The 230,686-nt window shown below is 71.5% G+C and carries 191 protein-coding genes and 1 pseudogene (2 of these 192 cut by a window edge); 76 read left to right on the forward strand and 116 right to left on the reverse strand.

Features of this window, described 5'->3' with window-relative positions; all coding sequences use genetic code 11:
• The 5 genes from IE307_RS15590 to IE307_RS15610 form a co-directional block, all read right to left on the reverse strand.
• Positions 1–920 carry the start of a CRTAC1 family protein gene (locus IE307_RS15590; protein ID WP_191298977.1) on the reverse strand. The gene continues 940 nt to the left of window position 1, outside the view, so 920 of the gene's 1,860 nt are visible here — the first part of the coding sequence; its start codon is at positions 918–920; the stop codon falls past the left edge of the window.
• Positions 921–967: 47 nt separating this feature from the next.
• Positions 968–1,951, reverse strand: a complete 984-nt coding sequence (locus IE307_RS15595) for a DUF1702 family protein (RefSeq protein WP_229904734.1) — start codon at positions 1,949–1,951, stop codon at positions 968–970.
• A 92-nt stretch (positions 1,952–2,043) separates the two neighbouring features.
• Positions 2,044–3,012 carry a DUF1702 family protein gene (locus IE307_RS15600; protein WP_191298663.1) on the reverse strand — a complete coding sequence of 323 codons (969 nt, stop codon included), beginning with the start codon at positions 3,010–3,012 and terminating at the stop codon, positions 2,044–2,046.
• Between the two features lie 76 nt (positions 3,013–3,088).
• Positions 3,089–3,730: a MerR family transcriptional regulator gene (locus tag IE307_RS15605; RefSeq protein WP_191298664.1), complete on the reverse strand. Its 642-nt coding sequence runs from the start codon at positions 3,728–3,730 to the stop codon at positions 3,089–3,091.
• Positions 3,700–4,671, reverse strand: coding sequence for a hypothetical protein (locus IE307_RS15610; RefSeq protein ID WP_191298665.1), 972 nt, complete (start codon positions 4,669–4,671; stop codon positions 3,700–3,702). Before IE307_RS15610 ends, IE307_RS15605 begins: the two co-directional genes overlap by 31 nt.
• 78 nt (positions 4,672–4,749) lie before the next feature.
• Here IE307_RS15610 and IE307_RS15615 point away from each other — a divergent pair, with 78 nt between their 5' ends.
• The 3 genes from IE307_RS15615 (at position 4,750) to IE307_RS15625 (ending at position 8,080) form a co-directional block, all read left to right on the forward strand.
• The gene (locus tag IE307_RS15615; RefSeq protein WP_229904735.1) at positions 4,750–5,814 is read left to right on the forward strand and encodes an NAD-dependent epimerase/dehydratase family protein; all 1,065 of its coding nucleotides are present in this window, start codon (positions 4,750–4,752) and stop codon (positions 5,812–5,814) included.
• Positions 5,815–5,900: 86 nt separating this feature from the next.
• The gene (locus IE307_RS15620) at positions 5,901–7,442 is read left to right on the forward strand and encodes an acyl-CoA carboxylase subunit beta (protein WP_191298979.1); all 1,542 of its coding nucleotides are present in this window, start codon (positions 5,901–5,903) and stop codon (positions 7,440–7,442) included.
• Positions 7,439–8,080, forward strand: a complete 642-nt coding sequence (locus IE307_RS15625) for a maleylpyruvate isomerase N-terminal domain-containing protein (protein ID WP_191298666.1) — start codon at positions 7,439–7,441, stop codon at positions 8,078–8,080. Before IE307_RS15620 ends, IE307_RS15625 begins: the two co-directional genes overlap by 4 nt.
• Here IE307_RS15625 and IE307_RS15630 read toward each other — a convergent pair.
• The gene (locus tag IE307_RS15630; protein WP_191298667.1) at positions 8,061–8,726 is read right to left on the reverse strand and encodes a TetR/AcrR family transcriptional regulator; all 666 of its coding nucleotides are present in this window, start codon (positions 8,724–8,726) and stop codon (positions 8,061–8,063) included. The two genes, IE307_RS15625 and IE307_RS15630, sit on opposite strands and share 20 nt — an antisense overlap.
• An 82-nt stretch (positions 8,727–8,808) precedes the next feature.
• On the opposite strand from IE307_RS15630, the gene IE307_RS15635 reads away from it, so the two are divergent.
• From IE307_RS15635 to IE307_RS15655, 5 genes are all read left to right on the forward strand, one after another.
• Positions 8,809–9,822, forward strand: coding sequence for a carotenoid oxygenase family protein (locus IE307_RS15635; protein ID WP_191298668.1), 1,014 nt, complete (start codon positions 8,809–8,811; stop codon positions 9,820–9,822).
• A gap of 76 nt (positions 9,823–9,898) precedes the next feature.
• On the forward strand, positions 9,899–10,255 hold the full coding sequence (locus IE307_RS15640; RefSeq protein ID WP_191298669.1) for a P-loop NTPase family protein: 357 nt from the start codon (positions 9,899–9,901) through the stop codon (positions 10,253–10,255).
• A complete protein-coding gene (locus IE307_RS15645; protein WP_191298670.1) occupies positions 10,252–11,133 on the forward strand; it encodes a WXG100 family type VII secretion target in 882 nt (293 codons plus the stop codon). Before IE307_RS15640 ends, IE307_RS15645 begins: the two co-directional genes overlap by 4 nt.
• On the forward strand, positions 11,130–11,573 hold the full coding sequence (locus tag IE307_RS15650; RefSeq protein WP_191298671.1) for a hypothetical protein: 444 nt from the start codon (positions 11,130–11,132) through the stop codon (positions 11,571–11,573). Before IE307_RS15645 ends, IE307_RS15650 begins: the two co-directional genes overlap by 4 nt.
• Positions 11,574–11,715: 142 nt before the next feature.
• A complete protein-coding gene (locus tag IE307_RS15655) occupies positions 11,716–12,405 on the forward strand; it encodes an SAM-dependent methyltransferase (protein WP_229904736.1) in 690 nt (229 codons plus the stop codon).
• Here IE307_RS15655 and IE307_RS15660 read toward each other — a convergent pair.
• The gene (locus IE307_RS15660; RefSeq protein WP_191298673.1) at positions 12,395–13,429 is read right to left on the reverse strand and encodes a zinc-dependent alcohol dehydrogenase family protein; all 1,035 of its coding nucleotides are present in this window, start codon (positions 13,427–13,429) and stop codon (positions 12,395–12,397) included. The genes IE307_RS15655 and IE307_RS15660 overlap by 11 nt on opposite strands.
• Positions 13,430–13,567: 138 nt before the next feature.
• Here IE307_RS15660 and IE307_RS15665 point away from each other — a divergent pair, with 138 nt between their 5' ends.
• Both IE307_RS15665 and IE307_RS15670 read left to right on the forward strand, forming a co-directional pair.
• A complete protein-coding gene (locus tag IE307_RS15665; protein WP_191298674.1) occupies positions 13,568–14,203 on the forward strand; it encodes a TetR/AcrR family transcriptional regulator in 636 nt (211 codons plus the stop codon).
• A 14-nt stretch (positions 14,204–14,217) separates the two neighbouring features.
• Complete coding sequence (locus IE307_RS15670) at positions 14,218–15,663, forward strand: MFS transporter (protein WP_191298675.1); 1,446 nt, start codon at positions 14,218–14,220, stop codon at positions 15,661–15,663.
• Here the strand turns inward: IE307_RS15670 and IE307_RS46745 are convergent.
• A complete protein-coding gene (locus IE307_RS46745) occupies positions 15,660–19,034 on the reverse strand; it encodes an NAD(P)-binding domain-containing protein (RefSeq protein ID WP_229904737.1) in 3,375 nt (1,124 codons plus the stop codon). The two genes, IE307_RS15670 and IE307_RS46745, sit on opposite strands and share 4 nt — an antisense overlap.
• A 106-nt stretch (positions 19,035–19,140) precedes the next feature.
• The gene (locus IE307_RS15685) at positions 19,141–20,031 is read right to left on the reverse strand and encodes a helix-turn-helix domain-containing protein (RefSeq protein WP_191298677.1); all 891 of its coding nucleotides are present in this window, start codon (positions 20,029–20,031) and stop codon (positions 19,141–19,143) included.
• A gap of 130 nt (positions 20,032–20,161) precedes the next feature.
• Between IE307_RS15685 and IE307_RS15690 the strand changes: the two genes are divergently transcribed.
• Positions 20,162–20,653, forward strand: a complete 492-nt coding sequence (locus tag IE307_RS15690; protein WP_229904738.1) for an SRPBCC family protein — start codon at positions 20,162–20,164, stop codon at positions 20,651–20,653.
• Between the two features lie 7 nt (positions 20,654–20,660).
• On the opposite strand, the gene IE307_RS15695 is transcribed toward IE307_RS15690, so the two are convergent.
• From IE307_RS15695 to IE307_RS15745, 11 genes are all read right to left on the reverse strand, one after another.
• Positions 20,661–21,998, reverse strand: a complete 1,338-nt coding sequence (locus tag IE307_RS15695) for an FAD-binding oxidoreductase (protein ID WP_191298678.1) — start codon at positions 21,996–21,998, stop codon at positions 20,661–20,663.
• On the reverse strand, positions 21,995–23,680 hold the full coding sequence (gene tsrT / locus IE307_RS15700; RefSeq protein ID WP_191298679.1) for a tryptophan 2-C-methyltransferase: 1,686 nt from the start codon (positions 23,678–23,680) through the stop codon (positions 21,995–21,997). The genes IE307_RS15695 and tsrT overlap by 4 nt, the downstream gene beginning before the upstream one ends.
• Before the next feature lie 22 nt (positions 23,681–23,702).
• Positions 23,703–24,896 (reverse strand): acyl-CoA dehydrogenase family protein, encoded by a 1,194-nt coding sequence (locus IE307_RS15705; protein WP_229904739.1) that lies wholly within the window; start codon positions 24,894–24,896, stop codon positions 23,703–23,705.
• Positions 24,897–24,911: 15 nt separating this feature from the next.
• Positions 24,912–26,135 (reverse strand): acyl-CoA dehydrogenase family protein, encoded by a 1,224-nt coding sequence (locus tag IE307_RS15710; RefSeq protein WP_229904740.1) that lies wholly within the window; start codon positions 26,133–26,135, stop codon positions 24,912–24,914.
• Positions 26,132–27,424: an ATP-grasp domain-containing protein gene (locus IE307_RS15715; RefSeq protein ID WP_191298681.1), complete on the reverse strand. Its 1,293-nt coding sequence runs from the start codon at positions 27,422–27,424 to the stop codon at positions 26,132–26,134. The genes IE307_RS15710 and IE307_RS15715 overlap by 4 nt, the downstream gene beginning before the upstream one ends.
• A complete protein-coding gene (locus IE307_RS15720) occupies positions 27,421–28,704 on the reverse strand; it encodes a lysine N(6)-hydroxylase/L-ornithine N(5)-oxygenase family protein (protein WP_191298682.1) in 1,284 nt (427 codons plus the stop codon). Before IE307_RS15720 ends, IE307_RS15715 begins: the two co-directional genes overlap by 4 nt.
• Positions 28,705–28,807: 103 nt before the next feature.
• Positions 28,808–30,043: an ATP-grasp domain-containing protein gene (locus IE307_RS15725; protein WP_191298683.1), complete on the reverse strand. Its 1,236-nt coding sequence runs from the start codon at positions 30,041–30,043 to the stop codon at positions 28,808–28,810.
• Positions 30,040–31,257 carry an MFS transporter gene (locus IE307_RS15730; RefSeq protein WP_191298684.1) on the reverse strand — a complete coding sequence of 406 codons (1,218 nt, stop codon included), beginning with the start codon at positions 31,255–31,257 and terminating at the stop codon, positions 30,040–30,042. Before IE307_RS15730 ends, IE307_RS15725 begins: the two co-directional genes overlap by 4 nt.
• On the reverse strand, positions 31,257–32,285 hold the full coding sequence (locus tag IE307_RS15735; RefSeq protein WP_191298685.1) for an NAD(P)/FAD-dependent oxidoreductase: 1,029 nt from the start codon (positions 32,283–32,285) through the stop codon (positions 31,257–31,259). The genes IE307_RS15730 and IE307_RS15735 overlap by 1 nt, the downstream gene beginning before the upstream one ends.
• Entirely contained in the window at positions 32,285–33,802 is a 1,518-nt protein-coding gene (locus IE307_RS15740; protein WP_191298686.1) for a class I tRNA ligase family protein, read from the reverse strand. Before IE307_RS15740 ends, IE307_RS15735 begins: the two co-directional genes overlap by 1 nt.
• Complete coding sequence (locus IE307_RS15745) at positions 33,802–35,079, reverse strand: lysine N(6)-hydroxylase/L-ornithine N(5)-oxygenase family protein (protein ID WP_191298687.1); 1,278 nt, start codon at positions 35,077–35,079, stop codon at positions 33,802–33,804. Before IE307_RS15745 ends, IE307_RS15740 begins: the two co-directional genes overlap by 1 nt.
• Before the next feature lie 429 nt (positions 35,080–35,508).
• Here IE307_RS15745 and IE307_RS15750 point away from each other — a divergent pair, with 429 nt between their 5' ends.
• The 3 genes from IE307_RS15750 (at position 35,509) to IE307_RS15760 (ending at position 37,016) form a co-directional block, all read left to right on the forward strand.
• A complete protein-coding gene (locus IE307_RS15750; RefSeq protein ID WP_229904741.1) occupies positions 35,509–36,198 on the forward strand; it encodes a response regulator in 690 nt (229 codons plus the stop codon).
• Positions 36,199–36,333: 135 nt separating this feature from the next.
• Positions 36,334–36,696, forward strand: coding sequence for a cupin domain-containing protein (locus tag IE307_RS15755; protein WP_191298689.1), 363 nt, complete (start codon positions 36,334–36,336; stop codon positions 36,694–36,696).
• Positions 36,693–37,016, forward strand: a complete 324-nt coding sequence (locus tag IE307_RS15760) for an avidin-fold protein (RefSeq protein WP_191298690.1) — start codon at positions 36,693–36,695, stop codon at positions 37,014–37,016. Before IE307_RS15755 ends, IE307_RS15760 begins: the two co-directional genes overlap by 4 nt.
• 72 nt (positions 37,017–37,088) lie before the next feature.
• Here the strand turns inward: IE307_RS15760 and IE307_RS15765 are convergent, their stop codons facing one another.
• From IE307_RS15765 to IE307_RS15785, 5 genes are all read right to left on the reverse strand, one after another.
• Positions 37,089–38,402, reverse strand: coding sequence for a jacalin-like lectin (locus tag IE307_RS15765; RefSeq protein WP_229904742.1), 1,314 nt, complete (start codon positions 38,400–38,402; stop codon positions 37,089–37,091).
• 180 nt (positions 38,403–38,582) lie between these two features.
• Positions 38,583–38,819: a hypothetical protein gene (locus tag IE307_RS15770; RefSeq protein ID WP_191298692.1), complete on the reverse strand. Its 237-nt coding sequence runs from the start codon at positions 38,817–38,819 to the stop codon at positions 38,583–38,585.
• Positions 38,820–39,172: 353 nt separating this feature from the next.
• A complete protein-coding gene (locus IE307_RS15775) occupies positions 39,173–39,919 on the reverse strand; it encodes a GAF and ANTAR domain-containing protein (RefSeq protein ID WP_229904743.1) in 747 nt (248 codons plus the stop codon).
• Positions 39,920–40,034: 115 nt separating this feature from the next.
• Positions 40,035–41,354, reverse strand: a complete 1,320-nt coding sequence (locus IE307_RS15780) for a helix-turn-helix domain-containing protein (RefSeq protein WP_229904744.1) — start codon at positions 41,352–41,354, stop codon at positions 40,035–40,037.
• 292 nt (positions 41,355–41,646) lie between these two features.
• Positions 41,647–42,453: an alpha/beta fold hydrolase gene (locus tag IE307_RS15785; RefSeq protein WP_191298693.1), complete on the reverse strand. Its 807-nt coding sequence runs from the start codon at positions 42,451–42,453 to the stop codon at positions 41,647–41,649.
• A gap of 127 nt (positions 42,454–42,580) precedes the next feature.
• On the opposite strand from IE307_RS15785, the gene IE307_RS15790 reads away from it, so the two are divergent.
• Complete coding sequence (locus tag IE307_RS15790; protein ID WP_191298694.1) at positions 42,581–44,359, forward strand: thiamine pyrophosphate-requiring protein; 1,779 nt, start codon at positions 42,581–42,583, stop codon at positions 44,357–44,359.
• 185 nt (positions 44,360–44,544) lie between these two features.
• Here the strand turns inward: IE307_RS15790 and IE307_RS15795 are convergent, their stop codons facing one another.
• The 5 genes from IE307_RS15795 to IE307_RS15815 all read right to left on the reverse strand — a co-directional run bounded on the left by IE307_RS15795 (position 44,545) and on the right by IE307_RS15815 (position 52,667).
• Positions 44,545–45,042, reverse strand: a complete 498-nt coding sequence (locus tag IE307_RS15795; RefSeq protein WP_191298695.1) for a hypothetical protein — start codon at positions 45,040–45,042, stop codon at positions 44,545–44,547.
• Positions 45,032–45,889 carry a thermonuclease family protein gene (locus IE307_RS15800; protein WP_191298696.1) on the reverse strand — a complete coding sequence of 286 codons (858 nt, stop codon included), beginning with the start codon at positions 45,887–45,889 and terminating at the stop codon, positions 45,032–45,034. Before IE307_RS15800 ends, IE307_RS15795 begins: the two co-directional genes overlap by 11 nt.
• A gap of 63 nt (positions 45,890–45,952) precedes the next feature.
• On the reverse strand, positions 45,953–47,428 hold the full coding sequence (locus tag IE307_RS15805) for an amidase (protein WP_191298697.1): 1,476 nt from the start codon (positions 47,426–47,428) through the stop codon (positions 45,953–45,955).
• A gap of 102 nt (positions 47,429–47,530) precedes the next feature.
• Complete coding sequence (locus IE307_RS15810; protein WP_191298698.1) at positions 47,531–50,674, reverse strand: S8 family peptidase; 3,144 nt, start codon at positions 50,672–50,674, stop codon at positions 47,531–47,533.
• A 169-nt stretch (positions 50,675–50,843) separates the two neighbouring features.
• Positions 50,844–52,667: a glycoside hydrolase family 76 protein gene (locus tag IE307_RS15815; RefSeq protein WP_229904745.1), complete on the reverse strand. Its 1,824-nt coding sequence runs from the start codon at positions 52,665–52,667 to the stop codon at positions 50,844–50,846.
• A gap of 121 nt (positions 52,668–52,788) precedes the next feature.
• Here IE307_RS15815 and IE307_RS15820 point away from each other — a divergent pair, with 121 nt between their 5' ends.
• Entirely contained in the window at positions 52,789–53,361 is a 573-nt protein-coding gene (locus IE307_RS15820; RefSeq protein WP_191298699.1) for a hypothetical protein, read from the forward strand.
• Here IE307_RS15820 and IE307_RS15825 read toward each other — a convergent pair.
• Entirely contained in the window at positions 53,352–54,332 is a 981-nt protein-coding gene (locus IE307_RS15825) for an ArsR/SmtB family transcription factor (RefSeq protein WP_191298700.1), read from the reverse strand. The genes IE307_RS15820 and IE307_RS15825 overlap by 10 nt on opposite strands.
• Before the next feature lie 65 nt (positions 54,333–54,397).
• Here IE307_RS15825 and IE307_RS15830 point away from each other — a divergent pair, with 65 nt between their 5' ends.
• A complete protein-coding gene (locus IE307_RS15830) occupies positions 54,398–55,585 on the forward strand; it encodes an MFS transporter (protein WP_191298701.1) in 1,188 nt (395 codons plus the stop codon).
• 3 nt (positions 55,586–55,588) lie between these two features.
• Here the strand turns inward: IE307_RS15830 and IE307_RS15835 are convergent, their stop codons facing one another.
• A complete protein-coding gene (locus IE307_RS15835; RefSeq protein ID WP_191298702.1) occupies positions 55,589–56,209 on the reverse strand; it encodes a TetR/AcrR family transcriptional regulator in 621 nt (206 codons plus the stop codon).
• Between the two features lie 163 nt (positions 56,210–56,372).
• Between IE307_RS15835 and IE307_RS15840 the strand changes: the two genes are divergently transcribed.
• From IE307_RS15840 to IE307_RS15850, 3 genes are read left to right on the forward strand one after another with little or no spacing between them, the layout of a single operon-like run.
• Positions 56,373–57,602 carry a cytochrome P450 gene (locus tag IE307_RS15840; RefSeq protein WP_191298703.1) on the forward strand — a complete coding sequence of 410 codons (1,230 nt, stop codon included), beginning with the start codon at positions 56,373–56,375 and terminating at the stop codon, positions 57,600–57,602.
• Complete coding sequence (locus IE307_RS15845) at positions 57,599–57,793, forward strand: ferredoxin (protein ID WP_191298704.1); 195 nt, start codon at positions 57,599–57,601, stop codon at positions 57,791–57,793. The genes IE307_RS15840 and IE307_RS15845 overlap by 4 nt, the downstream gene beginning before the upstream one ends.
• Positions 57,793–58,956, forward strand: coding sequence for an NAD(P)/FAD-dependent oxidoreductase (locus IE307_RS15850; protein ID WP_191298705.1), 1,164 nt, complete (start codon positions 57,793–57,795; stop codon positions 58,954–58,956). The genes IE307_RS15845 and IE307_RS15850 overlap by 1 nt, the downstream gene beginning before the upstream one ends.
• On the opposite strand, the gene IE307_RS15855 is transcribed toward IE307_RS15850, so the two are convergent.
• Genes IE307_RS15855 through IE307_RS15870 form a run of 4 tightly spaced genes read right to left on the reverse strand, consistent with a single transcriptional unit; the run spans position 58,940 to position 63,356 of the window.
• On the reverse strand, positions 58,940–60,304 hold the full coding sequence (locus IE307_RS15855; protein ID WP_191298706.1) for a class-II fumarase/aspartase family protein: 1,365 nt from the start codon (positions 60,302–60,304) through the stop codon (positions 58,940–58,942). The two genes, IE307_RS15850 and IE307_RS15855, sit on opposite strands and share 17 nt — an antisense overlap.
• Positions 60,304–61,764, reverse strand: coding sequence for an NAD-dependent succinate-semialdehyde dehydrogenase (locus IE307_RS15860; RefSeq protein WP_191298707.1), 1,461 nt, complete (start codon positions 61,762–61,764; stop codon positions 60,304–60,306). Before IE307_RS15860 ends, IE307_RS15855 begins: the two co-directional genes overlap by 1 nt.
• Before the next feature lies 1 nt (position 61,765).
• Entirely contained in the window at positions 61,766–62,467 is a 702-nt protein-coding gene (locus IE307_RS15865) for a type 1 glutamine amidotransferase domain-containing protein (protein WP_191298708.1), read from the reverse strand.
• 31 nt (positions 62,468–62,498) lie between these two features.
• Entirely contained in the window at positions 62,499–63,356 is an 858-nt protein-coding gene (locus IE307_RS15870) for an SDR family oxidoreductase (RefSeq protein ID WP_191298709.1), read from the reverse strand.
• Between the two features lie 127 nt (positions 63,357–63,483).
• Here IE307_RS15870 and IE307_RS15875 point away from each other — a divergent pair, with 127 nt between their 5' ends.
• Positions 63,484–64,377 carry a helix-turn-helix domain-containing protein gene (locus tag IE307_RS15875; protein WP_191298710.1) on the forward strand — a complete coding sequence of 298 codons (894 nt, stop codon included), beginning with the start codon at positions 63,484–63,486 and terminating at the stop codon, positions 64,375–64,377.
• Positions 64,378–64,384: 7 nt separating this feature from the next.
• On the opposite strand, the gene IE307_RS15880 is transcribed toward IE307_RS15875, so the two are convergent.
• The 4 genes from IE307_RS15880 to IE307_RS15895 are packed head-to-tail and all read right to left on the reverse strand — an operon-like array spanning position 64,385 to position 67,656.
• Positions 64,385–64,843 carry a YybH family protein gene (locus IE307_RS15880; RefSeq protein WP_191298711.1) on the reverse strand — a complete coding sequence of 153 codons (459 nt, stop codon included), beginning with the start codon at positions 64,841–64,843 and terminating at the stop codon, positions 64,385–64,387.
• A 43-nt stretch (positions 64,844–64,886) separates the two neighbouring features.
• Complete coding sequence (locus IE307_RS15885) at positions 64,887–65,609, reverse strand: MerR family transcriptional regulator (RefSeq protein WP_191298712.1); 723 nt, start codon at positions 65,607–65,609, stop codon at positions 64,887–64,889.
• Complete coding sequence (locus tag IE307_RS15890) at positions 65,596–66,816, reverse strand: MFS transporter (protein WP_191298713.1); 1,221 nt, start codon at positions 66,814–66,816, stop codon at positions 65,596–65,598. The genes IE307_RS15885 and IE307_RS15890 overlap by 14 nt, the downstream gene beginning before the upstream one ends.
• A 33-nt stretch (positions 66,817–66,849) precedes the next feature.
• The gene (locus tag IE307_RS15895; protein WP_191298714.1) at positions 66,850–67,656 is read right to left on the reverse strand and encodes a YhjD/YihY/BrkB family envelope integrity protein; all 807 of its coding nucleotides are present in this window, start codon (positions 67,654–67,656) and stop codon (positions 66,850–66,852) included.
• 54 nt (positions 67,657–67,710) lie between these two features.
• On the opposite strand from IE307_RS15895, the gene IE307_RS15900 reads away from it, so the two are divergent.
• Positions 67,711–68,433, forward strand: coding sequence for a CDP-alcohol phosphatidyltransferase family protein (locus IE307_RS15900; RefSeq protein ID WP_229904746.1), 723 nt, complete (start codon positions 67,711–67,713; stop codon positions 68,431–68,433).
• A gap of 294 nt (positions 68,434–68,727) precedes the next feature.
• Here the strand turns inward: IE307_RS15900 and IE307_RS15905 are convergent, their stop codons facing one another.
• From IE307_RS15905 to IE307_RS15925, 5 genes are all read right to left on the reverse strand, one after another.
• Positions 68,728–70,200, reverse strand: coding sequence for a phytoene desaturase family protein (locus IE307_RS15905; RefSeq protein WP_191298715.1), 1,473 nt, complete (start codon positions 70,198–70,200; stop codon positions 68,728–68,730).
• A gap of 1 nt (position 70,201) precedes the next feature.
• Positions 70,202–71,320: a glycosyltransferase family 2 protein gene (locus tag IE307_RS15910; protein ID WP_229904747.1), complete on the reverse strand. Its 1,119-nt coding sequence runs from the start codon at positions 71,318–71,320 to the stop codon at positions 70,202–70,204.
• Entirely contained in the window at positions 71,317–72,138 is an 822-nt protein-coding gene (locus tag IE307_RS15915; RefSeq protein WP_229904748.1) for a carotenoid biosynthesis protein, read from the reverse strand. The genes IE307_RS15910 and IE307_RS15915 overlap by 4 nt, the downstream gene beginning before the upstream one ends.
• On the reverse strand, positions 72,135–73,652 hold the full coding sequence (locus IE307_RS15920; RefSeq protein WP_191298716.1) for an FAD-dependent oxidoreductase: 1,518 nt from the start codon (positions 73,650–73,652) through the stop codon (positions 72,135–72,137). The genes IE307_RS15915 and IE307_RS15920 overlap by 4 nt, the downstream gene beginning before the upstream one ends.
• 226 nt (positions 73,653–73,878) lie before the next feature.
• Positions 73,879–74,088, reverse strand: coding sequence for a DUF2795 domain-containing protein (locus tag IE307_RS15925; RefSeq protein ID WP_191298717.1), 210 nt, complete (start codon positions 74,086–74,088; stop codon positions 73,879–73,881).
• A 221-nt stretch (positions 74,089–74,309) separates the two neighbouring features.
• On the opposite strand from IE307_RS15925, the gene IE307_RS15930 reads away from it, so the two are divergent.
• Positions 74,310–75,899, forward strand: a complete 1,590-nt coding sequence (locus tag IE307_RS15930; RefSeq protein WP_191298718.1) for a glycoside hydrolase family 64 protein — start codon at positions 74,310–74,312, stop codon at positions 75,897–75,899.
• Between the two features lie 43 nt (positions 75,900–75,942).
• On the opposite strand, the gene IE307_RS15935 is transcribed toward IE307_RS15930, so the two are convergent.
• Both IE307_RS15935 and IE307_RS15940 read right to left on the reverse strand, forming a co-directional pair.
• Positions 75,943–76,698 carry a DinB family protein gene (locus tag IE307_RS15935; RefSeq protein ID WP_191298719.1) on the reverse strand — a complete coding sequence of 252 codons (756 nt, stop codon included), beginning with the start codon at positions 76,696–76,698 and terminating at the stop codon, positions 75,943–75,945.
• A gap of 27 nt (positions 76,699–76,725) precedes the next feature.
• Positions 76,726–77,199, reverse strand: a complete 474-nt coding sequence (locus IE307_RS15940; protein WP_191298720.1) for a YybH family protein — start codon at positions 77,197–77,199, stop codon at positions 76,726–76,728.
• Positions 77,200–77,292: 93 nt separating this feature from the next.
• Between IE307_RS15940 and IE307_RS15945 the strand changes: the two genes are divergently transcribed.
• A complete protein-coding gene (locus tag IE307_RS15945) occupies positions 77,293–77,961 on the forward strand; it encodes a TetR/AcrR family transcriptional regulator (RefSeq protein ID WP_191298721.1) in 669 nt (222 codons plus the stop codon).
• Positions 77,962–78,463: 502 nt separating this feature from the next.
• Here IE307_RS15945 and IE307_RS15950 read toward each other — a convergent pair.
• The 4 genes from IE307_RS15950 to IE307_RS15965 form a co-directional block, all read right to left on the reverse strand.
• Positions 78,464–79,819, reverse strand: a complete 1,356-nt coding sequence (locus IE307_RS15950) for a maltokinase N-terminal cap-like domain-containing protein (RefSeq protein ID WP_191298722.1) — start codon at positions 79,817–79,819, stop codon at positions 78,464–78,466.
• Positions 79,816–81,483, reverse strand: a complete 1,668-nt coding sequence (gene treS / locus IE307_RS15955; RefSeq protein WP_191298723.1) for a maltose alpha-D-glucosyltransferase — start codon at positions 81,481–81,483, stop codon at positions 79,816–79,818. The genes IE307_RS15950 and treS overlap by 4 nt, the downstream gene beginning before the upstream one ends.
• A gap of 98 nt (positions 81,484–81,581) precedes the next feature.
• Entirely contained in the window at positions 81,582–81,803 is a 222-nt protein-coding gene (locus IE307_RS15960; protein WP_229904749.1) for a hypothetical protein, read from the reverse strand.
• Positions 81,804–81,896: 93 nt separating this feature from the next.
• A complete protein-coding gene (locus IE307_RS15965; protein ID WP_191298725.1) occupies positions 81,897–82,514 on the reverse strand; it encodes a TetR/AcrR family transcriptional regulator in 618 nt (205 codons plus the stop codon).
• Positions 82,515–82,604: 90 nt separating this feature from the next.
• On the opposite strand from IE307_RS15965, the gene IE307_RS15970 reads away from it, so the two are divergent.
• From IE307_RS15970 to IE307_RS15985, 4 genes are all read left to right on the forward strand, one after another.
• Positions 82,605–83,369, forward strand: coding sequence for an SDR family NAD(P)-dependent oxidoreductase (locus IE307_RS15970; RefSeq protein ID WP_191298726.1), 765 nt, complete (start codon positions 82,605–82,607; stop codon positions 83,367–83,369).
• 193 nt (positions 83,370–83,562) lie between these two features.
• Positions 83,563–84,600 (forward strand): fatty acid desaturase family protein, encoded by a 1,038-nt coding sequence (locus tag IE307_RS15975; protein ID WP_191298727.1) that lies wholly within the window; start codon positions 83,563–83,565, stop codon positions 84,598–84,600.
• A gap of 126 nt (positions 84,601–84,726) precedes the next feature.
• Positions 84,727–84,876, forward strand: coding sequence for a hypothetical protein (locus IE307_RS15980; RefSeq protein WP_191298728.1), 150 nt, complete (start codon positions 84,727–84,729; stop codon positions 84,874–84,876).
• 241 nt (positions 84,877–85,117) lie between these two features.
• Positions 85,118–85,384 (forward strand): hypothetical protein, encoded by a 267-nt coding sequence (locus tag IE307_RS15985; protein WP_191298729.1) that lies wholly within the window; start codon positions 85,118–85,120, stop codon positions 85,382–85,384.
• 73 nt (positions 85,385–85,457) lie between these two features.
• On the opposite strand, the gene IE307_RS15990 is transcribed toward IE307_RS15985, so the two are convergent.
• Both IE307_RS15990 and IE307_RS15995 read right to left on the reverse strand, forming a co-directional pair.
• A complete protein-coding gene (locus IE307_RS15990; RefSeq protein ID WP_191298730.1) occupies positions 85,458–85,916 on the reverse strand; it encodes a DUF6292 family protein in 459 nt (152 codons plus the stop codon).
• A gap of 115 nt (positions 85,917–86,031) precedes the next feature.
• A complete protein-coding gene (locus tag IE307_RS15995; RefSeq protein WP_191298731.1) occupies positions 86,032–86,898 on the reverse strand; it encodes a transglutaminase-like domain-containing protein in 867 nt (288 codons plus the stop codon).
• Positions 86,899–87,089: 191 nt separating this feature from the next.
• Here IE307_RS15995 and IE307_RS16000 point away from each other — a divergent pair, with 191 nt between their 5' ends.
• Complete coding sequence (locus tag IE307_RS16000) at positions 87,090–87,521, forward strand: ATP-binding protein (protein WP_191298732.1); 432 nt, start codon at positions 87,090–87,092, stop codon at positions 87,519–87,521.
• Positions 87,522–87,527: 6 nt separating this feature from the next.
• Here IE307_RS16000 and IE307_RS16005 read toward each other — a convergent pair whose 3' ends face one another.
• The 5 genes from IE307_RS16005 to IE307_RS16025 all read right to left on the reverse strand — a co-directional run bounded on the left by IE307_RS16005 (position 87,528) and on the right by IE307_RS16025 (position 92,416).
• Positions 87,528–87,890: an STAS domain-containing protein gene (locus tag IE307_RS16005; RefSeq protein WP_191298733.1), complete on the reverse strand. Its 363-nt coding sequence runs from the start codon at positions 87,888–87,890 to the stop codon at positions 87,528–87,530.
• Positions 87,887–89,116 carry a PP2C family protein-serine/threonine phosphatase gene (locus IE307_RS16010; RefSeq protein ID WP_191298734.1) on the reverse strand — a complete coding sequence of 410 codons (1,230 nt, stop codon included), beginning with the start codon at positions 89,114–89,116 and terminating at the stop codon, positions 87,887–87,889. The genes IE307_RS16005 and IE307_RS16010 overlap by 4 nt, the downstream gene beginning before the upstream one ends.
• On the reverse strand, positions 89,113–89,913 hold the full coding sequence (locus tag IE307_RS16015; protein WP_191298735.1) for an alpha/beta fold hydrolase: 801 nt from the start codon (positions 89,911–89,913) through the stop codon (positions 89,113–89,115). The genes IE307_RS16010 and IE307_RS16015 overlap by 4 nt, the downstream gene beginning before the upstream one ends.
• Positions 89,914–90,013: 100 nt before the next feature.
• Positions 90,014–90,706, reverse strand: a complete 693-nt coding sequence (locus tag IE307_RS16020) for a class I SAM-dependent methyltransferase (protein WP_191298736.1) — start codon at positions 90,704–90,706, stop codon at positions 90,014–90,016.
• 108 nt (positions 90,707–90,814) lie between these two features.
• The gene (locus IE307_RS16025; RefSeq protein WP_191298737.1) at positions 90,815–92,416 is read right to left on the reverse strand and encodes an FAD-dependent monooxygenase; all 1,602 of its coding nucleotides are present in this window, start codon (positions 92,414–92,416) and stop codon (positions 90,815–90,817) included.
• A 202-nt stretch (positions 92,417–92,618) separates the two neighbouring features.
• Between IE307_RS16025 and IE307_RS16030 the strand changes: the two genes are divergently transcribed.
• From IE307_RS16030 to IE307_RS16060, 7 genes are read left to right on the forward strand one after another with little or no spacing between them, the layout of a single operon-like run.
• Positions 92,619–93,314 carry a class I SAM-dependent methyltransferase gene (locus IE307_RS16030; protein WP_191298738.1) on the forward strand — a complete coding sequence of 232 codons (696 nt, stop codon included), beginning with the start codon at positions 92,619–92,621 and terminating at the stop codon, positions 93,312–93,314.
• On the forward strand, positions 93,311–96,352 hold the full coding sequence (locus IE307_RS16035) for a ferritin-like domain-containing protein (protein ID WP_191298739.1): 3,042 nt from the start codon (positions 93,311–93,313) through the stop codon (positions 96,350–96,352). Before IE307_RS16030 ends, IE307_RS16035 begins: the two co-directional genes overlap by 4 nt.
• The gene (locus tag IE307_RS16040; protein WP_191298740.1) at positions 96,352–97,590 is read left to right on the forward strand and encodes an FAD-dependent oxidoreductase; all 1,239 of its coding nucleotides are present in this window, start codon (positions 96,352–96,354) and stop codon (positions 97,588–97,590) included. The genes IE307_RS16035 and IE307_RS16040 overlap by 1 nt, the downstream gene beginning before the upstream one ends.
• Positions 97,587–98,597 (forward strand): methyltransferase, encoded by a 1,011-nt coding sequence (locus IE307_RS16045; protein WP_191298741.1) that lies wholly within the window; start codon positions 97,587–97,589, stop codon positions 98,595–98,597. Before IE307_RS16040 ends, IE307_RS16045 begins: the two co-directional genes overlap by 4 nt.
• A 24-nt stretch (positions 98,598–98,621) precedes the next feature.
• The gene (locus IE307_RS16050) at positions 98,622–100,169 is read left to right on the forward strand and encodes a tryptophan halogenase family protein (protein ID WP_191298742.1); all 1,548 of its coding nucleotides are present in this window, start codon (positions 98,622–98,624) and stop codon (positions 100,167–100,169) included.
• Between the two features lie 5 nt (positions 100,170–100,174).
• Positions 100,175–101,404 (forward strand): cation:proton antiporter, encoded by a 1,230-nt coding sequence (locus tag IE307_RS16055; RefSeq protein WP_229904750.1) that lies wholly within the window; start codon positions 100,175–100,177, stop codon positions 101,402–101,404.
• A 20-nt stretch (positions 101,405–101,424) separates the two neighbouring features.
• Entirely contained in the window at positions 101,425–101,883 is a 459-nt protein-coding gene (locus IE307_RS16060) for a flavin reductase family protein (protein ID WP_191298988.1), read from the forward strand.
• 717 nt (positions 101,884–102,600) lie between these two features.
• Here the strand turns inward: IE307_RS16060 and IE307_RS16065 are convergent.
• A complete protein-coding gene (locus tag IE307_RS16065; RefSeq protein ID WP_191298744.1) occupies positions 102,601–103,395 on the reverse strand; it encodes an alpha/beta hydrolase in 795 nt (264 codons plus the stop codon).
• A 191-nt stretch (positions 103,396–103,586) separates the two neighbouring features.
• Between IE307_RS16065 and IE307_RS16070 the strand changes: the two genes are divergently transcribed.
• Genes IE307_RS16070 through IE307_RS16080 form a run of 3 tightly spaced genes read left to right on the forward strand, consistent with a single transcriptional unit; the run spans position 103,587 to position 107,877 of the window.
• Positions 103,587–105,092, forward strand: a complete 1,506-nt coding sequence (locus IE307_RS16070; RefSeq protein WP_191298745.1) for a flavin monoamine oxidase family protein — start codon at positions 103,587–103,589, stop codon at positions 105,090–105,092.
• Entirely contained in the window at positions 105,089–106,702 is a 1,614-nt protein-coding gene (locus tag IE307_RS16075; protein ID WP_191298746.1) for an FAD-dependent monooxygenase, read from the forward strand. The genes IE307_RS16070 and IE307_RS16075 overlap by 4 nt, the downstream gene beginning before the upstream one ends.
• Positions 106,699–107,877 carry a cytochrome P450 gene (locus tag IE307_RS16080; protein ID WP_191298747.1) on the forward strand — a complete coding sequence of 393 codons (1,179 nt, stop codon included), beginning with the start codon at positions 106,699–106,701 and terminating at the stop codon, positions 107,875–107,877. Before IE307_RS16075 ends, IE307_RS16080 begins: the two co-directional genes overlap by 4 nt.
• A 4-nt stretch (positions 107,878–107,881) precedes the next feature.
• Here IE307_RS16080 and IE307_RS16085 read toward each other — a convergent pair whose 3' ends face one another.
• The 3 genes from IE307_RS16085 to IE307_RS16095 form a co-directional block, all read right to left on the reverse strand.
• Positions 107,882–110,665 (reverse strand): LuxR C-terminal-related transcriptional regulator, encoded by a 2,784-nt coding sequence (locus IE307_RS16085; RefSeq protein WP_191298748.1) that lies wholly within the window; start codon positions 110,663–110,665, stop codon positions 107,882–107,884.
• A gap of 521 nt (positions 110,666–111,186) precedes the next feature.
• On the reverse strand, positions 111,187–112,410 hold the full coding sequence (locus tag IE307_RS16090) for a serine-rich family protein (RefSeq protein WP_191298749.1): 1,224 nt from the start codon (positions 112,408–112,410) through the stop codon (positions 111,187–111,189).
• A 349-nt stretch (positions 112,411–112,759) separates the two neighbouring features.
• Positions 112,760–113,581, reverse strand: a complete 822-nt coding sequence (locus IE307_RS16095) for a hypothetical protein (RefSeq protein WP_191298750.1) — start codon at positions 113,579–113,581, stop codon at positions 112,760–112,762.
• A 130-nt stretch (positions 113,582–113,711) separates the two neighbouring features.
• On the opposite strand from IE307_RS16095, the gene IE307_RS16100 reads away from it, so the two are divergent.
• Positions 113,712–115,349 carry a hypothetical protein gene (locus tag IE307_RS16100; protein ID WP_191298751.1) on the forward strand — a complete coding sequence of 546 codons (1,638 nt, stop codon included), beginning with the start codon at positions 113,712–113,714 and terminating at the stop codon, positions 115,347–115,349.
• A gap of 145 nt (positions 115,350–115,494) precedes the next feature.
• Complete coding sequence (locus IE307_RS16105; protein ID WP_191298752.1) at positions 115,495–116,463, forward strand: DMT family transporter; 969 nt, start codon at positions 115,495–115,497, stop codon at positions 116,461–116,463.
• Positions 116,464–116,518: 55 nt separating this feature from the next.
• Here the strand turns inward: IE307_RS16105 and IE307_RS16110 are convergent, their stop codons facing one another.
• Genes IE307_RS16110 through IE307_RS16165 form a run of 12 tightly spaced genes read right to left on the reverse strand, consistent with a single transcriptional unit; the run spans position 116,519 to position 128,470 of the window.
• On the reverse strand, positions 116,519–117,778 hold the full coding sequence (locus IE307_RS16110; RefSeq protein ID WP_191298753.1) for an aminotransferase family protein: 1,260 nt from the start codon (positions 117,776–117,778) through the stop codon (positions 116,519–116,521).
• A gap of 37 nt (positions 117,779–117,815) precedes the next feature.
• Complete coding sequence (locus IE307_RS16115) at positions 117,816–118,607, reverse strand: enoyl-CoA hydratase-related protein (protein WP_191298754.1); 792 nt, start codon at positions 118,605–118,607, stop codon at positions 117,816–117,818.
• Positions 118,608–118,617: 10 nt separating this feature from the next.
• Positions 118,618–119,109: a flavin reductase family protein gene (locus IE307_RS16120; protein WP_191298755.1), complete on the reverse strand. Its 492-nt coding sequence runs from the start codon at positions 119,107–119,109 to the stop codon at positions 118,618–118,620.
• 18 nt (positions 119,110–119,127) lie between these two features.
• A complete protein-coding gene (locus IE307_RS16125) occupies positions 119,128–120,456 on the reverse strand; it encodes a TrpB-like pyridoxal phosphate-dependent enzyme (protein ID WP_191298756.1) in 1,329 nt (442 codons plus the stop codon).
• Complete coding sequence (locus IE307_RS16130; protein WP_191298757.1) at positions 120,453–121,325, reverse strand: 4'-phosphopantetheinyl transferase family protein; 873 nt, start codon at positions 121,323–121,325, stop codon at positions 120,453–120,455. Before IE307_RS16130 ends, IE307_RS16125 begins: the two co-directional genes overlap by 4 nt.
• Complete coding sequence (locus IE307_RS16135; protein WP_229904751.1) at positions 121,322–122,509, reverse strand: acyl-CoA dehydrogenase family protein; 1,188 nt, start codon at positions 122,507–122,509, stop codon at positions 121,322–121,324. Before IE307_RS16135 ends, IE307_RS16130 begins: the two co-directional genes overlap by 4 nt.
• Complete coding sequence (locus IE307_RS16140; protein ID WP_191298758.1) at positions 122,506–122,766, reverse strand: phosphopantetheine-binding protein; 261 nt, start codon at positions 122,764–122,766, stop codon at positions 122,506–122,508. Before IE307_RS16140 ends, IE307_RS16135 begins: the two co-directional genes overlap by 4 nt.
• 14 nt (positions 122,767–122,780) lie before the next feature.
• Positions 122,781–124,052: a type III PLP-dependent enzyme domain-containing protein gene (locus IE307_RS16145; protein WP_229904752.1), complete on the reverse strand. Its 1,272-nt coding sequence runs from the start codon at positions 124,050–124,052 to the stop codon at positions 122,781–122,783.
• The gene (locus IE307_RS16150) at positions 124,049–125,533 is read right to left on the reverse strand and encodes a class I adenylate-forming enzyme family protein (protein WP_191298759.1); all 1,485 of its coding nucleotides are present in this window, start codon (positions 125,531–125,533) and stop codon (positions 124,049–124,051) included. Before IE307_RS16150 ends, IE307_RS16145 begins: the two co-directional genes overlap by 4 nt.
• Positions 125,530–125,823, reverse strand: coding sequence for an acyl carrier protein (locus tag IE307_RS16155; protein WP_191298760.1), 294 nt, complete (start codon positions 125,821–125,823; stop codon positions 125,530–125,532). Before IE307_RS16155 ends, IE307_RS16150 begins: the two co-directional genes overlap by 4 nt.
• Positions 125,823–127,475 (reverse strand): amino acid adenylation domain-containing protein, encoded by a 1,653-nt coding sequence (locus IE307_RS16160; RefSeq protein ID WP_191298761.1) that lies wholly within the window; start codon positions 127,473–127,475, stop codon positions 125,823–125,825. The genes IE307_RS16155 and IE307_RS16160 overlap by 1 nt, the downstream gene beginning before the upstream one ends.
• On the reverse strand, positions 127,472–128,470 hold the full coding sequence (locus IE307_RS16165) for a BtrH N-terminal domain-containing protein (RefSeq protein WP_191298762.1): 999 nt from the start codon (positions 128,468–128,470) through the stop codon (positions 127,472–127,474). Before IE307_RS16165 ends, IE307_RS16160 begins: the two co-directional genes overlap by 4 nt.
• A gap of 511 nt (positions 128,471–128,981) precedes the next feature.
• Between IE307_RS16165 and IE307_RS16170 the strand changes: the two genes are divergently transcribed.
• From IE307_RS16170 to IE307_RS16190, 5 genes are read left to right on the forward strand one after another with little or no spacing between them, the layout of a single operon-like run.
• On the forward strand, positions 128,982–130,283 hold the full coding sequence (locus IE307_RS16170) for a glutamate-5-semialdehyde dehydrogenase (RefSeq protein ID WP_191298763.1): 1,302 nt from the start codon (positions 128,982–128,984) through the stop codon (positions 130,281–130,283).
• A complete protein-coding gene (locus IE307_RS16175; protein WP_191298764.1) occupies positions 130,280–130,570 on the forward strand; it encodes an acyl carrier protein in 291 nt (96 codons plus the stop codon). The genes IE307_RS16170 and IE307_RS16175 overlap by 4 nt, the downstream gene beginning before the upstream one ends.
• Positions 130,567–131,547 (forward strand): hypothetical protein, encoded by a 981-nt coding sequence (locus IE307_RS16180; protein WP_191298765.1) that lies wholly within the window; start codon positions 130,567–130,569, stop codon positions 131,545–131,547. The genes IE307_RS16175 and IE307_RS16180 overlap by 4 nt, the downstream gene beginning before the upstream one ends.
• Complete coding sequence (locus IE307_RS16185) at positions 131,544–132,578, forward strand: saccharopine dehydrogenase (protein ID WP_191298766.1); 1,035 nt, start codon at positions 131,544–131,546, stop codon at positions 132,576–132,578. The genes IE307_RS16180 and IE307_RS16185 overlap by 4 nt, the downstream gene beginning before the upstream one ends.
• Entirely contained in the window at positions 132,575–133,732 is a 1,158-nt protein-coding gene (locus tag IE307_RS16190) for a saccharopine dehydrogenase family protein (protein ID WP_191298767.1), read from the forward strand. The genes IE307_RS16185 and IE307_RS16190 overlap by 4 nt, the downstream gene beginning before the upstream one ends.
• Before the next feature lie 82 nt (positions 133,733–133,814).
• Here IE307_RS16190 and IE307_RS16195 read toward each other — a convergent pair whose 3' ends face one another.
• Together IE307_RS16195 and IE307_RS16200 are read right to left on the reverse strand one after the other, a co-directional pair.
• The gene (locus IE307_RS16195; RefSeq protein WP_191298768.1) at positions 133,815–134,987 is read right to left on the reverse strand and encodes a CynX/NimT family MFS transporter; all 1,173 of its coding nucleotides are present in this window, start codon (positions 134,985–134,987) and stop codon (positions 133,815–133,817) included.
• A 58-nt stretch (positions 134,988–135,045) separates the two neighbouring features.
• A complete protein-coding gene (locus IE307_RS16200) occupies positions 135,046–135,849 on the reverse strand; it encodes a class I SAM-dependent methyltransferase (RefSeq protein WP_191298769.1) in 804 nt (267 codons plus the stop codon).
• A 69-nt stretch (positions 135,850–135,918) separates the two neighbouring features.
• Between IE307_RS16200 and IE307_RS16205 the strand changes: the two genes are divergently transcribed.
• Positions 135,919–136,506 (forward strand): TetR/AcrR family transcriptional regulator, encoded by a 588-nt coding sequence (locus tag IE307_RS16205; protein WP_191298770.1) that lies wholly within the window; start codon positions 135,919–135,921, stop codon positions 136,504–136,506.
• Between the two features lie 4 nt (positions 136,507–136,510).
• Here the strand turns inward: IE307_RS16205 and IE307_RS16210 are convergent, their stop codons facing one another.
• Together IE307_RS16210 and IE307_RS16215 are read right to left on the reverse strand one after the other, a co-directional pair.
• Entirely contained in the window at positions 136,511–136,954 is a 444-nt protein-coding gene (locus IE307_RS16210; RefSeq protein WP_191298771.1) for a YdeI/OmpD-associated family protein, read from the reverse strand.
• A gap of 111 nt (positions 136,955–137,065) precedes the next feature.
• A complete protein-coding gene (locus IE307_RS16215) occupies positions 137,066–138,199 on the reverse strand; it encodes a beta propeller repeat protein (protein WP_191298772.1) in 1,134 nt (377 codons plus the stop codon).
• Between the two features lie 261 nt (positions 138,200–138,460).
• Between IE307_RS16215 and pgfA (IE307_RS16220) the strand changes: the two genes are divergently transcribed.
• On the forward strand, positions 138,461–139,573 hold the full coding sequence (gene pgfA, locus IE307_RS16220) for a cell envelope lipid trafficking protein PgfA (protein WP_191298773.1): 1,113 nt from the start codon (positions 138,461–138,463) through the stop codon (positions 139,571–139,573).
• On the opposite strand, the gene IE307_RS16225 is transcribed toward pgfA (IE307_RS16220), so the two are convergent.
• Entirely contained in the window at positions 139,558–140,685 is a 1,128-nt protein-coding gene (locus tag IE307_RS16225; protein WP_191298774.1) for an amidase family protein, read from the reverse strand. The genes pgfA (IE307_RS16220) and IE307_RS16225 overlap by 16 nt on opposite strands.
• A 249-nt stretch (positions 140,686–140,934) precedes the next feature.
• Between IE307_RS16225 and pgfA (IE307_RS16230) the strand changes: the two genes are divergently transcribed.
• Positions 140,935–141,891 carry a cell envelope lipid trafficking protein PgfA gene (gene pgfA, locus IE307_RS16230; RefSeq protein ID WP_191298775.1) on the forward strand — a complete coding sequence of 319 codons (957 nt, stop codon included), beginning with the start codon at positions 140,935–140,937 and terminating at the stop codon, positions 141,889–141,891.
• On the opposite strand, the gene IE307_RS16235 is transcribed toward pgfA (IE307_RS16230), so the two are convergent.
• A complete protein-coding gene (locus IE307_RS16235; RefSeq protein WP_229904753.1) occupies positions 141,875–142,600 on the reverse strand; it encodes a class I SAM-dependent methyltransferase in 726 nt (241 codons plus the stop codon). The two genes, pgfA (IE307_RS16230) and IE307_RS16235, sit on opposite strands and share 17 nt — an antisense overlap.
• Positions 142,601–142,738: 138 nt before the next feature.
• Between IE307_RS16235 and IE307_RS16240 the strand changes: the two genes are divergently transcribed.
• Positions 142,739–143,869: a glycosyltransferase family 4 protein gene (locus IE307_RS16240; protein WP_229904754.1), complete on the forward strand. Its 1,131-nt coding sequence runs from the start codon at positions 142,739–142,741 to the stop codon at positions 143,867–143,869.
• Positions 143,870–143,910: 41 nt separating this feature from the next.
• Here the strand turns inward: IE307_RS16240 and IE307_RS16245 are convergent, their stop codons facing one another.
• Genes IE307_RS16245 through IE307_RS16255 form a run of 3 tightly spaced genes read right to left on the reverse strand, consistent with a single transcriptional unit; the run spans position 143,911 to position 146,712 of the window.
• On the reverse strand, positions 143,911–144,933 hold the full coding sequence (locus tag IE307_RS16245; RefSeq protein ID WP_191298776.1) for a hypothetical protein: 1,023 nt from the start codon (positions 144,931–144,933) through the stop codon (positions 143,911–143,913).
• A 4-nt stretch (positions 144,934–144,937) separates the two neighbouring features.
• A complete protein-coding gene (locus tag IE307_RS16250; RefSeq protein ID WP_191298777.1) occupies positions 144,938–145,105 on the reverse strand; it encodes a hypothetical protein in 168 nt (55 codons plus the stop codon).
• A gap of 2 nt (positions 145,106–145,107) precedes the next feature.
• Complete coding sequence (locus IE307_RS16255) at positions 145,108–146,712, reverse strand: MmpA family trehalose lipid delivery protein (RefSeq protein ID WP_191298778.1); 1,605 nt, start codon at positions 146,710–146,712, stop codon at positions 145,108–145,110.
• A 183-nt stretch (positions 146,713–146,895) separates the two neighbouring features.
• Here IE307_RS16255 and IE307_RS16260 point away from each other — a divergent pair, with 183 nt between their 5' ends.
• Positions 146,896–148,071 carry a polysaccharide biosynthesis protein gene (locus IE307_RS16260; RefSeq protein ID WP_191298779.1) on the forward strand — a complete coding sequence of 392 codons (1,176 nt, stop codon included), beginning with the start codon at positions 146,896–146,898 and terminating at the stop codon, positions 148,069–148,071.
• On the opposite strand, the gene IE307_RS16265 is transcribed toward IE307_RS16260, so the two are convergent.
• Complete coding sequence (locus tag IE307_RS16265; RefSeq protein WP_229904755.1) at positions 148,072–152,148, reverse strand: alpha-(1->3)-arabinofuranosyltransferase; 4,077 nt, start codon at positions 152,146–152,148, stop codon at positions 148,072–148,074. It abuts the gene before it with no gap.
• A 75-nt stretch (positions 152,149–152,223) separates the two neighbouring features.
• Here IE307_RS16265 and IE307_RS16270 point away from each other — a divergent pair, with 75 nt between their 5' ends.
• Positions 152,224–152,934, forward strand: coding sequence for a class I SAM-dependent methyltransferase (locus IE307_RS16270; protein WP_229904756.1), 711 nt, complete (start codon positions 152,224–152,226; stop codon positions 152,932–152,934).
• A 5-nt stretch (positions 152,935–152,939) separates the two neighbouring features.
• Here IE307_RS16270 and IE307_RS16275 read toward each other — a convergent pair whose 3' ends face one another.
• On the reverse strand, positions 152,940–154,487 hold the full coding sequence (locus IE307_RS16275) for a substrate-binding and VWA domain-containing protein (RefSeq protein WP_191298780.1): 1,548 nt from the start codon (positions 154,485–154,487) through the stop codon (positions 152,940–152,942).
• A gap of 68 nt (positions 154,488–154,555) precedes the next feature.
• Positions 154,556–155,506 (reverse strand): NAD(P)-dependent oxidoreductase, encoded by a 951-nt coding sequence (locus IE307_RS16280; protein ID WP_191298781.1) that lies wholly within the window; start codon positions 155,504–155,506, stop codon positions 154,556–154,558.
• Between the two features lie 151 nt (positions 155,507–155,657).
• Here IE307_RS16280 and IE307_RS16285 point away from each other — a divergent pair, with 151 nt between their 5' ends.
• Complete coding sequence (locus IE307_RS16285) at positions 155,658–156,095, forward strand: SRPBCC family protein (protein WP_191298782.1); 438 nt, start codon at positions 155,658–155,660, stop codon at positions 156,093–156,095.
• 51 nt (positions 156,096–156,146) lie between these two features.
• Positions 156,147–157,805, forward strand: a complete 1,659-nt coding sequence (locus IE307_RS16290) for a CocE/NonD family hydrolase (protein WP_229904757.1) — start codon at positions 156,147–156,149, stop codon at positions 157,803–157,805.
• Here the strand turns inward: IE307_RS16290 and IE307_RS16295 are convergent.
• From IE307_RS16295 to IE307_RS16305, 3 genes are all read right to left on the reverse strand, one after another.
• Complete coding sequence (locus IE307_RS16295; RefSeq protein WP_191298783.1) at positions 157,786–160,062, reverse strand: oxygenase MpaB family protein; 2,277 nt, start codon at positions 160,060–160,062, stop codon at positions 157,786–157,788. The two genes, IE307_RS16290 and IE307_RS16295, sit on opposite strands and share 20 nt — an antisense overlap.
• Before the next feature lie 31 nt (positions 160,063–160,093).
• Positions 160,094–161,851, reverse strand: coding sequence for an oxygenase MpaB family protein (locus IE307_RS16300; RefSeq protein ID WP_191298784.1), 1,758 nt, complete (start codon positions 161,849–161,851; stop codon positions 160,094–160,096).
• A 216-nt stretch (positions 161,852–162,067) separates the two neighbouring features.
• Positions 162,068–162,574: a MarR family winged helix-turn-helix transcriptional regulator gene (locus IE307_RS16305; RefSeq protein WP_191298785.1), complete on the reverse strand. Its 507-nt coding sequence runs from the start codon at positions 162,572–162,574 to the stop codon at positions 162,068–162,070.
• A 103-nt stretch (positions 162,575–162,677) separates the two neighbouring features.
• On the opposite strand from IE307_RS16305, the gene IE307_RS16310 reads away from it, so the two are divergent.
• The 5 genes from IE307_RS16310 to IE307_RS16330 all read left to right on the forward strand — a co-directional run bounded on the left by IE307_RS16310 (position 162,678) and on the right by IE307_RS16330 (position 168,984).
• The gene (locus tag IE307_RS16310; RefSeq protein WP_191298786.1) at positions 162,678–163,085 is read left to right on the forward strand and encodes a RidA family protein; all 408 of its coding nucleotides are present in this window, start codon (positions 162,678–162,680) and stop codon (positions 163,083–163,085) included.
• Positions 163,086–163,213: 128 nt separating this feature from the next.
• Complete coding sequence (locus IE307_RS16315) at positions 163,214–165,106, forward strand: cytochrome c oxidase assembly protein (protein ID WP_191298787.1); 1,893 nt, start codon at positions 163,214–163,216, stop codon at positions 165,104–165,106.
• A 6-nt stretch (positions 165,107–165,112) separates the two neighbouring features.
• Entirely contained in the window at positions 165,113–167,329 is a 2,217-nt protein-coding gene (locus IE307_RS16320) for a heavy metal translocating P-type ATPase (RefSeq protein WP_191298788.1), read from the forward strand.
• A gap of 93 nt (positions 167,330–167,422) precedes the next feature.
• A complete protein-coding gene (locus tag IE307_RS16325; protein WP_229904758.1) occupies positions 167,423–168,460 on the forward strand; it encodes a DUF1996 domain-containing protein in 1,038 nt (345 codons plus the stop codon).
• A complete protein-coding gene (locus tag IE307_RS16330; RefSeq protein WP_191298789.1) occupies positions 168,460–168,984 on the forward strand; it encodes a DUF305 domain-containing protein in 525 nt (174 codons plus the stop codon). The genes IE307_RS16325 and IE307_RS16330 overlap by 1 nt, the downstream gene beginning before the upstream one ends.
• Positions 168,985–169,085: 101 nt before the next feature.
• Here IE307_RS16330 and IE307_RS16335 read toward each other — a convergent pair whose 3' ends face one another.
• From IE307_RS16335 to IE307_RS16355, 5 genes are read right to left on the reverse strand one after another with little or no spacing between them, the layout of a single operon-like run.
• Entirely contained in the window at positions 169,086–172,007 is a 2,922-nt protein-coding gene (locus tag IE307_RS16335) for a carbohydrate-binding protein (protein WP_191298790.1), read from the reverse strand.
• Between the two features lie 34 nt (positions 172,008–172,041).
• Positions 172,042–172,902: a carbohydrate ABC transporter permease gene (locus tag IE307_RS16340; protein ID WP_191298791.1), complete on the reverse strand. Its 861-nt coding sequence runs from the start codon at positions 172,900–172,902 to the stop codon at positions 172,042–172,044.
• Entirely contained in the window at positions 172,899–173,861 is a 963-nt protein-coding gene (locus tag IE307_RS16345; protein WP_229904759.1) for a carbohydrate ABC transporter permease, read from the reverse strand. Before IE307_RS16345 ends, IE307_RS16340 begins: the two co-directional genes overlap by 4 nt.
• Positions 173,862–173,864: 3 nt before the next feature.
• Positions 173,865–175,229: an ABC transporter substrate-binding protein gene (locus IE307_RS16350; RefSeq protein ID WP_191298792.1), complete on the reverse strand. Its 1,365-nt coding sequence runs from the start codon at positions 175,227–175,229 to the stop codon at positions 173,865–173,867.
• A gap of 17 nt (positions 175,230–175,246) precedes the next feature.
• The gene (locus IE307_RS16355) at positions 175,247–177,058 is read right to left on the reverse strand and encodes a glycoside hydrolase family 13 protein (RefSeq protein WP_191298793.1); all 1,812 of its coding nucleotides are present in this window, start codon (positions 177,056–177,058) and stop codon (positions 175,247–175,249) included.
• Positions 177,059–177,203: 145 nt separating this feature from the next.
• Between IE307_RS16355 and IE307_RS16360 the strand changes: the two genes are divergently transcribed.
• Positions 177,204–178,223, forward strand: a complete 1,020-nt coding sequence (locus tag IE307_RS16360; RefSeq protein ID WP_191298794.1) for a LacI family DNA-binding transcriptional regulator — start codon at positions 177,204–177,206, stop codon at positions 178,221–178,223.
• Here the strand turns inward: IE307_RS16360 and IE307_RS16365 are convergent.
• On the reverse strand, positions 178,220–180,055 hold the full coding sequence (locus tag IE307_RS16365; RefSeq protein ID WP_191298795.1) for an AfsR/SARP family transcriptional regulator: 1,836 nt from the start codon (positions 180,053–180,055) through the stop codon (positions 178,220–178,222). The genes IE307_RS16360 and IE307_RS16365 overlap by 4 nt on opposite strands.
• Before the next feature lie 200 nt (positions 180,056–180,255).
• On the opposite strand from IE307_RS16365, the gene IE307_RS46750 reads away from it, so the two are divergent.
• On the forward strand, positions 180,256–183,447 hold the full coding sequence (locus IE307_RS46750; RefSeq protein WP_229904760.1) for an AfsR/SARP family transcriptional regulator: 3,192 nt from the start codon (positions 180,256–180,258) through the stop codon (positions 183,445–183,447).
• 33 nt (positions 183,448–183,480) lie between these two features.
• On the opposite strand, the gene IE307_RS16390 is transcribed toward IE307_RS46750, so the two are convergent.
• The 4 genes from IE307_RS16390 to IE307_RS16405 all read right to left on the reverse strand — a co-directional run bounded on the left by IE307_RS16390 (position 183,481) and on the right by IE307_RS16405 (position 185,415).
• Positions 183,481–183,636, reverse strand: coding sequence for a hypothetical protein (locus IE307_RS16390; protein WP_191298796.1), 156 nt, complete (start codon positions 183,634–183,636; stop codon positions 183,481–183,483).
• Between the two features lie 8 nt (positions 183,637–183,644).
• Positions 183,645–184,067 (reverse strand): MarR family winged helix-turn-helix transcriptional regulator, encoded by a 423-nt coding sequence (locus tag IE307_RS16395; RefSeq protein WP_229904761.1) that lies wholly within the window; start codon positions 184,065–184,067, stop codon positions 183,645–183,647.
• A 95-nt stretch (positions 184,068–184,162) separates the two neighbouring features.
• Entirely contained in the window at positions 184,163–184,744 is a 582-nt protein-coding gene (locus IE307_RS16400; protein WP_191298798.1) for a nitroreductase family protein, read from the reverse strand.
• A gap of 23 nt (positions 184,745–184,767) precedes the next feature.
• Positions 184,768–185,415, reverse strand: a complete 648-nt coding sequence (locus IE307_RS16405; RefSeq protein WP_191298799.1) for a GTP cyclohydrolase II — start codon at positions 185,413–185,415, stop codon at positions 184,768–184,770.
• A 178-nt stretch (positions 185,416–185,593) separates the two neighbouring features.
• Between IE307_RS16405 and IE307_RS16410 the strand changes: the two genes are divergently transcribed.
• Together IE307_RS16410 and IE307_RS16415 are read left to right on the forward strand one after the other, a co-directional pair.
• Complete coding sequence (locus IE307_RS16410; protein WP_229904762.1) at positions 185,594–189,805, forward strand: SpoIIE family protein phosphatase; 4,212 nt, start codon at positions 185,594–185,596, stop codon at positions 189,803–189,805.
• On the forward strand, positions 189,738–190,028 hold the full coding sequence (locus tag IE307_RS16415; protein WP_191298800.1) for an STAS domain-containing protein: 291 nt from the start codon (positions 189,738–189,740) through the stop codon (positions 190,026–190,028). Before IE307_RS16410 ends, IE307_RS16415 begins: the two co-directional genes overlap by 68 nt.
• Here the strand turns inward: IE307_RS16415 and IE307_RS16420 are convergent.
• Positions 190,025–190,846, reverse strand: coding sequence for an alpha/beta hydrolase (locus IE307_RS16420; RefSeq protein ID WP_191298801.1), 822 nt, complete (start codon positions 190,844–190,846; stop codon positions 190,025–190,027). The genes IE307_RS16415 and IE307_RS16420 overlap by 4 nt on opposite strands.
• Positions 190,847–190,907: 61 nt before the next feature.
• Positions 190,908–191,942 carry an AraC family transcriptional regulator gene (locus IE307_RS16425; RefSeq protein WP_191298802.1) on the reverse strand — a complete coding sequence of 345 codons (1,035 nt, stop codon included), beginning with the start codon at positions 191,940–191,942 and terminating at the stop codon, positions 190,908–190,910.
• Positions 191,943–192,013: 71 nt separating this feature from the next.
• On the opposite strand from IE307_RS16425, the gene IE307_RS16430 reads away from it, so the two are divergent.
• The 4 genes from IE307_RS16430 to IE307_RS16445 are packed head-to-tail and all read left to right on the forward strand — an operon-like array spanning position 192,014 to position 196,671.
• The gene (locus IE307_RS16430; RefSeq protein WP_191298803.1) at positions 192,014–193,471 is read left to right on the forward strand and encodes a flavin-containing monooxygenase; all 1,458 of its coding nucleotides are present in this window, start codon (positions 192,014–192,016) and stop codon (positions 193,469–193,471) included.
• A 3-nt stretch (positions 193,472–193,474) separates the two neighbouring features.
• Positions 193,475–195,127 carry an FAD-dependent oxidoreductase gene (locus IE307_RS16435; RefSeq protein ID WP_191298804.1) on the forward strand — a complete coding sequence of 551 codons (1,653 nt, stop codon included), beginning with the start codon at positions 193,475–193,477 and terminating at the stop codon, positions 195,125–195,127.
• Positions 195,117–195,722, forward strand: a complete 606-nt coding sequence (locus IE307_RS16440; protein ID WP_191298805.1) for an acetoacetate decarboxylase family protein — start codon at positions 195,117–195,119, stop codon at positions 195,720–195,722. Before IE307_RS16435 ends, IE307_RS16440 begins: the two co-directional genes overlap by 11 nt.
• A 52-nt stretch (positions 195,723–195,774) precedes the next feature.
• On the forward strand, positions 195,775–196,671 hold the full coding sequence (locus tag IE307_RS16445; protein ID WP_191298806.1) for an alpha/beta hydrolase family protein: 897 nt from the start codon (positions 195,775–195,777) through the stop codon (positions 196,669–196,671).
• A 152-nt stretch (positions 196,672–196,823) separates the two neighbouring features.
• Here the strand turns inward: IE307_RS16445 and IE307_RS16450 are convergent, their stop codons facing one another.
• A complete protein-coding gene (locus IE307_RS16450) occupies positions 196,824–197,930 on the reverse strand; it encodes a DNA alkylation repair protein (RefSeq protein WP_191298807.1) in 1,107 nt (368 codons plus the stop codon).
• 49 nt (positions 197,931–197,979) lie between these two features.
• Positions 197,980–199,008, reverse strand: a complete 1,029-nt coding sequence (locus IE307_RS16455; RefSeq protein ID WP_191298808.1) for an aldo/keto reductase — start codon at positions 199,006–199,008, stop codon at positions 197,980–197,982.
• An 86-nt stretch (positions 199,009–199,094) separates the two neighbouring features.
• Here IE307_RS16455 and IE307_RS16460 point away from each other — a divergent pair, with 86 nt between their 5' ends.
• Positions 199,095–200,024 carry an AraC family transcriptional regulator gene (locus IE307_RS16460; protein WP_268250376.1) on the forward strand — a complete coding sequence of 310 codons (930 nt, stop codon included), beginning with the start codon at positions 199,095–199,097 and terminating at the stop codon, positions 200,022–200,024.
• A gap of 7 nt (positions 200,025–200,031) precedes the next feature.
• Here the strand turns inward: IE307_RS16460 and IE307_RS16465 are convergent, their stop codons facing one another.
• On the reverse strand, positions 200,032–200,778 hold the full coding sequence (locus IE307_RS16465; RefSeq protein ID WP_191298810.1) for a GNAT family N-acetyltransferase: 747 nt from the start codon (positions 200,776–200,778) through the stop codon (positions 200,032–200,034).
• Between the two features lie 53 nt (positions 200,779–200,831).
• Between IE307_RS16465 and IE307_RS16470 the strand changes: the two genes are divergently transcribed.
• Both IE307_RS16470 and IE307_RS16475 read left to right on the forward strand, forming a co-directional pair.
• On the forward strand, positions 200,832–202,373 hold the full coding sequence (locus IE307_RS16470; protein ID WP_229904763.1) for an HD domain-containing phosphohydrolase: 1,542 nt from the start codon (positions 200,832–200,834) through the stop codon (positions 202,371–202,373).
• Between the two features lie 71 nt (positions 202,374–202,444).
• The gene (locus IE307_RS16475; RefSeq protein ID WP_191298811.1) at positions 202,445–202,810 is read left to right on the forward strand and encodes a DsrE family protein; all 366 of its coding nucleotides are present in this window, start codon (positions 202,445–202,447) and stop codon (positions 202,808–202,810) included.
• Between the two features lie 43 nt (positions 202,811–202,853).
• On the opposite strand, the gene IE307_RS16480 is transcribed toward IE307_RS16475, so the two are convergent.
• From IE307_RS16480 to IE307_RS16515, 8 genes are read right to left on the reverse strand one after another with little or no spacing between them, the layout of a single operon-like run.
• A complete protein-coding gene (locus tag IE307_RS16480; protein ID WP_191298812.1) occupies positions 202,854–205,661 on the reverse strand; it encodes a discoidin domain-containing protein in 2,808 nt (935 codons plus the stop codon).
• Positions 205,640–207,040: a glycoside hydrolase family 43 protein gene (locus IE307_RS16485; protein WP_191298813.1), complete on the reverse strand. Its 1,401-nt coding sequence runs from the start codon at positions 207,038–207,040 to the stop codon at positions 205,640–205,642. Before IE307_RS16485 ends, IE307_RS16480 begins: the two co-directional genes overlap by 22 nt.
• A gap of 9 nt (positions 207,041–207,049) precedes the next feature.
• Positions 207,050–209,482 (reverse strand): glycoside hydrolase family 127 protein, encoded by a 2,433-nt coding sequence (locus tag IE307_RS16490; RefSeq protein ID WP_191298814.1) that lies wholly within the window; start codon positions 209,480–209,482, stop codon positions 207,050–207,052.
• Entirely contained in the window at positions 209,482–210,303 is an 822-nt protein-coding gene (locus IE307_RS16495) for a hypothetical protein (RefSeq protein ID WP_191298815.1), read from the reverse strand. Before IE307_RS16495 ends, IE307_RS16490 begins: the two co-directional genes overlap by 1 nt.
• A 10-nt stretch (positions 210,304–210,313) precedes the next feature.
• Entirely contained in the window at positions 210,314–211,102 is a 789-nt protein-coding gene (locus IE307_RS16500) for a carbohydrate ABC transporter permease (protein ID WP_191298816.1), read from the reverse strand.
• Positions 211,099–211,920, reverse strand: coding sequence for a carbohydrate ABC transporter permease (locus tag IE307_RS16505; RefSeq protein WP_191298817.1), 822 nt, complete (start codon positions 211,918–211,920; stop codon positions 211,099–211,101). The genes IE307_RS16500 and IE307_RS16505 overlap by 4 nt, the downstream gene beginning before the upstream one ends.
• A 3-nt stretch (positions 211,921–211,923) precedes the next feature.
• Entirely contained in the window at positions 211,924–213,168 is a 1,245-nt protein-coding gene (locus IE307_RS16510) for an ABC transporter substrate-binding protein (protein WP_191298818.1), read from the reverse strand.
• Between the two features lie 21 nt (positions 213,169–213,189).
• Positions 213,190–215,067 carry a glycoside hydrolase family 127 protein gene (locus IE307_RS16515; RefSeq protein WP_191299001.1) on the reverse strand — a complete coding sequence of 626 codons (1,878 nt, stop codon included), beginning with the start codon at positions 215,065–215,067 and terminating at the stop codon, positions 213,190–213,192.
• Between the two features lie 105 nt (positions 215,068–215,172).
• Here IE307_RS16515 and IE307_RS16520 point away from each other — a divergent pair, with 105 nt between their 5' ends.
• Positions 215,173–216,183, forward strand: a complete 1,011-nt coding sequence (locus tag IE307_RS16520) for a LacI family DNA-binding transcriptional regulator (protein ID WP_191298819.1) — start codon at positions 215,173–215,175, stop codon at positions 216,181–216,183.
• 3 nt (positions 216,184–216,186) lie between these two features.
• On the opposite strand, the gene IE307_RS16525 is transcribed toward IE307_RS16520, so the two are convergent.
• The gene (locus IE307_RS16525; RefSeq protein ID WP_191298820.1) at positions 216,187–217,530 is read right to left on the reverse strand and encodes a cryptochrome/photolyase family protein; all 1,344 of its coding nucleotides are present in this window, start codon (positions 217,528–217,530) and stop codon (positions 216,187–216,189) included.
• A gap of 90 nt (positions 217,531–217,620) precedes the next feature.
• Here IE307_RS16525 and IE307_RS16530 point away from each other — a divergent pair, with 90 nt between their 5' ends.
• The 4 genes from IE307_RS16530 to IE307_RS16545 all read left to right on the forward strand — a co-directional run bounded on the left by IE307_RS16530 (position 217,621) and on the right by IE307_RS16545 (position 223,119).
• Positions 217,621–218,199: a hypothetical protein gene (locus IE307_RS16530; protein ID WP_191298821.1), complete on the forward strand. Its 579-nt coding sequence runs from the start codon at positions 217,621–217,623 to the stop codon at positions 218,197–218,199.
• A gap of 8 nt (positions 218,200–218,207) precedes the next feature.
• The gene (locus IE307_RS16535; protein WP_191298822.1) at positions 218,208–219,557 is read left to right on the forward strand and encodes a DUF2867 domain-containing protein; all 1,350 of its coding nucleotides are present in this window, start codon (positions 218,208–218,210) and stop codon (positions 219,555–219,557) included.
• 7 nt (positions 219,558–219,564) lie between these two features.
• Positions 219,565–220,236, forward strand: coding sequence for an AIM24 family protein (locus IE307_RS16540; protein WP_191298823.1), 672 nt, complete (start codon positions 219,565–219,567; stop codon positions 220,234–220,236).
• A gap of 105 nt (positions 220,237–220,341) precedes the next feature.
• Positions 220,342–223,119, forward strand: coding sequence for an ATP-binding protein (locus IE307_RS16545; protein WP_191298824.1), 2,778 nt, complete (start codon positions 220,342–220,344; stop codon positions 223,117–223,119).
• Positions 223,120–223,131: 12 nt separating this feature from the next.
• Here the strand turns inward: IE307_RS16545 and IE307_RS16550 are convergent, their stop codons facing one another.
• The 3 genes from IE307_RS16550 to IE307_RS16560 all read right to left on the reverse strand — a co-directional run bounded on the left by IE307_RS16550 (position 223,132) and on the right by IE307_RS16560 (position 230,309).
• Complete coding sequence (locus IE307_RS16550) at positions 223,132–226,557, reverse strand: Ig-like domain-containing protein (protein ID WP_191298825.1); 3,426 nt, start codon at positions 226,555–226,557, stop codon at positions 223,132–223,134.
• A gap of 22 nt (positions 226,558–226,579) precedes the next feature.
• Entirely contained in the window at positions 226,580–228,220 is a 1,641-nt protein-coding gene (locus tag IE307_RS16555) for a hypothetical protein (protein ID WP_191298826.1), read from the reverse strand.
• 115 nt (positions 228,221–228,335) lie between these two features.
• A complete protein-coding gene (locus IE307_RS16560) occupies positions 228,336–230,309 on the reverse strand; it encodes an MGH1-like glycoside hydrolase domain-containing protein (RefSeq protein ID WP_229904796.1) in 1,974 nt (657 codons plus the stop codon).
• Positions 230,310–230,572: 263 nt separating this feature from the next.
• On the opposite strand from IE307_RS16560, the pseudogene IE307_RS16565 reads away from it, so the two are divergent.
• Positions 230,573–230,686: pseudogene (locus IE307_RS16565) on the forward strand (dihydrofolate reductase family protein); it runs 533 nt beyond the window's last position.

The raw sequence follows: 230,686 nt of genomic DNA on the forward strand, positions 1-230,686 counted from the left end.
ACCGGCGCCAGCACGATCCGGCCCGGCGTGGACCTGTTGTGGAACATGCGGTCGGGGCCGAAGTCGTTGGCCAGGTACAGCTCGGGCAGCAGGTCGCCGTCCACGTCGGCCGCCGAGGCGCCGAGCTCCCAGCCCTTGGACGAGTCGAGGCCCTGCACGCCCTCCTGGACCTCGTAGCGGGCTCCGGTCGCCGACGCACCGGTCCAGCGCAGGAAGTAGTTCTCACCGCCGTTGTAGGCGGCCGACATCGAGTCGTTCATCTCGACGCCGCCGCTGACCGACGAGTCGAGCACCGGGCCGTGCGGGAAGTAGTTGCCGATGAAGATGTCCTCGTGGCCGTCACCGTCGAAGTCGGCGACCGCGGCGGCGTTGGTGTTCCACTGCGGACCGCTGTAGCGGCCGGACGTGGAGTTGCCGCCGGGCACCAGTTCGGTGGCCGTGTAGGAGTCGGCGGTCAGCTTGTCCTGGCCGTCCTTCGCGATGTGCACGATCGGCGTGCGGCCCCACAGGTAGACCAGCAGGTCCACGCGGCCGTCCTCGTTGAAGTCGCCGGGCACGCAGCCCATCGGCGCCATCACGTCGTTCATCGGCAGGGTGCCGGGCGAGAGCGCGAACGCCTCGTAGCGCTCCTCCTTCGCTCCGGGCGCCGGGGTGACGACGACCTGGTCGATCCGGGGGTCGACGATGCACAGGTCGTTGGACAGGCTGTCGCCGTCGAGGTCGTTCATCGCGATCGCCGCGCCGACCGAGGAGATCCAGCCGTCGATGTGGGAGTAGTCCTTGTTGACCTTGCGGATCGTCTGCTGGTCGAACCCGCCGGGCAGCGAGATCGACATCGAGGTGAAGCCGTAGCCGCTCGCCACGTCGCGCTTCTCCGCCTGCGACGCGGCGGGCAGCCGGGCCATCAGGAAGGTCACCATCACGAGAACGAGCGCCAGGATCCCCGGCAGCTGTTTGCGGGTCCAGTTCACTGCTCCACACCTCCTGAGTGGACGTACTGGTCGGCGAAGCCGCGTCGCCACGACTCGTAGGCGGGCACGTCGTCCTGCACCGGCCCGGCCGGCTTGAGGGCGCGCACCCGGTGCGCGGCCTCGTCCGCGTCGGTGCCGCAGAGGACCTGGGCGGCGATGTGCGTGTGGTCGGTGGCGAGACCCGCGAGGACGCGGGCCTCCGCGGCGAACGCGCTGCCCTGGGCGACCACCGCGCGGTGGCGTCCCGAGTGCTCGGCGAACCAGCGCAGTTCCTCTTCCCCCGCACCGCCCGCGTAGGTCGCGGCGAGGCCCGCACCCGCGTACAGGTCGGCCCGGCGGGTGTCGGGGAAGCCCTCGACCAGTTCGGCGACCTGGGCCGCGTCCGCACCGCCGACGAACCACAGCGCCCGCCCGATGCCCTGGTCGATCGCACGATTCGCGTACCAGGCCGGGCCGCTGAACGGCCACGGGAAGTCGGGCTCGCGGTAGTGCCGGTGCACGTACTTCTCGGTGTGGAAGTACGCCTGGTGGAAGCCGTAGCCGTCGAGCAGGAGCCACTGCAGCAGCTCGTCGCTCACGGCGAGCTTCGGCCAGCGGAACCTCGGCACGCGGGCCATCGCCCAGCCGACCCCGACGTAGACCATGTAGACGTGCTTCCCGCCGGCTCCCGCGAGGAACTCCGCCACCCGGCCACCGCCGCCGAACGGCAGGGCGTCGAGCGTGGCGAACCCCATGCCCGCGCCCTCGTACGCGAAGCCCCGGAACTGCGTGGGCACCGTGTCGAGGTGCCGCTCCGCGTCAGCGGGCGCGCGCGCCTCCACAGCGGTCGCGAACCCGAAGAGGAAGTTCCGGCCGATGCTTTCCAGCAGTTCTTTCGCGGCCTCGTTCTTGTGGTGGAATCCACGTACTGCGAGCGTGGCCTCCGAACTCTTCGGCGTCAGCAAACGACGCCGCAAAGCGCGCAATCCCGCCTTGGTCACGATGCACTCTCCCCAAACCTCACAAATTCCCGTCATCATTCTTTGTCGCACCGAGGCGGTCTGACATCTTCCAGCATGCTCGACCGCTTTTCTCACGTCGTGAAATGTGCGCGAATTCGACCGCGCCATCGTTCGTATTCGGGCTCGGGACCCGACTCGCCGGTGGGCACGGAGGCGGTCTCGACGAGCGTGACCGCGTCGGTGGCGCTCAGGTCGCCCAGCGCGAGGACGGCGTCCTCCGCGTGGTCGTCGACGTGGCCGGCCGCCGCCTTGGCCATGACCGCGAGCGCCGCGCCGAGCGCGAGCTGCGGCCCCTGCTCCCCCGCCTCGGCCCGCAGCCAGGCGAGGTCCTCCGGGGTGGCGCCGCCCGCGAACGTGGCGGCGAGGCCGACGCCGCTCCACAGGTCGGGCCGGCGGTGGCCGGTGAACGCCCGCACGGCGCCGGCGACGGCCTTCACGTCCGCGCCGTGGATGAACCACAGGGCGCGGCCCAAGCCCTGGTCGAAGGCCCGCGAGAAGTAGGACGGCGTGCCCTGCCACGGGTAGGGCTTCGGTGGTTCCTGCCCGGCGACCCAGCGCTTCGGGTGGAAGTAGGCGCGGTCGAAGCCGTAGCCGTCGACGGCGAGCCAGGTGATCGCCGGGTGGTAGCGCACGCCCTCGAGGTCGGGCACCACCTTGCGCCACAGCGGCCGCGGCAGCCGGGCCATGGCGAACCCGATGCCGATGTAGGCGAGGAACAGGTGCGGGAGGCCGTGCCCGCGCAGCAGGTCACGGGTGCGCTTGCGGCCGTCCATCGCGTCGAGGACGGTGCAGGCCATCGTCGCGCCCTCGTAGGCGAACCCGCGCAGTTCGGGCGCGACGAGCGACAGCCTGCGTTCCAGCTCCCACGAACTCCGGCAGTCGATTCCCCATTCGAATCCCGCGATCACGGTCTGCGGAATCTGCTCCAGCGCTCTGGTCGTTTCCGATTCCACAACGGTGAACCCGCGGGAGGCGAACGTGACGTCCGCCAGCGCCGGTGCGAACACGAGCCTTCTGATGGAACCGAGCACCGACGACATTAGCGCTCCTCTTCTAGGCTCCTCTCATCTTCGGGCCAGTCTGTGGCAATGTGCATCTTTCCAATTGCGGTGACGGTCAGCCGTCACCGTTCATGAGGTCGTGACCGAGCCTGCGGGCGGCGGTGAGCGCCACCGTGCCCAGCACGACGGACACCAGCAGCCTTTCCGCGCACTCGCGGGTCCCGCCCGCGTCGCGCGCCTGGTCCGCCTCGGCGGCCGCGACCGCCGCCCCGGCCCGCAGGTAGGCCTCCAGCAGGGCGTCGTCGGGTGCGTGCCCCGCCAGTTCCAGGCCCGCCAGAAGACCGGCCAGCTCGGCCGCGGCGGCGTTGTCGTCCGCGACCCTGCGACCGTCCCTGGCCAGCACCTCGCCGACGCGGTCACGCCACTTCGCCCGCGCCCGCTCGTCGGCCTCGGCCGGGGTGTCGCGGGAGATCGCGGTCAGCACGTCCGGCACGCTCCGGCCCCCGCCGCCGACGAGCTCGGCGACCGCGGCGACGGACAGGCCGCCGCGGTCGATGAGCGCGCGCACGACGCGGAGCCTGCGCACGTGGCTCTCGTCGTACCGGGTCTGGTTCGGCCCGGTCCGCCTGCCCGCGTGCAGCAGGCCGGACCGCAGGTAGAACTTGATCGTCGGGATGCTGACCCGCGTGAGGCTGCTCAGCCCCGCGATCCGCAGGCCGCCGGTGCTCACGCCGCCCATGGCGCCGTCGGGTACCACGGGATCAGCTCGCGCCGGGCGAGCAGCCGCACGTCCCAGTACAGGAAGGTGAAGACGCCCACCGTGATCAACGCGACGCCGGTGATCACCGCGAGCCGCACCGGCTTCTCCGTCAGCCACCGCCGGGCGCGGTCGCCGAGGAACGCCGCCGTCGCCACGAGCGCCAGCGCGAGCACCACGATGTTTCCCAGGGACTGCAGGCAGAACGCGGCGGCGCCGTAGAGCGGGTTGCCGCTCTCGGCCGCGTCCCGGAAGAGCTGCCGGAACAGGCCGAACGGGCGGCCGATCAGGAACCCGCCGATGAGCACGCCCATGAACACCATGGGGGCGTTGGGAAAACGCCTCGCGATGCCCGCGAACGGGTCGCGGACCACACCGAGCGCGGCGAGGCCGAGGTAGGTCATCGCCAGGCCGATCACGCCGAACACGACCAGGGACTGCACGCTGCGGCCCGACAGCGTGCCCATGACGTTCTGCGCGGTCGAGAACTGCGGCATCGACGTGCCCACGAGGCCGACGATCACGCCGTAGACCGCGGACACCGACAGCATGCCGGCCGAGAGCCACAACAACGGCCTCAGCGCGCCGCGGACCCGTTCGGCCCGGCTGCTCGAGCCGCCCAGCATCGGCGCCATCGCACCGAACGCGGCGATGTTGCACGCGGTGAACGTGCCCGCGAGGCCCGTGACGAACGCGAACGCGATGCCGGCGGCCGTGCCGGCGATCGGCGTGGCCTTGGCGTCGTGGCCCAGCAACGTGTTCGCCACGTTGTCCCCGATGGTCGAGTCCACGAAGTGCGCCGACCACACGACCGTCAGCACGAAGCCCGCGAGCGCGCTCAGCGCGACGATCAGTCCGCGCCTGCGCGGGAAGTGGCCGTTGACGAACGCGGATGTGGCGATCGGCCGCACCGTTGCCGGTGTGGGGTGCTTCGTCGACATGGATGTGCTCCTCCGCCGCCTGGATGAGTCCACAAAGGACTCGCGCTGCTGCGCCTATCACAGAATGGAGGTGGCGTGGTGCCGATCGCTTATCCCAGAGTGCGCGGTTGCGTCGAAGTGGACATCGCACTCTCGAAGAAGCACCGCCGCCGCCGCGCGGGCAGGCTGGCGATCGTCGTCGCGGCGGATGGGGTGCGGATGCTGGTGAGCGTGACCGGAGGGACGGGTTTCGTCGGATCGCACTCGGTCGCGGCGGTCATCGCGGCAGGGCACCGGGTCCGGCTGCTCGCCAGGGACCCGCGGGCGGTGCCGGAGGTGCTGCGCCCGCTGGGCGTCGACCCCGCCGTCGTCGAGGTAATCGCCGGTGCCGCGACGGACGCGGGCCGGGTGGCCGAACTGGTGCGCGGCGCGGACGCCGTGCTGCACGCCGCCGCCGTCTACTCGTTCGACCGGCGCAGGCGCGAGGAGATGCGGAGCACCAACGTGATCGCCACCGAGACCGTGCTGGGCGCGGCCCGGCGCGCGGGGGTCGGGCGGATCGTGCACGTGTCGAGCTTCGCGGCTCTCGATGGCGCGGTGCTCGACGAGAACTCCGCCGTCTCACGGTCTTCCGAGGCGTACGCGGCGTCTAAGGCCGCGGCCGAGGTCATCGCCCGGGAGCACGGCGCCGTGATCAGCTACCCGCCCGCGTTGCTCGGGCCGCACGACCCACGGCTGGGCGACCAGACCGCGCGGCTGCTGGCCACGCTGCGCGGGCTGATGCCGATCTGGCCGACCGGGGGCTTCCCGCTGGGCGATGTCCGCGACACGGCGGCGATGCACGCCCACCTGCTCACCGGTGGTCCGGCCCGGTGCTTCGGGCCCGGCCGGTTCGTCTCGACGCGCGACTACCTGCGGACGTTGCGGGAGGTCACCGGCCGGCGGTTGCCCGCGGTGTTCCTGCCCGCCGCCGCACTGGTGCCGGTGGGGCTCGCGGCCGACGCGCTGCAGCGGGTGTGGCCGTGGCCGATCCCGGTGCAGGGCGGGGCGATCCGCACGTGCCGGGAGGCGCAGCGCGTCCCCTCGTCCGGACCGGCGCGCCCGCTGGCGGAGACGATGGCCGACGCGGTGCGCTGGCTGCGCGACGCGGGGAGGGCGGCATGACCGATCTGTCGGAACGCTCGCTCCGGCCGGTCGACTTCGTGCCGGTCGCCGTGCCCCGTCCGTCACCCGCGCCGGAACCGCGCTCGATGCGGTCGGTGCTGGACGAGTCCGACCGGCTGCGGTCTCGGATCGTGGCGGGGGACGAGAACGCCGTCGCCCGCCAGCACGCGCTCGGCAAGCACACCGCCCGCGAACGGCTCGACCTGCTGCTCGACCCCGGCTCGTTCACCGAGGTCGACCTGTACCGGCGGCACCAGGCGCGGGGCATGAAGATCTCGGAGAACCGGCCGCACACCGACGGCGTGGTCGCGGGTTCGGGCACCATCGACGGGCGCCGGGTCTTCGTCTACGCCCAGGACTTCTCGGTGTTCGGCGGGTCCCTCGGCGTGGCGCACGCCTCGAAGATCCACAAGGTGATGGACCTGGCGATCTCCACCGGGTGCCCGCTGATCGGGCTGAACGACAGCGGCGGCGCCCGCATCCAGGAGGGCGTCATGGCCCTCGACGCCTACGGCGGCATCTTCCGCCGGCACGTGGCGGCGTCCGGGATCATCCCGCAGATCAGCGTGGTGATCGGCCCCTGCGCGGGCGGCGCCGCCTACTCCCCCGCGCTGACCGACTTCACGTTCATGGTGCGCGGCACGGCGAAGATGTACCTGACCGGACCGGACGTCGTCGCGGCCGTCAACGGCGAGGTGGTGACGCACGAGGAACTCGGCGGCGCGGACGTGCACGGCAGCCAGTCCGGCGTCGCGACCTTCGTGCACGACGACGAGGAGACCTGCCTCGCCGACGTGCGGTACCTCGTGTCGTTGTTGCCCGCCAACAACCTCGACAGTCCGCCCTCCGACGGCCCGGTCGGCGCCACGACCGACGAACGGCCGCACCTCGCCCAGCTCGTGCCGGTGGAACCCACCAAGCCGTACGACATGCGCTCGGTCGTCGCCGAGGTGGTGGACGACGGCGAGTTCATCGAGGTGCACGAGCACTGGGCGGGCAACGTGATCTGCGCGCTGGGCCGCGTCGACGGCCGGCCGGTGGGCCTCGTGGGCAACCAGCCGCTGGTGCTCGCCGGCGTGCTCGACTCGGCCGCGGCGCAGAAGGCGGCGCGGTTCGTGAGGTTCTGCGACGCCTTCAACATCCCGCTGGTCACGCTCGTCGACGTGCCCGGATTCCTGCCCGGCACCGCGCAGGAGCAGGGCGGCGCGATCCGGCACGGCGCGAAGCTGCTCTACGCCTACTGCGAGGCCACCGTGCCGCGCATCCAGGTCATCATCCGCAAGGCGTACGGCGGCGCGTACATCGTGATGGACTCCCGCTCGATCGGCTCGGACCTGTCCCTGGCCTGGCCCACCAACGAGATCGCGGTCATGGGGGCCGAAGGCGCGGTGAACGTGCTGTTCCGCAAGGAGCTGACCGCGGCGGCCGACCCGGTGACGTTGCGGGCGGAACTGATCGCCGAGTACTCGGAGCAGCTCATGCACCCGCACTACGCCGCCGAACGCGGTCTGGTCGACGACGTCATCGACCCGGCGCAGACGCGGGCGGCGATCGCCCGCGGCCTGGAGATGATGGGTACCAAACGCGCCGCCGCACCGGCCCGCAAGCACGGGAACGTGCCGCTGTGAACGCGCCGGACCACCTGCTGTACCGGCAGGTCCGCCTCGGCATCGGCGCGCTGGCGACGAGACAGGTCGCCGCCGCGCCGGTGCCGGCGTGTCCGGAGTGGACGGTGACGGACCTGGTGGCGCACCTCGCGGAGGTGGCGGGCAACGTGGCGGCACGGCTGGGATCGCCCACCGGTCGAGCTTCGCGATGTCAGGCCGACATCGACCTCGCGCTGACGGAGTGGGGGCACGTTTCCCAGGTCCTCGAACCGTTGGTGGAGCGAGAAGGTCCGCGCTCGGCCGGGCGGATGGTGATGGACGCGTTCACCCACCTGCTCGACCTGCACGCCGCCCTGGACCTCCCGGTGGACCCCGGCCACCCCGCCTACCCCAGCACGCTGACCTTGCTCGCGGGCGGCTTCTCCGCGGCCGTGCGGGCGCACGACCTGCCGGCGTTGCGGATCGAGAGCCCGGTCGCCACGTGGACGGCGGGCGACGGCCCGGTCGTCCGCACTCTGCGGGCCGGAACCCACGACCTGCACCGCACCCTGTCCGGACGGCGGTCGCACACCGAGATCGCCGCCCTGGACTGGGACGGCCCGCACGAACCGTGGCTGCCCGCCTTCACCTGGGGCCCGTTCATCCCGCCTGCGCGGTGAGCTCGCGCTCGATGCGGCGCCGTGACGCCCGCACGGACCGTGCCGCCGCGTCCGGTCGATCGCCCGCGCCCACCATCAGTGCGACGAGTTGAGGGTCGAACAGCGCCTCGCCGTCGAGCGGCGCCGCCAGGTACCCGCCCAGTTCCAGGGTGACGAGGCCGTGCGTGGCCATCCACATCTGGTGAGCGACGTGTGCGACGTCGGCGTCCGCGAACCGGCCTGCCGCAACGCAGTTCGCCACGCACTCGACGACGCTCGTCAGGGTGTACCGGCCGTGCTGGCGGTCGTCGTCGGTCAGGGAGAACCCGCTGAGCGACGCGCCTCCGAACATCACGCTGTACAGGTGCGGGTTCGCCAGCGCGTTCATCCGGTACGCCCGCCCGAGCAACGCCATGTCGGCGACCGGGTCGAACGTCGAGCGCACGGCGGTGAGGTGGCCCTGCAGCCGCTGGAAGCCCTCGTGCACCATCTGCCGCACCAGGCCGCTCATCCCGCCGAAGTAGGTGTAGACGGCCATCGTCGACGTGCCGGCCTCCGCGGTGATCCGCCGTGTCGAGAGCGCCTGGGGGCCTTCGGTGGCGAGCAGCGCGGCGGCGATCTCGATGAGGGCGGTGTGCGTGCGCGGGTCCGTTCGGCGTGGGCTCACCTTTGACATTGTTGCATAACAGCGATATGTTTAGTACAACGCTGTTATGCAATGGCCGAACGCACTGGTCGGAGGTGCGCCCGTGGAAGCACTCCTCGTCGAGGGTGAGCTGCCCGCGAACCTGCACGGCAGGTTCCTGCAGTCCGTCCCGCATCCCGCGCACGGCACCGACCCGGTCTCCATCACCGGCGTCCGGCTCTCCGGCGGCACCGCGGCCTGGCACCGCGCCCAGGCGGACCTCTCGTTGCTGGGCACGGTCCCCACGCTCGCCCCGGCGGTGCGCGACGGTCTCCGCATCGCCCGTCCGGTGCAGGACCCCCGCACCGGCGAGTGGCACACGATCGCGACCAGGCCGGGATCCCCGCTCGCCGAGCACGTGACGATGAGCGCCGCGGGCGCTGTCCGCCGCGGCCGTTGTTTCGTGCTCAGCGGTCCCGCGCGCATCGACACGGTCGCGCTGACCCCGGACCACGTCGTCGTCTTCGACCTCTCCGTGGAGCACGACCGCGCCACCGAGCTCATCGGCCTGCGCGCGCCCTTCGCCTGGCGGCCCGCCAAGCAGGCGAGGATCGGCCTGCTGCCGCGCCGTTCCCGCGGCAACCCCGTGTGGTTCCCCGTGTCGCCGTGCTTCGTGCCGGACGCGGTCAACGCCTTCGAGGACGGTCCCGAGGTCGTCGTCGACGCGCTGCGGCAGACCTCCCCCGCCGGACCGCGGGACCTGACGCGCTGGACCCTCGACCCGGGCACGGGCAGCGCGAGCGAAGAACTCCTGCTGAGCGCGGACTCCGCCGTCGTGTCCGCGCCCGAGCACGGCCGCCGGCACCGCAGCGTGTTCGGAACCCTGGGCACCGCGGTGTTCCGGCACGACCCGCGCACCTCCGCCACCCACGACTTCGGCCCCGGTCACCGGCTCGGCCAGCCCGCGATCGCCGGTGACTGGCTCGTCGTCCCGGTGCACCGCGGCGCTTCGAGCGACCTGGCCGTCTTCGACACCGCCGACCTGGCCGCCGGCCCGCGTTCCGTCGTCCGGCTCCCCGTCACCGTGCCTGTCTCCACCCGCACCACCTGGCAGCCGCTCGTCGAACCGGCTCGCTGAGACGAGGCCGTGATTCGGGTTGCCTATGCAGCCGAATGCGCCGCAACCCGGAATCACGGCCAGGCGTCTGACCGCCATGGGAGAGAAGTTCCACGTCGTGCCGGACGAACTGCGCGGCTACAGCGGACTGCTCGAACGCCAGGCAGAGCACTTCCTGGCGATCCGGGAGCACGCGATCTTCAAGGGTGGGGACACGTCCGGGTTCACCGGGCTGCTGTCGCTGCTCGACCCCGTGGTCATCGGGGTCGCGCAGCTCTACGGCGAGACGCTCGAAGCGGCGAACCAGAAGATGAGCCAGGACGCCGAGGCGTTGGTCAAGTCGGCCCTCGCCTACGAGAAGGCCGACGAGGTGGGGGTCTGCCTGATCGACACCGCGGGCGGCAGGGCGGAACCGCCGTCGTGGCTGGAGCGGTTCCTGGGGGTGGGGCAGTGACCGCCGGGGTCTCCAACGGCTACCAGGACATCGAGGATCCGAATGTCGCGCTGCGGGCCACGCCCGACGACCGGCCCGGCCGGCAGACCGTCAAGGAGCTGATCGAGGCCGCCGGGTGGAAGATCCAGGGCGTCAACTGGATCTACCAGCAGGTCACCGGCGACGACCTGGTGCGCGACCTGGTCATGCCGCTGGCGGGCGACTTCGAGAAGATCGACGCGAACGCCGCCGCGTGGGACCGGGTCGCCAAAGCGCTCGACAACGTGCGGCACAACGTGAACAACGGCATCGGGGAGCTCTCCCCGAGCTGGGACGGCGGCGCCGCGCAGAGCTTCGAGAACCGCATGAGCCGCACGTGGACCACGGCGATCGAGTGGGACTCGCAGGTCGCGAAGTTCATCGGCGACCGGTTCAAGAACATGGCGAGCTCCTGCCGGTCGGCCGCGAAGCTCGCGCTGACCCTGCTCGACAAGATCTGCGACAAGCTGATGAAGGCCGCGATGACCGCGTGGATCCCGGTCGTCGGCTGGGGCCGTGCCGTGTGGATGGTCTACGACGTGGTCAACATCGTCGACCAGGTGCGCAAGCTCATCCAGTCCATGCAGACGCTCATCGAGGGCGTCAAGGGCATGATCAACGGCATCAAGCTCATGGGCACCGCGCTCTCCAGGATCCCCGACGTGCGCGACGTCAACGACTTCTTCGACGTCGTCGACACGTGGCAGGACGGCAAGGAGAAGCTGGGCGACGGCGTGTCCGCGGTGGGCAGCGGCGCGTGGGGCGTGGCCAAGAGCGGCTACAAGGCGCGCGGCAAGTACCAGGACGCGGCGAAGGAAGAGCGCTGGGCGGACGACAAGAGCTCGGGCGGTGGGGAATGACGTTCCCGTACGACAGCGCGCGCCAGCAGTTGCAGGCGTGGCAACAAGATCTCGACGCCAAGGGCGTGCAACTGCAGAAGGTCGCTCAGGAGGCGTCGAGGGTGCAGACCCGCGGCGCCGACCTGTCCCCCGCGGACATCGCCGAGATCGAGAAGTTCGCCCGGTCGAAGGACGCGCCGAACGCGCTGAAGGACCTGCAGCGCAAGGTCGACTCGGGCGCGCTGTCCTGGCGGGACATCGCCTCCGGCAACGCCGTCGGCGACCCCGACGTGCAGCGAGCGATGCAGACCAGCATGCCGTCGCTGAAACGGGCCTACACGGCGATCAAGGAGGGCCAGGACCTCGACGAGGTCGTCGCGGCGGGTCAGCAACGGCCCCGGCGGTCGCGCGACGACTTCGACGACGACGCGCCCAGCGACTTCACGGAGGACGCCTTCTAGACGGTTGGTCCCCGAGTGATCGCAGGCGAACACCTGCGACACAAGATCCAGACTCTGCTAGACAGCGTTGGTGGACCGACGTGAACTCAGCGCTCTCGCGCACGCAGACCATCCGATTTCGGCTCCACTGAGCGACAGCACAGTGGAGCACCTCCTGCGCCGGGCCATCCGAGGAGAGGACGATCACCTGCTCGACCTGGGCTGCGGCGACGGCACCTGGTTGCTGCGCGCGCTGCAAGCGCACGACGGCGTGACGGCTGTCGGCGTCGACATCTCGGGTGCGGGCTTCGACCACGTCCTCGGCGAGGCGGCCCGGCTCGGTCTGGGAGATCGGCTCGAACTGCGCCGTCAGGACGTCGCCGAGTACCGGTCGGTCAGGAAGGCGGACCTGGTGCTCAGCGTGGGATCCGCCTACGCGTACGGCGGGCTGCTCCCCACGCTGAACGCCGCTCGAGAGCACCTCGCCGAGGACGGGATGCTCCTGCTCGGCGACTGCTTCTGGGAGCACGAGCCCGACGCCGCCGTCCGAGCACAACAGGAGAGCGGCCCGCAGAAGTACGCGGACCTCCCGACCACTGTGGCCCAGGTCGTCGCCGACGGGTGGACACCGGTCTACGGGTACACCAGCACCATCGCGGAGTGGGACGAGTACGAGTGGTGCTGGACCGGCACCCTCGCCCAGTGGGCCCTCGACAACCCCGGGCACCCCGGCAGCGACCTCGCCCTCCGGATGTCAGCGGAGCACCGCGACAGCTGGCTGGGCGGCTACCGCGGATTCCTCGGGTTCGTCGTTCTCCTGCTGCGGCGCACACCCGCCCCGGTCAAGGCGTGATGAGGACCTTCAGCGCGGTCCGGTCGGCCATCGCCTGGTAGCCCGAGGCGATGTCGTCCAGCGTCATGGTGCTGTCGAACACGCGGCCGGGCTCGACGCGGCCTTCGAGGACGTCGGGCAGCAGTTCCTCGATGTAGGCGCGGGCGGGGGCGACGCCACCGGTGAGGGTGATGTTGCGGAAGAACTCGCCGAAGCCCGCGGGCACGTCCGGGTACTGCGGCACGCCGACGCGGCTGACGGAGCCGCCGTTGCGCACGATGCCGAACGCGGTCTCGATCGCGGGCTTGAGGCCGACGCACTCCAGCACGGCGTGGGTGCCGTCGCCGCCGGTGAGCTCGCGCACCCGCTCGACGCCCTCCTCACCGCGTTCGGCTACGACGTCGGTGGCGCCGAACGCGCGGCCGAGGTCGGTGCGGTCGGTGTGGCGGCCCATCAGGATGATCTGCTCGGCTCCCAGCCGCTTGGCCGCGAGCACCGCGCAGAGCCCGACGGCGCCGTCGCCGATCACGGTGACGGTGGTGCGGGGGCCGACGCCGGCGGTGACGGCGCAGTGGTGACCGGTCGGGAACACGTCGGACAGGGTCAGCAGCGACGGCAGCAGCGCGGCGTCCTCGCCGACGGGCAGCTTGACCAGCGTGCCCGCGGCCTGCGGCACCCGCACGGCCTCGCCCTGGCCGCCGTCGACGTTCGCCGCGCCCCACGACCCGCCGTGCCGGCACGAGGTCTGCAGGCCCTCCTGGCAGAAGTCGCAGGTGTTGTCCGCCCACACGAACGGCGCCACCACCACGTCGCCCGCCTTCAGGCCGGTGACGTCGGCGCCGGTCTCCTCGACCACGCCGAGGAACTCGTGGCCGATCCGGTCGCCGTGCTCCTTCGCGGGCTTGGACTGGTAGGGCCACAGGTCGCTCCCGCAGACGCACGAGCGGAGCACGCGCACGATCGCATCGGTCGGTTCGATCAGCTTGGGGTCCGGCACGGTCTCCACCCGGACGTCACCGGCACCGTAGATCAGCGTCGCTTTCATGAGCCTCTTCCCGTCGTGGTCTGCTGGCGGCTTCCCTGGCCGGCCGGCGCCAAACGCCGCCTCGCGCGTGCGGTCTGACCTATCCTGCTGGCCAGAAGCCCGGCGCGGCGCCGGGCACGGCCGGCCGGAGCTCCACGAATGACGCGCAGCAGGACGCCAGAAGGCACCAGGGGACGCATCCTCGAGACCGCCGAGCGCATGTTCGCCGAGCACGGCGTCTTCTCCGTCTCCAACCGGCAGATCAGCGACGAGGCGGGCCTCGGCAACAACACGGCGGTCAGCTACCACTTCGGCAGCAAGGCCGAACTCGTCCGGGCCATCTACCTGCGGCACAGCGCGCCGATGGAGGTCCTGCGCGAGAAGGCGCTGGACGAGCACGCCGGCAGCACCGACCTGCGCGACTGGCTGGGCTGCGTGGTCCGGCCGTTCACCGGCCACCTGGCGTCCCTCGGGCGCAACAGCTGGTACGCCCGCTTCGCCGCCCAGCTCACGACGGAGCCGAAGCTGCGCGAGCTCGGCCTGGTCGACGTGGGTCAGACCTCGCTGCAACGCACGATCACGGCCGCGCTGCACCGCTGCCTTCCCGATCTGGCACCCGCTGTGCGCGCCGAACGCGACGAGATGGCCAGGACGTTGATCGTCCACATGTGCGCCCGGCGGGAGGCGGACCTGCCCGAGGACAGCGCGGAGATGTGGGACGCCACCGCGACCGGGCTGGTCGACGCGCTCGCGGGCCTGTACCTGGCCCCGGCCACGTTTAAATCAATCAATTGACTTAGTCTGGCCGCATGAGCACGAGCACCGCACCGTCGCGGCGGAGCGTCCTGAAGTCACTCACCGGCCTGCTGCTCGCCCTGTTCGTCTCCACGCTGAGCAGCACCGTCGTGGCCACGGCGCTCCCCGGGATGATGGGCGACCTGCACGGCTCCCCCACCCAGTACACCTGGGTGGTCACGGCCACGCTGCTCACCACGACCGTCACGACCCCGATCTGGGGCAAGCTCGCCGACCTCTTCGACAAGAAGACGCTCGTCCAGGCCGCCACGGTGGTGTTCCTCGCCGGGTCGGTCGCGTCCGGTCTGGCACAGGACGGGGGCCAGCTCATCGCCGCGCGCGCCCTGCAGGGCGTCGGGGTCGGCGGCGTGCAGGCCCTGGTCCAGATCGCGATCGGCGCGATGATCCCGCCCCGCGAGCGCGGCAAGTACGCGGGTTACCTGAGCAGCGTGACGGCGCTGTCCACGATCGGCGGGCCGTTGCTGGGCGGGTTCCTCGTCGACACGTCGTGGCTCGGCTGGTGCTGGTGCTTCTTCGCCGGAGTGCCGTTCGGGCTCGCGGCCCTGGTGATGCTGCAGCTCACGTTGCGGCTCCCGTTGTCGCGCAAGGAGAACGTCCGCATCGACTACTGGGGAGCCTCGCTGCTCACCGCCGGCGTCAGCGTCCTGCTGATCTGGATCTCGTTCGTCGGCGACGCGTTCGCGTGGGCCTCCTGGCAGACCGCGGCCATGGTCGGGGGCAGCGCGGCGCTGCTCGGTCTCGCGGCGTGGGTGGAGACCAGGGTCGCGGAGCCGATCGTGCCGCCCGGCATCGTCACGCGGCGCACGACCGCCCTCGCGATCCTCGGCAGTCTCGCCGCGGGCACGGCCATGTTCGGCGCCGCGGTGTTCCTCAGCCAGTACTTCCAGCTCAGCCGCGGCCACACGCCGACGGAGGCGGGCGTGCTCACCATCCCCATGATGGCGGGCATCCTGATCTCGTCCGTCGTGGCGGGGCGCCTGCTCAGCCGCACCGGCCGGATCAAGCCCTACCTCGTCACCGGTTCCGCGCTCCTGGCCGCCGGGTTCGCCTGCCTCGGGTTCCTCGACCAGCACACACCGCTGGTGCTCGTCGCGCTGCCGATGCTGCTCGTCGGCGCGGGCGTCGGCATGACCCTGCAGAACTTCGTCCTCGTGGTGCAGAACGCCGTCCCGCTCGCCGACATCGGCGCCGCCAGCGCGACCGTGTCGTTCTTCCGGTCGCTCGGCGGCACCATCGGCGTCACCGTCCTGGGCGCCGTGCTCGCCCGTCAGGTGGCAGGCCACACCGCGGCGGGACTCCCGGTCCCCGCCGCCTACGGTGAGGCGGCCGGGACCGTCTTCGCGATCTCGGCCGGTGTCGCGCTGCTCGGCGTCGTCGCCGCGGTGCTGCTCGAGCCGGTGTCGCTGCGCACGAGCCTCGACGTGTCCAAAGAGGACTAACGGCGCAGGTGCAGCACGCTGCCCTCGCCGTTCGCCGAGACGTAGAGCGAACCGTCCGGCCCCACCGCGACCCCGGCGAACGGCGCCGGCACCGAGGCGCCGTGCCCCCGCGGCTCCGGCTGGACTCGGGTGAGGCCGGGAGGCAGTCCGACCGCGAGTCCTTCGGCCTCGACCCGTTGTCCGCCGGTGACGAGGTCGATCGCGAGCAGGCGCCGGGTCCCGGTCTCCACGACGAACAGCTCGTCGCCGCTCACCGCGATGCCCTGCGGCCCTTCCAGCCCCTCCGCCACGGGTACGAGGCCGCCGTCGTCGACGCGCACGACCACACCACGTTCCTCGTCGCTGACGTAGCAACGGTCTTCCGCGTCGAGGGCGACGTCGACCGGGGAGTGCAGACCTTCGGCGAGAACGGTGACACCGTTCTCCTCGTTGATGCCCACCACCCGGCCGGAGCCGGTCTCCGCCACCACGAGCACGCCGTCGGACCGCGACGCGACACCGCCCGGCCGGGCCAGGTTCTCCGCCCGCGTCCGGAACACGCGGTGCTCCGGGTCGTAGGTGCGCACCGCCCCTGACTGCGAGGTGATGTGCACGCGGCCGCCGGGGTCGGTCGCGACGCCGTGGCTCGACGCCAGCAGCTCGCGGGTGTGCGCTTCGCCGCCGTCCACGGTCGCGAGTCGGAAGTTGTCCGCCGCGTACACGGTGCCGGCGCGGTCGACCGCCACGCCGTACGGGCCGACGAGCCCCTTCGGCACGATCACGCGTGCGCGTCCGTCGGGAGCGAGCTCCGCGATGCCGCCCGCCGCGAAGCTGGAGACGAACATCCGGTTCTCCGCGTCGAACGCGGCGTTGTCCATTCCGGACAGTTCGCCGGGCACGACGGTGCGCCTGCCGGAGCCGAGGTCGATCCGGGTGACGATGCCTTCCTCGCCGCGCGACACCACCGTCAGCTGCCCGGCGAGGTCGAAACGCACCGCCACGGGCTGGTGGACGTCCCGCGCGACGAGTTCCGGCGGGCCGCCGTCCGGGGAGACGCGGTGCACCTCGTTGGTCACCATGTGCGGGTAGTAGAGGTGGCCGTCGGGGCCGAGCTGCATCGCGTTGCCCAGCGCGAGCCCTTCGGCCAGCACGACGGGCTCGCCGCCGCCGGGGAACAGTTCGAGCACCCGGCCGCCCATGCGCATCTCGTTGACGAACAACCGGTCGCCGGCGCACGCGATCCCGTTGGGCTGCACCACGTCGTCGGAGACGAGGGTGAACTCACCCTGCGGGCTGCGCCGCCAGACCCGTCCGGGCACGAGGTCGGTGATGTGCATCGACCCGTCGGCGCCGAAGGCCAGGTCGTCCGGCGACTGCACCGGGCCGTCCAGGTCCACCACGGTCTCGACCTCGCCGGAGCCGAGGTCCACCGCGCTGATCCGGCCGGCCACGAACTGCGCGACGTGGAGCCGCCCGTCCGGACCGAACGCCACCCCGTTCGAGCCGAACAGCGGACTCGGCGGGGTGAGCCGCGCGATCGTCCTGCCGGAGCGCGGGAATCCGGTCTCGCCGTAGCGGCTGTCAGTGCGCATCGCCGAGCACCTCGTTGATCTCGTCGCCCGCGCGCCACTCGCGCAGCAGCCGGTGGAAGGCGGCGGGCCGGGACCGTAGGTCAGCCGGGGACCGCGTGCCTTCCCCTCGCCGTTGTAGTAGCCGGGGGTGCAGTCGACGTCGTAGCGGCCGCGGTCCGGCGAGCTCGCGCTGACCGTCTCCACCCAGGCCCGTTCGGCCTCCGCGGTCGGTTCCACGCACTTCACCCCACGCCTGCGGGCCTGGGCGACGACCTCCCCGATGTGGACGGCCTGCTCGTCCAGCACGTGCGTGAAGTTCACGGAGGGCGCGTTCTGCAGCGCCCCGAGGTGGAAGAGGTTCGGGAAACCGTTGGTGCACAGGCCGTGCAGCGTCCGCACACCACCGGTTGCCCACGACTGCAGCAGTCCGGTGCCGTCCCTGCCGTGAACCGGCAGGCGGCCGGTCATCACGTCGGACATCCCGACCGCGAAACCGGTGGCGAAGATGATGCAGTCGACCTCGTGCTCGACACCACCGACGACGATCGCGTTCCCGGTGATCCGCTCCACACCGCCGTGGTCGGCCGTGTCGACCACGGTCACGTTGGGACGGTTGAACGTCTGGAGGTACTCGTCGCTGAACGTCGGGCGCTTGCAGCCGTAGCGGTACCAGGGCTTGAGCAGCTCCGCCGTCGCCGGGTCCTCGACGACCTCGTCCACGCGGGCGCGCAGCGCGTTCATCTTCTCGAAGTCGAGGAGCTCCTCGATCCGTTCCCACTCCCCCGGCTCCAGGTGCGCGTTCACGTCCGTCGGGACGATCTTCCCGAGCAGCCGGCCGCTCGCCGTCCACGCGTCGTCGACCAGGTCCACGTCCTCGCGGTGCCCCGTCACGAACTGCTGGAAGTTCTCCCGCCGCCGTGCCTGCCAGCCGGGTTCGAGCGACGCGGCCCACTCCGGGTCAGTGGGGCGGTTCCCCCGCACGTCCACCGACGAGGGCGTGCGCTGGAAGACGTAGAGGTGCTCGGCGTCGCGCCCCACGTGCGGCACCACCTGGATCGCGGTGGCCCCGGTGCCGATCACCGCGACGCGCTTGTCCGCCAGCCCGGTCAGGCCGCCGTTCGCGTCACCGCCGGTGTAGCCGTAGTCCCAGCGGCTGGTGTGGAACGTGTGCCCGGCGAAGTCCTCGATGCCGGGAACGCGCGGCAGCTTGGGGTGGTCGAGCGTGCCGTTGGACACCACCACGTACGTCGCGCGCACCTCGTCGTCGCGGTCCGTGCGCACGACCCACTCGCCGTCGTCCCACCGCAGGTCTCGCACACCGGTCTGGAAGAACGCGTCGGCGTACAGGTCGAACCGGCGACCGATCGCCATCGCGTGCTGCCGGATCTCCTCGCCCGGTGAGTACTTCCACCGCGGGACGTACCCGACCTCCTCCAGCAGCGGCAGGTAGACGTAGGACTCGACGTCGCAGTGGATGCCCGGATACCGGTTCCAGTACCAGGTGCCGCCGAAGTCGCCCGCCTTCTCGATGACCCGGATGCGCGCGAGCCCCGCCTGCCGCAGCCGGGCGCCCGCCAGCAGCCCGCCGAACCCGCCGCCGATGACGACCGCGTCCACCCTGTCGCGGACCGGTTCCCTGGTGAAGCCGGGCTCCACGTACGGGTCCGCGGCGTAGTAGCCGAACTCCGCCTCCGCGCGCTGGTACTGCGCGGCGCCGTCCGGCCGCACCCGCCGGTCCAGTTCCCGCCGGTAGCGCTCACGCAGTGCCTCGGGGTCGAAACCCAGCTCGTCAGGGATCCCCGTGGGGTCGAGTGCCGACATGCCCGCCCTCTTCTCCGGGGCGTCTCATGATGACGCCCACTTTAAATCAATCGACTGATTTAAAGTACACGGAGTGATGGGTCGCCTGCCGTGCGCGTCCGGACGCTCAGCGGCGCTCGCTCGGCGGACGGGTGACCAGCGGGGAGTCCTCCGACGCCTCACCGACGCTGATGCCGAGCAGGGCCAGTGCGACGTGCGACGGCGAGCCGGCCGGTGCGGTGGCGAGCACCACGTTCGGTCCCGTCCCGTTGTTCAGGGTCTGCTGGGTGACGGTCAGCGGGCCGACCAGCGGATGCCTCATCTCGTAGACGGCCGTGGCGCACGCCTTGACGCGGTGATCGGCCCACATCGAGGCGAACTCCGCGCTCTTCGCGCTCAGCTCCCCGACGAGTTCGTGCAACGCGATGTCGTCCGGGTACCGCCCCGCCATCAGGCGCAGGTTGCCCACCGCCGCCCTGGCCTTGGAGGGCCAGTCCGCGTACAGCTCGCGGACGTGCGGGTCGAGGAACAGCAGCCGGGCCATGTTCGGGCGCCGGGGCTCCCCCACGGAGTCGAAGGCGAGGTGCCCGGCGAACAGGGCGTGCCCCAGCACGTTCCACGCCAGGACGTCGCTGCGGCGGCCGAGCACGATCGCGGGAACGCCGGTCAGCGCGTCGAGCAGCTGACCGGTCGCCTCCGGGACGCGTTCGGCGGCCGGCCTGCGCGCGCGGGACTGCCTGACCGGGGTGGCCAGGGTGTGCAGGTGCTGCCGCTCGGCGTCGTCCAGGCGCAGGGCGGTGGCGAGCGCGTCCAGCACCTCGGGCGAGGCGGTGGCCGAATGCCCCTGCTCGAGCCGGGTGTAGTACGAGCTGCTCACACCGGCCAGGCGGGCGAGCTCCTCCCGCCGCAGGCCCGGCACGCGCCGTCGTTCGCCATAGGTCGGCACGCCGACGTCCTCGGGACGCAGCTGCGAGCGTCGCGTCTTGAGGAAGTCCCCGAGGCGTGCCGTTTCGACCATGGAACCGAGTATGGGCCGGACCTCATCTCGTTGCGTGTCCCTGTCGGGGATACGCAGAGCCGGGAGTGGTGCGGGCCGGTGCCGGCCGGTGGACTGGGTTCCGACCGGAACAGCCCGACAAGGAGCCCTCGTGAGCACCGACACCCAGACGCTCGACCCGACCGACTTCGCCTTCACCCGTCACGCGTGGGTCGACGCCACTCCCGCCACCGTCTACCGCCTCGTCAGCGACGTCTCCTCGATCAGCCGGTGGAGTCCCAACGCGAGTGACGTCGCCTTCGACGAGGGTTTCGGGCCTGAGGCCGGTGCGTGGTTCAGCGGCCGCAACCGCAAGGACGGCAACGAGTGGACCACCCGCTCGCAGGTGGTGAGAGCCGAACCGGACGCCGCCTTCGCCTACGTGGTCGGCGGAGCGCGGGACGGCATCGTCGAGTGGAGCTGGACCATCCGCCCCCAGGGCCGCGGGTCCGTGGCACAGCAGTCGTGGCGGCTGCTGCGCATGGACCCGGTCCTCGGGAGCACCCTGGCGGAGGTGAGCGCCCTGCGCGACTACATGGCCGCCAGCGCCGAAGCCACGCTCGCCGCGCTCGCCGAATGGGTCGCCGACAACCCGCGGCGGTGACGGCGGTTCAGATCGCCTGGGAGAACTGGAAGAAGCGGTCCGGGTCGTACTTGCCCTTCACCTCCACCAGCCGGGCGTGGTTAGGTCCGTGGTAGGCCTGCCGCCAGTCCGGCAGGTCCGGGTCGGTGAAGTTCAGGTACGACGCGTTCGCGGTGTGCGGGCCGATGTCCTCGTGCACCGCCCTGAGCCATTCGAGGTTGTCGCGCACCACCCGCGGGCTGTCCGACGAGGTCCACGACGTGTCGAGCGACACCAGGAACAGCGCGTCGCGGTGCGGGAACGCCGTCTCGGTCACGCCCACCGCGCCGATCGCACCGCCCCAGCCGAACAGGGCCGCGCCGCCGCCGTCCGGGTTGGAGCTGCCCGGCCACTTCGAGACGGCCGTGACGAGCGTCCGCACCGCTTCTTCGGGCAGGGGAACGGAAGTCGTGCGGGTGCGGCCGGCGAACGCACCACCGGCCGTCTCGTGGTGCACGTACTCCACCGCTTCCCAGTACGTGCGGTCCTCGATGTCGCACCGGAACGGACGCGTGCCGGTCAGCGGGCCGAGCAACGCGCGCAGCTCGTCGGCCGTGCCGAGGTGCCAGCCGATCAGGGACACGACACCGTTGCTGGTCACGCCGACGCGCAACGACAACGCGTCCGGCGCGGTGCGCTGGACCTCCTGTGCCAGCAGGACCACGTCGACCGCGCGGTCCTGCTCCCACAGCAGCAGGCAGGTCGCGCTGTCCACCACCGGACGCGCCTGGAACGTGAACGAGGTGTTGACGCCGAAGTTGCCGCCGCCACCGCCCCGGCACGCCCAGAACAGGTCGGGGTGCGAGTCGGCCGAGCACGTCACGGTGGTGCCGTCGGCGAGAACGACGTCCGTGCTGACGAGCGAGTCGCACGTCAGCCCGAACGCCCGCGACACCGCCGACACTCCCCCGCCCAGGGTGAGGCCGCCGATGGCGACCTCGTCGGCGTTGCCCAGAGGGAACGCGATGTCGTGCGGCCGCAACGCCTCGTACAGCGCGCGCATCCGCGTGCCGCCGCCGACCGTGACCAGCGACGTCGAGGGGTCGACGTGCACGGAGTCGAGGCCGCGCAGGTCCAGCACCAGGCCCGCGTTGACGGACGTTCCCGCGTAGCTGTGGCCGCCGCCGCGGGCGACGAGCGGCACGTCGTGCTCCCGCGCCCACGTGATCGCGGCGCCCACGTCGTCAGCGCTGGCGACGGACAGCACGGCTTCCGGGACGACGTCGGAATGGCGTTCGTTGAACGGTTTGCTGCCCGGCGTGAACCCGTCGTCGCCCGGCAGCAGCACCCGGCCGCGGACCTGGTCCGCGAGACTGGCGAACGTCACCCCACGACCCCCGCCAGCTGGGCCTCGCGCAGGATCTCCTCGCGTTCCCGCCAGTGCGACCAGAACGCGCCCTTGTAGCCCAGGCTCGTCAGGCCGATGAGGAACGGGTTGTCGGCGTAGTTGTTCTCCGACTCGCTCATGCCCGCGAGGGTCGGCAGCATCACGCGGTGGTGGTCGGACGGGTCGACCAGCGACCACAGGTACTCCACCGTGCGCGACCAACGACCGTTCGGGTCGGTGTTCGTGCCCGCGTCCTCCAGCAGGTCCGGGGAGAAGTAGCAGAGGAGCCGGAACTCGCCCCGTTCGTCGAACATGAACTGCCGCTCGTACTCCACGAGACCGGAGCACATCGACAACGGCTTCAGCACGATCGGCCCGGTCGCGGTGTTCGACTGCAGACCCGGCATCGTGCGGACGCCGGCGCACTGCTCCGCCATCGCGATGCCGAGCGGGTGGTGCGGGAAGAGCCGCAGCCCCAGCGAGAACGCGGTCACCGTCGCGTCCAGCGCCATGAACGCGTCCACGCAGTCGCGCATGGTCTCCCAGGTCTCGCCCGGCATGGCGAACAACGCCTCGACCATGGTCTTCATCCCGCGCTCGCGGCACAGCCGCACGAGCTGCTCGGTGTCGGCGAAGGTGTAGTACGTCTTGCCCTTGCCGGTGACCTTCCAGTTCGCGAGCACGTCCGCGCGGACGTGGTCGCTGCCGACGTTCACGCCCCGGCACCCCGCCGCGGCCAGCAGGTCGGCGAACTCCTCGTCGAACGGCGAGGGCTGGCAGTACACCCACAGGCGCAGGTCGTTCAACGGGTTGGCGGCACTGGCGTGCTTGCGCCGCACGATCTCGCGCAGCACGTTCTTCGCGTGCGAGATCGACAGGTTGAACTCGCTGTCGGTGGTGTGCTGGTCGAGGATCCCCTGCGCCGCAAGCGACTGCATCTCGTCCACGACCGCGGCGACGTCACGGCGTGCGACGGCACCGCCCTTGGCGTCCGGTTCGACGCAGTGCGCGCACCGGTACACGCAGCCGGACTTGGTCAGGATGCCCGCGAGACCACCGCGCTTGTAGTACTCGCCGTTGTCCACTTTGTACTTGTCGCCGGATCTTCGGACGTACGTGCCGGTGCCGTCCAGCTGCCAGGTCTTGACGACGGTCGGGCCGACGAGCAACGACGGCATGAGCGCCGCCGACGTGCGGACGATCCCCTCCGGGGTGTTGCGGATCAGACCGTCCACAGTGGCCACGTCCCGGCCCGTCGCCAGCGCGTCGGCCAGGTCGGCGACGATCACCTCGCCCGGCCCCTTCACGCCGTAGTCGACGCCGAAGTAGTCGACGAGAGCGAACGGCATCGTGGAGAACCCGATGCCGCCCGCGACGAGCGGCGCGTCGGTGAGCCGGGTGATCTCGGTGATGATCTCCTTGTGCTCGCCGACGAAAGGGCGTTGCTCGAAGGCGTACACGGTGTCGGTGTTGCGGACCGTGATGCCGACCAGCATCGGTTCGCGCGTCGTGAAGTACTCCGTCAGGAACGTCTTCCAGTCGTCGCGGTGGAACGTCAGGTCCACCACCTCGACCTCGAAGCCCGCGTTCTCCAGCGACGTGGTCAGCACGTCGAGCGCGTACGGCGCGATCGGCGGGTGCACCTTGTTCGGGTTGACGAGTGTTACCAGGCCTCTGTTCATCGAATCTCCCCCGCTGCGTTCACTAGACGATGCCGAGGGCGATGCCGAACTCGGGCTTGGCGTTGAGCAGGTACGCGCCGGCGGACTGGAGGATCCGGTCCTGCGCGGCGAGGTGCTGGCAGATCGTGGCGGTGTCGCGCATCCAGCGGTCCATGGGCGAGGACCGGTGGATCGACCACGTCTGCAGGAGGTCGAACAGCCGGTTCACGATCGAGCGCGACATGCGGAACGCGTGCACCCAGGACAGCGGGCAGGCGGCGCGGTCGATCGGGTCGAGGTCGTCGAGCGTGCCACCGGCGGCGAGCACCTCCCACTGGCGTTCCAGAGCGCCGTAGACGCCCGCGCGGGTGGCGTTGAAGTCGGCCTCACACGCCGCCAGCGTCACTTGGACGCGCCAGATGTCCGCCCAGTCCGTGCCGGTCATCCGGTCCACCCGCTGCGACACGCACTCCCGCGCGTAGTCCAGGGCCGCACGCGCGACGCCGAGCGAGACACCGCACATGGTGCGGGTGAACGCGTCGGGCTGGGCCAGCGGGCCGCGGCGGCCCCGCACCTCGTCGAAGCTGAACGAGCGCTCCTCCGGCACGAACACGTCCTTGACCGTGTAGTCGCAGCTCCCGCTGCCGCGCAGGCCGGTGGTGTCCCAGTTGTCGATCAGCTCCACCTCGTGCCGGGGCAGGAGGAACTGGCGCGACTCGTGCGGGTTGCTGCCGTCCGGGCTCGCGTACTTCTTCCCGTCCTGGAAGACGAACGCGCCGGAGATCACCCAGTCGGCGTGGTCGATGCCGCTGCCGAACGGCCAGCGGCCGCTCAGCCGGTACCCGCCCGGCACCTTCTCGGCGCGGCCGGACGGCTGGAGGAGCCCCGCGACGATCTGGTCGGGGTTCGGGAACATCTCCTTGCCCACGACCGGGTCGAGGAACTCGGCGTAGATGCCGGTGTTCGAGCCGATCATCGAGCACCAGCCGGCGGAGGCGTCCCCGTAGGACAGTGCCTCGACGACCTCGAGCTGCTCCATGGACGTCAGTTCCAGGCCGCCCCAGTGCTTTCCGAAGCACATGCGGAAGACGCCGTTGTCCCGCAAGGCGTCCACGACGTCGTGCGGCAGGTTGCGCAGCTGCTCGATCTCGGCGGACCGTTCCCGCAGCATCGGCGCCAGCGCCTTCGCGCGTTCGATCAGTTCCGCCGCGGTGGTGGCGGCGGTCACCCTCGTCATGGTCATCTCGTTCCCCTACTTGACGATGCCGAGGCAGATGCGGAACTTGGGCCTGCGCCCGAGCAGGTACGCGCCCGCGGACTCGAGGATCGCGTCTTGGGCGGAGAGGTTCTGGCACATGGTCGCGGTGTCGCGCATCCAGCGGTCCATCGGCGAGGACCGGTGGATCGACCACGTCTGCAGCAGGTCGAACAGCCGGTTCACGATGGAACGGGACGTGCGGAACGCGTGCAGCCACGCGATCGGCGACGCGGCGCGCTCGTTGATCGTCAGATCGTCGAGCGTGCCCCCAGCCGCGAGGACCTCCCACTGCCGGGTCATCGCGGAGTAGACGCCGTTGCGGGTGGCGTTGAAGTCCGCCTCGCACTCGGCCAGCGTCACCTGGACGCGCCAGATGTCCGCCCAGTCCGTGCCCGTCATCCGGTCCACCCGCTGCAACACGCACTCCCGCGCGTAGTCCAGGGCCGCACGCGCGACGCCGAGCGGTACACCGCAGAGGCTGCGCATGAACGACTCCGGCTGCGCCAGCGGGTGCGGCGAGCAACGCGGGTTGTCGAAGGTCAGGGTGTGCGTCTCCGGCACGAACACGTCGGTGATCGTGTAGTCGGAGCTGCCGCTGCCGCGCAGACCGGTGGTGTCCCAGTCGTCGAGGATCTGGACCTCGTGCTGCGGCACGAGGAACTGGCGCGACTCGTGCGGGTTGCTGCCGTCCGGGCTCGCGTACGGCTCGCCGTTCTCGAAGACGAACGCGCCGGACATCACCCAGTCCGCGTGGTGGATGGTGCTGCCGAACGACCACCGGCCGCTGAGCAGGAACCCGCCGGGCACCTTGTCGGCGCGGCCGGCCGGGGCCAGCACCCCGGCGGTGACCATGTCGAGGCGCGGGTAAACCTCCCGCACGACGTCCGGCTCCAGAAAGTTGGCCAGCAGCCCGGTGTTCGCGCCGATGATGCCGCACCACGCGGCGGACGCGTCGCCGTACGCGAGCGCCTCGGCGACCTGCGTCTGTTCCATCGAGGTCAGCTCCGGGCCGCCCCACTCGCGGCGGAAGCACATGCCGTGCACACCGGTGGCGCGCAGGAGTTCCACGACGTCCAGCGGGAGCTTGCCGGCCTCCTCGATCTCCGCGGCGCGTTCGCGCAGCACCGGCGCGAGGGCCTTGGCCCTGGCGATGATCTCGGTCGCCGTGCGGGGCGGGTCGGCCACCGTGGTCATGTCCTGGTTCCTCACAGTCGTCATTCGTCCACGTCCAGGAGTCCTGCGGGCATCGCGAAGGGCGCGTCCGGGTCAGCCGGTCCGACCGGTTCGGTCTCGAGCCGCACCAGGGCGGCCGCCGCCGTCAGGCGTTCGAGGCACGTCGGCGTGTCGTCCGCCTCGCACACGACGAACGAGTGCCGCGCCAGGTAACCGCCGGGAGGAAGCCGCAACGTCGTGCCGGGCTCGCACATCGGTGAGGCCGCGACCAGTCCGGGCGCCTGCGCGGGCAGGTCGATCGACGTCAGCAGGCAGTCCTGCTCCGGGTAGCCGAAGCGGATGCCCGCGACGCGGCGGTGCGCCGGGGTGATGTCCGGCCGCTGCCCGGTCGTGACGTCGAACAGCACCTCGCCGGGCTCGACGCCGGTGGCGGTGCGGCCGAGGAACGGGATGAGGTCGCCGCCGAGCCTGCCGTTGATCTCGATGATCAACGGGCCGCGGTCGGTCAGCCGCACCTCGCTGTGCGTGATGCCGTTCTCGATGCCCAGCGCCTCGTGGGCGCGGGCCAGGTGCGCCATCAGCTCCCGGTCGGCGAGCAGCGGGTCGTTCGCGTCGACGACGTGACCGACCTCCTCGAAGTACGGGTGGTCGCTGCTGTGCTTGCGCGCCAGGAACATCGGCAGGTACTCGCCCTTGTGGACGGCGCCGTCGACGCTGATCTCCTCGCCCGGCGCGTAGCGTTCGACGATCGCGCTCGCCCGGTACGGGCCGGGATCGACCTCGCTGGCCGCGAGGGCCACGTGGAACGCCTCGTCGAGCTCGGAGGAGTCGGTGGCGAAGACGACGCCGATGCTCGCGCCCATCGCGCGGGGCTTGATCACGACCGGGTAGCCGATGCGCTCCGCCGCGGCACGGGCCTGCTCGACGGTCGTCGTGAGCTCGAACCCTGGCTGGTGCAGGCCGGCGGCGGTGAGGACGGCGCGGGTGCGCTCCTTGTCGCGGCAGCCGCGCACGCCCGCGGCGGACAGCCCCGGCACGCCGAACTCGGCGGCGAGCAGCCCGGCGTCGAGGACGAGCGGTTCGTCCCAGCACATCAGGCCGACGACGGTGCGGCGGGCGACGACCTCGCGGGCGGCCTCGCCCATGACGTCCGAGTCGAAGACGTTCGCGACGACGATCTCGTCGAAGTACTGGTGCTGCCAGGTGGGTTTGAGGTTGTTGAGCAGGACGAGGTCGATGCCGGCGGCCTTGGCGCGGCGGGCGATCGGCGCGACGAGGTATTCGCGGTAGACCTTGAGTCCGCTGCCGATGACGAGGATCGCGGGGTTGCTCATGCCTTCACTCCCTGCCGAGAAGGTTGCTGCCGCCGGGCGAGGAGATCGGTGAGGACGTCCTGCGAGCGGTGGGCGATGACGCTGATCAGCGAGTCGGCGATGCCGTGCGTCTCCTCGTTCACGCCCTGCAGGTACATGGCGCCCCAGGCGGAGTCGCCGAGGTCGACGCGGTACTGGCGGCCGACGGTGACCTCGTCGAGGCCGGCGCGCCGCGCCAGGTCGCGGACGAGCCACGGCATCCGCGGGTCGTAGCCGGTGCCGAGGAGCACGAGGTCGCAGTGCAGCGGCTCGACCTTGCCGCTCATGCGGTCGCGCAGGTCGAGGACCACCTCGTCGTCCTCGACGCGGGCGGCCACGACCTCGGTCATCGGCCGCACCCACGAGCGCTGCGGTCCGAGCGTCTTCTGCTGGTAGAGCATCATGTAGAGGTCGTCGAGGAACCCCGGTGCGAGGCCGCCGTAGTTCGTGAGGCGCATCTCGCCGAGGATCTGCTCGCGCACCTCGGGCGGGCTGTCGTGGAACTCGTCGACGAACGACGGGTAGAACAGCTCGTTCACGAACTTGCTGTGCTGGTAGTTCTGCAGGCCGATCGACCGGACGACCATCGTCACCTGGCTGTGCGGCAGGTTCTGGTGCAGCGCGTAGAACATCTCCGCCGCGCTCTGCGCGCCGCCGACGACGACGGCGCGCAGCGGCTCGTCCCTGGCGATCTTCGCGATCCTGGTGCGGTACTGGGAGCTGTGCACGATCCGTTCGGCGGGCAGGTCTGCGAACACCTCGGGGATGCGGGCGTCGCGGCCGCCGCCGACCACCAGGTCGCGGCACCGGATCCGGTCACCGTCCACGAGGGACACCTCCCAGCCGGTGATCGACCCGTCGTCCGACCGCGTCGGCGTGATGCTCTGCGCGCGGGAGTCGTAACGGATCCGCACGCGTTCCAACGACTTCGCGGCCCACTGCAGGTAGTCCGAGAGCTCCCAGCGGAACGGGCTGAACGTGCCGAGGTTGACGAACTCGTCGAGCCGGCCCTGGTCGTGCAGGAAGCTGAGGAACGAGAAGCGGCTGCGCGGGTTCCGCAGCGTCACGAGGTCCTTGAGGAACGACACCTGGCTGCGCGCCCACGGCATGAGCAGGTCGCGTTGCCACTTGACGTCGGGGCCCTGTTCCAGCAGGAGGGTGTTCTCGGCCAGGTCCGATTCGGACTCCTCGATCGCGACGGCCAGCGCCAGGTTCGCCGGGCCGGCACCGATCGCCAGAACCCCAACCTCTCGGTCAGTCACACTGCCCCCTCGGGTGATCGCGATTCCGCATCTGGAAACGACGCTAGACAAGGAAGTTCCCCGAGAAGAAGAGGAACGGTTCCCGACCATCCGGGAAAAAGCGTTACAGGACTTCGATTCGCACGGTCCCGGCGGCGATCTCCGCGCGGCGCAACGCCTCCGCGGACGTGTCCCCGGTGGCCATGACGATGCCCGCGCGGTCCCACGAGCTGCGCAGGCCGTCGAACCTCTCCCCCGGCGCGACCGTCACCTGCAGGAGGTGCACGCCGTCCAGCTGCCGTGCCTCGTCCACGCCCTCGACGCTCTGCACGACGCCGGGGTCGATCGTCAGGAACCGCACGGCGGCACCCGATTTCGCCCGTGCGGGCAGGTCGCTCGGCGGGTCCTCGCCCCGCAGCACGGCGTAGTAGCAGCGCAGCAGCTCGACGGGGTAGGCGAGCTGGACGACGTCGAGGATGCCGTCCCCCGCCAGTCTTCCGGCGCACTCGACGAGGTGCGGGACGCCGTCGGCGACGATCCACTCGCAGTGCACGATGCCGTCGCGGAACCCGGTGGCGTCCACGACCCGTGCGGTCTCGTGCTTGAGCAGGTCGTCCAGCTCGGCCGGGACGTCCGCAGGGACGATGTGCGCGAGCTCGACCGGGCGCGGTCCTGGGACGAGCTGCTTGCCGGTGACGTTGGCGAACAACGGTCTCCCGTCACGCACCAGCATCTCGACGCTGAACTCCTCGCCCTCGACGAACTCCTCCGCGAGCATGGACAGCTCCATCGGCCGGTCCGGGACGAAGATCCCCTCGTCCTGCGCCGTGCAGTGCGCCCACGCCGCCTCGATCTCGTAGGGGTCGCGGATCACCTGGGTGCCCACGGACGCCTGGCGGTTCGACGGCTTGAGCACGATCGCCCGGTCGCCCATGAACGCCAGCACGTCCGCCGGGCTCGCGACCCTCGTGCTCTCCGGGTTGCGGATGCCGGCGGCGGCCGTGACCTGGCGCAGCAACGCCTTGTCCCGCATGATCTGCGCCGCGCCGAGTGTCGCGCCCGGCAGGCCGTAGCGCTCGGCCAGCCGGGCGGCGAACGGGGTCGCGTACTCGATCGCCGGGACGACCGCCGCGGGCTGGAGGTCGCGGTGGGCGAGGAAGAACTCGTCCGCCCTGCCCGGTGTCAGGTACTCCCACTCGATCAGCCCGCGGACGAACCCGACGCCCTCGACCTGCTCGCGCACGTGCCGCTTGCGGATCACGTCCGGTTCCTCGACGTAGATCACCGAGTCGTCGGGTTGGAACTCCGCGACCAGACCGATCGTGACGCCCACGAACCCGACGACGATGACGGGCTTCACACCGCACCTCCCACGGCCACGCGCTCGCGCGCCTGGCGGACGCCGTAGACGGCGAGGAGCCCGGCGACGCCGTTGACCAGGGCGATGACGATCCAGAACGCGCCGCCCAGCGAGGTGAACGCGAAGACGCCGAACAGCGGGCCGATCGCGGAGGCGAGTCCGACCACGGCCTGCATCGTGCCGATGTAGCGGGACTTGTACGCCGCCGGGAACTTCGCCGGGTGCGCGAACATGGTCGGACCGGCGATCATCAGCCCGCTCACCGCGAACACCGCTCCCAGGACCACGAACGTCCCGGAGTGCACGGCCAGGGCGTAGAGGGCGAAGCCGAGCGAGTTGACGAGGTGCCCGGCCAGCACGGCGACGTGCGCGGGGATCTTGACGATGTACGTCGTGATCTTCAGCTCGCACGTGATCAACACGACCGACGAGATCGTCAGCACGGCGCTGTACAGGCTGGTCGGGTACTTGTCTGCGACGATCTCCAGCGGCAGCGCCGTGACCGACTGCGCGTACGCGATCGTGCCGAGGAACACCGCGGCGAGGTAGGCGAGGTACTTGCTGTCGCGGGCCATCCTCGAGTACGCGGCGCGAGAGTCCACAACGGACTTCTCCTCCTGCTCCTCCGGCGCCGTGACGCGCGGCAGCAACAGGTACGCCAGCAGGCCGTAGAGCAACGCCGTGACACCGTCGACGTAGAACAGCAGGTCCCAGTCGACGAGGATCAGCCCGGCGGCGATGAGCGGGGCGAGCGCGGCACCGGTGTTCAGCGCGATGCGCATCATCGAGAACGCCATCACCTGGTGCTCTTCCGGCATCAGGTCACTGAGCAGCACCGCCGCCGCCGGCCGGTACGCCTGCGTCACGAGTCCCGCGAGGCCCACGACCAGGAACAGCACCACCGGGGTCTTGGCCACCAACGGGATCGACGCCACCAGCGGCGCCGAGGCCAGCATCGACAGGGTGATCGTCGTGCGCGGCCCGAGCCGGTGCGTGAGCTCACCGCCCGCCAGCGTGCCGAAGATCGACCCGACGCTGTACGCGGCGAGGCACAGACCGGCGATGCCGACCGAGTCTCCGCGGAAGGTCAGGTACAGCAGGATGAACGTCTGGACGAACGCGCCGAGCTGGTTGACCAGCACGCCGCCGAGGAGGTAGCGGACGGGGGTGGGTGTCGCGCGCAGCGTGGCGAAGACCCCGGCGTTCTCGGACATCAGGCTGCCTCCAGGGCGTTGACGATGCGTCCGGCGACCAGCGGCGCCGAACCGAAACCGCTGCCGCCGCAGGCCGGGCGCGCCCAGACGGCCGGAGCCACCTCGGTGAGCAGCGCCCCGCCCGTGACGGCGTCGGTGGCGTAGTGGCAGTGCTTCACCGCGACCACGGTGTACCTGTCCACGTCGGACACGATCGAGGTGGCGAGCAGGCTGTCGACCCACCCTCCGTCCGGTTCCTCGGCGTCGACGGACCCGACCTCCCGGCACACGGCGTCCGAGCTGATCTTCAGCAGGGTGCCGTCACCGGGTGGCAGCAGCCACGCGCGGCCGTCGCCGAGCCGTCCGGCGCCCGGTGCGCTCTCCCACCACTGCATGAGGGGCTCTGGCGGCCGGAGATACACCATCGTCTGGCGGTGCAGCCGCACTGGAACGTCGACCAGTTCGGAAGTCCACGGGCCTTCGGCGACCAGCACGAGGTCTGCCCTGACCGTGACGCCGCCCTCGACCTCGACGCGTCCGGTGTCGACCGCGACGACGCGGCTGTTCGGTCGCAACGACACCAGCGGGTGCTCGACCAGCCAGCCCACCGCGGCGGTCAGCACGCGGTGCGCGAGCAGCACCCCGGCGTCGGCCTCCAGCACGCCGACCGCGCCGCCGGGGAACACGAGGTGCGGCAGCTTCTCCTGTTCCAGCACCTCGACGGGCAGCCCGCAAGCCGCCGCCTGCCCGGCCACCACCGCCGCCCGCGCGCGCGGCCAGGCCGTGACGACACCCACGCGGCGGTAGAACCTGCTCTGCAGCAACGACTCCAGCTCCAGCCACCGCCGATGCGCCGCCACCCGGTCGAGGGTGGCGTCCACGTCGTCGGGGACGAACGTCCGCATCGCGCGGTGCTGGTCGAACGACGTCGACCTCGGACTCGGGATGCGGCCCCGGTCGAGCACCGTCACCCGGTGCCCGGCGAGCGCGCACTCCACCGCCGTCAGGAGCCCGGTGACCCCGGCCCCGACGATGACGACCCCGGCCATCAGCCGGGGAGTTCCGGCAGGCGCCGCGGCGTGAACTCCCGCGCGTCGAACAGCTCCGGGATCGCGGTGTCGGGCAACGCCGACGCCAGGTCGGTCAGGATCGGCGCGGCACAGCGCAGGAACACGTCGACCTCGTGGCAGAAGTCGCCCGCGTTGTCCTGCGTGACCACGAAGGCGTCCAGCCGGGCCAGCTGTTCGGTGAGCGTGAACGCCGCCGCCGTGATGCTGAACCGCCGCACGTCGTAGGCGCCGGCGAAGCGTTCGGCGAGCAGCCTGGCCGCGACGCGGGACCCCTCCGACACGGGCAGCGGTGCCCGCGGCAGCGCGTTGACCCTGCGCGCGATCCGGTTCCACGGCGCGACCAGCCGGGAGGACGTCACCTCGGCCATCGCGGCGCGGGTGAAGTTCGTGCGCTGGAACTCGGGGCTGGTGGCGGCGAGGTAGAACCGGACCAGGTCGCGCGGGACGCCCTCGTCCAGCAGCTCCTGACCGGTGACGAGGTGCCCGCGGCTGGTCGAGAACTTGTCGTTCTCCAGCTCGTAGAACTCGTTGGTGACGAACTGCTCGGGCAGCACGTACTGCCCGAGCGCGAGCAGCATCGCGACACCGGCGACGGCGAACGCGAACCCCGCGTCGGAGCCGAAGAAGTACACGACCTCGGTGTCGCCGAACCACAGCTGGTCGTCGCTCTCCAGCACCTCCCCGCGCTGCTGCGCGGCGAGCGCGGAGGCGTGGACGCTCCAGGTGATCGTCTCGGTGTCGGAGTAGAACACCTGGCCGTCGACCTCGGGGAACGGCGCCGGGATGCCCCACGAGATGGGCAGCGTGACCGGGTAGTCCGGCAACGGTCGCGCCAGCATCTCCTCGATCATCCTGGCGAGCCTCGGCCGCAACGTCGGCGCGTGCCGCGCGAAGTACTCCTCCAGTCCCGCCCGGTACTCCTCGACCGGCAGCACGAGCACCTTCTCCTCGCGCAGCTCGACGGGGTCGTCCGGGTCGAGCGTCGAGCGCGGGCCGACGAGCTCACCGGAGGCGATCCAGTGGCCGCAGCCCTCGCACAGCCCCGCGCAGCCGTCGGTCAGGCAGACCGGGCAGCCGCCGCGCACGTACGCGTCGGTGAGGTACTCCCCCGTGCTGGGCGAGTACGGGAACTTCACCGCGCGCAGCCGCAGCTTTCCCGCGCTGTGCAGGCGGTCGAAGAACGTGACGACCGTCTTGACGTACCGCTCGTCGAACCGCACGAACCCGTCGGGGTCGATGCCCATCGCCGCGAGCGACGTCTCGACGGCCTGCGCCGACTTCTCGCGCAGGTCCTCGGGTTCCACGCCGAGGCGGCGCGCGGTGGTGACGATGTAGTTCTGCGTCGAGTGGATGCCGGTGCCGAACAGCACGTCGCGCCCGGCGGCACGGGCGTACCGCGCGCAGACGTCGGCGGCGAGGAACGGACCGGCGAGGTGACCGAGGTGCAGGTCGCCGTTCGCCGTCGGGCCGGGGGCGATCACCAGGAGCCTCGCCATCACGCGCTCCTCAGCTCGGCGGTGCCGCGCCGGGCCAGCAGGTCGTTGACGATGTCCTGCGAGCGGTGGGCCAGCACGCTGATCAGCGTGTCGGACATGCCGTGCGTCTTCTCGTTGACGCCCTGCAGGTACAGCGCGCCCCACGCCGCGTCGCCGATGTCGACGCGGTACTGGCGGCTGACGGCGATGTCGCCGAGACCGAGCTGTGCGGCGAGATCGCGTGCCATCACGGGCATCCGCTGGTCGTAGCCGGTGCCGAGCACGACGAGGTCGCAGTGCACGGGCTCGACCTTGCCGGTCTTGCGGTCGTGCAGGTCCAGGACGATCTCGTCGCCGTCCTGACGCGCCGAGACGACCTCGGTCATCGCCTTGATGGCGGATCGCTGCGGTCCCAGCATCTTCTGCTGGTACAGCATGGTGTAGAGCTCGTCGAGGAACGGCGGCGCGAGGCCCGCGTAGTTCGCGAACCGCATCTCGCCGAGGATCTGCGCGCGCACCTCGGGCGGGGTGTCGTAGAACTCGTCCACATAGGACGGGAAGAAGGCCTCGTTGACGAACTTGCTGGTCTGGTAGTTCTGCAGGCCGATCGACCGCACCACCATCGTGACCCGGCTGTCGGGCAGGTCGGAGTGCAGGGCGTAGAAGATCTCGGCCGCGCTCTGGGCGCCGCCGACGACGACGGCGTGCAGCGGCCGGTCCTTCGGCACGTCACCGATGCGGTTGAGGTACTCCGAGCTGTGCAGGACCTTCCCGGTGGGCAGGCCGGCGAACACCTCGGGCACGTGCGGGTCGCGGCCGCCACCGACGACGAGGTCGCGGCACCGGATCACGTCGCCGTTCGCGAGCGTCACGGTCCAGCCGGTGAGCACGCCGTCGTGGTGCGCCGGCTCGATCCGCTGGGCGCGGGCGTCGTAGCGGACGGAGACCCGTTCCAGCGACGACGCGACCCACTGCAGGTAGTCGGACATCTCCCAGCGGTACGGGTGGAACGTGCCGAGGTTGACGAACTCGTCGAGCCTGCCGTGCTCGTAGAGGAAGCTCAGGAACGAGAAGCGGCTGCGCGGGTTGCGCAAGGTCACCAGGTCCTTGAGGAACGAGACCTGGCTGCGCGCCCACGGCATCAGCGTGCCGCGCTGCCACCGGACGTCCTCGTGCTGCTCCAGCACGAGCGTGTCGCCCGCCAGTTCCCGGGAGCCGGACTCCTCGATCGCGACGGCGAGGGCGAGGTTCGCCGGGCCCGCGCCGATCGCCAGTACGCCCACGTCTTGGACAGTCACGCGTCCCCCTCTGTTCGTCCCCCAGTGGCGTTCCAGAGGCTAGGTAGCGGTCCTTCCCGCCAGGTAGGGGAACTGTTCCCGGCCGCATGGGCAATGCCGATTCCTTTGCAGGGCAACGGAGTCCGCGCCGGGTGTCCCGGCGTGGCCGTCGCGGTGCCCACTCCGCGTCACCCGTTGCGGCCCCTCGCTGGGCCGCTTCGCCGAACAGGCCCGCCGATCGCAGTCACGCCGCTACTCCGGTCGTCGGGCTCTCTCATCAACGCAGTGGGCCGAACGAGTGAAAACCGCGTTTTTGAGATCGCGACTTACGCCGATGGAGCGATATACCCTACGGCCGGTGCTGACTCTTTGGGGGAGATCAGGTGACCGCGATGGAATGACGAGAACGCTATTTTCGGGGGACTGATGACTCGTTTGGAACAGAATGCAGTGGCTCCGCTGCGCCGCGGCCACGACATCGCGGTCCTGCACAGACCCGCCGCGGTCACCGTCGTGCTCGCCGACACACAGCCCGCCATCAGGCATGGAGTGCGTTCCGTGCTCGAACGCGTGGACGGCATCTCCGTCGTGGGTGAGGCCTCGACCGCCGCCGAGGTCATCGCGGAGACGGCGCGCTGCCGCCCCGACGTCCTCGTCGTCGACGTCGACACAGTCGGCGCGGGAAACTGCCGATTGATAGAACAAATAGCGCGCGGATGCCCCGAAACGGGCATTCTGGTCTTCAGCGCGAGTGATTGTGACTCGACATTGATCGCGGCAATTCGGGCAGGAGCGCGCGGTTATTTGTTGAAGAACGCGGATCCGGATCAGATCGTGCGCGGCATCCAGGCCGTGGCGGCGGGTGAGGTGCTGATCGGCAGGACCCTGGCCGCCCGCCTCGGAGCACTCCTGCACCCGACGTCCGACCACTCGCCGTACCCGTTCCCGCAGCTGACCGGCAAGGAGCGGGAGGTGCTCGACCGGATCGCGGCCGGGCGGTCGAACGTGGCCATCGCACGCGAGTTCACGCTGGCGTCGAAGACCATCAGCAACCGGGTGTCCGCGATCTTCGCGAAGCTCGGCGTCTCCGACCGCGCCCAGGCGATCGTCCTCGCCCGCGACGCCGGGCTGGGGCGCTGATGGCGCGGACCGGAAGGCCGCGTTCCGCGTCACACCGCTAACTTCCTGACAGGACAGGGAAAGCGTCCCCTGTCGGCGGGGAAGCCCGCGAACCTACGCTCCGCGGCGTCGCCCAAACGCCGATCGGAGCAAGGGATGCCGACAGACCACGTGCAGTTCCGCCGGCGCGAGCCGGCGCACCTCGTCCGCGAGCACGGGCTCGACCTCAGGCTGCTGCACCCGTGGCCCGGCCTGGCCACCCCGTTCCGCGGCGCCTGGTGCGTCCTGCGGCCGGGCGACCGCACCGACACGCACCAGCACCGCGAGCAGGAGCTGTTCATCGCGATGGAGGGCCGCGGCGAGGTCGTCGTGGGCGAGCACACCCACGTGCTCGCGGCCGGCGACCTGATGCTGATGCCCGGCGACGTCGACCACCACGTCCTCAACCCGCACGAGGAGGACTTCGCCTACTACGCGATCTGGTGGGACGGCGTCATGGCCGAGGAGTACCTCGCGTGATCGACTACGACGGCCGCCGGTTCCGCAAACCGGACAGCGACCCGCACACCGTCGCCGAGTACCACCAGGAGGGCGACCTCGTCTGGGCGGACTTCGCGGGCGGCAGCGTCCGCCGCGGCTCGATCGCCGGCACCCGCGCCGCGGACGGCACCCTCCACATGGGATACACGATGGTGCTGACGAGCGGCGAGGTCGTGTGCGGCCACACCGTGAACACACCGGAGTTCACAGTGGAGGGACGCCTGCGGTTGCGCGAGGAGTGGGAGCGCTACGGGCCGCACGCCGCCGCGGGCACCTCGTACATCGACGAGGTCGGCTGACGGACCTCGCCGCCTCTCCTGCAACAGCCGGGGTTCCCCGACGACACGGCGAGGAACCCCGGCTGAGGTGTCTCAGGCGTGCGACACCCTGGTGAAGACGACGCCGAGCGAGTCGACCTCCTCCCCGGCCCTCCCGTGGAAACCGGCGATCTGCCACCCGGCCGGAGCGGTGTAGGTGACGGCGTCCGGGGTCTCACTGCCCCCGGACACCGTGCGGCCCGTGCTGGTCGTGAACCGGGCGTAGAAGATCCTCGTGCGCCCGCTGCTCTGTCCGGAGTGGAGGGTCACCGAGGTCAGGTGCTCCCCCGGTGACAACGTCAGCTGCCGCGCGGTTCCACCACCACCGCCGTGGCTGTAGGACGTGCCGTCGGCGAGCGTGAGCCCGACCTGGTCGACGCGGGAGCCGGCACGGAGGTTCACCCCGGCGACCCGCTGCCCCGGCGGAACCGAGGCCACGTCGGTGAACGGGGTGCCGTGCGGCCCGCCCCAGGCGTCGCTGAGGGACAGGCCGGGGTTGAGCGTCCACCGGAAGTCCGCGGCGATCGGGTAGTGGTCGGACAGCATCTTGTCGTCGGCGGTGCGGAAGGCCGCGTTCTCGTTGCCGTACCGGGTCAACTCGAGCGTGACGTACCTGTTGCCGCGGAACAGGATCTTGTCGACGACCTCGCACGCGTCGCTGACGTTCCGGTCGTCGCAGACCACCGCCGGGCTGTCGGCGGCCGGTGGCACGCCACCGCGTTCCTCCTGCACCCAGGCGTCGGTCAGCCCGTTGGCGGAGACCAGTTCCCGGATGTTGTCGCCGGCGCGGGTGTAGCGCGTGTTGGTGTCGCCCGCGACCACCACCGCGTTGCCGGCCGAGTTGGCGGCGACGAACCGGGACAGCTCGCTGATGTTGGCCCGCCGGGCCGCTAGGTCCGCCTCGCTGTCGCCCGCGTTCGCGTGCACGTTGTAGAAGTCGATCAGCACGCCCTCGGCGACCCGGATCCGGGACCAGGTGAACCCCTTGGGGGTCAGGCAGTCCGTGCCGTTGCACCGGTCCCACCTGTCGCGGGCGAGGTCCGAGTACGGGTGGTCCGCCAGCGTGTTGAGCCCGTCGCCGAACGGGACGCCGCCACTGGTGGGCGTGCGGAACGGGTGGGTGTCGTTGGCGTAGAGCGACGCGTGGTAGTTGAAGTCCTCCTGGACGTGGACGACGTCGTACGGCCCGAGCCGCCGGCCGATGATCGGCGTGTTCACCTTCGGGTTGCCGCTCGACAGCCCCTCCGGCAGTCCGGCCACGTTGTAGCTCAGCACCGAGAAAGTCCCGCCGGGTGGTGGCGCGGCCACCGCGGGCCCGACGTGCGCGCTCGCGGCCAGCAAACCGGCCACAGCAACAGTTCTGGTCAACCAGGCCACTCCCACCGCACGACTCCCGTCCAGTTCGGGGCACGACGCGGTGACAGTAGAGCAACGCGAGATGTTTTCACATATCGCGGACGTGAGAACCACACGGCCACAGCGCATCGACGTCGAATCGACAGCCGCGTTCGACGACAGGCCGCCGAACGCGTCCCGGAGAACCGGCGATCACTCGTCCTCGATCGGGCCGCACGGGGCGATGTCGACGACGAGCGACCACGCCACCAGGTCGACCCGCAGGTCGCTGCGGATCACGGGGATCCACCGGAGGTTCGTGCGCGGGTCGGCGATCTCGGCCCCGACCGCGACCGCGCGGCGGAACACCCCATCCGCGAACGGGGAGGGGTCGAAGAACGTGATGACGGCGCCTCTCTCGAGGTGCTCGGTGACAGATCTTTCGCTCACGGCACCGGACGAGTCGTCCGGTGACCGGAACGGGTCCCCGCGGGGCGCTGGAGTGGGCATTTCCCCAGATACCCCGGGAGGACAGGGGTATTCGCGGCGACCGGGTCAGTTCGCCCGTCCGGATCTGTGGTGACGTGGTGCGGCTGAGCCCGGCCCCGCACGGTGTCGGCGGGGTTGCCGGGTGGTCGTGCGGCTGGTGGCTCTGCGCCGTCTGGATCACGTCCCGGGATCGGCCCGGACCGCCTCCATCGCGTGTGCTGCCACGAACAGCACGCGGTCCCGGCCGGTGACGCCGTCGACCACGTCGTCGAGCTCACCCGACACGGCCGCGACGGTGATGTCGCGGCCCGCGGTCAGGACCGGCCGAGTTCGGTATGTCGAACCGTGATCGTGCTGGCCAGGTCGAAGAGCTTCACGTTGAGCTGTTGAGAGGTCCGGCGGAGCAGGTCGAACGCCTCGTCGGCGGTGATGCCCTGCCTGTTCATCAGAATTCCCTTGGCCTGACCGATCACGTCCCTGCTGTTGACGGCCTGCCGGAACTGGGCCTGCCGGAGGTCCGCGAGCTCGGTCGCCCGCGCGTGCGCCAGGGCCAGCGAGCCGTGCGTGGCCAGCAGCAGGGCCGTGTGGCGGTCCACGGGGGCGAGACCGTCGGCACGGCGCGAGTAGATGTTCAACGCCCCGGACAGCCGTTCCGGTCCCTTGGCCGGGAACAGCTCGCTGGACAGGATCGAGCGGAAGCCGTACCGGGCGGCCGCGGAGGCGAAGTCTGGCCAGCGGGTCTCGGCCGGCAGGTCACCGCTCTCGACGTACCCCGGGCTGTCGGGACGGGCCGCGTCGACGCAGGGACCCCGTCCGGAGCGGTACTGCACCTGGTCGAGCTCGACGGCGACCTCGTCGGTCTGGACCGGTGTGTGGAACACGCCGTCGGGCGTCCGGACCGTCACGCTCACCATGTCCGCACCCGAAACCACGATCCCGGCCGCGTCGACGACCTGTTGCAGCGCCTCTGCCACGGTGGACGTGTGGAGCAGCCTGCGGGTCAACTCCTCGAAGTGGTCCACTTCCACGCCGACGGCACCGTCGTTCTGGTTCTCGATCACGGAAACGATGCGCCTCCCCGAGCGGCGGTGAATGGTTCGGCATTCAGTGGACCAGTGGCGACCATCAGGCGAATACCGCAAAAGCGAAGTTCGGGGTGTTCGAAAAGCGAACCGGTCACGTGTCGTCTCGCAGAGTCCGCGAGGGCGTTTCGCCGTAGGCGACGCGGTACTGCGCCGCGAAGGTGCTCGCGCGGCTGAAGCCCCACCGCGCCCCGATCCGGGTCACGGTCGAGGCACCGGGGTCGGAGGCCTGCAGCTCGGTCCGGGCACCGTCGAGCCGGACGCGGCGCAGGTACGCCATCGGTGTCGTGCCGAGGTGCCGGCGGAACGACAGCTGCACCGCGCGCACGGTGACGCAGGCGGCGGTGGCGATGTCCGCCGCGCTGATGTCCCTGTCGGCGTTGGACTCGATGAACGCCATCGCCCGCCGCAGGGTCTGCAGATGGGCGTCGTGTTCGTCCGCCGCGCCCGGCGGCGAGAGCACGGTGTTCGGGAACGTCCGCAGCACCGTCGCCGCGAGGTACCGGTTGGCCGTCGACACGAGCAGGAGGTCTGCGTCGGACGCGGCGAGCACGGTGTCGCGCACGTGCGTGATCGCCGCCCGCAACCGGCCACCCGCCACGGCGTCGAACGGGCGGTGGCTCAGCAGCCTGAAACCCCGGTCGTGACCCGTGACCTGGGAGAAGAGGTCAGGTGTCAGCAGCGTGACGCGGGCACGGGCGTTGCTGATCCGGCCCGAGACCGGCAGGTCCGGCGGCGCGAAGGAGAACAGCTCGCCGGGCCCGAACGCCTCCGGTTCCCGCTGCCCCCGGACCAGGTGGTCCGCGACCGCGCCCGACTCGACGTCGACGAGGCAGACCCTGCCCATCGGTCCGACGTCGTAGGTCATGCCGAAGCCGACGTCCAGCTCGTCGACGCTGATCTCACCGGCCGCGAGCCTGGTGAGGCGCACCTGCGCCCGCCCGGCCGCGCAGCCGATCCGCATCGGCGCGTACGAGGTGCTCAGGAGCTTCTGGAGGACTTTCAGGTCCGTGTCGGCGAACGACCGCCTGTCCACCACCGACCCCAGCGGCCGAGTCACCGGCGGGGTGGTGCCGGCGTGCCCGGCGAGCGCCTGGTCGAGCGTGCCGAACCTCGGCACGGCGCCGTTCGGGTCGATGACGTCGAGCACCACGGACACCGCCGTGCTCGCCGGATCGGGCACCAGCACGCACTCGACGCCCCGTGCGGCGCAGCCACCGGCGAACGCGATCAACGTCCTGGCGGTGTGCACGGACACCAGTCCGACGCCTCGCAGGTCCAGCACCACCAGCGTCGCGGTCGGGACGACGGCCGCCGCCAGCGTCCTCGCCAGCAGTCCGGGGCTCACCTCGCTGACGACGTTCGGGAGGGTGAGCACCAGCGCGTCACCGATCTGCCTGGGGCTGATCGCCACGTGCTCCACTGCCCAGCCTTCCGCCGGCGGATCAGGGCCCCTCGGTCGAGTCCGAAGGGGTGCGCGAGCCCATCCGCTCATCCCACCCGGTCACGCCTCCCGGTGGGAACTCCACGACCAACGTACCGCGCCGGGCACCAGGGCGAACCTCGGCGCACGAACGGCCGTGTCCGTGCATCCCGGTGCGGCGCGAGAGGGCCCGCGCGGTGGTGCCGCAGAAGGTGCACGTTCCACGAGACCCGTGCACTGCATCCGTTGCGCACAAAGAAGGTTGGCGCACTGGAGCACCTGGTCACAAACCTTGGTCACGGCCGGAAACCGTGCTGAGGAAAGAAAGGAGCGCCTCGGCGGTACCGGCGGGGTTGTCCCGGTGCGCGAGGTGCCCGGCGCCGGGGATGACGCGGTAGCGGATGTTGGCGTGCCGGCGCGCCCAGCGCGGGGCCGCGGTCGGGATGATGCCGTTGCGGTCGTGCTCACCGCGGCAGACCAGGGTCGGCACGTGCAGCCGCCTCCGCGGGTCGATGTGCCGGATGGCGTCGGCGAACGCCGACCACATCCCGGCCAGCGCCTCCTTGGTGACGTGCCGGGCGACCTCGCGGGTGTGGGCGGCGGCCCCGGCGGTGCGGGTGCCGTGGGTGGCGGCGCGGCGGCGCAACAGCCACGACGGCATCAACCTGACCAGGGGCACCGAGGCGCGCAGGGCGGCCATCGGCACGGCGGCGGGACGGTGCACGAGGCTGGTCCCGCCGATCACGACCAGGGCGAGCACGCGGTGGGGTGACTGGATCGCCGCCTCCTGGCTGATGTAGGCACCGAGCGAGTGCCCGACGAGAACCGCCTGCCGCGCACCGCTCTCGTCGACCAGCCGCACCACGTCGCGGGCGGCGCCGGCGAGGGTGAAATCACCGGCGCCGGACGGGTTCACGCCGTGGCCCGGCAGGTTCCAGGTGACCACGCGGTACCCGGCGGCGACGAACGACGGCGTCAGGACGTCGAACGTGCTGTGGTCGTCGTAGAAGCCGTGGGTGAAGACCACGACGGTGCCGCCGGGGTCGCCCTGGACCCAGCACGGCGCACCTGACGATCGGACCTCGGACATTGCGCCGGAGTTGCCCAGAACGGCGCGGTGAAACCGGGGAGGTGCGGGACAGGAACGCACCGGTTGGACCGCGATCACAGGGGTACGCCAGCCACTGGAGCTCACGACAGCGGAGGGAAGTGGCGAGATGGCCCGCACGGTGGCGGACGCCCTGATCGACCGGTTGCGCACGTGGGGCGTGCCGAGGATCTTCGGCTACGCCGGTGACGGGATCGACCCGCTGCTGGCGGCGCTGCACCGCGCGGACGGGGAGCCGGAGTTCGTGTCGGCGCGGCACGAGGAGATGGCCGCGTTCATGGCGACCGGCCACGCGAAGTACTCGGGCACTCCCGGGGTGTGCCTCGCCACCCAGGGGCCGGGGGCGATCCACCTGCTCAACGGCCTGTACGACGCCAAGCTCGACCACCGCCCGGTCGTGGCGATCGTCGGGCAGGTGGTGTCCACCGCGCTCGGCACGGGCTACCTGCAGGAGGTGGACCTGCACACGTTGTTCAAGGACGTCTGCGGGCAGTACCTGCAGACGGTCTCCACTCCCGAGCAGCTGCCCGTGCTGCTCGACAACGCGATGCGCACCGCCATCGCCGAACGCGCGCCGACGTGCCTCATCATCCCGCACGACGTGCAGCGCGCCGACGCCGTCGACGAACCTCCTCACACCCACGGCGTCGTTCCGTCGTCGGCGGTCCTGAGCCGGCCGAGGGTCCTGCCGCGCGAGGAGGAACTACACCGCGCCGCCGAGGTGCTGAACGCGGGGTCCAGGGTCGCGCTGCTGATCGGCCGCGGCGCCGCGGGCGCCCAGGAGGAGATCGCCGAGGTCGTCGCCACGCTCGGTGCGGGCGCCACCGCGTCGTTGGTCGGCAAGCCCGTGGTGCCGGAGGACGCGCCGTGGCACACCGGCGTGATGGGGCACCTGGGCACCACCGCCAGCGCGGAGCTGATGGCCGGGTGCGACACGTTGCTGATCATCGGGTGCAACGACCCATGGACGGAGTTCTACCCGGCGCCGGGCCAGGCTCGGGCGGTGCAGATCGACATCGAGGCCCGCGTCGTCGGCAGCAAGTACCCGGTCGAGGTGCCGCTCACCGGGGACGCCACCGAGACGTTGCGGATGCTCCTGCCGCTGCTGCGGCAACGCGAGGACCGGGCGTGGGAGAACAAGGTGTTCGACAGCGTCGTGCGCTGGCGTGCTCTCGCGGGCCGCCGCGCCAACGCCCCGGCCGACCCCCTGAACCCGGAACTGGTCGTGCACGCGCTGTCCGGGCAGATGCCGGCCGACGCGCAGGTCGCCGTGGACGTCGGTTCGTCGTGCTACTGGTACGCCCGGCACCTCGCGCTGCCGGTCGGGGTGCCCGCCCACACGTCCAGCTACCTGGCGTCCATGGGCTGCGCCATGCCCTACGGCATCGCGGCCAAGCTGCACGCTCCACAAAGGCCGGTCGTGGTGCTCGCCGGTGACGGGGCCATGCAGATGAACGGACTTCTCGAGCTGATCACCGTCGCCGACCGCTGGCGGTCCTGGGACGACCCGAGGTTCGTCGTGCTGGTGCTGCACAACCAGGACCTCAACGAGGTGACGTGGGAGCAGCGGGAGATGGAGGGCGACCCGCGTTTCCCGGCGTCCCAACGGGTTCCCGCCTTCCCCTACGCCGCCTACGCCGAGCTCCTCGGCCTGCGCGGCATCCGGGTGGAGGCGCCCGACGACGTGGACAAGGCGTGGCACGACGCGTTCCAGGCCGACCGGCCGGTGGTCGTCGAGGCCCTCGTGGATCCCGCCGTACCGCTGCTGGCGCCGGACCTCCCCGACAGCAAGGTGGACATGATGCTGCGCGGACTGGAGCAGGAACCCGACGGTGGCGCCGCGAGGGAACAGCTGCTGCGCCAACGCTCCGAGGAGCGGGACCGGTGACGGGCCGCCTCGTTCGTCCCCCGGCTCGACGGGTGGTCCGGCCGCACGTGATCACCTCGGCGGTCATGGGCGTCGCCGCTCGGCGGTGCGCTGGTCGGTAGCCGCCGACATCGCCACGGGGTGGGTGCTGACACTGCTGGCCCCCGCCGCCGGTGCTCACGCCGTGGCGGCCCTGTTCCAGCGCGTCAGCCGAGCAGCTCCGCCACCTGCACCGTCCTGTCGCGGGGCCACGACCGGTGCAGGCCGCCGCGGAAGTCCACCTCGGCCTCGTCGCCGACCTCGACCGCCGTCACCTGACCGATCGGCCCGATCGAGCCGAACAGGCGGACGACGTCTCCCGGTGACAGCTCGTCCGCCTGCTTGACCTCGGTGTTGCGGGCGGGGGACGCGGGCTTGAGCCGGGTGGTGAACAGCTTCCAGGCCCCACCGCACACCACGGGCGTGACCAGCACCAGGACCCCGGCGGTCACGGGGTATGCGCGGACGAGCGCGGCCGCGGCCACCAGCGCCTGCACCAGGCCCGTCAGCGCGGCGACGACCACGGAGCTCACGGGGTTGCGTCCCACTTGGAGCCAGCCCGTCGTGCGCACCCAGCCGCCGGTGGTGAGGCCGCGCGGGCTCCTGCCGTCCGGGAGGCGGAACGCGGTCTCGGCGGCCGGGCGGAAGAGGTCTTCAGTCGGCACGCCGCCACCTCAGCTGGTTCTTGGGGTTGCGGGTGCAGACCATCTCGTGGCCGTCCGGCGTCGTCCTGCGCGCGCCCTCGACGAGGCAGAACCTGCCCAGCCTGGGGTCGTCCCACTCCTCGGTGGGCGGCGGGGGCGGCGGGGCGGGCGGCGAGGGCGGTGGCACCGGTCCGGGAGAGGGCGCGGTGGTCGTCGTGGGTGCTGTCGTCGTGACCGGGTCCGGCGTGGACGGCGGGGGTGCGCTGGAGGAGGTCGTCGTGGCCGAACCGGGGGCGCAGGCCGCCGACCAGAGGCCCCGGCGCTCCTCGCGAGCCGTCGACTCGACCGGCGCGAGGTCGCCGCGAGCGGACGTGTCCGCCTGCGCCAGGCCCCCGCTCACGACGGACCGCGCGTAGTCCGAGCCGTCCGGCAGGCGCACGTCGACCGCGATCCGGTCGTCGTCGGAGACGTCGTCCTTCCTGACGACCAGCCGGACGTTCTCCCCGGCCAGGAGCTCCCGGGCGGTGGCGCGGGACTCCGCCGCCCAGCAGTCCGCCGTCCGGCTGAGCCCGGCGACGCGGCCGCGGAAGGCGAGGCCGGTGGCGAGGTCAGCGCCCTCGAAGAGGTCGACGTCGGAGACGGCGCTGATGGTGACCTCGACCGAGTCGCCCCTGCTAGTGGCCTCGTCGAGGCCGCCGCCGCCCCGTTGTCGCGGGGTCCCGGCACCGCTGAAGCCGACCGCGCCGGTGGTGGCGAGCGCGGTGAGGACACCGAGGCACGCGACCACCAGTCGTGCGCGCCGGCCTGAGCGCCACCAGAGGCGGCGAACGGCTCCCGGACGGATCTCGGACTCGGCTGTGCTGGGCAAATGACGTCTCCGGGCTCGGTGGAGGTGTTGTCCCCAGCAGATACGCATCGGACGCCGAAGAGTTCACTTCTGTTTTCGACGAACTTCAAGCCCGGGGGGCCGGAATCCGCCGATCTCCTGCTCCAGCAGCTCCGCCAGCCGCAGCGGGGTGCGGTCCTCGAACGCCGGGCCGACGATCTGCACCCCGACCGGCAGCCCCTCGGGCGAGCGGCCCGCGGGCACGGCGGTGGCGGGCAGGCCGGGCGTGGTCGCCACACCGGCCCAGACGAGCTGGTCGAAGTACGGGTGCTCGACGCCGTCGACGTCGAGCACCCGTGCCAGCGGATCGGGGTCGTGGTCGTGCGGGAACGCGGGTGTGGGCGTGATCGGGCAGACCACGGCGTCGAACTCCCCGAAGAGCCGCCGCCACGCGTGGCGGTGGAGTTCGCGGCGGTGGTTCGCCTCCATCCAGTCGCGGTGGCTGAACACCATGGCGCGCAGGCGCGTGGCGTCCAGGCTCCGGTCGTCGGGGCTCAGGCCGGCGGCGTGGATCCGCAGCTGCTCGTACGAGTCGACGGGGAAACGCGCGACGGAGCCGGAGAACAGCAGCTGCGTGTACAGCGTCGCCGCCTCGGTCAGATCGGGCAGCAGCGGGCTGTGCCGTTCGACGCGGGCGCCGCTCCCGGCGAGCGCCTCGGCCACCCGGCTCACGGCGGCCCGCACGGCGGACCCGGTCGGGATGACCGGGTGGTCGTCGAGGACCAGGACCCGGAAGTCGCCGAGCCGGTCGTGGCGCGCGGGCGGCAGCGTCACGCTGCAGGCCTTGCCGGACGTCAGCGGGTCCGGTCCCGCCATGACGTCGAACAGGAGCGCGAGGTCGCGGGCGGTGCGGGCCATCGGGCCGACGACGGCCAGGTCGAACTCGACCGGCAACACCGGCTCGGACGGCGCGACCATGCCGCGGGTGGCCAGCAGGCCGAGCGTCGGCTTGTGCGCGTAGACGCCGCAGAAGTGCGCCGGGGTGCGGAGCGATCCGGCGAGGTCCGAGCCGATGGACAACGCGCCGAACCCGGACGCCAGCGCCGCCGCCGACCCGCCGGACGAACCACCGGCGGTGCGGCCGTGGTCCCACGGGTTGGTGGTGGTGCCGTGGATCTCGTTGAAGCTCTGGACGTCCTGCAGCCCCAGCGGCACGTTCGTCTTGCCGAGCACCACCGCGCCCGCGGCCTTGAGCCGGGACACCTGCACGGCGTCCTCGGCCGGCACGTGGTCCCGGTGCTCCGGCATGCCCCAGGTCGTGGGCAGCCCGGCGACGTCGTAGCACTCCTTGACCGTCACCGGGACACCGAGCAACGGCCCGTCCCCACCCCGTGCCCGCACCTGGTCCGCACGACGTGCGGCGGCCCGTGCGCGGTCGAAGTCCGGCACGCAGATCGCGTTGATCACCCCGTCCTCGCGCTCGATGCGGGCGATCGCCTCGTCGGTCAGGTCCACAGAGGACACGTCACCGGCGCGCATGGCGGCCAGAAGTTCTTCTGCCGACTGGAAGTTCCACTCCATGAACTCGACGCTAACCGCATGCCGCCGGAGCCACGAAATTCCCTTTCGCACAAGGGAGATGGGGGCTCCCCGGTGAGGGAGCCCCCGGAGTTCGCGACGCGGTCAGCTCGCGATCTTGTAGGCGTGGATGATCGTCACCTCGCCCGTGTTGCCCGCCGCGTCCGTCGTCTTGGCGCGCAGCGAAGCGAACTTCGCGTTCTTCGGGTGGTGCACCACCGCCTTGTCCCCTACGACCGGCACCTGCTTCCAGGTCGCGCCGTCGTCGAACGACACCTCCACGGTGACGCGCTTGACCTTCGGCGTGTTCTGCGCCTGCTCCACCTTCAGCGGAACGACCTGCACGCGACCGTGCGCGGAGTCCGAGTCGTCGAGGTCGGGCAGGAACCGGACCACCGTGAGCGGCAGGTGCGTGATGTCGTCGGTGTGCTTCGCCTTGAACGTCCAGGCGCCGCTCACCTTGCTCGACAGCTCCGCGTCACGGCTGTGCTCCATCTCGGCCCGGTACGAGCCCTCCCCCGCCGGGACGTCGAAGACCGCCACCGGCCGCGGCTGCTCGCCGAGCTTGGTCCCGTTGTGGAACAACGAGGTCTTCGCGGTCCCGACCGAGGACCTGCCCTCGCCGCCGTTGCCGTCGGTGAGCAGCGGAACCCTGACGGCGATCTGGTCCTCGAGCCTCGCGAGGCCGAAGCCGGGCGCCGCCGGGACGGACGGGCCGAAGACCGCCTTGCCGAACGTCTGCGAGTGCTTCTTGCCGCCCTTGAACGAACGTGCGGGCGTCTCGGTCGTGTACTCGCCGGCGTTGTCCGGCCCGACGCGGTCGTAGATCCAGCTCCACCTGCCCGTCGCGGTGGTGACGAGGTCGACGGCGCGGCCGCCTTCCGGCACCGGCGTGAACGCGGCGAATCCGCCCATGTCGTCGATCGGGTGCGGCATCACCGCGATGCCGTGCTGCCTGCCCTCCCCCGCCGGGCGGAAACCGGTCGTGACCTCCGCCAGCTCGTTCGCCTTCGCCGCGCGTCCGTACCCGGTCGGGAAGCCCTTCTCGGTGTACAGCAGGCGATAGCTGACAGGGGTCTTCTCGTCGCGGGGCGTGCCCCGGAACTGCTCGGCGTAGGTCGTCAGGAACCCCGGCGACTCCGTGCCGAACCCGGCCGTCGACACCTGGCCCGCGAGTCCGCCGAAGAACGCCCAGCCCTGGCCGAACGGCCTGCCCTCGACCTGGGCCGAGTACCCGACCGTGCCGATCTGGGCGGTGGCGGCGGCGTCCGGCGTCGTGAGCGCCACGGCCTTCGCCTTGCGGGCGTCGAGCGTGATCGCCCCCTTGCCGGTCACCACGAACTTCGGCTGCACCATGAAGTAGACCTTGAAGTCCGCGGTGACGACGCTGCTGTCCACGACGTACTCGCCCTTGGGCAGGCGGACGTTCTGCGCGAACCCCGGATGGCGCTTGCCGGTCTGCGTGTTGACGAACGACGTGCCGTGGTCCGCGGCGGGGTCGCCGTCCGGTCCGAGCACCGAGACGGCGGTGTCGTAGCTCTCGACCTCGCGGTGGACGCTCACGAGCGTGCGCAGGCCGTTCGACGCCACGATCGCGCCGCTGTAGGAGCCGTCCGGCGCGGTGGCCCTGGTGTCGGCGGTGACGGTGGCCTTCGCCTCGCCACCGGCGGGGACGGTGACCTTCGCCGGGGACACCGTGAACAGACCGGCCGGGGCGGGCTTGCCGTCCGGGCCCCGGACGTCCGCGCTCAGGTCGAGCACGACCGGTTGCGCGCCGGGGTTGCGGTAGGTGATCTCGCGGACGACCTTCTGGTCGTCGTCGTGCGGCCACTGCTGCACACCGAAGTTGATGTTCGCGGGCTCGGCGATCACCTGCTGCGCCAGCATCTTCGGCACGTCCACGCGTCCGGTGCCCTGGTCGAACGCCGTCAGCGACGGGTTCGCCCTCGCCGACGCCATGACCGTCGCCTTGAGCCGCGGGCCGCTCCAGTCCGGGTGCTGCTGCTTGAGCAGCGCGACGACGCCCGCCACGTGCGGGGTCGCCATCGACGTCCCGGACATGGCGACGTGCCCCTGAGTACCGGCCTCGGCCGCGACGATGTCCACACCTGGCGCGGTCACGTCCGGTTTCACCGCACCGTCCGCGGCCGGGCCGCGGCTGGAGAACGGCGCGATGCCGTCGTTGCGGTCCACCGCTCCCACCGTCAGCGCGGACTCGGCGCTGCCGGGCGAGCCGATCGTCTCCGGGCGCCCGGAGTTGCCCGCCGCGATGACGAACAGGGCGCCGGTCTCCCGGGAGACCCGGTTCACGGCTTCCTCGAGCGGGTCGACCTCCGGGGTGTCCCCGCCGCCCAGGCTCATGTTGACGACGTTCGCGCCCTGCTCACCGGCCCACTGGATGCCGGCGAGGATCGCGGACTCGGTGCAGCCGCCCGGCTGGCACACCTTGCCGTCGAGGATCTCGGCGTCCGGCGCGACACCGCGGTACTTCTCCCCCTTGCTCGCGATGGTCGACGCGACGTGCGTGCCGTGCCCGACCTCGTCGGTGCCGTCGGGCGAGTCGGTGAAGTTCTTTTCGGCGACCTGTTTGCCCTGCAGGTCCGGGTGCTTCTCGTCGACGCCCGTGTCGAGCACGGCGACCTTCACGCCCTTGCCCGTGATGCCCGCCTGCCACGCCGCCGGCGCACCGATCTGCTTCGTGCTGCCGTCGAGCGCGAGCTTGCGAACGCCGTCGAGCCACACCTTCTCGACCGCACCGCCTCGCAGCGACTCCCAGGCGCTGCCCGACTTCTCGACCGTGCCGGTCACCAGGCCGGCCACAGACCCCTTGGCCGCCAACGCCGTGACATCCGATCGCGCGCCCGCCGCCGGTCGCACGATCACTGGCACGGTGCTGCGCCGCGCGTCGTCGTAGCCGAACTCGGCCAGCGACGTCACGTCGAACAACCTCGGGTCGAGCTTGCCGTTGTCCACCAACGCGATCGCGTCCGCCGGCACGACGTGCCGGTGCCCGTCGCGCGTGAACGCGCGCACCGGGATCCTGTCCCTGCCCGGCCCCGGCACGACCCGCACGACGCGGTCGCCCGCCAGCTCCACCCGGTCGCCGGTGACCAGCGTGACGCTCCGGTCACCCCGTTGCGGCGACTGCTCGTCCGCGTGCGCGACGGCCGTCGTCCCCGTGGCGACGAGGCCCGCCGACAACGCGAGCGCGGTGATCCCCCGACGGGCACCTCGCTGTCCTGCTCTCACTGACTACCTCCGGTGCTCGATGAGGAGTTCCCGTCAGTGACCGTAGGGGCACGCAACGTCACCTCACCTCCGTCGGAAGGCCGGAGCTGCGCCGGTCGATGTCATCCCGCAGGGGTACCTGGACTGGCCGAAAGGCTGGTTGACACCACCTCTGCCCCTTCGGGCAGGTCTAGGTCCCGATCACCGCGTTCACACCGCTCGCCTGCGTGCGCCAGTCGACCTGGTTGGGGCTGCCGCCGGCCCAGCGCTGGCCGATCCGGTTCAGCGCGTCGCGGTCCGCGGCCCACACCGAGTCGGCCTGCTGCCGCGCGAACCGTTGGTAGGAAGAGGAGTTCGTGACCTTCGCGAGGTCGTTGAGGTAGCGCATGAAGATGCCCTTGAACTGCTTCTGGTTGTCGTCGCACGAGTTCGTCCCGACGTCACACGACTCGATGAGCACACCGCCCCGGGTCAGCACCGGGCTCGCGATGGCCGCGTCCGCGAGCCTGCGTGCGGTGTCGAGGTACCTCGTGTCCCCGGTCGCGCGCCACACCTCGACGAACCCGCCGACGGCCAGGCCCTGGTTGTAGGTCCACACCGTCTGGCCGTTGTTGCGGCAGTCCCCGGTCAGCCCGTCGTTGACCAGGCCGGACGAGCCGGCCAGTCCGCTGCCCAGGTACCAGTCCGCGGCGGTGCGAGCCCGTTGCAGCCACACGGAATCACCGGGTGTGCGCCGGTGGACCGCCGCGGTGAGCCGCAGGTACTGGCCGTTCGTCACGGCGTTCTTGTAGGTGCGTTCCCGGTCCCACCAGACGCCACCGCCGCACGTGCGGGTGTCCCAGTACTGGTGGACGTACGCCGCGATCGTGGTGGCCATGGCCAGGTAGCGCTGGTCCCCGGTGTGGTCGTAGGCGGCCACCCAGGTGAGCCCCCACCAGGCGCTGTCGTCGATCGACCGGCTGATGAAGTTCCCCTCGACCGGGTCCGTGCCGCGCTGCCCCGCCGCGAACGTGCCGCGGTTCACGTCGAACGTGCGCGCGATGACCCAGTCGTAGTCCCGGATCCCGGAGTCCATCACCGCGGACAGCGTCGTCGCCGAGTTCCACCAGCTCGTCGGCCACCAGGCCGTCGTGGGGTCGTAGGAGTACAGGAGGGCGTCAGCGGCGGCACGCGTCCTCGTCGGCACCGGCCGCGCCCACGCCGTGCAGCTGCCTTCCTGGTGCGCCGCTTCCCTTCCGCACGCCCGCACGGCCCCACCGAAGTGGCGGCCACGCGGATCCCTGGTGGCGTGCAGGGTGGTGCGCGTCGAGACCGCCCCGGCGGGAGTGGCGGTCCGGTCCAGCGACGAACCGCCGGGCCAGCTCGCACCGCTGTCCCAGGAGCGGTCGAGCCACACCTCGTCCCCCGCCCCACCCGCCTCGATGCTCGCCCACGCCATCGCGTTCGCGTCGGTGTGCAGCCGGATGACCCTGCCGTGCAACGTCGTCGGCGGCACCGGCTGCAGGTCACCGCTCGCCTGGCTCGCGCTCGTCCGGTCGCACAGCACGTCGCACACGGTCGGGTAGATCCAGTCGGTGCACGTCACCCCGGCGGCGTCACCGCACGCGCGGATCAGGCCGCGCCGGTGGTGGCCGGGATCGGTGACGTTGTACATCAACGTCCTGGTGCCGGTCCACGTGCCGGGGATGCTCGCCCTGCCCAGCAGCCCCTCCCAGCTGACGCCACCGTCCCAGGACCTGTCGAGCCACACCGAGTCGCCGGTCGCGCCGTGGTCGATGCTGCCCCACGCCATGCCGTCGCGGTCCGACACGTGCAAGACCACGCGCCGTCCGTTGATCTGCTTCTCCGGCACCGGGAAGGTCTCCTGCGCGGCCCTGGAGGGGTCGAGGGTGTCGCAGGACAGCACGCACACCACCGCGGCCGCTGTCAGGGGTGGGCGGCTGGGTGATGGGCTGCCGGGCGGCGCGGAGACCGGCGCCAGGACCATCAGGAAGGCCACGAAGAAGTTCAGCACGCCAACCACCCCCGCGTTCGTGGGAACGCTCTCATGGTCTTGGGTGCCGAACCGTCCGGTCAACGGGACGACCGGTTCATGTCCAGGACAAGCTCGACCGGTGTTCCTGCATACTCCCCCGATGCCGGAGGACCTGTCGCTCACCGACCACCAACTGGGCCTGCGGGCGAGGTTCCTGGCCGCGCCGACGGTTGCGGCACCCGAACCCTGGCGTCCGAGCGGCCACCACGTGAGCGCTGTCGGCGGGTTGCTCGGCGTCGGCTTCGCCTCTGATTCCGGCCGCGACCTGCTGCTGGTGGCGTCCACCCGCGGGCTCGGGCTGCTCGACACCGTCACCGGGGAGCGCCTGGCCCGCGACCGCGAGCCTGACTCGGGCTGGCCGGACGACGACCTGACGTGCCCGGGAATCGGCCCGATCGCACGGCGTCGCGTGCCGATGGCCGGGCTGATGGGCGGCGGTCTGCACACCGGAGCCGAGGGCTGGTCGGTGGACGTCGTCAGCCCGGACTGGCCGCACGAACGCGTGCTGCTGTCCACCGGAAGTCCGTACGAAGGCGCTCACGGCGAGACCTGGTGGCACGTCTTCCACTCGCGCCACTCCGCACTGCGGGCGGCCGGGTTCTCCCCGTCCGGTCTGACGCTGGTGGTGGCGACCAGCAGCGACGTCACCCTGTGGACCAGGGCTCACTGCTGAGCGGTGAGGGCATCCCCGAGCGGGGTGCGGCGGTAGAGCACGGAACGTCCCGAACGGGCCTTGGCGAGCAGGCCCGCACGGCGCAGGACGGTGAGGTGGTCGCCGACGGCGCCCGGTGCCATGCCGAGGGTCCTGGCGAGCTGGGTGGTGCTCGCGGGCTCGTCCAGCGCGGCCAGCAGCTGTGCCCGTGACCGGCCGATGAGGTCGCCGACCGCGCCGGGGTCGGCCGGCGTGCCCGGTTCCCACAGGGCGGAGGTGCCGCGAGCCGGGTAGATCAACGCGTGCGGCCACGGGGTCTCGGTGTAGGCGGCGACGTCCGGCCACACGAACACCGACGGGATGAGCAGCAGGCCGGCGCCCCGCAGGTCGACCGTCGCGTTCGCGTGGCGCAGCTTGATCTCGATGGCGCCGTCGTGCCAGCGCATCCGCCGGTCGAGCCCGGCGATCGCGGCCGCCCACCCCTCCCGGCTCAGCAGACCGGCGCGGTACACCACGTCCCGCTCGCAGATCGCCCGCAACCGCACCCAGTCCTGCGCGAGGAGCTCGTGCCAGGCGATCTCCAGCACGTCCGCGATCCGCGCGACGACGTCACGGCCGCGCAGGACCGACAGGACCCTCGGGTCGTCGGTGGGACGGCGTCTCAGGCACTCGGCGATCTCCTTGCGCGCCAGCGGAAGTGGTGTGGCGCGCACGGTCTCCAGGTCGTCGTCGATCGTCTGGGCCAGGCTGCGCGGCGGAGGTGCGACGAAGTCCGCCCCGTAGTGCGGCGCGCACAGCGCCAGCACCACGTCGAGCTCGGTCTCCGCGCGCAGACGCCGGTAGACCGGGCGCAGGCGGTCGGACCAGTCGCGCGGCATCGGCCTGCCCTCGACGCCCGACAGCCTGCGCAGCAGCTTCTCCAGCTCCAGCAGCGGAGCGATCGCGAATCGGCTCGCCAGCAGGTCGTCGGCGCCGGCGGTGAACCTGAGCACGGTCCGAGCTTACGTCCGCAGGCGTATCTCTGGCGCTCCGAAGAGGAGGGTCGGACGCTGGGACCATGTCCACCGCCACCGCACGCGTGACTTTCGGCCAGGTGCTGTTCCGCCCCGTGTTCCGCGAGTTGCTGGCCACCCGCGCGATCGTCATCACGGCCGACGTGCTGCGCACGGTGGCGCTGTCGACCGCGATCTTCAGCAGCACCGGCTCACCGCTGCTGGCCGCGCTCGCGTTCGGCCTGGCGTTCGTGCCGCAGGCGTTCACCGGGGTGCTGCTCGGCCCGCTGGCCGACCGCGTCCGCCCGCGCCGGCTGATCGTCACCGCCTACCTGCTCACCGGTGCCGCCACGGGCCTGCTCGGCCTGGTCGTGCCGCCGACGTGGGTGGTGCTGACCGTGATCACGCTCATCGGCTGCCTCGGCCCGGCGCTGAACGGCACCACCGGCCGTCTGATGGCCGACGTGCTCGAAGGGGACGCCTACGTCATCGGACGCTCGGTGATGTCGATGGCGATGTCGTTCGCGCAACTGGGCGGGCTCGCGGCCGGCGGGCTCGCGGTGGCCGCGGTCGGCCCACCAAGCGCCCTGCTGATCAGCTCCGGCGCCGTGTTCGCGTCGGCGGCCGCGGTGCGGCTGCTGATGCCGGACCTGCCCGCCGCCCGGGGCTCCGGGAACGTGGTCCGCCAAGGGTTGTCGGGGACGCGGCAACTGCTGGCGAACCGCACGACGAGGGTGCTCCTGCTCGCTCAGTGGCTGCCGCCCGCGTTCGTCGTCGGCGCGGAGAGCCTGCTGATCTCCTACGCCCTCGGCCGCGGTTTCACCACCGGCGCGGCCGGGCTCATGCTCGCCAGTCTGCCGGTGGGCATGATCGTCGGGGAGTTCCTCGTCGCCCGCTTCCTGGCGCCGGACGCGCGCCGGCGGGCCGTGCCCGCCCTGATCGCGTTGCTCGGCCTGCCCCTGCCCGCGCTCGCGTTCGACCTGCCGATCGCGGTCTGCTGCGCACTGCTCGCGGTCAGCGGGGCGGGGTTCGCGTTCAGCCTGGGCATCGCGGCGCCGTTCCGGGACGCCGTGCCCGAGGCGCGGCGAGGTCAGTCGTTCACCGTGCTGTCGGCGGGGCTGATGACCGCCCAGGGCATCGGACCGGCTCTCTGGGGCACGCTGGCCGAGGTCGTGCCGATCGGCCACGCCATCGCCGCCGCCGGGGTGTGCACGGTGCTGACCGCCGCGGTGCTCCGCCCCGCCCTGCGGTGAGGCTCAGGACGCGCTGCCCACCAAGCCCGCCGGCGGGAGCGGTACCGGAATCGCCTTGCTGTGCAACAACTCCAGCGCGGCACGAACGATGTCGGCAACGTCCACGTGACCGCCGTTGACCGTCCAGGTCTGCACGATCACCTCGATCACGTTCATGGTGCTCGCCGCGGTCAACGCCGCGAACAACACGTCCCCGGCCCCGTCCTCGCGCCGGAGGATCTCCTGGGCCAGGCGCTGGCGCCAGCTCCAGCACAGGTCGGCCAGGCCGGCCCGCAACCCCGTGGTCTTGTCGAAGATCTCGTACAGGGCGAGCAGGCGCGCCGGGTTCGCCGAGATCGTGTGCTCGACGCTGTCGATGACCGCGTGCAGCGCCCCGGCCAGCGGTGTGTCGTCGGGCTGGGCCAAGAAGGCGTCCATCGCCGCGTCGAGGCCGTTCTCGACGAACGTGACGACCAGCGCTTCCTTGGTGGAGTAGTAGCGGTAGAGGGTGCGAGTGCCGACCTCGGCCGCGGCGGCGATCTGCTCGATCGTCGTGTCGTCGTACCCCTGCGCGACGAACAGGTCGAACGCGGTGTCGGCGATGAACCGCCGGGTGCGTTCCATCTTCGCTTCACGCAGGCCCACCACACACCTCCTGACCGCTGGTTTTCGCGGACTGAACGGTAGCACTGCCACATGGCAGTCACTGCCATTTCACCCGTCCGCGAGTTGCGGCATTCAATGCCATCTGGCAGCCTCGGTCAGGTGACAGTGACTGCCATATTTTCTTCCGAAGGTGGGTCCGGCGATGAGTGAGACCACGATCGGCGTGACCTCCTTCCCCACCACGCGTGACTCCAGCTGCCCGTTCGACCCGCCCGCCGAGTACGCGGAACTGCGTGCACAGGAGGGCACGGCTTCGCTGGCGTGCCCGGTCGGCGTCAACGCGCGTGTCGTCAGCCGGTACGCCGACGTGCGCGCGGTGCTGAGCGATCCCAACCTCAGCTCGCACGCGGCCCCGTCCACGCACGTCGTGGCGGACGGTCAACTCGACCGCCCGGTGGCGCCCGGCAGCCTGCTGCACATGGACGGCCCCGACCACGCCCGGCTGCGCCGCCTGCTGACGCCGGAGTTCACGGTCAAGCGGATCCAGGCCATGCGGCCGTACATCCAGGGTCTGGTCGACGACCACGTCGACGCGCTGCTGGCCCGCACCGGGCCCGTCGACCTGGTCCAGGACTTCGCGCTGCCGATCCCGTCGCTGGTGATCTGCGAACTGCTGGGCGTCGACTACGGCGACCGCGACCGGTTCCAGGAGCAGACCGCGGTGCTCATCGGCACCAACAGCGACCCCGAGGCGCTGCAGCGGGCCAACGCCGAGGTCGTCGGGTTCATGACCCAGCTCGTGCTGGCCAAGATGGCGGCACCCGGCGACGACCTGCTGGGCCGGCTGATCGTCCGCGCGAGGGAGAACGGCCAGGAGCTGTCCGTCGAGGAGCTGGTCACCCTCGGCATCACCCTGCTGATCGCCGGGCACGAGACCACGGCCAACATGATCGGGCTCAGCACGCTGGCCCTGCTGCGCCAGCCCGACCAGCTGGCCGCGCTGCGGGCCGACCCCGGACTCGCGGGCACGGCCGTCGACGAGATGCTGCGGTACCTGTCGATCGTGCACTTCGGCGTGCTGCGCCAGGCCACGGGCGGCGTGACGATCGGCGACGAGACGATCAAGGCCGGTGAGTGGCTGGTGGCCGCGCTGTCGGCGGGCAACCGCGACGAGTCGGTGTTCCCCGACCCCGACCGCATCGACCTGCGCCGCGGCGCGACCGCCCACCTGGCGTTCGGCTACGGCATCCACCAGTGCCTCGGCCAGCAGCTCGCCAGGGTCGAACTGCAGGAGGTGTTCGCGCGCCTGCATCAGCGCATCCCGACGCTGCGGCTCGCGGTGCCGTTCGAGGAAGTCGAGTTCAAGGACCACGCGCTCGTCTACGGCGTGCGCGCGCTGCCGGTCACGTGGGACGTGGAGGACGACCGATGAAGGTGCGCGTCGACGTGGACGCCTGCGTGGGCGCGGGCCAGTGCGTGCTCGCGGCACCGGACGTGTTCGACCAGCGCGACGAGGACGGCATGGTGGTCCTGCTCGTGGAGGACCCGCCCGCCGAGCTGGAGGCGGCCACCGAGCACGCCGCCCTGCTGTGCCCGGCGCTCGCGATCGTCGTGGAGAAGTAGTGGGAGATCTCGACCGGGTGGTCGTCGTCGGCGCTTCGGCTGCCGGCGTGACCACCGCCGAGACGCTGCGCAGGGAGGGCCACACCGCCGGCCTCGTCCTGGTCGGCGACGAGAAGGTGCTCCCGTACGACCGGCCGCCACTGTCCAAACAGGTCCTGGCGGGCACCTGGGAACCGGAGCGGACGGCGCTGCGCCCGGCTTCCGCGTACACCGATCACGGCATCGAGCTGAGGCTCGGGACTCCCGCGACCGGACTGGACCTCGCGCGCCGCAAGGTCGTGCTGTCCAGCGGCGAGGAGATCGGGTACGACGGCCTGGTCATCGCCACCGGCACGACCCCGCGCACGCTGCCGTTCGGCCACGACCTGGGCGGTGTGCACGTGCTGCGCACCATGGACGACGCGCTGGCGCTGCGCGGCGACCTGCTGCGGTCGTCCTCGGTCGTGGTCGTCGGCGCGGGGTTCCTCGGTTCGGAGGCCGCGGCGGCGGCCCGGCGGATGGGCCTCGACGTCACCCTGGTCGACCCGCTGCCGCTGCCACTGGTCCGCCAGTTCGGCGACCGGGTCGCGACCGCGATCGCCGAGCTCCACGAGGAGCAAGGCGTGCGGTTGCGCATGGGAACCGGCGTCGTCGCCCTGCACGGTGAGGGCGCGGTGTCGGGAGTCGAGCTGACCGACGGCTCCGTGCTCCGCGCCGACATCGTGCTGGTGGCGATCGGCGCGGTGCCCGCCACGGACTGGCTCGCCGGCTCCGGAGTTCCGGTGGACGACGGCGTGGTGTGCGACGCGACCTGCAAGGCCGTGGACCACGTGTACGCCGCGGGTGACGTGGCCCGGTGGTTCAACCCGCGCTTCGGTGGCCTGATGCGGGTCGAGCACCGGATGAACGCCACCGAACAGGGGATGGCGGTGGCCCGCGCCCTGCTCGGTGCCCCAACGCAGTTCGCTCCTACGCCGTACTTCTGGACCGACCAGTTCGACGCGAAGATCCAGGCGCACGGCGTGTTCCCGGCCGAAGCCGAGATGGTGGTCGCCCACGGCTCACTGGCCGACCGGAAGTTCGTGGCGCACTACCTCGTGGACGGACGGGTCGTCGGCGTGCTCGGCTGGAACATGGCCAGGCAACTGTTGCAGGACCGGCACCTGATCACCGGCCTCGCCTAGCGGGACCGTCCACAACGGACCTGGTCATGGCCTGCGCGCTGCCGAGGTACCCGGCGGGGTCGCAGAGCCGGTCGATCTCCTCGGCGCCGAGGCTCGCCACGACGAGCGGGTGCGCCCGGAGTTCGGTGGCCAGGTCACCGCCGTTGTCGAGGACGCGGCTGCAGGCGGAGTAGACGAGGTCGTGCGCCTGCTGGCGGCCCAGAGCCGGTGCGAGCGCCATCATCACGGCCTCCGCCACGACGAGCCCGCCGGTGAGGCCCAGGTTGGCGCGCATCCGCTCCTCGTCCACCCGCAAGCCGGTCATGACGTGCGTGGCCTGGGCGAGCGAGGAGGAGAGCAGCAGGAACGCCTCGGGAACGACGGCCCATTCGACGTGCCACGGGCCGGTGGCACGCTCGAAGTCCTGCACCATGGCGTCGAGCATGGCCGATGCTTTGTCCCGCAGCAGTTTCGCGGTGGCGACCAGCAGCTCACTGGAGATCGGGTTGCGCTTCTGCGGCATGGTGGAGCTCGCACCCCTGCCCGGCGTGAAGGGCTCGGCCAGCTCGCCGAACTCGGTGGAGCAGAGCAGCGCCACGTCGGTTCCGATCTTGCCGACCGAACCGCCGATCGCGGCGAGCAGTCCGACGATCTCGACCAGGCCGTCGCGGGCGACGTGCCAGGTGATCTCCGGGTCGCGCAGGCCCAGCTCCGCCGCGAGTTCCGCGCGCACCCGCACGCCCTCCGGTCCCAGACCGAGCGAGGCCAGGGTGCCCGCAGCGCCGCCGAACTGCACCATCAGGTCGCGTTCCCGCACGGCGGCGAGGCGGTCGGCGTGGCGGTCCAGCGCCGAGAGCCACACCGCCACGCGGTAGCCGAACGTGATGGGCAGGGCGTGCTGCAGGTGGGTGCGCCCGGCGGTGACCGTGCCGATGTGCGCGGCGGCGAGCTCCCGCAGGCACGCGCGCAGCCGGTCGAGCGCCGTCGCGATCAGCTCGAGTCCCTCGGCGCACTGCAGCATCACGGCGGTGTCCATGACGTCCTGCGTGGTGGCGCCCCAGTGCAGGAAACCTCCCGCGTCACCGCAGAGTTCGGCGAGCTGGGTGACGATCGGCAGCACGGGGTAGCCGACGTTCTCGGTGTCGCGCCGGAGCCGCTCGCGGTCGAGCCGCGCGGACTCGCAGGACGCCGCGATCACGCCGGCCATCTCCCGGGGGACGACACCGACCCGTGCCTGCGCCGCCGCCAGCGCCACCTCGGTGCGCACGATGTGGTCCACAAAGGACTCGTCGCTGAACACCGCACGCATCTCCGGTGTTCCGAACATGTCGCGGAACAGGAACGAGTCGAACACCGTGCTGGCGGCCATCACACCCGCTCCCCCGCGTCGATGGCGACGTACTTCTGCTCCAGGTACTCGTCGATGCCGGTGTTGCCGCCCTCGCGGCCGATCCCGGACTGCTTCATCCCGCCGAACGGCGCGCTGGGGTCGGACACGTAGCCGCGGTTGAGGCCGACCATGCCGGTCTCCAGCTCCTCGACCATGCGCAACGCCCGGCCCAGGTCCCTGGTGTACAGGTAGCTGACGAGCCCGAACTCGGTGTCGTTGGCCGCCTGCAACGCCTCGGCCTCGGAGGTGAAGGTCCGGATCGCGGCGACGGGACCGAAGATCTCCTCACGGCTGATCCGCGCGCCCGCCGGGACGCCGGTGAGCACGGTCGGCGGGTAGAAGTAGCCGGGACCGTCCGGCACGACTCCCCCGGCGCGCAGATCCGCCCCCGCCGCAACGGTGTCATCGACCAGGGCGGCGACGCGGGCCCGCTGGCGTTCGTCGATCATCGGCCCCATGACGGTCGCCGGGTCCGTGCCCGCGCCGACGGTGATCGACCCCATCCGCGCGACGAGCTTGCGGCTGAACTCCTCGGCGACGCCCGCGTGGACGTGGAACCGGTTGGCCGCGATGCACGCCTCGCCCACGTTGCGCAGCTTGGCGGTCATCGCGCCCTCCACGGCGGCGTCGACGTCGGCGTCCTCGCAGACGACGAACGGCGCGTTGCCGCCCAGTTCCATGGAGGTGCGCAGGACGGTGCCGGCCGCCTGGACCATCAGCAGCCGCCCCACCGGCGTGGATCCCGTGAAGGACAGCTTGCGCAGCCGCCCGTCGCGCAGCAGCGGTTCGGTGATCGCCGCCGCCCGCGTGGTCGGGACGACGTTGAGGACGCCGTCCGGGAGACCGGCCTCCCTCAGCACCTCCGCCAGCGCCGCGGTCGTCAGCGGTGTCTGCCCGGCCGGTTTGACGACCACGGTGCAGCCCGCGGCGACGGCCGGGCCGATCTTGCGGGCCGGCATGGCCAGCGGGGCGTTCCACGGGGTGATCAACAGGCAGGGCCCGACCGGTTGCCGCATCACCAGCACACGGGCGGTGCCGTCCTCGCTGACCTTCCAGGTGCCGTCGATCCGGACGGCCTCCTCCCCGAACCAGCGCAGGTAGTGCGCCCCGTAGGTCACCTCCGCCCTCGACTCGGCCAGCGACTTGCCCATCTCCAAGGTGATGAGCAACGCGAACTCGTCGATGCGCTCCATCAGCAGGTCGTGTGCACGCCGCAGGATCTCGCCGCGGGCTCGCGGAGGAACAGCCGCCCAGCGGCGTTGGGCGGCGTCTGCGGCGTCGAGCGCGGCCAGGGCGTCGGCCGGCGTGCCGTCGGCCACCTCGCACAGCGCCTGGCCGGTGGCCGGGTTCTCCACCACGAACGTCCCGCCGCTCGTCGCTGGCCGCCATCGCCCGGCGACGAGCAGTCCCTTCTCGACCCGATCGAGGACGGCGTTCACGTCACTCCTCCTCGGTCAGCGCGGCGACGATGGCTTCGGCCATGGGTGCGCTGGAAGCGGGGTTCTGGCCGGTGAACAGGTTGCGGTCGCGCACGGTGTAGGCCTGGTAGGCAGGTCCGCCCGAGTGCAGCGCGCCCCTGTCCCGCAGCGTGCTGGCAAGCAGCCAGGGGGCGTTCTCGGCGGTGCCGAACAGCTCTTCCTCCTCGTCGGTGAAGGCGGCCATCCTCCGACCTGCGAACACCCAGCCGCCGTCCGCGCCGACGGCGGAGAGCAGGCCGGCGGGTCCGTGGCAGACCGCGCCGATGACCTTCCCGGCGGCGTCGGCCTCGACGAGCAGCCTGCCGAGGTCGGCGTCCTGGTAGAGGTCCACCACGGGACCGTGGCCACCGGGGAGCACGACGGCGACGTAGTCGTCGGCGGCTACCTCGTCGAGCTTGAGCAGCGGGCCGAACTCCCGCAGAGCCCGCTCGGCGTGCTCGACGTAGTGGGTGCACTCGGGACCGGCGACCTCCGGGTTGGCGCTGTGCGCGTCGAGCGGTTGGAGCACTCCGCCGGGAGAGGCGAAGTCGACGGTGAAGCCCGCCGCGGTGAACTTCTCGTGCGGTGCGGCGAGTTCCTCGGCCCAGTAGCCGGTCGGGTAGGCGGAGCCGTCGGTGCGTTCCCACACGTCGGCGGCGGACATGACGATCAGGATCTTGCTCATCTGCTGGTTCCTCTGCGGTGTCGGGGGAAGGTCAGGCCGGGAAGTCGCTCGCCGAGGCGGTCCGGGCGGAGGCGTCGAGAGTGGCCTGCAGCGCCTGGACCTTGGCGGTCGCGTAGGCGTGCGAGTCCGAGCCGAGGACCAGGCGCAACGAGTCGTCGCCCGTCACGACCTTCTCGATCATCAGCCGGGCGCCGCGGACCGGGTCGCCGGGCTGGTTCCCTTGCAGCTTCAGGTGGTTCTCGACCATCTCGGCGATCTCCGGGTACGCCCCGGACGTGGCGTCCGGCAACGCGAGCGAGTCGGTGGTGAGGAAGTCGGTGCGGAAGTAGCCGGGCTCGACGACGGTCACGCCGACGCCGAAACCGGCGACCTCGCCGGCGAGCGCCTCGCTCAGGCCCTCCAGCGCGTACTTGCCGGCGCAGTAGAGGCCCCAGCCGGGAACCGAGGTCAGGCCGAGGACCGAGGACACGTTCACGACGTGGCCGCTCCTCTGCTCGCGCAGGACCGGGAGCGTGGCGCGCAGCACGTTCCAGACACCGGCGACCTGGACGTCGAGCATGTCCCGGACGTCGCGGGCGGTGGTGTCCTCGACCGCGGCCAGGAAGCCGTAACCGGCGTTGTTGACGACGACGTCGAGACCGCCGAAACGTTCGGTCGTCTGCCGGACCGCTTGGGCGACAGCGGTGTCGTCGCGCAGGTCGACGGCGAGTGGCAGCAGCCGGGTGGTGTCGGCACCGTCGCCGAGGGCGGCGAGCAGGCGCTCGGTCGACCGGGTGGTCGCGGCGACGTTGTCGCCTCGCTCGAGGACCTGCTTGACGAGTTCGAGGCCGAGGCCGCGGGAAGTGCCGGTGACGAACCAGGTGGCGGGACGATCAGCGGGGAAGGTCATGGTGGAAAGCCTGGTGCAGAAAACGGTCGCGTTGGGACGCATCGCGGGCCCTGTGCGGCCTCGGACTCGCGAACCTAGGACTCAGAGGTCCACTCGGGAATCCGAGGCCTGCGCGACAATGGGTGTCATGGCCGCTCTCAACCGCGAACTCGCCGACTTCCTGCGCCGTGCACGCGGCCAGGTCGACCCGTCCCGCGCGGGCCTGCCCTCCGACAGCAGGGTCCGCCGGGTCAAGGGACTGCGGCGCGAGGAGGTCGCCCTGCTCGCCGGCGTGTCCACGGACTACTACGCGAGGCTGGAGCAGGGCAGGCGCATCACGCCCTCGGCGGCCGTCGTCGAGGCCATCGGCCGCGCCCTCGAGCTCGACGAGGCCGGGCGCACCCACCTGCGCGACCTCATCGGCCTGCCCGCGGGCCCGGCACCGCGCCGTCCCAGCAGCGTGCAGCGGGTGCGTCCCGGCCTGTACCAGCTGATCGACGCCCTGGACGGGCAACCGGCGCTGGTGCTCGGCCGCCGCACCGACGTGCTCGCCGCGAACGCCATGGCGAAGGCGCTGTTCGCCGACTTCGACAAGATCCCGCCCCGGCAGCGCAACTACGCGCGCTGGATCTTCCTCGACGACCAGGCCCGCGCGTTGTTCGCCGACTGGCAGGACCAGGCCCGCGCCGCGGTCGAGAGCCTGCGCTTCGAGGTCGGCCGGGATCCGGGAGACGCCGCGACCACCGCGCTCGTCGCCGAGCTCCGCGAACGCAGCCGCGAGTTCGACCATTGGTGGGAGCAGCACCGCGTGCACCAGCGCACCTACGGCTCGAAGCGGCTGCGCCACCCGCTCGTCGGCGAACTCACCGTCGAGTACGAATCCCTCGTGCTGCCAGGCGATCCGGACACGATGCTGTACGTCTACACGACCGCGCCCGACTCGTCGTCGAGGCAGGCAATGGACATCCTGGCGAGCTGGACGGCGTCAGGTCCCGCCGGACAGCAGGCCCGGTCCGGCGCCGACGCGGAACCGGAGTCCTGACAGGACTTCACGCGTCGCCGAAACGACCGTCGAGCTCGCCCGGTGACAGGACCCGGGTGGAGTTGTGCTCGCGGACGATCCGCCACCCGTCCGGCGTCCGGTGCCAGACGAGCGAGGTCGTGGTCCGGATGTCCGTGGCGCCGTCGGGCGTGACGATCCTGGCCACGAACCTCAGGGTGGACGCCGCCAGGCCGGCGCCGGCGATGACGTGCGGGCCATCGTCCACCGCGTGGTGCGCGGAGATCATCTCGCGGAAGGCGGGCTCCCAGATCTCGCCGTAGCCGGCGGCCGTCGTCGCCACCCGGTGCTCCGGGTCGAAGTCGTCGTAGAGGCGGACGTCCGGCGAGCCGAAGTCGTAGAACTCCGCGAAGACCCGCCGGAAGTCGAAGGGCTCGTCCCCTTCGCGACGGTCCCAGCCGAACACCCACCGGCCGTGCAGGTCCGCGATCACCTGTTCCTCGTTCATGATCTCGACGCTAGAGCGGGCGGGAGGTTTCCGGGAGGGTGCGTCACACCCACCCGCCCAGCCGCTGCTGGACCTGGCGCAGAACCTGGTGCTGCACGGGTTCGAGCATCCGCTCGCTCAGTTCGTCCATCAGGGCCGCGGCCCGCGGGTCGCGCGGGAACAGGTCGGCGAGTCGTGCCATCAGCGGTTCCACGTGGGCGACCAGGTCGTCGACCAGCGACGCGACCTCGTCGTCCGGCGTTTCCGGTCCCAGGGCGTAGAAACGCGCCGCGAACGCTGCGGACGCGCTCATCGTCCCGTTCTCGCCGAACAGGGCGGCCACCCCCGCCGGGCCGAGCAGGTGTGCGGCCAGGAGGAGCTGCTCGTGCTCGTAGCGGGCCATGTCGTCCGGCACCCCCGCCGCCAGGGCCGGGTGCCACCGCAACAGCTCCGGGGGCAGGTCGGGCGGGGCGCCGCTGCCGCGCAGCGCGGCGATGCCGGCGCGGCGGGCGGTGAGCCGTTCGACGTCGGCGGCGGCCTGGCGGTCGAGCTCGTCGAGCAGCTCGTCCGCGGCGGCCTGGTCGTCCAGCACGGCGGGCAGTGCGGACAACGGCAGGCCCAGGGCGGTCATCCGCGTGATGCGCAGCAACCGGACGAGGTGGCCGACGTCGTAGTGGCGGTAGCCGCCGGTGCTGCGCGGGGGCTCGGGCAGCAGCCCGATCTGGTGGTAGTGGCGCAACGTGCGGACGGTGACGCCCGCCAGTTCGGCGAGCTCACCGCTGAGCACCGGACACCTCCTGCGGTTCCAGGTCCGCCAGGGCGCGGGAGAGCAGCACGGCCAGCAGCACGAGGACCCACACCCCGGCCACGCTGAACCCGGCCACGACCGGCGACCCGTACTGGGCCGTCACCCCGGCGAGGCCGATGCCCGCCGGTGCCGCGATCGTCAGCAGGGCGGTGTTCACGCTGAACACCCGCCCGCGCACGGCGTCGGCGGTCCGCTGGACCTGCAGCACGCCGATCACCGCACCGAGCACCGCGTTGCCCAGCCCGAGCGCCGCGGCCCCCGCGAACACGACGGCCGGGGAGAGCAGGGACGCCATCAGCAGGAACCCGGCGGTGGTCACACCCAGGCCGGTCCACAGCGCCGCCCGCGGTGGGAGCCGCCGGGCGATGCCGGTGTAGAGCGCGGCACCGGCGAGCATTCCGCAGGCCAGCGCCGTGAGCACGAGACCGAGCAGATCGGGCCGGGAGACGAGGGTGAAGTACAGCGGCAGCACCAGGCCCTGCAGCCCGCCGAGCGCCACGGCCAGGCCGAGCAGCAGACCCGACGTGCCGAGCAGGAACCGGCTGCGCCACACCACCGCCACGCCCTCTCCGAGCTCGCGCAGGACCGGCCGTCGAGGTGATCCGCTCGCCTCGACCTCGCCGAGCCGGCGCGGCAGGGTCCGCGTCAGCACCGCCGCGACCGCCGAGGTCGCCGCGGTGATCCACAGTACCGAGGTGGCGTCGAAGGCGGCGAGCAGCACGCCGGCCGCCGCCGGTCCGATCACCAGCGCGGCGGAGGTCGTGGTCTGGCGCAGGCCGATCACCCGCTCGAGGTCGAGACCGGTGTGCCGGGCGACCATCGGCGCCAGGACCTCGCGGGCCGTCGTCCCGGGCACGTCGCCGAAGGAGCCCACGATCCCCAGCACGACGAACCACGTCAGGTTCAGGCCCCACACCAGGTCGACGAGAGGCAGCGCGGCGACCGACGCGGCCGAGATGACGTCGGAGACCACGGAGGCGGTCCGCCGGTTCATCCGGTCGATCACCACCCCGCTGAGCAGACCGACCACCACGGCCGGGACGGCGGTCGCGCCCGCCAGCGCGGCGGTGGCCAGCGGGCTGCCCGTCGTCTGCAACACGATCAGCGGCAGCGCCACGGCCGCGATGCCGTTGCCGAGCAGGCTGAGCAGGTGGGACCCGAGATAGGTGAGGAAGATCGGCGGCATGCCCCCAGCGAAGACCCTGACGTCGCGTCGGGGTCAAGCGCTGAGCACGTCGTAGGTGCTGAGCGCGATCCGGTACCCGAAGAGCAAGAGGCCGTGCAGCACGAACAACCACAGCCCGATCGCCGCCACCGCACCGGGAACCGCCAGGCCGCCGTACGGAATCGCCCAGTCCACGGGGATCGCGAGGAACACCACGAACCCGTGCAGGAAGCCGGTGAGCGTCGCGCCGACACCCACCCCGGCCGCCAGCACCACCTTGAGCGGCAGCGCGACCGGCCCGACGAAGGCGAACACCAGGGCCACCGTCACGCAGATCGGCACCATGTCGAGGTGGAACGACAGCACCACCCCCAGCACCGTGGACCAGCCCCCGGCCTCGTAGAGCGGACCGACCACCGACGCGAACCACAGCGGTAGCGCGACCAGCAGGGGCGCCAGGACGAGCACGGGCAGGAACGCGATCCGCCCGGCCCACCCGGTCCACTTGGTCGGGTGCTCCCCGGCCGCCTGCACGAGCCCCCGCCGCAGCCCCTCGCCATACAGCGTCGCCGGGAACAGCGACGCGGCGAGCAACGGCCAAGAGGTGGTCGTCGCCGCCTCGGCCAGCTGCACCAGCACGGCGGTGGGGTCGTGCGCGCTCGGCAGAGAACCGCCGACCGTCCGCGCACCGTCGACCACGAGTTCCGGCCCGAACAGCAACGCCACCCCACGCAGCGCGAGCAGCAGCAGCGGCACCAGCCCGAGCGCCGAGAAGAACGTCAGCCCCGCTGCCCACAGCAGGAGGTCCCGGCCGCGCAGCGCGTCCGACGTGCCCGCAACCACGGCGCGGAGTACATGCATGATCGGGAAGTACCCGAACCTGCACGCCGTCATCCATCGGCTTACGGTGGTGCCATGACCGGTGACAAGGCGAACCCAGTCGCCGGATGGTCCCGGCTGCACGGCGAGGACGTGTCCGAGAGCAGGCTCGTCGTCGGCTGGCTGCGCTTCGTGCACGCCCTGGCGGGCCCGGTGGACCGCGTCCACCCCGACGTGCTCTCGCTGGCGGGCGTGCTGGCCGCCGCAGGTGCGGTCGCCGCAGCTGCCGGAGGCGGGCTCTGGGCTTTGGCGGCGCTGCTGCTGGTGGTGGCGACCGGTGTGTTGGACGGACTGGACGGCGCGGTCGCCCTGCGCACCGGGCGGGTGCGTCCGCTGGGGGCGGTGGTGGACGCGGTCTGCGACCGGCTGTCGGACTTGGCGCTGGTGCTGGTCCTGCTGGTCCTGGGTGCGCAGGCGTGGTGGTGCGCGGCGATCGGTGTGTCGGTGCTGCTGCACGAGTACGCGCGGGCCAAGGCCCAGGCCGTGGGCATGGCCTCGGCGGGCGCGATCACGGTGGCGGAGCGCCCGACCAGGGTGATCGTGGTGGCCATCGCGTGCGCGGGTGCGGGTCTGGCGCCGGGTGGGACCCCCGTCACCGGGTGGAGCTGGGCCGCGGTGTCGGCGCTGGTGTGGGCGGGGTGCGCGGTGGCCGGGTTCGCCCAGCTCGCGGCCGGGGTCCGGAGGGAGCTCGCCGGTCGTCCGTGGACGGGGCCGTTCGCGTCAGGCAGGGCTGATCAGGCGGGCGACGATCCGCGCTGACGTTGCCATCAGCGGCAGTCCGCCTCTCGGATGCGCGGAACCGGTCCGCCGGACCGATCGGGCGGGCCACGGTCAGCGCTGACACCGCCACGAGCGGCAGCCCACCATCCAGATGCACAGAGCTACCGAGACAGGTACGGAGCCCGGTTGGCGGGCAGGCCGCCCGTGTGCCTCAAGCAGGACCGATCGGACGGGCGAGGATCCCCGCCGACATCGCCACCAACGGCAACCCACCACCCGGATGCGCCCGAGCAGGCGCCGAAGCCCGATCGGCGGGCAGGCAGGCCGTGCGCCTCAGGCAGGACCGACCAGCCGAGCCACGATCCCCGCCGACATCGCCACCAACGGCAACCCACCACCCGGATGCGCCGAGCCCCCGACGAGGAACAACCCAGGCACCGGAGCCCGGTTCGCCGGCCGGAGCAGCGCCGCCCGCGGGCCGTTGGACGACGAGCCGTAGATCGACCCGCCCACCGCTCCCGTGTCGCGGGCCCAGTCCGCCGGTGTGCGGATCTCCCGCCAGCGCACCCGGTCCCGCACGTCCAGGCCACGCTCGGCCATCACGCGCAGCACCTGGTCGGCGTAGGAGTCGGCGAGCCCCGGCGCGGTCCAGTCGACGTCTCCGTAACGTGGCGCGTTGACCAGGACGAACCACGCCTCGTCCCCCGAGGGGGCGACGGCGGGGTCGTCCGGCGCGCACACGTAGACCGCCGGGTCCGGCACCGGGCGCGGGTGGCGGCCGAAGATCGAGTCGAACTCGTCGTCGTAGTCGGCGGGGAACAGCACGCGGTGGTGGACCGGATCGGGCGTCTTCCCCCGCAGGGCCAGCAGGAGCACGTATCCCGACAGCGACGGCTGGGTCTTGCGCAGCATCCGGTGTGGACGGTGGGAGCGGCGGTCGGTGAGCAGCTCGCCGTAGAGGTGTTCGGCGTCCACATCGGACACGACGACGTCCGCCCGCTGCCGTTCGCCGTCGCGCAGGCGCACGCCGGTGACCCCGCCGCTGCCGGACTCGATCGCGGTGACCTCGGCGTTGAAGTGGAAGCGCACGCCGAGGTCGAGGCAGCGCTCGTGCAGGGCGTCGCCCAGCCTGCGCAGGCCGCCGCGCACGTACCAGCCGCCGAAGCGCTGCTCGATGAACGGGACCACCGTCATCAACGCGGGTGTGCGGCGCGGGTCGGAGCCGCTGTAGGTGGCGTAGCGGTCGAGCAGCATGCGCAGGCGCGGGTCGGTCAGGCGCCGTTGGCCCACCCCGCGCAACGTGCGCCACGGTGCGATCCTCATCAGGTCGCGGACGCTCGCCGACCGGCGCAGCAGGTCCCGCACCCCGTTCAGCGGATTTTGCAGCACCGGTTCGCCGACGAGGCCCCACAACCGTTCGGCGTCGGTGAGCACCGCCCGCCACTGCCGGGCCGCCTCAGGCCCAAAGGCGCTGGCCAGAACAGCCTCCACGTGCTCCTCGGCGTGCGGCACGTCCAGTTCGGTGCCGTCCGGGAAGCGGTATCGGCACGTCGGTTCGACCGGCACGATGTCCACGAGGTCGTCGAGCGGTGCGCCGGTGGCCGCGAAGAGGTCGCGGTAGACGTGCGGGAGCGTCAGCAGTGACGGTCCGGTGTCGAAGGTGAACCCGTTCCGCCGCAGGGTGCCGAGCTTGCCGCCGTGGCCGGAGGCCTGCTCGTACACGGTGACCTCGTGCCCGGCCTTCGCCAGCCGCGCGGCCGCGGCCATGCCTCCCATGCCGGCGCCGATCACCACCACATGTGCCATGTCAGGTGCTCTCCCGCAACGTCCGGCCCTTCCACCGCAACCGCCCTGCCCGCCGGGCTCGCCACGACCGCGCGATGAGCGTCAGCAGGACCGACACCGACACGGGGTGGGCGAGGGCGTCGGGCCACACGCGCCCGCCGGTGTGCCGTGCCGTCACGACCCTGGTGACCACGCCTGCCGCGTACCCGACGGCACCCGCGCGCGACCCGGCGAGCGCGGCGATCGGCGGCAGGACGTACAGCCAGGCGAGCACGAGGGACAGCGCGGTCGCGCCGGCCGGGCTGCCGGTGGCCGACCACAGCGACTTCTCGTACCCGTCCCGGACCTCCGCCCAGTCCTCGTACATCCGGCAGTCCGCCACGGTGCTGCCGTCGACGACGACGCCGCGGCCGCCACTGCGCTTGACCGCCCGCATCAGCGCGATGTCGTCGAGCACCGCGGTCGCGATCCCCGCGAAGCCTCCGCTGCGGTCGTAGGCGGCGGCGTCCACCACAAGGAACTGCCCGTTCGCCGCCGACAACGACGGCCGGGGCGAGCGTTCGGCCAGGCGCAACGGCAGGAACACCAGCCACGACCACTGCAGCAGCGGCTGAACGAGACGCGCCGCGGCCCCGTCGGCGAGCTGGCGCGGGAACGGCGAGACCAGGTCGAGGTCGTTCTCCCGCAACAACGCGACAGCGGCGGCGATCGCATGCGGCGCGAGGACGACGTCGGCGTCGACGAACACCAGCACGTCGCCTCGTGCCAGATCGGCCAGCTGAGCGCAGGCGTGCGGCTTGCCCGGCAACCCGGACGGCGGCGCCTGTCCCGTGACGACGCGGATCCGCTCGTCGTCACCCGCGACCCGGCGCACCTCGTCGGCCGTGCCGTCGGACGACCCGTCGTCGAGCACGACGACCTCCAGCTCCGGCACACCGCGCTGGGCCCGCAACGACCTGATCGTCGGCGCGATCCGGTGCGCCTCTTCGCGCGCGGGCACCAGCACCGACACCTTCTCCTGGCACAGCGGGGGATCAGCCCTCGGCACCCGCATCAGCCGCGCGTTCACCAGGGCGTGCGCCGCGCCCACCAGCGCACCGGCGGCGGCACCGCGCACCGCCACGTCGAAGAACTTCTTCACCGATGCGCCCGCCACAACGCCAGCGCGAACGGCACCGCCACCAGTCCCATGAGCAGCCCGGCGACCAGGGACACCGCGGGACGGCCGAAGAACGCCGCGTGCGCCCACACCGAGGAACCGTAGGTCCACAGGTAGAGCACCGGGGCGGGTCCTGCCCGCAGGTCGAGTTCCCGGGAGACGCGCGGCCTTCCGACGCTCCGGTGCAGCGCGGCCATCATCAGCACCGCGACCAGCAGCCAGCCGGCGTAGTTCGTCAGCGGGACACCGTCCACACCGGGCAGTGCGGGGAACGGAGCGGCCCACTCCCAATGACCGGCGTCCACCATCTGCGGGTCGAGGAACACGTCCCACGACGCCAGTGCCCACGCACCGATCCCCACGACCGCCCAGGTCGAACCGCGCGCGAGCGACCGTCCGACGAGCAGCGCCGGCCAGCACATCATCACCCACGCCAGCGCCACGACCACCGGCACGCCGGCGACCTCCAGGCCGAGCGAACCCGTGTAGCGGTAGTCCCCGAACGGAAAACCCGTGTGCACGCCGATGGTCTCGGCCAGCAGACCTCCGCCCCCGGCGACCACCACCAGCAGGACCGCCGCACGCGGGCCGAAACGGGCCAGGGCGTCGCAGACCGACGCCACCGCGAACGCGATCACCGAGGCCACCGTCGTGAACAACCGGGCGTCGGGATCGGTCATCGAGTAGACGATCTGCGCCAGCACGACGAGCGCACCGCAGACCCACGCCGGCACGGCCAGGGCGCGCACTCCCCCGGCCTGCCCGCGCACGACCGCACCGGGCTCCACACCGACGTTCACGCCGACCTCCGCCGGCGCGCGGCGGCGCGCAGCAGCGGCACGCGGCCTTCGACGGGAACCGTCCACAGATCGGTCCCGGAGACGCCCCACCGGCCCAGGAGCTGGTTGGCCGCGGCGAAACCGGTCGTAGCCGCGCGCTCCATCAACGCCACCGGCAGGTCGATGCGCACCAGATCCCCTGCCAGCACGAGGAAGTCGTCCGGTGTGTTCACCTGCGGCCTGTCCTCGTATCCACCGGCGGGGAACAGCGGGCAGTCGGACCGCCACTCGTGCCGTTCGTCGACGACAGTGGCGCCCTTGGTCTCGGGGTAGACCTCGGTCAGCTGCTCCCAGAGCCGCCGCCTGGCCTCGCCCTCGTCCACATCGGACGGTATGGCGTACCCGTGCAGCTCCACGACCGAACCGCCGGTGCGCGCCGCCCAGGCCCTCGCCTCGTGTTCGTACTTGTCGAGCACGCTGACGTTGTCGAGCAGGTCGTACCCGCTGGTGCCGATGAAACCGGGCCGGTCGACCGGCTTGTCCAGCCAGTACCGCGACACCAGGAACGGTGGTGCGGTCCGCAGCTCCGCCACCTGTTCGCGCCAGCCCGCGTCGCCGAGCCGGGGCGAGGAGTCCACGATCCGGCGCAGCCCTTTCACGTCGGCGGCGAGCACCACGGCGTCGGCGGCGAGCACACCGTCCCCCGTGGTCACGGTGAAACGCCTTGCCCCGCCCCGTTCCACCGACTGCACGCCCACACCGGTGCGCACGTCGGCGCCCAGTTCGGTGAGGCGCTGGCCCAGCGGGTCCCACAGGCCGTGCGGGAACGGGTCCGCCGCGACGTCGAAGAGCAGTCCCTCGTTCGAGCCGAGGAAGTAGATGTGGAACATCACGGCGAGTTCGGCGGCCGACATGTCGCTCGGGTGCGCGAAGAAGCTGCGGGAGAACACCTCGAAGGCGAGGGCGTGCGCGGCCTCGGGGAACCGGACCCGGTTGAGGTAGTCGGCCGCGTCCAGGCCGTCGAGCTCGTCGTAGACACCGGGGACCGACACGTCGAGCAGCTTCAGGGCCGCTTCGGGGTTCATGGCCGGCAGGTCGCGCCAGCGGAACGTCGGGCTGCGCCGCAGGAACGCCAGCACGTTCCACGGCGCCGTCGTCGGCATGCCGGCGAAGGAGTCGCGGTCGCCGCGCGCGTGCCACAGCGGGTAGTCGGGCATCGCGGTCAGCGCACGACCGTCCGGGTCGACCCGCCTCAGCAACGCGCGCAGGTTGTAGTACTGGCGGAAGAACGCGTGGAAACCGCGGGTCATGGTGACGTCGCTGCCGTCCGCCAGCTGTGTGTGCCACCCACCGACCCGGCCGCCGAGATACGTCTCGCGCTCGTACAGCACGACCCGCGCGCCCCGTTCCGCGAGCAGCGTGGCCGACGCCAGACCGGCGATCCCGCCGCCGACCACCGCGATGACGGGCACGTCGCCGTCCAGCCGGGGCCGGCCCGCGGGCGCGGGGATCCGCACCGCTTTGCGATCTTTCATCGGTGCTCCCATTCCGGCCCTGGCCGTCGGACGTGCGGGTGCCCAGAGCGCGCTCCGCCCCGCGACTGCCCTGAGGGGCGGGGTCGCGCGATCAGAGCGTCCTGGATCTGCTCGAGGCGACGAGATCGGCATCGGAGAGCTCCGGTGCCGACCTCGTGGCGGTTTTCGTGCCTCACCCGACCGTATGGGCAGTCCGGCCCGTCTGCACAACGGGAGAGGCGGCTCCTCAGGCTTCGCGGCTCTGGTCGATGTCGACCACGTCCAGCACCTCGTCGAACGACCCGTACAGGCGCTCCGGAACCGAGTGCAGCGCGTGCACGGTGTCCTCGTCGGCGTTGTTGCGGGACGCGTGGTCGACGAGCTGCCCCTTGTCCGCGGGGTAGGACACGTCGGTCAGCACCGTGCGCAACCTGTCGACTGTGGTCGTGTCGCTCATCGTTCTCCTCCGGATCGGGTGCGGACTCCCTCGGCTACCCGCGTTCTCGCACGACTAACGCGCCGGCGCCCGACGTCCCGGTATTGACAGGGCTCGTCCCCGCGATCAACCATGGAAGCGCTCTCATAACCGGTCTGGACCAGTTCTCGGAGCGGAGGCCTTCGACCGCCCTGAACCGGTCGGGGGACCTGCTGACGGAGCACCCCTGCACAAGGAGTCACATGCGTACTCGAACGAAGTGGTGGAGCGCGCTCGCCGCAGTGGCGGTGGCCACGTCGGTGGCCGTGGCGATTCCGCCGGCACAGGCGATCGGCCCCGACCTGCTGCCCCTGAACATCACCAACAACAGCGGACGCTCTGAATCCGTGCACCTGTACGTCCTGGGCACCGACATCCGCAACGGACGCCTCGGGTACGTCAACCAGGCGGGCGCCTTCACGCCGTGGTCGCCGGGCGGCAACCCGCCCACGCCCGCACCGGACGTGTCCATCGCCGGCCCAGGTCAGGGCGGCACCGCCACCCTGCGCGTGCCCCGGTTCATCTCCGGTCGCGTCTACATGTCGTTCGGCGAGAAGCTCAAGTTCTTCCTGACGCCCGACGGCCTGGTGCAACCGGCGCCGTGGGCGGGCGGCGACCCGAACAGCGGCATCCTGTTCGACTGGAGCGAGTTCACCTACAACGACAGCGGGCTGTGGCTCAACAGCTCCCAGGTGGACATGTTCGCCGTGCCCCACGCGGTGACGGTGACGGGCGCGAGCGGCGCCACGAAGAAGACCGGCGAGCTCAAGTCCGGTGGGCGTGACGCCGTCATCAACGGCATCCGCAACCAGTCCGGCTGGGGCGGGTCGATCATGTCCCGTTCGGACGGCACCGTGCTGCGCGTGCTCGCGCCGGGCAAGGCGGCCGACGTCGGCAACTTCGACCGCAACTACCTGGACTCGTACATCACCCAGGCGTGGAACGCCTACACGGGCAAGACGCTGACCGTGCAGCCTTTCGGCGACCGTCCGGACGTGAAGTACTTCGGCCGCACGTCCGGCAACAACATGAACTTCACGAACACCTCGGGTCAGCAGGTGGCGTCGTTCGCGAAGCCGTCCACCTCGAACGTGTGGGGCTGCGACGGCGCGTTGCACGCACCCAACGACCAGGTGGTCGGCCCGATCGCGCGCACCCTGTGCGCCGCGCTGCACCGCTCCACGCTCGGCCGCATCGACGTCCAGCCCGGCGGCGGCCCCGCCGACTTCTACCAGGGCGCGATCACCAACCACTACTCGCGGCTGGTGCACCAGAACATGGTGGACGGCAAGGCGTACGGGTTCGCGTTCGACGACGTGCAGGCCCAGGAGTCGCTGGTGCACGACGGCGACCCGCGCTCGGCCGGGATCATCCTCACCCCGTTCGGCGGCGGCTCGACCCCCCAGCCCACCGGCGGCAGCATCGTCAGCGACTGGCACGGCAAGTGCATCGACGTGCCGAACTGGAACTTCGCCGACGGCCAGCGCCTGATCGTGTGGAACTGCACGGGCGGCACGAACCAGAAGTTCGAGTTCGTCAACGGCACCGTGCGCACGGAGAACAACAAGTGCGTGGACGTGGCGTGGGGTTCGACGGCCAACGGCGCGGCCGTGCAGCTCGCGACCTGCTCCGGCAACGCGGCTCAGCAGTTCGTGCTGACCGGCGCGGGTGACCTGGTGAACCCGCAGGCCAACAAGTGCGTGGACATCGCGGAGTGGAACCCGAACAACGACGCCGTCCTGCACATGTGGGACTGCGTCGGCGGCGCCAACCAGAAGTGGCACCGCGGCTGACGACCTGAGCGAACGCCGGGGTGCCTGTGCACCCCGGCGTTCGCTATTCCACCCGTGCCGCGATCGTGTCGAGGTCGCGGGTGGCGTAGCGCAGGTGCTCCCACTCCTCCTCCAGGATCGTGTGCAGGCAGGACGACGCGGATTCCGGGTGTTCCGGGTTCCACGGGTTCTTCCTGACCACCGCCAGGTCCGCCTCCGTCGCCCCGGCGAGGAAGTCGCGGACCATCGCCACCCGGCCGGCCCTCACCTCCAGGACGTCGGCGTAGGACGGAGTGCCGGAGGAGAAGACGGCCAGGTCGTAGCCGTCGGTCTCGTACTCGGCGTTCGGCAGGCCCAGCGGGTGGTAAGGATGCTCGATCTCCAGGACCGCCCCGCCGAGCCACGTGTCGGTCGCCATGACCAGGTGCCGCAGCGTCTGGGCGAAGGACCACTCACCGTCGACCCGCACGTCCTCCGTGCCCGGCGGCATTCCCGCCACACGCTCGACCGCCGCCGCCCAGGCCGCCTCGACCTTGTCCCACGCCGAACGCAACGCGTCCGGGCCCTCCGCACGCCGCTCGCTCCTGCCGGGGAAGCGCCGGTCGAGCTCGGCCTCGACGAACGGCACGACGTCGACCCCGTTGACCCACAACGCACTCCGGCCGCTGAGCAGCCACGGCGCGTCGATGTCCGCGCCCCCGGCCTCGACCGCCCTCATGACCACACCGGACAGATCCGACCGGGTGAACCGGGCACCGCGAAGGCTCACGTCGACGAACTCGGCACCGCGGAGGTCGTCGGGATGACTGAAACGCGCCATCCGCCGACCCTGCCACACCCGCCGGTCTCAGGCGGCCGCGGTCCACGCCTTCCCGCGGTCGCGCTGCATCGGCGGAACCTTGAAGTTGGCGTACGAGTACTTGCCCGTGATCTGCCCGTCGGCGTCGAAGTGGAGGACGTCCATCCCCTGCCAGACCATTCGGGAGCCGTAGCGCAGCAACCCGTACAACCGCAGCAGGGGGTAGACGCCACGGGCGCGCGTCCCGGAGATGTCGATCCGGCACGCCCAGCGGATCGCCGCGCGGCGACCGGACTCGTCGACCAGCTTGTCGTGCACGTCGAAGCGCATCGCGCCGTACCTGCCGGCGAACTGGGGCGCGAACTCCGCGCGGATCGCGTCCCTGCCCTGGTGCTTAGCGCCGTCACCCGGCTCGTACTCGGCGTCGTCCGCGAAGAACGCCATGACCCGGTCGAGGTCGTTGTCGTTGAAGGCCTCGACGAACTCGTCGACCGTCGTGGACAGAGAGCGGGGCTGCGTCATGGAACGGGCCTTCCCAGGCGGCGACTGCGTGGTCGCACACACTAAGGGAACACCGTTCTTTTAACCAAAGCTCCTGGTAGGGTTCCATCTCACATGGACGCGTCGTTCCGCCGGGCCCGGCACCCGGAGCAGAAGGAGCAGCGGCGGGAGGCGATCCTCACCGCCGCCCGCGGCCTCGCGCTCGACGCCGGCGTCGCACGGGTCAGCCTCGGCGACATCGCGACCGCCGTCGGCCTGGTGAAGTCCAACGTGCTGCGCTACTTCGGCACCCGTGAAGAGATCTACCTGCAGCTCACCATGAACGACGGCACCGACTGGGCCGACGCGGCGAGCGACAGGCTGACGAACGCGTCCGGCATCGACGAGATGGCCGCCGCTCTCGCGGACTCGTTCGCCGAACGGCCGTTGTACTGCGACCTGGTCAGCCACGCAGAGACGATGCTGGAGCACAACGTGTCGGTCGAGGTGCTGCGCACCTACAAGGTGTGGGCGATCGGCATGTACGCGCGGGTCGGCGAGCGGATCGTCGGGGCGTGCCCGGAGCTGACCGGGCAGGAGGGCGCGTCCGTGGTGTTCGCCGCTGGGGCGTTCGTCGGCCGGCTGCACCCGATCACCCAGCCGCCGGCGGCATTGGCTGAGCTCTACGCTCGGGAGCCTGCGATCGCGGCGGTGTTCCCGCCGTTCCGGCCTGCGCTGCAGAGGTTCATCGCGGCGACTGCTAGCGGGTTGCCCGCGGTCCGGGGTGGATCCGCGCTCTCGTGACCGCCGCTGGTTTGCCGCGGTCCGCGACTGGCTTGTCTGGCGGCTCTCGCCACGCCACCGGCGTGCTCGCAGCCTGCGGCTGACCTGCTCTGCCGCCCTCGTAGCCATCACCAGCCCACCCGCACTCCGCAGCTGACCTGCCAGCGGGCCTCAACACCGCCAGCAGCCTGCGGCCGACCTGCCAGCGGCCCTCATGACCACCACCGGTCTACCGGTAGCCCACGCTGACCAGGTCTGCCGCCCCCGCAGCCACCACCAGCCCGCCGCACTCCGCAGCTGACCTGCTCAGTGGCCCACGTGACCACCGGTCCGCCCGCAGCCCACAGTTGACCTGCCCAGCAGCCTCCACAGCCACCAGCCCATCCGCAGCCCACGACTGGCTTGACCGCTGCCCTCACCACCGGCCCGCCCACAGCCCGCGGCCGCCCGCCCCAGCAGCCCTCACCACCACCGGCCAGTCATCGGCGCACACACGCCGACGACTGGCCGCGGACCAACCCCGTCAGGCCGTCCAGACGGGTTCGCCGGTCAACACCTCCGCGATCGCCGACAACGGGATCACCGTCCACTCCGGCCGGTACCGCTGCTCGTGCCGCACCTCCACCACCGCCCGGTCCAACTCCACGGCGCACAGCAGCGCGCCGTCGGGCAGGAGGTCCGGCGACACCTCGGCGTACCCGTCGCAGAACGCCTTGCGGTTGTGCGCCAGCCACCGCGCCGCCCTGGGCAGCAGGGTGGCGACGTCCTCCGCGCCCACCAGCAGCTGGGCCGCCGCGTAGTGCAGCGACCGCAGGACGGTGGCCACGTCGTGTTCCGCGGGGCGCGTGCGGGCGCGGTCCGCGGGGGTGCCGTGCGGTTCGCCCTCGAAGTCGACGAGCACCCAGGTGAGCGGGGAGCGCAGCACCTGGCCGAGGTGCAGGTCGCCGTGGACGCGCTGCAGGCGCAGCGGGCGCGGGTCCGCCAGCACGGCGTCGTAGCGGGCGCGGAGGCCCTGCTCGAACGGCTCGAGCGCCTCGACCTCCAGCAGGGCGGCGTCCAGGCGGCGGTGCAGGGCCGCGACGAACTCGTCGGCAGGGCCGGAGGCCTGGGTGCCGAGCGTTTCCCGCAGGTCGGCGTGCACGCGGGCGACGGCGCGGCCCAGGCGGTGGGCCTCGGCGGCGAAGTCGCCTCCCGCGTTCTGGGGGTCCTCGGCGGGGCCTGCGAGGTAGTCGCGCACGCTGGCGGTGGCCATCGGCCAGCCGAGCGAGCCGAGCGGCACGAACTCGTGCAGCACCGCGAACGTGGTGCGTTCACCGTCCAGTTCGGACTCGAGGGCGCCCAGGGGTGGTGCGATGTGCGGGTCCTCGACGGAGTGCAGTGCGGTGTGCAGCACCAGTTCCGGGTTGTCGCCGGGCACCAGCTCGCGGAAGAACTTCAGCACGTGCCGCTGACCGTAGACGATCGAGAAGTTGCGCTGCAGGCCCGGGAACGGCCGCCCGACCGGTGCGTCGGTGTACCTGGGCGGCAGGGCGCCGCGGAACCGCAGGTCCGCCACCTCCGAGGACTTCTCGAAGTGGTCGAGCAGCACGGCGGTCAGCTCCGGGTCGTACACCGCCTCGTAGACCTGGCGCCCGCCCGCGCTGCCGATCCTGGCGTGCACCAGGCGCTCGGGCAGTTCGTCGCGCACGCCCAGCAGCAGCTGGTAGCGGCGCCCGTCGCACGCGAGCAGCACGTGCACCAGCGCGGGGTCGCCCTCCCGCAGGACGGTCACGCGCTCGCACTCGACCGGCCCGCGCCCGCGGAACCAGGTCTGGGCGTGCAGCCAGCGGTCCAGCTGTTCGGGGGCCGGGACGACCTCGACGGCCTCGCTCGTCGTCACTTCTTGTCGCCACCTTCCACGTCGGAGGTCAGCTGGAACCAGTAGAAGCCGTGGCCGGGAAGGGTGAGCTGGTACGGCAGCTCCCCCACCGCGGGGAACCGCACGCCGCCGGTGAGCTCCACCGGCACGGTGCCGGCGTGCTCGGCCAGGTCGAGCTCGACGGGCTGCGGGAAGCGGGACAGGTTGTTCACGCAGAGCACCACGTCGGCGCCGAGCGTGCGGCGGTAGGCCAGCACGGTCGGGTTGGACGCGCCGAGCTCGGTGAAGTCGCCGTGGCCGAACGCCCGGTGCTGCTTGCGCACCTCGATCATGTGCCGCGTCCAGTTGAGCAGCGAGGACTGGCTGCGGGTCTGCGCCTCGACGTTCAGGCCCTGGTAGCCGTAGACCGGGTCCATGATCACCGGCAGGTAGATCCGCCCGGGGTCGCAGTCGCTGAAGCCCGCGTTGCGGTCCGGGGTCCACTGCATCGGCGTGCGCACGGCGTCGCGGTCCTGCAGCCAGATGTTGTCGCCCATGCCGATCTCGTCGCCGTAGTACAGAACCGGCGATCCGGGCAGGGACAGCAGCAGTGCGGTGAACAGTTCGTGCTGGTTGCGGTCGTTCTCCAGCAGCGGGGCGAGCCGTCGGCGGATACCGATGTTCGCCTTCATCCGCGGGTCCTTCGCGTACTCCGAGTACATGTAGTCGCGCTCTTCGTCGCTGACCATCTCGAGGGTGAGCTCGTCGTGGTTGCGCAGGAAGATGCCCCACTGGGCGTTCTCCGGGATCGCCGGCGTCTGCGCGAGGATCTCCGAGATCGGGAACCGCGACTCCCGCCGCACCGCCATGAAGATGCGCGGCATCAGCGGGAAGTGGAACGCCATGTGGCACTCGTCGCCGCCCACCCCCTGGTCACCGAAGTACTCCACGACGTCCGAGGGCCACTGGTTGGCCTCGGCGAGCAGCACGCGGCCGGGGAACTCGTCGTCGACGACCTTGCGGCACTTGCGCAGGAAGTCGTGCGTCTCGGGCAGGTTCTCGCAGTTCGTGCCCTCGCGTTCGAACAGGTAGGGCACGGCGTCGAGGCGGAAGCCGTCGATGCCGATCTCCAGCCAGAACCGCAGGACGTCGAGCATCGCGTCCTGGACGGCCGGGTTGTCGTAGTTGAGGTCCGGCTGGTGGCTGAAGAAGCGGTGCCAGAAGAACTGGCCGCGCACCGGGTCGTAGGTCCAGTTCGACGACTCCGTGTCGACGAAGATGATCCGCGCGTCGGAGTAGGCCGAGTCGTCGTCGCTCCACACGTAGTAGTCGCCGTACGGGCCGTCCGGGTTCTGCCGCGACTCCTGGAACCACGGGTGCGCGTCGGAGGTGTGGTTGAGCACCAGGTCGGTGATCACCCGGATCCCCCGCCGGTGCGCCTCCTCCAGCAGGTGGACGAAGTCGTCGACCGTGCCGAACTCCGGCAGCACCGCCCGGAAGTCGCTGATGTCGTACCCGCCGTCGCGCAACGGCGAGGCGTAGAACGGCGGCAGCCAGAGGCAGTCGACGCCCAGCCACTCCAGGTAGTCCAGTTTGGACGCCAGCCCTCGCAGGTCGCCCGTGCCGTCACCGTTGGAGTCGCTGAACGCGCGGACCAGAACCTCGTAGAAGACAGCGCCCTTGAACCAGTTCGCCTCGTGCTCCATGGCACCTCTCGCTCGCACGTCGTGGAATTGCGGCAGAGTGCGGCACGACGGGCGTCAAGATCAAATCGTTCACCTGACTGTGTGAACGCCTCCGGAGGTCACCGGTTCTCGTGCCGTTCGAGCACGGAGGCGATCCGTTGCGCGGGGATCTCGTGCCTGCGCCAGGTCGCCTCCTCCTGCACGACGTAGTGCAGCTTCTCCCCCACGCTGCGCAGCAGCATCACGACCCCCTTGTGCGTCTGCTCCCCGTCGAGGCTGAACTCGACGAAGTCCCCCTGCCTCGCGTCAGACCCGTAGTCGCGCAGCATCACGGACCCCACTTCCACGTCGTTGTGGCTGCAACAGCACGGCACAGTGGTGGTACCCCGCGCGTTCGAGGTCCACAAACGACATTCACCGGTTCAGGTGAGGCCTCAGCCCGAGAATCCCCTCGCGGCGATCATCAGCGCCTCGACCGTCGCCGCCTCCAGCGACTCCGGCGGCTCGGCGGCGAACGCCTGGTGCTCGACCGCCACCCGCAGCGCGGCGTTGATCATCGCCGCCTGGATCGCGGTGGCCAGGTCGGGCCCGGCCAGGCCCGCGCGCTCCGCGAGCGCCTCGGCGAAGGCGGGCTCCGCCTCGCGGTGCGCCTCCAGCCAGACCGCGCGCAGGCCGGGTTCGGTCCGGGTCAGCCGGACCAGGTCCAGCATCTCCGCCGTGGCCTCGGCGTGGCCGGACACGAGCGTGCCGAGCAGCTCGGACACGCCCTGGTCGGCACGCCACGAGCGCAGGCCGGCGGCAAGGTGCTCGATGCCGTTGCCGAGCAACGGCATGACGCAGCTCTCCTTGTTCGGGAAGTAGCGCCACAGCGTGCGCGCGGACATGCCCGCCTCCGCCGCGATCTCCTCGGCGGAGGTGTCCGCGACCCCCTTGGCCAGGAAGAGGCGGACGGCGGCCCTGGCCACCTCCAGGCGGGTCTCGGCCTTGCGCCGTTCGGTCAGCGGCGGTCGCCCGGTCCGCTCCGGTGACCGGGTCTGCTGTCGGTCGCGCATGCCACCTCCGTTCGTGGTCTGCGCCATCCTACTTTTTGTCTGTGAATGACATGTTGACACTGCGCGCCATAAAGTCGGTACGGTGAGTCCATGACCACGAGCAGTGACTTCGACGGCCGCAGCGTCGTCATCACCGGTGCCGGATCGGGGATCGGACGGGCCGCGGCCCTGCAGTTCGCACGAGCGGGCGCGAAGGTGGTGCTGGCCGACGTCAACGCGGAGGCCGTCAAGACCGTCGCCGAGGAGGTCGTCGCGGCCGCTGGCGTCGCGGTCGCCGTGGCAGGCGACCTGACGGAGCCCGGCGTCGTCGGCGAGGTGGTCGCGACGGCCGTGAACTCGTTCGGCGGCCTGGACGCGCTGGTGTGCAACGCGGGGATCATGGACTCCATGTCCGCCGCGGCGGACGTCTCCGACGACGAGTGGGACCGCCTCCTCGGCGTCAACCTGACCGCCCCGTTCCGGCTCACCCGCGCCGCGCTGCCGCACCTGCTCGCCCGCAAGGGCGCCATCGTGTACACCGCGTCGGAGGCGTCGCTGCGCGGCAGCGCCGCCGGAGCCGCCTACACGGCCGCGAAGACGGGCCTCGTCGGGCTGATGCGCTCCGTTGCGGTCACCTACCGGGACGCCGGTCTGCGCGCCAACGCCGTGGCCCCAGGCGGCACGAGGACGGGCATCTCCGCCAGCCCCGATCCCGCCGCGCTCGGCCCCCAGGTCGTCGGCCGGTACCTGCCCAACATGGGCCGGGTCGCCGAGGCGGGGGAACCGGCCGCCGCCATCGTCTTCCTCGCCTCCCCCGCCGCCTCGAACATCACCGGAGTCGTGCTCCCGGTCGACAACGGCTGGTCCGCGGTCTGAACCCGCGCGCGGCACGGCCGATGCCGTCCACTGTGGACCACCCAGGCGGTGGGTTCACCCGATGCACACACCGGGCAAGGGGTTGAGCGCGCGCGAACCGGGTACATGGCGACCAGCCACCTGACCGGTTGCGACGCACGTCCTCCTTCGGAAACACCCGCGGGAGCTGATCTCCCCTTGTCCGGAGCACACCATGTCCACAGCACCCGACGCCCTGGCCGAGCAGGCCGACCGCCCGCGCGGCACCGACTTCGCCCGCCTCACCAAGGAGCTCAAGGCCGCCGGGCTGCTGGAGCGGCGGCGCGGCTACTACCTGCTGCGGATGACGGTGAACGCGCTGCTGCTCGGGGCGATCGCCGCAGCGTTCGTGCTGCTGGGCGACTCCTGGTGGCAGGTGCTGACGGCGGTCGCACTGGCCGTGGCGTCCACGCAGCTGGCGTTCATCGGTCACGATGCCGGGCACCGGCAGATCTTCCGCAGCCACCGCAACAACGACGTGGTCGGGCACGTGCACGGCAGCCTCACCGGGATCAGCTACCAGTGGTGGGTCGCGAAGCACAACCGCCACCACGCCAACCCGAACCACGAGGACCACGACCCGGACATCGAGATCCACGCCCTGGCCTTCAGCCGCGCCCAGGCGGCGCGCAAGCAGGGCCTGAACGCCTGGATCACCAAGCGCCAGGCGTTCCTGTTCTTCCCGCTGCTGCTCGCCGAGGCGGCCGCGCTGCGAATCTCCGGCATGGTCGCGTTGTGCCGCAACGAACTGCGCAACCCGTGGCGCGAGGCGGCGATGCAGATCCTCCCGCTGGCCCTGTACCTCGCGGCGGCGTTCGTCGTGCTGTCACCCGTGAAGGCCGTCGTCTTCATCGCCGTGCACCAGGGGCTGATGGGCGTCTACCTCGGGTGCTCGTTCGCGCCCAACCACAAGGGAATGCCGATCATCACCGGCGAACAGCGCCTCGACCACCTCCACAAGCAGGTGCTGACCTCGCGCAACGTCACCGGGGGACGGTGGGTCGACGCGCTGCTCGGCGGGCTGAACCACCAGATCGAGCACCACCTGTACCCGCACATGCCCCGCCCCAACCTCCGCCGGGCGCAACCCGTCGTCGAGGACTTCTGCCTGCGCAACGAGATCCCGTACAGCAAGACCACCCTGCGCCGCTCCTACGCCGAGGTGCTGCGGCACCTGCACGACGCCGGGGCACCCCTGCGCAACACGGCCTGATCGCAATACCACCGCACCGGACGACCGGTGGGTGTACCGTTGGCCTGGAGGCGGCCGCGTTCCGCGCCCTGGATTCTCCTGTCGGAGATCTCGACCTCCCATTCTCTTCGAACGGAAAGAACACAAGTGAACCTGTTTTCGGCGAACGACCTCTTCAGCCACCCCGAGGCCACCCGGCCCGACGCGCAGCCCGACGCGGCCGAGCACGAGCAGCCGTCCTGGACGAACCTGTTCCAGGAACCGGTGCCCGCACCGCGAGCGCCCGCCAACCACTGAGCCGCGGGTCACACCGCTTCCGGACTCGCCAGAACAACCAGCGCGATGCGGCGCTGGATGGCGTAGTGTCGGCCTGGTCGGGGGTTCCAGTTGCAGGCATCCCGCCGCCACGGTTCCCGATCCCATTCGGCTCGGCGCTCTCGCCACCGGCCGGAGATTGGAGCACCGGCTTGCAGCCGGATCGCCAGCTCTACCCGCTCGTCCCGCTCTTCCGCGTCGCACCGGGCGAGGTGGTGTGCGGATGACTCGCTCCACTCAGATCGGCCGGCCCAGTGGTGCCGCGGCCGACTTCGCAGAGGCACGGCTCGCCGCCGAGGCGGCTGGAGCCGTCCAGCAGCGTCAAGCGGCCCGCAGGGTCGCCGAGCGCAGCCACGACGCGCAGGACTGCCGCGATCTGCTGTTGATGCTGGGCCTCTCCGACCTGGAACCCACTGCCGCACGTCCGGCACAGACCGAATCAGCGGTCATGACCTTCTCCGAGGCGCTCGGCCTGCACCGCACGACCTGAGCGGTCAGGCGCTGTCCGGGAGCGGGCCACTCGCAGTGGCCCGCCGTCTCCGGTTCAGCACCACGAACGCGCGTCAAGGCGTGTAGCGGTCCATGCGCTCGGCGAGGTCCGACCAGCCGACCGGCAACGTGATCGACGCCGGAACCGCGCGAGCGCCGCGCACCGACTCGGCCACGAGCCGCGCCACCGACTCGGGATCCTGCACGACGTCCCCCGTCGAGCGGCCGAGCACGATCCTCGGCTCGGCGGGATCGGTCTCGATCGAGACCGCCCAGCCCTGCGTCGCGCTCCAGACGAGCATCACGTCGCGGTCGGGGTGCTCCGGCGCCCTGCAGCCGAGTGCGATGTACGCGGTGGCGGTGTCCGTGACCTCGAAGCTGATGCCGTGGCTCGGAACGTCGAGGGCCGCGGCGACCGCGTGCACGTAGCGGTCGAGAGCACCGGCCAGCAGATGCGTTCCCTGCGACGTGGCGACGGGTGCGCCCTCTCGGCCGGACAGCACTTCGTCGTCATCGGGCGTCGTCTGTGTCATCGAGCTCCGTCCTGTTCGGATCACCGGTGCCGGCGCCCGCGTGTTCGATCCCGTGTGGACGGACGGCCCGCCGGACGTCCAGTGTACGAGCCGGGAGAGCGTGACACGCCGGCTCTCACTCCCACGACGGGGCGTGGTCTTCCTCGGCCTGCACCACCATCGACTCCAGCACCGGACCACCGAACGTCGTCACCATGGCGACGTCGGCGGCGTCACGACCCCGGCCGATGACGACGCGTCCCTTGCGGGGCTGGTTGTTGCGCGGGTCGAAGGTCCACCAGCGGTCCCCCAGCCAGACCTCCACCCACGCCGCGAAGTCCATCGGGGCGTCGGAGGGCGGCACGTCCAGGTCCGGCAGGTAACCGAACACGTACCGGGCGGGGATGTTGAGAGCGCGGCAGAACGAGATCGCCAGGTGCGCGAAGTCCCGGCAGACCCCGAAACCCGTGGCGTTGACGTCAGCGGCGGTGGACAACGCGGTGGAGGTGCCGTAACCGAACTCCAGCGACTGGTGGACGTGCTCGCAGATCGCCCTCACCCTGCCGTAGCCGGGCGGATGAGCGCCGAACCTCGACCAGGCCTCGTCGCCCAGCACGTCGGACACGCAGTACCTGCTGGGCAACGTGTACAGCAGCACGTCGTCCGGCAGACCGTCCGGCGTCGTCTCCCCCACGCCCTCGTCCACGTCCTCGGTCCTGTCCGGCACGTCCACCCACGCGCTGTAGTGCACTGTGGACAGACCGGCGGGCAGCAGCACACGGGACTTCCTGTTGCCGTACAGGTCGGCGTGGTGCCTCATCGCCACGTCCGGCGTCACGTTCAGGTTCTCGTGGCTCACCCGCACGTCGGCGCTCCAGAGCGGCCGCACGAGGAACACCGCCGGTGTGGGCACCTCGGCGCGGTAGGTGAACGCGCACCCGATGCGGAGCAGCCGGGTGCCCCACGACGTCTGCGCCCCGCCGCCGTAGTGGCGCGAGTTCATCGCGTCCTCCCGGAGACGTGCGGCAGCGAGCGCTCAGCCGGCTCGCGGTTCCATGTCGTCATCCGGCTCCTCGTGGAATCAGCGGTGCCGGTGCCCTGTCCTGGGCCAGGAATACCCGTGCTCCCGGTAAAACGACCCTACATGCGCCCGCTGCCGGGTTTGGACCGATTCAGCCGTGGTATTTCTCCGAGGTGACGCCAGCAGAACGAGGCCACGTCGTTACCGACGCAAGTCCTGGTGAGCCGTGGAACACGCTGGAACTCGTCAGCGATGTCCCCGACACCGCGAAGGTGCGCAAATGGGCTCAGTCGATCCTCTCCGACCTCAGTGAGGACGATCTCCTCGACGTGCTCCTCGTCCTCACCGAACTGGCGTCCAACGTGTTCGACCACGCCCGTTTCCCGGCCCGCCTGAAGCTGCGCAAGTCGGCAGAGCCGTGTGTCGTCAGCATCGTCGCCGAGGACGCCTCGCCCGACCTGCCCCGACTGCAGCCGGCGACACCTGACTCCAGGCGCAGCCGCGGTCTGGTGATCGTGGACCAGCTGTCCGAGCAGTGGGGCGTGATCCGGCGCCTGGCGGGAAAGTCCGTGTGGGCTGTCATGCCCTGCGCGACGACGTCCTGACGAACCTCAGCCGCTTCCGGCCCGGTGCGCCGAGAGCGCGTCCTGCACGCTGGGGCTGATCGTGAACAGCGAGTCCAGGCCGACCATGCCGAGGACTCGGAGGATCTGCCTCGGCACCGCGGCCAGGACGATTCCCGCGTGCGCGGTGGCGGCGAGGTTCCGGGCGGCGACGAACGCCGAGATCCCGCTGGAGTCGCAGAACCGCGTTCCCGACAGGTCCACGACGAGCACCTGCCCGCGCACCAAGGAGATACCGCCGATCTTCTCCAGGAGCTGCGGCGAGGTGTAGGCGTCCAGGTCTCCCCGGACGGCGAGGACCACACCGGTCTCGACCTGGTGCAGGGACACTGAAAACGCGTCGTCACTCACGCACGACCACTCTCCCTCGAAGGGACGCTCAACGCCAGCAGAGCCGTGTCGTCCTCGACGCCGGCGCCCAGGCCGACGAGCAGCCGGTTCACCGCGTCGATCACGCCGGACGCGGTCGGGGGCGCCAGACCGCTGAGCTCGTCGCGCAGGTCCTCCTCGCTGTACCAGCTGTCCACGCCGGTCCGTGCCTCGGTCAGGCCGTCGGTGTAGAGCAGGATGGCGTCGCCGGGCGCCAGCCGGACCTCCGCGACGACGAAGCGGGCCTCGGGCAACGCGCCGACCAGCTGCCCGCCGCGCAGGTGCAGCAACGACGCCGTCCCGTCCGCCCGCAGCACCACGGCCGGGGTGTGACCGCCGCCGGCCAGCGTCATCACCGCACCGTCCCCGTCGGGGCGGATGCTGCCGTACAGGACCGTGCAGAACCGCGGGTACGTGCCCTCGAACGCCTGGTAGAGCACGGTGTTGAGGTGGCGGAGCACACCCGCGGGATCCGGGTCGTAGACCGCGGCCCCGCGCAGCGTGTACCGGATCAGGGAGGTCACCACGGCCGCGTTCTCCCCCTTGCCGGACACGTCGCCGAGGAAGAACCCCCACGTGTCCCCCGTCAGCGGGAAGAGGTCGTAGAAGTCGCCACCGACCTGGTCGAGCGACGCCGGGTGGTAGTAGGCGGCGACCTGCATCCCGGGCACGTCCGGCAGCACCGGGGGCAACAGCGTCTGCTGCAACGTCCTCGCGAGCCGCTGCACCCGGTCGCGTTCGCGCTCGGCCTCGTCGCGCGCCCGGAGCAGCTCCTCCTCGTACGCGCGCCGGTCGCGCGCGTCGAACACCACGGTCCGGACCAGCCGCGGCCTGCCCTCGGCGTCGGAGGTGACGGTCGCGGTCAGCAACACCGGCCACCGCGCTCCCCCGGCCGTCTTCAGCTCCAGCGCGACACCACCGAGCTCGCCCTGCATCTGCAGCAACGGCGCGAAGTGCGTCTCGTAGTAGATGCGGCCTCCGACGGTGAGCAGGTCCGGGAGGCTCATGCGGCCCACCACCGCGTCCCGCTCGCGGCCCAGCCAGCGCAGCAGGGTCGCGTTGATCTTGACGATCGTGCCGTCGGGCAAGGTCGACAGGTACCCGCACGGCGCGTTGTCGTAGAGGTCCTCGACGCTGTCCTCCAGCAGTTCCGGGAGATCGGCACCGATCTCGCCACGACCGGGCAGATCGCCCGGCCCGCACGTCATCGGCCACTCACGAACGCCACGATCGCCCCGGCCGTCTCGTCGGGGGCGCTGAGCTGCGGGCAATGTCCGACGGCGTCCAGCGTCACGAGCTCGCTGCCCCGGACCTGGTCGTGGACGAACTGCCCGACCTCGCGCGGCGCGATGGCGTCGCGGGCGCACTGGACCACCAGCGTGGGCACGGTGACCTTCGCCAGGTCGGCCCGGTTGTCGGACAGGAAGGTGGTGCGCGCGAGCACCCGCGCGATCGCCGGATCGGTGCGGCAGAAGCTGTTCGTCAGCTCGGCGCCCAGCTCCGGGCGGTCGGGGTTGTCCATGATCACCGGCGCCATCACGGCCGACCAGCCGAGGTAGTTCGACTCCAGGGCGGTGAGCAGCTCGTCGACGTCCTCGCGGCTGAACCCGCCGCGGTAGTCGCCGTCGTCCACATAGCACGGTGACGGCGTCAGCAGCACCAGCTTCGCGAACCGCTCCGGCTCCCGGTTCGCCGCGAGCACGGCGATCATCGCGCTGACCGAGTGGCCGACCAGCACGACGTCGCGCAGGTCCAGTTCGCGGCAGATGTTCAGCACGTCGTCGGCGTACCCGTCGAGGCTGCTGTAGCGCTCGGCGCTCCACGCCGACACGTCCGACCGCCCGGATCCGACGTGGTCGAACAGCACCACCCGGTATCTCTCCGCCAGCTGGGGAACGATCAGGCGCCACAGGTTCTGGTCACACCCGAAACCGTGCGCGAGCAGGACCACCGGTCCCGCCTCGTTGCCGGTGACGACCACGTTGTACCTGCCGACGACGTCCACCGGCCAATCCTGCCACCTCCACCGGTGCGGGCGCCGACTTCGGCGGCGCCGCGCGTGGCGACGCCGCTGAGGTGCGCGTTCTCCGCGGCCGGGCGGGGGTTCAGAGGCGGCGGACCCTGGCCAGCCACGCCGCGAGCTGGACCTCGCCGTGGGCGGGCAGGCCGCGCTGCACGGCCACCTCGGAGATCTGCTCGGTGATGAAGCCCTGGTAGTGGGCGGCCTCGACGCTCTCGACGACCCATCCGCCGGTGAAGGTCGCGCGGATGACGTCGTCGCTGATGCTGGAGCTCAGACCCGGTGCGGCGTCGGAGTGGGCGAGGATGTGGACCAGAGCGCCGGGGTTGGTCAGGGAGTGCAGGACGTCGGCGTAGGCCTTCGCCGCGCCGGAGTCGCCGTAGGCGCCGAAGCCGTGGAAGAGGGCCACGTCGACGACGGTGTCGAAGCCGCCGGAGAGGAACGGGTGCTGTTCGGGGTGCAGCATGTTCGCGACCTCGAACCGGGCCGTGGGCACGCCTCGTTCCGATGCCGTGCGGCGGGCGTAGGCGATCGCGCTCGGCGAGAGGTCCACGCCGAGGGAGTCGTAGCCGAGCTTGGTGAACAGGGTGGTGTGCTCACCGGAGCCGCAGCCGGGTTCGAGCACCCGGCCGCGGATCAGGCCGGCGGCCTCCAGTTCGACGATCGCGGGCTGCGGCCCGCCGATGAGCCACGGCGCGGTCCCCTCGTCGTACATGAAGTTCCAGTACTCCGGGTCCTCGAAGCCGCGGGACTCGTCGGTCTTGCCGGTCTGTGTCATGGGTTTCAGTGTGGTGACCCGGCCGGTCCGGGAACACAGCCGGGAAACGAACCCACTGGGTTGTGCGGGGTGGGGTCCCGGTCCGCGCGGCGGTGACGCTGGATGGGCTCAGGCCGGCGTCCTCACGGGGGTCAGCACGGTGTCCAGGAAGTCCGTGACGTCGTCCGAGCCCGGTTCCGCCACCACGGCGATGTGGCCGTCCGGGCGGACGAGCACCAGCAGCGGGCCGTTCACCTGGTACACGCGGTAAGCGGCTTCCTCCTCCGGTGGGATCACGTGGGTGGTGATCGCGACGGTGTAGCGGTCGTCCAGGCTCGCGGCCAGGCGGTCGGTGTCGAGCGACTGCGTCCCGAACAACAGCACGTGGTAGCCGGTGCCGTGGGTCAGGTCCAGCACGCTGCTCGCGCCGTCGGGAGTGGGCCTGATCTCGGCGTAGGGCGCGCGGTCGCCAGGGCGCAGCGCACCGGTGCCGCGGCCCACCGCCGGTGAGTTGCGATACCTGATCCACAGCTGGGAGAACATGTGGAAGAACATCCGGCGGATCGGGGCGAGCTTCGACACCACGCCGACGACGCGGGTCGCGACGTGCGTGCGCATCCAGACCGCCACGGCGCTGTTGCCGGTCTCCAGCTTGAAACCCAGGTCGGTGCGCTTGAGCACCGTGCGGGCGATCGGACGGCGTTCTGACTCGTAGGTGTCGAGCAGCCACTCGGGCGCCTCGCCGTTGACGACCTGCGCGAGCTTCCACGCGAGGTTGACCGCGTCGCCGACGCCGAGGTTGAGGCCCTGGCCACCCGCCGGGTTGTGGATGTGCGCGGCGTCGCCGGCGAGGAAGACGTTGCCCACGCGGAAACGCGACGCGATCCGGCTGTGGAAGCGGAACATCGACGCCCAGACGATCTCCTTCAACCGGGCGTCCACTTTGAAGTAACTGTCGAACCACTGCTGGAGATCCGCGGAGGCCAGCGGCGCGTAGGCCTCGTGCGACGGGTTCTTCTGCGACGGTGCCTGTTCCAGTTCCCTCGGCACCACACCGAAAAGACGGCAACGCCCGGACGCGAGCGGCAGGATCCCCACGAAACCGCCGCGGGTCAGGTTGAGCCGCATGCCCCGCACACCCAGGTCGACGTCCAGGGTCACGTCCGCGAGCATCCCCGCCTGGTCGTAGGTCTCGCCGTCGAACGACTGACCGGCGAACCCGCGCACGACACTGCTCGCCCCGTCCGCGCCGACCAGCCAGCGCGCGGTGATGGACCGGCCTTCCGCAGTGGTCGCCTCGACGAAGGCGCCGGTGTCGGTCAGGCCGGCGACAGCCGTGTTCCACTCGACCTCGACGTGGTGTTCCTTCAACGCCTCCACCAGCACCCGCTCGGTCTCGAACTGCTCGAGCGCGAGCGCGTAGGGGAACCGCGTGCGGTCGCTGGTGCCCTCCCCCGCGAGCGGCATGTCCCCCACGTGCCGGCCGGCCTCGTGGATCGCGACGCCGGTGATCGGCAGTCCGCGCGCGACCGCCGCCTCCGCGACGCCGAGCCGGTCGAAGAGCTCCAGCGTGCGGGCGTGCACGATGGCGGCGCGCGCCTGTTCTACCGGGCCGGACTTGGAGTCGACGATCCGCACGCGCACGCCGTGCTGCGTGAGCATCAGCGCGGTGCACAGGCCGGTCGGCCCCGCACCCACCACCAGGACGTCGCAGTCGCGTTCGTCGCGCATCGGCTTCCTCATTCACGTCGGCGAGTGTGCGAACGAAGTATCGCGACGCGGCGTGATCCGCCACATCGCCCGTGCTGGAGCGTGATCGGCGGATCACCCTGCGCGAGCGCGCAGGTTCTCGGTGCCGTCCTTCTCCACGGTCACCACAGGCTCGATGGTGGAAGCGATCACATGGTGGACTGCCGGAAGCCGAGGGACATCGATGAGTGCCGCACCGGAAGCGTTTTTCGACGACCTGGCCGAACTCTACGAGCGCTTCACGGTCATCCGTGACGCCGCCACGAGTCCGGTGCGGTCCTGGCTCGTCGAGCAACTGCCCGCCGGCACCCGCGCGCTCGACGTGGGGTGCGGCAGCGGCAACAACTGCGGCCTGCTCGCCGACCGGTACGACGACGTGGTGGGTGTCGACCTGTCCCAGAAGATGTTGGACATCGCCGCCACGAAGCCGACGCGGGTGCCGGTGCGCTACGAGTGCCGTGACGCCGCCTCCCTGACGCCCGAGCGCGACGGCCGGTTCGACCTCGTGATGTCGGTGAACGCGGTGTTCCACATGGGACCCGCGGACGAGGTGCTGCCCGTGCTGCGCTCCCTCGTCGCCCCCGGCGGCCGGCTGGTCGTCATCGACGTGACCCAGCCCGACGGCGCGGCGGCCCCCGCCGAGCAGAGCGGCTACGCGTTCCAGACCGGCAAGATCATCTACGACGTCTCCGGCGACGTCGAGGCCGCGTGCGACTCGGTCCGGATGATGCTGCACCCGCGCTGGCTCGAGATGAGCGCCGCGGCGATGCCGCTCACCGACACGGAATTCCAGCTGCAGTACGAGAAGGCGCTGCCCGGCGTGCGGATCACCAAGGACCTCATCCCCACGATGAGCGCGGCCGTCTGGGACAACGCATGAGCGTCTTCCACCTCCCCCGCCTGCACTTCGCGGGCGCGGCGATCACCCGCCTGCCCACCGGGCCGAGAGCCGGGTGGCTCGACCTCGAGACCAACCGGGCCATCGACGACCGGGGCGTGTTCGACACCGACCGGCCGGTGCAGGAGTACTACGACTTCCTCGCGGACTCGAAGGGCCACAACTTCGCGGGCAACGGCCACTTCTGGGTCGACGCGAAGGTGGTCGCCACCGAGCTCGCTCCCGGTGAGGCCGGCACCGGCGACCTGGTGGTCGGGCGGCAGCTCGACCTCTGGGGCCACTTCTGCGACTACACCGCGGGAACGGCCAACCGGTCGCGCGTGTTCGACGTCGACCCCGCCTCAAACTGGACCACGACGCTGATGGTCGGCCAGCTCGCGCTCGGCAGGTCCGGCCGCTCGCACGACGTGCCGTACCTCGTGACCGGGGACGTGAACGGCACGTGCCCGCCGCGCTGGAACCAGTTCCACACCGTGCTGCACCAGTTCGCGGTCGACAAGGCCGAGGGGCTGCACTGGCTCGACGGCGTCGCGGACTCCCCCGTGCTGACGCGGCTGCGCGAGGTGGTCGAGAACGACGCGGACGGCCTGGTGGTCCAGTTCGCGCTCACCGACCAGAAGCACACCGGCGAGGGTCAGCCCGACATCTGGCGGCTGAAGGGAACCGTCGCGGCCTGGCACCGCGACGAGCTGCGCAGCTACCCGGCCGGGCGGCTGCTCACCCCGCGCACCACGGGTTCCGCGCTGCACAACGTCTCCGTGCACGTCACGGACGAGCACGTCACCGCGAACCTGCTCACCGCACGTCCGGACACCGACCTCGAGGTGCGCACGGCGTCGGGCACGCTGCTCGCCACGATCCCGTCCACATCGGACAACCTCGGCGTGCTCGTGGCGTCGCGTGTGGACGGTGGCAGTGGCGACCTGGCCGAGACACTGGTGATCACCGACCGCGAGGGCACCGTTCGGTCCCGCGAGGAGGAGATCGTCGTCGAGTCCGACGAGGCCGCGCTGTTCCTGGAGCACGAGAACACCGGGACCGGCGAGGACCACGCCGTCGAGATCCCGGTCCGCTCGTACCTGCGCGGGGTGCCCGCGCGGGTCGACGGCATCCACGTCCGGCAGTACGTGAACCCCGCCGCGCTGCCGCTGGCCGAGGACCGCGACACCGCGCAGCTCGTGGCGTTCCTGCCCACCGGACAGGCCGAGTACCGGGCGGAGCAGGTGATCTCGACCGACGAGCACGGCCGCGGCACGATCACCCTCAAGGGCGTGCGCGGCGGGGCGGCGAGAATCCTGCTCCGGCCGGAGTCCACAGCGGAACCGCGAGGCACCACTGCCTCCGAGCGCTACGACAACGACGACGCTCAGGGCTACTGGTCGGCGGTCGGCTCGGTCGCGGTGCGGGTGCTGCCGGACCACTGGCACCTCGACGCCCTGCCGGACGACGAGATCACGTTCAGCACGCTGTACCGCGAAGCGCTCGCCTACTACGAGCTGCAGTACTCGTTCATGCGGTCGGAGGTGCTCAGTCTCGCCGACGAGTTCAAGGTCGAGCCCTACGCCCGCCTGATATGGCACGTGTCGGCGCCCGAGCACAAGGGCAAGACGTTCTACATGCCACCGACGCGGGACATGAGCGCACCGCAGATCCGGATGCTGTTGCGCTACCTGCTCGCCGACGACGCCCAACGGCAGACCCCGCCGACTTTCGTTCCCCAGCAACGCAAGCTCGGCGTCATCACGACGAAGGACCAGCTGCTGCACGCGCTGTACCAGGCCGCGGCGATCGAGCTGGCCACGATGATCCAGTACCTGTACGCGGCCTACAGCGTGCCGACCCACGGCGCCGGCAAGAAGCTCGTCGAGCGCGGCGAGTGGACCGAGGAGCAGCTGCTCACGGCGTGCGGCGAAGGCACCGAGACGTGGAGCAACGGCATCCGCGGCAGCCTGATGTCCGTCGCCCGCGAGGAGATGATGCACTTCCTCGCGATCAACAACATCCTGATGGCGATGGGCAGGCCGTTCCACCTGCCGAAGCTCGACTTCGGCACGTTCAACAGCGCCATCTGCGTCCCGCTCGAGTTCTCGCTGGAAGCGCTGAACCTGGCGAGCGTGCAACGGTTCGTGGCGCTGGAACAACCGCACGACCTCATCGAGGAGATCGAGGGCAACGACTCCGCGGTCCTGCGCGCGGACGGTGAGCCGTACCAGTACGGGTCACTGAGCGAGCTGTACGCGGCGATCCGCGAGGGCGTGCAGGCGGTGCCCGGCGTGTTCCTGGTGAAGAAGGGCCGTGGCGGCGGCGCGCACCACCTGTTCATGCGCGAGTCGGTCAACGCGGTGCATCCCGACTACCAGCTGGAAGTCGACGACGTGGCGAGCGCGGTGTTCGCCATCGACTTCGTCACCGAGCACGGAGAGGGCGGCCAGATCCCCTCGACGTTGCCGGAGGAGGAGTCGCACTTCGACACGTTCCTGCGCATCTCAGAGATGCTGATCGCGGAACGCGCCAAGGGACCTAACGACCGCAGGATCCCGTGGAACCCCGCCTACCCGGTGATGCGCAACCCGACGCTGAAGCCGGGCAACGCGGCGATGGACCACGTCACGCACGAACCGGCCAGGATCGCCATGAAGGCGTTCAACCGGTCGTACTTCATGGCGATGCAGCTGATGGTGCAGCACTTCGGCTACAGCCCGGACAAGTCGTTGCGCCGCTCCCGGTTGATGAACTGGTCGCTCGACATCATGACCGGCGTGCTGCGGCCGCTGGGCGAGCTGATCGTCACGCTGCCGTCCGGCCGGCCCGGCCGCACCGCCGGTCCGTCGTTCGAGCTCGACTCCACACCCGAGTACATCTCCAGGCCCGACGTCGCGGTCGAGTGGATGGCTCGCGAGTTCGAGGAGGTCGCGGAACTGGCCCGCAAGTGCGTCGGGTTCGGCCTCACCCCGACCGTCGGCGACCTGCTCGCCTTCATCGGTGACTCGTTGCGCACCATGGACCTGAAAGAGCTGTGATGGCCGAGACGACGACGGTGTGCATCGCGGGCGGCGGCCCGGCGGGTGCCGTGCTCGGGCTCCTGCTCGCGCGGTCCGGCGTGGACGTCGTGGTGCTGGAGAAGCACGCCGACTTCCACCGCGACTTCCGCGGCGACACCGTGCACCCCGCGACCCTGCAGATCCTCGACGAGCTCGGGCTCATCGACCGGTTCCACGCGCTGCCGCACCAGAAGGTCAGCACGATCGGCGTCGTGCAGGACGGCAAGCGGATCGACATCGCCGACTTCCGCCGGTTGAAGGTCCCCTACCCGTACATGGCCTTCGTGCCGCAGTGGGACTTCCTCGACCTCATCACGGCCGAGGCGAAGAGGTACCCCGGTTTCCGGTTGCTGATGAAGACCGAGGCGCTGGGCGTGGTGCGCGAGAACGGGCGCGTGGCCGGCCTGCGCGTGCGCGGGCCCGAGGGCGAGCGGGAGATCCGCTCGACGCTCGTGGTCGCGGCCGACGGACGGCACTCGGTGATCCGGCAGGACGCGGGCTTCGTGCCGACGCTGATCGGCCGGTCGCTCGACGTCATCTTCTTCCGGATCTCCCGCCGCGACGGCGATCCGGACGAGGGCATCTGCGTGCGGATCGGCAACGGCAAGATCTTCGGCGCGACCGACCGCCGCACCTACTGGCAGATGTCGTACGAGACGTCCACCGGCGGCATGGACAAGGTGCGGCGAGAAGGACTCGACAAGTTCCGCGCGGACCTCGCCGCCCTGGTGCCGTTCCTGGCCGACCGGGTGCACGAGGTGTCCTCAGTGGACCAGCTGAGTCCGCTGGAGGCGCGGATCGACCGGCTGGAGCGGTGGCACGCGCCCGGCCTGCTGTTCATCGGCGACGCCGCGCACGCGATGTCCCCGGTCGCCGGGTTCGGCGTGAACCTCGCGGTGCAGGACGCCGTCGCCACCTCGAACATCCTCACCACGGCACTGCTGCGGGCACAGGACGGTGAGCCGTTCGACGACTCGTTGCTCGCGCGGGTGCGCAAACGCCGCAAGCGCGCGGTCGCGTTGTCGCAAGGGCTGCAGCGCGCCACGCAGAAGTTCGGCATCGACGAGGCGCTCGACGGCTCCGGCCAGCCGCCCGCGCCCAAGGTCTTCGAGAAGCTCGGCGTCGCCCAGTGGCTGATGAGCCGCGTCATCGGGCTCGGCTTCCGGCCGGAACACGTTCGCACACAGGAGAAAGCGCCGGAGGGAACCGTCCGATGACCGCACCGGGAATGCCGCCGCAGGCGCGGATGATGCAGATGATCACGGGGTACTGGATCACCCAGGTCGTGCACGCCGTCGCCGAGCTCGAGATCGCCGACCACCTCGCCGAGTCCCCGCTGACCCTCGACGAGATCGCGGCGCTGACGGGTGTCGAGGCCGACACGTTGATGCGCCTGCTGCGGGCCTGCGCCTCGCAGGGGCTCGTGGCCTACGACGACGGCCGGTTCGTGAGCACGCCGTTGCTGGAGACCCTGCGCCAGGGCGTGCCGGGGTCGTTCCGCGACATCGCGATCGTGCACGGCTCGCCGGGTCACTGGCTGTCCTGGGGCAGGTTCCCGGACGCCGTGCGCGCCGGTGAGCCGCAGACCACGGCCGCGCTGGGCAGCGACATCTGGACGTACTTCCAGTCGCAGCCGCGGGAGTGGGAGCGGTTCTCGAACTCCATGACCGAGCTGACCGACGGCCTGTCGCGCGAGATCGGCGTGCTGCTCGACACCACGGGGCTCACCACTGCGGTGGACGTCGGTGGCGCGAACGGGGCGTTGCTGCACCCGTTGCTGAAGGCGAACCCGGACCTGCGGGGCGTCGTGTTCGACCTCCCGACCGTCGAGCCGACCGCGGTGGCCGAGGCCGAGAAGGCGGGGCTCGCCGACCGCTGCACGTTCACCGGCGGCTCGTTCTTCGAGTCGGTGCCGGAGGGCGATCTGTTCCTGCTCAAGGCCGTGCTGCACAACTGGGACGACAAGTCGTGCGTCGAGATCCTCACCAACTGCCGCAAGGCGTTGCGCCCCGGCGGACGGGTGGTCGTCGTCGAGATGCCGCTGGGACCGCTGGGAGAACCGGGGTTCGCCCCGTTGCTCGACCTCGGGATGCTCGCCGTCAACGCCGGCCGTGAGCGCGACCTCGACCAGTACGACGCGCTGTTCCTGGCGTCGGGCCTGCGCCGCGTCGAGGTCACCGCGACCTCGTCCCCGCAGAGCCTGATCCACGCCGTTGCCGAGTAACCACGAACCGGAGGAATGACCGAAATGGTGAAGAACGTAGTGGTGGTCGGCGGAGGCACGGCCGGATGGATGACCGCGTCCTACCTGACGGCCGCGTTCGGCGACCGCGTCAACGTGACGCTCGTCGAGTCGGCGCGCGTCGGTGCGATCGGTGTCGGCGAGGCGACGTTCAGCACGGTGCGGCACTTCTTCGAGTACCTCGGTCTCGAGGAGAAGGAGTGGATGCCCGCCTGCAACGCCACCTACAAGCTCGCCATCCGGTTCGAGAACTGGCGCGAACCGGGGCACCACTTCTACCACCCGTTCGAACGGCAGCGCGTCGTCGACGGCTTCCCCTTGACGGACTGGTGGCTGCGCGACAACACCTCCGGCCGCTTCGACAAGGACTGCTTCCTGGTCGGCACGCTGTGCGACGACCTGAAGTCGCCGCGGCACATGGACGGCGAGTTGTTCGAGGGCGGCCTGGGCCAGCGCAGCGCCTACCGGACCACGTTGTCCGAGCAGTCGACGCAGTTCCCGTACGCCTACCACTTCGACGCGACGCTGGTGGCGAACTACCTGCGCGACTACGCGGTCGCGCGGGGTGTCACGCACGTCCTCGACGACGTGCTGGACGTGGCGCTGGACGACCGGGGCTGGATCAGCCACGTGGTCACCAAGGAGCACGGGAACCTCACCGGCGACCTGTTCGTCGACTGCACCGGCTTCCGCAGCCTGCTGCTGGGCAAGGCGCTCGCGGAGCCGTTCGTGTCCTATCAGGACTCGCTGCCCAACGACAGCGCCGTGGCGTTGCGCGTGCCGCAGGACATGGAGAACCGGGGCCTGCGCCCGTGCACGACGGCGACCGCGCAGGAGGCCGGCTGGATCTGGACGATCCCGCTGTTCGACCGCATCGGCACCGGCTACGTCTACGCCGGCGACTACATCTCGCCGGAGGAGGCCGAGCGGACGCTGCGCGCGTTCGTGGGCCCGGCCGCCGAGCACGCCGACGCGAACCACATCAAGATGCGCATCGGCCGCAGCCGGCGGCACTGGGTCGGCAACTGCGTCGCGATCGGCCTGTCCAGCGGGTTCGTCGAGCCGCTCGAGTCCACCGGCATCTTCTTCATCCAGCACGGCATCGAGCAGCTGGTGAAGCACTTCCCGGACGCCCGCTGGGACGACGGCCTGCGCCAGTCCTACAACAGGCTCGTCAACAACGTGATGGACGGCGTGCGCGAGTTCCTCGTCGTGCACTACTACGCCTCCAAACGCCAGGACAACCAGTACTGGAAGGACACCAAGACCCGCGCGCTGCCCGACGGTCTCGCCGAGCGCCTCGAGCGCTGGCAGACCCGGCTGCCCGACGGCGAGTCGGTCTTCCCGCACTACCACGGGTTCGAGGCCTACTCCTACGTCTGCATGCTGCTCGGCCTCGGCGGCCTCGACCTGAAGTCGTCGCCCGCGTTGAACCTCATGGACCCGTCGTCGGCCCAGCACGAGTTCAAGCTCGTCGGCGAACAGGCCGCGGAACTCGCCCGCACGCTGCCCACCCAGTACGAGTACTTCGCCCAGCTGCACCGCGCGAGGTGACCGTCGTGGTGCAGAACGGGCTCCACCTAGCCGCGCTCCTGGCGGCGTTCTTCGCGGTGGCGGCGCTGGGCCGGGTGGTCGCACGGGTGCTGCGGCTGCCCACCGTGGTCGGGGAGATCGCGCTGAGCATCCTGCTCGGACCGGTGCTGCTCGCCGCGTTCGGCAAGGACGTCTTCGGCGCGATCCTGCCCGCAGGCCTCACCGGTGTGCTCAAGCAGATCGGCGAGGCCGGCCTGGTGCTCTTCCTGATCGGCGTCGTGCACCACCTCGACAGGGGCGCGGGCGGCTGGCGCGGCAAGGCGCTCGGCCGGATCACCGTCGGAGCCTTCGTGCTGCCCCTGCTGACCGGCCTCGTCTTCGCCGCCTGGGCCATCTGGTTCGCGCCTGCTCATGTGCGCGGTACCGCCCCCACGACTGCTCTGGTGCTGATGCTGGCGGTCGCCATGTCCGTCACCGCGGTGCCGGTGCTCGCGCGGATCCTGGAGGAGCGGTCCGACCTGGGCCGCGCCTCCGGCCTGTCGATGATGGCGTCGGTGCTGATCGACACGCCGGCCTGGCTGTTGCTGACGGTGGCGCTCGGGCTGGCCGCGGGTGGTCTCGGTGGTGTGTGGCTGGCGTTCGCGACGATCGGCGTCGGGGCCGTGGTCGCGTGGCTCGGCTACCGGGCGTTGAGTTCGGTCGCGTGGTTCGCTTCCCGGCGGCCTGTTCTGGCTGCTCTCGGACTTGCCGGTGTGGCGCTGGGTGCTGGTGCGGTGGTGCACTTCTTCGGGCTGACGTCGATCTTCGGCGCCTTCCTGGTGGGCTTGATGGTTCCCCGGGACGAGGCTTGGTCCCGGGTGGTCGCGCTGGTCAGCCGGGTCGGCCGGGCGTTCGTGCCGGTGTTCTTCGTGGTCGCCGGTGCGACGTTGTCCGGTAGCGGGGTGTCGGCGTTCCCGTGGGTCGGGGTGGTGCTGGCGCTCGTGCTCGGCGTTGTCGGCAAGGTCGGTGGCGGGTACGTCGGGGCTCGGTGGGGTGGGGAGGACGTGGTCACGTCCCTGCGGGTCGGGGTGCTTGTCAACACGCGTGGGTTGACGGAGATCGTGGTGCTGCAAATCGGGTTCACCGCCGGGTTGCTCACTCCTGGGCTGTTCGTCGCTCTGCTGGTGATGGCGTTGGTGACGACCGCGGCGACCGGGCCGTTGCTGGATCTGATCACGCGGAGGGTCGGGGCTGCGCGGGAGGAGGTTTTGTTGTGAGGGAGCAGTTTCGGGGGTTGATGGCGGCGTTTCCCACCGGGGTCGCGGTGGTGACCACGTTCGGGCTTGGGGCTGAGCCTTGGGGGATGACGGTGTCGTCGTTGTCCAGCGTGTCTGTGGATCCGCCTACGTTGCTGGTGTGTTTGCGGGATTCCAGTCCTACGTTGGATGCGTTGGTGTGGAACGGATCGTTCACGGTGAACCTGTTGCATCATGAGGCTCGGCCGGCTGCGGAGTTGTTCTCTTCTGGGGATCCTGAGCGGTTTCGGCAGGTGGTTTGGGAGCGGCCGTTGGACGTTGGGGGGCCGCATCTGGTGGATGATGCGCACGCGGCTGCGGATTGCGTGGTGGATCACATGCATCGGATTGGGACGCATGTGGTGGTGTTCGGGAAGGTTCAGAGGGTGGTGCATCGGTCTGGGTTGCAGCCGTTGCTTTATGGGATGCGGACTTATGCGTCTTGGCCGCGGAGTGCTTGAGGGTTGCTGGGGGTTGGAGGGCTTGCGCGGGTCGGCTTGACGGCGTTTGTCGCGTTCCAGCGGGGTTGGTCGCGTTCCTGGGGCTCCGTCGCCTTGCGAGGACGGGCGCGCGGGTCGGGACGAATCAAGGGCTGGCGATTGGGGCTTGACCTTGAGCCTCTGGCGAGGCGCTGAGACGGCCGGAAAAGCCGGGCTGAAAAGCGCCCGGCCGTGCCCGATAAGGGGTAGCACCCCGCCACTCAAGGTCAAGCCCCAATCGCCATGAGCGGGGTGCACCGCCGCCCAGAGCTTTCAGTTCGGACGGCTCGCTGCGCATCGCCACGCCAGGTTTCGTCCGAGGTTGCCCTTGCGATGTCGGCTGACCGGTTGGCACCGCGCGGGTGCCGCTGCGATGGCTGGCGCCGGTTCCAGCGGGGTTGGTCGCGTTCCTGGGGCCGGATCGCCTTGCGAGGACGGGCGCGCAGGTCGGGACGAATCATGGGGTTGCGATTGGGGCCTACCGCTACCCAGAGCTTTAGTTCAGACGGCTCGCTTGCATCGCCACGCCAGGTTTCGTCCGAGGTTGCCCTTGCATCGCCGGGCGGCGGTTGGCACCGCGCGGGTGCAGCTGCGATGACTGGCGCCGGTTCCAGCGGGGTGGTCACCTGCCGTGCGGGCGGTGGCTTGCGAGGGCGGGCGCGCAAGGTGCCGCGAACCACGCCGGCAGCACTGTTTCCCTCAGTGCGAGTCGAGCAGCCATTCCGTCGTCACGCGGATCGCCGGGGCCTGCCAGTGCGCGTCCACCGGTGGGGCGATCTCCACCAGTCGGCTCGGGCACGTCAGGGCCTCCACCGCGCTGCGGGAGGAGGACACCGGCACGTCCGTGGGGCCTGCGCCGTGCACCACCAGGGTTGGCGCGGTGATCACCGGCAGGACGCCTCGTGGCTGGAGCCAGAAGACCTCGTTCAGCATCGCCCGGCCGACCACGAAGGTGTCCGAGACGCGCAGGTGGCCGTCGGTGAGCAGGGTGTGGCTCGCTTCGGGGCCCAGGAAGCCGTCTGACCACGAGGGGTTCGTGTCGGCGAAGTGTTCCTGGTAGTCGATGAGCGGGTTGAACAGCACCACTGCGGTGACCTCGTCGGCTCGTCTGGCGGCGTAGCCCGCCGCCACTCCCCCGGTCAGGCCTGTTGCCAGGAGCGCCGCTGGGGCCGCGGACACGTTGTCGCGCAGGTGGGTCAGGGAGGCGCTGATGACGTTGAGGAGGCTGGAGAGGCTGAGGTCCTCCTGCCTGCCTTCGCTGGTGCCGTGTCCTGGCAGGTCGACGCGCAGGGTGGCCACGCCCTGGGCGGCCAGTTCTGCGGCCAGGCGGGGGTAGAAGCCGTTCTGGTCGCGGTCTGCGCCTTCGCCGTGGAGCAGCAGGGCTGTGCTGCTGGGGGTGCCGGTGGGCAGGACCGTGGTCGCGGACAGCCTCAGGCCGTCGTGGGCCCGCACGGTGGTCGTTCGGTGCAGGACTTCGGCGGTGGGCGCTGGCATGGCAGGGCTCCTCACGAGAGTGTGGGGTCAGTGTCGTGGGTGGACGGAGCGGTGCAGTGGGAGAAGGGGAGAAACTGTTGTGTCGCGCGGTATGAACTGCTCCGGTGGGCGGGTTGGGCACGCGGAACCGCGTGCGGTGCGGGTTCGCTGAGTGATGTGGGGGCGGGTGGGGCGGCGGGACGATTGCGGTCATGAGTCCGGTGCACACGAACGTCCTGTCGGGCGGGCAACACTGGCCGCAGCGGCCGAAGCGGGTCACCGTGCTCGGCGCTGGGGTGGCGGGTCTTGTCGCGGCGCACGAGTTGGAGCGGCTGGGGCACAGCGTTCAGCTGTTGGAGGCACGGCTGGAGGTGGGTGGGAGGGTTCGCACGCACGCGTTCGTGGGCAGGGGGCCGCTCGCCGAGCTCGGGGCCATGCGGATTCCCGCCTCGCACCACCGGACCATGCAGTGGATCGACCTGCTGGGGCTGAGCGACCGGGTGCGGCAGTTCCGCACGTTGTTCTCCGACGACGCGAGTTATCTGGAGACGCACACCGGGCATCTGCGGGTGCGTGAGGCGACGTCGGTGCTCGTGGAGGAGTTCCGTCGTGGGCTGCCGCCTGGTTCGTACCGCGAGGAGTCGGTGCTGGCGGCCACGTGGTTGACCGCGAGTGTGAACGCCGTCGCGCCCGGTGCGTTCCGGACGAACCTGCACAGCGATCTCAACCTTGAGTTGCTGGACCTGCTCGACGGCATCGAGGTGCGGCCGTTCTTCGTGAGCACCGGTGGCATCGAGCGGCTCGACGTCAACCGGTTCTTCGCCGGCAACCCGAAGTTCGCGGCGCGCAGCCGTCTCGCGCACTTCTTCGACGACATCACCGTGGAGACGTCGTCGGCGCTGTTCCGGCTCGAGGGCGGGATGGACCAGATCACCGTCCGGCTGGCCGAGAGCCTGCGCGGGCCGGTGCACCGCGGCCGCCAAGTGGTCGGGCTGCACGTGCGACCCGACGGGGTGGTCGTGGAGACCAGGCGGGGCCTGGACGTCGTCGCGACGCATTGCGACTACGTGTTGTGCACCGTGCCGTTCTCGGTGGTGAGGCGGATGAACCTGAGCGGCCTCGACGACGACAAGCTCGCGACCGTGCACGACATGCAGTACTGGCCTGCCACGAAGATCGCGGTGCACTGCGAGGACGCGTTCTGGGAGAGCGACGGCATCAGCGGTGGTGGCTCGTTCACCGGTGGCCTGGTGCGCCAGACCTACTACCCGCCGGTCGAGAGCGATCCCCGGCTCGGCGCGGCACTGCTCGCGAGCTACACGATCGGCCCGGACGCGGACGCGCTGGCGCAGATCTCGCCGGAGAAGCGGGAACGCGTCGTGCTCGACGAGCTCAGCCGGATCCACCCCGAGCTGAGGAGGCCGGGAATGGTGCTCGACGTGGTGACCCAGGCCTGGGGTGAGGACTTCTCCAGCATGGGGGCGGCGTCGGTGCGGTGGAGCAAGGACGTTGCCACGTCGGAGGAGGAACGGGCGCTGGCGGCCAAGCCGCAGGGCACGTTGTTCTTCGCCGGCGAGCACTGCTCGACCTACCCGGCGTGGATCGAGGGCGCGATCGAGTCCGGTCTCGCCGCGGCGCAAGAGATCCACGCGGGAACCCCGGTCGAACGCCCGGTCGTGGCCTCCGGCTACCGGCGCATGCGCGGGGGCGCGGCATGAACTCACGCACGAACTCAGGGGAGAACGACGTGCTCGACACCGAAGTGGTCATCGTCGGCGGCGGGCCGACCGGCATGGCCACCGCGCTGGAACTGCGGTCGCGGGGCGTGGACTTCGTCCTGGTCGAGGCGGGCGACGGCACCGTGAGCCACCCCAAGGTGTCCAGCATCGGGCCGCGGTCCATGGAGTTCTTCCGGCGCTGGGGCGTCGCGGACGACATCCGACACTCCGGCTGGCCGGACGACCACCCGCTGGACTGCGTGTGGACGACCCGGATCGGCGGCCACGAGCTGTTCCGCCTCCCCCGCCACACGATGGCCACCCGCCCGGACTTCCGGCACACCCCGGAACCGGACGCGATCTGCCCGCAGCACTGGCTCGGTCCGTTGCTGCGCAACGCTGTGGGCGTGCACCCGGACGGGCCGGTGCGGATGAGCACGCGGCTGGAGTCGTTCACGCAGGACGACACCGGCGTGCACGCGGTGCTGAGCGACGGCACCGAGGTGCGGGCGCAGTACCTGATCGCCTGCGACGGCGCGAGCTCGCCGATCCGCAAGCACCTCGGCATCGCCGCGCCCGCCGTGCACGACACGCTGGTCTTCCGCAACGTCCTGTTCCGCGCGCCCGAACTGCGCGAGCGGCTCGGTGACAAGATCGCGAACTTCTTCTACCTGATGATCTCCTCGGCGTTGCGCTTCCCCGTTCGCGCGTTGGACGGACGCGGCCTGTACCGGATGACCGTAGGACTGCAGGGCTCGCCGGAGTCGTTGCAGGATGCCGAAGCGTTGGTGCGCAAGGCGATCGCGTTCGACACCCCGGTGGAGGTGCTGTCCGACAACGAGTGGCACCTCGTGCACCGGGTCGCCGAGGACTTCCGCTCCGGCAGGGTCTTCCTCGTCGGGGACTCGGCGCACACGCTGTCGCCGTCGGGCGGGTTCGGCATGAACACCGGCATCTGCGGGGCCGCCGACCTCGGCTGGAAGCTCACCGCCGCGCTGCGCGGGTGGGCGGGCCCGGACCTGCTCGACAGCTACGCGCGGGAACGCCGGCCGGTCGCGTTCGAGGGTCTGGAGGAGGCGAACCGCAACCTGGAACGCGCGATGCGCCGCGAGGTCCCGCCGTTCCTGAACGACGACACCCCGCAGGGCGCGGCGATGCGGGCGAAGATCAGCGAGGGGTTGCGGAGCGGTGGTGTGGCCCGGGAGTTCGACGCGCCGGAGATCCACCTCGGCTTCACCTACGCCGGGTCCGGGCTCGTGATCGACGACCCGACGGCGGAGAACCTGGAGGACCGCAGGCCGAATACCCGGCCGGGTTCCCGCGCGCCGCACGAGTGGGTGAAGGACGGCATGTCCACATTGGACCTCTTCGGGGACGGGTTCGTGCTGGTGCACTTCGAGGACTCCGCACGGCTGGCGTCGTTCGCGAAGGCGTTCGAGTCGCGGGGCATCCCGTTCCGTGCGGAGAGGCTGGACTCGCCGGAGATCGCCCGGATCTACGAACGGCCGTTCGTCCTGGTGCGACCGGACGGGCACGTGGCGTGGCGCGGTGCGGATCTCCCCGCGGACGCCGGGACGATCGCCGACACCGTGCGCGGAGGTGCGCGATGAAACCGTTCTCCCTCAAGGACTGGCCGGACGAGGACCTGCACGACCCGTTCCCGGTGTTCGCCCGCTACCTCGCGGCCGGGCCCGTGCAGTTCGCAGGCGGCACCTGCTACGTGTTCGGCCACGACGCCGCGGTCGAGGTGCTGACCAGTGCCGCGTTCGGCCGGCGGTCGCCGTCGGGCGGGGGCAGCCCGGTGTCGGTGACCTCGGCGCTGCGCACGCTCGTGGAGAACTGGCTGGTCTTCCTCGACCCGCCGCGGCACACCGAGCTGCGATCGGTGCTGAACAAGGAGTTCTCGCCCTCCGTCGTGACGAACCTCCGGCCGCGGATCACCGAGCTCGCCGAGACCCTGCTGACCGATCTGCCCGTCACGTTCGACCTGGTGGAGAGGTTCTCCGCGCCCCTGCCGATCCTGGTCATCTCCGACCTGCTCGGCGTGCCGCGCGAGGACTCGGGGTGGCTGCGGGACAGGGCGGTCGACCTGCAGGAGGCGAGCAGCGTCAGGGCGGCGGCGAACCCGGACGCGCACGCCGTCGCCGACCGGGCCGCGCGCGAGCTCCGCGACTACTTCCTCGCGCTGATGCAGACGCGGCGGTCCGATCCGGGCGACGACCTGGTGTCGTTGATGGTGTCCGCCCAGACGCGGGGCGAGCCGTTGTCGTCGGACGAGATCGTCGGCACCTGCGTGCACCTGATGACCGCCGGGCACGAGACGACGACCAACGTGCTGAGCAAGTCGGTGCTGGCGCTGGCGTCACGGCCCGAGGCGCTCGCGGAGCTGCGCCGCGGCGTGACCCCGGCCGCCGTCGAGGAGCTGGTGCGGTTCGACCCGCCCGTGCAGGCCGTCGGGCGGTGGGCGCACGAGGACGCCGTCGTCGCGGGCGTCCCGATCCCGGCCGGCACCAGGGTGATGGTGATGCTCGGTGCGGCGAACCGTGATCCTGCCCGGTTCGCCGCACCGGATTCACTGGACCTGAGCCGCGCCGGTGGCCGCAACACCGGCTTCGGACTCGGCATCCACTACTGCCTCGGCGCCACCCTGGCCCGCGCCGAGCTGGAGATCGGGCTCGGCCTGCTCCTCGCGGCACTGGGCGACTACGCGGTGGACAGCGTGAAGTTCCCGCACGACATCGTGTTCCACGGCCCGCACAGCGTCGTCGTGACCCGGTCCGGCTGACGGGTCAGGGCGCGATGCGGGCCAGGTCGACGCGGGAGCGGATGTCGAGCTTGCGGTAGATCTGCCGGAGGTGGAACCCGACGGTGTGCGGGGAGACGAACAGCTCGGTGGCCACCTGCCGGTTGGTCAGGCCGTGCGCGACGAGCGCGGCGACCTTCGCCTCGGTCGTGGTGAGGCTCTCCCAGCCGGATTCGGGACGGGTCTCGTAGTTCCAGTGCCGCCGCCGCACGCCGAGCCGGCGGAGCTTGCGCCGCACCCGTGCCGCGTCCCACGCCGCGCCGAACTCGTCGTAGTGCTCCATCGCCCTGTCGAGCTCCAGCACGGCCTGCTCCCGGTCGTCGTCGCGCAGCAGCGACCCCAGGTCCTCGACCAGCGACGCCACCGCCCACACGTCGTCGCCGTAGAGGTCCTCCAGGCACGCCAGCGCCCCGACGTCACCGTCGAGCAGCGCCCGGCCGTGCCGTGCCGCGGCGACGAACGCGGAGTGGTCCGGGTTCATCGCGGCGATCTCCTCGGCGGTGACGACGATCAGCTTGGCGTGGTCGGTCTCCCCCGCGCTCAGCGCCGTGCGCACCGCCCAGGACGTCGATGACGGGTCCTCCAGGACCAGCCGCCGGCGCGAGGCCGGGTCCTCGAGCACCTCGCGCAGCTCCTCCACCGCCTCCCGCGCGCCGCGGCCGGCGGAGGTGAGCAGCGCGGACAGCAGGCAGCGCAACAGCAACGGCGGACCACCGGGCACCCGGCTCTCCAGGCCGCGCAGGTGCCGCGTCGCCGCCGCCAGGTCGCCCTTGCGCAACGCCGCCATCACCAGCACCGCGCGCAACTGCGGTTCGTACACGGGCGTCCCGGCGCGTTCGGACGCCTGCAGCCCCGCTGTCGCGTCGGCCTCCGCGGCGGCCAGGTCGCCCTTGACCAGGAGGACCTCGGCCCGCAGGGCGAGCGGCAACGAGCTGAGCACGCCCATGTTCCGCTCGTCGATCGAACGCCGCGCCTGCTCGGCCGCCTCGAAGGCCTCGTCGAGCCTGCGCACCCTGGTGAGCATCCACGCCCGCATCCACAGCGGGTCGGCCTGGCAGACCTCGGACAGGTCCGGTTGCAGCGCGATGGCCTCGTCGGTGGTCGCGAGCGCCTCGTTCAGCTCGCCCTCGCGCCACCGCACCCGTGCGCGGACGGTGAGCGCGGCCGCCCGGACCTCGTCGCTGTAGGTGCAGGGGTCTGCCAGCACCCGGTCGGCCATGTCGACGACCTCACGGCGTTCCTCGCCGGAGAAGGTGTTGAGCAGCAACAGGTCCGGCCACGGCTCCTGGTCCTCCCGCCTGCGGGCGACCACGTCCTCCGCCGCCGCCTCGTCGCCGCGCAGCATCAACGCCGTCGCGAGCCAGTTGCGCAGCGGGCCGGACTCCGCGGTGCACGTGCGGAGCTGTTCGGTGGCGAGGTCCACGGCCGTGCCGAGGTCGCCCAGGCGCACCAGCGCGGCGACCGCGGTGGTGGCCAGCACCACCCTGTCGGCGCTGTCCGGGGGTGCGATCTCGAGGCCTCGGGTGGCGAGCGCGGCGGCGGTCTGCGGCGCCGTGGGGAGCAGACCGAGCACGGCCTCGCGGATGATCCGGATGGCGCCCTCGTCGCCCGGCTTCGCGCAGTGCACCAGGTGCACCGCGGCGGCCTCGGCACGGCGCTGCTCGACCAGCATCGTCGCCGCCTGCCGGTGCAGCATCGAGCGCAGCAACGCGGGCACGGTGCCGAGCACCACGAGCCACACCGGTTCGCGGTGGAAGGTGAACTCGTCCCCGTCGCTGTCGATCACTCCGGCGCGGATGGCCTCCTGCAGGGGCCCGAGCAGCTGCGACGTCCGCTCGCCCAGCATCTCGGCGAGGTCCTGCGGCGGGAACCTGCCGCCGAGCACCGCGGCGACCTGCAGCACCTCCCGCGACCGCAGCGACAACCGCCCCAGCCGCGCGCGGACCATGCGCACGAACGCCTCCGGCAGCCGCGCGCCCGGTTCGGCCTCGACCACCGGCGGCACGCTCACGGCACCACACGCCAGCTCGACGACCCCGCCGGAGACGGTCAGACACTGCTCCTGCCGCAGGGCCAGCACCAGGTCGACGATGGCCTGCGGTTCGCCTCCCACGCTCTCGCACAGCGCGATGACGTCCGGATCGGGCGTGGCCGTGAGCAGGCCCTCGACCAGGCTGACGACCGCGGCGCCGGACAGCGGTTCCAGCGGCCCGAGTCTCTTCGCGCGCTGCCGGCGGACCAGCGAGTGCAGCAACTGGCCGTTCGGCGACTCGGCGTGCGCCGAGTCCAGCGCGAACAACCACAGCACCGGCGCGGCGCCGAACTTCGCCATCACCACGCCGAACGCGTGCAGCAACGCGGGTTCCGCCCACTGCACGTCGTCGACGACCACCAGCACCGGCTCGTCGCGCAGGTGCCCGGCGAGCTGCGCCTCGCACCCTGCCGCGAGCACGGCGATGCGGTCGTCCTCGCTGCGCACCGCGCGCGTGGTGACCAGCGAGACGGGCCGGCCGGCACGGGGTGAGACGCCGTCCACGACGGCGAACCCGTGCCGCGCCGCCAGCGCCGCTGCTCGCTCCAGCACCCACGTCTTCCCGGAACCCGACTCGGACTGCAGCACGACGACGTGCGCCGCGGCGCCTGCGCCGATCGTGGAGATCAAGTCCTCGACCACGCCCAGCTCGGCCTCACGGCCGTGCGGCGGTGCTACCGCCGCCACGCTGGGCACGAACGAGGGATCGAAGCCCTTTTCCAGATTCCCCTGAGACACGCCAACTCTCCTATGCGTGTTGTCCAGCCGGGCAACTGCGCATGTCATCGTTGTCATCGGAAGTCGTGAAAACCTCGCCGACCAACGTCCACCACGCGGAACACATTGCTATTCCGGAGCGGATCCACTTTATCTCAATTGGCGGCCGTTATATCTCAACTGGCAGTCACCCCGCACTCGACATGGGATATGAAACAACCCTTCACATTGGCCGCCTATGCTGTTTCCCATGATGGCGGAGCTGCCAGACCGATGTCAACGAGACCAAATGAGTCGGTCAATCTTTAGGAAGAACCCCAAAGTCAGAACGCCCCGGTGGATCAACTGAATCTGATGATTGGCGGGCATCCGCCTGCGACCGGACCGCCGCACGGCCCTCGACGATCAGACGTGAAAACCTGAAAAGGTATTCATCGGCGCACGCGGGTTCGGGCATCCCGGGGCGGCCCGGTGCCCCGGACAGCAGAAACGGGCGGGATGGGGAGACCCCATTCCCGCCCGCTCCGCGGATGATCAGTCGGTCAGTCGCCCTCCACCTCGGTCGCGGACGTCGCCGTCGCGTCGGCGTCGCCGCCGTTGCCGCCGTTGCCGGTGTCACCGCCGTTGGTGGTGCTGTTGTTGGCGGCGAGGCCGGAGTCCCCCGTGGAGGTGACGCCGGAGTGGCCCGAACCCGTGCCGGTCAGGCAGTTCGAGTAGACGCACATGACCCACGCGTCGTTGTCACCGGTGTCGCCGGACGCGCCGGTGTGACCCGTGTTGCCGGACACCGCGGTGTTGGCGCTCACGGCGTGGCCGCCGTTGCCGGACGCCCCGCCGTTGCCCGCCGTGGCGGTCGCAGTGGCGTCGGAGTCGCTGTGGACGGCGTTGTCGTCGGCGTCGTCGGTGTCACTGTGGACGGTGACGTCCGATTCGGCGTCGTCCGACTCAGTCTGGACGGCGGCGAGTTCCGTTGTGGCGACGGCATCTCCGCCGTTGCCGCCGTTGCCCGTGTCACCGCCGTTGGTGCTGCTGTGGTTGGTGGCGTCGCCGGAGTCCCCCGTCGACGTGCTGCCGGAGTTGCCCGAACCCGTGCCGGTCGTGCAGGTGGCGTGGACGCACATCACCCAGGCGTCGTTGTCGCCCGTGTCGCCGGAATCGCCGGAGTGGCCGGTGTTGCCGGAGACGGCGGCGTTGTGGCTGAAGGCGTTGCCGCCGTTGCCGGAGGAAGCGCCGTTGCCGGCCGTGGCGGTCGCCGCGGCCTCGGAGTCGCCGTGGACGCCGTCCTCGTCGTCCGACTCGGTCTCCGCGGCGGTGACCGCCGTGGCGTCGGCGTTCCCGCCGTTGCCGCCGTTGCCGGTGTCACCACCGTTGGTGCTGCTGTGGTTGGTGGCGTCGCCGGAGTTGCCCGTGGCAGTGGTGCCGGAGTGCCCGGAACCGGTGCCCGTCACGCACGTGGCGTGGACGCACATCACGTGCGCGTCGTTGTCACCGGTATCGCCGGAATCCCCGGAGTGGCCGGTGTTCCCCGACACCGCCGTGTTGTGGCTGACGGCGTGGCCGCCGTGCCAGGAGGGAGCTCCGTGCCCGGCGACAGCGGCCGCCGAGGTGTGGTGGCCGAGCCAGTCGCCGTGATCCCCATGTCCCGCACCGTGTCCGTACGACGGGTGGAACGGGTGGACGTCGGCGTTGGCGGTCGAACCGCCGGCCAGGACGAGACCACTGGCCGCTACCGCGGCCAGCAGACTCGCTTTGACGTTCTTGCGCATGGTCTTCCTTTCATGCGAGGCGTCTTCTGGTGCGGCCGCGCGGTTCGTCCACGACCCGGAGCACTTCGGCGTCCGGTCCGCAGGTCCGCCACCTGCCGCCGCGCCGGTGTCCCGTGCAGAAGTCCTCCCGTCTCCGGCGGAACACCTTCGTTGCGCCGTTTGGAGTAGCCGCGACGAGGTGCTGAAAACCTGCCCGGCATCTGCCAGCTGAACGGGCGACAACCGGTACGCCTGCGCCGATCATGACACCCACCGGGAAGGGGGGTTCACCTCGGACAGGGGACGCATGATCGTATGACCGGTCACCGCCAGCCACGGACGACCAGCTGCGTGACGGTCACCGCGAGGGTCAGATGAGCGCCTCGAAGCAGCGCAGGACCTGCACCTTGCCGTACTGGACCTTCGCGTAGACCGTGGCCGTCGCACGCCAGCGGCGGTTCACGCACAGCACCCGCACGGCCCAGTAGCCGTACCAGGGGATCTCCTCGTCGCTCCACTCCTCCAGCTCGTCCCTGCTCGGCAGGTACGTGCGCGAGGACGCCAGCTCCAGCAGCCGGGTCGTGTCCACCCCGGTGAAGCTCGACGGCAGGTGGCGCGCGAGGTCGAGCAGCACCCGGTCGCAGTCCTCGCCGATCCGCCTGATGTCCGGCAGGTGCGGCGAGAGCCCGGAGAAGTACGCCGACACCACCCTGCCGATGCTCTGGGACAGGCCGGGATCGTCGTCCGTGTCGACCAGGGACTCCAGGATGTTCATCAGCCGGGTGTCGAGGGCGTCGAGGTCGTCGCGCCACCGTTCCAGCCGAGCGATCTCCTCGTCGTCGGAGTACTCGGTCTCCGTCCGGACGGCCTTGTCGCGCGCCTCACGAAGGCGGCGTGGCCTGCGGGTCTCCTCGCGGTGCATCACGTAAACGGCCACGACGGCGACGACCGCGATCACCGCCACGCTGATCACCAGCACCACCAGCACCGTCGCGACCACGCCCAGCACCGCGACGACGAAGTTCTCGAACGGCTGGAACGACACCAGCAGCCAGACGAACGCCGCGATCGACCCGGCCGCCAGCACGACCTTCACCAGGCAGCCGCCCACCCGAGTGGCGAGAACGGCCAGCACGACGCTGAGCCCGACGGCAAAGAGCGGATCGCGCATCACCTTCAGCACGGGTTCCATGTCCGTGCCTCGTCCGGCACCGTCTCACCGTTAGCCGGTGCCGCGCAGGTCGAGCCCTTCGGCGGCAGCCCTCGAGGTGACGCGCCCTGCTAGCCTCCACGCCACTCTCCTCGACCTGGTGGGACGGACCGTGTTCGACGCTGATGACCTGCCCGCCTTCGAGCCGCCGGAGTTCGACGAACACCAGGGCGACGAGGAAGACGTGGAGCGGCCGCCGTTGCGCGGCAGCACGACGCCACCCGCCGGACTGCACGACGTGGACTGGGCGGCTCTCGAAGACGCGTACGGCACGGCCGGCGAGACCCCGTGGTTCATCGAGGCGCTCACGAGCGATGATGACGGTGATCGCGATTTCGGTGTGTACGGCCTGTATTCGGCCACCACGCACCAGGGTTCGGTCTACAGCGCGTCCAGGGCCGCGATCCCCTTCCTGGCCGAACTCGTGCGCCGGGACATTCCAATGGCACTGGTGTTCCTCGCCAGGATCGCCGTCGGCGAGACGCATTTCGTGGCACGGCCTGACGACGTCGCCAAGGCCACCAGCGAGTACGCGGACGAGGTCGCGGAGTTCGCTGATGACATCGAGGCGGCGTGGGCCCGCACCGGCGACGACGAGGCGTTGCGGCTGCTCGTCCTGCTCGGCCGGGAACCGAAGGGGTTGCCCGCTCTCACCCCGGACGCGACCGCGGGACTGTGCCTTGCCCACGGTTTCCTCGCCGCGCGGGACAACGGCGTTGTTCCAGGCGGCGCGAAACACACCGGTGCGAGAGTGGAACACGTTGCCGCAGCACGGGATCTGATGGCGAACAGCCCGTCGCTGCACGTGCGAGGCGCTGCCGCGGCGTGCCTGGTCCATTCAGGATTCGCCGACGACGACGCGCTGGCGCTGCTCCACCACCTCGCGCAGGGCGAGTACCCGGTGCACGACGTGTGGACGGCTGACCTGGCCGACCTGGCGGCCTCGGCGTGGTGCTTCGGCACGGACGACGACGGGCTGCTGACGGCATCAGGGAACACCCGGCCGAACCTGCACTCCCGGCTGCTCGAGCGGGTGGCGCGACAGTTCCGCCCCAGCGGCGAGGTCTACCGCCCGGTGTCACCGGAGGAGCTGACGGCGGCCCAGCGCACGACCCTGGAGGCCGCGCTGCGCGGCGCGCCGGAGGCGATCACCGGCGTGGACGCGGACCACCTGCGGGTGGACGTCCCGGGAACGGTGGCCGCGGCGCGGCGGCTGCTCGGCACCGCCAGTGGCGAACTGAGCCGCCGCACCTCCCAGGGGCCGCTGTGGTTCGTGCTGGAGGACGCCCTGTTCGCGCGGGGTGACGGGAAGGTCGCACTCGCCGCCCTGGCCGAGGTGGACGCGTGGGCCGCGCTCAGCGAGGTGTTCACCGCCCGGCAGCCGGGCGGCACGGCCGAGTCGATCACCCTGACCGTGCGGCACGGCGACGACGCCGCCACGCTCGCACTGTGCTCGACCTTCGCCGACGCACTCGCCGATCACCGCACCCGGGTGGAGGAGTTCCTCGACGGGTGGCTGTCCGTGGTGTCCGAAGTGGACGGATACGACCTGGCGTTCGCGGTGCCCGCACAGCGCATCGGCACGGCATTGGTGGCTCTTGCCCGGTCGGGTGGACTACCGGTGCGATTCCACCCGATGGTCAAGCCTTACCACCGGTTCCCGGAGTTTTCCAAGGTTCCGTTGCCGCTCTTGCGCGAACTGGTGGAGCAACTACCGGAGGACGTCCGCGCCGCCCGTCTCGCAGAATGACCGGTAGCACATGAGCGCGTTCACGCACAAGGAATTCCCGGCGTCATCGGCGTTGTTGTTTTCCCCGACCGGACGAACGCCGCGCCGTTTACCACCCCGTTGATTCGTGCAACCTCCCTGCACGGGACTCAGGGGAGGAATCGACATGTCGTTCGGCCGTGGTTCGGGTGCGATGGCGCTCGGGGCCGGTGTCAGCGCGGGTCTCGTGTGGGGTCTGGCGTTCGTGTTGCCGGACCTGCTGACCGGGTGGTCGGCGGTGGCGGTGACAGCGGGCCGGTACCTCGCCTACGGCGTGCTGTCGCTGGCGTTGTTCGCGCTCGGCGGCGCGGCGGTGCGGCGGATCGCCCGGCGGCACTGGGCGCCGGCCCTCGGGTTCGGCATCGCCGGCAACGCCGGGTACTACCTGCTGCTCGTCATCGGCATCCAGACCGTCGGCGCGCCGGTCACGAACATGGTCATCGGGTGCATCCCGGTGACGATGGCGTTGGTGGGCAACCGCGTCTCGAAGCTGTGCCCGTGGCGCAGCCTGGCGCTGCCGGTGACGCTGGTGGCGATCGGGCTGGTGGTGGTGAACGGGCTGGAGATCTCCGGTGCGCAGGCCACCGAACCGACGTCGACGATGACGAAGGTGCTCGGCCTGCTCGCGTGCGCCGCCGCCGTGGCGTTGTGGACCTGGTACGGCATCGCGAACGCCAAGTTCATGGCGGAGAACCCGGACGTGCCCGCCGGGCAGTGGGCCACCGTGGTCGGTGTCGCGACCGGTGCCGTCACGGTGGTGGCGCTGCCGCTGGCCGCGGTGACGGGGCAGTTGAGCGTCGCACCCGGAGGCACGGGTGTCGCGGGCTTCGTGGTCGTCGCGATCGTGCTGGGCGTGCTGGTGTCGTGGGTGGCCACGTGGCTGTGGAACGCCGCTTCGGCGAAGCTCTCCCCCACCGTCGCCGGGATGTTGGTGAACGTCGAGACGTTGTCCGGCTACACCTACGTCTACGCGGCCCGGCAGGAGTGGCCGCCGCTGGGGCAGGTGCTGGGGTTCGCGCTCATCATGGTCGGTGTGGTGCTGGTGATCCGCGTGCAGAACAAGGCGGCGGAGCCCGTGGCGGTGGGCGCGGCCTGAGACGGCGAACGGGGGCGTGCCTTGGTGGCACGCCCCCGTTGTCGCGTTTCGAGGATCAGCCCGCGAACGAGGCGACCCGCTCGGGAAGCGTGGCCCGCATCGACCGGTCGAGCCTCGCCACCAGTTCCTCGCAGTCCTCGGACGTGATGACCAGCGGGGGCGTGAGGACGACCGTGCTGCCCGCGGTGGACAGCAGCAGGCCCTCCTCGCGGCACCGCAGGCGCAGTTCGGCCACGGTGCCGGCGTCCGCGTCGAGGTCGACGCCGATCATCAGGCCCCTGGCGCGCACCGCCACCACTCCGTCGAGCGCGGAGAGCGCCCGTTCCAGCTGCTCGCTCCTCTCCCCGACGTTGGCCAGCACGCGGCCGTCCGCCAGCTCGTCGAGCACGGCGAGGCCCGCCGCGGCGGCCACCGGGTTGCCGTCGCCGGTCGATCCGTGCGGCAGCACCACTCCTGGCCGCGCGGTGGCCGCGGCCAGCACCTCGGAGGTGGTGGCGATGGCGGCCAGCGGGACGTAGCCGGAGCTGATCCCCTTGCTCAGCAACACCATGTCCGGGCGCAGTCCGAGCTCGCCGGTGACGGTGAGCGCGCCGGTGCGGCCGAACCCGGTGGACACCTCGTCGATCACGAAGTGGATGCCGTGCTCCTGGCACAGCCGCTGCACCTCGGCCAGGTGGCCGGGCGGCGCCTCCTGCACGCCGGTGCCCAGGACCGGTTCGAGCACGATCGCGGTGACGCGGTCCGGGCCGATCCGCTCGACCTCGGCGCGCAGGTGGTCGAGGTCCCACGGGCGCACGTGGTGCACGCCGGGCGTGAGCGGTCCGTGCAGCGCGTGCACGTCCGGCTCACCGGTGATCGCCGTGGCGAGGCCGCCGATGCCGTGGTAGCCGTCGAGCTGGGCGATCACGTGCGTGCGGTCCGGGTCGCCGCCGACGATGCGGGTGAAGCGCGACAGGAACACCGCGCCCTCCACGGCCTGCGCGCCGGTGGTGCACAGCCGCACGTGCCGCAGGTGTTCGGGCAGCACGGCGACCAGTCGCTCGGCGTAGCGCAAGGTGATCTCGGCGGGCTGGTCGTGCCGGATCGACTGGGCCACGGGCAACGTCGCGAGCTGGTGGGCGATGGCCTCGGCGACGGCCCGGTTGTCGTACCCGAGGCTCGCGTTCCACAGCGCCGACCGCGCGTCGAGGTACTCCCGGCCGCTCGCGTCGGTGACGCGGCAGCCCCGTCCGGACACGAGCGCCCGGCCGCGCACCTCCTCCGGCGAGGTGTCCCGGGTCCGTGCGCTGAACCACAGCGCGGTGGTCTGGCTCATCGTTCCTCCTGGCTCGTGGTTCGTTCTTCTGGGGATGTCACTGCGACTTGAGCGCCGCGGCGAGCAGGTCGGGCAGTTCCGGGGACGGCAGGAACGCGGCGTTCCACAGCGCGACGTGGCGCAGCCCGTCGGCGACGGGCAGGTCCCTGGTGCGGTCGAGCACCGCCTTGACGCCCGCGACCGCGGCGGGCGGGTGCCCGGCGATCTGCCGGGCGGTGGTGAGGGCGTCCTCCCACAGCGCGTCGGCGTCGGGCGCGACCCTGGACACCAGTCGCAGCGCCAAGGCCTCCTCGGCGCCGACGTCACGGCCGGTGAGGGCGAGCTCCCTGGTGGCCGCCTCACCGATGACGTGCGGAAGCCGTTGCAGGCTCCCGAGATCGGCCACGATGCCGAGTCTCACCTCGCGCAGCGAGAACGACGCCGGCGCCGAGGCGAGCCGGATGTCGCACGCCGACACGAGGTCGAGTCCCGCGCCGACGCACGGCCCGTGCACGGCGGCGATCCACGGCAGTCTGCTGCGGTTGACCGCGCCGAGGGCGTCCTGCATCGAGGTCGCCTCGGCGAGCAGCCGCTCGCGCAGGTCGGGCCTGCGGGTGAGCCTGCGGTAGTGCGGCAGGTACCAGAGCAGGTCGAGCCCGCCGCTGAAGCACTCCCCCGCACCGCGCAGCACCACGGCCCGCACGTCCTCGTCGGCGTCCAGTCCGGCCACCAGAGCGGGAAGTTCGGTCCACACCAGACCGCCCATGACGTTGCCTTCACCGGTGCCGTCGAGCACGACCTCGGTGACGCCCGCTCCGAGGTGGCGCACCGAGAACGTCCGGAAATCCATTCACAACCCCCTAGTCCAGCGCGCGGAACGCTCGCTGGTGCAGGACGAGCGGTGCGCTGGTTGTGTCGACGTCGTGCCACAACGGCATTCCGACCAGCAACGCGTGATCGCCGTAGACGAGTTCGTCGCGCAGGTCGCAGACCATCGCGGCGGCGGCGTCGGCGAGCAGGGGCACGCCGCTCACGACGTGGGTCGGCACGTCCCGGAAGCGGTCGGCCTGGGTCCCGGTGGCGAACCGCCCGCACAGGTCGCTCTGCTGCGAGCACAGGACGCTCACGCCGAACAGCCGTGTTCTGCGGATCGCCTCGAGCGTGCCGCTGCCGGTGGCCAGCGACACGAGCAGCGTCGGTGGCCGCACGGACAGCGACATCATCGCGTTGACGGTGCACCCCGCGGGCGCGGAGCCGTCGTCGGTCGTGATGACCGTGACGCCGGTGGGCCACTGGGTCATGAAGTCGCGGAACTCGGTGCCGGGTGCGGAAAGCCTGTCCTGGGTGCGCATGGCGTCCTCCTCCGGCCGTCAGACTCCGGCGACCTGGTGTTCGGGTTGCGGCGGCAGGTGCTCCAGCGACCGCTCGATGTCCTCCTCGGTCACCACGATCTCCTCGTCGACCTGACCGTCCAGATAGGACCGGTAGGACGCCATGTCGAACAGGCCGTGCCCGCTGAGGGAGAACAGGATCACCGGCGACGTGCCGTCCCGGTCGGCCTTGGCGGCCTCGACGACGGCGCCGTGCACGGCGTGCGCGCTCTCCGGCGCCGGCACGAGTCCCTCGGCGCGGGCGAACAGCACCGCGGACTCGAACACCTCGCGCTGCTGGTAGGCGGTCGCCTCGATCAGGCCCCTGTCGTACAGGGCGCTGACCACCTTGGCGGTGGCGTGGTAGCGCAGGCCGCCCGCGTGCATCCGGGGCGGCGCGAACCGCGAGCCCAGCGTGTACATCTTCTGCAGCGCGTTCTGCTCGGAGCTGTCGGTGAAGTCGTAGGCGTACCGGCCCCTGGTGAGCTTCGGGCACGCGGCGGGCTCCACGGATACGCACCGCACGTGCCCCTGGTCGGGACGCAGGAACGGGAAGGCGAGCCCGCCGAAGTTGCTGCCCGCGCCGAGCCCGGCGATCACGACGTCGGCCCGTTCGCCGAACTCGGTCAGCTGGTCGATCGCCTCCAGGCCCATGACGGTGTTGTGCAGCAACGAGTACGTCTCGCCGCTGCCCGCGCAGAACCGGGTGCCGGGCTGCTGGGTCGCCTCCATGGCCTCGGCCAGCGCGATGGACAGCGTGCCCGCGTTCTCGTGGGCGAACCGGCGGCCCGCGGCGGTGCCGTCGCTGGGACTCGCGATCACCTCGGCGCCCAGCATCTCCATGATGGTGCGGCGGTGCGGTTTGCTCTCCAGGCTCGTGCGGACCATGTAGACCACGCACTCCAACCCGAACATGTGGCACGCCGTGGCGACCGCCGTGCCCCACTGACCCGCACCGGTGGCGACGGCGAGCCGCTTGGCGCCCGCCGCCTTGTAGTAGTGCGCCTGGGCAATCGCGGTGTTGAGCTTGTGGCTGCCGGACGGGTTGCCGCCCTCGTACTTGTAGTAGATGCGGGCGCGGGTGCCGAGCGCCTCCTCCAACTCGGTGGCGCGGCGCAGCGGCGTGGTGCGCCACTGGGCGTAGCGCCGCGCGACCTCCTCGGGGATCGGCACCCAGCGCTCGCGGGTGACCTCCTGGCGGATGAGGCTCAGCGGCACCTGCGGGTCGAGCCGGGCGCCCTCCCGCCGCACGGGCGGCGGCAGGTCCGGCGGCAGGTCGAAGTCGAGGTCGGCCAGGACGTTGTACCAGGCAGTGGGCGGTGTGGTCACCGGGCCTCCTCGTGGCGGTGTGCGGTCGGGCCCGGCCGGACGGCCAGGGCGCAGGGCGGGCCGACGTCCACCAGGCGCCAGCGCACCCGGCGCCAGCGGCCCTCGCGGGCGTCGGGGTGGACGGGGATGCGCCACGGCAGGTCGGCCAGACCCATGCCCGTGGCCTTCACGCACGCTTCCTGCACTGCCCACACGCGGCTGAACGCGTCCGCCGCGTCGGAACGCGCGAGCACGTCGCCCGCGTGCGGCCCGCAGCAGCGGCGGACCAGCCCGTGGTGCAGCGGCGCGGACGGCTCGGCGACGTCGACCCCGATCTCACCGCCGGTCCACACCGCCGCGGCGGTGTGCTGGTCGGTGTGCGAGATGGACACCCCGACACCGGGCAGCAGCAACGGCCGGCCGCGGCCGGTGGTGCGCAACGGCCTCGCCGCCGCGCGGGGGCCGAGCACCTTGGCCACGAGCTGCCTCAGCAGTGACCGTCCGCGCAGGAACTCGTTGGCGCGCAACGGTCCCATGTCTTCGGAGGCGGCGCGTTCTTCGGCGGTCGCGAAGCCGGTGTCGGTGGCGTGCGCCGGGAGGACCGCCACGTGGGCGGTTGGCAGGCCTGGTCCGACGGGCACGGACAGGACGGGCAGGTTCCGGACGGCCGGGTTCAGACCGGCTACGTCCAGACCGGCTACGTCCAGACCGGCTACGTCCAGACCGGCTGCGCCAAGGCCAGGCGCGTCCAGGGCGGGCGCGTCCAGAGCGGGCACGTCCAGAGCGGGCACGTCCAGAGCGGGCACGTCCAGAGCGGGCACGTCCAGAGCGGGCGCGTCCACAACGGACACACCTGGGGCGGGCAGGGCGAGGGCGGTGGACGTGGTCACAGGGCCAGCCCCACCCCTCGGTCGACCAGCACCAGCGCGCCGTTCGCCCCGAGCAGCCGGTCGTTCGCGTAGTTCAGCGACGACGACCGCAGGTCGCGGAACAGCCGCTCCAGCGGCAGCGGCGCGTCGCGCAGGTAGCCGTGGCGCAGGCCGGCCACCTCGACCAGGGTGTCCACGACGGCGAACGAGCGCTCGGCGGCGTGCACCTTGAGGCCGTTGAGGCGCAGCTGCACGTCGGGTGCCTCCGGGTCGGGGGCGAGGCTCGTGTCCCGCACCACCTGGGCGATCAGGGCGGCCGTGGTGTCGAGGTCGAGGCGCACTCTGGCCAACCGGGCGCGGAGCAGGTCCGACTCCAGGTTGAACTGCTTGCGGCCGGCGGGGCTGCGCACCAGTTCGAGCACTGCCCGCAGCGCGCCGCGGGCGGCGCCGAGCCAGCACGAGGCCCAGGCGATGTGGCCGACCGGGACGAACGTGCGCAGCGCCACGTCGCGGAAACCGCCCGCGCCGCCGACGATCGCGCTCTCCGCGACCGTGCCGGACAGGTGCAGCGGGCCGCTGTGCGTGCCGCGCATCCCCATGGGGTCCCAGGAGAAGCCCTCGGCGTGCCGCACGGTCAGCTGCTCGCGGTCGGCGTAGACCAGCGACACCTCCGCCGGCTGCGCCGATTCGGAGTCCTTCATGGTGATCAGGAAGCCGTCGGCGTCCGAACCGCCCGTGACGATCGGCGCGTCGCGGTCGAGGTGCACCTTCCCGTCCTCGCGGCGCAACGGCGCGTGGGCGCTGAGCAGGTGGCCGCCCTTGACCTTCTCGCTGGTGACCGAGGCGACGTACACCTCGCCCGCGGCCAGCCGGGGCAGCAGGTCTGCCTGCAGCTCGGGACTGCCGTGGCCGACCAGCGCCGCGACCTGCTGGCAGTGCATCGCCCAGATCATGCCGGTGGACAGGCACTCGCCGGACAGTTCGGCGGCCACGCGCACCAGGTCGTCCAGGCCGCCGCCGAGGCCGCCGTGCGCCACCGGCACGAGCAGGCCCATCAACCCGCTGTCGCGCAACGCCTTCAGCGGCGCGGTGGGGAACGAGGCGTCGGCGTCGACCTGCCGGGCGTGGTCGCGCAGGACCGGCAGCACCGACTCGACCCGGTCGCCGATCTCCCGCTGGTCCGGGCGCGTCTGCGTGGTCGTCACGACGTTCCCACGGCGGGCTCGTCGACAGCCGTCCCGACGGCCTTGCGCAGGCTCTCGGCGGTGGCGAAGGTGTCGCCGGTCATCATCTCGTCCGGCAGCACGACGCCCAGTTCGTCCTCGAGGTCGAAGAGCAGCTCCACGGCCTGCATGGAGTCCAGGCCGAACTTCTTGAGCGGGGCGTCCTGCGGCAGCTCCGCACCTTCGGGCAGGTTCTTGAGGTGCCGTCGCAGCACCGAGTCGAACTCGTTGTCTTCCATGGCCTTCAGTCCTTTCATCCACTGTGGACGGGCAGTCGCACGAGGTTCAGGCGGGACACGTCGAGCACCGTGTCGCCGCGCACCACCACCTCGGCGGGAGGGGTGTGGCCCAGGAAGCCGAGCAGGCTCGCGGTGAGCCCGTAGGCGCCGACGTTGGGCACGACGACGAGGTCGCCGGGACGCACGGCCGGCATTCGCAGGCCGCGGCCGAGGGTGTCCAGAGGGGTGCAGAGCGGGCCGACCAGCGTCGCGGTCACCTCGCCCGGCTCCCCCGCGCCGACGGGAACGACGTCCGGCGCGAGCCGGGGCAGCCGGCGCAGACCGGACATGCCTCCGAGGTGGTTGACCCCGGTGTCGAGCACGACGAACAGCTCGCCCTTGGAGTGCTTGACGTCCACCACCCGCGCGATCAGGGTGCCGGAGTCGCCGACCAGGTGGCGGCCGGACTCGAACGCGATCCGGGGCTCGCCGTCGCGCCAGCCGGGCAGCCGCCGGTCCAGCAGGTCGGTGAGCCGCGCGGCCAGACCGGGGAACCGGGGCCGCTCGCCGCGGTGCGCGTAGGGCGCTCCGAACCCGCCGCCGAGGTCCACCTCCTCCAGCCGCCCGAGCCGTCCGGCCAGGTCCGTGGCGAGGTCGACGGCCACCTCGAACTGGCGTACCAGCGCGTCCTCGTCGACGAAGTTGCTGCCCATGTAGAGGTGCAGGCCGGTGACGGTGGCGGCGGCGTGGCCGCGGAACGCCCCGGGATCGGCGGCGACCCACGACGCGTCCGCGCCGAACTGCGACGCCGTGCCGGTCATGGTCAGCCCGGTGCCCGCCACGCCCTCGTCGGCGTTGACCCGCAACAGGCACTTCGCCTCGGCCCCGTGCCGGGCCGCGCACTCGCCGACCGCGCGCAGGTCGGTGGGCGAGTCGACGGAGAACCGGGTCACCCCGCGGCTCAGGGCGTGCTCCAGCACGGCGGCGGACTTGCCGGGTCCGGTGAGCAGCACCAGGTCCGGTGACACTCCCGCCGCCAGAGTCGCGTCCACCTCGCCGTCCGAGCTGACCTCGGCGCGGCACCCGAGGCGGGCCAGGGTGCTGACGATCGCGGGGTGGGGGTTGGCCTTCAGGGAGTAGTAGAGGACCGACGGGTCCGGGAGGGCGCGCCGCAGGTCGGTGTGCGCGGCTTCGACGGCGTCGAGGTCGTAGACGTAGGCGGGGGTGCCGGCCAGGTCCGCGATCCGTTCAACACCGGTCGCGGCCGTGGTCGCGGTTGTGGTCATGGCGTCGTCCAAGGCGGTCATCGCGCACCGCCCTGGCGGGCGAGCAGCTCTGCCAGACCCTTCTTGTCCACCTTGCCGTTGACGCTGAGCGGCAACGCGTCGAGCACCACCACCTCGCTCGGCAGCTTCTGCTCCTCCAGCCGGTCGCCCAGCTGCTCCACCAGGTACGGCGCGAGCAGGTCGCCCGCGACCGCCAGCAGCGCCCCCGTGGAGTCGTCCGGTGGCAGCAGTGCCGCCAGTTCCACCCCCGGCACGTCCAGCGCCGCCGCCTCGATCTCGAGGCTGCTCACCCGGATGCCGCGCTGCTTGTAGATGTCGTCGTCGCGGCCGATGAAGTACAGGTGGCCGTCCTCGTCGAAGCGGCAGCGGTCGCCGGTGTGCAGCACCGGCTGGCCGAACGCGTCGCGGCGGTACCGGCGGGCGGTCAGCTCCGGCGCGCGCCAGTACCCGGCCATCACGTTCGGGCCGCGCACCACCAGTTCGCCGATCTCGCCCGCGGGCAGGCGGCGTCCGTCCTCGTCGGCGGCGTAGGCCTCGGTGCCGGGCAGCGGCAGGCCGCACGAGCCCGGCCGGACCAGGTCGGCGTTCGGCTCGGCGATGGAGACGCGCTTGCACTCGGTCAGGCCGAACATGGCCACCACGTCGAGCCCCGGCACGGCCTCCCGCAGCCGCACGGACGCCGTGACGGGCAGCGCCGCACCGGTGTTGGTCACCATCCGCAGCCGTGCGGGAGGGTTTCCGGCGCGGCCCACGAGCCGGCCCAGGGTGGCGGCGAGGCTCGGCACGAGCGGGAACACGGTGGTGTCGTGCTCCACCAACCGCCGCAGCAACGCGGGACCGGCGTCGCTGTCGTCGCCGACCACCAGGCACGCTCCCGCCTGGCAGGACAGGAACATCTGGTACTGGCCGTAGTCGAAGGACAGCGGCAGGCAGCAGAACACCACGTCGTCGGCGCGGTAGCCCAGGCGTTCCTGGATGGCGGCCGCGGCGAACAGCACCTGGGCGTGGGTGGAGACGACGGCCTTGGGCATGGACGTGCTGCCCGACGTGTAGATGAGCGCGACCGGGTCGGTGGCCGCGCACGGCTCGCCGGCGGGCAGCGGCTCGGACGGCGTGGCCGGCAGTTCGTCCAACCGGTGCACGGGCACGTCCACGGACAGGCGTCCCGCGGCGTCGTCGGTCGCGATGATCAGCCTCGGCTCGCTGTCTCCGAGGATGTGGTCGAGGTGGTACGGGCGGATGCGGTCGCTGAGCACGACGTGCAGCGCGCCGAGGCGGGAGCAGGCGTGCACGAGCGCGGTCGTCTCCAGCGCGTGCGGCGCGAGCAGCAACACCCGGTCGCCACGCACGACACCCCGGCCGCGCAACCACTGGGCGTAGGCCTCGGACCTGTTGCGCAGCGCGCGGTAGGTCCAGGTCTGCTCGCCGCGGCGCACGGCCGGAGCGTCAGGTGCGAGTTCGGCCTGGCGGTCGAGCAGGTGGTGCAGCAGGAAGGCCGTCATCGGATCGCCTCCGGGGTCGCGCCGGCGACGGTGGTCGCCAGCAGGTCGGTGAGCGAGTCCAGCGAGTCGAACGCCTCGGGGACGATGAGGTCCGCGGGCACCTCCACGCCCAGGTCGGTCTCGAGGCGTTCCAGCACGGTGACGACCGCGATCGAGTCGAACCCGGGCAGGTCGAACAACGAGCGCGCCGAACGCGGCGCGCCGGGCGGTGTGCCGAGCACGTCGGCCACCGCGTGCGCGGCCCGGTCGGCCAGTTCCTGTCTGGCGAATTCCCTTGCATGGGGCCGCATCAGCGTTCCTTCCCGATGGTCGTGACGAGGGCGGGCAGCTCGGCGCGGGCGACCTTGCCGGTGCTGGTGCGGGGCAGGTCCGGCACGACGTGCACCGCGCCGGGCACCATGTAGCCGGGCAACCGGGCCCGGCAGTGCGCGAGCACGTCCGCACCGGTGAGCGCCCCCGCGTCCGGCCGGGGCACGACCAGCGCGTGCAGCCGGTGGGTCAGCTCGGGGTCCGGCACCGCGACCACCACCACCTCGGCCACGTCCGGATGGGTGCCGGCGGCGGCCTCCACGTCACCGAGCTCGACCCGGTACCCGCGCGTCTTGACCAGCCCGTCGCGACGGCCCAGCAGGTGCAGCACCCCGTTGGCGTCACGGCGGGCGATGTCGCCGGTCCGGTAGCAGCGGCGCGGTCCGGCGGGGGTGGTCAGCTCGACCACCGCCCCGGCGGTGAGGTCCGGCCGGCCGAGGTAGCCGGGCGTGACGCAGTCGCCGGCCACCACCAGCTCACCCTCCGCCGCACCGTCGAACGACGCCGTGCCGTCCTGGTCGAGCAGGCCGATCAGGGTGCCGTCGATCGGGTGCCCTACAGGAACGCGGCTGTCCGGGTCCGGCGGGCCGTCCAGCACGTGGCTGGTGATGACGTTGGTCTCGATGGGGCCGTAGAGGTTGGCGAAGGTCGCCTGCGGGAGGGCGTGCATCAGCTCGGCGAGCGCGGCGGCGCGGAACTCCTCCCCCGCGTACAGGACGCGCTTCAGCGCGGGCAGACCGTCCGCGCGCAACGTCGAGCGGCGCAGCAGTGCGGTCAACGCCGACGGCACCGCGTACAGGTGCGTGATCGCACGTTCGGCCAGAAACCGTTGCAGCGCTTGGGGGAACAACGCATGCCGCTCCGGCACCGGGTGCAGCTCCGCGCCCGCGCCCAGTCCGACGTAGACGTCGTAGACGGGCAGGTCGAAGTGCAGCGGTGCGTGCACGGCCACCCGGTCGCCCGGTTCCAGGGGGAACGTGTCCGCGGCCCAGTCGACGAACGCGGACGCGTTGCGGTGGGTGATGACGACGCCCTTGGGGGTGCCGGTGGAGCCGGAGGTGTAGAGGACGTACGCCTCGTCATCGGGGTGCGGTGTGGGGAAGGCGAACGCCTGGGTGGCTGGGATGGAGGCCGCGGTGACTGCAGAGGCGGCGTCAGGTGCCGGGATGGCGGGCCCAAGGGCGGCCCCAGGGGCGGTGGCGCGCCCAAGGGTGGTGGCGGGCGCAGGGGTGCCGGTGGGCACGGTGGCGGCAGGCGTGGTGGTGGCGGCGGGGGTGGCAGGCGTGGCGGTGGCGGCGGGGACACCGAGGTCGTCGCTGCCGATCGCAACGGCGCAGGCCGAGTCGGTCACCACGAACCGCTGCCGTTCCGCCGGAGCGGACGGGTCGATCGGCACGTAAGCGCACCCGGCCCGCAGCACGGCCAGCATCGCGAGCACCGTGCCCGGCTGCTTGGTGCTGAGCACGGCGACCCGGCTGCCGGGCTCGACCTGGCGCAGCAGCGCCGAGGCCAGGCCGTCAACGGCCCTCAAGAGTTCGCCGTAGGAGGTCGTGGCACCGTCAGCGTCGACGAGGGCGGTGGCGTCAGGTTTGCGTTGGGCGGCGTCCAGGACGCGGTCGAGCACGGTGCTCACGCGGCACTCCTCAACGACTCGACCACCCAGCCGGCCACGGCCGTCTCCTGCTCCGAGGCAGCGCGAACGGCGTCGAGCACCGAGCGCGGCGCGGCCCGTCCGGCCTGGACGCGGCGAGTGGCGACGTAGGCCATCTCGGACGCCCTGCGCCACGCGGGAATCAGGTCGGCCTCGAACCGGTGGGCCAGGTCCTCCAAACCGATGCGCCGCAACGCCGCGCGCTCGTCGACCAGCCACAGCCGGTGCAAGGACCGGTCCCGGACGAGGAGCCACACCTGGAGCGCCAGGTTCGCCAGGGCGTCCCGGTCGAGGTCGGTGTGCCCGTCGAGCAGCCGGGCGAACGAGCCGTCCCGTTCGGCGGCGAGGATTCCCTCGGCGTTGGTGGCGACCTGGTGCGGCACGTCGAGCGGGGTGGGGTCGCCGATGCGGTCGAGCACGGCCCACGAGCCCTCGCCGAGTGCCGGTGCGATGTCCGCCAGGCCCACCTTGACCGTCACGGGGGTGGCGCGGCCGTAGGCGGTGGCGTTGTGGTACGGGTCGACGACGTGCAGAACCGGTTCGCGGGACTGGGGATCGATGCCCTCCACGACGAAGCCGTGCGCCATGTGTTCGTTGCGGTGGTAGGGCAGCCACGGCATGTGGAAGGCGTCGCCGACGACCAGGACGGCTCGGCCCTCGCGCAGTTCGGCGTGCCAGGACAGGACGGCCGCAGCCGGGTCACCGCCGACGTCGCGCCAGCTGGGGGCGAAGCCGGTGCGGGTGGCGAGCCACGCGTCCTGGTCGCGGGAGGGCAGGTTCAGGCGCGGTGGCCCCTCGGTGTCCTCGATCAGGCAGAACTTCCAGCGCGACGCGAACGGCGTGCGGACGTCGTCCACGCCGGCCTGGGCCAGCAGCAACGCCAGGTCGTCGGACACGCAGTCGAGGAACGGGGAGTCGACCCGGCTCAGCGAGGCGGCGCAGGGCGCGAAGGCGAGCGAGTGGACGGTGGAAACCACGCAAGTCCCCCTAAGGGCGAATATCTGGTTGATTTGCGGTATCGGACGCGCAGGGAGGCGCACCATTAATAAATGGACACAGGACCGAACCGCTAAACCACATTTCCCAGACCGGTCGCGATCGCCGCACGCTGTTTGGCGGCACCTTCCACGGACCTGCCGGGCTTCACCTGACTCCCCCATTCGTACTGCGGCCCCCGAGAGCGTTGCAAGTGCGGCAGTTTTGGCCGCACGGGTTTATCGCGGCGACCCACCACCGCCGCGAACAGCGGAGAAGTGCCCGAAACAGATCCAAACCACGCCACTCGGCCCAGCGGACCCACCACCCGGCCCAACCTTCTACCGGCCGAACGAACGAGCACCGGGCAGAAATTGCCCCAGTGGGGTCACAGTTTTTTCACGCTCCTTTTCGGACATTCGAAATTCCGATCATTTGGGACACCGAGTTGTAACTCCGCCGGACTTCTGCTTCCGTGAGCCGAGAGCTTTTATCGCAGATCCGGACGGGGCCATGATCGAAACCATTGTGTTGAACGCGCGCCGGGCCGCCGACGCCGCTCCCGCGGTGCGCGACCCCGCGTACCCGTTGTTCGCGGCCGCGGTCGGAAAACGTCTGGTGGAGCGCTGGGACGAGGTGCTGGCCGCCAACGAGGCGGACCTGCGGGCCGCCCGTGACGCGGGCCTGTCGCCCGCCATGGTCGAGCGGATGGGGCTGGCCGGGGCACACCTCGAGGCCCTGGCCGAGCTGACCCGGCAGGTCCAGGAGGACCTGCCTGCCGTCACCGCGCCGGGGCCGGAGGTGCGGGGCGTCGGGCGCAGCCGGGCGCGCCTGGTGGCCAGGCCGCTGGGCGTGCTGCTGATGGTCTACGAGTCGCGCCCCATGGTGACGCTGGACAGCGCCGTGCTCGCGGTGTGCACGGGCAACGCCGTGTTGCTGCGCGGTGGCAGCGAATGCCGCGGCTGCAACGCCGTGCTGGCCGACGTCATCGCGTCGGCGTTGCGCGACGCCGGTCTGCCCGAGCACCTGGCGCAGGTGCTCCTCGACACCGACCGCGCGGGATTGCGCGAGCTGATGAAGCGCGACGACGCGATCGACGTGCTGCTGCCGCGCGGCGGTTCGGGCCTGGTGTCGTACTGCCGCACCGCGTCCCGGATCCCCGTGATCGCGGGCGGCGCGGGCGTGAACCACCTGTACGCGCACTCCTCCGCCGACGCGGACGAGGCGGTCCGGCTGGTCCTGGACAGCAAACTGCCCGACCCCGCGGGCTGCACGGCGCTGGAGATGCTGTTGCTGGACGAGGGTCTGGCGGACGACTTCTTCGCCGCGCTCACCGCCCGGCTCGACGAGCCGGACGTGCGCGGGCTCGTGCTGCGGACGCCCGCCGAGGTCGCCGAACGGCTGCCCGCCGAGCTGACCCGGGTGCTCGAAGTCCGGGAACTGGCGGGGAACGACGACGGCCGGGAGTTCCTCGACACCACGCTGGGCGTGCGCCTCGTGTCCGATGTGGACGAAGCCGTGCGGCACGTGCGGCGCCACGGCACCGGGCACACGGAGGGCGTCGCCGCCCGCTCGGCCGAGGTGGTCGAGCGCTTCACCGCACAGGTGGACGCGGCGGCGGTCGTGGTCAACGGCTCGTTGCGGCTGCACGACGGACCCACGATGGGCGCGGGTCCGGAGATCGCGATCAGCACCGGCCGGCTGCACGTGCGCGGCCCGGTCGGCCTGGCCGCCCTGCTCACCAGGAGCTGGGTGGTCGACGGCGGCGGGACCGTCCGGTTCCGGCGCGACGGCGCGGAAGGGGAGGACCGATGACGGTGGCGGACGCGAACGTGCGCGAGGAGGTCAACACCGCGGTGAAGAAGATGGTGGTGGCCGAGTCGCGGCTGTCGATCGACCCGGCGACGGTGGGCGACACCGAGCCGTTGAACGGCGAGGTGCTGCGGGTGACCTCGGTGGGGTTCCTGTCCATGCTGATCCGGCTGGAGGACGAGCTGGGCGTGACGCTGCCCGACGACCTGTTCGCGGGCCGCAGCTTCCACACCGTGGCCGACCTGGTCGACGTGGTGGCGCCCACCTGCACGGGCCGGGCGGCCGGGTGAGCGCGCCCACCGCACCGGAGGAGGCCGGCACGCGGGCGTTGAGCTGCTACACCGCGAACCTCGCCCGCTACCTGCTGCGCGACGACCCGGACGCGCTCGACGCCATCGCCCGCTCGGTGCGCCTGGCCGTGCGGACGGACCTGCCCGATGACGCGCTCGCGGTGTCCCACCACGGCGTGCCGCTCAACGAGATGCCACCGGGCGGCGTGCTGGAGCACGCGTCGGCTCCCACCGCCGAGGCCGCCCTGGAGGGCATCGCCGAGGAGCTGGAACGCCGCGGTCAGGTCGTCGTCGCGGCCTCCAGCGCCGCGCTGCCGTGGTCGCTCGCCCGCCACGAGGACAGCGCGCCGCACCTGCTGCTGGTGAACGGGCACGGTCCCGGCCGGTGGCACGTGGTGGACGACTTCGCCGCCCTGCTCCCGGAAGGGCGGCAGGACCCGTTCGACGGATGGGTGCAGGACGCCGCGCTGCTCTCCGCGATGGCACCGGCCACCTCGCGCCCGGAGCACCGGTTGCGCGACGAGAACCTGTTCGGCGTGCCCGTGCCGCCACCGCCCGCCGACCAGTACAGGTGGTTCGTGCTCGGCTCCCCCGGCCACCGCTCCCCAGGCCTGCCGGAAGGCTGGCTGTGCGGAGCGGACGCCATCGAGGCGCTCGCGGAGTTCTGGGTCGCTCTGGGCGAGCACCCCGGCCGGGCCAGGTTCCTCGACGACGTGTGGGCCGCCTCCCAGCACCACACCTTCCGCTACGCGCGGCTGCTGCACACCTGCCGCCTCGCCGACCGGGACGCCGAGGCGGTCCGCGCCGCGTCCGCCGCGTGGCGCGACCTGCCGATGGCGCTGCACTTCGCGGTGCGGTCCGCCGAACGCGGCCGATCGAGGCCCGCCGTGGTCAGGGCGACGTTCGACCACCTGCTCGCGGTCGAAACCGCTGCCCGGACGGTGATCGGCCACTACGGCTACCTTTCTGAAGCATGACCGTCAGACTGTGGATGCGCAGCGAGGTGCGGCCGACCGAGCGCCGCGCGCCGATCACGCCCGCCGACGCCGCCTCGCTGGTGAGCGAGGGCTTCGCCGTGACCGTCGAGGAGTCCGCGCAACGCGTGCACCCGATCGGGGACTACGCCGCCGCGGGCTGCACCGTGGCCGAGGCGGGCGGCTGGGTCGACGCGCCCGACGACTTCGTGGTCGTCGGGTTGAAGGAGCTGCCGGACGACCCCTCCGAGCTGCGTCACCGGCACGTGTTCTTCGGCCACGCCTACAAGAAGCAGGAAGGTGCGGAACGGCTGCTGCGCCGGTTCGACGCGGGTGGCGGGGTGCTGCTCGACCTCGAGTACCTGACCGACGACTCCGGCCGGCGGCTGGCGGCGTTCGGCTACTGGGCGGGGTACGTGGGCGCGGCGCTGGCGGTGCTGCACCACCGCGGCGCGCTCGACGCTCCGCTGCGGCCCACGTCCGTGCCCGAGCTCGACGCCCTGCTGGCGGGCGGTGACCCGCTGAGCGCGGTGGTGATCGGCGCGCTGGGCCGGTGCGGCCGCGGTGCCGACCGGGCGCTGACGGCGGCGGGTGTCACGCCGACGCGCTGGGACCTCGCCGAGACGCGCGACCTGGACCGGCCCGCGCTGCTGCGGCACGAGGTCCTGGTCAACGCGGTGCTCACGTCCGAGCCCATCCCGCCGTTCCTGCGCCCGGAGGACCTCGACGAGCCGCGTGCGCTGCGGACCGTGTGCGACGTGACGTGCGACGTCGGCTCGCCGTTCAACGTGCTGCCGATCTACGACAGCACGACGAGCTGGGACCAGCTGGCGCGGGCGCTGCGCGAGGAGCCGCCGCTCGACCTCATCGCGATCGACAACCTCCCGTCGCTGGTGCCGCTGGAGGCCACCGACGCGTTCTCCGCCGACCTGCTGCCGCTGCTGCGCGACCTCCCGCGGGCGACCTCTCCCTGGCAGCGCGCCGAGCGGCTCTTCCACGACACCGTCACAGCGATCAAGGAGACGTCCCGATGACCGACCTCGTCCCGCCCACCGGCCGGGTGCACTGGATCGGCACCGGCCTGTCCACCGGCAGCGGGCTGCGGGTGCTCGCGTCGTCGCACGACGTCCTGCTGTGGGCGCGTTCCGAGGAGAAGGCCGAACGCTGCCTCGCCCGGCTCGGCCTCACCGGCCAGGCGGGCGTGCGGCGGTTCGACCACGACGCCCTGGCCGCCGAACTGCGCGCGGGCGACGTGGTCGTGTCGATGCTGCCCGCGCCCGAACACCCGGCACTCGTGCGGCTGTGCCTGGACCAGGGCGCGCACTTCGCGTGCTCCAGCTACGTGAGCGACGCGCTCGCCGCCCTCGAGCCGGAGGCCGTGGACCGCGGTGTGGTCGTGCTGACCGAGGCGGGCCTCGACCCCGGCATCGACCACCTCTACGCCCACCTGCTCGTGGAACGCGCGAAGGCGGAGTTCGGCGCGGACACCCCGGCCACGGCGGTGTTCACCTCCTACTGCGGCGGCCTCCCCGCCGAGCCGAACGAGTTCCGCTACCGCTTCAGCTGGGCGCCGCGCAGCGTGCTCACCGCGCTGCGCACGCAGGCCCGGTACGTGCGGGGCGGGCAGGAGCACGTCGCCGACCGGCCGTGGGAGGCGACCCGCAAGCAGGTCCTCGGCGGCGAGACGTTCGAGGTGTACCCCAACCGCGACAGCGTGCCGTTCATCGAGCAGTACCAGGTGCCCGGCGCGTGGGAGCTGGAGTCGTTCGTCCGCGGCACCGTGCGCCTGGACGGCTGGCTCGACGCCTGGTCGGAGGTGTTCACCGTCCTGCGGGAGGGTGACGACGACAGCGTCACCGCGCTGGCGGGCGAACTGGCCGAGAAGTACCCGATGGGCGACGACGACCTGGACCGCGTCGTCCTCGCCGTGTCGCTGACCCTGGAGACAGGTGAGGGACGGCGGTGGTCGGGCGAGTACGTGCTCGACCTGGTGGGCGAGCGGGACGAGACGGCGATGGCGCGGACGGTGTCGGTGACGCTGGCGTGCGGCGTGGCCGACGTCCTCGCGGGTCGCACCACGCCGGGTCTGCACCGGGCGACGGCCGGGTCGGCCGCGCGCTGGCTGGAGTTCCTGGCGGAGCACGGCGTGCCGAGCGAGTTGAAGGTGTCGACACCTTCGGGGACGTGAGGGGTCAGCCGCGAGCCGACGGTGGCAGCGCCTTCGGAGACGTGACAGGTCGAGCCGTGCCGGGTCCTGAGAAGTGGCGAACTCAACGGACCCGGCCGGCCGCCACCGCCACGACCACCTGCACCACGGCGAGCACGCCGACGAGGGCGAGGGACGCCGTCCACGTGCCGGTGCGTTCGGCGAGCAACCCGGCCAGGACCGGGCCCAGTGCGGCGAGCAGGTAGCCGAGCGACTGGGCCATCCCGGACAGCCTCGTGGTCCCCTGCTGCCCCTGGCCGCGCAGGCTGATCAACGTGAGCGCCACGACCAGCGAGGCGCCGGTGCCGAGTCCGGCGACGACCGCCCACACGATGCTCCACGCCGGCAGGAGCAGGAGCCCGGCCACGCCGACGACCATCGGGACGCTGGCGGTGACCGCGGCGGCGACCTGGCTGTCGGTGCGGCGCATCAGGCGCGGGATGGCGAGGCCGGAGGCGACGCCGACGATCTGGTAGACGAAGAGGTGGACACCGGCCTGCTCAGCGGGCACGCCCGCCGACATCTCGACGGTGGGCAGCCAGGTGACCATGACGTAGAACGTCGTGGACTGCAGTCCCATGAAGGCCGTCACCAGCCACGCGGTGGGCTGGCGCCACACGCTCACCGGTGCCGTGGAGTCCGCCGGCGGCTCGACGACCGGCTCGGCGTTCCAGGCTCGCGGCAGCCACAACGCGGTGACGACGAGGGCGGGGATCGCCCAGAACGCCAGCGCGCCGCGCCAGCCCGCGGCGTGCGACAGCGGGACGGCGACCGCGGACGCGATCGAGGCCCCGACGGTGATGCAGGCGGAGTAGACGCCGGTCGCCATCGACACGTGGTCGCGGTAGTCGCGCTTGACGATGGTCGGCACCAGCACGTTGCCGACGGCGATCGCGCAGCCCGCGACCGCCGTGCCGATCCACAGGCCCGCGTCGCCGAGGACGGAGCGCAGCGCCGTGCCGATCGCGAGCACGACGAGGGCGGCCAGCAGCGTGCGCTCCAGGCCGAAGCGCCGCGCCGGGTGCGTCACCAGCGGGGAGATCGCCGCGAAAGCCAGCAGCGGCAACGCTCCCAGCAGCCCTTGCGCGCCCTCGGAGAGGCCTGCCTCGCCGCCGATCTGCGGCAGCAGCGGTCCCACGGAGGTCAACGCCGGCCGGAGGTTGAGCGCCACCAGGAACACCAGCGCGACCAGGACGGCCGGCCAGGTCGCCCGCCTCGCCCGCGTGCGCTCGATCATCGCGCCACCTCCGACTGCATTGTTCGGGTGCCTGCCGCAAGCGCGTCGAGCGGGTCCCTCACCGGGACGTGCGGACCGCGGTGAGGCCCCAGGTGGCGTACGGCAGCGTGACGGTGCCGTCCATCTCGTCGACCGCCGCGCCGATGGCGGCCAGGACCTCCGCCAAGCGGTCCGGCGGCAGGGTGGTGAGACCGCCGGAGGTCGGCACGAGGTCCAGCAGTTCGTCACGGCTGTACGTGCGTTCCCAGTCGTGGCGCCACAACACGGGTTCGTCGAAGCCGCCCGCCTCGCGGATCCCGTCCGCGGCCCTGGCGTACAGGCCCCGGTAGGCGTCCCGGACCGGCACCTCGGACCGGCCCACGGCCAGCGGCGAGCCGGGGGCCAGGCGCCGGTACGTCGTGGCGAGGGCCTCCGCGACGGCAGGCGGGAGTGCGTGCACGTTCCCGAACGGGGCCAGCACCCCTCCCGGCCGCAGGACCCGCGCCGCCTTGGCCGCGCCCGCGACCGGGTCGACCCAGTGCCAGGCCGTGCCCGAGACGACCGCGTCGAACGTGCGGCCCGCGGGGTCCCACTCCTCGAACGTCGCGACCTCGACCTCGACACCGGTCCCCTGGGCGAAGGAGGCCATCCGCGGATCGGGCTCGACACCGAGGACCGCGCGGCCGGCGGCCAGGAACTGGCGGGCGACGATGCCGGTCCCGCACCCGACGTCGAGCAGCTCGAGTCCGGCGACCCGCTCGACCACCGCCTGCGGGTAGTCGGCCCGAGTGCGGTCGTACCGGGCGGGATCGACGCCGAACGACTCCGCGATCTGACGGTGCCGGTGCGGTTCCGGTGCAGGTGGGGGCGTTATAGTGACCATGCGCCCACTTTAGTGGGCAGGTGCCCACTCACGGCATCCAGTTCGCTCACGGCGAGAAGAGGAGGCACGGTGCCGACTGGAGTGGCGCTGCGCGACCCGCGTCAGCAGCTGTTCGACGCCGCCGGGCGCGTCCTGCTCCGGGACGGGGCCAGCGAGCTGACCAGCCGGGCGGTCACCACCGAGGCGGGCGTCGCCAAGGGCGTGCTGCACCGGCACTTCGCCGACTTCGACGCCTTCCTCACCGAACTGGTGCTGGACCGCATCGCGCAGGTCGAAGCCCAGGCCGCCGACCTCAGGGCCACGGCCGGCTCCGGGACCGTCGCCGGCAACCTGACGGACGTGCTGATCACCGGATTCGACCCGGTGATGATGGCGATCATCGTCCTCGTCATCGCACGGGACGAGCTCCGCAGGCGGCTCCGCGAGGCCGGCGCCGCCCGGCTCCCGCTCGTCGGCGAGGCCACGGCCATGGTCGCCGGGTACCTGGAGGCCGAGCGCGCCCTCGGCCGGATCGCACCCGGCGCCGACGTCGCCGCGCTCGCGCCCACCCTGATCGGCGCCGCGCACCTGCAGTTCACCGAGCAGAAGGGCAGCCCGGCCGCACCCAAGGCCGTGCGGAAGGTCGTGACGACCGTCCTGGCCGGCGTCGTGCGCTGATCCCTCAGGAGAGTTCGGTGATGATCTTCTCGATCCGCCGCGCACGGGTCTCGGGCTGCTTCGCCGTCGCCACCGCCTCGGCGCGCTGCCGCTGGTTGCTGTAGGAGAGCGCGGTGAACGCGGCACGGGCCGACGGGTGCCGGTCGAGTGCCGCCGCGAGGTCGTCCGGCACGTCGACGGTGCGTTCCGCCAAGTCCGGTTCCACCACCACCTCGACGGTGTCACCGGCGGCGACACCCGCGGCCTCGCGGTTGGCCGCGCTCAACGGCACCATGAAGTCGCCGCCGTACACCGCCACCGTGCTGCGGTAGGTGTGGGCGCCGATGCTCACCAGCACCTTGGGCTTCTTGCCCTGCCCGAGCGCCTCGACCACGTCCGCCGGGACGCGGAACCCGGTCGCCGTCTTCCCGTTGAGCTCGATCAGGGCGGTGAACGCGTGACGTGTCAAGGTGCGGCCCTCCTGACGATCGACTGTCCACTCCGGATGGTAGGCGCCGGAGCGCGGCGTTCGCCGGGCCAGGTGCGGCTGCCCGCCGGAGCGGGCAGCCGCGGACGGGTCTCACGGCGCCGAGTGCTCCGCGATCACCGCCTGCAACCGCAGCGGGCTCGTGCCCGGCAGGTCCACGTTGCCCACGGCGAGAACCCGGTTAGTGCCGGGCATCGCCGCGATGGCGTTGTAGGTCGCGGACGTTCCCGCCGGAGCGGGCGCCATCGCCAGGGTCCAGCCCGCCGGCCCGTGGGAGCGGAAGGTCGCCAGCGGAAAGCGGCTGATGACCCACGGGGCGCCGTTCGCCCCGACCGCCACCCCGGGAGTGCTCGGGGTGGTCAGGCCGCCGACGGTCGCCCAGGTGGTGCCGTCTCCGCGCACGACCACGTTCGCCGATCCCATGCCGCCGCCGTCGCCGACCGCCCAGATGTCCTGGGAGGACAGGCCGTCCAGCGACTGCATGGTCAGCATTTGCTGGTTCAGTCCGATGTCGACGGTCCGCCACTCGATGCCGTTCCAGTGGAACAGCACCGGACCCGAGAAGCCGTTCCACATCCCGTTGCCCGCCGCCCACACGTCGTCGGGCGCGAAGGCCTTCACCGCGTTGACGTTGCAGAAGTTCACGAAGCCGCCGCCCCTGACGCACTGAGCGGGCGGCTGGTGCTCCTGCCACGAACTCCCGGTCCACTCGTGGAAGACGGGGGCGTTGCCGCGGCGGCCGACCAGCCAGGCGTGTCCGTCCACAACGGACAGGTCACTGATCGCCAGCGTGCCCGGCGCGGCGCCCGGCGGGTACGGCACCTCCGTCCACGTGCTGCCGTCGTAGCGCCACACCAGCGCGACGCCGCCGTCCGAGGACCACGGCGCGCCCTTGACCCAGACGTCCTGCGCGGAGGACGCCGCCACGCGCTGGAACGACACCGGCTCCTGCACGACCGGGAGCGACGTGCGGGCCCACCCGGTTCCGTCCCACCGCAGCATCACCGGAGAACCGGTCGGGTCCTCCTCCTCCCAGCGGTAGCCCTCGAAGCCGACCGCCCAGGCGTGTGCGGCGTCCACGGCGGCGACGTCCCAGAGGTTGCTGGTGGGCTCGCTCGGCGGGATCGGGGCCGGGCTCCACGCTGGTTCCGCCGCCGCGGCCGGACCGGCGGCACACGCGACGACCGCGACCGAGAAGGTGACGGCCAGCCATCTGCGAACTCTCATAGGTCCCCCAAGCTCTTAGACCTGAACAGGACTGGTGCGCGGCCGATCAGTTCACGGCAGCGGGCCGCGCACCAGGGGTTCGCGTCGCCTTGACCCAACCGAGCGGTGATCGTGTCCCAGCCGTCGCGGCGAGGTAACCCGAATGGGATTCAGGTATGCCCTTGTGATCTAGCTCACGGACCGGGTACAACTGAACGCACGGTTACCGGAAATCGCGCCTCACGGAACGCCTCCCTGCCAACCGAATACTTGTGAGGACCTGTGCGAACCGCAGTCGTCGCCGCCCTGCTCGGACTCGGTGCCTTCGCCGCAGCGGCCGGCCTCGTGCTGCAGCTGCACGCCTATCCCCTGCTGGCCAAGCTGCAGCACGACATCAACACCGTCTCGATCTCGGAAGGAGAAGGAGTCACCGCGGTCGTCCACCCGCCCGCCGGAATGCCGGAAGTGCGGCACAACCTCCGCCTCACGGCGACAACGCACGTCGAGGGTGATCTGGCCGCGCCAGAGGTCAAGGAGAACGGCGACGTCACCGTGTGGAAGCGGGCGACGATCGTCAAGGAGGACTCGGACAAGCTCGTGCTGAGCGCCGAGGTGCGCAAGGTGTGCCTCGACCGCCGCACCGGCGAGGCGGTCGCCCCCTGCAAGGGCGAGTTCTACGAGACCGAGCAGGGCAGGCGGATCACCGCCGAGGGCCGGCGGTTGTTGCAGCCCGGCCTCAACTTCGTGTTCCCGTTCAACACCGAACAGCGTGATCACCGTTGGTACGACACGGTTCTCAACCGGCCGGTCGCCATCCACTTCGCCGGAGAGCAGCTGCTGCAAGGACTCGACGTGTACCGGTTCGCGCACACGGTCCCGCCGACGGCGCTCGACCGGCTCGAGGTACCGGGCGCGCTGGTCGGCAGCCCGGAACCGTCCGTGGACGTCACCCGGTACTACGGCGTCACCCGGACGTTGCTGGTCGAGCCCACGACCGGTGCCGTGCTGTCGGTCCGCGAGGACATCCGGCAGGAGCTGCGCACCGACGCGCAGGCCGAGGGCGCCGGAACCCCCGTGTTCGCGGGAGAACTGCGGCTGACCAACGCCTCCGTCACCTCGAACGTCGACCAGGTCAAGCAGAACCTGCCGCGACTGTTCGTGATCACCGTGCTCCCCGTCGTCCTGTGGGTCGCCGGTGCCGTGCTCGTCGTGGCCGGACTGGTCCTGCTGGCCGTGCGCAGACGCGGTCTCGTCGCCGGGGCGTTGGCGCTGGTGATCGGCGCGTGCCTGGGCGGCGCGCTCACCTACGGCGTCACCGACGCCAACGACCCGGACGGTTCGCTCGACCTCAAGAACGTGGTGTCGTCCTCGAACGTCGACTACGGACTTCGATGAGCGCCGCTCTCCTCCTCGATGATCCGGGCGACCCCGAGGAGCTCGCCCTCCGCCCTCGGCACGGCGATCAGGGTCACCGGCAACGGGTTCCCGCCGGCGTCCGAACCCGCGCGCACGGACACCGCCGGATAACCGCTGATCTTCCACAGCGGGGAGAACGGCGAGGTGGCGCCGTTGCGCACCAGGACACCGCCGGGCAGCGACGTCGTCTCGGCCGGACCGGTGTGCCCCGGCGTCACCAGCACGTCGACACCGGTGAACATGTGGTCCACCATCACCCGCTCCGCCGCGCGCATCGACCGGCAGATGCCCCGCAACGGCCACGGCACGACGCGGCCGAGCAGCTCCAGCTCGCGGGGGCCGGCGGCCAGGTGCGGCGCCAGCAGGAGCCGGGACTCGCTCGCGAGGTGCGGGTCGTGGTCCACCACCTCGTTGACGTGCAACGACAACAGCGCCGCGACGTCCTCGACGACCCTGCGCATGGGAGCACGGGTGCGCGTGGTGACCGAGAGTCCGCGCAGCGACACGCCGATCCTGAGTGGACGGTCCGCGGGCACGGCCTCCCAGCCGAGCCCGCGCACGACGTGCGCCACGTCGGCCACGGTCCTCGCCACCACGCCGGATCCACCGGAGGTCTGGAAGCCCACGACGCCCACACCGCCCGCGGGGACCTGCCCGGCTCCGGGGGCACGCCGTGCCAGCACGCCGGACACCACGCCGGTGGCGACGGCGACGACCGTGCCGGACACCTTGGGGTCCAGCGCCGTGGCGGGGATGCCGGGTGTCGGGTTGCGGTGCCGCTCTGCCGCCGACGTCCGCCCCACCACCACGGCACCGGCAGCCGTCAACGCGCTGATGGCCGAACGGGGCAAGGAGTCCTCGACGGCCAAAGGCAGGCCGAGCAGTCCTCCGCGCTCCCCCGCCGCCAACCGCCGATCGGCCTCTTCGGCACTGCGCCGGGCGGCCGCCAAATCGACATCTGTGAAAACGTGGCGGCGGGAGCCCAGCAGGTCCTCGGTCGTCGCGAGGAGTTCTGCTGCGGTCGTCGCACCGCGGGCGAGCAGCCGGGTCTGCTCAACTGCTCCGGGACAGCACACAGGGGTTTCTTCCACGTGTCTCTTCCTCCGGCATCGTCGCCGATGAGTAAGGAGCTCCAGCGTTCAGCTGCTACCCGTTGGCCTGCAGGGGTTCCGCCGAACGGCTCTACGTCGCGGCGGCCGAGTAGCTGCTTTCTCCACGCGGACCGATCAAGATGACTTGAGTCACCCCGACCGAGGGGTTGCGCAGAGGTTACTGTCCGGTAGTTTCCTCGCCACTGTGACCTGCCTCTCACACCCTGAACACACCTAGAAGGAGGACGAGTGCGACGTGTTGCGAGCCTCGTGCTGGTAGGACTGGGCATCTTCTCGCTGGCGCTCGGAGCAGTCCTGCGCTTCTACGTGTACCCCGAGCTCGCCGTCGTGCCGCTCGACCAGAAGGTGGAATCCGTCGCGGAGGGCGCGGCGAAGGTCTTCTACCCCAAGGAACTCGTGGTCAGGGACGCCCGGCTGAAGGCGACCCGCAAGGTCGAGAGCAACCTGACCGTGCCGGAGGCCAAGGTCGACGGTGACGTGATGGTGTGGGACCAGGGCCTGGTCGTCACCGACTCGGAGAACCAGCTCGTCTCCGCGATGAAGCACCGGGTGTGCCTCGACCGGCGGACGAACATGGCCCTGCAGGAGTGCACCCAGCAGTACGTGACCGACGCCGAGGGCGACCCCACCGCCGAGGACAAGGCGGTGCACCAGGAGGGCCTGAACTACAAGTTCCCGTTCGACACGCAGCCGCAGGACTACGAGTACTTCGACACCACCCTGCGCAAGGCCTCGACCGCGCGGTACGAGGGCGCCGAGCAGCTCAACGGGATCGACGTCTACAAGTTCGTCCAGAAGATCCCGTCGACCAAGTTCCGCGACCAGGACGTGCCCGGCACGCTGGTGAACAGCACCGAGGCGTCGGTCAAGGCGGAACGCCGCTACCAGAACACCAGGACCATGTGGGTGGAGCCGATGAGCGGCATCATCATCAAGGGTTCGGAACAGCAGCGGCAGGTGCTCGTCGGGCCGGACGGAAAAGAAGGCACGGTGCTGCTCGACGCCACTTTGACCTTCAACGAGGAAACGGTCAAAGAATCAGCGGCACGCGCTGTCGAGGCGCGCGACAAATTGACGCTGATCAGCAGCACCGGGCCGGTCGTCCTGCTTTCGGTCGGCCTGTTGCTGCTGCTCGCGGGAATTCTGATCGGGGTGCTCGGACGGCGGGCTAGGCACGTCGCCTGAGCACGACCACGAAGTTCCAGGAGGCGACCTCCCGGACCCCCGACACACGGGTGATCCACTTCGCCCACCACGGGTGGTACCGGGGGAACGTCTCGACGACGTCGGCGACGGTCTGGCGGTGAGCCCACCGCCGGACCGCCCCGACGCCCACCGGGAACAGCGACGTGCCGAACGAGTTCTTCGGCGGCTTGCCGTTGCGGTGCTCGTACCGCTGTCGCGCGTAGTGACCGCCGAGGTAGTGCCACGGCGCCGTCTCGTGGCCGCCCCACGGCGACCACCAGGGCGTGTACGACATGAAGACCGTGCCTCCCGGCCTGGTCACACGCACCATCTCGGCCAGCATCAGCCACGGGTCGTCGACGTGCTCCAGGACGTTGGAGGAGTAGCAGACGTCCACCGATCCGTCACGGAACGGCAGCGCCGTGCCGCTCGCGCGGATCATGCCGGGGTCGGGCTCGCCGCGCGCGGACAGCTCGCCGACGTCCGGGTCCAGGCCCACGTACCGGGCGCCGGCGCCGCGGAACGCCTCGGCGAAGTACCCCGGACCGCCCCCGACGTCCAGGACGACCGCGCCCCGCAGCGACACGTACGACGACACCTGGGCGACGGAGTCGTCCGCCAGGATCCGGTAGAAGTGGTCGGGGTCGGACTGCTCTTTCAGAAATGCGCGAAAAAGCCGAACAGAACGCTGGAAAGTTGGCTTCCACAACTTTCCAGGGGCCGAAACTGAACCGATCTCGACCATTGCCATCTCCCGCATTCCATCTACTATGGCTACTTGACAGTAACCTAGCACCGGGAGAGGCAGATGTCGCGCAGCCCTGATTACCGGCCAAGCATTCTGCTGGTGAATTGGCGCGACACCAGACACCCCGAGGGCGGCGGTTCCGAGCGGTACGTCGAGCGCATCGCCGAAGGGCTGGCGCGGGTCGGCTACCGGGTCGCGATCCAGTGCGCGGGCCACAGCCGCGCCCCGTCCGGCGACTGGGTGGCGGGCGTCCGCTTCCGCAGGCGCGGCAACAAGTTCACGGTCTACCTGTTCGCCCTGCTGGCGATCCTGCGCTCCGACGCGGACGTCATCGTGGACGTGCAGAACGGCATGCCCTTCTTCAGCCGCCTCGTCGCGCGCTGTCCCGTCCTGGTGCTGGTGCACCACGTCCACCGCGAGCAGTGGCACAGCGCGCTGGGCCCGTTCCTCGGCCGGATCGGCTGGTGGATCGAGTCGTGGCTCGCACCCCGCCTGTACCGCAAGTGCCGCTACATCACGGTGTCCAACGTGACGCGGGCCGAACTGGGCGGTCTCGGCGTCGAGCCCCGCCGCACGGTCGTCGTGCCGAACGGCCTGGACGCGCCTCCCGCCGTCACCGCACGGCGCACCGAGGCCCCCGTCCTCGTCGCGGTGTCCAGGCTGGTGCCGCACAAGCGGCTCGAGCACGCGATCGACCTGGTCGCCGAGCTCCGTCCTCAGTGGCCGGACCTGCGACTCGAACTCGTCGGCGAGGGCCCGTGGAAGGACGTGCTGCGGCAGCACGCCATCGACCGCGGGGTGCAGGACAGCGTCGTGATCCACGGCTGGGTCGACGAGCAGACCAAGCACGAGATCCTCGCCGGGGCCTGGGTGCACGTGTGCCCGTCGGTCAAGGAGGGCTGGGGCATCGTGATCATGGAGGCCGCCTCGCACGGCGTGCCCACCATCGCCTACCGCTCGGCGGGTGGCGTGGCCGAGGCGATCGTCGAGCACCGGACGGGCCTGCTGGCCGACGACTTCGGCGACTTCGTCCGGCACACCGAGAAGTTGTTGAGGGACCAGCCGTTGCGCAAGGCGATGGGCGCCGCGGGCAGGGAACGTGCCCAGCGGTTCAGCTGGGAGGAGAGCCTCGACGCGTTCGAGGGCGCCGTGCACAGCGCTCTGCGGCTGCCCCCGCGCCTCGTGGCCGATGAGGACCGCGTCGCCCAGCAGAGTGCCAACTCAGGCTGATGATGACGCTGCCGCGTGGAGACCGCGGCATCGCTCCGCGCCTACCGCCGCGCCTCGTGACCGGTGACCACCGCGTCGCACAGCAAGTCCAGCAGCCCCGCGGCAGCGGTCGCGTCGAAGTCCTTGCGGCGCACGCGCACCGTGGCCGTGGTGACCTCCCCTGTCGTCACCACGCCGAACGCGACGCCCGACCGGCCGCTCGCCGCGGGGAAGAAGCGCACCGCGCTGACGTTCGCCTTCACGACACCGAGGTTCGACACGAGGAAGGTGCTGCCGAGCCGGGACGCCAGCACCCGCATCCCCCACTGCGCCAAGGGGTTCTGCGCACTGGGGAAGCCCGCCTCCGGCGCCGCGGCCGCCAGCAGCACGCGAACGTCGTCCTCGGTGGCCCCGGCCGGCAGGCTCAGTCTCAGCAACGCGCTGTCGGCCTCGGGACGCGGATCGGCGCCACCGCGCCAGGAAGCCCCGATCGCGGCGACGACACGGCCGTGACCGGCGCCGCGGGCCGCGTTCCACCTGCGCGTCGCGTCCAGCGCGGCGGAGGTGAGCCTGGCGCTGCCCAGCTTGACGGCGGGCAGCACGCGGGACACCAGGTGGTCACCGGAGTCGTTGCCCCGCAATGAAGGCTGAATGCGTGTGGGAGGCGTCCACACGGCCTCGCGCACGCGGTCGAGCGCGCTCAGGAGGTAGGGGCGGTCGGGGCTGCGCAACGCCACACCGGTCGCCGAGCTGTGCACGGGATCGCCGAGCGCGATGCCGAGCAACGCGAGCAGGCCGAGTCCGTCGACCGCACCGTGGTGGGCGGCGATCATCAGGGAGTCGTCGGTGAGCGCGACCCGGACCAGCGGATCGCCCTCCCGGTAGTGGCCGTCGGCGAAACCGGCGCGCGCACCGTCCCAATCGGACGGACGGAGCACGACCGCGGGCGGGCCGAGATTCGGGAACTCCGAGCAGGCGCGGGACATCCGCGCGGTGACCTCCGCGGGATCCGGCGCCTCGCGCAGGTTCGCCTCCAGCAGGATGCTCCAGGAGGCCGCCGGATCCCCGGAGAAGGCCACGGTCACCCGGTCAGCGGGAGCCGTAGTCGAGGACCTCGGGCTCCTGAGCCTTCACGCCCTCGTCGATCCGCTGCTCGACCACCTTGTCGGGGTGGTTCTGCTCGACGACGATCGCTCCGACCCCTCCGGCGAGTGCGGCCCCGGCAACGATCGCCACCAGCACCGAAACCAGTTCCACGTCTACTCCTCACGTCGGGGTGCCGCGAATCTACCGACCGGTAACCGTCTCCACAACAGGCTCGTGCCGATCAGTGACCCAGCCGCGACCCACGCCAGCACAACGGGTGCAACCGGTGGGCCGTTCGGTTCAACCGGCACTGCTCCCGGCACCCGGTAGAGCGCCAGTTCCGGGCCGTCGTGGACCTTCTCCAGCCGTGCCAGGAGGTTCTCGTCCACGCGTCCGGGTGTTCCGCGCTCGACCAGCACCCAGCCGATGCCGGCCAGGTCACCGGCGCGCAGCCGTGCCGCCCGCGGGTCCTCCCCCGCCACGACCTCGCCGCCCACCGACAGCGAGTCGTCCACGACGGTGGTGCCGGGCAGGTGGCGCGGCGCGGGGTCGAGCTGCGTGCGCCTGTCGTTCCAGTCGAACCTGCGGAACGCCGACAACGGGTACACGGCCACGTCGCCGGGCTGGTCGGCGAGCTTCTCCCGCACCACGGCCCAGTCCGCCGGGTAGTCCACCGGTTCCAGGCGCCCGAACCCGCCCCAGGCGAGGTCCGGCAGCAACCCCAGCAGGAGCACGGCCACGAGCAGCCGCGCGCGCAGCCGTTCCACCGCGACCGCGAGCCCGATCGCGAACGGCAGCGCGAGCCACGCCACCCACTTCTGGCTGTCGCGCAACAACCCCGCGCCGGGCACGTGCTCGATCACCGCCTCCAGCACCGCCACACCGCCCGGCAGCACCGCGATCAGGGCCAGCACCGCACCGAACGCGCCCAGGCCCGCCAGCGGCCACACGGGCAGGCGTTTCGCCAGCTCCCGCAACCCGAACACCGCCGCGGCCAGGAGCAGCAGCGTGATCACGGGCAGCGCCGGGTTGGCGCGGCTCGCCGGAACGACCTCGGCGTTCCAGATCCCGCCCAGCCCCAGCACGCTCAGCACCGGGCCGCCCCAGTTCTCCGCCCGCGCGCTGAACGCCTCGGCACCGGACGGGTCGGAGAGTCCGTCGTGCAGCAAGGAGGGCACCCACCACGGCGAGTTCAGCACGACACCGACGGCCAGGACCTGCCACGCCTTGCGGCGTCCGGCGGTGGCCAGCGCGGTGCCCAGCACGAGGATTCCCCCCGGCGCCGAGAGCACCGCGGGCAGGCTCGCGAGCACGAGGCGGGTCCACGCGTGCGGTTCACCGGCGCGCATCTTCAGTCCCGCCATGGCGACCCACGGCAGGGCCGCGTACCCCAGCAGCAGCGTCCAGTGGCCGATGAAGAGCCGCTCGGCCACGTAGGCGTTCCACGAGTACGCCACGGCGGCGACGATCCGCACGCCGGTCCTGTCCGTCGGCACCACCAGCCCGGCGCCCAGCGCGCCCGCGAACACGATCGCGAGCAACGCCACCTTCTGCACCAACTGGCCGGGAACGACCTGAGTCATCAATGCCACCACGGCGTCGACCGGCACCGCCCGCGGCAACGCGTCGCCGAGCCCGAACGCGGCCGCGTTCACCGGCTGCTCCGGCGTGAACACCATGTCGTAGACCAGGACGTAACCCGGCCACAGCACGGGAGCGAGGGCAGCCAGCGTCAGCGCCGCGCACGTGGCGTAGAGCTTCAGTCCGTTCGGCCGCACTTGCTCCCCCTCCGGTCCCGCCGGGGCTACAGTCGCCGAAACTACCGGCCAGTAGTACTCGCGGGTAGGCCTGGTGACGAAGTCCGCGTCCGCCAAGGGCGCGATGTCCCCGGCCGCACGCAGGGGACCGCGCCGGCTCCCGTCCGCACACAGCCGCAGGCCTGCCACCGGAAGGATTCCCGCGTGTCCGCTCCGGCAACGACCACCACGCGCGTGGACGCCCTGCTGATCACCGGAGCGCTGCTCGGCGCCAACGCCGCGAGCTACGTCCTGACCATCGCGGCCGCGCGTGCGCTGGCCCCGGCGGTGTTCGGCGAGCTCAGCGCGTTGCTGGCGCTCGTGGTCATCGGTGTGGTGCCGGCGATGAGCCTGCAGACCGTCGCCGCCCTGCGGGTGACGAGCCTCGGCCCGCGCCCGCTGTTCGGGCTGGGCCTGAGCGTGAGCGCGGGCATGACCGTGCTGACGCTGGCCCTCGTGCCGCTGCTCGCCCGCCTGCTGCACCTGGACGGCCCGTGGCCCGTCGTGTGGCTGGCGCTCTCCTTGGCGCCGCTCACGGTCCTGGGCGTCCTGCACGGTCTTCTGCAGGGGGCGCACCGGTTCGGCGCGCTGGCGCTGCTCGTGTCGCTGGAAGGGCTCGGCAAGGTGGGCGGCGGGGTGGTCGGCCTGTGGCTCTCGCCCTCGTCGACCTCCGTGCTGGCGGGCACGGCCATCGGCTCGTTCCTGGTCGTGCTGACCGGGTGGCGGCTGTGCGGCGCTCCCCGCCCGGCACGGCCCGCGGGCGGGTCCGACGTGCTGCACGCGTCACAGGCCATGCTGGCGCTGGTGCTGCTCGTCAACCTCGACCTCGTGCTGGCCCGCCACCAGCTCACCGACCAGGCGGGCGGCTACGCCGTGGGAGCGGTCGTCACGAAGATCGCGTACTGGCTGCCGCAGGCGGTGGGCGTGCTGGTGCTGCCGCGCATGGCCGACGCGGACGACCGCCGCCGCATGCTGCCGAGGGCGCTGGCGATCTGCGCGGGCCTCGACGCGTTCGTGGTCGCGGGCTGTGCGCTGTTCGGACCGCTGGGCGTGTCGCTGATCGGTGGGGCGAACTACCACGGCGACGCGATTCCGTTGTGGCAGTTCGCTCTCGTCGGATCGTGCCTGGCGATGGTGCAGCTGCTGCTGTTCTCCAGGATCGCGAGCGGGGACCGGCGGTCCACCGTGGCCGTGTGGATCGCGGTCGTCGCCGAGATCGCGTTGATCACCCTGTGGCTCAACGGTTCCGTCGCCCAGGTGGTGACCGGTGCACTGCTCGCCACGGCGGGACTGGTGGTCGCGGGCGCCGTCATCGAGGCGCGGAGCGCCCGGCGGGCCTGATCACGGCGTGACCGGTTCCACCGGAGCCGTGCGCTCGGCCTCCTCCTCGACCGGCTCGTCCCGCCGTCCGAACGGGTGGAACGCGGCCGCCACCACCGCCGACACCGCCACCAGCAGCGCGGCCTGCGCCACCGGCACGTAAGCCCACTCCTGCCCGTGGCCGAGGATCCGGCCGAGCACCGCGACCCCCGCCCCCACCGCCATCCCGCTCACCGCGACCACCTTCGGCGCCGCCGCCCAGAACTCGCGCGCCAGCAGGCACGCGATCACGGCCACGATCGGCAGCATCCCGCCGAGGACAGCCAGCAGCACGAGCATCGCGACCATCAGCCACCGGCTTCCCGACGGCGCCACGAACTCCACCCGCCTGCGCACGGGGATCGCGGCGAGCACGAGCACCGCCAGCACTCCCAGCGCACCGGCCAGCAGACCCGTCCGGTAGCGGGCGTCCGGGCCGAACTCCAGCGCGACCACGCCGCCGTCGCCCTCGGGCAGGACGTACGCCTGCTGCCAGCCGTCGACCCTGACCTTCTCCAGCACCTGCCCGTTCAGGGTCGCCGTCCAGCCGTCGTTGACGTTCTCGGGCACCACGAGCAATGCACGGGCTCCCGGCGCCACGGTGACCTGCCGTTCGGTGGCGTCCCACGCGCCGACGGTCACCTCCCGGTGCGTCGCAACGGGTTTCGCGAGGTCGACGTGCGTCACGGACACGTCCTGCACCACGAACGAGTCGGACCGCGTCGTGGTCAGGACGTGGTCGCCCGCCGGGAGTTCCAGTGCCGTCGCCAGGTCGTCGTCGCACAGCACGGCCTTGAGCGGGCGGTTGTTCACGACGTCGCCGAGCACGCCGGTGACCGAGCTGTTGATCTTGACGCCGTCGACGTCGACGACCGGTCCCCGGCCGCACGGCACGGTGAACGGCGTCGTCGCGGGAACCGGCTTCAGCACGCCGTCGAGGGCGGGCACGCGGAGCTCACCGATCTCGGCGGGCCCGGTGCCCCCCGCCTCGCGGACGACGAGCTCGAGCTTCTCGGTGGCCGCCGGTCTGATCGTGACGAGTCCGTCGGCACCGACACGCACGACCTCGGTGCCCGCGTCGGTGCGCACTTCGAGCTCCACCGGGGTCCTGGCGCCCTGCGGACCTTCGATCCGGAACTCCGACAGGGTCCGCTTCCCCTGCCACGCCACCGTGAGCGTCGGCCGCAGGTCCGTCACGTCCGGTACCCAGGACGTGCCCAGGTCACCGTCCACAGCGGACAGCGGGCTCGCCGCGACGTCACCGGCGAGCGACGTCGTACCGGTCACGGTGACACCGTCCGGCGCCACCGGGTTCCTCGCCCCGGCGGCGGGCACGACGGTGGCGTTCACGACGAACTTCCCGGCGGCCGAGGTGCGGAACAGCCGGGTGAGGCCGCCGACCTCCTCGCCGAACCGGGACAGCGACGAGTCGCAGCGCACCGCGCCGTCGGTCCGGTAGCAGGCGGGACGCGACTGGCTGCCCCTGGTGAACGAGAACCCCGGCCGGGCGGCCTCGTGGTCCCGCGGCACGCGCAGGGCTCGTTGCGCCGTCATCCCCGGCACGCTGAGCTCCTTGACGCCGACGTTGCCGTCCTGCCGGCCCGCGGCGACACCCAGGACCGTGACGCGGACGCTGCCGGTCAGCCCGGCGCTGACGGGATAGGCGTGCGGACCGCCGCCCGCCGGGACGTCGTGGTCGGTCGCCCCCGTGTCGGTGGTGATCCTGATCCGGTCGACCGCCCACCCGACCCGCAGGTCGTCGACCAGGTCGAGCGTGACCTCGCCGACCGAGCGCGGGGTGTCGAGGTCGATCTCCAGCCACTGCCCGACGGGCCCGGTGAAGCTCGACGAGTGCCAGGCCGATCCGCCGTCGCCGTCCACCGCGGCGAACGGCGAGTTCGCCGGGTCGATGGCCCCCGCCGCGTCGGCGTACGCGGTCGACGTGGAGGCGCGGACGGCCCGGATGCCGCGGTACTCGGCCACGGTCTGGTGCTTGACGTCCTGGAACGGCGACACGTCCAGCGCGACGCGCCCCTGCCGGGACGCCTCGTCCGCGGACATCGTCTGGCTGAGGTTGTCCGAGACCCTGCCGACGTTGCGCTCCTTGCGCCGCAGGCCGTCGGTGACGAGCAGTTCCGCGGACTTCTCCGTCGCGTCACCGGCGAGCAGCGCCGGCTGGTCGGCCTTGATCAGCCCCTGCGACAGCAACGGCAGCAACGACTCCGGCCCGCCGCTCACCGTCGGCACGTCCGCCGCGTTGACGGCCGTCACGACCGGGACGGGTCGTTTCACCTCGAAGACCTCGAGCGATCTGCCGGTCGCGGCCGCGTCGACCGAACTGACGAGCCGCTGGTCGCTCATCCGCACCTCGGGCCCGAACTCGGCGACGCGCTCGATGCCGGGTGAGCCCTGCAGCGCCTGGCGCAGCACCGTGAGCGGGGGCGATCCGGTCTGCTCGCGCGCGATGTCGTTGCGCAGCAACAGGAACCGGTACCCGCCGCGGGCGAGGAAGTCGGCGAGCCCCGCCGAACCGCGTCCGTCCGACAGCGCGTCGTAGACGGCGTCCATGAACCGGGTGTTGCCCTCGGACCCGAGTGGTACCTGGTTGCGCACCGCCCACGGCGCCTGCGCGAGCGACTGCATCGGCTCGTCGACGGTCCTGCCCCAGGTGTACTGGCCGAAACCGGTGGCGGGCAACAGCAACGTCCTGGCCCGGCCGTCCTTCTCCGCGAGCCACCCCGCGGCCTCGCGCCAGTGGCCGGGCACGTCCGACCACCCGAGACCGGGCCGCAGCGTCAGCAGCCACGCGGGTGCGGCGACGACCGCGATCAGCAGCAGGGCCACCCCGGTGCGCACGCGCCGCCGCCAGTGCTCGGGAGCGGCCCGCACCCCGGCGGGCCGGGACAGGTGCAGGCCGTGGACGAACCCGAGGACCAGGCACAGCCGCAGCACGGGCTCGAACTTGTGCACGTTGCGCAGAGGCGCGAGCGGGCCGTCCAGCAGTCCGCGGACGACCTCGGCGAGCGGCGAGTCGAGCGACCCCACGTACCCGACGGTCAGCAGCGTCAGGCCGGCGAGGGTGCCCAGCACGAGGAAGCGGCGTTCCGGCAGCCCGAGCCGGGCCAGGCCGACGACACCGATGAGCGCCACCGCCGCGGTGCCGGCCATCAGCACCGGGTTGTCGACGAGGATGAACCCGTTGGGCCACCACGGTTCGCCCTGCAGCACGTACGCGACCCACTGGTTCGTTCCGCGCAGCACCTGGAACAGCGACATCGGGGCGGTGGTGTTCGCCGCCGACTCGATGTAGTCGAGGAAAGGCAGGCTGTACCGCCCGAGCAGCAGCAGCGGGACGATCCACCACAACGCCACCGCGATGACACAACCGGCCCACCACAGAACCAGCCTCACGTGCGCGCGATTCCACGTGCGCGTGAGCAGCCAGATCCCGGGCAGGACCAGGGCCATCACGACCATCGCGCCGTTGACGCCGCCCATCCCCAGCACCGCGAGCGCGGACAGCGCGGCCGCGCGGCGCGGCGACCCGATGCGGTCCGCCAGCACCAGCGGCAGCAGCACCCACGGCAGCATGACGGCGGGCAGCATCTCCGCCGACAACGGCCCGATCTCGGTCAGCACCCGAGGGGCCAGCGCGTAGGCCAGCGCACCCGCGTACCTCGTCGGCTCCTGGCCGATGCCGAGCGCGCGGGCGAGTCGCAGGACCCCGTAGAACGCGAGGCAGAGCAAGAGCGCGCACCAGAGCCGTTGGGTGATCCACGCGGGGATGCCGAGAATCTGACCTGCAGCGAAGAACGGCCCCATCGGGAAGAAGTAGCCGTACGCCTGGTTCTGCAGCTCACCCGCCGTCGCGGCGGGGTTCCACAGGTGCAGCGCCCGGCCCAGGAAGCCGACGGGGTTGACGACCAGGTCGAGTTTCGTGTCGAACGTGGCCGTACCGAAGCGCTGGGCGAACGACAGCACCGTGAGTGCGAGGAGCACCCACGTCGTCGGGTTCCGATGTGCGATCTTCAGGCTCTTGATGGCGCAGGAAGTTACCACCGGGTAGTGCTCGCGGGCGACTATCGCTATCTTGGGCCCCCACGACCGTTCTGGGGTGTGTCCAGGCAGGTGGCGATGACTTCTTCGACCGCGTTCGAGCAAGCGTGGGAGCTGGGCGACCAGGTTCCCGGCTGGTTGACAGTTGACCAGGCGACCATGTTGTGGAGAGCGGCCTCGCGGCTGGGGCCCGGCGCGCGGATCGTCGAGATCGGCAGCCACCAGGGCCGGTCCACGACCGTGCTGGGCATCGCGGCCAGATCCGTCGGCGCGACGGTGGTGGCCGTCGACCCGTTCGTCGAGGGCAAGCTGTTCGGCGGCACGCCCACCCGCGTGCGGTTCGAGAAGAACGTGGCCCGCGCGGGGCTGACGGACGTGGTGCGGCTCGAAGCCGAGTACAGCACCGAGCTGCGCAAGAAGTGGGACGAGCGCATCGACCTGCTCTACATCGACGGCAAGCACGACTACTGGACCTACACAGACGACATGCTGTGGTCGGAGAACCTCGTGCCGGGCGGCGAGATCCTGGTGCACGACGCGTTCTCGTCCATCGGGGTCACCAGCGGCATCCTGGCGAAGGTGTTGTGCGGCAAGCGCTACGTCTACGTGGACCGGGCGGGCTCCCTCGCGCGCTTCCGCCTGGCGCAGCCGGACTGGGCCGATCGCAGGCGCGTGCTCGCCGAGATGCCGTGGTTCCTGCGCAACGTCGGGATCAAGGTGCTGCTGCGCCTGCGGCTGCGGCCGGTCGCGCGGCTGTTCGGCCACGACGGCGCGTACGACCCGTACTGAGCTGTCTACTGAGGACGGCAGGCGGGCGGCTGGCAGAGCATCGTGCTCAGCGCCTGCGCGAAGATGTCGCTGATGCCGGCGGGGTCGACGGTCGTGAACGACCGGCCCCCGGTGGCGTCGGCGATCCTCTTCAGTTCGTCGACGTCGACGTCCGGCCCCATGCCGATCGCGATGACGGGCAACGGCCTGCGCTTGTCCTGCAGCTTCGCGAGCTCGTCGAGCAGCTGGCGCTGGCCGATCGAGTCGGGGTCCTCGTTGCGGCCGTCGGTCATGATCGCGACGATGTTGATGCGGCCGAGCTCCCAGTTCTTCCTGGCCTCCTTGTAGGCGGCCAGGGTGGTGTCGTAGAGGCCGGTGGCGCCGTTCGCCGTCGCCCTGGTCGCGCGGACCGCGGCGACGGCCTGCCCGCTCGCGAGGTGGTCCTTGACGGACGCGAACGGGATGATCTCCTTGTAGTCCTTGTCCCCGTCGAGCCGGGTGGAGAACTTCCACAGGCCGATCTGCGTGCCGGGCTTGAACATGCCAAGACCGCGCTCGGCCGCCGCGACGGCCAGGGTCATCCGCGTCGTTCCCGTCCTGGGCACGACCTGGTTCATCGAGCCGGACACGTCCAGGACGCCCAGCACGCGCGCGGTCAGCGTGAGCCCGCTCCACAGCCGCAGCGTCTCGTCCACGAAACCCTGGTCGAGGCCGGCGGCCTCGTCGTCGGGCGCGCGCAGGCCGAACCCGTCGAGGTTCGCCCCGGACCGCAGGCGCGCCAGGAACTTCTCCGCGCCCGTCCGCTGTGCCTCGCCCGCGTCGGGCAGCACGACGTACGGGAAGTCCAGCGGTGGCACCGGGTTCTCCGGGGCGACCGCCGTCAGCCGGGTCGCGCCGGGCGTGGAGTTGTGCCGCTCCAGGGCTTGTTCGGAGGTCGGGAACACGTCCAGCGGACGGGTGAACAGGTCGTCGGCCCGCTCGGCGTAGTCACCGGACACGGGCCTGATGGCGGCGACCGTCGCCGCCGCGGGGTCCTTCTCCGCCGACGCGAACCCGCGCATCGCGAGCAACGCCGACAGGCTCGCCGGGTCCTTGGCCGGATCGGCGATGCCGCCGGTGGCCGTGGCACCGGGCCCGATCAGCTCCCTCCAGTTCTTGCCCTTCGCGGGGTCCTTGACGGCGAGCACGACCGGCGACAGCGCCACCGAGATGCCCGCCTCCGGCACGCGCCACGCACCCGAGTCCCGCGCTTGCCGCAACCACATCGTCGACTCGGGCACCCACACCGACGGCGACTCCGCGCCGTCGACGAGCCTGGTCATCGTCTCGCGCGCCGGTTCGGCCCTGACCTCGACGCGGTAGCAGTCCTCACCCGCGTCCAGCGCGTCCGCGACCTCGCTCAGGGCCGGTGCGACCGCGGGCGCGGCGGTGATCAGGACCGTCGCCGGATCCGTGCAGCGGGTCGCGTTGAGCCGGTCGATGACGGCGTCACCACCGATCCAGGCGACGACGGACAACACGAGCAGCACCGAAAGTCCGACGACGGGCGCCGTCACCCGCCGTGGTCGCACCATGGCGGACACCTTAGACAACCGGTCCTGGCGCCACCAGAACTCAGCGGTTCCGATTTCTGGCCGCTCCGTCAGGCGCGGTCCGGCCGCAACAGCGCACCGGCGCGTTCCTCGAGCAGCGCGATCGCCATCAGCTCACCGTCCACCGGCCCGAACCGTTCGGCGGCCTGCCGGTGGACGCGGGTGACCACCTCGGACAACTCGGACGGCACACCGCGGTCGCGGAACAGCTCGGTGACCGCCTCCAGCTCCTCGACGCACCGGTCCAGCCCGAACAGCGGCAGGTAGTCGCCGCTGAACACGCGGGCCAGGTCGTGCCGCAGGAACTCGCTGCCCGCCGCGCTGCCCGCCAGCAACACGCGCAGCGCCTCGGCGTCGAGACCGGCGGACTGCCCGAGCAGCACCGCCTCGGCCGTGGCGACCGCCTGCCCGAACCACAGCAGGTTCACGAGCAGTTTGGCCGTGTAGCCGTGGCCGGAACCGCCCACCAGGACGACGTGGTCCGGGTCGGCGATCACCTCCAGCAGCGGGAGCAGGCGCCGGAACGTGCTGGGGTTGCCACCGGCGAACAGGCGCAGGGTGCCCGCGTCCGCCGCCTCGGGCCCACCGCCCATCGGTGCCTCCAGGACGGCGATCCCGCGGGAGCGCGCGTCCTGCTGGATCTCACGCATGGCCAGCGGCGAGCTGCTGGTCAGGTCGAGCCAGGCAGCACCGGCGGGCAGCGCTCGCACCAGTGACTCCGGGCCGCTCATCAGCGCCCGGATCTCCGGGATGCCCGGGAGGACGGTGACCAGCACGTCCGCCCCCGCCGCGGCCGCGCTCCCGGACGGTTCCCAGCGGGCGCCTCCGGCGACGACCGCATCGGCCAGGTCGTGCCGGACGTCGGTCACCACGACGTCGAAGCCGGCGACGGCCAGGTTGCGGCTGATCGGCAGGCCCATCCGGCCCGCTCCGGCCACGGCGATCCGCGCACCGGGCCGGAGCGGCGATTCGGTCAGACCGTCTTCGTCGTGCGATCCCACGGGGCCTCCTGCTTCGACGACAAGGCGCTGCCCTCCGAGTGTGCGTCAGCCCCTGCTCCGGGGCGTGCCGTTCGGTGCTCCACCCCGGTTCCGCTCCCGTGAACGCGGCCGCCGTCGTGCAGCCCTGGTGGTGCGGTGATTGGGTTGCTCCATGCCCCAGAGAGCCATCTCGGTCACCAGGACGATCCCGGCGCCCGCCGAGCGGATCTTCGACCTCCTCGCCCGGCCGGCCGAGCACCCGGTGATCGACGGATCAGGGTCCGTGCGCGCTCCCAGGCCGGGCGGACCGGACAGGCTCGCCCTCGGCAGCACGTTCGGCATGGACATGAAGATGGGACTGGCCTACCGGATCGAGAACACCGTCGTCGAGTTCGACGAGAACCGCCTGATCGCCTGGCGCCACTTCAACGGCCACCGCTGGCGCTGGCGGCTGACCCCGCTCGACGGCGGCGCCACGGAGGTGACCGAGACGTTCGACTGGTCCACCGCGCGCATCCCCTTCCTGCTCGACCTCTCCTCCTTCCCCCGGCGCAACAAGGCCGCCATGGAGAAGTCGCTCGAACTCATGGCCGCGCACTTCGCGACCTGAGACGCCGCGCCCTGCTCGCCGTCCGGCCCCGGTCCTGATAGGAAAGATCAGGTGGGCACACCTCGCTTCGACCTCGCCGGCAGGGCCATCGGGCTGCTCGTCCAACGGCTGCTGAAACTTCCCCCCGCCACCACGCGCGACGTGACCGTGGAGCGAGATCTGCGGATCCCCACCCACGACGGGCAGACGCTCCTGGCGAACCACTGGGCACCGGCCGGCGAAGCAGCGTCCGGCGTGCCCACGGTCGTGGTGCGCACGCCGTACGGGCGCACCGGGCCGCTGGACTGGTTGTACGGCCGGGCGCTCGCCGAACGCGGCCTGCACGTGCTGACGGTCAGCTGCCGGGGCACGTTCGGCTCCGACGGCGACTTCCGCGCGATGCGGCACGAACGCGAGGACGGTCTGTCCACGCTGCGATGGCTCGCCGCCCAGCCGTGGGCGAACGACGTGGTGCTGACCGGCAGCAGCTACCTCGGCTACACCCAGTGGGCCATCGCTGCGGACGCTCCCGTGCAGGTCAAGGCGATGGTGCCGCACGTGACGTCGGCCCGGCTCGCGCTGGCCTTCCTGCGGCCGGGCCGCTTCGAGATGGAGACGCTGCTCGGCTGGTCGGTGAGCACGGCGACGCAGGAACGCCGGGGAAACCTCTGGCGCGCGCTGCTCGGCATCGGCCGCAAGCGCGTCCAGGACGCCATGAGCACGTTGCCGCTGGTCGACGCCGACACCGCCGCCCTGGGCCACGCCTGGCCGTTCTACCAGGAGTGCCTGCACCACGACCAGAACGACCCGTACTGGAAGAACGAGGACCACTCCCCCACCGTCGGCGACGTGACCGTTCCCGTCAGCTCGATCGCGGGCTGGTACGACATCTTCCTCGCCGACCAGCTCCGCGACTTCCAGGTGCTCCGGGCGGCCGGACGCGACGCGCACCTGACGGTCGGACCGTGGTGGCACGCCCACACCGGCGGCATGGCCGCGGTGCTCGGCGACACGGTCGGCTGGGCCGCCGCCCACGCCCGCGGCACCGAGCCCCCGCGCAAGCCACCGGTCCGCCTCTTCGTGATGGGCGTGGACGAATGGCGTGACTTCGACGAGTGGCCGCCCACCGGCTCCACCCCGCAGCGCTGGCACCTCGCACCCGGCGGCGCGCTCCGCGCCGGGACGAACCCCTCCTCGCCGCCGACGTCGTTCCTCTACGACCCCGCCCACCCGACGCCGTCGCTGGGCGGGCCGAAGCTCGAAGCCCGCGGCGCCGGCCCCGTCGACAACCGCGAGCTCGAGGCACGCCACGACGTCCTTGTCTTCACCTCCGACGTGCTGGACGCCGACGTGGAGGTGATCGGCGAGGTCACAGCCGAGGTGTGGCTGCGCGCGGACCGCCCGTCCTGCGACCTTTTCGTCCGCCTCTGCGACGTGGACGAACGCGGCAAGTCCCTGAACATCTGCGACGACCTGGTGAAGGTGGCGCCGGACGGCATCACGAAGGTGACCGTCGACCTGTCCCCGACCGCGCACGTGTTCCGGCGCGGGCACCGGATCCGGGTGCAGGTGTCGGCGGGCGCTTTCCCGCGCTTCGCCAGGAACCTCGGCGACGGCGGACCGCCTCACAAGGCGACAGAACTGCGGACGACCGCGATCGACGTCTTCCACGACGCCGACCACCCGTCCGCGGTCCTGCTGCCCCGGTTCCTCAGCCGCCCGGCAGGGTGAGGTCCTCGTCCCGGTCCGCTTCGAGCAACGCCTTCCCCACGACCTCGGACGTCGTGCGCCGCCACACCCGGTCGTCGGTGATCGAGCCGGCGGGAAGACCGGCGACCGCGGTGATCGGCGCCAGGTACTCCAACCACCGCCCCAGGTCGAGCCCGTCGATCCTGAGGATGTCCGGAATGGACCGGTCGTGCACGCAGAAGCCGCGGACCACGTAGGGGAACGCGCCGGACAGCTCGCGGGGCAGCGCGGCCTCGACACGGCGTCCCAGTTCCTCGGCGAGTTCGACGCCCACCGCCGTCCTGCCCCGCCGCCGCCCGATCCGGTCGAGGAGGGTGACCGCCTGGTCATACGTACCCGGCAGGAGTCTCGGATCCACTCCGAGCAGGTGCCCCACCACGGACCAGATGTGGAAGAGGTCGTCCCCGTCGCGCTTCGGCAGGGCGACGTTCATCCCGCGCACCCCTTGTGTCACGTGCACGGACAACGTGCCCAGGGTCACCGCGAGGTCAACCTGGTTAGCAGCCGTACCGCCTGCCTGCCTCCGCGCTGCCGCCAGCCGCAACCGGATCTTCTGCACCGTCCTCAGACCCCGGCCCCCAGGCTCGGTCAGACCTCCGTCCGCCAGCACGTCCCGCAACAGTCGCGTGGACTCCAACCCGTGGCGCGTGTGCTGCAGTGCCATGGTGTAGCGGACCGGCAACGCGTAACAGCACAGCGCCGCGGCGAGGTGCGGGCCGTACTCGTCCCACAGCTCCTGCCCGCGCGCCAGCACTGTGCGATCCGCCCACTCCGGCAGCACGGACTCGGCGAAGTACTGCCGCAGCAACGGGGGCAGGCCCTCCGGCACCTCGTCCCCGTTGCGCACCAACCCGGTCAGCAGCTCGTTCACCCGGCCGAGATCGTGGATCCCGGCGACGGCCGAGTCGGCTCGCGGGTCACCGACCTGCCGCAGCGAGTCGAGCACCTCGTCGTCGACCCTGGTGAGCGTCACCTTCCCGAAGCCGGCCCAGGTCCCGAGCGGACGGCGTGGCGGCGGCTCCCGTCCCTCCGCCCTGGCGGCGAAGTCGGCGAGCCAGGCCTTTCGCAGCTCGTCCGCGACCTCCTCGGAGATCGGGATCGCGTAGTTGCGGTTCCGGTCGGTCCAGACCTCGTACACGGTCATGCACGAGCGCCACCCGTTGATCCGGGTGAGGAAGTGCTGCTCGCGCGAGTGGCCGTCGCTCCCTCCCCACGTCCGCACGAGTTCGTGCGCGGTCGACACGTCGCCGAACTCCTGCTCCAGGATCGCGTAGTAGTGGTCGTACCGGCCGTCCTCTGACCCGCCGTACTCGTGGGCGTCGTGGATCGCGCCCAAGCGCGCTGCGGTCTCCTGGTCGACCTCGACCCGCCCCTCCTCGTTGTCGAACACGCACATCCGGCGATCGGTCCATAGGCCGTCCACATAGGACTCTTCCTCGATCCCGCCGCCCACGTCCCAAGCGCGCATGACGGCCGTGGCGTTGCCATTGGCGGTCAACCACGCGAAGTACCGCACACGGGAGCTGTCCGGGTGCGGCCGCCAGCGCTCGGCGAGCCTCGTCGCGGCCTCCTCGGTCAGCAGCACGAGCCGCCCGTGCAGGTACCGGTGCCGCACGTCCGCGACCACGCTCGTGGCCTCCCACTCGCCATCCCGGACGTATCGCCGCTCGCCCTCAGGCCCGACCCGCACGATCGCGGCCGGGTGATCGACGTCCGGGTAGAACGGGTTGACCACGGCGTAGTGCTGGACCTCCGCACCGCCGAACGCGCGGCGGACCAAGACCTCTTGCAGCCGGCGGAGTTCCTCCTCGCTGACGCGCACCCGCCTGCCCGGCACGGGGACCTTGGCCCACATGAGGTCGGACGTGAACCACGACTCCGACTTGCTCGGGTAGTGCAGGCGCACCAAGCTCGCCGGGTCGTCGAGCGGGTGGTCCGCGGTCTCGACGGCGTAGTAGAACCACTGCGTGCCGAACCCGTCCGCCGCGTCACGGCCGAGCGCGTGCGGATACGGGTCCATGTCCTCCCGCAGCTCCATGGGAGCCAACGAGTGCAGCAGGCCCAGCGCCTGCCCTGACTCGAGCGGCACGTTCATGAACCAGTCGCGCCAGCGCGGGTCCGCGTTCTCCCAGCCGCGCTCCGGCGCGTAGATCTCCTCGACCGAGTCGTGGACCCTCAGCACCGCGAACGGTCTCGGGTCGTGGTGGACCAGTCCGATGTAGCGATAGCGGATTCCCATGTGTTCCCCCAAGAACTCGTTCCGAACCGCCTCAGCGCGGTGTGGGCAGCGTCAGGTCCTCCCTGTCGGCCGCCAGCAAGGCTTTCCCCAGGAGGGCCGACCGCGTGCGTTCCCACACGCGTCCGTCGAGCTGTGCGTCCTCGGGCAGGCCGGCCGCCTTCAGGATCGCCTCGTGCGGGGTGGTGCGCTTGAGGCCGTCGACACCGAGCAGGACCGAAAGATCGTGGCCGCAGAAGTAGCGGACCTCCGAGGAGAAGAGGTGCCGGAGAGCGCCGGGCAACGCTGTCCGCACCCGCCGTTCAAGTGCCTTCACGAGGTCCCGGCCCTCGGCGGACTCCGCCCTCCCCCGGCGCAGGAGCGCGTCCACCAGCGTCGCCGCGTCGTCGTACCCTCGCGGTGTCAGCACCGGGTCGACGCCCAGCAGGTGGCCGGCCGCGGACCAGAGGTGGAACAGCTCGTCCCGTTCTCGCTCCGTCCAGCCGATGAACGTCTTGTTCAGTCCCAGCGGAAGGGCCACGGACAGCGTGCCCGCGGTCGCGGCGAGGTCCACCTGGTTCGCCGGCAGCCCGTCCTGCAGGTAGCGCGTGGCGGCGTGCAGCAGCCGGACCTTCTGCAGCGTCCTCACGCCACGCCCGTGTGGTGCCAGCAAGCCGCCGTCTCCCATGACGTCCTGGAGCAGCCGCGTCGACTCCATGCCCCGACGCGTGCGCCTCGACGTAGAGGCCGAGCCGTAGCGCAGCGGCAGGACGTAGCAGCACAGCACTGTCGCGAAGTGCGGTGCGAACAGCGCCCACGACCGTTGGGCGCCCTCGATCGCCTCGTGGTCCGCCCACTGCGGCAAGGCGGCCGACTCGCCGAAGTACCGGCGCAGCAACTGCGGCAGGCCGTCCGGCACGTCGTCGCCGTTGTGCGCGAACCCGGCGAGCACCTCGTTGACCCGCCTGACCTCGCCCAGGGAGTACAACTCGGCGACCGCGGCGTCGGCGAGCGGGTCGCCCGCCCGCTCCAGCGCGTCCAGCGTGCTGTCGTCGACCAGCGGGAACGTCACCTTCCCCAACCTGGTCCACGTCCCGAGCGGGCGCGGTGTCTCCGGCTCACGCCCTTCGGACCACGCCCGATGGCGCGCCACCAGGACGTGCCGCAGTTCCTCCGCCACCGCCTCCGAGATCGGGACCTCCTCGGAGTCGTCCCGCGCGGTGCCGATCCGGTAGAGGATCATGGACCGGGCCCACTCGCCGGTCTTCGGCTCGAACTTCTCCTCGGTCGCGGTGAGGCTGGTGCCGCCCCAGGACCGGACGAGCGCGTGAGCGGTCGACACGTCGTTCCGGTCGTCCCGGACGATCGCGTAGCAGGTGAGCTCCTGACGCGATGACTTCACCGGCACCATCCTGCGGTGCAGGAGGTGGATCAACCGTTCGGCGGTCTCCCCGTCGACCTCGATCCGGCCGGCCTCCTGCTCGAAGGCGCAGACGGCGTGGCCGCCGTCCCACCGTCCGTCGCGATAGGACTCCTCCAGCACGCCGCCGTCCTGCTCCCACGCCCGGATCAACGACCTCGGCCGGCCGTCCTCCGACATCCACGCGTAGTGGCGGGTCAGCTCGCCGGCGGGATGCGGCCGCCACGCCTCCACGAGCCGAGCAGCGTCCTGCTCGGTCAACGGCACGAGCGTGCCGTGGCAGTTCTGGTCCGTGATGTCGGAGGCGATCTTCGTGGGAACCCATTCGCCTTGCCCGGCAAGGCGTTCCTGCCCGTACCACCGCACCCGCACGATCGCGGAGGGGCGGCTCACATCAGGATGGAACGGAGTGACGATCGCGTAATGGCGCCTCATGTAGTCCCCCAAGAACTATGTGGCCCGTTACGTCACGTTACCGGCTGTTAACACCCAAGACCAAGGCCATAGTGGCGGCCGACACACGGCAGTTCGAGAAGAACGTCCATAATGGACTGTTACCCGAAGCGCGACAGCACTTCGCTGCGCTGAACCGTTGAACGCGGACCTGGGTCAGCGCGCGTCCTGGCGGTAGTCCGACGGAAGGGTGCGGAGCTTGGCGGCGATGCGCGCCAGCGCCTGCCGGTCGGTCTTGCCGAGGGGGTCGAGCACGAGCTCGCGCACCGCGCGCAGGTGCACCGGCGCCGCGGCGACGAGGAGTTCGTACCCGCTGCCGGTGAGGGCGGCGAGGGTGTAGCGGCCGTCTGCCGGGTCGGGTGAGCGCGTCACCCAGTCCCGCTGCTCGAGCCGCTTGACGACGTTGGACAACCGGGACAGCGAGCCGTTGGTCAGGTACGCGAGCTCGCTCATGCGGATGGCGCGGCCCGGCGCCTCGGAGATCTGGCTCAGCGTCATGTACTCGAACAGCGACAGGCCGTACTCCTGGTGCAGCGGTGCCTCCAGGCGGCCCGGCATCAGCAGCGCCAGGGAGATGAGGCCGGTCCACGCTTCCTTCTCGGCGGCGTCGAGCCAGCGCGGCTCGGCCTGCGCGTCGAGGTCGGGTTCGGTGTCTGAGGCCACCCGCACACCCTACCGGGCTCATTTGACTTCACGCTTGAAGTCATTGCACACTGGAGTCACTTCAAGCATGAAGTCATTCGAGCAGAGTCGTACGGAGTGAGCGATGACGGTTTCCCTGATCAACCCCGATGGTCACGTCCAGGTTCCCCTCTACCACCACGTGGCCGTGGGCACCGGCAGCAGGCAGGTCCACGTGTCCGGCCAGGTCTCCTGGGACGGCAACGGCGAACTGGTCGCGCCCGGCGACCTGACCGGACAGGTCGTGCAGGTGTACCGGAACGTGGTCAAGTCGCTGGCGGCCGCCGGGGCCACGTTCGACGACGTCGTCCGCGTCACCTGGTACGCGGCCGGCTGGAAGCGGGAGATGTACGACGCGTTCGTCGCCGGCGTGGAGCAGGCCGCGCAGGAACTGGGAATCAAGGCCACCCCGCCCGCGTCGCTGATCGGCGTCGAGATCCTGTTCGAGCCGGGCATCCTGGTCGAGGCGGAGGTCACCGCGGTCATCGACTGATCACCTGCGCCGGACGGTTCCCGGCGCCGATCTCGAGTGGACCGCGGTGACCGGTCTTCTTGGTCACACAACCGCCACCGGTCGGATTTCCCGGGAACCAGAACGGCTTTCCGCACGACCGCCTTCACATGAGGGTGGACAGGACCGTCGTGATCGCGGCGGTCGGCTCGGTGTTGTGCGTCGTGATCGTCGTGATGGGGGCGGCAGGTGACGTGTACACCGCCCTGGGAGACAGCGATCCCGGCAGACTCACGTCGCTGGCGTTCGGTCTCGTGCGCACGCTCGCGAACGCTGCCGCGACGGTCACCGCGGGAGCGCTCGCCTTCGGCGTGTTCGTCGTGCCCGCGCCTCCGAGGCGTACACAGCTGACGGCGCACGCGTACGCGGCGGTGCGTACGGCCTCGACTGCGGCGATGGTGTGGTGTGCCGCTGCCACGGCGGCGATCGTGCTGTCCGCGGCGGACGCGTCCGGGCAGACGTTCTCGGTCGCGCTGGAGCACCTCGGCGGACTTGTGTCCGCCACGGAGGAACCCAAGGCGTGGATCTGCTCGGCCGTGGCCGCCGCGGTCGTCGCGGTGGTGGCGCGGGCGACCCTGACGTGGACGACCTCGGTGCTGGTGCTGCTCCCCGCCCTGGCCGGGGTGCTGGCACCGGTCATCGCCGGTCACGTGGCCAACGGCGCGTGGCACGACGTCGCCACCAACGCGATGGCCTGGCACGTCCCGGCGGCCGCGGTGTGGATCGGCTCGCTCGTCGCGCTGCGCTCCTACCTGCGCCGGCCGGGGAGCAGCGTCGACGTCGTGCTCAGGCGCTACCACCGGCTCACGGCGGTGTGCCTGGTCGTGCTCGTCCTCAGTGGAGCGGTGGCGGGAGCGGTGCTGACCGGGCCCGCCGGGCTGCACGGCGGGTACGTCGTCCTGTTGCTGCTCAAGCTCTTCGTGTGCGTGCTCGTCCTGCTCCTGCGCGCTCGCTGGGGTGCGCGCAGGCCGCTCGCCGCGGAACTGGTGGCGGTGGGACTGGCTCTCGGCGCGTCGACGGGGCTGACCCACCTCGTGCCGCCCGCGTGGTCGCGGACCAGGCCGTCGGCCCAGGAAACCGTGCTCGGCTACGAGCTCCCCGACCCGCCGTCGGCGGCGGAACTGGTGCTGGGGTGGCGGTTCGACCTCGTGCTGGGGCTGGGCGCGGTCCTGCTGGCGGCGGCCTACGTGGTGGCCGTTCTGGCGCTGCGCCGGCGGGGCGACGCGTGGCCGGTCGGCAGGACCGCCGCGTGGCTGCTCGGGTGCGCCGTGGTGCTGGTCGTGACGTCGTCGGGCGTCGGCCGGTACGCGGCGGGAATGTTCAGCACGCACATGGTCGCGCACATGTCGCTCAACATGCTCGCGCCCGTCCTCCTGGTGCTCGGCGGACCGGCCACCTTGGCGTTGCGGGTGCTGCCGGCCGGGCCGAGGTGGTGGGTCACGGCGTTGCTGCACTGCCGCGCGACGCGACTGCTGGCGCATCCCGCGGTGGCCGCGACGACGTTCGTCGGGTCGTTCTACGTGCTGTACTTCTCCGGCCTCTTCGGTGCCGCGATGCGCCTGCACTGGGCGCACCAGCTGATGAACATCCACTTCCTGATCAGCGGGTACGTGTTCTTCTGGCTCGTCATCGGGGTCGACCGCGCACCGCGCGCGTTGCCTCACCTGGCGCGGCTCGGGCTGCTGTTCTCGGTGATGCCGTTCCACGCGTTCTTCGGCGTGATCCTGATGAACAAGCAGACCGTGATCGCCGAGTACTTCTACCGCACCCTCGATCTCACCTGGGTGCCCGACCTCCTCACCGACCAGCGCCTCGGCGGCGGCATCGCCTGGGCCACCGGGGAGATTCCCATGCTCGTCGTCGTGCTCGCGCTGCTGCGGCAGTGGGCGGTCGCCGACCGCCGCGAGGCCGTGCGGTTCGACCGCGCCACCGACACCGGCCACGACGACCGGCTCGCCGCCTACAACGCGATGCTCGCGGAGCTTTCCGGAAGGAAGAACTGACCCGCCATGACCACCACCACGGACGGCGCCGTCGAACTGTCGGTGTCCGGGATGACCTGCGCGGCCTGTGCCACGCGGATCGAACGCAAGCTGAACAAGGTCGAGGGCGTGCGCGCCACGGTCAACTACGCCACCGAACGCGCGGTGGTGCACCTGCCGCAGGGCATGCACACCGACGACGCCGTGCGGGTCGTCCGGGACGCGGGCTACGACGCCTCGGTGGCCGGGCACGACCGCGAGCGGACCGGGGACACCGTCGCCGGGCTGCGGCGCAGGCTCGTCGTGGCCGCCGTCCTCGCGATCCCGCTGGGCAACCTGTCCATCAGCCTCGCCCTCGTCCCCGCGCTGCGCTTCCCCGGCTGGGAGGCGTTGTGCGTGCTGCTGGCGCTGCCGGTGGTCACGTACTCGGCGTGGCCGTTCCACCGGGCGGCGCTGCGCAACCTGCGGCACGGGGCGTCCAGCATGGACACCCTGGTGTCGCTGGGAGTCCTCGCCTCGTTCGGGTGGGCGCTGTGGTCGCTCGTGGCGGGGTCGTCGGGTCCCGGCTACTGGCTCGGCTTCGGCGTGACGGCGGAGGGCGCGGACGCCGTCTACCTCGACGTCGCGGCGGGCGTCACGACGTTCCTGCTGGCCGGGCGCTACTTCGAGCTGCGGTCGCGGAGGTCCGCGGTGGGGCTGCTCACCGCGCTCGCGGGCATCGCGGCCAAGGACGCCAGGGTGCTGCGCGACGGTGCCGAGACGACGGTGCCCGCCGCGGCGGTGCTCGTCGGCGACCTGCTCGTGGTGCGGCCCGGGGAAGCGCTGCCCGCGGACGGTGTCGTCACCGAGGGGTACTCCGCGGTCGACACGGCGTCCATGACCGGCGAGCCCGTCCCGGTCGAGGTCGGGCCCGGTGACCACGTCACCGGCGGCACCGTCAACAGCGCCGGGCGGCTGCTCGTGCGCGCGACGGCGGTCGGGGCGAACACGCAGCTCGCGCAGATGCGGGCGCTCGCCGAGCAGGCCGCTCAGCGCAAGGCCGCGGTGCAACGCCTGGTGGACCGGGTGTGCGCGGTCTTCGTGCCCGTGGTGCTGGTCCTGTCCGCGCTGACGCTCGCCGGGTGGCTGCTCACCGGCCACTCCGCCCGTGAGGCGTTCACCGCTGCGGTCGCCGTGCTGATCATCGCGTGCCCGTGCGCCCTGGGTCTCGCCACGCCGACCGCGCTGATGGTGGGCGTGGCACGCGCCGCGCAGCTCGGCATCCTGGTCAAGGGGCCGGAGGTGCTGGAGGCGACGCGGGCCGTCGACACCGTCGTGCTGGACAAGACCGGCACCGTCACCACCGGCCGCATGGAGGTCACCGGCACGACGTCGTTCACCGGCGCGCGGGACGTCCTGAGGTGGGCGGGTGCGGTCGAAGCGGCCTCCGAACACCCGATCGGCGTCGCGATCGCCGCGGCCTGCGACGACCCGCCCCCGGTCACCGGGTTCGAGGCGTTGATCGGCGCGGGCGCGCGCGGCGAGGTCGGAGGTGCGCCGGTCGCCGTGGGATCGGCGGAGCTCATGGCACGGCTGGACCTGCCGGTGCCCGCGTCCGCCACCGCCTGGCTGTCCGGGCTGGGCGCGGCCACCGGAGTGCTCGTCGCCCGCGACGGCGAGGTGGTCGGAGGAATCGCCCTGCGCGACACCGTGCGTCCGTCCGCACGGGACGCCGTCGCCCGGCTGCACTCGCTCGGCCTGCGCACGGTGCTGCTCACCGGCGACCACGAGGTGGCCGCCCATGCAGTCGGCGCGGAGATCGGCGTCGGCGAGGTGATCGCGAACGTGCGTCCCGCGGACAAGGTCGCCGCCGTGGAACGGTTGCGCGCGCAGGGCAGGCACGTCGCGATGGTCGGCGACGGCATCAACGACGGACCGGCGCTCGCCGCCGCGGACCTGGGCATGGCCGTCGCGCACGGCAGTGACATCGCCGCCCAGGCCGCCGACGTCGTCCTGGTCCGCGACGACCTCGGCGCCATCGCGGACACGGTCGTGCTCGCCGGACGGACGCTCGCCACGATCCGGGGCAACCTCGTGTGGGCGTTCGGCTACAACGCCGCCGCGCTGCCGTTGGCGGCCTTCGGCCTGCTCAACCCGCTCATCGCGGGTGCAGCCATGTCGTTGTCGTCCGTGCTGGTCGTCGCGAACAGCCTGCGGTTGCGCACCGCGCTCGCGACCAGGGCGGACACCCCGGCCGAGGGGTAGCCGGAAAATCGGCGAGATTTTTCCGTTATCGGCGGGCGTGCAGGACATCTCCTGGTCAGAAGACCCCTGCACCCCTGCCGGAAGGATCGTTCAGTGCCCCTCGTCCTCTCTTCGCGTTTGCGGCGGCGCGTGTGGATCGCCGCTCTCGCCGTGGCGGGCGTCGCGGCGTCCGCGGTGACCGCGAACGCGATGTTCTTCCACGAGCCCCCCGCGCCCAAGCCGACCCAGGTCGCGGCGCCCACGACCGTCGCCACGCCCACCAGGGCCGCGGACACGACGACGCCTCCACCCGCGAGCACGTCCGCGACCACGGCCGAGACCACGAAGGCCGCCGCCGCTCCGACGAAGGCGCAGGAGCCGATCCCGCCGAACGCGGTGCGCGTCGCGGAGTTCGTCGCCGAGTGCCCGTTCACGCACAAGCTCCCGGACGACCCGATCGTCCTGCCGGGCCTCGCCGGCGCCTCGCACATGCACAGCTTCTTCGGCAACACCTCCACCAACGCCCACTCGGACGTGAACAGCCTGGCCAAGGCCGGCAGCACGTGCAGCCCGAAGGTCGACCTGTCGTCGTACTGGGTGCCGACGCTGCTGGTCGACGGCCAGGCCGTCGAGCCGACCGGCACGACGTTCTACTACCTCGGCGAGGGCGTGCGCGACGACGTGACCGCGCGCATCCAGCCGCTGCCGTACGGGCTGCGGATCGTCGCGGGCAACGCCAAGGCCACCGCGCCGGACAACACCACGATGTCGCGCTGGTCGTGCCTGCACGCCGGGCACGTCGGGGCGTCCAAGGACTTCGTGAACTGCCCGGCCGGCACGATGATCGAGTCCTACCTGGACTTCCCGCAGTGCTGGAACGGCAAGGACCTCGACTCCGCGGACCACAAGAGCCACATGTCCTACCCGGTCGCCGGCGACTGCCCGTCCACGCACCCGGTGCCCGTGCCGAAGCTGCGCCAGGTGCTGCGCTACCCCGCGAGCGGCGACCCGGCGAGGTTCAAGCTCTCGTCCGGGCCGGGCTTCACCATGCACGGCGACTTCTTCAACGTCTGGCCCGAGGCCGAGATGGCGCAGCGCGTGCGCGACTGCATCAACCGGATCGTGAAGTGCGGACCGGACGGCCGCCCGTAGTGCGAGCCCTCCTCCTCGCGGCGGTCCTGGTGGTGACGGCCTGCGGCTCACCCGTCGACACCGGGGTCGCCGCGCCGGACGGCCTCTCCCCCACCGACCTGGCGTTCGCGGACCTGGTGATCCCCCAGAACGAGTCGGCGCTCGCCGCGCTCGCCCTGACCGCGCACCGGCCGGGTTCCGCGCTGCGCCCGGTCGCCGCCCGGGTGGAGACCCGCTACCGCGACGAACTGGCGCAGGTGCGCGAGGTGCTCGCCAGGACAGGGCGGGCCGAGAGCGACCAGCACGAGGGCCACGACATGCCCGGCATGATCACGGCCGCCGAACTGGCCGCCGTGGGGCACGCGCACGGAGCCGACTTCGACCTGCAGTTGAAGGTGTTGCTGCGCAACCAGTTCGAGGAGGCCCGCACCGTGGCCCGCGCGGAACTGGCGTCGGGCACGAGCGAACCTCTGCGGGAACTGGGCGCGCGCATCGACAGCACACGCGCCGAGTTCCTGGAACTGCTGGGAGGAAGCCTGCAGTAGAACGTCGGGTGCGGCTCCTCCACCCCTGTCGCGGGAGCCCCCCGAGGCCGTCGCCGGCCCAGCGCCCCCACCCGCTGTCCGCGGGTGGGGGCGCTGTTGCGTCACCAGCCGGAGTTGCCGGTGCCGCGCTGGACGGTGAAGCGGTTCTGGTCGTTGGCCATGCCCTGGCTGCCGGTGCCCTTGACGCCCGTCACGGTCACCCGGTCGAAGCGCCCGGTGCCGGTCACCAGGTTGAAGTGCATGCCGTGCGAGCCGGCGTTCGACACCGCGACGCCCTTGTCGTCGGTGAACGCGTCGGTCGCCCCGCCCGTGCCGTTGATCTTCACGTTGTCGGCGGTCACGTTCGTGATCGCCTTGTTCCAGCTGAACAACATGCCGTGGTAGCTGGAGTCGGTGATGTCCAGGTCCCTCACCACCAGGGCTCCGGTGATGTCGGACTTCTCGGCGAACAACCAGACCGCGCCGGTGTGGGTGTCCCAGTCCCAGTTGCGGGTGCCGGTGCGGGTGAAGGTGGTGCGCTGCACGGCGGTGGTGCCGCCGAACGGCTTGGCGTCGTGCCAGCTCGACACCATGGCGCCGGCGCCGTTGAACACCGTGTCGCTGATCAGGGAATCCTCGATCCGGTTGTCCGTGCCGCCGTAGATCGCGGCGCCGTTGGCGAGGATCGGCAGCGAGATGGTGTTGAAGGCGAACACGCTGCGGCTGACGGCGCTCTTCGGGTTCCACGACCACATGGCCATGCCGTCGTCGCCGGTGTTGCGGAAGGTGCTCTGCTCGACGCGGACGTTGTTCGTGGGGCCGTTGTTGCCGTTGACGTTGAGCCCGTCGGCCATGGTGTTGCGCACCCGCAGGCCCGCGGCGTAGAAGCCGTCGGCCTGCTTGAGCCACAGCCCGGTCTTGGCGTGGTTGGTGGCGACGTTGAACACCGTCGAGCCGGAGCCGGACTCCACCTCGACGAACGAGTCGGAGTTCGGCGCGTCGTCGGGGTCGCGGGTGGTGACGTCGCCGTCGAAGGCGAGGTCGGCGATCGTGCTGCCCGCGCCGGTGATGGCGAACCCGCCCCGGCGGCCGGCTCCGTTGAGGACGGTGTGCCAGATGCCGGCGCCGCGCACGTCGACACCGCTGACGTTCACGATGCTGTTCAGGTTGTAGGAGCCCGCGGGCAGCCACACGCCCTTGGCCGCGGTGCCTTGGGCTGCGGCGACGGCCGCGCGGATGCCGGCGCTGTCGTCGGCCCCGTCACCGGGGTTGGCGCCGTGGGTGCGGACGTCGACGTACCCGGCCGGTGCGGTCGTCGCGGTGGTGACCTCGGCGTCGAGGAGGTCGACGGTGATGTACGCGCTCGCGGAGGTGTCCTTGGCCAGGCGGATCACGGTGCCCGCGGGGTAGGTCTGCGGGAGCAGGACGCGCGCGTCGTCGAAGTAGCGGTGCGGGCGCACGCCACCAGGGCCCTCGGCGAACGGGTAGGCGCCGTACATCCAGCTGTACTTGGAGGTGAGCTGCAGGTCGGCGACCTTGGTGCTGCCCGCGTAGACGGCCAGCGGCGCGGTGGTGCCGTCGGGAACGCTCGCCCGGACGGTGAGGGCGTTGGCGGGCTTGGTCAGGGTGATCTGCACGTGCTGGCCGGTGCCGGTGAGCTTGACGGCGCTGCGCCCGGAGGCCTCGGCGACGTCGGTCGTGTACTTGCGGCCCGCGGTGAGCCTGGTGCCGGTGGTGGTTGCGGCCTCGGCCTCGTAGGTGGTGAACGGGACGGTGGCGCCGCGTGCGTCCAGTGCGGCCGAACCGGTCACGGCCATGTTGTCGACCTGCGCGCCGGCCGCGTTCTGGTAGCCGACGATGTTGAGACCGGCCCGCAGCGCAGCGGTGTGCGTGACGGTGCGCCAGCCGCTGCCGCCGGTGAGGGACAGCTGCGCGCCCTTGACGCCGTTGACGTAACTCGTCACCGTGCCGTTCGCGGATGCCGTGTACCGCAGGGTGATCGTGGCGGTGCCCGCGGCGGTCTGGTTGATCGTGCGGATCACCCGCGCGCCCGCGCCGGGCAGCGACACCGCTCCCGTTCCGGTCGCACCCGCCGTGCTGGTCGTGACGGCACCTCCATCGAGGAAGCCGCTCTCGAGCTCGGTCGTGCCCTCGGGGGTGGGGGTGGTGGTGTCCGGGGCGAGGGCGACGCTGTCGAGGTTGACGTTGCCGTTGTCGTTGGCACCGAAGGAGATCGCGATGGTGTTGGACCCCACGACGGTGGTGACCGCGACGCTCGCGGTCGTCCACTCGCTCCACGACGCCGTTGCGGGTAACGACACCTGCTGCGCAGCGCCGTTGACCGTCACGGACATGGAGCGCGGCGAACCGGTCCCGTTGGCGTAGCGCAGGGTCAGGCTCGCTTTGGTGGCGGTGCTGGAGATGCCGAACGTCGCTGCCGCGCCCCTGTTGGCGTCGACGAACCCGCCGACGTAGCCGCTGCCGGTGTGCCCGGCGTGCTCGGACTCGGTGCGGGCGCCGCCGGAGAGCGTCCCGGACTCGGCCTCCACGACCCCGGCGGCGGGGGCCACCGGTTCCACCGACAGGCTGTCGAGGTTGACGTTGCCGTTGTCGTTGGTGCCGTACCGCACGGCGAGGGTGTTGGCGCCCGCGTTCAGGGTGACGTCCTGGCTCACCGTCCCCCACGACGCCCAGCCCGCCGTGGCCGGGAGCGAGAGTTGGCGCGTGCCGCCGTTGACGGCCAGGGTGACGGTGCGGGCGCCGCCGGTTCCGTTGGCGTAGCGCAGGACCAGCCTGTTCGCGCCTGCCGCGGACCCGCTCGTGGTGACGGTGAGCGCGGCGGCACCGCGGTTCGCGTCGGTGAACCCGCCGACGTAACCGGAGCCGGTGTACCCGGCGTGCTCGGTCTCGGTGCGGGCGCCGCCGGAGAGGGCGGCGGACTCGGCCTGGTGGACGGTGGGTGCGGCGGAGACGGTGGTTCCGCTCGCCATGAGGGCAGCAGCCAGTACCGCGACCATTGCGGTCGCGGGGAGTTTCTTCAACATCGTTGTTGTTCTCCTGGGCGAATGGGGACAGGGCCTAGCCTTTGACCGCGCCTTCGAGCGCTCCGCTCTGCAGGAACAGCCGTTGGAACACCAGGAACAGCGCCACCGGGATGACCGACGAGATGGCGAGCGCGGCGAGGAACACGTCGAGCTCGACGTAGCGCTGCAACGCGGGCAACCGCACCGACAGCGGCTGCACCGCCGGGTCGGGCAGCACCAGCAGCGGCCAGAGGAAGTCCTTCCAACTGGCCACGACGGCGAACACCGACACCACGCCCAGGATCGGGCGCGAGAGCGGCAGCACCACCGACCAGAACACCCGCGCGGGACCGGCGCCGTCGACCCGTGCGGCCTCCAGCACCTCGCGCGGCAGGTTCGCGAAGAACCGTTGCACCAGAACGACGTTGAACGCGCTGGCGCCCGCCGGCAGCCACACCGCCCAGAACGTGTTGATCATCCCGGTGCGCACGACCGTCAGGTAAAGCGGCACCAGCAGCACGATCGACGGGACGAACAGCGTGCCGAGCACGACGGCGGTGACGAGCTTCCCGTAGCGGGGCCGCAGGATCGCCAGCGCGTAGCCGGCCGTGGTGGCCACGACGAGCTGCACCAGCCACGACCCGGCGGCGATGACCACGGTGTTGAGGAAGTACCTGCCGATCTCCACCCGCGTCCACGCGGTGACGAGGTTGGTCAGGTCGACGCCGGTGGGGAAGATCGCCAGCGGTGTGCGCAGCGTGTCCTGCGTCGGCGTGATCGCGGCCTTCGCCAGCCACAGCACCGGCCCGAGCCCGGCGAGAAGCAGCCCGCCCAGCAACAGGGTCTGCACGGCGCGCACCGTCCGGCGGATCGCCGGGGTGGCCCGTTCCGACGGGGAGATCAGCCCGCGGCTCATGACGCGCTCCAGGACTTGGTCGCCTTCAGGTAGAGCGCCGAGAGCACGGCCAGGACGGCGGCGAGCATGATGCTCAACGCGGTCGCGGCGCCGTAGTCCCCGCCGAGGCTGCTGGCGAAGGCGTAGTCGTAGATCAGCAGCAGGATCGTCATCGTCGAGTTCGCGGGACCGCCGCCGGTGAACAGGAACGGTTCGAGGAACACCTGCGCGGTGCCGATGATCTGCAGGATGAACGTCACCAGCAGCACACCGCGCAGCCGCGGCAGCGTCACGTGCCAGATCTTGCGCCAGATCCCCGCGCCGTCGATCTCGGCGGCCTCGTACTGGTCGGCGGGCACCCCGGCCAGCGCGGCCAGGTAGATGATCACGGTGCCGCCCGCCGCGGCCCAGGTCGCCTCGAGCACCAGCGCGGGCATGGCGCTGCCGGCGTCCTGCAACCACTGCCACGGTCCCAGCCCGGCCCAGCCGAGCACGGTGTTGAACACCCCGGACGGACTGGCGTCGTAGAAGAACTTCCACAGCAGCACCGCCACCACCGGCGGCACGACCACCGGCAGGTAGGCCAGCGCGCTGAACAGGCCGCGGCGGGCCCGGACCTCGCTGATCAGCACGGCGGCGACCAGCGGAATCGGATACCCGAACACCAGCGCCAGCACCGCGAACCACAGCGTGTTGCCGACCGCCGTCCACAGGAGAGGGTCGTCGAGCACCTGCGCGAAGTTGTCCAGGCCGACGAACGTCACCGGCCCGACGAGGTTCGTCCGCTGGAAGCTCATCACCACCGACTGCACGATCGGCGCCCACGAGAACACCCCGAAGACCACCAGCAGCGGCACCAGGAACAGCAGGGTGGTCAGTCCGCCGCGGCGGACCCACGTGACGGGCGTTCGCCTCCGGCGGGGCCGGGCGGGCGGTGGCGGGACGACCGCCACCGCGCGAACCGGGGACTGGACGGCCACCGCTCAGCCCCGGCCGATCGTGGCCTGCGCGTCGGCGTCGGCCGCCTTCAACAGCGCGGCGACGTCCGCACCCCGGTCGGTCAGCAACTTCTGCACCGTCGTGTCCAGGATCTTGTAGACCTCCTGGGTCGACTTCGTGGGCTCGGTGACCAACGGCTGGTCGAACATGGCGTCGGTGTAGGGCTTCATCTGCTGCAGCGGCACGTTCACGTACTGCTTGACCCACTCCTGCTGCTTGTCGTAGGTGGCGCGGTCCACCACCGGCAGCGCGGGCACACCAACAGGCTGCTTGGTGTCGGAGAGCGTCTTCGCGTCGGCGACCGCCGCGTCCTGGTTCGTCAGCTTGCCCATGTAGTAGAAGTCGATCCACTTCACGGCGGCGTCCTTGCCCCGGTCCCCCGCGTTCGGGCTGACGACCGCCAGCGTCCCGCCACCGAGCACACCCGCCTCGGGCTTGTCCGCCAACGGCAGCGCGGCCACGCCGTAGTCGGCGGGCTTGAGGCCGTTCTGGGTGAGCAGGTTGCCGTAGTTGCCGCCACCCGACACGTACATCCCGATGCGGCCGGCGGCGAAGTCCTGGTTGATGCCCGCCCAGTCGTAGAGGAAGTTGGCGCCCATCGAGTTGTCGTCCCACCGCATGGCGCGCAACGTGGTCAGGACCTCGGTCATCTCCGGGGTGTCGACGGTGGCCTCGGCCTTGTCGCCGTCGACCTTCTCGGTGCGCCCGCCGAAGGCGTAGTCCAGCGTCGTGAGGATCCACCCGCCGGTGTTGCCCTGGGTCATCTGCGCGTAGCCGGCCTGACCGGTGCGCTCGGTGATCTGCTTGGCCGCGGCGCGCACCTCGGCCCACGACGTCGGCGGCTTGTCCGGGTCCAGCCCGGCCTGGGTGAACAGGGTGCGGTTGTAGTGCAAGGCCTGGCCGTAAGCCGCGATCGGCACCGCCCACTGCTTGCCGTCCGCCGCCTGACCCGCCTTCGCGACGGTCGGGTTGAGCCCCGAGGCGTAGGGCAGTGCGGCGACGCGGGAGCTGATGTCCGCGATCTGCTTGCGCTCGATGAGCCCCCGCCCGTCGGTGAACGGCACGGTCAGCACGTCCGGCGCGGTACCACCCGCCAACTGCGCGGTGAACGTCGCCGCCGTCCAGGTGTACTCCTGGGGCTTCACGTCGACGTCGGGGTTGACCTGCTCGAACTGGGCGACGCGGGCGTTGAACGCCTCGATCGCCTTGCCCTCGAGCCCGGCGTCCATGGCGACGGTCAGGACGACCTTGCCGTCGGCGTTGAGCTCGTCGTCGGGGCTGGAGCCGCACGCGGTGATCACCAGCGGCAGGAGGAGGGCGGCGGCGAGTGGTGAACGGTGGGACTTCATCGTCTCTCCCGGGGGAACTACGCGCGCAGCCACGCGGCGGCGTCGGTGGGCAGGCGGGTCCCGTCGAGCGGGACGCTGGTGGGTGGGGTGGCGGTGGGCTGGGTGGTGGCGAGGGGCGTGCCGGTGACCTGGGCGGTGGAGAGCAGCGCGCTGGTGGGCGGCGTGTTGCTGGGCGGGGCGACCGTGGCCTGGGCGGTGGAGAGCGGCGTGCCGGTGGGCTGGGTGCCGGTGAGCGGGGCGGCCGCAGCTTGCGCGGTGGTGAGCGGAGCGCTGGTGATCAACACCTCCCGGTGCGGAGGCAGCACGAGCGGGTCGGGCCCGAAGTTGACCACGCACACCACGTCGTCGCGCCGGAACGCGATCGCGTCAGGCCCGAGGTCGACCCACTCGAAGGCCTCCCCCCGCAACCCGGCCTCGCCTCGCCTCAACGCCAGCACGGACCGGTAGAGCGAGAGCATCGACGCGGGGTCGCTCCCCTGAGCCTCGACCGACAACTCGCCCCACCCAACGGGTTGCGGCAACCACGGAAGCTGCCCGTCCTGCGGCCCGAAACCGTGCGAGCGACCCTCCCTGTTCCACGGCAACGGAACGCGACACCCGTCACGGCCGGGGTCCACGCCTCCGGAGCGGAAGTGCATCGGGTCCTGCAGCACGTCCAGCGGCAGGTCCTCGACCTCCGGCAGGCCCAGTTCGTCACCCTGGTAGAGGTAGAGCGCGCCGGGCAGTGCCGCCGTCAGCAACGCCGCCGCCCGCGCCCGCCGCTCCCCCAGCTCCAGATCAGTGGGTTGACCGAAGCGCTTGGCCAGGAAGGAGAACGAGGTCTCGGAGCGGCCGTAACGGGTCACCGGGCGGGTCACGTCGTGGTTGGACAGCACCCACGTCGCGGGCGCCCCGACGGGTGCGTGGGCGTCCAAAGTGGATACGATCGAGTCGCGGAGCTCCTTGGCGTCCCAGGGGCGGCCCATGAAGTCGAAGTTGAACGCCGAGTGCATCTCGTCGGCGCGCAGGTAGCGGGCGAAGCGCTTCTGGTCGTCCAGCCACACCTCGCCGACGAGCACGCGCGGTTCGGCGTAGGAGTCGGCGACGGCGCGCCAGCCGCGGTAGATGTCGTGCAGCTCGTCGCGGTCGATGAACGGGTGCTCGCCGGCGGCGTAGGTCTCCGGCACCTCGGGCAGTGCGGGGTCCTTGACCGGCATGGACGCCGAGTCGACGCGGATGCCCGCCACGCCGCGGTCGAACCAGAACCGCAGCACGTCCTCGTGTTCGCGGCGCACGTCGGGGTGGTTCCAGTTGAGGTCGGGCTGCTCCGGTGCGAACAGGTGCAGGTACCACTGACCATCGGGAACGCGCGTCCAGGTGCCTCCCGCGAAGCTCGACCGCCAGTTCGTCGGGGGCAGTTCGCCGTGCTCGCCCCCGCCTTCGCGGAACCAGAAGCGCTCGCGTTCGGGCGAGCCCGGACCCGCGGCCAGCGCCGCCTGGAACCAGGCGTGGTCGCTGGAGACGTGGTTGGGCACCACGTCGACGATGGTGCGGATGCCGAGCGCGGCGGCGTCGGCGATGAGCGCCTCGGCGTCGGCCAGGGTGCCGAAGGCGGGGTCGATGGCGCGGTAGTCGGCGACGTCGTAGCCGCCGTCGGCCATCGGCGAGAGGTACCAGGGCGTGAACCAGATGGCGTCGACGCCCAGGTCGCGCAGGTGGCCCAGGTGGGCGCGCACGCCGGCGAGGTCGCCGGTCCCGTCGCCGTCCGCGTCGGCGAAGCTGCGCGGGTAGATCTGGTAGATCACCGCGTCACGCCACCAGGGCGCGGGCGGAGGCAGGTCCGTCGTCACGGTGCGATTCCCCTCGTTCGAGTCCAGACACGCGACAGCTCGCCGATCATCGCTGATCAGAGTAGGTATAGCGCTATATCTGCGTGGTGTGGAAAGCTAGCCTGCGGCACGGAGGGTGTCAACGACGGAAATCGGAGGACTGCGCTTGCGGGTCACCCTGAAGGACATCGCGGAGGCGGCGGGCGTCAGCGTGATGACCGTGTCCAACGTGATCAACGGCAAGAGCGCGCGGGTCTCGACCGAGACCATCGAGCGCGTGCGCCGGATCATCGACGAACGCGGGTACGTGCCGAGCGCGTCGGCGCGCAGCCTCGCGGCCAACCAGTCCAGGCTGGTCGGACTGCTGGTGCCCGCGGCCAGCGAGGACAGCCTCGCGATCAGCCCGCACAACATCGCGATCATCGGCCAGATCGAGCGCAGGCTCCGCAAACGCGGCTACCACCTGCTGCTGCGGGGCGTCTCCGACACCTCGGAGATCGGCGAGGCGCTGCGCTCCTGGAGCCTCGACGGCGCGGTGCTGCTGGGCTTCCTGGACGAGGAGATCGCCGACCTCCGCCGCCAGGTCACCGGCACCACACCCGTCCTGGCGATCGACAGCTACGCCGACAACCCGCTGACCACCGGCGTGCGCTCCGACGACTTCACCGGCGCCCGCCTCGCCGCCGCGCACCTGCTCTCCCTGGGACACCGCAGGATCGTCTTCGCCGGCCCGTCGTTCACCGACGTCGGCGTGGTGCACGAACGCTTCCTGGGCTTCCAGAAGGCGTTCGAAGAGGCCGGTCTGTCCACTGCGGACTGTCCTGTCGAGACCCTGAACACCACCCACGACAACGGCGTCGCCCTCGGCAGGCGCTGGCTCGACGCCCACCCGGACGCGACCGCCGTGTTCGCCACCGCGGACATCCTGGCGATCGGCGTCATCGAGGGCATGATCGACGCGGGCATCGGCGTCCCGGACCAGGTGTCGGTGGTCGGCTTCGACGACCTCGACCTCAGCGCCTACATCACGCCGAAGCTGACCACCATCGCGCAGGACATCGTCGGCAAGGCCACCCACGCCGTCGACCGCCTGCTCACCCTGATCGACGGCGGCGAGCGCCCGGCCGAGCACCTGGTGCTGGACGTGCGCCTGGTGACCCGCAACTCGACGGCACCACCGCGCTAGCGGTCCCCGACCGACCGGAGCCGGGGCGCGGTCACCGGTGGCACCAGGTCGGCCGAACGCAGACGTCCGTACTCCCGCAGCACGCCCAGCATCCGGTAGCGGGCCCGCAGGCCGCTGGTGTCCGCGACGAGGACCGACTTGTGCACCAGTCCGGCCAGCAACCCCACGACGTCACCGCGAGGGACGCCGTGGACGACGCACGCGCGTTCGGCCTCCCCGAGGTCGAACGCACCGGAGATCACCGCCAACCGGGCCCACAGCGACCGCTCCGACTCGGAGCACAGGTTCCAGCTGCGGTCGACCGAGCGGCGCAACGACCACGGTCCGGCCGGGTCGTCGAGCAACGAGAACAGGTCGTCGATCCGCTCGACGGCGTCGCGCAGGGACAGGACGCCCAACCGCCTCGCGGCCAGTTCGATCGCCAACGGGAGCCCGTCGAGCCGCTCGCACAGCACCCGCACGTCGTGCCAGTCGCGCTGGGAGATCTCGAAACCCGGCACCGCCGCCGACGCCCGGTCCAGCAACAGCTCCACCGACTCGCAGCCGGCCGGTGACCGGCGGTCTCCCGGTGGCACGGCCAGCGGCGCGACGACCGCCACGTGTTCACCGGGCCGCCCGAGGCGGTGCCGGCTGGTGACGAGGACCCGCACCCAGGGCAGCGCCCGCAGCAAACCGGTCACCACCTCCGCGGCCTCGTCGAGCGAGGACTCGCAGTTGTCGAGGACCAGCAACGCGCGCTCGCCGCGCAGGTGCTCGACGATGGCGGCCCGATCATCACCGCCCGGTTCCACCGGCACGCCCAGCGCGGTGGCGAGCGCCCGGCCGACGCCGCCGGACCCGTCCGGCGCGGCGAGGTCGACGACGCACGTTCCGGCGTGCTGGACCGCGAGTTCCTGGACCAGCCGGGACTTCCCCACCCCGCACGCTCCGGTGAGGGTGATCAGGCGTTCCGACTCCAGCAGCCGGCGGAGGTGGGCGAGTTCCTCCTGCCGCCCGATGAACGTCGTCGTCGTAGCCCCCGGATCGCTGACGGCACGAGGACGGCCGACCACTGGCGGCGCGGCGTCGTCCGGCACCCCGCGCAGCAACTCGGGGTCGGCGGCCAGGACCCGCTGGAACAGATCGGTCAGCTCCGCACCGGGACTGACGCCCAGGTCCTCGGAGAGCACGGCGCGGACGTCGTGGAAACACCTCAACGCGTCACCCTGCCGGCCCGCCCGGTAGAGCGCCAAGACGCGTTGCGCCCAGAACCGTTCCCGCCACGGGTGGGCGGCCGTCAGCTCACGCAACTCCGGCAGCACCTCCCCGTGCCGTCCCAGCTCCACGTCGAGGTCGATGCGGAGCTCGATCGCGTCGAGGCGCTTCTCGGCCAACGCCGGCACCACGTCGCGCTGCAACTTCTCGGACGGCACGTCCAGCAACGGCTGAGCCCGCCACAGACCGGTCGCCGTGCGCAGCAACTCCGACGCCCGCGACGCGTCCCCCGTCCCGGCGAGGTGCCGGGCCTGCGCGGTCAGCGCGTCGAAGCGGTGCAGATCGCAGGCCCCTTCGCCGACGTTGATCCGATAGCCCGCGGCGTGGGTGGTCACCGGGCCGTCCGCGCCGGCCAGCGTGCGGCGCAGGCGCAGCACGTAGTTCTGCAGCGTGTTCCGCGCACCACCGGGCGGCTGCCCGTCCCACATGCGGGCCATCAACTCGTCGATCGGAACCACCTGGTTCGCGTCGACCAGCAACGCGGCCAGCAACGCCCGCTGCTTCGCCGCCCTGATCGGGACCGGCTGCCCGTCGCGCCGCACTTCCAGCGAACCGAGCACGTTGAACTGGAAACCCATACCGACTCGTTCCCCCCAGAACTCGTGTGCCGAAGGGCACCGTGCCTGACGGGTCCACACGGGAGATACACGAAGTCGTATGAGTCCCTCGCGGGACGGTCACGCCGTCAGCTCCCGGAGCGGGTCGATCCCGCTAGAGTCGTCCTCACCGGACTCGCACGTCCGGCGCACCTGGGTGGCATCGCGAAGACGGGGGGCGGATGCGGCTGCGCGTGCTCGGTCCCTTGGAGGCCCGCGACGGCGACGAGCGCCCACTGCGACTGGGGCGCGTCAAGGAGCGCGTGCTGCTGGCCATGCTCGTGCTGCGCGCGAACACGCTGTTGTCGAAGGACACCATCTGGACAGGGCTGTGGGGCGACGAGCCGCCGCGGTCCGCACCGGCCAACGTCTCCACCTACGTGTCGAACCTGCGCCGGCTCCTGGCGGCCGGCGGCGGCCGCGGTCCGGCACTCGAGACGCGGGCAGGTGGGTACCTGCTGGTCGCCGGCGCGGACGACCTCGACGTCCTGGTGTTCGAACGGCTGGTCGCGGAGGGCAGGCAGGCACAGGCCGAGGGCGGGCACGCCCTCGCCGCCGAGCGGCTGACCCGGGCCGCCGGCCTCTGGCGGGGGCCGGTGATGGACGGACTGCCCGCACCGGACGTGCTGCGGCCCGACATCGCCCGCCTCGAGGACCTGCGGCTGGCGGCGGTCGAGGCCGGTGTCGACAGCCGTCTCGAACTGGGGCAGCACGCCGAGCTCGTCAGCGAGCTCGCCGCGCTGACCGCCCGGCACAAGTTCCACGAAGGACTGTGGTGCCGGCGGATCCTCGCGCTGCACCGGTGCGGCCGGCAGAGCGAGGCGCTGGCCGCTTTCCACGAGGTGGAGGCGCTTCTGCGGGACCAGCTCGGGATCGAGCCCGGTGCCGCGTTGCGCGACCTGCACCAGAAGGTCCTCGACTCCGACCCCGGGCTCGACCCGCCCGCTCCGGCGGGCAGGCCGCCGGTCCGTCCCCGGCAGTTGCCCCCAGCGGTGCGGGGGTTCTCCGGCCGTGCGGGCGACCTGCGCTGGCTCGACCGCACGCTCGACGAGATGGCCTCCGCGGAGGCCTCGACCACAGCGGCGCTCGTCGGCACGGCCGGGGTGGGCAAGACCGCGCTGGCGGTGCACTGGGCGCACCGGGTGGCCGACCGGTTCCCCGGCGGGCAGCTCCACGCCGACCTGCGCGGGCACGGCACCCACGAGTCCGCGGACCCGGCCGAGGTGCTCATCGCGTTCCTCCGCGCCCTGGGCGTGTCCGACGAGGCGATGCCGACCGGCGAACAGGCGCTGACGGCCACCTACCGGTCGCTCCTGGCGGGCCGGCGGGTCCTGGTGGTGCTGGACAACGCGGGTTCGGCCGAGCAGGTCCGCCCGTTGCTGCCGGGCGACCCCGGCTGTCTGACCCTCGTCACGAGCCGTCGCCGGCTCACCGGCCTCGTGGCACTCGACGGCGCACGATCGCGGGTGGTGCAACGCCTGGACCCCACCGAGACGAACCAGCTGCTCGGGCGCCTCCTCGGAACCGACAGGGCCGAGGCCGAACCGGACGCGGTCGTCACGCTCGGGGACCTGTGCGCCCACCTCCCGCTGGCGCTGCGGCTGGCGGCGGCACGGCTCGTCAGCACCGATCTGTCGGTGGGTGACTACGTTTCCGGGTTCCGCCCGGCGAAGACGCTCGACCTGCTCGCGGTGGACGACGAGCCCAGTCCTGTCCGGACCGTGTTCGACGCGTCGTACGAGCCGCTGAACCCGGACGCCCAGCGGCTGTTCCGGTTGCTGGGGCTCGTGCCGGGGAACCACTTCACGCCCCGCGCCGCCGCCGCGCTGCTGGCGGTCGCCCCCGACCGCGCCGCGAAGGTGCTCGACGTCCTCATCGCGGCCAACATGGTGGAACGCAAGGCCTCCGAACAGTTCGCCATGCACGACCTCCTGCACCTCTACGCCGCGGAGAAGACCGACGACGAGGGCGCCACGGCGGTTCGCCGGCTGCTCGACGTCTACCTCCAGGACACCGGGACCGCCGTCGTCGCCCTGGGCGTGTCGCTCGTGCGGATGCCCGGTCCTGCTGCCGGCACCCACCTGCCGGAGCTCGAGATCGACGACATCACCGGTGCTCTGTCCTGGTTGGACGCTCATCGGGCACGACTGGTCGCCGCGGTCGCGCACGCCTGCGACCACGGCCCGCGGGAGTTCGCCTGGAGGCTGTGCGACCTGCTCCGCAGCTACTTCTGGCTCAGCCGCTGCGCTCCGGAATGGCTCGCCATCGGCGACGCCGCCGTGCGTGCAGCGCTGGCCGAAGGCGACGTCGAGGGTGAGATCGCGGCCAGGCACTGCCTCGGCGACGCGCACTGGAACCTCGGCGAGTACGAACGCGCGATCCACACGTACGAGCCGGCCATCGCGCTCTGCGACCGGGTCGACCTGCCGCAGCGGCACGTCGCCGTGCTGAACAGCCTCGGCTCCGTGCACCACGAGCTCGGCAACCCGGACCAGGCCCTCACGTGGTTCCTCGAGGCCCTGGACGTGCAGGAGCGCAACGGACTGCCGGAAACGGGACTGCGCGCCAACATTGCGACCATCTACGAGGAGATGGGCCGCCTCGCGGACGCGCTGCGGGAGCACACCCGCGTGCTGGCGGTCGAGCGCACCCCGGAGACCAAGCCCGCGCACGCCTTCAGCCTCGACGCGCTCGGCGTGATCCACGGTCTGACGGGACGGCTGGACCTGGCCTTCTCGTACAACTCCGAGGCGTTGGAGCTGCACCGCGAGGCGGGCAGCCGGGCAGGTGAGGCGAGTGCCCTGGAGAACCTGGCCTCGCTGCACCTGCGCCGCGACGAGCCTGCACTGGCGCTGGCCGGCGCGAAGGCCGCGCTGGCGATCGCCGAGGAGATCGCCAACCCGCGGGTCGACGCGGCGAGCAGGACCATCGTCGCCAAGGCGCACCTGCACCTCGGCGACCACGCGGAGGCGGAGCGCTACTTCCGGCAGGGCGTGAGCCGCGCCAGGGCGCACCGCATGAGGTACCTCGAGGTGGACGCACTGCTCGGCCTCGCGGCCACCCTCCACGCCTCCGGCCGGTACGGGGTCGCGGCCGAGCACTGCGAGGAAGGTCTTCGCACAGCGGAGAAGGCCGGTTTCCGGATCCACGAGGCGACCGCGCGGACCCTGCTCGCCGAGCTCGCCCTCGACCGCGGTGAACCGGCGACCGCGGTCGGCGAGGCTCGGCGGGCGGCGGAGATCCACCACGGCACCGGGTGCCGTCAGGGCCTGGACCGGGCCCTCGCCGTGCTGGCCCGGTCGCAGGAGCTCGTGGGCACCGCGGTGCTCGACCCGCATGCCTCGTCCCTCCGCCAGTCGTCCCAGCGACGGTAGAGGCGCACCACGAACCGATGGCTGACGCGCCGGTCACACCGCCACGTGAGCGAGAAGTGAGCGACGGGTGCAGATCTCGAACAACGTCCGGCCACCGCGCCCGGTCAGCTCGTCGTGAACGCACCGGCGGCAGGAGTCCGCCAGCGCCTTGAACAGCTCCTCTTCCACACATCCGGCAAGCAGGGACACGCCTGTCGTCAGTCGGTGAGGACGGGCAGGAGCTTCGCCGTGATCTCCCCCAGGCGGGTGACGTCCTCGTCGGTCAGGTGGTCGAAGACGAGGCGGCGGACCTCGGCGACGTGGCCCGGCGCGGCGGTGCGCAGGAACGCGTGGCCCTCGTCGGTGAGGCCGGCGACCTGGCCGCGCTTGTCCGTGGCGCAGGCCCGGCGTTCCACCCAGCCGCGTTCCTCCAGGGCGGAGACGGCGTGCGAGAGCCTGGTCGTGGTGGTGCCGGTCTTGCGGGCCAGCCGCGTCATGCGCATGCTGCCGTCGCTCTCGGCGCTGAGCATCGCGAGGATCCGGTAGTGGGCGTGCGTGAGGCCGGCGTCGTCGCGCAGCTGCCTGTCCAGCGCGGTGGGCAGCACCATCAGGAGCTGGGTGATGTTCAGCCAGGTGGTCATCTCCGCACCTGTCAGCCACCGGGGCTCCGCGGGGGCGGGTCGAGCGTCGGTCATCACGTGATCATCCCTTCTCCCGGACCGGACCGGGAACGAACTCAGGCCGGTCGCACCGCGAGCAGCAGGTCGTCGATCGGCAGGCGCACCCGCGCGGCGGTCTCCCGCCCGGCGAACGGTTCGGCGAGCCGTGCGGGTTCGCTGCGCAGGCCGATGGCGACGACCACGAGCGGTGTCACGCCTTCCGGGAGCACGGACGTGAGGCGCTCGCGGTCGAAGCCGCCCATCTGGTGCACCGCGAGACCTTCGGCCTCGGCCTGCACGGAGAGGTGGGCCACGGCCTGGCCCGCGTCGTAGACGGCCCACGGCTGTGCGGCGCCGGTCGTCTGGAAAGCGGCCACGACCAGCGCGGACGCGTCCCGTGCCCAGACCTGGTTGCCCGCGGCCAAAGCAGAGAGCACCGACTCGTGCTCGGCGGTGCCGCGCCGCGTCACGGCGAACCGCCACGGCTGGGTGTTCGAGGCGCTCGGCGCCCACCTGGCCGCCTCCAGCAACGCCGTCAGCTGGTCGTCCGCGAGTTCGTGGCGGGGGTCGAACGCGCGGGAGCTCCACCGCCGCGCCAGCAACGGGTGCACGGGCACGACCGTCGAGGCGTCCTTGTCCAGCTCACCGGTCAGCGTCATGGTGTTCTCAATCCTTCGTGGAGTCACGCCGGGAGGGCGAGGGTGTGGTGGGTGTGCGAGACCTTCGCGGAGAGGTAGGCGGCGTTGGCCTCGGTCAGGTGGACGCCGGTCGGCACGCGGTCGACGACCTGAACGCCGAGGGCGTCGAGCTGCAGCGCCTTGTCGGGGTTGTTGCTGAGCAACCGGATCCGGTCGGCTCCCAGCGCTCGCAGCATCTGCGCGGCCACCGCGTAGTCGCGCTCGTCCTCCCCGCGGCCGAGCGCGAGGTTCGCCTCGTAGGTGTCCAGCCCGGCCTCCTGCAGCGCGTAGGCGTCGAGCTTCGCGTACAGCCCGATGCCGCGGCCCTCCTGCCGCAGGTAGAGCAAGAAACCGCCCTCGCCGGAGATGCGCTCGACCGCCTCGCGCAGCTGGGGACCGCAGTCGCACCGCTGGGAGCCGAAGACGTCGCCGGTGAGGCACTCGCTGTGCGGACGCACGAGCGGCGCTCCCCCACCGGCGAGCACGGAACGCCACTGCCCCAGGGCCAGCGCCAGGTGTTCACGGCCGTCCTCGAGCCCGGTGAAGGTGAAGACCTCCGCGGTGGTGGTGTACCCGTCCGGGAACTCGAGGGGAACGGTCACCCGCGTGCGGACCTTCGCGGCAGATGCCGGCGACTTCACTGCCGTACCCATCCAGGCCTCCGTCTTGTTGAAGTTTCACATATGAGTGTGCAGCCTTTATATTGAAACTTCAACAAAGACTCGCGTGGCCTGCGTCACCGGCGCACGACGGCCACTGGTTGTGCAGCCGACGGTGATCGCGGGCACCCTGGACGGGTAAAACTGTCGAGGTGCGGCGAAAGGACGGTCGGTGAGGCACTCTGACGACAGCGGGCGACGACAGGAACGGCCCGCGCTCGCCGACGTGTTCACCGAGAGCCAGGAGATCGGCCGCGACCTCGCCGCCGTGGACTGGGCCGCCACCCCGCTCGGCCCTCCCGCCGACTGGCCGCAGAGCCTGCAGACCGCGGTGAGCATCCTGCTGTCGTCCCGGTTCTCGATGTGGATGGCATGGGGACCGGAGCTGACCTTCTTCTGCAACAACGCCTATCGGCTCAACACGCTGGGCCGCAAGTACCCGTGGGCGCTCGGGCGGCCGGCGGCGCAGGTGTGGGCCGAGATCTGGGACGACATCGGGCCCAGGGTCGACAGCGTGCTCACCACCGGGCAGGCGACCTGGGACGAGGCGCTGCTGCTCTTCGTGGAGCGGTCCGGCTTCCCCGAGGAGAGCTACCACACGTTCTCCTACAGCCCGCTGCGCGACGAGAGCGGTGCGGTGGCGGGGATGTTGTGCGTGGTCAGCGAGGAGACCGAGCGCGTCATCGGCGAACGGCGGATGGCGACGTTGCGCGACCTCGGCTCGGACCCGAGCGTCGCGCGCGAGGAGCGGGAAGTCCTGGCGTACGCCTGCGCGCAGCTCGAAGGCAACCAGCGGGACCTGCCCTTCACGCTGACCTACCTCTTCGACGACGGGCACGCGCGGCTCGCCGCCGCCACCGGCGCCATGGCGGGCCATCCCGCGGCCCCCGCGGCCGTCCCGCTCGCGGACGCGTCGCTGTGGCCGGTGGAGGCGGCCCGACGCGGTGAGTCCGCCGTGGTCGACCTCGACGGGATCACCGGACTTCCCGGCGGCGCCTGGGACCGTCCTCCCACCTCCGCCCTGGTGGTGCCGCTGCAACGGCCCGGCGGCGCACCGCACGGCTTCCTGGTGGCGGGCCTGAACAGGCACCGCCCGCTCGACGACGGCTACCGGGGCTTCGTCGAACTGGTCGCGGGCCACCTCGCCGCGGGCGTGGCGGGCGCGCGCGACTTCCAGGCGCAGCAACGACGTGCGGAGGAGCTCGCCGAGCTGGACCGCGCCAAGACCGCGTTCTTCTCCAACATCAGCCACGAGTTCCGCACGCCGCTGACCCTGATCATGGGTCCGGTGCAGGACCTGCGGGACAGGTTCGCCGAGGCCGACCCGCAGGCGGAGCAGGAGCTGGAGGTCATCCACCGCAACGGCCAGCGGCTCGGCAAGCTGGTCAACACCCTGCTCGACTTCTCCCGCCTCGAGGCAGGCCGCATGCAGGCGGTCTTCCAGCCGGTCGACCTCGCCGCGGCCACCGCCGAGCTCGCCGGCGTGTTCCGCTCGGCGGTCGAGCGGGCGGGGCTGGAGTTCGAGATCGACTGCTCCCCGCTGCCCGAGCCGGTGCACGTCGACCTCGGCCTGTGGGAGAAGGTCGTCCTCAACCTGCTGAGCAACGCCCTCAAGTTCACAGTGGACGGTTCGGTCGTCGTCACCGTGCGGCCGGGCGAGGGCAAGGCGGTCGTCACCGTCGCCGACACCGGCGTCGGGGTGGCGCCGAACGAGATCACCCGGCTGTTCGAACGCTTCCACCGCATCGAGCACACCTGGTCGCGGTCGAAGGAGGGCAGCGGCATCGGCCTCGCGCTCGTGCAGGAGCTCGTGGGCCTGCACGGCGGCACGATCCACGCCTCCAGCACGGAGGGCGAGGGCACCGTCTTCACCGTCGAGCTGCCGTTCGGCACGGACCACCTGCCCGCCGGGACCCTCTCGCAGGAGACCGCCCCGCCCGCCGTGTCCGGCATCGCCGCGCCCTACGTGCAGGAGGCGCTGCGCTGGCTGCCGGATCCCGGTCCCGCGGTCGAGGACCTGTTGCCCAGCACCACGACGGCCACCGCGCCGGAGGTCCCCGCCACGGTGCTGGTGGCCGACGACAACGCGGACATGAGGGAGTACCTGAGCCGGCTGCTGCTCCGGGCCGGCTACGACGTGCGCACCGTGAACGACGGCCTGGCGGCGCTGGCGACGGCCCGCGCCCAGCCACCGGACCTGGTGGTCAGCGACGTGATGATGCCGCGCATGGACGGCCTGTCGCTGGTCGCCGCCCTGCGCGCCGACCAGCGCACCAGGTCCGTCCCGGTGCTGCTGCTGTCCGCCCGCGCGGGCCAGGAGGCCTCCGGCGAGGGGCTGCGGGCGGGCGCGGACGACTACCTCGTCAAGCCGTTCGCGGCGGCCGACCTGCTGGCGCGGGTGCGGGCCAACGTGGACCTCGCCCGGTTGCGCGGGCAGCACGCCCGCTGGCGCGACGCGCTGATCGACTCCCTGCAGGAGGCCTTCTTCGTCTGCGACGACGACGGCACCGTCGTGGAGGTCAACGCCGCGTTCACCGACATCCTCGGCTACGGGCCGGAGGGCCTGCCGTATGCCGTACCGCACCCGTGGTGGCCCGACGAGCAGACAGATCCCGACGCGCGCAAGCAGTTCACCGAGGCGTTCGAGGCGCGGTCAGGCCGTGACCAGCGCGGGCGGACCGTTCCCGTCACCCACCGCGACGGCAGGCGGGTGTGGGTCAGCGCCCTCATGAACCCCGCCCGCGACCCCGACACCGGCGCGACGATGACCGTCGGCACGTTCCGCGACGTCACCGCCGACCACCACACCCGCCGGCGGGAGACCGCGCTGGCCGAGATGAGCATGCGGCTGTCCCGCGCGACCAGCACCACCGAGGCGCTGACCGGAGCGTTGGAGCAGTTCGAGAGCCTGTGGCGGACCGAGCAGGTCCTCGCCGTCGTCTTCGGCAGGCACGAGTCCCCGCGGGTCAGCACCGCCGCGGGGGAACTCGGCTGGAAGGACCTGCCCGAGCACCGGCGCGAGGCCCTCTACGAGCTCACGGGGCACGCGGCGCTGATCCCGGTCTTCACCGAGGACGGCAGCGCCGCCGTCACCGTCGAGCACCCCGACGGGCCGATGGTGCTCCTGGTGCGCCTCGACGCGCGCCACCAGTTCACCGAGCAGGACGAGCTGCTGCTGTCGTTGCTGTCGGGCCACCTGACGCAGGGCCTGTCCCGCGCCCACCAGATCGACCAGCAACGGGAGACGGCGCTGGCGCTGCAACGGGCGATCCTCGGCCCGTCGCACCTGCCGGGCGGATTCGCCGTGCGCTACGAACCGGCCGCACGGCCGTTGGAGGTCGGCGGCGACTGGTACGACACGTTCGACCTGCCCGACGGACGCATCGGCATCGTCGTCGGGGACTGCGTCGGCCGCGGGCTCTCCGCCGCCGCGGTGATGGGCCAGCTGCGCAGCGCCTGCCGGGCCCTGCTGCTGCAGGAGATCGGTCCCGCACGCGCGCTCATGGCGCTCGACCAGTTCGCGGCCGGTGTCCGCGGCGCCCTGTGCACCACGGTGTTCTGCGGCGTCCTCGACCCCGACACCGGGCACCTCGTCTACTCGAGCGCCGGGCACCCGCCCGCGATCCTGGCGCTGTCGGACGGCACGACCCAACTGCTCGAAGGCGGACGCTCCATCCCGCTCGCGGTCAAACTGGGCGTGCAGCGCACGGAGGCGGAGTGCGTCCTGCCCCCGCGGTCCACTTTGCTCACCTACACCGACGGACTCGTCGAACGCCGCCGCAGCTCGTTGAACGAGGGCATCGACAAGGCCGCGCTCGCCGTCCAGGAGGGCCGCGCGAACGGCCTGGAGGACCTGGCCGGCCAGATCATGGCCGCCCTCGCACCGGCAGGAGGCTACGACGACGACGTCGCCCTGCTGCTGTACCGGCACCCCGCACCGCTCGAGGTGACCTTCCCCGCCGAGGCCGACGAGCTCCAGGGCGCCCGCGGCAAGCTGCGGACCTGGCTGCGCCAGTGCGGGTTCTCCACCGGACACGCCCAGCGCGTCCTGCTCGCCGTCGGCGAGGCGTCCGCGAACGCCATCGAGCACGCCTACCGGGACGCGGTGCGCCAGGCGGTCAGGCTGCGACTGGAGACCGTGGGCAACGACCAGCTGCACGTGACGGTGGTGGACACCGGCACGTGGAAGACCCCCAACACCGAGCCGGACGCGAGTCGCGGCCGGGGTACGACGATCATGCACACCATGATGGACGCCGTGTCCATCTCCCCCGACCTGACCGGTACCACCGTGACGATGCAGGTGAAGATTCCTCATGACGCCACTGACCCTGACCACGACCACCGACCCGCAGGGCAGGCCAGTCCTCAAGGTGGCGGGTGAGATCGACCTGAGCAACACCGCCACCTTCGAGACCGCCCTCGCCCAGAACAAGGGCCCGCTCGTCGTCGACCTCACCGAGGTGCACTACATCGACAGCGCCGGCATGAGCGTGCTGTTCACGCACGCGGAACGCGTCGAGGTGGTCGCGACGTCGTTGCTCGTGCCGCTCCTGGAGATGTCCGGCCTCACCTCCATGGCCACCGTGCGCGGCGTGGAGAGCTAGGCGATCGCCGCGAGCGCGGCCGCCGTGCCCGCGACGATCTTCTCCTGGGCCTCGGCCCGCGAGGCGGTCGGCACACCGTCACCGGGCTGCTCCCCGTAGTCGCCGAAGAACGCGTGCACGGCACCCGGCACCAGCTCGAACCGGGTGTCCGCCGGCAGCAGCCTCCGCGAGTCGGCCACGTCCTGGGACGTGGTGAAGCCGTCCTTCTCGCCGTGGATGGACCACGCGCTGAGCCCGCCACGCCCGGACAGGTCGTCGACCGGGTAGGACGCCCACAGCACCAGGCCGCGCACCGACGAGTCCGCGAGGACGTCCCGCGCCGCGGCCACACCACCCAGCGAGTGCCCGCCGACCGCCCACGCCGGCACCTCGGGGTGTTCCGCACGCAGCGCGGCCGTGTCCCCGCTCAGCAGGGCGATGTTCAGCGGCTCCCGCACCACGACGACGAGGAAGCCTTGCGCGGCAACGCGACGCAGCAGCGGGACGTAGGCGCGGTAGTCCACGCGTGCTCCGGGGTGGAAGACGAGTCCGGCGCGCACCGGGCCGTCCGGTCGCAGCACCGTCTCGTTGCCGCTGTCCTCAGTGGTCGCGAACGGTTGGAGGTAGAGCAGGGGTGCGAGGAGCACGACTGTGAGCGCGATGGCCAGCCAGGACGGCGTGCGGCGCCACCACGCTGCCGCCACGCCCACGGCTGCCACCACGGCCAGGAGGATCAGGTGGGCGGGGTGGCCTGCGGTCAGCGGTCCCCAGCCGAGGATCAAGAGGGTGAGCGGGACGCCGATGCTCGTGGCGGCCGTCAGGCGGCGTGGCCAGGTCATGGCCGGGTCACGTCACAGGGGGAGCGGAAAACGTTCAGCACACTGAGTATTATGCAGGAGGTCAGTGCGTGGCGCGTGACCGGGCGAAACTGCTGGGCGTCGTCCCGTACCACCGCCGGAACGCGTGGATGAAGCTGGCGGCCTCGGCGAACCCGAGCTCCACCGCCGCCTGCTCGACCGACACTCCCCCACCAGCCAGGATCACCGCGGCACGCTCAGACCTCACCTCGTCGAGCAACGCCTGATAACTGGTCCCGGACTCGCTCAACCGACGACGAAGCGTGCGCGAGCTCAAACCGAGCGCACGGGCCACGACCGGCATCGTCTCCTCGAACCGCACAGACCGCTCCAACAGGCGCCGGACCTCGTCCGCCACGCCCGGCTTGCGGCGGCGGCGCTCGGCGATGTCCTGGCACTGCCGCTCGCACAACGCCGTGGCCTCCGGGCTGGCCAGCGGCAGAGCCCGGGCCAGCAGGGACGCGTCCACAACGGACTGGTTGCGGCGTGCGGAGAACCGGGGCCGCACGCCGAACACCTCCTCGTGGGCCCGAACGTCGGCAGGCGCCGGGTGGGTGACGTCCACGGACAGCACGGGTACCGCGCCGGACACCAGCTCGCCGATCACCGTGTGGATGGCGGCGAGGTCGCGTTCGACGAGGAACGGCACGACCTCGCCGGGCAGGGCGCCGGGGTCGAGCGAGATGACGAGCAGGTCGCCGTCGAGCGCGGCGGTGGGGGCGGTGAAGGTGAAGCTGAGGTCGAGGTAGCGCAGCGCCACGTCGATGGCGTCCTGCACGGTGGCGGCGCTGAGGAACGCGTGGCCGAGGACGCCGAACGTCGTGGCGTGGTAGCGGCGGCCGGCGGCTATGCCCGCGTTCGGCAGGAGGGTGGCCAGGTTGCGCACGACGGCGAGTTCCTGGCGGGCGTTGATCTCGGCCGCCGGGTCGGCCAGCTGCTCTGGGGTGAGGTCGCTGCCGTCGAGCAGCGCGGGCCGGGGCAGGCCGTGCTCGGCGCCGAAGCGCAGCAGGAGTGCGACGCTCGCGATGCCTCGGGGGAAGTCCCAGTGCCGGGTCGCCGGTTCGGCCAACGTCCTCATGGCCGCGATTGTCAATCGCGCGGCCGCTGTTGTCCTGGTGCGAACGGGTGGTTCTTCCTAGTTTCGATCTCGTGTCGGAAAACCCCGAAGTGGTGGTCATCGGTGCCGGGTTCGGCGGGCTCGGTGTCGCGTTGTCCCTGCACAGAGCCGGTTTCGGCCGGGTGACGGTGCTGGAGCGCGCTGACGGCGTCGGCGGGGTCTGGCGGGACAACACCTACCCCGGCGCCGCGTGCGACGTGCCGTCCTCGCTCTACTCGTACTCCTTCGCGCCCCACCTCTCGTGGCCGCGCCGGTACTCGGCCCAGCCCGACATCCTCGCCTACCTCCAGCGCACCGCGGCGGTGGTGCGGGACCGGATCAGGTTCGGCGCGGACGTCGTCGCCGCCTCGTTCGACGAGGCACGGCGGCGGTGGCGGGTCGTGCTGGCCGGCGGTGAGGTCCTCGAAGCGGACGTGCTCGTGTCGGCGGTGGGCCAGCTGAACAGGCCGGCGGTCCCGGCGATCCCCGGCCTGGACCGCTTCCGCGGCCCGGTGTTCCACAGTGCTCAGTGGAGGCACGACGTCGATCTGAGCGGCAAACGGGTCGCGGTGGTGGGCACGGGTGCGAGCGCGGTGCAGTTCGTGCCGCGGATCCAGCCCCTGGCGGGCCACCTCACCGTGTTCCAGCGGTCCGCGCCGCACGTGCTGCCCAAACCCGATGCGCAGCTGCGCGGCCGTGCGCACCCGCTGACCGCCCGAGCGGCACGGGGTGGGGTCTGGCTCGCGGGCGAGGCGCTGACGGGACTCCTCACCGCCGGGCGGTTCTCGCGGAGCCTGGTCGCGGGTCTGGCGGCGGCCCACCGGCGGGTGCGGGTGCGCGATCGCGACCTGAGGGAACGGCTGCGGCCGCCCGGTCAGGCGGGGTGCAAGCGGGTGCTGTTCAGCAACGACTGGTATCCGGCACTCACCGCGCCCAACGCCGGGGTGGTGACCGAGCCGATCACCGAGATCACCGAACGGGGCGTGCGCACCGCCGACGGCCGCGAGCACGCCGCGGACGTGCTGATCTGGGGCACCGGGTTCGAGGTCGCCGACTTCCGGCTGCCGATGACCGTCACCGGTGCGGGCGGCCGTGACCTCGCCGAGGTGTGGGGCGGGCGGCCGCGGGCGCACCTGGGCATGTCCGTGCCCGGTTTCCCCAGCTTCTTCCTGGTCTACGGCCCGAACACCAACCTCGGCGGCAACTCGATCGTCACGATGATCGAGGCGCAGTCCCGCTACGTCGTCGCCGCGGTGCGCCACCTCGCGGAGTCCGGCGCGGCCTGTTTGGAGGTGCGGCCCGAGGTCGCCGACGCGTTCGACGCGGAGATGCGATCCCGGCTCGCGAACGGCGTGTGGAGCGGCTGCGCCTCGTGGTACCGCGCCGAGGACGGGTCGATCACGACCAACTGGCCGGGCAGCACCAGGGAGTACCTCCGCAGGACGGCGCGCCTGCGGGTCGAGGACCACGTGCTGACGCGCGCGGACGACCTGACCTCGGAAGGGGTGTGAGGCGTGGACTACGACGTGCTCGTCATCGGCTCGGGGTTCGGCGGCGCGGTGACGGCCCTGCGGCTGACCGAGAAGGGCTACCGCGTGGGCGTGCTGGAGGCGGGCCGGCGGTTCGCCGACCACGAGCTGCCGCGCAACTCCTGGCACCTGCGCGACTACCTGTTCGCACCGGCCATCGGGTGCACCGGCATCCAGCGGATCACCCCGCTGCACGACGTGCTGGTCCTCAGCGGAGCCGGTGTCGGCGGCGGTTCCCTCGTGTACGCCAACACCCTGTACGAACCGTCCGACGCGTTCTTCCGCGACCCGCGCTGGGGGCACGTCACCGACTGGCGTTCCGAGCTCGCACCGCACTACGACCAGGCGAGCCGGATGCTCGGCGTGGTGGAGAACCCGCTGCGCACCGAGGCCGACCGGCTGCTGCGCGAGGTGTCCACCGAACTCGGGGTGGAGGCGACGTTCCGCCCCACCCGCGTCGGTGTCCACTTCGGACGCGACGGTGAGGACCCCTTCTTCGGCGGCGCGGGCCCCCGGCGCAACGGCTGCATCGCCTGCGGCGCGTGCATGACCGGGTGCCGGCACAACGCGAAGAACACGCTGCCGAAGAACTACCTGCACCTCGCCGAGCAAGCGGGCACCGAGGTGTGGCCGTTGACCACGGTGACCGACGTGCGGCCCGGCAGCGGTGGCGGGTACGCCGTGCGGACGCGTCGCACCGGCGGGCGCGCGGAGCGCGTGTTCACGGCCGGCCAGGTGGTGTTCGCCGCGGCGTCGCTCGGCACGCAACAGCTGTTGCACCGCATCCGTGACGGCGGCGGTCTGCCCGGGCTCTCACCACGGCTCGGAGCGTTGTGCCGCACCAACTCCGAGGCGGTCGTCGCGGTGCGCTCGACGGACGGGAAGGTCGACCACTCGCGGGGCATCGCGATCACGTCGTCGATCCACCCGGACGAGAACACGCACGTCGAGGTCGTGCGCTACGGACGCGGCAGCAACCTGCTGGGCCTGCTCATGACGACGCTCGTCGACGGCGGCCCCGCCCGGTCGCGCCGCGGCCTCGCCCAGCTCAGGGCCGAGCTCCGCACCGCACTGCGGTTGCACACGCCCCGCAGGTGGTCGGAGGAGACCATCGCGTTGCTGGTCATGCAGAGCCTTGACAACTCGCTCACCACGAGGACCAGGAACGGCCGCCTGACCACGACCCAGGGCGAGGGCGAGCCCAACCCGTCCTGGATCCCGGCCGGGCACGACGTGGCGAGGCGGCTCGCCGCGCTGTCGGGCGGGGTGGCCAGGGGCGCGTGGACGGACATGGCGGACATCCCGCTGACGGGGCACCTCATCGGGGGCTGCGTCATCGGCGACTCCCCCGCCACCGGCGTGGTCGACCCGTACCACCGGGTGCACGGCCACCCCGGGCTGCACGTCGTGGACGGCTCGACGATCCCGGCCAACCTCGGCGTCAACCCGGCGCTGACCATCACCGCGCTCGCCGAGCGCGCGATGTCGTTGTGGCCTCGGAAGGGCGAGCCCGATCCACGCCCGCCGCTCGGCTCGAACTACGTGCGGCTCCGCCCCGTCCCCCCGCGCCGCCCCGCGGTGCCCGCCGGTGCGCCGGCGGCGTTGCGCCACGAAGGAGAGGCCGCCGATGCCCGCTGACTTCCCTCCCGAACCGTGGGACCTGTGCGGCCGTGGCTGGCTCACGGTGTCGACGGCACCGCGCTCGGCGGTGCCCCCGCCACCTCCGGGCGTGGTGCCGCTGACCCTGTTCGGCCACGTGGTCGTGGTGTCCGCGTTCGTCGACTACACCCCGCCGGGCCTGCTCTCCTACCGCGAGCTGATGACGGCCGTGGTGGTGCGCCGCGGATTCCGCCTGGGCGTGACCATCACCGACATCTGGGTCGACGACGAGACGTCGCGGGCAGGAGCGCGGGCGATGTGGGGAATTCCCAAAGAGATTGCGGACTTCACGCTCGTCGCCGAACCAGGTCTGACCGCGGACGCGCACGGCATCGCCGGTGCCGACGAACGCCCGCGCAGGGCGCCGGGACTGCCGGCGTGGATCACGACATCGGTGTGGCAGACGCTGGGAGACGACACACGTCGCACCCGGTTGCGCACCACCGCCCGCGTCCGGCCCACCCGGCTGCGCTGGCGGGTCACCTCCGGCGGCGCGCTCGGCTGGCTCACCCATACCCGGCCGCGCCTGCACCTCGCGGTCACGAACCTGCGCATGCGGTTCGGCTCGCCCTGACTTCGCGGCGCCACCAGCGCCGCGGATCCACCCATCTCACGAGGAGTGGTTCATGCGAGTTCTCGTAACGACGCTCACCCTGGCGGCCTCGGTCCTGGCCGCCCCCACCGCGTTAGCCGCGCCACCGGACTACGGCCTGCCCGGCTCGTACCCGGTGGCGTACAGCGATGTCACCGCCGTCGCGGGCGGCCGGTCCGTGCCCGCGCGCGTCCACTACCCCGCCACGGCCGCCGGGGCGAACCAGCCCGTGGCGGCGGGCAGGTTCCCCGCGATCGCCTTCGGCCACGGCTTCTTCCAGGCGACGTCCAAGTACACGAGCACCAGCACCCACCTGGCCTCGTGGGGCTTCGTCGTCGTGGTGCCGACCACGCAGGGCGGGCTGAGCCCGAACCACGGCACGTTCGCCGACGAGCTCAACGCCGGCCTGACCTGGCTGGTCGCTCAGGACACCACCACCGGCTCGCGTTTCCGCGACCACGTCAGCACGGCCTCGCTCGGCGTCGCGGGCCACTCCATGGGCGGCGGCGCGGCGGTGCTCGCGGCGGCGCGCAACCCCAGGATCACCGCCGTGTCCACCTACGCGGCGGCCGAGACCACCCCGTCGGCCAAGGCGGCAGCGGCGACTCTCGCGGCACCCGCGCAGTTCCTGGCCGGATCCCAGGACACCATCACACCGGTCGCCGAGCACCAACGGCCGATGTTCGCCGCGAAACCACCGTCGAAGCAGCTGCGCACCATCACCGGCGGGTTCCACTGCGGCTTCATGGACACCTCAGGCCTGTTCTGCGACAACGGTTCCATCACCCGCGCCGCCCAGCTCACCGCGGCGAAGCGGGTCATGACGTCGTGGTTCCGCCATCACCTGAGCGGCGACGCGGCGGCACGTGACTTCGTGTGGGGCCAGCCCGCCCGCACAGACACCGCCGTCACGTTCGAGGGAACCGAGTAGCAGTGGTGCGGCTCGCAACGTTGCCGGTGGAATTCGCGGTCAGACGGGTGCGTCGTGGTGCCGCCCCCACGTCCTCATACTGGACGGGCGGTGCCGCGAGGCGCCCTGCTGAGCGTGGAATACGCCGCCAACGTTGCGTGACGCGCCACTGCTCAGGAACCGTCCACCAGGACGAACTCGGCACGACCGGAGCGCACGCCGTTGACCTGCAGTTCGACGGCGTGCTGCCCGGGGTGGTACCGGCGGGTGGTGATCACCCGGAACGAGTGGTCCCGGCTGAGCTCGTAGGTCTCCCCCGGCTCGACGGTCCGGGTCGTCAGCTTGAACGTCTTGCCGGTCAGCGTGCCGTTGGCCTTGCGGTGGTGCACCACGTAGTCGATCACCAACCGGGCGGGCTCCCGGTCGAGGTTGCGCACGGATCCCGTGAACGACAACGTCTCCCCGATCGTCACGGTGTCGGTGGAGAGCAGCGGACCGACGACGTCGAGGCTCACCGAGGAGAACCCCAGCAGCCCGAGCGCGCCCGGATGTCCTTGCTTCACCAGGGTTCGCAGGCCGTGGCGCACGAGCCGCGCGGTGTTCACATCGGGCTCCGCCATCCACCCGGCCGCGGTCGCGACGACCACGTCCGGGTGCCGGCGGCTGATGTCGTTGAGGTGGTTGGCGACCGACCGCCGCACGTACTCGCTGTCGTCGCGGTGCAGCGCGTCGAGGATCGGCAGGGTCGTCCCGGGGTCGGTGAGGACGCCGGGCACGCGGATCGCCCAGGGCAGCAGCGGGCGCGTTCCCTCCGAGGCGAGCCTGCGCACGTGCTCCGAGTCCGACCGGGTCCAGCCCTCGATCACGCCGAGGGCTCGCCCCAGGTCCGCGTTGAGCAGGGCACGCAGGGCGAACTCCGACGTCAGGCGCCCCGTGAGCTCCGCCAGCAGGGCGAGGGCGTCGTCGAACGCGTCCACGCCGCCCTCGCTGATCGCCTTGGCGGCCACGGCACTGGTGACCGGCCAGATCATCCACCCGGTGAACGACGGCGACTCGTCCGCCGCGGCGCGCACGGTCCGCGCGAACGACGCGTAGTCGCCCGGCAGGTCGCCGAGCAGCGCGTCGCGCAGGAGGTCGCTGCGCTCCCGGAGTGCCAGCGGCGCCAAGGCGTTCTCGGCATCGCGAAGCCGGGACAGGCCCGCTTCCGGCCGTGCGGTCCGCAGGGAGGTGACGAGGGCGCGAACGGTCTGGACACCGATCAACTCGTCGGCAAAAGGCATGTCCGCGATGCTACCCAGACCGGGTTCGTCCACCGTGGACCGAGCCGGGTCACGCGGGGACGCGGCCGCCGCCCGCGAAGTCCCACACCCAGTCCGGGTACGGCCTCGCGCCCCTGCTCACCGCGTCGAGCCGGGCGAGGTCCTCGGCGGTCAGCTCGAGTTCCGCGGCGGCCGCGCTGTCCGCGATCTGATCAGGGCGCTTCGCCCCGACGACGACGCTGGTGACGCCCGGCTGCGCCAGGACCCACGCCAGTGCGACCTGCGCGGGGCTCACCTCGTGCCGTCCGGCGACGGCGCGCACCACGTCGACGACGTCCCACGCGGTCGAGTGGTCCACGGGAGGGAAGTCCGGGTAGTTCTCCGCCGAGCGGCGCGACCCCGCCTCGCTCGACCCGGTCCTGTCGTACTTGCCGGACAGGATCCCGCCCGCCAGCGGCGCCCACACGAGCAGGGACACGGCCTGGTCCACGGCGAGCGGCGCGATCTCCCGTTCGACGTCGCGGCCCAGCAGCGAGTAGTAGGACTGGGAGGCGACGAACCGCGCCCACCCGTGCCGATCGGACAGCCCCAGCGCCTTCATCAGCTGCCAGGCGGCCAGGTTCGAACACCCGATGTAGCGCACCTTGCCCTGCCGGACCACGTCGTCGAGCGCGGCGAGCGTCTCGTGGATCGGCGTCACCGGGTCGAAGCTGTGCAGCTGGTACAGGTCGACGTGGCCGGTGCCGAGCCGGCGCAGGCTGTCCTCGAGGGCGCGGACGAGGTGCAGGCGCGAGGCACCGACGCGGTTCGGGCCCTCCCCGACGCGGGCGCTGAACTTCGTCGCGAGGACGACGTCGTCACGGCGGGCGCCGAGCGCCTTGCCGAGCAGGACCTCGGACTCGCCGCCGGAGTACACGTCCGCGGTGTCCACGAGGGTGATGCCGTCGTCGAGGGCGCGTCCGACCACGGCGTCCGCGGCGGCCTGGTCGAGGCCGCCCAGGGCGTCGCCGAGCGCGGTGCCCGCCCCGCCGAAGGTCATGGTGCCGAGGCTGACGGTGGAGACGTGGACGCCGGTGTTGCCGAGCATGCGGTATTTCATGAACACCACGCTAAGCCGCTTTGGCTGGCTTTTCAGTACTAGGAACACCGGGTTTTGTGCTTGATGCTCCAGGCTATGATCGGCTGGTGGACCCGCTCTCGGATATTCTCTCGATGGTCGCCGTCGAGGCGGCCGTCACGTCGCGCCTGGACGCGTCGGGGCGGTGGGGCCTGCGGTTCTCGGGCACCTCGCACGCCAAGTTCGGCGTGGTGCACCGGGGTGGGTGCTGGATCGCCACCGAGACCTCCGCACCGGTGCGGCTGGGCGCGGGCGACTGCTACCTGCTCGTCGCGGGCGGGCCGTACACGATGGCGGGCGCACCCGACCTCGCCGCGCACGAGTTCGACTCGGCGTCCGCGAGGTTCACCGCGGACGCCGTCGACGGTCACCTCCGGCTGGGCGGCGGCGAGGCCGAGGCGGTCATCACCGGCGGCAGGTTCGTGCTCGACCCCGACCACGCTGCCCTGCTCCTCGACCTCGTGCCGCCGGTGCTCCCGATCCCGTCCTCGGAGGTCCCCGCGCCCGCCCTGCAGGCAGCCATGGACCTGCTGATCGCCGAGACCGCCGCCGGCACTCCACTGCCAGGCGCCGACCTCGTTCGGAACCACCTGGCGCACATCGTTCTCGTGCAGGCGTTCAGGTCCTACGTGGAGGTTGCCGAACGTCCCGGCGGCTGGCTCTCCGCACTGAAGGATCCGCAACTCGCTCCCGCGTTGCGGGCGGTGCACGCCGAGCCCGGCCACCCCTGGACGGTTCCCGAACTGGCGCAGCGGGTCCACCTCGCACGCTCCACCTTCGCCACGCGCTTCCGCGACGCGGTCGGCGTCCCGCCACTCGAATACCTGCTCCGCCTGCGCATGCGGCACGCCGTCCGCCTCCTGCGCGGCCACGACGTCTCGGTGACGGAGGTCGGCCGCCGGCTCGGTTATGCCTCGCACAGCTCGTTCTCGCACGCGTTCACCCGCGTGATGGGCGTGCCGCCGGGCCAGTTCCGGCACACCGCGGGTGACGCGTAGGCGTTTCTCAGCGCCACACGGTGCGCGTGTGGGTCATCTCGAATCCCAGTCGCGTCAGGTTCTTGTGGCTCACCGAACCGGACGCCGCCGTGACGACCACAAGGTCGCTGTCCGCGGCGGCGTCGGCGAGGCGCCGGGCGACCAGGGCGGCCTGACACCCCCTGCGCCGGAACTCCGGCACGGTGGCGGCACCGGCGAGCAGACTCGTTCCCCCGTGGGTGAACAACGCCGCCGCGGCCGCCGGGCGTCCGTCCACGAAGGCCAGATACCGCCGCAATCCCGGCGTGGCCTGCTCGATCGCCAGCATGGTCCGGAACGCCGTGGCGTCGGGCCCGACCTCGTAGCCCGCCAGCAGGACGTCCAGGTGTTCCCCGGCCACCTCGTCGACCTGCACGGCGCCCAGGCCGTCACCGCCCGGCCTCCTGTGCAACGCCGCGGTGGGAGCGGTGGGCGCCAGACCCGCCGACCGCAACAGGCCGTGCAGGTCGTCCGACGAGTCGCCCTCCCACACCTCGACGGCGGCCCGCACGCCCGCCTCCGCGTAGAAGGCCTCGACGGCGGGCAGGTGCACCGCGTCGGCGAGGGTGAAACCCCGGGCCTTGTTGTAGGGGACGTGGTTCGGCAACGCGGGCACCCTGGACACCACCGCGCCACCGATCCGGCGCAACTCCGCCCCGGCGAAGATGCGGGCGGCCGCCGCGAAGTCGAGCTCGGCCTTGGCGGTGAGCACGGCCTCGGCCCTGGTGACGGTCACCCGGCCGACGGTAGTGCCTCGGCCGGGGCTCGTGGCGGGGCTACGCTTCGCCGGTGGAGTCTGCGGACAGGGACGCCGGGATCGGCCTGGCCGAGCTGCTGGCGGCGTTCTCGCTGGCCACGGACCTCGGGCTGGGTCAGCCGATGGAGCACGTGCTCCGGTCGTGGCGGATCGCGGAGCGGCTCGCCGGGCACATGGGCCTGCCCGAGGATCAGCGGAGGTCGTTGTTCCCCGTCTCGATGCTCGGCTGGGTCGGCTGCGTCGCGGACTCCCCGGAGGTCGCCGCGTCGTTCGGTGACGACATCGCGTTCCGCGCGGACAGCTACGAGGTCGATCTCGCCGGACCGGCCGCGGTCGGGTTCTTCCTGCGCCGCGCCGGACGCGGCGGGCCGATGTGGCACCGGCTGCGGGTGGCGACGACGCTCCTGGCGACCGGCGGCCAGAACGTCGTGCAGGGCATGCGGTCGCACTGCACGACGACGTCGGCGCTGGCGGAGCGGCTCGGGCTCGGGCAGGACGTGGCGACGGCGTTGCGGCAGTTCTTCACCCGGTGGGACGGTCGTGGCGTGCCGCAGGGCGTGGGCGGCACGGACATCGCGCCGGCCATCCGGCTGCTGCACCTGGCCGACGTCGTCGAGGTGCGGTACCGGACCGGTGGCGTCGAGGGTGCGCTCGAGGTCGCCCGAGCACGGCGTGGCCGCCAGTTCGCGCCCGACGTGGTCGACGCGTTCGTCGCGCACGCACCCGACGTGCTGACCAACGCCGGGATCGACCCGCTCACGGCGCCGCGCCGCCCTCTGACGGAGGGCGAGCTCGACACGGCCCTGGAGGCGCTGGCCGACTTCACGGACCTGCGCTGCGCCTCACGTGCCGGGCACTCCCGCGGTGTCGCGGACCTCGCCGGTGCGGCTGCCCGGTCGATGGGCCTGCCCGCCGCGGACGTCGTCGCCACCCGCCGAGCCGGTCTGCTGCACGACATCGGGCTGCACGGCGTACCGGTCACCGTGCTGGACCAGCCGGGACCGCTGTCGGCCACCGACTGGGAGCGCGTCCGGCTCAGTTCGTACTACACCGAGCGCGTCCTGGCCCGTCCGGCGGCGCTGGCGAAGCCGGGCGCGATCGCGGCGATGGCGCACGAGCGCATGGACGGCAGCGGCTACCACCGCGGCCTGTCCGGCGCGTCCGTGCCGATGACCGGGCGCGTGCTGGCCGCGGCGTGCGCCTACCGGGCGATGCTCGAGCCGAGGGCGCACAGGGCGGCGTTGACCGACAAGCAGGCCGTCGGCGCCATCAGGGACGCGATCCGGTCCGGCGCGCTCGACGGTGACGCGGCCGAGGCCGTCCTCGCCGCCGCGGGCAACGGCGGCAGGCGGCGGGTGTCGGGTCCGGCCGGCCTCACGCCGCGGGAGGTCGAGGTGCTGGTCCTGATCTCCCGCGGCGCGCAGACCGGTGAGGTCGCCGAGCGGCTGGGGATCTCCCGCAGGACCGCGGGCACGCACATCGAGCGGATCTACACCAAGACCGGGGCGTCGTCCCGCGCGACCGCGACGCTGTTCGCGCTGCGCAACGGCCTGCTCGACCCGCTCGATCTGTAGGGAGAACGCCCGACGACACGGGCTCGTCCCGCTCCTAACGTCGGAGCTCCCCGACGAAAGAGGAGCAGACCATGCCGAACAAAGCCGTCATCAGCCTGGCGACGGGACTCGAGGACCCCGAGAAGGTGACCGTCGCCTTCCTCGTCGCGGTCGGCGCCGCCGAGACCGGCCGCGACACGCTGATGTTCCTGTCCAAGGAGGCGGTGCGCCTCTCCCTGACCGGCACCGCCACGGGCACCGCGTGCGACGGCTGCCCACCGCTGGCCGACCTGCTCCAGCGCTACGAGGCGGCGGGCGGGCGCTACTACGTCTGCCCTCTCTGCTTCAACGCCAAGCACCTCGACACCGACGACCTCATCTCCGGTGCCGAACTGAACGGCACCGTCCCGTTGTGGAAGTGGATCGGCGACGAGGCCGCGACCACGTTCAGCTACTGAGGTCGCTGCGGGCGACCAGCGCCGGCCGCCCGCAGCTCGCCGCCTAGTAGATCTTCACCTCCGTCAGCCCCGTCCGGAAGCCACCGGCGTGCGTCATCACGACGCGGAGCCGCTGCGTGCTGACCGGGGTGAACTGGACGACGTTGTAGTTGGCACGCGGCGCGGCCGGTGTGCGGGCCTGGCCGCCCACGTCCGCCCACGCGCTCCCGTTCCAGTGCTGGACCTGGTACGACGCGGGCGCCCGGTAGCGGTTGGCCGCGCGGTCGTCGCGGAAGTACAGCCGTACCTCGCTGATCTGGCGCTGCTGCCCGAGGTTCAGCTCGTACCAGTCGGTCGCGTTCGGCGAGCCGGAGCTGCCCCAGATCGGTTCGTTGATCGGGAAACCGTCCACGGCGGCGCCGGCCGACGTCCCGGACGCCGTGTAGGACGCCGACGCGCCCTGCGCCACGTTCGGCCGCGACGAGGTCAGGTCGACACCGGCCTTGGCGAACACGTCCACCATCCGCGTGCTGTTCTGCACGACGTCCCGCGGAGCGCGGACACCGGGGATCGCCGTCTGGTAGGTCACCGATCCGCCCGAGGGCAGCGTGACCGAGCCGGTAGCCGGGTCGTAGAGCACGCGGGTCAGCCGGTCGGCGGTGAACGCGCGGGTGCCGTTCAGGTACACCGAATAGCCTTGCGGGACACCGTTGTACCGGGTCACGCCGTCGGACGGGTCGTCCCACACCACGCTCAGGTCGGCGTTGCGGTGGCGCAGGTTGTTGACCGCGAAGTGCGACCAGCCGATGGCGATCGGCGACAGCTCGATCAGCCCGTCGGTGCGCGGCCGCAGCCCGGCGACGTCCTCCACGACGGTCCAGTTGCCGCTGCCGAGGACGTTGTGGTGGATCCACGACCGGTACTGGATGCCGCTGCCGTTCCAGTCCGCCCAGAACTCGTTGGCGTCCGGCCACTGCGTGTTGCCGCCGACGTACTGCGCCCAGGTATTCCAGTAGAGCAGCTTCTTGTAGTCCTCCGCGGTCATCCACTGGTTCGGGTAGTTGCGCAGCACCGAGGAGTAGAGGCGGAACTGCACCGTCGAGTTGATCGTGGAGAAGTTGTTCGAGCCGGGGTGGCCGGCCGCCGCCGCTGCCGCCTTGTCGCGCTGGTTGGCCGTGTAGAACGGGAACACCGGGTACTCGGCCGCGTCGGCGAACAGGCGCAGCGCCTGCTTGTACTGGTCGGTGTTCGGCATCAGGCCGACCGAGAACGGGTAGTAGTTGTTGATCTCCTTCCACGGGACGTGCGTGTTCGTGGCGACGTGCTTGTGCTCCAGCAGCTGCCGGGACGGGTTCCACAGGGTGTTCACCACGCCGGAACGGATCCGGTCGGCCAGCGCCTGCATCTCCGCGGCCTTGGCGGTGTTGCCGGCCAGGGCGTAGGCCTGTTGTGCGGCAACGGCTCCGCTCCACACGTACGCCGTCTCCGCGCGGTCGAGCCGGCCTGCCCGCCAGTCGAACGACACCGCGTCGGCGTCGTTGCCGGTGAGCGCGCCCCAGTCGTACTCGATGACCCCGTTGTTGTTGGTGTCGTAGAACGAGAGCTGGCCCTTTGCGTCGCCTTCCGCGTACTTGGCCAGCAGGGCCGCGATCGACGGCTGGCCGCCGTGGACCTGGTAGCTGCGCCACGCGGCCTCGGAGATGTACTGGGTGTAGGAGTTGGACCAGTTCTCCGGATCTCCGGGGTTGTCCAGGAACCGACCGCCCTTGGACGTCTGCCCCGCCGAGAGCCAGGGCCCGTAGGAGAAGACGGGATCGCGCAGGTACTTGAGGTCGTCGATGTGCATCGGCTGGGTCAGCACGATCGCGTTGTTGTAGCCGGTGGCGCCCTCGACGGAGACCGGGAACTGGTAGTCCTGGCCGGGGATGTCGACGTCGAGGTGGTTGAAGCGCATGAGCCACCAGCGGTAGTAGACGTTCTTCTTGATCGCCGGGTCGGGCACGTCGATGTAGGGGATGTTGTCGGCCCACCACCGGTTGTAGGCGCGCACGTGGGTGGCGAACGCCGTCTGGGGCGTGTACCCGCGGTAGGACTGGTACTCCGTCGAGGACGCGGGGATCTCGCTCGTCAGGAAGCCCATGGCGACCTTGGTGGTGACGCTCTGCCCGACGCCCAGGGTGATCGTCCTGTCCAGTCCGCCGCTGGCGACCGCGAACCCGTCGCCGGACAGTCGCGGCTGGATCGTGGTGAGGTTGTTCTTCACCTGCCTGCTGCCGGTCAGCTCGGTGCCGCTCGCGGTCGTCGCGTACGGCGAGGTGGCCCGCATCCGCAGCGTCGCCGGCGCGCTGCCCGTGTTCAGGACCACCAGGTTCGTCACCGCCACGTTGTTGTGCGTGATGAACTTGGTCATCTCGACCCGGACCGCACCGCTGGCGAAGACGCTCTTGTAGTGGCTGGGTTTCTGCACCCGCGAGGAGACCAGCTCGGTGAACGTGCCGGGCGACAGCGCCACCGAGTAGGCGTTCTGGCCGCTGATGTCGTCCCAGTAGGCCGACCTGCCGCCGAACCCGATCACCGCCGGGTTGTGGGTGTACATGAACAGGCCGCGCCCGCGGGTCATCAGGAAGTTGCCCGCCGGGTCGTTGCCCGGCCGGGCCAGCAGGCGGTCCATCCAGAAGTCGGTACCGCCGACCTCGGCGTCGTAGATCGCGTGCATCGTGCTGGCGGTGCTGTACCCGGCGGGCGGCGCGGGGATCGGCGGTCCGCTGAACGCGGGGTACCCGATCGTCTGCGCGGCCGAGGCCGGGGTCAGCGCGGCCGCGACCAGCACCACGGCCAGCGCGGGTGCCGTCAGGCGGCGAAGGCTTGCCATTCCAGGACTCCCGTCGAGAGGCCGGTCCTCGCGGTGAAGCTCAACCGCAACCGGGTCGTGGACACGGTGGTGAAACTGCTGGTGTTGAAGGTGTTCGCGGCCGTCCCGCAGGTACCGGGCAGGTCGGCGTAGGCGGTGCCGGTCCAGTACTGCAGGCGGCACGACGCGGGCAGGTCGATGCCCTGGTCGTCGTCGAACCAGTAGACGGCGCTGCGGTTGATCGACCGCGCGGACGGCCAGGTGTACTCGAGCCACTGCGTGCCCTGCTCGGGCCAGTTGCCGTACACGAGGTTCGAGCGGTCCGCCGAACTCGACGGGGTCGCACCGTTGTTGACCGCCGCGGTGGTCTCCCACGGCGACACGTACGAGGTGGAGACCGTGGCGGCCGGGGCGATGTTCGCACCACCACCGGGGTTTGGCGGCGGACCGGCGGCCGTCTGGACCACGCGCTGCATCGTGCCGTCAGCGTTGAAGTACAACAGGTCCACGGCCACCGACCGGCGGAAGTTGCCACCGCCCGGCGCCTGGGCGTTGTGGTAGACCACGTACCACTGGCCGTTGAACTGCGCGACGCCCGCGTGGTTGGTGGTCGACGAGACCTGGCCGAGCACCACGCCCCGCTGCGTCCACGGTCCCATCGGGCTGGTCGCGGTCGCGTAGCGCTGGCAGGCGTAGCTGGACGACGTGACGCAACCGCCGGTGTCGTTGGCCGCGTACATCATGTAGTAGAGGCCGTTGCGCTTGAACAGGAACGGCGCCTCCCAGAAGTTCGTCAAGCCCTGGGGTGTCACGATCGGACCGTCCAGTTCGATCATGTTCGGCTTCAGCTTCGCCGCGCGCGGGGCCCAGTACCCGCCCCAGTACAGGTAGGCCTGGCCGTCGTCGTCGGTGAACACCGTCGGGTCGATGTTGAGCGCGGACGAGTTCGGGGTGCTGTCGCTGATCAGCGGCCCGCCCTTGGCGTCGGTGAACGGGCCGAGCGGGCTGTCGCCGACCGCGACGCCGATGTCCATCCACCCGGCGCCGTTGCCGTTGACCGAGGTGTACCAGTAGTAATTGCCGTTCCCGGGTTCCACCTCGCTCGCCCAGGCATCGGCGCCGGCCCAGCGGAACGTGCCGACGTTCGCCCTGGCGCCGTGGTCGGTCCAGGTGGCGGCGTCGGTGCTCGACAGCACGCGCCACTCGCGCATCTGGAAGTTCTGCTGGCCGGACGCGGCTTCGTCGCGGCCGGCGTGGACGTACATCGTGCCGCCGACGACCAGCGGGGCCGGGTCGGCGGTGTAGATCGAGGTGACGATCGGGTTGGCCGCGTGGGCGGGCGTTGCCACGACAACGCCCGCTACCAGCGTGATCGCGGCGCCCAGCAGGGTGGCGCGCATCGATTCTCCTCAGGTTCCGGTGGAGTGGAGGCTCGCGACCTCCGAAGCACTGAGTGCGCGGCCGTAGACGCGGAACGAGTCCACGGCACCGTCGAGGTACGGGTCGTTCGCGTACTGGGAGCGCCCGATCCAGTTCTGCGCGGTGTTGCCGGGCCTCGCCGTCACCGCCGAGTTGCGCCCTGCCTCCGCGCCGTTGACGTACAGGACGCCGAGATCACCGTTCTGCGTCACGGCGACGTGCGTCCACACGCCCTGGGGAAGCGCCGCGGCCGCGTTGATCTGCTGCTCGGCGCCCGCTCCCCCGGTGGTGATCGCGAACCTCGCGCCGCCCGCCGGACCGCGCGGGGTCAGGAACGCGTAGGCCCCGGTGCCCGAACCGAAGTCGAACACCCGCGACCACGTCGTGACGGTGTCGAGCCGCACCCAGGTCGCGATGGTGAACGAGGACGCGGTCGCCAGCAGTCCGGCCGGCAGCACCACGTGGGCACCGGAGCCCGGGAGGTCGACGGCCTGCCCGCCCCGGCCGGACGTCCAGGCCGCCCCGCCCGCGAGCGTGGCGTGCAGGCCGTTGCCGGTGGCGTCGTTCGCGTTGCCGTCGAACGGGTAGTGCGCGATGAACGGCGGTGTCTCGGCGGCGACGGTCCAGTACACGTTGTACCGCTGCCCGTGCACCTTGTAGAACGGCATCAGCGTCACCTGGCCGGTGCTCGCCGTGGCCGTGTACTGCAACGGGGTCGAGGTCGCCCTGATGGTCGACGGTCGCAGCACCGGCATCGCCTGCAGGTTGTTCGTCCCGTAGGCGCCCGCCAGCACTATCGGGCCGTGGCGCACCGCCTGCACCGTGCGGTTGTCCGGAGTGGACTCCCGGTTCAACGTCATGGGCAGGCTTATCTCCACGACGTCCCCGCTCGACCAGGTGCGGTCGATGCGCGCGTAGGTGCCGGGTGTGGCCGGTTGCTCGGCGCCGTTGAGCAGGATCCGGGCGCCCGCGGCCCAGGCGGGCACGCGCACCCGCAGGTCGATCGTCCCGGAACCGCTGATCGTCAGCCGCGACGACGGCGACTCCGGGAACGACGTCTCCTGCCGCACGGTGAACCCGCGCCAGCTCACCGAGGAGGCGACGAACAGGTTGACGTACAGCGTGGTGCCGGAGTGGGCGTAGATCCGGCCGGTGTGCGCGGTGTTGGTCTCCATCCCGGTGCCGTGGCAACAGGTGAAGTCGTTGTAATCGTTGCTGTACGTGCGGATGCCGCCGGGACGCAACGGCGTGTAGTAGCTGTGGTGGCCGTGGGCCGAGTTCGGGTTCTGCCCGCCCAGGAGGTGGTTGTAGAGGGTCTTCTCGTAGAAGTCGAAGTAACGCGCGTCAGCGGGGTTGGTGCGGAACAGCTGGGCGGTGAGCTTCAGCATGTTGTAGGAGTTGCAGCACTCGCAGGTGCTGTCGGACAGTTCCGACGCGATCCGGCCGGGCGCCTTGAAGTACTCGCCGTTGGAGTTGCCGCCGATCGCGTAGCTGTGCGCGCCGACGACGAACTCCCAGAAGTTGCGGGCGATGTCGCGGTACCGGGTCGTGCCGGTCGCGTGGTACTCGCGGATCGCCCCGATCGCCTTCGGGATCTGGGTGTTGGCGTGGTAGCCGTTCAGCGCGTCGCGGTTCTGCGCCAGCGGGTCGAAGACCTCCGCGTGGTCGAAGTACTGGGCGGCGGTCAGGTGCGCCGGGTCGCCGGTGAGCTGGTGCAGGTTCGCGAGCACCTCGTTCATGCCGCCGAACTCGGTGTCGAGCATGTTCTGCCGCTGGTCGTAGGTCAGCCTGCCGTTGCGCCACGACGTCCACGCCGCCATCTGCGTGAGCACCGCGAGCGCCTGGGCGTTGCCGGTGAGCAGGTGCACGTCGAGCAGGCCGGCCATGATCTTGTGCAGCGTGTAGTAGGGCGCCCAGACCTGCTCGCGCGCCTCGACCCTGCCGATGAAGCTCTCCGGGAACGCCGAGAGGTAGCCCGTGCTGAACCCCACCCCGGTGGCCCGGCCCTGGCACACCGCCAGTTGGTCGACCAGGTAGTTCGCCTTGGTGGAGAACGCCGTGTCGCCGGTGGCGGCATGGGCCTGCGCCAGCGCCGTCAGCACGTGCCCCGTCGAATGGCCGCGCAGTTCGGTGGACGGCGACTCCCACCCGCCGCACGGGACGGCCGACGACGCGAGCGAGACGTTGCGCCGGAACGTGTGCAGCAACCGGTCGGGGTCCAGGAACTTCAGGTAGGCGTGGGTGCGGAGGGTGTTGTCCCGGAACGGGCCCGGCAGCAGGGTCACCGCGCCGAGTCCGAACAGCTCGGCGGACACCCCGAAGTCGGGGCGTGCCGCGGCGAGCGCGCGGGTGGGCAGCGCCGCCGCGGCGACGGCGATCGCGCCCGCGCGCAGCACGGCGCGCCGGGAGGGCAGGGGCGCCATCAGAACCCGTACCGGTTCTTCAGGTGCCGCCACCAGTCGCGGAACATCCACTTGTCGAACTCGGTGATCACGCTCGCGCTGCCCGCCTTCATCAGGAACCCGCCGACGCCGCTGGGCGTCCAGTCGTAGAAGTCGTCCAGTCCGAACGTGTGGCCGATCTCGTGCAGCAGGATGTGCACGTCCGACGAGTTCAGGTTGTTCATGTAGTACTCGCTGCCGATCCGCTGACCCCAGTCACCGCCGGCGCCGCCGCCCATCCCCGCCGTGAGCCACAGGGACTGGTCGTAGTGCCGCGCGACGCCACCGGGGCACCGCGGGTAGGTGCCGTTGCGGTTGAAGAACCTGCCGCAACCCTCCGAGCACTGCGGGGCGTTCTCCCGGATGTCGTTGACGTAGATGTCTACGGAGTTGTCGGTCCACTTCAACTGGTTGCGGTCGCGCACGGCCCAGCCGACGACCTTGATCGGCACGGACGCGTACGGGAAGCCGTTGTGCCCCGCCATCACGTCCGTCCACTTCTCGTACTGCCGGGCGAGCTGCGCGTGGACCGCGTCGCGTTGCTGCGCGGTCACCGGCTGGGGCGAGTCCCAGCGCACGCAGAAGTTCAGGTAGCCGCGGTTGGCGAACACCTGGTCCCAGCCGTAGTTGCGGAACCCGTAGAGGTCGCCGTAGGTGCTCTCTACGTGCTGCCACACCTGGTTCAGCGGCGTCACGAGGTTCGAGGGCGGGGCCCACGTGTCCGCTCTCGCCGGAGCCGCCACGCTCGCCGTCATCGCCGCCGCGAAGAGTGCGGTCAGGAGTCCTTTCCAGAACCGGGTCATGCCGGCCTCCTCAGCCTTTCAGCGCGCCCGAGGTGAATCCCCGGACGTAGCTGCGTTGCATGAACGCGAACAGCACCAGGCACGGCAGGGCCATGAACACCACGCCCGCTTCGAGAGCGGCGTAGTCGATCGAGCCGTGACTGGCGGTCCGCATGTTGACCACGGCGAGCACGGCGGTGAACTCGTCCGTGGAGTTGAGCAGGATCAGCGGGGCGAAGAACTCGCTCCACGACGTGAGGAACGCGAAGAGCCCGACGGTGACGAGTCCCGGCCGGACGGCGGGCAGCATGATCCGCACCAGGGTGCCGACACTCGAACACCCGTCGACGCGGGCGGACTCCTCCAGCTCGACCGGGACAGCCTCGAAGCTGTTGCGCATCATGAACACCGAGAACGGCAGCTGGAAGACGATCAGCACCAGGCTCAGGCCGACCAGCGAGTCCTCCAGCCCGAGCCAGGACAGCAGGACGTACAACGCGATGAGGATCGTCGCGTACGGCACCATCAGGATCGCGAGGGTCAGCAGGAAGAGCAGGTCGCGGCCGAGGAAGCGGAACCGGCCGAACGCGTAGCCCGCGAACGTGGCCACGACCAGCGTGCCGGTGACGGTCAGGGCGCTGACGACGACGCTGTTGAGGACGTGCACCGCGCGAATCCCGTTGCTGGAGGTGAAGAGCCGCGCGTAGTTCTCCAGGCCGAACCCGGTGTCCGTGCGCACCGACGCCCACCCGCTCCACACCAGCGGGAACAGGAACAGGATCGCGAGCGCCGAACCCGTGACGTAGTAGGAGGTCCTCATGCGGACCTCCGGCGCAGGACGGCGAACTGCACCGAGCTGACCACGGCCAGCAGCACGAGGAGCACGACCGAGATCCCGGCCGCCGACCCGAGGTCGAGCCGCACGAACGCCTCCCGGTAGATCACCATCACCAGCGAGGTGGTGCTGTTGTCGGGTCCTCCCCTGGTGAGGATCCAGAACTGGTCGAACGCGAGCAGCGAACCGGTGATCATCATCGTGAGCACCAGCGCGATGGTCGGGCGCATCAGCGGCACCGTGATGCGCCCGAACACCTGCCAGCGGCTCGCGCCGTCGATCCGCGCGGCCTCGTAGACGTCGAGCGGGATGGCCTGCAGCCCGGTCAGCAGGATCAGCATGTTGAACCCGGCGAACCGCCACAGCACCAGCAGCACGGCCGAGCCCAGCGCCGGGCTGTCACCGCCCGCCGGGAGCGGGCCGATCTCCTCGCTCAGCAGTCCGAGGAACAGCAGCGAGGCACTGGCGAACCCCACCGTCATCGGCAGGAAGAACGCGGTGCGGAAGAAGCCGACGCCCGGCCTGCGGTTCTGCACCAGCAACGCGAGTCCGAACGCGATGACGAACAGCAACGCGGTGATGAGCACCGTGTACCGCAGGGTGAACCAGGCCGCAGAGGCCACCAGCGCGTTGTCCACGACCGCGGTGTAGTTGTCGGGCGCGTTGAGCCTGGGGTTGCCGAGCAACGGCCAGCGGTGCAACGACATCCAGACGACGAGCAGCAGCGGAACCACGAAGAACAACCCCACCAGCACCGCGGCGGGCGTGGCGTACAGGGCTCCGGTCACCGCTCGCCTGCGCACAGTTCACCCCTGCCGCAACGACTTGGTGATCGCCTCGTTGCCCGTCGCGAGGGCCTGGCCCGCGTTGCCGAAGAGCGCGCCGCGCACGGTGGTCAGCCACGGCCCCTGCGGGTCGTTGAACGTGGCGTTGAAGTTGCGCGCGTACGGCGTCTTCCCCTTGGCCACCAGCCCGTTCGCCGTGACCAGCCGCGGATCCGCCGAGGAGTGCCTGTTCGCCGCGAGATCGGTGCGGACCGGCACGCCCTTGCGTTGCGCGATCACCTCGACCTGGGCCTCGTCCGACATCGTCCAGGCCAGGAAGTCCCACGCCTGCTGGGCCTTCCCGCTCGTGGCTCCGATGCCGATCGCGTCACCGCCGACGAACGTGGACTCGCCACCGGTGAGGCCGGGGATCGGCGCGAGACCCGTCTTCACGCCCTTGGCCTCGATCGCGTCGAGCCACACCGACGGGGCGGGCGCGATGCCGACCTTCCCGCTCTGCAACGCCCCGAGCCAGGTCGGTCCCGCCTCCGCCTTCGACGCGGGGGACGCGACGCCCTGGTCGTACAGGTCGCGGTAGACGGCGAACACCTCGGCCATCTCGGGTGAGTCGACGAGCGCGGTGCGGCCTTCGGCGTCGAGCACCTCACCGCCCGCCGCCCACACCGAGGGCCAGAAGGTGAACTCGACGCACCCGCCGCAGTTGCCGCCGAAGTACGTGCCGTGGACGTCCCCGCCGAGCTGGTCGATCTTGCGGGCGTGCTCGGCGAACTCCGCGAGCGTGCGCGGCGGCTTCTCGGGGTCCAGTCCGGCCTTCGCGTAGAGGTCCTTGTTGTAGAGCATCACCGACAGGTCGATGGTGTGCGGCACGGCGTGGGTGCGGCCCTCCCACGTGCCGGCGCGGACGTGGGAAGGGGCCACGGAGTCCTTGAACGGCAACGACTGGAACTGGTCGGTGACGTCGGCCCACAGGCCTTGAGAAGCGTACTGCGGTGCGAACACCACGTCCGCGGCGAACAGGTCCGGCAACGACCTGGCGCCCGCCGCCGAGGCCAGTTTGGCGGGGTACTCCTCGTTGGGGTACGCGGTGACCTCGACCTTGTTGCGGTGCGAGGCGTTGTAGGCGTCGGCGTAGGCCTTGGACACCGCCTCGGTCGCGGCGCGGGTCCAGAGCGTGAGGGTCGCGCCGTCGTCGGCGGCGCCGGGTTCGTCCGCACCGCACGCGGCGGTGGCCAGCAGCAGTGCGACTGCCGCGAGCTTCGCTTTCACGGTCTCTCCTTTGAGACGTGGTCAGTCGGCGGGAAGCCAGACCCGCATGGTGGACGGGCCCCGGCGGGCCCAGCGGTGGTACGGCGTGAGGCGCAGCGCAACCGCGGCGCCGGGTCTGGCCGGCGGTTCGCCGTACGGCCACGAGGCGTCGGCGGGGACGTCGAACCGCGCCCGCACCACCGCCGCGTCACCCGTCTGCTCCGGTTCGTGTCCCGTGTGGACCCGCAGCACGTCGAGGTCGTGCTCTCCCAACGACTCCGCGCACAGCACGACCGGTCCGCGTTCCACCGCGACACAGCCGCGCACCGCGTCGATGCGGGGGTCGGGCCAGGTGAACCGCGGCCGCATCGGCAGTTCCAGCCGGATCTCCTCGCCGACCGCCCAGTCGCGGTCCACGACGACGTCCCCCGGTGCGACCGGGCGGCGCTCGCCGCCGACCACGAGGACCGCTCCGGCCGCCCAGCCCGGCACGCGCAGGGTGATCGACCAGCGTCCGCCGCCCCTTCTCACCCGCACGGCCACGTCTCCGCCCTCCGGGTACGACGTGCGCACCTCGACGCCGACCCGGCGGCCGTCGGCGAGTGCGGTCTCGACGTCGCAGCTCGCGTACTGGTGCAGCCGCAGCCCGGTGTCGTCGGCGGTGACGAGGTACGACGAGAGGCTGGCCAGCAGCCGGGCGATGTTGGGCAGGCAGCACGACACCTCGTACCACGGCGCCCTGAGCCCGCCGACGACGTCGAGCCGTTCACCGCCGTGCCACGGACGCGCGGGCGTGCGCTGGTGCAACGTGTTGGCGTAGAAAAAACTCCGGCCGTCGTCACCGATCGCGCCCGCGATCAAGTTGTGCAGCACGCGGTCCGTGACGTCGGCGTACCGGCTCTCGCCCGTGGCCAGCAGCAACCGCTGGGCGAGCATGACCGTGGCGACGCCCGCGCACGTCTCGGCGTACGCGCGGTCTGCCGGCAGCACGAAGTCGTCCCCGAACGCCTCGTCCTGGTGGCGCGACCCCATGCCCCCGGTGAGGTACGTCCGGCGCGCCCAGGCCCGGTCGAACTGCTCGGCCACCGCCGCCAGCAGGTCGTCGTCCCCGGTCTCCACCGCCACGTCCACGGCACCGCACGCCAGGTACAGCGAGCGCACCGCGTGTCCGCGCAGGACCGTCGCCTTGCGCACCGGGACGTCGTCGTTGAAGTAGGACCAGCCGAACTCGTGGGCGGGAAGGCCGCGGTGGCCGCGCCGCTCGACGAACAACGCGGCCTGGTCGAGGTAGCGCTGCTCCCCCGTCAGCCGCGCGAGCTCCACGAGCGCGGTCTCGATCTCCGGGTGCCCGCAGACCCCGGTGCCGTCCGGCTGGAACCGTTCGCAGACGTGGTCGGCCGCGCGCCGGGCGACCTCCAGCAACGGTCCGGCGCCCGCGGTCCTCGTCCGGGCGACCGCCGCCTGCACCAGGTGCCCGGTGCAGTAGAGCTCGTGGCCCCAGGCGAGATCGCTGTGGCGGGGCCGCTGCCAGTCCCGGCCGAACGACGTGCTGAGGTAACCGTCCTCCGCCTGGGCGGCGGCGAACGCGGCCGTGAGCGCGTCGACGCGGGCGTCCAGTTCGGAGTCCGGCGATCTGCCGTGCTCCCACGACATCGCTTCGACGATCTTGTAGACCTCGGAGTCCGAGAACTCGCGGCCCTTCCGTTCCCGCGACCCCGACCCGGTGGCGACGGTCGCGAAGTTGGCGGTCCAGCCCAGTGAGTCCATCCACTCCAGCGCATGGGCGAGCGTCTGCTCACCGTTCACCCGCTGCCGGGACGCCCAGAAACCACCGGTGACGCGCACCTCGTCCGTCCCCAGTGGACGGAGCGGACCGCGGGACGGGACGACCGGCCCGCGGATCGACGGGGTGTTGCGCATCGTTGCCACACAACGCACTCTGGAGACCGAAAACGATTTCGACAATGCGCCATCAGGAGCAGAAGTCATCGAATACGAGGTCGAATCTCGTTCGAAAGGATTTCGATGGGCAGACGGCGATCGGAAGCGGTGACCCTCGGCGACGTGGCGAAGCGGGCGGGCGTGTCGATCGCCACCGCGTCCAAGGCGATCAACGACCGCGACGAGGTCGCGGCGGCCACCAGGGCGCGCGTGCTGCGCGCGGCGGCCGAACTGTCCTTCCAGCCCAACGTCCTCGCGCAGGGCCTGGTCGCGGGCCGCACCCGTGCGATCGGCCTGCTCACCGACGAGCTCGACGGACGGTTCGCCATCCCGATCCTGCTCGGCGCCGAGAACGCCCTGTCGGACCTGCAGATGTCGGTGCTGCTGTGCGACACGCGCGGCGACGCCATCCGCCGCAACCACTACATCCGCACGCTGCTGGCCCGCCAGGTCGACGGGTTCATCGTGGTGGGCGACAGCAACGACGTCCGCACGTCGATCACCGCCGACATCCCGGTGCCGGCGGTGTACGTCTACTGCCGGTCGACCAACCCGGACGACCTCTGCCTGGTCTCCGACGACCCCGGCGGGGCACGGCTCGCGATCGAGCACCTGACGGCCCTGGGGCGCCGGCACATCGCGCACATCACCGGTCCGCAGCACTACCGCGCCGCGCGCGACCGCGTCGCGGCCGTGCGCACCGTGCTGGCGGAGCAGGGGCGGTCACTCGCAGGCGGCGAGCCGTTGCACGGCGAGTGGTCGCAGCGCTGGGGCCGTCACGCGGCCCGCCTCCTGGCGGCCACCGCGCCCGAGGTCGACGCGGTGTTCTGCGGCAACGACCAGATCGCGAGCGGCGTCGCCCAGGCGCTCACCGAGCTCGGCCGACGCGTGCCGGACGATGTCGCGATCGTCGGCTACGACAACTGGGAGATCTTCGCCGCGGACTGCAAACCCCCGCTCACCACCATCGACCTCAACCTCCAGCAGCTCGGCGCGACCGCCGTGACGCACCTGTTCGCGGCGCTCGAGGGCTCTCCGGCAGCCGGTGTCGTCCGTCAGCCGTGCCGGCTCGTGGTGCGCGAGTCGACGGCCTGAAGGTCACCGCTTCCGGCGTGCGTCCGCGAACCTGTCCGCCGCTTCGCGCAGGTCCACGACGGGCGGTGGGTAGTCGAGCGCCTCGCGTTCGTCCTCGGGAAGCCTCCACGGCTCGTGGACGTGCTTCGGGTCCACATCGGCCAGTGCGGGCAGGTAGCGCTTGACGTAGGCGCCGTCCGGGTCGTAGCGGATCGCCTGCGCGACCGGGTTGTGCACGCGGTTCGGGCGGGTGTCGGTGCCCGTGCCGGCCACCCACTGCCAGTTCATCTGGTTGTTCGCGAGGTCGCAGTCCACCAGCAGGTCGACGAAGTGCTGGGCGCCGCGCCGCCAGTCCAGGTACAGGGTCTTGCACAGGAAGCTCGCCGCGACCAGGCGGGCCCGGTTGTGCATCCAGCCCTCCTGGACGAGCTGGCGCATCGCCGCGTCCACCAGCGGATAGCCGGTGCGGCCGTCCCGCCACGCCTCGAAGTCCCGCTCGGAGCGGCGCCAGCGGTCGTCGCGGGTGCGGTAGTCCCTCGTGGCGGACTCGGGGCGGGCGGCGAGCACCTGGTGGTGGAAGTCCCGCCAGGCCAGCTGCCGGGTGTACGCGCGGGCGCCCTCGGACGCCGTTCCGACGCGGTCCAGCAGCTCGGTCACCGACACCGTGCCGAAGTGCAGGTGCGGGGACAGGTGGGAGGTGGCGTCGTCGGCCAGTGCGTCGTGCACCTCGGCGTAATCGGCCGCACCCGTGCGCGCCCAGCTGGCCATCAGCTCGCGTCCGACGGTCTCGCCGCCCGCGGCCAGGTCCGGCGACGGGGTGCCGTCGTGGAGCCGTCCCGGCAGCTCACCGCTGATCTCGGGCACGGTCACGCGCCGCGGTGCACGCAGGACACCGCGCCGCTGCACGGTCTCCCACCTGCGGAAGTACGGGGTGAACACGGCGAAGTGGTCGCCACCGCCGGACGGGGCGAGGGACAGCGGCGGGACGGCGTTGATCGACGCGTCGTGCACGTGCAGGTCCGCGCCCAGGGCCCGCAGCGCCTCCTCCCGGCGGCGGGCGTACCTGCTGACGTCGGCGGCGACGTGGATCTCGGTGACGTCGTGCGCGCGGACGATCGCGGCGACCTCGTCGGCGAGCTGTCCCCTGCGCACGACCAGCGCGCCGCCGAGCGCCCGCAGCGACGCGTCCAGGTCGGTCAGGCAGTCGGTGAGGAACGAGGCGCGGTTGGCGTTGAAGAACGAGGATGAGATGATCGCGTCGTCGAGCACGAACAGCGGGACGCACCGGTCCGCGGCGGCCGCGGCGTGCAGCACCGGGTTGTCGTGGACCCGCAGGTCCCGGGTGAACAGCGCGATCGACGTGGTCATCGGAGAGCGGTACCCCGTGGCGCGGCCCGGCAACCACCTCGTCCCTCGTTCGTGGAAGGACGGTTGCGCGTACCCGGAAACGGGCACATCATGCGCGTGACGACCGACCACGATGACTTGCTGTCCGCGCCGCTCGGCCGCGAGGCGCAGGAGTTACTCGACCCGCACCACCACCGCGCGAGCGTTCACCTCGGTGACCGGCTCGTCGTGGACCCCGACCAGGTGCTCGAGAACGTCGCGATGGCGATGGAACGCCTCGACCTCGACATCAGCACCCCGGTCAGCATCGAGGAGGACGTCGTGTCCCTCGAGGAGATGGTCGCGATGGTCGACCACTTCGACAAGGGACCGGCGCTCGTCGCTCACACGCTCAACACGGCGGCGCGCGTGATGAACGCCCGCTACCCCGCCGAGCTCGTCCGCCACCCGCTGCCCCCCGACTGCGACCTGCGCCGGCTGTTCCACGCCGACGTCGACGAACGCAGCCAGGACGTGGCGCGGGCGGTGTTCAACCAGCGGCTGGCCGAGGACTCCGACGTGCGCGAGTCGCAGGTCGCGGTGGACCTCGACGGCCTCTCGTCGGAGCAGCGGATCGAGGTGTTCATGGCGGTGTTCTTCCTGTACGGGACGAAGGTCGGCGCGCTGCAGAACCGGACGGGCATCAGGTGAGGTGCCTCGTGCTGGGCGCGACCGGGCACCTCGGGTCGCGTCTGGTGCCGGAACTCCTCGCGCACGACCACGAGGTCGCGGTGCTGGTGCGCGACAGCGCCCAGTCGACGCGGTTCCCCACTCAGGTGATGGTGCACGTCGGCGACGCCACGAACGCGCGGGCGGTCCGCAAAGCGTTGGCGGGCAACGACGTCGTGTACTTCCTCGTGCACTCGCTGGACCGGCCGGACTTCCCCGGCGTCGACCGGAGGGCCGCCGCCGTGCTGGCCGCCGCGGCTGCGGAGGCGGATGTGCGGCAGATCGTCTACGTCGGCGGCCCCCGCCCCGACTCGCCGTCCACGCATCTCGCCTCGCGGGCCGAGGTCGGTGACGTGCTCACGGCCGGGAGGGTGCCCGCACTCGTGCTGCAGGCGTCGATGATCATCGGCGCGGGTTCGACCAGCTTCGAGCTGCTGCGGTCGACCGCGCGGCTCACCCCGTGGGTGCCGGTGCCGTCGTGGATGGACAACAGCAGCAGGCCGGTCGCGGCCGACGACGTCGTGCACTTCCTGGTGTCCGCCGCGAACCTCGCGGAGCCGGTCGACGGGGTGTTCGACGTGCTCGGCCCGGAACGGCTCACCTACCTCGAGCTCGTCCAGCGGTGCGCGCGGGTGCTGCGCCTCCCCGTCCGGGTGCCGGTGCCCGCGCCGCTGTGGTCGCACAAGCTCGCCGCCCAGGTCGCCGGGCTGATGACACCGGTGAGCGCGGCGCTCGCGGAGCCGTTGTTCGCGTCGCTCGAGCACGACCTCACGGCAGACGGTCCGGCGGCCACCGACGTGCTGCCCGCCCCGCCCGGCGGCATGACGAGCGTCGACAACGCCATCCGCGCCGCGACCAGCCCGCAGGCGGAGCAGACCGGCGGCGAGGTGTTCACCGAGGAGCGGACCGTGCTGACCGACGCGTCGGCAGAGGACGTGTGGCGCACGGTGACCACGTTGGGCGGCGAGAACGGCTGGCACACCATCCCTCTCGTGTGGACGGTCCGCGGCGCGGTCGACCACCTCTTCGGCGGCATCGGCCTGTACCGCGGCCGGGCGCCCGAGGTCGGGGAAGGCGACGTGGTCGACTTCTGGACCGTCGAGCACCGCGACGACGAGGGCAGGCGGCTCGTGCTGCGTGCGGACATGAAGATGCCCGGCCACACCCTGCTCGACATGCGCGTGGACCACGACGGCGACCGCACGCGGTACCGGCAGAAGGTCACGTTCACCGCGGACGGGTTCCTCGGCCAGCTGTACTGGCTGGCGCAGAAACCGTTGCACGACGTCGTGTTCGCGACGATGGCTCGCGGGATCGTCCGAAAAGCACGTACGGCATGATCTGCGGATGCGCAGCTCACTGTTCAACAACCAGGAACGTGTCGTGGAACCCGGCAGCTTCCAGCTGCAGAACGAACGCATGCTCAAGGTGGACCTCACCGGCAGCGGCGGTTTCTTCTTCGCCAAGCAGGGCTCGATGGTCGCCTACCAGGGTGACGTCGACTTCGCCTACGAGGGCGCCGGCGGTCTCGGCAAGCTGTTCAAGAAGGCCTTCACCGGTGAGGGCATGTCGTTGATGAAGGTCTCGGGCAGCGGCGACGTGTTCCTCGCCCAGGACGCCGACGAGATCTTCGTGCTGTACCTGGAGAACGAGAGCGTCACCGTCAACGGCAGGAACGTGCTCGCGTTCGACAGCTCGCTGCAGTGGGACATCAACCGCACCGAGGGCGCGTCGATGCTCAGCGGCGGCCTGTTCAACACCACCTTCACGGGCACCGGGGCGCTGGCCGTCACCGCCTACGGCACGCCGGTCGTGCTGAACGTCGACGTGCCGACGTTCGTCGACATGCAGTCCGCCGTGCTGTGGTCCACCTCGCTGCAGTCCTCCATCCGCAAGACCGCCAAGCTCGGCGCCGTCATCGGCCGCGGCTCGGGCGAGGCCTACCAGCTCGCGTTGCAAGGTCAGGGCATCGTCGTCGTGCAGGCCTCGGAAGGCCACCCGATGCCGACCGCGCAGTAACGCCGATCGGCTGTCGGACGCAAGCGGCCGCACTCCTTCGCGAGTGCGGCCGCTTCCGTTCGGAGGCGTTCGCGATGCGCTGTCGCGGTGCGCTAGAACTCGTTCATGCGTTCGCATCCCGTAGGCGCCGAGCCGTTGCCCGAACTGGTCGAGCGGGACGCTGAGACAGCCGTTCTGCGCGCCGCCGTCGCGGCCGTGGCGAGGGGCCGGGGCGGTGTGGTCGTGGTCGACGCGAGCGCCGGGATGGGCAAGACGGCTCTGTTGCGCCGGGTTCGCGCGTCGGCCGTGGACGCCGGGGTCGTCGTGCTGTCGGCTCGGGGCGCCGAGCTGGAGCGGGACTTCGCGTTCGGTGTGGTGCGCCAGCTGCTCGAACCCGCGCTGCCCGCCGAGGTGGAGCAGCGGCGGGCGTTGTTCACCGGTGCCGCCGCGGCCACCGAGAGGATCTTCGACCTCGGCGACGGCGAGACGGGGTCGTTGTTCAGCCTGTTCAACGGGTTGTACTGGCTGCTGGTGACGCTCGCCGAACGAGGGCCTCTGGTGGTGGTCGCCGACGACGCGCAGTGGGCCGATCCGTCGTCCATGAGGTTCCTGGGGTTCCTCGCCCGGCGGCTGGACTCGGTGGCGGTGCTGCTGGTCGTCGCCACGCGCGGCGGTGAGCACGACGACGGCGGGCTGCTCGACGACGTGCTCGCCGCCGAGGACTGCGCGCACCTGCGGTTGCGCAGCCTCAGCGCGGCCGGGGTGGCGCGGCTGGTCAGGGACGCGGTGGGCGGGGCGGACGACGAGTTCTGCGCCGCGTGCCACGTGACGACGGCGGGAAACCCGTTGTTCGTCAGGGAACTGGTGCGCGTGCTGGCCGACGGTGCCGGTGACGCCGCGGCGGTGGCCTCCGCCGGGCCCGACGCGGTCAGGGAACACGTCGCGGCCCGGTTGCGCAGGCAGCCGGACGAGGTGCGGCGGGTCGCCCGTGCCGTCGCGGTGCTGGGGGACGACACGACGCTGGCGCTGGTCGCCGCGCAGGCCGGGATCGGTGTCACCACGGCGGCGGCCGGCGCCGAACACCTGGTGCGGCACGGGTTCTTCGGCACCGCGGACCCACCGGCGTTCGCGCACGTGGTGCTGCGGGACGTGGTGCTGTCCCTGGTTCCGCTCGCGGAACGCGGTGAGGCGCACGACCGGGCGGCCGGCGTGCTGACCGCCGCCGGGGCCCCGGTGGCGAGGATCGCCTCCCACGTGCTGCGGACGGTGCCCGCCGCCCGGCCGGACCGGGTCGGGGTGCTCGTGGCCGCCGCGGCCCAGGCGTGGCAACGCGGATCGCCACCGGACGCGGCGACCTACCTGGCCAGGGCCAGGCAGGAACCGCCGGAGGAGGGACTGCGGTCCGAGGTCAGTCGGCTGCTGGGCAACTGCGAGGTGCACCAGCTCGCCGTGGCGGACGCGGACGTCCACCTGTGCGAGGCGCTGGTGCTCGCGGACACGCCGGAGCAACGTGCGCGGTGCGGGTACAGCCTGGCGCGGTTCCGCAACGCCTGCGGCGAAGTCGGTGCGGCGCTGGCGTTGCTGCGCCGGGCGGCCGCCGTGGTACCGGACGACGCGCCCGCCGAGCTCGTCAGGGACCTGATGTCGGAGCTGCTCGGCGTGGCGCGCGCGGACCTGTCGGCGCGCGACGAACTGGTGGCCCGGCTGGCCGCGTTCCGTGCAACGGAGTCCGACCCCGTCCTGACGGCGCACCTGTCGGTGGAGGAGGTGTTCACGGGCGGGCGTGCCGACGACGCGGTGGCACTGGCCCGCACGGCGCTGGACGGCAACCGGCTCACCCCGGAACGGTCCGCGCTCTGGTCCGCGGTGAACACGCTGGTCGTGGCCGACCGCCTCGTCGAGGCCGAACAACGCGCACAACGGGCGCTGCGCAACGGACTCGAGCGCGGACAGCTGTTCGCCGTGGGCATCGTGCACGGCTACCTGGCGCGGATCTCGTTGCTGCGCGGCAACCTCGCGGCCGCCGACGAACACGTGGAGCTCGGCACGCGGGCGGTGCCGAGGCCGAACGTCGCCCTGCCCGCACTGGACGCCGCGCGCGTGCACCTGCTCGTCGAACGGGGCCGGCTGGACGAGGCGAGCGCGGTGCTGGCCGACGGAGCGCTGGCCGACGGCGCACTCCCCCGCGCCTCGCTGCACACCTGGCTGCTGGAGTCGCGGATGCGCCTGCACGCGGCACGCGGTGACGACGAGGCCCTGCTGGCCGACGCGACGGCGTGCGGCGCCCTGTACGCGCGCTGGGGTGTGACGGGCCTGTGGGACGTGCAGTGGCGGCTGCACGCGGCCACGGCCCACCGGCGGGCGGGCCGCCGTGAGGAGGCGGCCGTGCTGATCTCGGAGCAGCTGCGCCTGGCGCGGGCGTTCGGCGTGCCGAGGCAGGTGGCGACAGCGCTGCGCGCGGCCGCGGACGGTGACGCGGGCATGCTGGCAGAGGCGGTGCGACTGCTGCGCGAAAGCACGGCACGCCTCGAGCTGGCGGAGGCGCTCGCCGACCTGGGCGAGGCCCGGCAACGCGCCGGCGACCGGGCCGGCGCGCGCACCGCCACCAGGGAGGCGGCCGAGATCGCCGTGGAGTGCGGCGCGGAGGCGCTCGCCGACCGGCTGCGCACCGGACTCGCCGCGGGTGGCGGGCGGATGCCGCGCATCGAGGTGACGGGGGTCGCGGCGCTGACCCCGTCGGAGCTGCGGGTGGCGGAACTGGCGGCGGGCGCGCTGACCAACCGGCAGATCGCAGAGAACCTGTTCGTGACGGAGAAGACCGTGGAGACGCACCTGGGCCGGGCTTACCGCAAGCTGGGCGTGAGGTCACGCACGCAGCTCGCGGTCCACATGTCAGCCCGCTGAGCAGAGCGGGCTTTACGGGATGGCCCCCTCGAAGTCCACCACGCCGTCGACGAGCTGCGCGATGCTGCGCCCGATCTGGACGTCGGCCCTGATCTGTTGGAACAGCAGCCGCACGAGAATCCCGGCACCCTTCACCTCCGGGTTCGCGGCCAACGGCTGGGCCAGCAGCGGTGACGCCAGCGCCGCTCCGGCCGCACAGGCGTTCTGCACGGCCTTGAGCCCGGTCAGCACCACGTGCTTCGCCTTGTCCCCCTTGTCATCAGGCTCCTCGCCCACCTGGAGGGAGAACGTCACGATGCTCAACCCCGCCAGGACCATGCCGTAGACGGACTCGAAGTACCTCAGGAGGTCGGGCAGACCGAACGCGGGCGGGCCGGCGGGGGGCGGGCCGACGACGGGTACCGCCGTGGCTCGCAGGTACTCCGCCGCGGTGTTCAGCAACGGCGGGAAGAAGCCCATCGTCGCCATCAAGACGTCGTAGCGCTGACGAACTGTCGTGTTGCCGTAGGGAATGAGCACGTAGGTCCCCGCCATGCCGAGCGCGTACGCGGTCCACTCAACGCCGACCTTCGCCTTGCGCGTGACGCCACCGAAGTCCCGGAAGTCGATCATCGCTCCCAGCACGTTGTTCGCGACCCGGAGGAAGCCGTTGGTGAGCTGGAACACGCCCGCGGCGGTCATCCTCGGATCGGAGACCCGCGCGGCGCGAGCACCACCGTCCTGAGTGGACATCGCCCGGATCAGGCCGTCCCAGTCCTCCGCCCTCTCGACGGCGGCGATCTGCCGGTCGGTGAACAGGTTGTGGCCGAGCACGACCTTGCCGACGAGCGTCGCGGGGATGGCGGCGAGCAGGCAGACCAGGTCGAGCAGGGTCAGTTCGCTGCCGTCGCCACCGCAGATCACGTTCTCGTACAACGGGGTGAGCACCGGGATGTCCCACCGGGTGGTCAGAATCGTCCGCACGGTCTCGATCAGCACGATGCCGACGTCGATGACGGTGAGGACGGTGTTCTCCAGCGTGTCGACCACGGCGAGGCCGATGATCTCGGCGATCGCGGTGAAGATCTCGCCCATCGTCCGGTCCGCGAGCCCGTCACCGAACAGCGCGGAGAGCTGGTCGCCGACCTGCCGGAGGATCGCCAGTTCCTCCTCGCCCGCCATGGTGAGCACGGAGCCGAGGTCGGTGGGCACGAACGCGCCGGGCTCCGCCGACCCGAGGTTCGTTGAGAACTGGTGCTGCCCCCAGCCGGTCTGCGGCTTGTTCAGCGCCGCCGAGTGCTCCTCGCTCGGCTGCGAGCCCTGACGGCCGACCCGTGCGGCGAAGATGTCGGACGAGGTGTCGACGACCAGCGCGCCGTCGACGAACTTCTCGCGCACCGCGCCGAACATCTCGTCGACCGACTTCTTGGACTCCGCCAGGTCCAGCACCATCCGGTCGAACGACAGGGAGACCGTCTTGGCGAGCACGCGGTGGTTCGCGAGCACGTCGTCCCAGCTGAACAGGAAACCCAGCCAGGCCACCAGGTCCTCGAGGGTGATGCCGAGGGTGTTGCGCAGCACCCAGTCGATCGCGGCGACGGCCTCGTGCACCGCGGTGAGCACGCAGCTCCACAGCAGGTCGCCCACCTGGACGACGAGCTGCCACGCCTGCACCAGTTCCGACGGCGGGTGCAGCACGAAGTCCTTGAGCCCGCTCGGGTCGCCGCGCAACGCGGCGAGGAGATCACCGGCGCCGACCTCCAGCCAGTCCCCCACGCCCTGCGCGGCCACGCCAGAGGCGAACTGCGGCTGTTCCCCGGACGCGAGCTGGTCGTGCGCGGTCATCAGCGCACCGACGGCGGTGGCCGCCTTGTCGCACGTCCCGGCGTCGGGAGGGGTCTCGAACAACGGCTTGCCGTCGCTGCGGACGGCGGAGCCGATGGACGCGCCGCTGAGATCGCGCAGCGCGGCCTTGGTGTCCTCGGCGGGGTCGACCGTGACCGGCTCCTGGCCCTCCACCTCGAAGGTGTAGACGGGAGCGGTGAGGTCGGCGGTCTCCGCGACGATCGTCAGCACGCCGTTCGCGTCGGTGGTCCCGATCTTCGGGGTGCCCGCGCGCAACGCGTAGTAGCGCCCGTTGAGCAGCGCGGCCCGGTCGTGGTCCGGCGTGATGGTGACCTCCCGCTGCGCCAACGGGTTCCCGGACGCGTCGGTGACCACGACCCTCGTCGTGTAGGTCTGGAGGGTGACGAACTCCGAGGTGGTGTGCAGTGCCACGGTCTGGTGCTGCCACAACCCGGCCTGCGGGTCCTTGACCACGAGCCGGAAACCGCCGTCGGAGCCGCCGACGGCCATGGCGGCGGCACTGCGCCGCTGCCCGGGATCCGTGCGCGTCCGGTAGGCCGCCAGTGCGGTCACCTCGGTCTCCAGCAGCAACGGGTGCTGCCACGCGTAGCCCTTCCCGTCGGCGGTGCCCTCGACGTAGACGAGCTCGTCGCTGGAGTCGATCGCCCACAGGCCGATCTGCCCCGCCTGCTGGTCGGTGGCCACCACGAGGTCGCGCACCGCGGTGAGCCGGTCACCGCCGATCAGCTTCTCGGGTGCGAGGTGGGAGGTGCGCTGGGACGCGGCGGAGTAGCGGCACACGCCGTCACCTCCGACGTACAGGTCCGTCGTGCCGTCCTGGGTGGCGAGCGCGGTGATCGTGCTCGCCGTGAAGCCGTCCGGCAGGTCGAGGTCGACGGCTTCGACGACCGTGCGCCCGCGGACGATCTTCGGCACGGAGCTGAACACCAGCGACCGCTTCACACCGAGCTGGAACAGCGAGTACACGCCGCTGCCCAGCTTCGCGTGGTGCCCGATGGAGACGGACAGGCACGTGGTGGCGTTCTGCGGCAACGGGAGCGGCATCGACGACCAGTCGGCGCCGGCCGCGGGGTTGATCTGGTGGTACTCGACCTGGCCTTGGCGGTCACGGCACGCGAGCACGGTGAACGGCGCGCCGCGGGTGCCGCCGCCGACCTCGATGTCGGTCACCGTGAGGCCCGCGGGGATCTTCCTGCCGCTCAGCGACGCGCCGAGGGCCGCCCAGTCCGAAGTGGACTCGGTGTTGGACAGCGCGTCGCTGACGTAGACGAGCGAGTCGCCGCCGGCCGTCGCGCCCGCGGCGACGACGAGCCAGGTGGTGCCGTCGGCGTCCTGGGACACGGCGAACGACTGCACGACCGGGGTGGCACCGAGCTCGCCTCCGGTGGCGACGGACGCGGTGAGGTCGAGCTGCTCCCACCCGGAGGTGCTGGTGGACGACGGCAGGGTGAGGGTGAGCTTTCCGTTGGTGTCCAACGAGAACAGCAGTGGCGAGTCCGTGGCGGAACGCACGGCGCGCACCCTGCGCTGGGCGGCGAGCGGGGTGCCCGGTACGTGGTTGGGCATGAGCTGGGAATGGGCGTTGACCGGCATGGGTGATGGCTCCTGTGACGGGTCAGAGCTTGTGGGAGACGCCGAACAACAGGTCACCGGCGTTGTTGAACACGGGGTCGACCAGGAAGAGCTGGGAGCCGCCGGGGTAGACGAACGGCGCCAGGTTCACCCGCCTCTGGACGTCGTCCTCGACCTGGTCGCCGAGCTGGCGGTCGACCAGTGACGTGACGATCGTGTCGACCGTCTTCTCCAGGGTCTCCTGGACTCCGGCCCAGATCGACTGGCTGCCGCCCGAGTCGGCGATCAGCCAGCCGTAGGGCATGTCGTAGAGCTCGAGCGGATCGGGCTGGGGCGTGTCGACCACGACGGTCACCTGGAGCGCGCCGTCGTCGGCACCGTCCAGCGTCATGGTCAGCGTCTGGGGGACGTGGTACCTGACCCAGAAGTTGACCTTCGCCGCGTGGTCCTCGATGCCGTACCAGTGCGTGTAGTCGACGGTGAAGTCGAGGTTCCGCCGGATCACGACGGTGGGCGCACCGGGGGTGAACTCGATCGCCGCGTCCCACGAGGAGGTCAGCACGACGTGGTCGTTGCTCACGGAGTTGGTCTTGTGCGAGTACCCGCTCAGCTGCCCCGACGACCAGGTGCCTCCGGTGGCGGTCGGCGTGAACGTCCCGCTTCCCGCCGACGACATCAGGTCCAGGTTCTCGTCGTTGTCCTGGGGGACGAAGTGCGCGCACAGCACCCCGGCGAGCGAGGGCAGCAGGTAGCCGTCGACGAAAGCCTCCTTCGCCATGGCGATCGTGCCGTAGCGGGTGTTGCCGATGCCGTCGTCGGGCGTGACGAAGTTGCCCCACCACGGCTTGAGGTTGTCCGGCAGGGGCGCGTTCCCGGTCATCATCAGGTACTGGACGCTGTCGAGGTCGGCGTCGCCGGGCGCGGGCTTCGCACCCCGGTAGCGGTTCGTGGTGAAGTCGAGGCTGCTGGGCGGGAAGGTCGCGACGGGGTCGGTCCACTCCGGCATCACGACGGTGTAGCCGAGCACGTGCCCGTCCGCGGCCCGCACGCGTTCCAGGTAGGTGGCCAGGTAGGTGGGGAACACTCCGATGGCCGCGGCGGTCATCTTCTTCGGGAACGTGGTGCTCGCCTTGTCGTACTGGACGAGGTCGGCGTTCTCGAAGTCGAGGAACAGCTGCTCGATGGTGAACGCGTCCCGGGGCAGCGGGGCGATCCGCTCGCGCAGGTCGCCGGACAGCCGGTCGTAGCGCTCGGCCGGGACTCCGGCCTTCGCGAGGTCGACCAGGAACCCGATCTTCAGCCCGGCGACGTCGCACTTGCTCGGCTTGGGCGGCGCGACCGTGATGTCGTAGAAGTCCATGGTGCCCTCGAGGAACTCCACGGTGAAGACGACCTTGCCGACGGAGCCGGGCACGGTGACGACGACGCCCAGCTCGGCGATCGTCCCCGTCAGCCACGCGTCGCCCGCGTCGTCGATCGGCAGCCGGACGTCCTTCAGGGACTTGCCGTCCGGTGTCACGCCGCCCTCCAGCAAGTCGGACAGGCGCTCGTTCAGGTACCACTGCGGCAACGCCAGCAGGGTGGACACCCCTTGCAGGGTGGTGGCTCTCTTGTCGTAGTCGGACATGGTCTCCGCTCCGGTCGGGCGCACGCCGGTGACCGGACGCGGGAGGGGTTCTCCCACGTCCGGCACTGGTGTGCGGGGTCGACCAGAACGCTAGGGCGCGGCGGGGACCGCGTCGTCGGGGGAAACCCGCACGACGCCCCTGATGCTCCGCGGGAGCAACGCGCTCACCCGGTCACGGACCGCTGTACCCGATCCAGTCGAGGTTGATCGCCCCGGTGTCCCCGGCGCCGTAGGACAACGTCACCACCGGGTCGCGGCCGCTCACCGGCACGCCGTCGAACGTCACGGTGCCCCAGGCGTCCCAGCTGTCGGAGACCTTCGGGAAGCTCACCTGGCGCACGGCACGCCCGTCCACCGACAGGGTCATCGTGCGAGCGTCGCCGTGGGCGTTCGCGTACCGCACGGTGATCGCGCCTGTGCCCGACGCCGACGACGAGCGGTGCAGCGTGAACGACGACGTGGCGCCCTGGGCCCAGAGCCCGTCGAGGAACGCCCTGCCGGAGTAGCCGGTGTGGTTGACGTTCGTCTTGACACCACCGGAGTTGCGCGCGTCCTCGGCCTCCAGGCGAGCGGGGGCGGGGCAGCCCGACACGGTGCCCGCGGTGTCGGCGCAGCGGTCCTGCGCGTCGGCCGTTCCGTCGCCGTCGCGGTCGCCCGCGGTCGCTCCCGTCAGCGTGATCTCGACCGTGTGCGCGCCCTGGAGCGTGGCGGGGATCTCGGCGCGCGACGGCCGGCCGTCCACCGTGACCGAGCGGATCGTCGTGCCCGCCCCGCGCAGCCTGATCGTCAGGTCGGCGTCGCGGTAGCGCAGGTTCCGCAGGGTCACGTCACCCCAGCCCGCGGGCAGGGTGGGCGCGAACGACAGCCCCGCGGTGGTGTGCCTGAGCCCGAACAGTCCTGTGTGGACCATGTCCAGGAGCGCGGTGGCCGACCAGGTCTGGTCCGGTTCGGACCCCCAGTGGAACTTCACCGTGTCGCCGAGCCGTTGGTAGCCGCCGTCGACGACGCCGGTGGTGCCGTTGTAGATCTCCCAGAACCCGCTGTTGTTGTTCGCGAGCTTCGCCAGTCGCGCCGTCTCCGCCGCGAACTTCGCCTGGTCGCCCTGCCGTGCCGCCGCCTTGGCCCACAGGCCCTGCACGAGCGGCCAGACGATGGCGTTGTGCCGGCCGGGCTGCGCCTCGGAGTAGCGGTCCCAGTGCGGGTAGGTGTCGGGCATGCCCCACGTCATCGAGCGGGCGTTCGCGAGGATCGACCGCGCCTGGGCCGGGCTCGCGATGTCGAAGAGGAGCGCGAACGCGAGCCCGGTGCCCTCCTGGTAGGCGCCGCGCGTGCCGTTGGCGAGCAGCTGGTAGTCGTACAGGCCGGTCGCCGGGTTCCAGAAGTGCCGGTTGATCGCCGCCTTGAGCGCGGCGGCCTTCGCGCGCTGGGCGGCGGCCTCCTGCGCCTGTCCCAGCCGCTCGGCCATGTTCGCCGCGTTGACGTAGGCGGCGTAGTAGACCTCGTTGGTGCTCAGGTACATCCCGCTCGCGATGCCCGGCCACGGCATGCTGCCGGTGCTGACCGACTCGGTCGCGTCGGCCGGGGGCGCGGGGTAGCCCGCGATGCCGTCGTTGAAGAACGACGCGCCGGTGAACAGCCCGTAGGTGCTGTTGAAGCCGGCCGAGGTCGCGTTCTCCCTGATGGTCAGGGTGTTCCTGGCGGTGCGGTAGGCGTCGCCGAGGAACTCCTGGTCACCGGTGACGAGGTAGTGGTGCCAGGAGGCGGTGACCCACACGACCTGGTCCCACTGCTGGTCGTCCTGCTGCACGCGCAGGGCGCCGGAGGCGTCCTTGTCGACGACGGCCCACAGCGTGTTCTCCGCCAGGGCCGGGGACAGCAGGCTGGTCGCGTTCCAGCTGTTGATCGACGCGTCGCGCGTCCACGGCTGCTGGTAGCCGCCGCCCGCGCGGACGAAGCCGACGGAGGGGTCCTGCAGGCCGCTCCTGTTGTGGCGCGGGTCGTAGGCCAGGGTGTTGATCCTCAGCAGGTTGTCCAGCGCGGCCGTGTAGGCCGTGCCGTACAGGGCCTGGCTCTGGGGGTTCGCGAACTCGAGCGTGGGCGTTGTGGCCGCGTTCGCCGGTGAGGCGGCGGTGACCACGCCGCACACCGTCGTCAAGGCAAGGAGGACATGTCCGATCCGCCGCCGGGGACTCATCCGGTGCACCTTTCCCGGCACCGGGTTCCGACCGGAGCCGAACCGGCAGTGCACCATGAAAGCGCTCCCATGAAGCCGGACCGGCGGTGATCCTGTCCGCTTCTGTCAGAGCTCGCGATCAGTTCGTCGTAGCGGCATGATCCTTCCAGCCCAGCACCGATGAGTTCACGCGGCCGCCGCGGTCTGAGCATCGACCAGGAACGGAAAGGACGCCCATGACCCAGCTCGTGAAGGTCCAGAACTTCGTCGTCTCGCAGGACGGCTTCGGCGCCGGCGAGGACCAGACCCTCGACAGGCCGTTCGGCCACGCCGACCCCGGCGCCCTGCCA

This window comes from Lentzea cavernae (assembly GCF_014653695.1).
Taxonomy (GTDB): domain Bacteria; phylum Actinomycetota; class Actinomycetes; order Mycobacteriales; family Pseudonocardiaceae; genus Lentzea; species Lentzea cavernae.

What these genes read in the sequence shown, in the direction of transcription:
- IE307_RS16030 (WP_191298738.1), top strand. Translation starts at nt 92,619, where the DNA reads ATGAGTGCCGCACCGGAAGCGTTTTTCGACGACCTGGCCGAACTCTAC.
- IE307_RS16175 (WP_191298764.1), top strand. Translation starts at nt 130,280, where the DNA reads ATGACGGTGGCGGACGCGAACGTGCGCGAGGAGGTCAACACCGCGGTG.
- IE307_RS16485 (WP_191298813.1), bottom strand. Translation starts at nt 207,040, where the DNA reads ATGCGCGCCACCCTGCTGGGCGCCGCGATCACGCTGGTAGCGGGCGTT.
- IE307_RS16090 (WP_191298749.1), bottom strand. Translation starts at nt 112,410, where the DNA reads ATGCGCAAGAACGTCAAAGCGAGTCTGCTGGCCGCGGTAGCGGCCAGT.
- IE307_RS16440 (WP_191298805.1), top strand. Translation starts at nt 195,117, where the DNA reads ATGCCCGCTGACTTCCCTCCCGAACCGTGGGACCTGTGCGGCCGTGGC.
- IE307_RS16275 (WP_191298780.1), bottom strand. Translation starts at nt 154,487, where the DNA reads ATGGTGCGACCACGGCGGGTGACGGCGCCCGTCGTCGGACTTTCGGTG.
- IE307_RS15600 (WP_191298663.1), bottom strand. Translation starts at nt 3,012, where the DNA reads ATGTCGTCGGTGCTCGGTTCCATCAGAAGGCTCGTGTTCGCACCGGCG.
- IE307_RS16420 (WP_191298801.1), bottom strand. Translation starts at nt 190,846, where the DNA reads ATGACCTGGCCACGCCGCCTGACGGCCGCCACGAGCATCGGCGTCCCG.
- IE307_RS16365 (WP_191298795.1), bottom strand. Translation starts at nt 180,055, where the DNA reads ATGGGTTTCCAGTTCAACGTGCTCGGTTCGCTGGAAGTGCGGCGCGAC.
- IE307_RS15965 (WP_191298725.1), bottom strand. Translation starts at nt 82,514, where the DNA reads ATGCGCGACCGACAGCAGACCCGGTCACCGGAGCGGACCGGGCGACCG.
- IE307_RS16315 (WP_191298787.1), top strand. Translation starts at nt 163,214, where the DNA reads ATGAGGGTGGACAGGACCGTCGTGATCGCGGCGGTCGGCTCGGTGTTG.
- IE307_RS16425 (WP_191298802.1), bottom strand. Translation starts at nt 191,942, where the DNA reads ATGAGGACGTTGGCCGAACCGGCGACCCGGCACTGGGACTTCCCCCGA.
- IE307_RS15890 (WP_191298713.1), bottom strand. Translation starts at nt 66,816, where the DNA reads ATGCCGCCGATCTTCCTCACCTATCTCGGGTCCCACCTGCTCAGCCTG.
- IE307_RS15840 (WP_191298703.1), top strand. Translation starts at nt 56,373, where the DNA reads ATGAGTGAGACCACGATCGGCGTGACCTCCTTCCCCACCACGCGTGAC.
- IE307_RS15640 (WP_191298669.1), top strand. Translation starts at nt 9,899, where the DNA reads ATGGGAGAGAAGTTCCACGTCGTGCCGGACGAACTGCGCGGCTACAGC.
- IE307_RS16080 (WP_191298747.1), top strand. Translation starts at nt 106,699, where the DNA reads ATGAAACCGTTCTCCCTCAAGGACTGGCCGGACGAGGACCTGCACGAC.
- IE307_RS15940 (WP_191298720.1), bottom strand. Translation starts at nt 77,199, where the DNA reads ATGACGCAGCCCCGCTCTCTGTCCACGACGGTCGACGAGTTCGTCGAG.
- IE307_RS16035 (WP_191298739.1), top strand. Translation starts at nt 93,311, where the DNA reads ATGAGCGTCTTCCACCTCCCCCGCCTGCACTTCGCGGGCGCGGCGATC.
- IE307_RS15925 (WP_191298717.1), bottom strand. Translation starts at nt 74,088, where the DNA reads ATGAGCGACACGACCACAGTCGACAGGTTGCGCACGGTGCTGACCGAC.
- tsrT (WP_191298679.1), bottom strand. Translation starts at nt 23,680, where the DNA reads ATGAACAGAGGCCTGGTAACACTCGTCAACCCGAACAAGGTGCACCCG.
- IE307_RS16395 (WP_229904761.1), bottom strand. Translation starts at nt 184,067, where the DNA reads ATGACCACCTGGCTGAACATCACCCAGCTCCTGATGGTGCTGCCCACC.
- IE307_RS15790 (WP_191298694.1), top strand. Translation starts at nt 42,581, where the DNA reads ATGGCCCGCACGGTGGCGGACGCCCTGATCGACCGGTTGCGCACGTGG.
- IE307_RS16335 (WP_191298790.1), bottom strand. Translation starts at nt 172,007, where the DNA reads ATGTTGAAGAAACTCCCCGCGACCGCAATGGTCGCGGTACTGGCTGCT.
- IE307_RS15995 (WP_191298731.1), bottom strand. Translation starts at nt 86,898, where the DNA reads ATGAACTCGCGCCACTACGGCGGCGGGGCGCAGACGTCGTGGGGCACC.
- IE307_RS16070 (WP_191298745.1), top strand. Translation starts at nt 103,587, where the DNA reads ATGAGTCCGGTGCACACGAACGTCCTGTCGGGCGGGCAACACTGGCCG.
- IE307_RS16040 (WP_191298740.1), top strand. Translation starts at nt 96,352, where the DNA reads ATGGCCGAGACGACGACGGTGTGCATCGCGGGCGGCGGCCCGGCGGGT.
- IE307_RS16010 (WP_191298734.1), bottom strand. Translation starts at nt 89,116, where the DNA reads ATGACGTGCGGGCCGGGCGATCTGCCCGGTCGTGGCGAGATCGGTGCC.
- IE307_RS15740 (WP_191298686.1), bottom strand. Translation starts at nt 33,802, where the DNA reads ATGGCGAGGCTCCTGGTGATCGCCCCCGGCCCGACGGCGAACGGCGAC.
- IE307_RS15665 (WP_191298674.1), top strand. Translation starts at nt 13,568, where the DNA reads ATGACGCGCAGCAGGACGCCAGAAGGCACCAGGGGACGCATCCTCGAG.
- IE307_RS15685 (WP_191298677.1), bottom strand. Translation starts at nt 20,031, where the DNA reads ATGGTCGAAACGGCACGCCTCGGGGACTTCCTCAAGACGCGACGCTCG.
- IE307_RS16120 (WP_191298755.1), bottom strand. Translation starts at nt 119,109, where the DNA reads ATGCGCACCCAGGACAGGCTTTCCGCACCCGGCACCGAGTTCCGCGAC.
- IE307_RS16195 (WP_191298768.1), bottom strand. Translation starts at nt 134,987, where the DNA reads ATGATCGAGCGCACGCGGGCGAGGCGGGCGACCTGGCCGGCCGTCCTG.
- IE307_RS15820 (WP_191298699.1), top strand. Translation starts at nt 52,789, where the DNA reads ATGCCGGAGGACCTGTCGCTCACCGACCACCAACTGGGCCTGCGGGCG.
- IE307_RS16020 (WP_191298736.1), bottom strand. Translation starts at nt 90,706, where the DNA reads ATGACACAGACCGGCAAGACCGACGAGTCCCGCGGCTTCGAGGACCCG.
- IE307_RS15945 (WP_191298721.1), top strand. Translation starts at nt 77,293, where the DNA reads ATGGACGCGTCGTTCCGCCGGGCCCGGCACCCGGAGCAGAAGGAGCAG.
- IE307_RS15930 (WP_191298718.1), top strand. Translation starts at nt 74,310, where the DNA reads ATGCGTACTCGAACGAAGTGGTGGAGCGCGCTCGCCGCAGTGGCGGTG.
- IE307_RS15880 (WP_191298711.1), bottom strand. Translation starts at nt 64,843, where the DNA reads ATGAACGAGGAACAGGTGATCGCGGACCTGCACGGCCGGTGGGTGTTC.
- IE307_RS15855 (WP_191298706.1), bottom strand. Translation starts at nt 60,304, where the DNA reads ATGGCCGCCAGCACGGTGTTCGACTCGTTCCTGTTCCGCGACATGTTC.
- IE307_RS15785 (WP_191298693.1), bottom strand. Translation starts at nt 42,453, where the DNA reads ATGTCCGAGGTCCGATCGTCAGGTGCGCCGTGCTGGGTCCAGGGCGAC.
- IE307_RS16285 (WP_191298782.1), top strand. Translation starts at nt 155,658, where the DNA reads ATGCCCCAGAGAGCCATCTCGGTCACCAGGACGATCCCGGCGCCCGCC.
- IE307_RS15650 (WP_191298671.1), top strand. Translation starts at nt 11,130, where the DNA reads ATGACGTTCCCGTACGACAGCGCGCGCCAGCAGTTGCAGGCGTGGCAA.
- IE307_RS16140 (WP_191298758.1), bottom strand. Translation starts at nt 122,766, where the DNA reads ATGGAAGACAACGAGTTCGACTCGGTGCTGCGACGGCACCTCAAGAAC.
- IE307_RS15870 (WP_191298709.1), bottom strand. Translation starts at nt 63,356, where the DNA reads ATGACCTTCCCCGCTGATCGTCCCGCCACCTGGTTCGTCACCGGCACT.
- IE307_RS16520 (WP_191298819.1), top strand. Translation starts at nt 215,173, where the DNA reads ATGGGCAGACGGCGATCGGAAGCGGTGACCCTCGGCGACGTGGCGAAG.
- IE307_RS46750 (WP_229904760.1), top strand. Translation starts at nt 180,256, where the DNA reads ATGCGGCTGCGCGTGCTCGGTCCCTTGGAGGCCCGCGACGGCGACGAG.
- IE307_RS15715 (WP_191298681.1), bottom strand. Translation starts at nt 27,424, where the DNA reads ATGAGCAACCCCGCGATCCTCGTCATCGGCAGCGGACTCAAGGTCTAC.
- IE307_RS16270 (WP_229904756.1), top strand. Translation starts at nt 152,224, where the DNA reads ATGACTTCTTCGACCGCGTTCGAGCAAGCGTGGGAGCTGGGCGACCAG.
- IE307_RS15990 (WP_191298730.1), bottom strand. Translation starts at nt 85,916, where the DNA reads ATGACACAGACGACGCCCGATGACGACGAAGTGCTGTCCGGCCGAGAG.
- IE307_RS16405 (WP_191298799.1), bottom strand. Translation starts at nt 185,415, where the DNA reads ATGGGTACGGCAGTGAAGTCGCCGGCATCTGCCGCGAAGGTCCGCACG.
- IE307_RS46745 (WP_229904737.1), bottom strand. Translation starts at nt 19,034, where the DNA reads ATGTCGGCACTCGACCCCACGGGGATCCCTGACGAGCTGGGTTTCGAC.
- IE307_RS16060 (WP_191298988.1), top strand. Translation starts at nt 101,425, where the DNA reads ATGGCGGCGTTTCCCACCGGGGTCGCGGTGGTGACCACGTTCGGGCTT.
- IE307_RS16545 (WP_191298824.1), top strand. Translation starts at nt 220,342, where the DNA reads ATGCGTTCGCATCCCGTAGGCGCCGAGCCGTTGCCCGAACTGGTCGAG.
- IE307_RS15935 (WP_191298719.1), bottom strand. Translation starts at nt 76,698, where the DNA reads ATGGCGCGTTTCAGTCATCCCGACGACCTCCGCGGTGCCGAGTTCGTC.
- IE307_RS15920 (WP_191298716.1), bottom strand. Translation starts at nt 73,652, where the DNA reads ATGAAAGATCGCAAAGCGGTGCGGATCCCCGCGCCCGCGGGCCGGCCC.
- IE307_RS15970 (WP_191298726.1), top strand. Translation starts at nt 82,605, where the DNA reads ATGACCACGAGCAGTGACTTCGACGGCCGCAGCGTCGTCATCACCGGT.
- IE307_RS16490 (WP_191298814.1), bottom strand. Translation starts at nt 209,482, where the DNA reads ATGGCGCCCCTGCCCTCCCGGCGCGCCGTGCTGCGCGCGGGCGCGATC.
- IE307_RS16525 (WP_191298820.1), bottom strand. Translation starts at nt 217,530, where the DNA reads ATGACCACGTCGATCGCGCTGTTCACCCGGGACCTGCGGGTCCACGAC.
- IE307_RS15905 (WP_191298715.1), bottom strand. Translation starts at nt 70,200, where the DNA reads ATGGCACATGTGGTGGTGATCGGCGCCGGCATGGGAGGCATGGCCGCG.
- IE307_RS16045 (WP_191298741.1), top strand. Translation starts at nt 97,587, where the DNA reads ATGACCGCACCGGGAATGCCGCCGCAGGCGCGGATGATGCAGATGATC.
- IE307_RS16475 (WP_191298811.1), top strand. Translation starts at nt 202,445, where the DNA reads ATGCCGAACAAAGCCGTCATCAGCCTGGCGACGGGACTCGAGGACCCC.
- IE307_RS16075 (WP_191298746.1), top strand. Translation starts at nt 105,089, where the DNA reads ATGAACTCACGCACGAACTCAGGGGAGAACGACGTGCTCGACACCGAA.
- IE307_RS15710 (WP_229904740.1), bottom strand. Translation starts at nt 26,135, where the DNA reads ATGACGACTGTGAGGAACCAGGACATGACCACGGTGGCCGACCCGCCC.
- IE307_RS15705 (WP_229904739.1), bottom strand. Translation starts at nt 24,896, where the DNA reads ATGACGAGGGTGACCGCCGCCACCACCGCGGCGGAACTGATCGAACGC.
- IE307_RS15755 (WP_191298689.1), top strand. Translation starts at nt 36,334, where the DNA reads ATGCCGACAGACCACGTGCAGTTCCGCCGGCGCGAGCCGGCGCACCTC.
- IE307_RS16515 (WP_191299001.1), bottom strand. Translation starts at nt 215,067, where the DNA reads ATGCGCAACACCCCGTCGATCCGCGGGCCGGTCGTCCCGTCCCGCGGT.
- IE307_RS15895 (WP_191298714.1), bottom strand. Translation starts at nt 67,656, where the DNA reads ATGCATGTACTCCGCGCCGTGGTTGCGGGCACGTCGGACGCGCTGCGC.
- IE307_RS16550 (WP_191298825.1), bottom strand. Translation starts at nt 226,557, where the DNA reads ATGCCGGTCAACGCCCATTCCCAGCTCATGCCCAACCACGTACCGGGC.
- IE307_RS16190 (WP_191298767.1), top strand. Translation starts at nt 132,575, where the DNA reads ATGACCGACCTCGTCCCGCCCACCGGCCGGGTGCACTGGATCGGCACC.
- IE307_RS16495 (WP_191298815.1), bottom strand. Translation starts at nt 210,303, where the DNA reads ATGACCCGGTTCTGGAAAGGACTCCTGACCGCACTCTTCGCGGCGGCG.
- IE307_RS15660 (WP_191298673.1), bottom strand. Translation starts at nt 13,429, where the DNA reads ATGAAAGCGACGCTGATCTACGGTGCCGGTGACGTCCGGGTGGAGACC.
- IE307_RS16215 (WP_191298772.1), bottom strand. Translation starts at nt 138,199, where the DNA reads ATGAGAGTTCGCAGATGGCTGGCCGTCACCTTCTCGGTCGCGGTCGTC.
- IE307_RS15985 (WP_191298729.1), top strand. Translation starts at nt 85,118, where the DNA reads ATGACTCGCTCCACTCAGATCGGCCGGCCCAGTGGTGCCGCGGCCGAC.
- IE307_RS16025 (WP_191298737.1), bottom strand. Translation starts at nt 92,416, where the DNA reads ATGCGCGACGAACGCGACTGCGACGTCCTGGTGGTGGGTGCGGGGCCG.
- IE307_RS16185 (WP_191298766.1), top strand. Translation starts at nt 131,544, where the DNA reads ATGACCGTCAGACTGTGGATGCGCAGCGAGGTGCGGCCGACCGAGCGC.
- IE307_RS16155 (WP_191298760.1), bottom strand. Translation starts at nt 125,823, where the DNA reads ATGCGGCCCCATGCAAGGGAATTCGCCAGACAGGAACTGGCCGACCGG.
- IE307_RS16105 (WP_191298752.1), top strand. Translation starts at nt 115,495, where the DNA reads ATGTCGTTCGGCCGTGGTTCGGGTGCGATGGCGCTCGGGGCCGGTGTC.
- IE307_RS16400 (WP_191298798.1), bottom strand. Translation starts at nt 184,744, where the DNA reads ATGACGCTGACCGGTGAGCTGGACAAGGACGCCTCGACGGTCGTGCCC.
- IE307_RS16065 (WP_191298744.1), bottom strand. Translation starts at nt 103,395, where the DNA reads ATGCCAGCGCCCACCGCCGAAGTCCTGCACCGAACGACCACCGTGCGG.
- IE307_RS16445 (WP_191298806.1), top strand. Translation starts at nt 195,775, where the DNA reads ATGCGAGTTCTCGTAACGACGCTCACCCTGGCGGCCTCGGTCCTGGCC.
- IE307_RS16110 (WP_191298753.1), bottom strand. Translation starts at nt 117,778, where the DNA reads ATGAGCCAGACCACCGCGCTGTGGTTCAGCGCACGGACCCGGGACACC.
- IE307_RS16350 (WP_191298792.1), bottom strand. Translation starts at nt 175,229, where the DNA reads ATGAAGTCCCACCGTTCACCACTCGCCGCCGCCCTCCTCCTGCCGCTG.
- IE307_RS15865 (WP_191298708.1), bottom strand. Translation starts at nt 62,467, where the DNA reads ATGAGCAAGATCCTGATCGTCATGTCCGCCGCCGACGTGTGGGAACGC.
- IE307_RS16340 (WP_191298791.1), bottom strand. Translation starts at nt 172,902, where the DNA reads ATGAGCCGCGGGCTGATCTCCCCGTCGGAACGGGCCACCCCGGCGATC.
- IE307_RS16320 (WP_191298788.1), top strand. Translation starts at nt 165,113, where the DNA reads ATGACCACCACCACGGACGGCGCCGTCGAACTGTCGGTGTCCGGGATG.
- IE307_RS15830 (WP_191298701.1), top strand. Translation starts at nt 54,398, where the DNA reads ATGTCCACCGCCACCGCACGCGTGACTTTCGGCCAGGTGCTGTTCCGC.
- IE307_RS15620 (WP_191298979.1), top strand. Translation starts at nt 5,901, where the DNA reads ATGCGGTCGGTGCTGGACGAGTCCGACCGGCTGCGGTCTCGGATCGTG.
- IE307_RS15735 (WP_191298685.1), bottom strand. Translation starts at nt 32,285, where the DNA reads ATGGCCGGGGTCGTCATCGTCGGGGCCGGGGTCACCGGGCTCCTGACG.
- IE307_RS15805 (WP_191298697.1), bottom strand. Translation starts at nt 47,428, where the DNA reads ATGGAGTGGAACTTCCAGTCGGCAGAAGAACTTCTGGCCGCCATGCGC.
- IE307_RS16530 (WP_191298821.1), top strand. Translation starts at nt 217,621, where the DNA reads ATGCGCGTGACGACCGACCACGATGACTTGCTGTCCGCGCCGCTCGGC.
- IE307_RS16145 (WP_229904752.1), bottom strand. Translation starts at nt 124,052, where the DNA reads ATGACCGCCTTGGACGACGCCATGACCACAACCGCGACCACGGCCGCG.
- IE307_RS16115 (WP_191298754.1), bottom strand. Translation starts at nt 118,607, where the DNA reads ATGGATTTCCGGACGTTCTCGGTGCGCCACCTCGGAGCGGGCGTCACC.
- IE307_RS15975 (WP_191298727.1), top strand. Translation starts at nt 83,563, where the DNA reads ATGTCCACAGCACCCGACGCCCTGGCCGAGCAGGCCGACCGCCCGCGC.
- IE307_RS15730 (WP_191298684.1), bottom strand. Translation starts at nt 31,257, where the DNA reads ATGTCCGAGAACGCCGGGGTCTTCGCCACGCTGCGCGCGACACCCACC.
- IE307_RS16050 (WP_191298742.1), top strand. Translation starts at nt 98,622, where the DNA reads ATGGTGAAGAACGTAGTGGTGGTCGGCGGAGGCACGGCCGGATGGATG.
- IE307_RS16450 (WP_191298807.1), bottom strand. Translation starts at nt 197,930, where the DNA reads ATGCCTTTTGCCGACGAGTTGATCGGTGTCCAGACCGTTCGCGCCCTC.
- treS (WP_191298723.1), bottom strand. Translation starts at nt 81,483, where the DNA reads ATGGAGCACGAGGCGAACTGGTTCAAGGGCGCTGTCTTCTACGAGGTT.
- IE307_RS16310 (WP_191298786.1), top strand. Translation starts at nt 162,678, where the DNA reads ATGACGGTTTCCCTGATCAACCCCGATGGTCACGTCCAGGTTCCCCTC.
- IE307_RS16540 (WP_191298823.1), top strand. Translation starts at nt 219,565, where the DNA reads ATGCGCAGCTCACTGTTCAACAACCAGGAACGTGTCGTGGAACCCGGC.
- IE307_RS16500 (WP_191298816.1), bottom strand. Translation starts at nt 211,102, where the DNA reads ATGAGGACCTCCTACTACGTCACGGGTTCGGCGCTCGCGATCCTGTTC.
- IE307_RS16480 (WP_191298812.1), bottom strand. Translation starts at nt 205,661, where the DNA reads ATGGCAAGCCTTCGCCGCCTGACGGCACCCGCGCTGGCCGTGGTGCTG.
- IE307_RS15875 (WP_191298710.1), top strand. Translation starts at nt 63,484, where the DNA reads ATGGCCGCTCTCAACCGCGAACTCGCCGACTTCCTGCGCCGTGCACGC.
- IE307_RS16455 (WP_191298808.1), bottom strand. Translation starts at nt 199,008, where the DNA reads ATGAAATACCGCATGCTCGGCAACACCGGCGTCCACGTCTCCACCGTC.
- IE307_RS16150 (WP_191298759.1), bottom strand. Translation starts at nt 125,533, where the DNA reads ATGACGGCCTTCCTGCTGCACCACCTGCTCGACCGCCAGGCCGAACTC.
- IE307_RS16095 (WP_191298750.1), bottom strand. Translation starts at nt 113,581, where the DNA reads ATGGAACCCGTGCTGAAGGTGATGCGCGATCCGCTCTTTGCCGTCGGG.
- IE307_RS15900 (WP_229904746.1), top strand. Translation starts at nt 67,711, where the DNA reads ATGACCGGTGACAAGGCGAACCCAGTCGCCGGATGGTCCCGGCTGCAC.
- IE307_RS16200 (WP_191298769.1), bottom strand. Translation starts at nt 135,849, where the DNA reads ATGGTCACTATAACGCCCCCACCTGCACCGGAACCGCACCGGCACCGT.
- IE307_RS16415 (WP_191298800.1), top strand. Translation starts at nt 189,738, where the DNA reads ATGACGCCACTGACCCTGACCACGACCACCGACCCGCAGGGCAGGCCA.
- IE307_RS15670 (WP_191298675.1), top strand. Translation starts at nt 14,218, where the DNA reads ATGAGCACGAGCACCGCACCGTCGCGGCGGAGCGTCCTGAAGTCACTC.
- IE307_RS16295 (WP_191298783.1), bottom strand. Translation starts at nt 160,062, where the DNA reads ATGGGAATCCGCTATCGCTACATCGGACTGGTCCACCACGACCCGAGA.
- IE307_RS15845 (WP_191298704.1), top strand. Translation starts at nt 57,599, where the DNA reads ATGAAGGTGCGCGTCGACGTGGACGCCTGCGTGGGCGCGGGCCAGTGC.
- IE307_RS15610 (WP_191298665.1), bottom strand. Translation starts at nt 4,671, where the DNA reads ATGTCGACGAAGCACCCCACACCGGCAACGGTGCGGCCGATCGCCACA.
- IE307_RS16170 (WP_191298763.1), top strand. Translation starts at nt 128,982, where the DNA reads ATGATCGAAACCATTGTGTTGAACGCGCGCCGGGCCGCCGACGCCGCT.